This is a genomic window from Candidatus Accumulibacter necessarius, from assembly GCF_036625085.1.
This window is the reverse complement of the sequence record NZ_JAZKUM010000006.1, coordinates 114968-344390: the sequence shown is the minus strand read 5'-3', so window position 1 is coordinate 344390 and position 229423 is coordinate 114968. Positions and strand designations below refer to the sequence as shown.

Sequence of the window (229423 nt, the reverse complement as noted above, 5' to 3'; positions counted from 1 at the left end):
ACCAATGCATGCGCATGCGGCTACGAACGCTCCATCTCTGAAGTTTGCCTCATGTTCGACAACCACATGCGAGTTGATGATGTTGAAATCGCCCAGAGACACGCTGTGTTGCAGACAAGCGTGAGACAGCACGACATTGCCATGCCCCATTGATACGGTACGGGAAATATAGGCGGACGGATGGACAAAGTTGGCGAAGCGGGTGACAGGGATGCCGAGTTCGCGCAGCAGCGCTACGCGTTCAAACATCACGTCCGGCCGATAGAGCGCGAAGATGAAATCGGTCTCCGTGTCGCGGAACTTCGTCCAAGCCTCCCGAACGCCGCACACTACGCGGAATCCTCCGATCTCTTTGCCAAGTGACGGATCGTCTATGGCAAACCCAAGGACTGTCGTGGAATACCCGAATCGTAGGCGCGCATCCTCAATTTGCTCCGCAATATTGATCGCGGTTCCCTTGCCGCCGATGATCACGACCCGTCTCAGACTCATGAGCGTTCACCTGTCCACGTACGATGCCCAACCAGAAACAAAGGCTTCCTGGAAGACTTGAAGTTCATCCGTCCAAGATACTCACCAAAGACGCCGAGAATCAATAGCTGAATGCCGCCGAACAAGATGATAGCAGCCATGATGGAGGCGAAGCCGCTCACTGTGATCAAACCGAACACCCTCCCTACCACGATTACGCCCAGCCAGCCCATGCCAACCAAGAAGAACAGTAGGCCGATCCAGGAGGCAAGGCGCAACGGCAGGTCGGAGAAGGTGACGAAGATATTAACGGTGTGGGTTAGAAGTTTGCGGAAGGTGTAGTTGCTGGTGCCATGGGCGCGGGTCCCATGGGGAACTTCGACCGTGGCATAACTGTTGGTCAACCAGGACAGATAGCCGTCCACAAAAGGGAATGCAGAGTCGAACTGGACCAAGGCGCGGCCGATGTCACCTCGCATGAGCCGGTAACTGGTATAGGAGTAGTTCAAGGACGGGATGGCCTTGTTGAATAGCCAGCGCGCGGCACAGGAGGTGAGGTTGCGCCAGGACTTGTGAGTCCTTTCCGGATAGACGCCATATATTAAATCGTGGCCTTCCTGGGCTACTTTGTAAAGTGCAGGAAGATTTTCCGGGGTCTGTTCCAGATCATCGTCCAAGGTGGCGATCCAATCCCCGCGTGCGTGGGCGAATCCGCATATAGTGGCTGCGTGCTGCCCGAAATTTCTGCTGAGCCGGATGCCCCGCACGCGCGGATCCGTGCGAGCCAGTTCTTCTATAGCCTCCCAGGAACGATCCCCGCCGCAATCTTCCACCAAGATCAATTCGAATTCTGAGTCCAGAGGCTCGACTGCCTCGACGATACGGCGGTGCAACTCGCGCAGGGTATTCTGGGAGCGATAGACCGGAACGACGATGGAGAGGGTGGGTGCCGGCTTGTCGGAGTTATGCTGCATGGCTAGATCCATCTTGTGCGAGTTGCCCACATAAGGTTCGGAAACTGTTGCGCCAAGGGGATGGACAAACCCATCTTGCGCCGCCAGATGATGTCGTGGGCCTGATGAGACCCCGAGCCGCAGCTGCTGAGCTGCCCAGGGCTGCGGTGATGGACGGTGTGCGGCCTTGTTCCCGCTGGACGCGGGCGCTGCGGAAACTGTAGCCGGAGTGCAGCGGCAGGAAATGGTCCAGGACGTGGCGCATACGCAGGCTCATGTATTAGACAGGTCCGTTACATCGCCATGGACGGGGACAGCCGAAGGGCCACGTGTTTGTGTCCGGGAAAGAGAAGGGATGCGAGATCCAGGGGCACCACCAAAAGTATATGAGCTCCCGTGAAGCGCGTGAATATCGAGCCTTGTCCAACACCCCTGACACATGGCTTAGCCTGATCCACATCGTCTGCCGTTGGCACCCGCTCTTGCCGCTGGGGTGGTCAGGTCGCGGGTAGAGGGTGGACAGGAAGCGCTGGTGGCGGGGGTGGTGTGGAGTCAAATCAGGAGGCTGTCGAGAGGTCATTTGAGTGAGGCCTGGGTTGTCCAAGCGCCGCGGGGTTTCGTTCACGCAGGATCTCCAGTAGGTATTCTCCATAGCTGCTCTTGGCGATTTGAATGGCCAACGAGGCCAGTTTTTCTGCGTCAATATAACCGAGGCGGAAGGCAATCTCTTCCGGACAAGCGATGATGAGACCCTGTCGCTTCTCCAGGGTCTCGACGAAGTTAGAGGCTTCCAGCAACGCTTCGTGGGTGCCCGTATCCAGCCAGGCGACTCCACGACCCAGGACCTCGACCGAGAGCTTGCCCTGCTTCAGATAGGCGCGGTTCAGGTCCGTGATCTCGAGTTCGCCGCGGGCAGAGGGCTTCAGGGTGCGCGCAACATTGACCACCTTATTGTCGTAGAAGTACAAACCGGTCACCGCCAGGCGGGAGCGAGGTCTTGCCGGCTTCTCTTCGATACTGATTGCCCTGTTCCCGGTGTCAAGTTCGACGACGCCGAACCGCTCGGGATCTCTGACCGGATAGGCGAAAACCGTTGCGCCTTCCAGACGCGCACGCGCTCGGCGAAGCTTGGTCAGCAGGTCCGACCCATGGAAAACGTTGTCACCGAGGATAAGTGCGCAGGACTCACCGGCAATGAAGTCCTCGCCGATCAGGAAAGCTTGCGCCAGACCACCGGGCGACGGCTGAACAGCGTAGGAGATGCTGATGCCCCAGTCGGCGCCGCTGCCCAATAGTTGCTGAAAGCGAGGGGTATCCTGCGGCGTGGAGATGAGCAGGATGTCGCGAATACCCGCCAGCATCAGGGTGCTGAGCGGGTAGTAGATCATCGGCTTGTCGTAGATCGGCAGCATCTGCTTCGACATCGCTGATGTGACGGGGTAAAGGCGGGTGCCAGAACCACCGGCGAGGATGATGCCTTTGCGAACGATTTGCTCGTCCATTGTCACGACTCCTGGCGTGTTGCTACGAAAAACCGACTGGTGGCGCGTGTCGCTGCACGGGGCGACGAGCTGGGTTGGCGGCGTCCTGCCGGAGATCTGACGCCAGCGCTCACACCACCACCTCGACGCAAGCCGGATGTCCGAGAAAAGCCTGCGGGCTTGCCGTCATGCCATAAGCCCCCGATTGAAAGATCACTACCAGATCTCCTGGTTCGGCTGCGGCAAGTTCCATCCGATCAGCGAGCAGATCCAGCGGCGTGCACAGCGGTCCGACGACCGATACCGCTTCACGCCTGTCGACCGTCATCCGGTTGCCGATGGCGACCGGGTAGTTCTTGCGGATCACCTGGCCGAAATTGCCTGAGGCAGATAGATGGTGGTGCAGGCCCCCATCGGCGATCAGGAAGGTATGGCCACGAGAGATCTTACGGTCGATTATGCGTGAAACGTAGATGCCGGCTTCGCCGACCAGGTAACGTCCAAGCTCGATCACCAGCTCGGCCTCCGGTAACTCGCGCGCGGCGCGCTCGACGATGATCGCTAGGTTGGCACCGATCGGCGCGAGATCGAGCGGTTGTTCGCCGGGAAAATAGGGAATGCCGAAGCCGCCGCCGAGATTGAGGAAGCGCACCGGTGATGGCGCCGATCGCGCGAGGCGCAGGGCGAGTCCATAGCTCTTGCACTGAGCTTCGACGATGGCTTCCGGTTTCAGGTTCTGGGAGCCGGCGAAGAGATGGAAACCCTCAAAGGCGAGTCCAGCTCTCCCGATTTCGGCCAGCAGTTCGGGTACCTGCTCGGCGTCCACGCCAAACTGCTTGGGGCCGCCGCCCATTTTCATTCCTGAACTCTTCAGCTCGAAATCCGGGTTTACGCGCACGGCGACACGCGCCGGGCCACCTGTCTCGTGACTGATCTTCGCCAGTTCAGTGACTTCGCGAAAGGATTCGACGTTGATCAGGATGCCGGCAGCGACAGCCTGGCGTAACTCTACAGTCTGCTTTCCAGGGCCGGCAAAGCTGATCTCGTGGGGATCCGCGCCGGCGTCGAGGGCTACCTTCAGTTCACCGCCCGATGCCACGTCGATGCCATCGACCAGGCTGGCCATCTGGCCGACCAGCGCCGGCATTGGGTTGGCCTTCATCGCGTAGTGCAGCTTCACCGAAGCAGGTAGGGCGGCCCGCAGTTCGGCGACCCGCCGCTTGAGCAAGGAGCGGTCGTAGGCGTAAAAAGGGGTTTGCCCCACGCGCGCGGCCAGCCGGGAGATTGGCATCCCGCCGATGACAAGTTCGCCATTTTCAACAGGGAAATGCGTCATCGGTGCGTGGATCGGCGCAGCCCTCGTGATCGGGTTACTCATGGCTGGCACGCCGGCTTGACATCGACGCCGGCTTCCTGTGAACTCGCGAGGAATTCACCAGACAGCGCCTTGCGGTCTATCTTGCCATTGGGGTTGCGCGGCAGGGGGCCTTGCCGGACGACGATGCCGGCCGGCACCATGTAGGCGGGCATCCGGCTGCGGCATTCGGCAAGCAGTTGGGCGGCATCGAGGCTACCGCCCTGTGGGGGCGTGACGATCACCTGTATGGCTTGGCCGAGCGTCGGGTGATCCACACCGAAGGCGACGCACTCGCCGACGAGTTGGGTGGCGTAAAGCACTTCCTCGACCTCGGTCGGGCTCACCCGGTAGCCGGAGGTTTTCATCATTTCGTCACGGCGACCGATGAAGTAGAGGAAACCCTCTTCATCCCTGCGCACCGTGTCGCCGGAGAAGACGGCGATTTCGGGCAGCACCAGCCCGGCGTCGCGGCCCGGCGTGCTGGCGGGCAGCGGCTTGTAGCGCTCGGTGGTTTTCTCGTGGTCGTTCCAGTAGCCCATGCCGACCAGTGCGCCACGATGGACCAGTTCGCCGGGTTCGTTCGCCGCGCAGGGCGAACCGTCTTCGCGCAGGACCAGGATTTCAGCATTGGGGATCGCCTTGCCTATCGAGTCGGGTCGCCGGTCGACCTCGTCGGGCGGCAGGTAGGTCGATCGGAAAGCCTCGGTCAGGCCGTACATCAGGTAGGGCTTGCTCTTCGGCAGACGCTTGCGCAGGGCGGCCAGCGTATCGCGTGGCATGCGCCCGCCAGTATTGGCGAAATAGCGCAGATGTTCGCCGACGGCGGCGGGCCATTCGAGTTGGGAGAGCTGGATGTAGAGCGGAGGTACCGCCGTGAGACCCGTCACCTGCTCGCGCGCGAGAGCCTGGAGTACATCCTGCGGCAGCAGGTAGTTGAGCAGCACGACGCGAGCGCCGGCGTGGAAGGCTGTCGTGAGCTGGCTGAAGCCGGCATCGAAGGACAGCGGCAACGCGGCGAGCAGGGTGTCGTCAGCGTTGTTCTCGAGATAGCTGGCGACGCTCTTGGCGCCGGCAACCATGTTGCGGTGCGAGAGAACAACTCCCTTCGGCTTGCCCGTACTGCCCGACGTATAGAGGATCGCTGCCATGTCGGTGTCGATTACCCGGTGACCACTCTGCCCGCCAACTTGCAGGAGATCATCCCAGTGCAGCCAGGCCAGCGGTCCGCCGCTGGCGGGCAGCGGGTCGGGGTTGACCACGATCACGTGCCGCAGGTCGTGGCAGGTGGGCACAACCGAGGCCAGCAGCGACAGGCGCTCGGCGGAAGTGATCAGGGCTCGCACATTGCAGTCGCGCATGATGTAGGCGACCTGGTCGGCCTTGAGCAATGGGTTCAGCGGAACAAAGACGCAGCCGGCGGCGGTAGCGCCAAAACTGGCGATGACGGTCTCCAGGCGCTTCTCGAGGTAGATGGCGATCCGCTCGCCGCGTTGCAGGCCGAGGCCGACGACGCCGCTGACGAAACCGCTGATCGACTGCAGCAGCAGGTCGTAGCTTATTGACTGCTTGCCATAGGTGAGTGCGATGGCCTTAGGCTGGCGAGCTGCGGTGTGGCTAACTAAATCGGGGAGTAGGCAGGAATCGGTCATGTTGTTGGAAGGCCGGGGCGATGTGCTGGAAACGGATTTTAGCGAGAATGGGCTTGACGACCGTGAAATTAGTCCGGTTGGCGCAAAAAGCAAAGGTACAGACGTTTCGCTGGCCTTGGGCACTGCGAGTTGGCCTTCTTGGCAGCAGACTTGTGCGTCGAGCGTCCCCACGTTTGCTCGGCACGGTTCTATTGCAGGGCGTTCTTGCAGCTCGCAAAGCGCGTTCGGGTTTTTGGCGGTACTGTGGATGAAAGATCCAGTTCGCCGGCTGCACACTCATGGAAAAGGACACCATCAAAGTGTATGGTACACTTTGTTCGGGCGACTCGGCGCCGTTGGCTGATCAGTTGATTTGATCTCAGGAATGCTTCTCGCATTTTCCAGCCTGTTTGTGGACTGGTGATGGTGCAGGCAACGGTTGGGAGCGAACACTGGATCTTAGTCATCCATTCGGGGGAACGGCCAATCTGCGGATATGCAGTTAAGGCGTACAAGGTTCCATGCCGGTCTTGCTACCCCGGGTGAAAGTGATGCTCAACGGCATGACCCAACGTATCGACACAACGGACGCAAGGCAAGACGAGTCAGCTATGCAAAGGCCGATCTACACGGGGGGGGAAGGATCACCAACTGACCTTAGGTCGGGCCGTAGCTGTCCCGCACGGGCAGTCCCATGAAGTGTCAATGGGTCTCGGTTCCCTGCGACACCGGCCGATGCCGCGTGGCTGTGTTCTCCGTGGTTTCTGCGCGCTCGATGAATCCCCCTTTGCCGACTGTATTCGGCGGCACGCAAACTTGAGATGAATTTGCCTGACACGGTGGCTAAGCCGGGGCGTGAGCGGTCGCTCAGAAAGCACCGGTCGCAAGCGTCCGTTACAAGGGTCGCCGGGATGATGTACGGTGCGCTGTCGTTTATCTGCGCGACCCTGTGTATGGCGCTCGCTTGGCATCACCCGCTGTCAGCAGCGCTTGCCGTGCTCATCTGCACCGCACTGGCAATGCTCGCTGCCGGGCAACCGCTGGTCGGGCTGGCGCTGTTGCCGGCGGCGCTGCCAGTCATCGGACTGATGCCATGGACAGGCTGGCTGACTGTCGAGGAGCTTGACCTCGCTGTGCTCGCCGTAGCTGCCGGTGGCTATGCGCGACTTGCTCTTCGCCCACCGCCAGCAGCTACTGCCGCGGGCGCGACGGCGATGAAAGGCTTGCTGCTGTTCAGCTTCGCGGTCGCGTTGATCGTCAGTATGGCGCGTGGTTTTGCCGATGCCGGCGGCCTCAACTGGGGCTGGTGGCAAGGCTACCACGAGCCGATGAACAGCGTGCGGGTGGCGAAGAGCTTCTTTCTCGCAATACTATTGGTACCGCTGTGGCGTACTCAGTTGCGTGCGACCCCCGATCGTGCTGAGCGTTGGCTCGGAACCGGCCTAGCCGGCGGATTGCTGATGGTCGCGATACCGGCGCTCTGGGAGCGCTGGGCCCACACTGGTTTGGCGAACTTCTCTAGTGATTACCGGACGACGGCACTCTTCTGGGAAATGCACGTCGGCGGTGCAGCGTTCGATGGCTTCCTGGCGTTGACCATGCCGTTCGCGGTGCGCGAACTGCTTCGCCAGGTCGAGCCGTGGCGCTGGGCTCTGGCGGCAGCTGCCGTTGTGCTGGGCGCCTATGCGTGCTTGACCACGTTTTCGCGCGGGGTCTACCTGGCGGTGCCGGTCGGCTTGGTGGCCATGGCCGGCTTGCAGGCTTTGTCGTCTCGTCGGATAGGCACTCGCGCTGGTGCTCCGGTGACGGGCCAGGCGGGCGGGGTGGCCGCAGTCGTGATCTGCGCTGCGTTCATTGCGGGCGCCATCACTATCTTTCCGACCAGTGGCTACCGCGGAATGCTGGCGCTGTTCGGCGCGGTGGTGCTGCTGCTGCCAATGGCCGTCTGGCTGCAGCGAACACCGGCGCGTGGTTGGGCAGTGGGAGTGGCGGGGGGCCTGTCGCTATCGTTGTTGCTGGCTCTGGTGGCTTATGCGCTGCCGAAGGGGCCTTACCTGGTTTATGCGCTGGCCTGGGCGGCAACTGCGGCGGCGTTGCTCTCGCAGCGGTGGCCGTCGCCGGCATTGCTGGTGCCGTGGTGGGGGGCGCTGATTTTGACAGCCTGGCTAGCCTTGCTGGCATCGATGCTGCTCGTGGCTACCCATTGGGGCGGCGAGCCGGCACTTTCGCCGATGGCGGTGGTGGTCCTGCTCTTGCTGGCGTTTGCGGTGGTGAGTGGTCGTGGCACGAAGCCGCGCTGGCCCCAATCGCTGCGGTGGCAGGGGGGCGTGGCCGGCGCTATGGTCGTGCTGACGATCATGGTCGGAGTGATGCTCGGCGGTGCGTACATGGGCGATCGTTTCACTACTGGCGGCCGCGACCTTGACGACCGCTTGCAGCACTGGGCGCAAGGGCTGTCCTTGCTGAACGACCAGATGGCGTGGGCTTTCGGCAAGGGCACCGGCCGCTATCCGGCCAACCATTTCTTGTCCGGCAAGCCTGAGGATCAGGTCGGCGACTACCGCCTGCGCGAAGAAGGTGGGGCGCGGCATCTGGTGTTGACCGCGGGCAAGCACCTTATCGATTGGGCCCAGTTGTTGCGCGTTTCCCAGCGGGTGGGCCCGTTCACAGGCCCGGTGACCATGAAAGTGGACGCACGGTCAGATGTCGCGGTCACGCTGCACTTCGAGATCTGCCGCAAGCACCTTCTTTACGATGACGGCGACTGCGCGATCGCTTCAGTGCCGGTCAAGGCGCAGGCCGGGCTATGGCAGTCTCTAGTCGTTCAGCTGCCCGGCAAAGGTCTGTCCGGCGGCGACTTTTTCGCGCCGCACTTCTTGACCTTTTCGGTCGCCGTAAAGGAAAGCGGTCGCTCGGTCGAACTCGACAACTTGCGCGCCATCGACGCCAGCGGACGCGAACTGTTGGTTAACGGCGACTTTGAAGGCGGTATGGCGCGCTGGTTCTTTTCCAGCGATCGGCACCACATGCCTTGGCACATGAAAAACATGTTGCTGCATGTTCTGTTCGAGCAGGGCTGGGTCGGGCTAGTGCTGTTCTGCGGCCTTGTCTTGTCAGCACTCTGGCGGGTGTCATGGGGTAATGCGCGCGATCACACGCTGTCACCGGCGATCGGGGCCGCCGTGCTTGGATTCCTTGTTGTCGGCCTGTTTGACAGTTTGCTCGATGCGCCGCGCGTGGCCTTTCTGTTCTACCTGTTGCTCATGATAGCGCTCACGCTTCCAGCGCAAACTGCTCTGCCGCGCGGGAGGGCTTCCGCGCCACCCTGAAAAAGAGTCGATTCGCCCTGCAAGCCGAGCCAAGTGACAAGGACGCCAGCCGCGCTCCCATCCTCGCTTTGGCAAGGCTTTTGCACTCCATCATCGTGGGGGTCGAAAGTCGCTGCGTTTCCTGGCCGCGCAGCCATTGCTCGAACATAGTCAGGATCCAGACCATCTCGCCGTAATAGCCCGGGTGTTCCGGCAGAAGTTCGCCCATCAGTTTCTGGATGAAGTCTGGGCGAACGATTCCCCGTTTCGCGAGGGTGTTCAGTGAATCCTCGACAAGTTGTCTCAATCCTGGCGTGCGGGTCGTCCAGACGCCGAATGGCAGTCCGAAGCCCTTTTTCTTCTTCCTGATGATCTCATCTGGCAGGAAGCCGCGCAACGCTTCCTTGAAGAACCAGCGCAGCCTGAAGCGGCGAAGTTTCCAGTCGGGCTGGAGGGCCATCGAAAAATCGGTCAGGCGGTCGCTTAGCAAGGGATAGGCGACCGGGATGCCGGCCATCTGGGTGGCGCCGCGCACTTTCGGCAGATCACTGTCAGCCAGCGTGTAACGCCAGTCGTAAGCGAGCATGCGATTGATCAGGCTTGGTGCATTACATTCGTTCCAGGTGGCCTGCATGTGTCTTGACGGCTCGCCAATATCGATCTGAGCAAGAAAATCAGCGGTGAGCACGTTCGCCGGATCAAGTTGCGTGATCAGATTGAAACTCTCCAGGCGATCGGGCATCGGCACGCGTGAATGGCGGACATAACCAGTGGCCTGCTTCAGGCCCGGGATGCGTCGCAAGGGGCTGTTGTCGGCGCACATCGGCTCGATCAGTCGCCTTATTCCCTTTGGCGCTGCATGGTAAAACTCGAACAGACGCTGCATCGCGTAGCGCGAGTTGCCGCCGAACAGTTCGTCGCCGCCGTCGCCGGCCAGCATCTTGGTGCAGCCGTCGGCCTGCGCGTTCCTGGCGCAGTAATAGGCCGGCAGGGCGGAGGAGTTGCCGAAGGGTTGATCGTGGTGCTGTGCGACCGCCGGGATGCTGGTCACCAGGTCATCCGGTGTCACGTAGTACTCATAATGCTCGCAGCCAAAGTGCTTCGCCGCGAGGCGGGCATACACCATCTCGTCGTAGCCCTCGGCGTCGAAGCCTATAGAGTAGGCGGGTGCCGGCTTGCCCGTCACCTGGCAGAGCATGCCTGCCACCGTCGAGCTATCGGTGCCACCAGACAGGAAGGCGCCAACGCGTTGGTGGCCGACGACATCTTCGGCGATGCTGTCACGGATCAGGTTGCGGAAGGTGTCGCGCGCAGCAGCGAAGGGCTGGCGATGTTGCTCGTCAAAATGTAATGACCAGTGGCGCGTCTCGCGTGCGCCATTGCGGTCAACGAGCACGCCGTGTGCTGCCGGTAGCCGGCGTACCTGACGGAAAATGGTACGTGGTGCCGGGATCATGTGGAAATAGAGGTAATCGAAGATCGCCTGCGGATCAAGTTCATCGCCACGCCCGTGAACGCAGTCGGCACGATCGGAGAAAGCGAGTGTCTTGCCGTCGCTGCGATAACAGAGGGTCTCGATGGCGAAGCGGTCAACGGCCAGGAAGACGCATTCGCGCCGCGTATCGACGATGGCCAGGGCGTAGGCGCCTCGGATGCGCGAGGCGACGTCCGTCCCGTTGGTATGCCATGCCTTCAGGATTTCTGTCGCAAGTCCCGATGGTCGCGAAGCGCCAGCTGCGTTTTCGCTCTCGACCGAGGGCGAACCAATTACCGCGCAAATCGCATGGGTGTCGCGGGCAACCTCATCGCCCCGCAGCGCAAGCGACTTGATCAACATTGGCGCAGCGTCAGCGTCGAAGAGGCTGATTAGATCGATTTGGCCAGAGAGTCTGTCTTTCATGGAATCTGTGTGGGCTGCGGTTGATTGCATGGTCGGCTTCGTTGTCTATGAGGTCGCATCCCCATTGGTGCTGGTTGTTGTGTGCAGGTGTTGGCGGATGACCATTGCACTTGTAGGCAAGAACAAAGTCGTGTCCTCCGCGGATGTGCCAGACCAGATGCTACGTCAAAGTGATCAGTCGTGCCGTGTCAGATTTCACTGTGAGCGATCATCAACACCACCGCAGGTATTCGCGTGGACGTCGAGTTGGCTGGCCGGCACCGGCTGCCGAGCTGGTAACTTTCGGCATCGCCGCCGGGGTGGCGGCCTTCGTATACGAGGCGCCGTGCCCAGAACGCCACCGAAACGCCCTCCCGCTCGTGGCGATTTCGAGATCACGGCCGAGGCCGTTCCCAGGCTTCCTGACGAATGGCGAGCGGTGCCATGACGCTGTCGATGCCATAGAGCGTCACGCCGCGCAGGATGAAGGGCGCCACCGTCGCCGGGAAATCCATGCCGCCGGCGAGGCCGCAGGCGGCCACCGCGCCGCGGTATTTCGTCGTCGCACAGGCGTTGGCGAGGGTGTGGCTGCCGACGGTGTCGATCACCCCGGCCCAGCGTTCCTTGCCGATCGGCTTGCCCGGCGCCGACAGTTCGCTGCGGTCGATGATCGTGCTGGCGCCCAGGGACTTGAGGTGCTCGGCTTCGCCGGGGCGGCCGGTCGAGGCCACCACCGTGATAGCCAAGTTTGGCGAGCAGGGCGATGGCTACGCTGCCGACACCACCGTTGGCGCCGGTGACCAGAACCTCGCCGTCAGCAGGCTTGATGCCGTGCTTCTCGAGAGCCAGGACGCAGAGCATGGCCGTGTACCCGGCGGTGCCGATGGCCATCGCCTGCCGGGCGGAGAAACTCGCCGGCAGCGGCACCAGCCACTCTCCCTTGACACGCGCCAGTTCGGCCAGGCCGCCGCAATGCGTTTCGCCGACGCCCCAACCGTTGAGGACGACGCGGTCGCCGACCTTCCAGGCCGCATTCGCTGTTTCTGTCACCGTGCCGGCAAAGTCGATTCCCGGCACCATCGGAAAGCGGCGCACCACCGGCGACTTGCCGGTCAGTGCCAGACCGTCCTTGTAATTGAGCGTCGACCATTCGACGCTGGACCGTGGTGTCGGCTTCTGGCAGCACGGCATCGTCGATGTCCTGCAGTTGAGCTTGGTAAACGCCGTCGTCTTTGGTGATCAGGATTCCCTTGAACATGGTGATTCTCCTCGGGTAATCGATCTAACGCTTGAGCAGCTGCCAAACCGCTTCGACGCCGCCAAGCACCAGGTCCGAGAGGTCAGCTTCCAGGATGCCAGTGCGCTTTTGCCCGGCCAACTGCGGCTTCTTGGCGCGCTCGTTGGCAATCAGCGCGTCGGCGATGGCGTGCGGGTCGACGTGCGCCTGCCGGCTGGCCCTCTGGCCGAAGTCTGCGAGCGCGTTCTGCACCGCGTCGGGATCGAGAATCACGATCGGCGAACGACAGTGGGTACACACGTGATCGCGGCGGATGTCGACCGGTGCGCCACAGCCGGAGCAGCGAATGGTCTGCACCTTGCGCGCCAGATCCTCGACTTCGGCGCCGTTGAGCTGGCGAACGAAGCCTTTTTCGATCATGAACGCAGCGAAGGCGCTGAAACGACCGTGGCGTTGCGGGCAGCGGTTGTAGGCGAAGCGCCCCGCACGCGTGCTGTCGAGGCAGTTGAGCAGCGGCTCGCGGCAGCGCGGGCAGCGCAGTACGCCGGGCCAGGGTTGGCGAAGGTCGGCGTGGTGTTGGTGCAGGAGCCGGAAAAGCTCGAGTACGCCGGCCGGAGCCAGTTGGGCGCTCTCGTGCTCGTCAAACCAGAGACCCTGGCAGGCAAAGCAGATATCCAGGGTGACCTCGCCATTGAGCTGGCGCTTGAAATGATGAACCGCCATCGGCGCCTGACAACTCGGGCACGGACTAGCCGTTGTCGGACGGGTGGGCTGCTGGCTGCTGGTGTTGGTCATGGGATCAAGTGGGAGGCGGCAGGGATCACTGGGTTCGGCTCTGCTTCCAGCCCGGGGAAAGGAAGCTCGGAGGCACGCGCGGTAGTATAACGGCCTCGTCCTCGCCGGGCGAGTACTGCACGGCACGGTGACCCGGAATCGTAATCCCGTTCGCCTGGCGCGCCCGGCACTCGCCGCGCTCCGGGTATCCGATGGCGATTTCGCTCATCTGATCTCGCTTTTCCGGCAGCGCGCGCACCCGGGCGACGCCAGAATTGCGTCAAACGAGTCTTGAAGGTAGTATCCATGCCGCGCGTCGCGCGATGGTGCAGTTCCCGTCATCCAGCCGGTTCGATGGCCCTACGAACCGCGCTCCAGCCTTTCACCGCGGAAAAGAACCGGCCCCGCTTGCTGGCTCGGGTCCTCCCATTCAACTTCGCAACTTCCTCTACCGTTCCCAGAATGATTTCCGGCCTACTCAAGAAGATTTTCGGCAGCCGCAACGACCGGCTGATCAAGCAGTACATGCAGGTCGTGCGCAAGATCAACGCGCTGGAGGCGGGGATCAGCGCGCTGTCCGACGAGGCGCTGCGCGGCAAGACCGCCGAATTCAAGGCCCGGGTGGCCAACGGCGAAACGCTGGATGCCCTGCTGCCGGAGGCCTTCGCCGTCGTTCGCGAGGCCGGCAAGCGCGCGCTCGGCATGCGTCATTTCGATGTCCAGTTGATCGGCGGCATGGTCTGCACGATGGCAAGATCGCCGAGATGCGGACCGGCGAGGGCAAGACGCTGGTCGCGACGCTGGCCTCCTATCTCAATGCGCTTTCCGGCAACGGCGTGCACGTGGTCACGGTCAACGACTATCTGGCCAACCGCGACGCCGAGTGGATGGGGCGCCTGCATCGTTTTCTCGGCCTCACGGTCGGCGTCAACCTGTCGCAGATGGCGCACGAGGACAAGCAGGCGGCCTACGCCGCCGACATCACCTACGGTACCAACAACGAGTTCGGTTTCGATTATCTGCGCGACAACATGGTCTACGCGGGCAGCGAGCGGGTGCAGCGCAAGCTCAGCTTCGCCATCGTCGACGAGGTCGACTCGATCCTGATCGACGAGGCGCGCACGCCGCTGATCATCTCGGGTCAGGCCGAAGACCACACCGACCTCTACGTGCGCATGAACAAGGTCGCTCCCCTGCTGCAGCGCTGCCAGGAAGAAGAAGGTCCGGGAGATTACTGGGTGGACGAGAAAGGTCATCAGATCCTGATGACCGAAGCCGGTCACGAGCACGCGGAAGAACTGCTCGCGAGCGCCGGCCTGCTTCCCGACGGCGGCAGTCTGTACGACGCCTCCAACATCCTGATGATCCACCATCTGTACGCCGCCTTGCGCGCCCACAACCTGTTCCTCCGGGACCAGCAGTACGTGGTGCAGAAGGGTGAGGTGATCATCGTCGACGAGTTCACCGGTCGCCTGATGTCCGGTCGCCGCTGGTCCGATGGCCTGCACCAGGCGGTCGAGGCCAAGGAAGGGGTGAGAATCCAGAACGAGAACCAGACGCTGGCCTCGATCACCTTCCAGAACTACTTCCGCATGTACAGCAAGCTGTCCGGGATGACCGGCACGGCCGATACCGAGGCGTACGAATTCCAGCAGATCTATGGTCTTGAGACGGTGGTCATCCCGACCAACCAGCCGATGCGGCGGACCGACAACAACGACCAGGTCTTTCCGTACCGCCAAGGAAAAGCACGCGGCGATCGTCGCCGATATCCGCAGCTGTCGCGAGCGCGGCCAGCCCGTCCTGGTCGGCACGACGTCGATCGAGAACTCCGAGCTTCTCTCGGCGCTGCTCGACCACGAAAAGCTGCCGCATCAGGTACTCAACGCCAAGCAGCATGCGCGCGAAGCCGAGATCGTCCGTGAGGCCGGCCGTCCGGGAATGATCACCATCGCCACCAACATGGCCGGCCGCGGGACCGACATCGTGCTCGGCGGCAGCATCGAAAAGCAGATCCCACGCTCCGTGACGACGAAACGCTGGCCGCTGCCGACAGCGAGGCGCAGATCGCCGCGATCCGTGGCGAGTGGCAGAAGCTGCACGACCAGGTCGTGGCGGCCGGCGGCCTGCACATCATCGGCTCGGAACGACACGAGTCGCGGCGGATCGACAACCAGCTCCGCGGCCGTTCGGGCCGCCAGGGCGACCCCGGGTCGTCGCGTTTCTACCTCGCCCTCGATGATTCGCTGCTGCGCATTTTTGCCGGTGATCGCCTGAAGTCGATCATGGAAAGCCTGAAAATGCCCGAGGGCGAGCCGATCGAGCATCCGCTCGTCTCGCGTTCGCTGGAATCGGCGCAGCGCAAGGTCGAGGCCCGCAACTTCGACATCCGCAAGCAGCTGCTCGAATACGACGACGTCGCCAACGACCAGCGCAAGGTGATCTACGCGCAGCGCAACGAGCTGCTCGAGAGCGACGACATCTCCGAAACCGTCACCGCGATGCGCGAAGGCGTCTTGCACGACACCTTCCGGCTGCATGTGCCGGCCGACAGCGTCGAGGAACAGTGGGACCTGCCCGGACTGGAAAGAGCGCTGGCCGGGCGACCTCCAGATCACCTGCCGATTGTCGAGTGGTCGAAGAACGAACCGAATCTGAGCGATCAGGAGATGCTGCGGCGGATCGTCGACGCGGCTGCAGCCGCCTATGCCGAGAAGGTCGAGCTGGTCGGCGCCGAGATGTTCCACCAGTTCGAGCGCAACGTCATGCTGCAGAGCCTGGACACGCACTGGCGCGAGCATCTGGCGGCGCTTGATCACCTGCGGCAGGGGATACATCTGCGCGGCTACGCGCAGAAGAATCCGAAGCAGGAGTACAAGCGCGAAGCTTTCGAGCTGTTCGAACGTCTGCTTGACAGCGTCCGCATCGACGTGACGCGGACGCTGGTGACCGTGCAGGTGCGCGCTCAGGATGTCGAGGAAACGGCGCCGCATGCCGAGGTGCAGAATGTCCGCTACCACCATGCCGACTATGACGAGGCCTTGGGACTGGCTGATGCAGCCGCGGCCGCTGCCGCTGCGCCACGCAAAAGCCGATGCATGCGGGCCCCAAGGTCGGCCGCAATGACCCGTGCCCCTGCGGTTCGGGCAAGAAGTACAAGTACTGCCATGGCAAGCTGTCGTAGTCGTAGTGTCGGAGTCGCCGGGCGTGAGCCACGACGTCGGGGTGCGCGCTGCCGGCGCCAGCAGCCGGCCAGGTGACCCGGTCCGCCTGCGTCTCACCGCCAGCCTGTCTTCGCTCGCGAGGTTGCAATGCCCGTCAATTACCGTACCCCCTCCGCCCTCGATCTGTATCCGGTCGATGGCGTCCGTCTCGGTGTGGCCGAGGCGGAATCCGCAAGGCTGATCGGCGTGACCTGACCCTGCTGTCGCTGGCTGCGGGATCTCGCGTCGCTGGCGTGTTTACCGCCAACCGCTTTTGCGCCGCCCCCGTACAGGTCTGCCGCCGGCACCTGGCGCTCGGCAGCGACATCCGGGCATTGGTGATCAACACCGGCGTGGCCAATGCCGGCACCGGCGAGCACGGCTGGCAGGCCGCGGTAGAGACCTGTGCTGCGCTCAGCCAGCTGCTGGGCATCGACGACCGGCAGGTGCTGCCCTTTTCGACCGGCGTCATCCTCGAACCCTTGCCGGTCGACCGGCTGCTTGCCGGACTTCCCCGGTGCATCGCCGATCTGCGGAGCCGATAACTGGCACGCCGCGGCGCATGCGATCATGACCACCGATACGGTCGCCAAGGCCGCCTCGCGGCGCCTCGAGATCAATGGCCGATCGGTCACCATCACCGGCATCAGCAAGGGTGCCGGAATGATTCGGCCGAACATGGCAACCATGCTCGGTTTCGTCGCCACCGACGCCGGCATCGCCACGCCGCTGCTGCAGGAGCTTCTGGCGCAAGCAGCCGATGCGTCATTCAACTGCATCACCGTCGATGGGGATACCTCGACCAATGATTCCTTCATCCTGATCGCCACCGGTCAGGCCGGCGTCGAGTTTGCCGACTCGGCAGCGCCCGGCTACCAGGTGTTCAGCCAGGCAGTCGTCGCCGTGGCGATGGAACTGGCGCAGGCGATCATTCGTGACGGTGAAGGCGCCAGCAAGTTCATCACCATCGCCGTCGAGGGCGGTCGGGATCAGACGGAATGCAAGTGTGTCGGCTATGCCATTGCGCATTCGCCGCTGGTCAAGACCGCTTTCTTCGCTTCCGATCCCAATCTCGGGCGCATCCTGGCGGCGATTGGTTACGCCGATATCGACGCCCTCGATGTGGATCGTGTCAGCGTCTGGCTGAGCAGCGCCGGAAGCGAGATTCTGGTCGCCGAAGGTGGGGGCCGGGCGGCGTCCTACCGCGAGGAGGACGGCGCCGCGATCATGCAGCAGGCGGAGATCGGTGTCCGCGTCAGCCTGGGACGCGGCCAGGCCAGGGCGACCGTCTATACCTGCGATCTTTCCTACGACTACGTGAAGATCAACGCGGACTATCGCAGCTAGACGCGTTTCAGGCGAATCAACCTGAACCAGCCGGCCGCCAGCGCCGGCTGGTCGCTCTCCATGACCAATTGCGGCGTCTTGTCGAGCAACTCCTCGAAAACCACGTCGAGTCGTGTCGCCACGCGCCGGACCACAGGATTGACCAGTCGCCGCAGCGGTGCCCACTGCCCGGCCTGGAGGAACTTGTCGAAGATCAGCACGCTGCCGCCGGGGACGAGCACACGTGCGGTCTCTTTGAGGCAGGCGAAGGGATTCGGCAGCACGGCGAGGATCAGGTGCAGGATGACGTGGTCGAAACTCCGGTCAGCAAAGGGCAGGCACTGCGCATCACCCTGAACGCAGGAGAAATCGAGCCGCGCGGCGCGTGGCATGGCCCGACGCAGCATGGCATGGGTCAGGTCGATCCCGGTGTAGCTGTGCTGCCGTGGCAGGAGTGGCAGATCGAGGCCAGTGCCAACACCGCTAAGGAGGACGCGCGCCGGCGTCGACGGCAAGCCAGCCAGGCTTCTAGCGCGCTGTGCGCGGGTGGCGGCGGTCAGCGCCGCGTCGTAAAACGGCGAGATCAGGGTGTAACTGTGTTTGAGGCTCAATGCCGGGCCATCAATGCAGGACGTGTGGCACGGCCAGCGTGAAGGCGGGGATTTCCACCTCGAACTGCCGTCCATCCACGGCCGTCAGCTGGTAGCTGCCGCACATCGTGCCGACCGGTGTGTCGATCTGGCAGCCGCTGGTGTAGACAAACTTCTCTCCCGGCTGCAATAGCGGTTGCCGGCCGACGACGCCCAGGCCTCGCACCTCCTGCACCTCGCCGCTGGCATCGGTGATCACCCAGTGACGCGAGATCAACTGCGCAGGCACGGTGCCGATGTTCTCGATGGTGATCGTATAGGCGAAAACGTAGTTGTCTCGCACCGGATCCGACTGCTCGGCGATATATTGCGGAACCGCGCTGACCGCGATTTCATATTTCTTGCTTTCAGCCATCTTTGCTCAATGTCGGAACGATCGGAACCGGCATTGCACACCAAACGAGAGATCGTGACAAGCTTATTGTTGTGCTCTGCCGAATCCGGGCATCGTTCCCTCTCGCTCGTCGATCATTCGGATTTTGCATCGGCTGCGTCGTCGCCGTGCCATCGAAGCGTTGGCTCTCCCCCGAAGTTCCGGCAAACGCCGAGAGCAAGCGTTGTCAGAAAATGTCCATGTTGACGCACAGGCGGTTCTGGCCGGCTTCGCGAGCGGCGGTCAGCAGGGAGGCTGCGTGTTCGATCAGCACGGGCGTATCCTCGCCCGTGTATTCGGTGACCCCGCCGCTGATGGTCAGTAAAGGTTCGCTATCGCTCCAATGGCTTGCTTCGACCAGTTCGCGCAGGCGTTCAAGACCGAACATCGCTTCGCTGACGCGCACATTGGGCAGAATCAGCAGGAACTGGTCACTGCCGAAGCGGCCGACCATGTCGAATTCGCGCAGGTTCTTGCACATCAGCTGGCCGACCCTGGCCAGCACCCGTGGCTCCGCATGGATCGCGTTTGCCTGACCTAAATCGCCAAAGCGGTCGATGGCAATCAGGGCGAGGACGAAAGGCGTGCCATATCGCCGCGCCCGGCGAATCTCGTCGTCGAGCAGCAGCTGGATATAGCGCTGATTGAAGACCTCGGTCAATGGGTCATGCGTCGGCAGTTGCTGTCTATCGCCGGCCATCCGGCCGTGCTGTCTCAGATCGGCCAGGATCAGGAGAACACGCCGCAGCTTGCCATCGGCGGAAAACACCGGAAAGGCGCTACCCTTGCACCAGGTCTGCGTGCCCGAGGGAGGATTCCGGATCCCCATGGCTCGCTGGTGGACGGCTTGCCGGGTATGCAGGACCTGCATTTCGAGGCGCTGGTCATCGGTCAACGGCTGCCCGTTCTCGTCTTCCCAGATTGTCGGTGTGTCGCCGAGCAGATCGGTGGCGCGGCTATTGCGCAGATGCACTGACCCGTCAGCGGCGAAGGAGAGCAGCCCGATGCCCAGGCTGTCGAGCAATGCAGCGTAGTGTTCGATCTCGAGGTCATCGGCACGCAGATCGACGAGCGGCAGGCGGGTCTGGCTATCGGGCATCAGCTGACAGGCACCAAAATGTCCGCGTATCGTAGCCCAAAAGGGCGGCTGGTGCACGGCGAAAGGCACCCCCCCATGTGGTGCCCTTCGGACCGGGTGGAGCGGATCACGCGGCAGCCAGCGCCTGCTCCAGATCGGCAATCAGGTCGTCGATATGCTCGATTCCGATCGAGAGGCGAATCATTTCCTCCGAGACGCCGGCCTTTGCCAGCTCGGCAGGCGCCAGCTGGCGATGGGTGGTCGACGCCGGGTGGCAGGCGAGCGACTTGGCGTCGCCGATATTGACCAGCCGGGTGAACAACTGCAGCGCGTCCTGGAAGCGGGCGCCGGCCTCCGAACCACCGCAGTCGGTGCCCTTGACACCGAAGGTGAGAATGCCGGAAGCCTTGCCGTCCATGTACTTCTGTACCAGTGCGTGGTCTGGATGGTCGGGCAGGCCGGCGTAATTGACCCACGCCACCTTCGCATGAGCCCGCAGGTAGTCGGCGATCCTTTCGCTGTTGGCGCAGATGCGGTCCATGCGCAGCGGCAGCGTCTCCAGGCCTTGCAGAATCAGGAAGCTGTTGAACGGCGAGATGGCTGCGCCCATGTTGCGCAGCGGCACCACACGCGCGCGACCGATAAAGGCCGCCGGGCCGAGGGCTTCGGTATAGACGACGCCATGGTAGGACACGTCGGGCTCGTTGAGGCGCTTGAACTTCAGCTTGTGCTCGGCCCACGGAAAACGCCCGCTGTCGACAATCATGCCACCGATCGAGTTGCCATGACCCCCGATGTACTTGGTCAGCGAGTGCACGACGATGTCGGCGCCGTGCTCGAAGGGGCGGCACAGATAGGGTGAGGGAACCGTGTTGTCGACGATCAAAGGCACGCCGTGCCGGTGTGCTATCTCGGCCAGTTGCTCGAAGTCGGTGACGTTGCCAAGCGGGTTGCCGACCGATTCGCAATACAGCGCCTTGGTCTTGCCGTTGATCAGCCTTTCAAAGCTGGCCGGGTCGGCATGGTTGGCAAAGCGCACGTCGATCCCGTATTGGGGCAGAGTGTGGGCGAACAGGTTGTAGGTGCCGCCATAGAGTGTCGATGCCGAGACGATGTTGTCGCCGGCTTCGGCAATGGTCATGATCGCGTAGGTAATGGCAGCCTGGCCCGAGGCCAGGGCCAGGCCGCCGATCCCGCCTTCCATCGCAGCGACGCGCTTTTCAAGGACATCCTGGGTCGGATTCATGATGCGGGTGTAGATGTTGCCGGCGACCTTGAGGTCGAACAGGTCGGCTCCGTGCTGGGTGCTGTCGAAGGAATAGGAGGTCGTCTGGTAAATCGGTACGGCGACCGCCTTGGTCGTCGGTTCAGGGCTGTAGCCGGCGTGGACGGCGAGGGTTTCGAGTTTCATGCAGGTTCTCCTTGGTGATTGGCGCAGTGTCTTTGCACGGGCGAATCTTAGCACCTCGAATTGCCGGTGTCGGACCGGCGGTTCGAACCCTGCGATCAATGTCGTCGGCAAGCTGCCAGCGCTGGGCAAGTACGAACTCCTCTGCCTGTGCTCAACCGCTTTCCGGGCGCTGGGCGGCAACGGATCAGAGCCGGATCAGCTCTCCCGCTCGGTCGTCGATCGCCCCCGGAGCCAGTCCGGCAGTGGCCGGTCGCCAGCATTCTCGATGATGTATTGACGAATCAACTTGCGCACGACCTGGGACGGCGTCAGGTCGTGAGACGCGCAGATCTCTTCAAAGATCTGTTTCTTGCGTGGGTCGATGAGGATGGTCAGGCGTGAAGTGCGATTTTCCATATGGGCGCATTAGATGTGAATTAAATTATCATTGCAATATTATCAGGAACTAATACAATTACCTGTGAATTAAAACAGGAGCAAAACGCAGGTCGACACGCCTAGTCTCGCCCGGCTCCGGGCACTTTTCAAGTGCCTTGTTCATTGACTGCACACGGTTTTGCGGAGGTCTGAATCGTATGGTCCTCGCGTCTTGCGGCAAGGGGCTTTCTGCCCGCGGATCCGATCGCCCTGGCGGCGTGAACCGGCCTCGCGGGGGCTGCCGCTTGTGATCACCCGTTGGCTGCCCGCTGCGGCGCAGTGGGTACATATTGACTGGGTTCTGCTGGTGGTTGGCGCCTGGCTGCTGATTGGCGTGGCCGGCGTTCTTGCCTTGCGCCGGCTGACGCTGGTGGCGAGGGTGCTGTTTCCCCTCGGTGGCGCGTTCGGGCTGGCCCTGGCGGGGATTGCCCTGAGTGCGGCGTTGAGTTCGCCCGAGGTCGCGGTACTTCCGATCGGACTACCCGGCTTGCCCTTTCATTTTCGCCTCGACAGCCTGTCGGCTTTCTTTCTGATCGTCATCGGCAGTGTCTCGGCCGGTGTGTCCGCGTTCGCCGCCGGCTATTTTCGCAAGGGTGAAGGCACGCCGCCGGGTCTGCTCGCCTTCGAATACCACCTCTTTCTCGCCAGCATGGCGCTCGTGGTGGTGGCTGACGACGCCTACGCGTTCATGGTGATGTGGGAGACGATGGCGCTGTCCTCGTTCTTTCTCGTCACTGCCAACCATCGCATCGTCGAAATCCAGCGTGCCGGCTACCTTTACCTGCTGATCGCGCACATCGGCGCCATCGGCATCCTGCTCTGCTTCGGCGTACTGCAGGCCAATACCGGCGACTACACCTTCGCCAACATGCGCGCACAGCAGCTCTCACCGTTCTGGGCGTCGCTGGCCTTCCTGCTGGCGCTGTTCGGCTTTGGCGCCAAGGCCGGCATCCTGCCGCTGCATGTCTGGCTTCCCGAGGCGCATCCGGCCGCCCCCTCGCCGGTCTCGGCGCTGATGAGCGGGGTGATGCTGAAGACCGCCATCTACGGTGTGTTGCGGGTCTTCTTCGATCTGCTCGATACCCCGCTCTGGTGGTGGGGCCTGTTGCTGCTGGTGGTTGGCCTGGCCACCGCACTGTTCGGTGTCGTCTTTGCCGCGGTGCAGGTCGATATGAAGCGCTTGCTGGCCTATTCGTCGATCGAGAACATTGGTCTGCTGTTCGCCGCTATTGGTCTGGCGGTGTTGTTCTCCGCCTACGGCATGCAGCCGATGGCGGCACTGGCGCTGACCGCGGTGCTCTACCATGTGGCGGGTCATGCCTTCTTCAAGAGCCTGCTTTTCGTTGGCACGGGCGCGGTACTGCATGCCACCGGCGAGCGCAACCTTGGCAAGCTGGGCGGCCTGATCCGCACCATGCCCTGGGTGGCCTGGGCCATGCTGGTCGGCGTTCTGGCCAGCGCCGGCTTGCCCCCACTGGCGGGCTTCGTCTCGGAGTGGCTGTTGCTGCAGAGCTTTCTTTTCTCTCCAGCCTTGCCGAGCGCCTTCCTCAACATGTTGATCCCGGTGGTGGCGGCGCTGATTGCGCTGATCGCCGCGCTCGCCGGCTATACCATGGTCAAGTTCTTCGGGATCATCTTCCTCGGCCAGCCGCGCGAAGAGAAGCTTGCCCTGGCGCGTGACGCCAGCGGCTGGGAACGGATCGGCATGGCCTGGCTGGTCTGCGGTTGCGTGCTGCTCGGCCTGTTTCCGGTGCAGTTCATTGCGCTGATCGATCCGGTGACACGGTCACTGATCGGTGCCGGGATGGCCGATACGGTCGCTGCCGGTGGATGGCTGCTGGTGCCGGTCGCGATCGAGCGCGCGAGTTACGGGCCAGCGATCTTCCTGCTCGGCGTTGCGGCCAGTTTCGCGCTTGCCTTTGTCCTCGTGCGCACCCTCTACCACGGCCGGTTGCGACGCGCAGCGCCCTGGGACTGCGGCTACCCGTGGCAGAACGCCCGCATGCAGGATACTGCCGAGGGCTTCGGGCAGCCGATCCGGCAGATTTTCGAGCCCTTCTTTCGCATGGAACGTGAACTGCCGACGCCGTTCGACACCGAGCCCCGCTATCGCGTCAGTGTTGGGGATCACTTCTGGCACTGGCTCTATCTGCCGCTGGCTCGCGCCGTCGAGCGCCTGGCCAGCGTCATCGGCCTGTTGCAGCAGGGGCGGATCGCGGTCTACCTGCTCTACAGCTTCGCGACCTTGATTGCCGTGCTGGTGGTGGTGAAACAATGACCTGGCTGGGCGTCTTCTCGCAACTGCTGGAAATTGTCGCGGCGCTGCTGCTGGCGCCGCTGCTCAGCGGCTGGATCAATCAGTGGCGCGCCTGGCTGCAGAACAGGTCGGCGCCCGGACTCTTGCAGCCGTATCGGATGCTGCACAAGCTGTTCAACAAGGAATCCGTGATTGCCGAGCACGCGTCACCGCTGTTCCGCGGGGCGCCTTACATCGTTTTTGGCTGCATGGCGCTGGCGAGCGCGATCATTCCGACCCTATCGACCGACCTGCCGCTGTCGCCGGCTGCCGACGCGATTGCCCTGGTCGGCCTGTTTGCCCTGGCGCGGGTGTTCATTTCGCTGGCAGCGATGGATGTTGGTACCTCTTTCGGCACGCTTGGTGCCCGACGGGAGATGCTGATCGGCTTTCTCGCCGAACCGGCGCTGCTGATGGTGCTGTTCTCGGCGTCGCTGATCTCCAAGTCGACCTCGCTGACCACCATCGTCGAGACGCTGGCGCATCGCGACCTGGGAATCCATCCCAGCCTGGCACTGGCCGGTGTCGCCTTCACCATGGTCTCGCTGGCCGAAAACGCGCGTGTGCCGGTGGACAACCCTGCGACCCACCTTGAACTGACCATGATTCACGAAGCGCTGATCCTTGAGTATTCGGGTCGGCACCTGGCCTTGCTCGAGTGGGCCGCCAGCCTGAAGCTCTTCGCCTACTCGTGCATCGGCCTGGCCTTGTTTTTCCCCTGGGGGGTTGCCGAGGCCGAGGCGCCGCTGGCGCTACTGCTGGCGATGCCGGCACTGATCCTCAAGCTGGCAATCGGTGGCGCTCTGCTTGCACTGCTCGAGACACTGAGCGCCAAGATGCGCATCTTTCGCGTGCCGGAATACCTGGCCACCGCCTTTCTGCTGGCGGTCATCGGCATGCTTGTCCACATTCTCCTGGCCGCATGAGATGACCGAACTCGTCGGCCAGTTGATCAATCTCTTTGCGGCAATCCTGCTGATGCTATCGTTCGCGATGATTTCGCAGCGGCGGATTCTGTCCCTGATTCACCTGTTTACCGCCCAGGGAATAACCCTGGTCGCGGCGACGGTGCTGGTCGGCTACGCCACGCACCAGCCACACCTCTACGTTTCGGCGGGCATCACGCTGGCCTTGAAGGTGATCCTGATCCCGCTGCTGCTCTATCGGGTCATCAATCGTCTCGACGTACGCTGGGACGTCGAGACCCTGATCAACATCCCGATGACCATGGTCATTGGCATCGCCCTGGTCATCTTCGCCTTCAACCTGGCGCTGCCGATCTCCAAGCTCTCGGTCAGCGTTGCCCGAGGCACGCTGGGCATTGCGCTGGCCTGCGTTCTGCTCTCGTTCATGATGATGATTACGCGCTCGAAGGCGGTGCCGCAGGTGATCGGCTTCCTGTCGATGGAAAACGGCCTGTTCTTTGCCGCCACCTCGGCGACCTACGGCATGCCGATGGTCGTCGAACTGGGTATTGCCCTCGACGTGCTGGTCGGCATCCTGATTCTTGGCGTGTTCATGTTCCATATTCGGGAAGAGTTCGACAGCCTCGACATCAGCCACCTCGAAAAGCTCAAGGAAGACTGAACTGGAAACCCTGTTTTTCGTCCTCGGCATTCCCTTGCTCGGCAGCGTGGTTCTGGCCCTGACCGGGCACCGCGACAGCGCGCGCGAGGTCAACGTCGCCTTCAGCCTGGGGACCTTCGTCGCCACCTGCGTGCTGACCGTCGGGGTGATCTCCGACGGGCCACTGTTCGCTTGGTCGCGCGAGTTCTACATTGATCCCCTGAACGTGTTCCTGGTCACCCTGACCGCCTTCGTCGGTCTCACCACGGCGATCTTCTCGCGGCCCTACATGCGCGTTGAGCGTGACCACGGCAAGATGACGCCTAATCGCATGCGCCTCTACCACAGCATGTATCAGTTGTTCAGCTTCACCATGCTGATCGCGCTGACGACCAACAACCTGGGCATCCTGTGGGTCGCCATGGAAGCAGCGACGCTGACCACCGTCCTGCTGGTCAGCGTCTACCGGACCCCGGCGAGCCTCGAGGCCGCGTGGAAATACTTCATTCTCTGCGGCGTCGGCATCGCGCAGGCGCTGTTCGGTACCGTGCTGCTCTACATGGCAGCGGAAAAAGTGATCGGCCTCGAGGGCGGCGCCCTGCTCTGGACCAATCTCGACGCGGTCAAGGCTCGGCTTGATCCGACCATCATCACCCTGGCTTTTGCCTTCCTGTTCATCGGTTATGGCACCAAGGTCGGCCTAGTGCCGATGCACAACTGGTTGCCAGATGCCCATGCCGAAGGCCCGACGCCGGTTTCGGCAGTGCTTTCGGGCTTGTTGCTCAACGTCGCCGTCTATGCCCTGTTGCGTTGCAAGGTGCTGACCGATGGCGCGCTGCAGAGTCATCTCGCCGGACACTTGATGATGGCTTTCGGGCTGCTGTCGGTGGTCGTGGCAGCGTTCTTCCTGTCGCGGCAGAAGGACGTCAAGCGCATGTTCGCCTATTCGTCGATTGAACACATGGGGCTGATCACCTTCGCCTTCGGCATGGGCGGCCCGATTGCCAACTATGCCGGCCTCTTGCACATGACGGTCCATTCGCTGATCAAGTCGGGTATCTTCTTTGCCGTCGGCCATGCGACGCAGAAGGCCGGGACGCAGAACATGGCCGACATCCGCGGCCTGATCAAGGTCAGCCCGACGGTCGGCTGGGGTCTGATGCTCGGCTCACTGGCCATCCTTGGCATGCCACCTTTCGGGGTTTTCGCGAGTGAATTCCTGATTCTCACGACCGCCATGCGCGAGCAGCCATGGGCCACACCCTTCCTGCTGCTGGCGCTGGGCGTTGCTTTCGCCTCGGTCTTCAGCCGCGTGCAGCCGATGGTCTTCGGCGACACCTCGGTCAAGCCGTTGCGCCACCCTCCAGCGCTGGTCCCGGTCTTTGCCCACCTCGGTCTTGGCCTGATGCTGGGCCTGTACATTCCGCCTTACCTCGACGCCTGGTATCGCCAGGCGGCGCAGATGATTGGAGGTTGAGTCGATGCGGATTGCCGGCTTCAGCCTGGACTGTGAACGATTGCCGGCGCCGCTGCCGATCTGGCGCGCGACGGTCCGCGCTGAAACCTGGCGGGTGCTGGCACGCGGCGTGTCCGAGCAGGGCGGGCGCCTGCTGGCGCTGTGGGCGTCCGACTGCACGCGCGGCGCGGCCGGCAGTCTGGTCGTCTCATCAGCGTATGTCGTTCGCGAAGGTCTGCTCTGGCTCGACCTGCCGCTCGGCGAGAGGCGTTCAAGCTATCCGGATCTGGCGCCAATCTTTCCCTGCGCGGCGCGCATGCAGCGGGCCGCTGCCGATCTGCTGGGGGTGACGGCCGACGGCGCCGCTGACCAAAGGCCGTGGCTCAATCACGGAGCCTGGCCAGCGGGCTGCTTTCCCTTGTGCCACGGGGCGCTGGAAAAGAATTCCGAGGTGGCGAGAGAAGTCAGCGATTACGCCTTCGTTCGGGTCGAAGGTGACGGTGTCCACGAAATTCCGGTTGGACCAGTGCACGCGGGGATTATCGAGCCTGGGCATTTCCGCTTTTCGGTCGTCGGCGAGAAGGTGCTGCGTCTGGAGCAACGCCTGGGCTACAAGCACAAGGGGATCGAACAGCGCTTCACCGAACTGCCACCGCTCGAAGCGTATCGTCTGGCCGGGCGGGTCTCGGGGGACTCGACGGTGGCATACGCCTGGGCCTGGTGCATGGCGCTCGAGTCGCTGGCCGGCTGCCAGGTTTCCGAGCGCGCTGCTTCGCTGCGCGCCCTGCTGCTGGAGCGTGAGCGGGTGGCCAATCACCTTGGCGACCTCGGTGCGCTTGGCAACGACGCCGCTTTCGCCTTCGGCCTTGCCCAGTTCTCCCGCCTCAGGGAAGACTGGTTGCGCCTGGCCAGGGAAGCTTTTGGTCACCGCCTGATGATGGACTGCATCGTTCCCGGCGGCGTGGCCATGGACATCGACCAGGCGACCAGCGACCGGCTGGCGCGCCAGTGCGACCTGATCGAGCGCGAGGTGCAGGCGTTGCGCCAGGTCTATGACGAGCATGCCGGCCTGCAGGATCGCTTCATGACTACCGGTCGCGTGCCGCCGGAGCTGGCTGCTCGCCTCGGTCTGACCGGCCTCGCCGGTCGTGCCAGTGGCCGGGCCGCCGATCTGCGCTGCGATCAGCCCTGGCCACCCTATGACCGACTGGCGGTGAAGATGTCGACGCAAGGCAATGGCGACGTCGCTGCGCGGGTGGCAGTCCGTTTCGACGAAATCCAGGAGTCCCTGCGCCTGCTGCGCCTGCTGCTTTCGCAGCTCGGTGAGGGTGAGACGCGCAGCGCATTGCGGCTGCCGGCGAAGGCGGCGTGCGGCGCTGGCTGGGTCGAGGGCTGGCGCGGTGAAGTCTTCGTGGCGCTGCTTTGGGACGGCGAGGGCGGCGCCAACGCCATCCGCCGCTGCCACGTTCACGATCCCTCGTGGCAGAACTGGCCGGTACTCGAGCACGCGGTGATCGGCAACATCGTCCCGGACTTTCCGCTGATCAACAAGTCCTTCAACCTCAGCTATGCAGGACACGACCTCTGATGTGGCGCATTCTCCGACAGATTACACGCCAGGGCCTCTGCAGCGAACCGCCGCCCGAATGCAGCGATGCTCCGCGTGTTGAAGCCGGGCGCATCCATGACGAATTGCTCACCATTCTCGGCCAGGCGCTGGCCGTTCGCCAGGTCGACGCCGGCTCGTGCAATGGCTGCGAACTCGAGATCAACGCGCTCAACAATCCCTACTACAATATCGAGGGCCTCGGCATCCGGTTCGTTGCCAGCCCGCGCCACGCCGACCTGCTGCTGGTCACCGGGCCGGTCTCGCGCAACATGGCGCTGGCTCTGCGGCGGACCCATGACGCGACGCCCGAACCGAAGCTGGTGGTTGCGGTCGGCGACTGCGGCTGTAGCGGCGGCATCTTCGGCGAGGGCTACGCGAGCTGCGGTCGCGTAGCCAACGTCATTCCGGTCGATGTCACGGTCGCCGGTTGTCCGCCGGCGCCGATCGATATCCTGCGCGGGATTCTGACGGCAGTGAGACGGTGTCGGGCGGCCCCGGGGTGAACGGCGGCTGAGGACTCAATCCGGAGCCCTCTCGACGCCGGCTATCGCCAGGGGAGCTGACGGAAGGCCGCAGCTGAAGCTAAGGTGGACGTTTCTGGTCTGCCCGGGTTGTTAAGGAGAATCACCCATACCGTCCCCAAAAACCTCTGCCATGGCGGCGTCAGCGCGCGACAACCGTATGAGCAAGGTCGCCGCCCCACGCCTGGAACCGACGCCGGAAGCCCTGGCCAGCCCGTTGCGGCGCTATCTGCTGGCCACCCGGCCGGCTTTCCTGAGCATCGCCCTGGCGGGGTGCCTGCTGGGCTTTAGCAGCGCCCTGGATGCCGCCTTCTCCTGGGCTCTCGCCTTGTTGACCGGGTTCCTGGCCGTGGCCACCCAGGCCGGCGTCAATGTCCTCAACGACTACTGTGATCACCTCAACGGTAGCGATGCCGTCAATGTGGACCGCCTGTTCCCTTTCACCGGCGGCTCCCGCTTCATCCAGAACGGTGTGATGTCGCCGCGCCAGATGCTGGCCTATGCCCTGGTCCTGTTCAGCGGGGTGATCGCCGGTGGGCTGTGGCTGATTGCCACCCGGGGGGGCAGCCTGTTCGGGATCGGACTGGCCGGGTTGCTGATTGGCTGGGCCTATTCGGCGCCGCCGCTGAAGTTGAGCAGCCGAGGCCTGGGCGAACCATGCGTCGCAGCTGGCTTCCTGCTGATCGTTGCCGGTGCCGATTTCGTGCAGCGTGGCGCGATCTCTCCCCGGCCCTGGCTGCTCGGCCTGCCCTATGCTCTGCTGGTCACTAATATCCTTTATATCAATCAGTTTCCCGACCGGGCGGCCGATATTCTGGCCGGTAAGCGGCATTGGGTAGCTCGTCTCGAGCCGGCCGTGGCCGCACGAGGCTATTGGCTGCTGCTGCTCCTGTCAGCGCTGGCCATCGTCGGCCTGGTCGGCTCGCGTCAGTTGCCGCCTCTCGCCCTGGCTTCCCTGCTGGCCCTGCTGCCCGCCATCAAGGCTGGCCGGATTCTCTCCGCCCATGCCCACGAGCCGGCCCGGCTCCGGCCCGCGCTGCCGATGACGATCGCTGCAGCCCACCTCCAGCCCGCGATCCTGGCGACTGTCCTCGCCTGGATGAACTGGTCGTGATCGCTTGCCACACCGGGATTCGGCTGCAAGAGGGACAGGAAGGCCCGGCGCCACTGGAGCAGAGAGCGATGGGCTCCGGGTGACGCTGCCGGCGGATCAGGCAGCGCGTGTTTCATCTCCCGCGACCGCCTCCGCTGCCAGCCGATTGACGCCGTTCACCAGCGCCCGGATCGACGCAGTGACGATGTTCGCATCGATACCGACGCCGTAACATTCGCCAGAACCGGTGGCCGGCGTGACCTCCAGGAAGGCGCAGGCATGCGCGTCGCTGCCTTTGCCGCCGCTGGCCAGCGAGCGTTCTTCGTAGCTGCGCACCTGCACGACCCGGCCGACGGCGCGCAACGCATGCACTGCCGCGTCGATCGGACCATTGCCTTCGCCGGCCAGCAGGTGGACCCTGCCGTCGATCTCGACGCTCAGGCGGATTCCCTGGGCACTGCCATGCTCGAAGAGATGGTGTTCGAGGTAGCGCACGGGATGCTCGCTGCCGAGATAGGTCCGCGAGAACAGCTGCCAGATCTCGGCGGCTGTGATCTCGCCGCCATGGTGATCGGTGTGACCCTGGACGACGCGGGAGAATTCGACCTGCAATCGACGCGGCAGGACGATGCCGTATTCCGCCTCGAGCAGATAGGCAACGCCGCCCTTGCCGGACTGGCTGTTGACCCGGATCACCGAATCGTAGTTGCGGCCGACGTCGGCCGGGTCGATCGGCAGGTAGGGGACGTGCCAGAGCGCATCCGCCTGCTGCACGGCAAAGCCCTTCCGGATCGCATCCTGGTGCGATCCGGAAAAAGCCGTGAACACCAGGTCGCCGACATAGGGATGGCGCGGGTGGATCGGTAAGCGGCTGCAGTACTCGACAGTGCGTGCGACGGCGTTGATGTCCGAAAAGTCGAGGCCCGGGTGGACTCCCTGGGTGTAAAGATTGAGCGCCAGGGTGACGAGGTCGACGTTGCCGGTCCGTTCGCCGTTGCCGAACAGGCAGCCTTCGACGCGCTCGGCGCCGGCCATCATCGCCAACTCCGCGGCGGCCACTGCCGTGCCGCGGTCATTGTGCGGATGGACGCTGAGGATGACGCTGTCGCGGCGGGCGAGGTGGCGGTGCATCCACTCGATCTGGTCGGCATAGACGTTCGGCGTCGTCACTTCGACCGTCGTCGGCAGGTTGAGGATCACCTTGTCGTCGGGCGTCGCCCCCCAGGCGGCGGTCACTGCATCGCAGACCTCGAGAGCAAAGTCGAGTTCGGTCGCGGTGAAGGTCTCCGGACTGTATTCGAGCACCCATTCGGTTTCCGGCTGTTCGGCCGTCAACTGCCTGATCAGCCGAACGCCGGCAACCGCCATATCCACCACTTCCGCCTTGCTCATCCCGAACACGTTCTCGCGAAACGGCCTGGACGTGGCGTTATAGACATGAACGATCGCCCGCCGTGCCCCCTTGAGCGATTCGATGGTGCGCCGGATGAGCTGCTCGCGCGCTTGCGTCAGTACCTCGATCGTCACGTCGTCGGGGACATGACCCCCCTCGATCAGCTGGCGGACGAAATCGAAGTCGGTCTGCGACGCCGACGGAAAGGCGATCTCGATTTCCTTGAAGCCAATGTCGCAGAGCGTGTGGAACAGCCGCATCTTGCGCTCGGCGTTCATCGGCTCGAACAGCGCCTGGTTGCCGTCGCGCAGGTCGGTACTCATCCAGATCGGCGCGGCGCTGAGGGTACGATTCGGCCACTGGCGGTCAGCGAGCCTGATGGCCGGGAAGGGGGTGTATTTGATCGATGGATCGTTCAACATGGTTGGGCTCCTGGGGTTCGGTCTTGAATGTTCCTGATGAGCCACATGCTACGCCGGAGGGGCCGGCAGGTGCTTGCGTTGTTGTCTCGAATAGGCGATCAAAATTGGCAGAAAATTGCGTAAAATGCAAAGTATTCGATATAAAAATCACACATTGAAAAAAGTAAGGCAATCGCATGCAAATCGATCGCTTTGACCGGCAGATCCTGCAGGTACTGCAGCAGGAGGGCCGCATCAGCAACCAGGAACTGGCCGACCGTATCGGCCTGTCACCGTCGCCTTGCCTGCGCCGGGTGCGCGCGCTCGAAGAAGCGGGGTTGATTACCGGCTACCGGGCGCTGCTGGATCCGAAGGCGCTGGGATTGTCGCTGATGGCGCTGATCCACATTTCCATGGACCAGCACACCCCGGAGCGTTTCAGCCACCTCGAAGCGGCGATCAGCGAGATCCCGGAGGTGATGGAATGTCTGCTGATCACCGGCCAGTCAGCCGACTACCAGCTCAAGGTGGTGGTCAAGGACATGGACGCCTATCAGGATCTGCTGCTCAATCGGATCACCGGTATCAAGGGGGTGACCGGTGTCCATTCGAGCTTTGTTCTGCGCCGGGTGGTAACAAGACGGCGCTGCCGATCGGAGAGACCTAGTCGCGGTCACTGCGTGGCTGTCGGTTGCGCCCGCGCAGCAGGAAGCGGCCAGGATCGACGGCGCCGGCCAGATCTGCGGCGACGGGTAGCGGCGCGCCGGTGATCAGGCAGGCGAGCAGTTCGCCGGCCAGCGCCGACCAGACGATACCGCGGGCGCCAAAGCCGTTGATCAGGTAAAGCCCCGGCAGGCGGGGCATTTCGGCGAGCGGTCGCGAAGGGCGCGCCGGATCAATCGCGGCGGCATCGGCAACAGCACCGATCATTGGCAGGCGATCCGCATTCAGCGTCTCCCTCCGGCCGAATCATGCGACGACAGCGGGGTGAGGCCCCTGATCAGGAAGCGAAGTGCCGCAGTGCCGGCATCACCGGATCAATGGTGCTGGCGGCCAGTCGCGGCGACGGGGAAGCGAGCTCGGCATAAGCGGCGAGCGCTTCGGCGCTCGGCCGTCCGACCAAAGCCGCCAGGTCCGAGAAGCGTACTCCCTGTCGCACGAGCCAGGCGATGCAGGTGTGTCGAAGGTCCTCCGGTGTCAGGCTCGCAGCGTCCGCCAGACCCGCGTCGAAGGCGGCGCAGATCACTACGGACTGGAGGTGGGCCGCGGCGATTGGTGCGCCGGCTGCATCGGCCAGCATCGGCGCCGAGCGATCGCCAGGCAGTGCCGCCCGGCAGGCCATCAGCCATGGTGGAACGTGCAAGTGGCGCGGGGCATTACCGCGGACACGCAACGTTCCGGCGGCAGGATCGAAGTCTTCATGAGCGAGATGGATCGCTTCGTCGGCCGTCAAACCTAGCATCAGGAGGGCGATCAGGAAACGCTCCTCGCCGGCGGATGCCGCGAGGAGCGCCGCCACTTCCTCTTGGCTCAATTCGCGCGCCGACTGCGACTGGTCGGGAAGCAGGTCAATCGGCGGCCGAATGCCGGCCGACAGCGCGCCGGCCATGTTCCCCGCCAGCTGCCTGGCAGGATGGCCAGGCATCGGCCAGGTTTGTGGAATGACGACTGTCGTCGTCGCCGCGCCTTGGGCAGGAGGCGAACGCGTAAACAGCTCGACGAACCAGATGGCGAGCAGTCCGAGAGCGAAGGCAGCAGCCGTCACGAGCAGTGCGTCACGCAGATACTCTGGTCGAAATGGCGACTGCGGAACGCTCGCCGCCTCGACCACCTGGAGTGCCGGTAGCCGGCTGCTCTCGCTGGCGCCAAGTCTGGCAAGACGCTCGAGCGCCGCACGGTGTGCTTTTTCGATCTGTGCGAGATCGTCTTCGAGCGACTTCGCCTGTGCGAAGCGTTGTGAAAAGACCTGCACGTTCGCGCGCTGGTTCCTGATCTGCGTCTGCAGGCGCTCGACCGTTGCCCGGGCGCTGGCCAGATCTTCCTCGGCGGCGGCGAACCCTGCCTCACGACCCGTCGCACGCTGGACCTCGATCTGCCGTTCCAGTTCGCTCAGGCGAATGCGCAACGCCCGCGCTTGCGGATCGAGGCTCATGAAATGCGGGGTGTAAGTCCGCTCCAGCTCGCGTATCTCCTGGCGCACCTGCGACGCGCGCTGTTCCATTCCTGCCAACGTCGGATCATCCTTCGCTGCCATCGCCCGCGCGCCACCGCCCTCGCGCAAGGCGCGCAGTCGGGACTCGGCGATCGCGGCGCGCTCGGTTGCCGTATTCAGTGCGGTGCTCAGCCCTTTCAAATGAGCGACGGCATCGTTCTCCTCGCGCTCGCCGGAAACGACGCCGTTCGTGTTGCGAAAACCTTCCAGACGCTCGCGTCGCTCGCTTACTGCCTGGCCAAGCCGGGCGACTTCCTCGCCGGCCTGCGCCAGTCCCTCGTCCGAGACCACTTCATGCGACGCCTGCATCTGATCACGATACGCGTCGACCAGCGCGTTCAGTGCCGCGGCGAGCAGAGTCGGCTTTGCACCGGTTGCCTGCAGCTCGACGACAGCCGTGCCGGTCACCGGCACCGCGTGGATCATCCCCTTCAGCTGCTCGACGAGGTTACCGTCGATCGTCGACGCGTGACCGGCCGAGGCAAGCAACGCGGCCACCTTCTCCAGCAGCGGACGGCTGGTCAGCACCTCGACCTCGGTCAGCACTCCGGCCGTGGCACGCGGCGCAGACTGCTGGCCGGCCTCGCCGGTCGCTGCCGGCGTCAACGGACGCGGCTCGTGGCTTCCGGGAGTGATCTCCACCCTGGCAGTCGCCCGGTACTCGGCCGGCCGCAGGAAATCCCAGGCCAGGCCGGGCAGCATGACGAGGAAGAAGACCGCCGCAAAGACCCGTGCCCGCCGGCGATTGCTGATCCGCGTGGCCGCTGCCCCATCGGCGTCCGGGGTCACATCGAGTTCGAGGAAGGCGCGCAGCGAGGACATCACTTGCATCGTGGAATCCTCATAGTGAGGCGGCAGTTGGCAAGGCGAAATACCGGATGCGCCGCCAGCCGTCGGCAGACGCGGGAGTGCCGCAAGGATAGGAAATCCAACGGCATCAGCGAAAGTATATGGGCTCCCGTGAAGCGGCGTCAATCTCGGATTGGCTCGCAGGAACCCACGGAAGGTCATCCGAATCACGCTTCGCCGAGTGTCCGTGCCTATTCGCCCGGTCGCACGGATGACCACAGCACGAGTCCTCCCACGACAGGCAATGACAACTCGTCTTGGGTCACTGTGGATCCTTGCTGATCCGGCCGGTTGCGCGCGGCGCCAGCAGCTGCTCGTCTGGCTGGCCGCTCCACACGGGAAGCAACCTGGAAGCAAGCGGGCGCGGGCTGGTCCGCCCCGGCCAGTCGTATCACAGCACGCCCCGCCAGGTGTGGGTCCAACCGCTGACCTCGGATTGTCGCGACCGACTGTGCGCCGCGCCGGGGAGCCCGCGGTCATGAGCAAACCTGGCCGTCGCCCGACACGCGTTGCCATCAAGGTACTTCGCTCAACAAAGAAGCAGCAGGAAAAGGCGCTGAACTTGAAACTGAGCGCGACGGGGGAACTGCCCAGCACCCCCGTTCCCTTGCCCAACCGATGTTCGACTTTTACCACCGTCCCGAGGAACAAGCAGCTCGCGAGGAGGCCTTGAGCCAACAGATGCGTCTCCTGCGCAAAGAGCTGCCCGCCATGCTCGCGCAATTGACGACGATTCCAGACCCGAGAGACCGCAAGAAACGCTGGCACAAGCTCACTTCGCTCTTGCTCTACGGCTTGCTGATGTTCGTCTTTCAGTTCGCCTCCCGGCGCGAGACCGGCGCCTTGCCTGCGCCGGGTGGTAAACAAGACGGCGCTGCCGATCGGAGAGACCTAATCGCGGTCACTGCGTGGTCGTCGGTTGCGCCCGCGCAGCAGAAAGCGGCCAGGATCGACGGCGCCGGCCAGATCTTCGGCGACGGGTAGCGGCGCGCCGGTGATCAGGCAAGCGAGCAGTTCGCCGGCCAGCGCCGACCAGACGATGCCACGGGCGCCAAAGCCGTTGACCAGGTAAAGCCCCGGCAGGCGTGGCATTTCGGCGAGCGGTCGCGAAGGGCGCGCAGGATCAATCGCGGCGGCGTCGGCAACGGCCCCGATCATCGGCAGGCGATCCGGTGACAGCGGCCGAAAGCCGACCCGGCCACCGAGCGCTGCCCGGTCGATGGTCCTTGCTGTAGCCCGGCAGGATGAAATCGAGTTTGGCGAGGTTTTCGGCATGGTCGGCCTCGCGCAGTTCAGTTTGCTCGTCATCGACGGCAAAGGTGGCGCCGGCGCAGCGCAGGCCGTCGATTGCCGGCGTCACGTAACCGAGGCGGCAGACGACGATGCCAGGCGCTGAACCGGTGGCTGCCGGCAGATGCGAAACCTGACCACGCGCGGCGCGCAGCGGCAGGTGGGCAGCGGGGGCGAAGCGTCTGGCGTCGCTGGCGTTGGCCAGGATCAGGACCGGCGCAGCCGCGATGACTCTGCCGCCGGCGTCGTTGGCGTGCCAGAGTTCCGCGTGGCGCCCGATCTGCGCCACTTCGCAGCCGTAGTGCGGGGTGATCGCCGCGGCGTGGCGTGCCAGATTGGCCCGACACAGCGATGCCGGATCGACCCAGCCGCCGTCGGGAAACCACCAGCCCCCATTGGCGACCGGCCAGCCAGCGAGTTGGCTGGCGCGTTCGCGGTCGACGAAACAGAACTCGCCGGCAGCGGGCAGCTGGGTCGCCGCCACCTGCTGCTGCGTGGCGGCGTGCCGGTCGTCACGCGCCAGATGCAGCACGCCGGTCTGTCCCCAGCGCAGCGGCAGGCCGGCGGCGGTCAGGGCGGCGAAATGCTCGCGGGCATGGCGGAAACCGGTAGCGGTCAGTTGCGCCAGCCGATTGTTGTCGAGTGAGGGCAGGGGGCGCAGGACGCCGGCGAGATTGCCCGATGCGCCCTGGCCGGGCGCCGGCGCACGCTCGATCAGCGTGATCGTCCAGCCGCGTGCGGCCAGCCGTTCGGCGGCGCTGCTGCCGGCCAGGCCGGCGCCGATGACGATCGCCTGGCTCATGCGCCGGCGGCCACGCTGGCCAGGCTCGCCGCTGCTATCGCTGCGACTCTCGCCTACTCCGGCCGCATCTGCGGGAAGAGAATCACGTCGCGGATGTTCGCCGAGTCGGTCAGCAGCATCACCAGGCGGTCGATGCCGATGCCGCAGCCGGCGGTGGGCGGCAGGCCGTATTCGAGTGCCCGCACGTAATCGGCGTCGTAGTACATCGCTTCCTCGTCACCCGCTTCCTTGGCTTTCGCCTGTTCGAGGAAGCGCGCCGCCTGATCTTCGGGGTCGTTGAGCTCGGAGAAACCGTTGGCGATCTCGCGGCCGGCGATGAACAGCTCGAAGCGCTCGGCGATGTCGGGGTGGTGTCACTGCGGCGTGCCAGCGGGCTGACTTCGGCCGGGTAATCGATGATGAAGGTCGGATCCCAGAGCTCGGCTTCGGTCGTCTCTTCGAAGAGCATCAGTTGCAGCGCACCAAGACCGGCTTGCGAACTCACCTCGACCTTCATCGCCGTCAGCTTGGCGCGCAGCCAGGCGGCGTCGTCCAGTTGCGCGACGGTGAAGCCGGGATGAATTGGCGGATCGCTTCGATGATCGTCAGGCGGGCAAAGGGCTTGGCGAAATCCAGCGGGCGGCCCTGGTACTCGAATACTTCGCTCGGCCAGCGCCTCGCGTGCGCTCTGGCGCAGCAAGCCCTCGGTGAAGTCCATCATCTGGTGGTACTCCGAGTACGCCTCGTAGAACTCCATCATCGTGAATTCGGGGTTGTGACGAGGGCTGATGCCTTCATTGCGGAAGTTGCGGTTGATCTCGAAGACCTTTTCGAGCCCACCGACGACCAGCCGCTTGAGGTAAAGCTCGGGCGCGATGCGCAGGAACAGCTCCATGTCCAGTGCATTGTGGTGGGTGGCGAAGGGCCGGGCGGTGGCGCCGCCGGGGATCGGGTGCATCATCGGCGTTTCGACTTCGAGGAAGCCGTGTTTCACCATGTAGTTGCGGATCGACTGGACGATCCGGCTGCGCACGGCGAAGGTGAAGCGTGACTGTTCGTTAGTGATCAGGTCGACGTAGCGCATTCGGTACTTCTGTTCCTGGTCGGTCAGCCCGTGGAACTTCTCGGGCAGCGGTCGCAGCGACTTGGCGAGCAGGCGGATTTCCGAGCAGTCGACGGTCAGTTCGCCGGTGCGCGTGCGAAACAGCGTGCCGACGACGCCGACGATGTCGCCCATGTCCCAGCGCTTGAACGTCGCGTAGGTTTCCTCGCCGACGTGGTCGCGGCTGACGTAGGCCTGGAGGCGGCCGGAGAGGTCCTGAAGGGTGATGAACGAAGCCTTGCCCATGACCCGCTTGAGCATGATGCGGCCGGCGATCCGGACTTCGACCGCACCTCGGCGAGTTCCTCGAGGGTCTTGGTGTCGTAGAGATCGTTGATCTTGCCGGCGGTATTCTCGCGCGCGAAGTCATTCGGGTAGGCCTGGCCGGTCTGCCGCCATTCGGCGAGCTTGGCGCGGCGTTCGGCAATGATGTGGTTTTCGTCCTGCGGCGAGGAGTCGGCGGGGGTATCGGTCTGGGACATGATGGAGTGGGTTTCTCGTGATCGGTGCTTTGGCGGGTTGGGCAGGCGTTCCACTGATTACACGCCCTGCTTGAGGCTGGCTTCGATGAACTGGTCGAGGTCGCCGTCGAGCACGCCCTGGGTATTGCCGACTTCGACATTGGTTCGCAAATCCTTGATCCGCGACTGGTCGAGCACGTAGGAACGGATCTGGTGGCCCCAGCCGATGTCCGACTTGGCGTCTTCGAGCTTCTGCTGTTCGGCCTGGCGCTTGCGCATCTCGGCTTCGTAGATGCGCGACTTCAGCATCGCCATCGCTTCCGCCCGGTTGCGGTGCTGCGAGCGGTCATTCTGGCACTGGACGACGATATTGGTCGGCAGATGCGTGATGCGTACCGCCGAGTCGGTCTTGTTGATGTGCTGACCACCGGCGCCGGAAGCGCGATAGGTGTCGATGCGCAGATCGGCCGGGTTGATGTCGACCTCGAACGAATCGTCGATCTCGGGGTAGGCCGTCACTGAGCAGAAGCTGGTGTGGCGGCGGGCATTCGAGTCGAATGGCGACTTGCGTACCAGGCGGTGGATGCCGGTCTCCGAGCGCAACATGCCGTAGGCGTAGTCGCCGGAGAGCTTGATGCTTGCCGTCTTGATGCCGGCGACCTCGCCTTCGGATTCCTCGAGCACTTCGACTGCGTAGCCCTTGCGCTCGGCGTAGCGCAGATACATGCGCAGCAGCATCGCCGCCCAGTCCTGCGCTTCGGTGCCGCCGGCGCCGGCCTGGATGTCAACGAAGCAGTTCAGCGGGTCGGCCGGGTTGTTGAACATGCGCCGGAATTCAAGTCCGGAAACCTCTTTCTCGATACCGTCGACGTCGGCAATCACCGCCTGCAGCGTCTCGTCGTCGTCTTCCTCGCGCGCCATCTCGAACAGTTCGCCGGCATCGCGCAGGCCATCGCCAACCCGGTTCAGGGTCAGCACGACATTTTCCAGCGACCGCTTCTGGCGGCCAAGTTCCTGCGCGCGTTCGGCGTTGTCCCAGACCTTCGGGTCCTCGAGTTCGCGCTCGACGGCCTTTAACTGATCAGCTTTCTGATCGTAGTCAAAGATACCTCCGCAGCTCGGTGGCCCGCTGACCGAGGTCGGCGAGTCGGTTTGCAATGGTGTTGAGTTGTTCGGCTTCCATGATGAGGGCTGTGCTCGCGTAGTGAATGAACCACACATTATATACGGCCGGCGAGTCGGACCGGGCGGGCAACCTTGTCCAACGTGGTATGAGCCTGAAGTCTGGTGAGCCGCCGGCCTCGACCTGCGGCTGGGCCTGACCGACGGCGACTGATCGCGCGCGTCGCGAACTGTTCAAGCACGTCAGGCGGCGTCATTACGCCCGAGGCCCACGCGGCGAGGAATTGTGTCGTCCCCCAAGCCAGATTCGATCAACTGTGCCTTGAGCACCGCAGATGGTCCCGCACCGTGGTCCAGACCACTGAGGCATCGACGCGGCAATACTCGTGCGTCACGATGATCCGCATTTCTTAGGCATCCCTGAACTGTGTTGCCATAGCGCTGAGTTGGCTTCCAGGAACGATGAATCAAGCTGCACGATCGTATTGCCTGCCTCCCCGATGACGATCAGTCTGTTGATGACGGCTCGCTGCGTCTTGCTACCGGACAGAAACCCATCCTTGCTCATTGCGCCAATGTCGGATTCAATATTGCTGATAGCTTCCAGCATGTCCCGACTTCGCTCAGGCAGACTGCGGGGTTTGCGGGTCATACGGATACAGCTTCCCGAAGCACGTTCGGTGGAAAGCGCTCGTGCAGTGCCATTGGCGTAAGCACGTCGGTCCTGACACCAAGCAGCGCCTCAAGCTCTCGCTTGATTCTGAGCAAGCTGATAAGCGAAGTCTTGCCGTCAATGGGGTCCACCAGCAGATCCAGGTCGCTGTCCTCAGTGTCGTTTCCATGAACCACGGACCCAAAGACACGAGGATTTCTGGCGTCGTTGGCTTCCACGATCCGGCGAATCTCGCCTCGATGCCTTTGCAGTGCTTCAGAGGGTTTCATTTGCGATTCCTCTCTCCGATGAGAAGTGCGTTAATACTATTTAACCGTGTAGTGGCCGTGATCGACCCATTCCGGCCGTAGCGATTTCCTGAAAGCGGCCACTCTCACATCATCCGCCCTTCATGTTGCCTTGGGACAAGGAGCTATCCTGAAACGTCACCAAGCAAATACCCCACGTCAAAATCACCGTCGACGGCGCCGTAGCCCTCCACGACGACTGGCTTTACCGTTACAGGGAGAGTCGCGGTAGCGTCGTAAAAAGAAACGCCAGCCGCTTTCATCAGGCCAAATTGCTTATGGGCCGCGACGAAATCTTTCCCGCCCGTGTTGGGCAACCAGCCTTTCACATTGGCCTCGTAGGCGAGAAGCCATTGGCCCTCGATCAACTCCTTGTCGTGCATCAGTGCCTCAAGGCTCGACACATCCGGAATCCCGAGAACAAGCCCTTTTGCTCTCGCGTGCAAGACGCAGAGCGCCACACAAGGATCGGCAGCCAGCAACGCCTTCTCGACAATCTTTGCGTCGAGTTTGCAGTCAAGGCAAATCGCTGCCCAAAGCGCCCAGGCCACCTCGCTGCCGTGATGCAGTGGGGCGTGATCCTCGATCAACTGCTGCAAGGATTCGGCGATGCGGGACAGATCCAGAGGCATGCCAAGATGATATTTATACAGTTCGCCAGTTACCGCCGGTGCCGTTCCCGGCTCGACCGAGAGGCACTGAAGAAGCAGGCTCTCGTATAGCGCCCAATTCTTCTCAAGAATATTCACCGACCGCAGACGCTGGACCGAGTAACGGAGAATCGCGTCTTCCCGGTGCATCGCGGCAAGCTCGAACGCCCTGCCGAAATACCCACCAAATCGGTCCGCTGCGCGCTGGCCGACGATGCGCGAAAGGCGAACAAACGAAGGTGCGGAACCCAAGATGCCTCGATCTCTGAGGGAAGTTCGATAATGCGGGTTTTCTTCGGGTTCAATTGAAGCTGAAGGTCGCCAATCAGGTGCTGCAATTGCCCTAGTGTTTCTTCAGCTTCTGCAATCGTCCGAAAGCCGCAGCCGATGTCGTCGATGTAGCGAAAACCCCGTTTCGTGATCGCCCCGCCGAGCCTAGAATCAACCGACGAGAGAATGACTTCTGCGATCACGAGCGACGTGTCCGGCCCGATGGGAATGCCGATTGTCTGCTTGTCCTGGCCGTTTCGTATCGCCAAGTCCAACACATTCCCCAGCAGCGTGTAGTCGTTCTGCTTAGCTTTCGCCACGCTCTTGGTATGCAGCGCCCAGGGAATGGAGTGTGTGTAAATGCTCGGATAGAACTGGCTCAAATCAGTGGTCAGCAAGTAGCGAGACGCAGTGCGGGAACGGGCCCGCGCCACCGGAATTGCGTCGAATGCACTCACCGGGTTGATGGCACGTGCGCCATGTTTCAAGTAACGCGGTGTAGTCAGAGAAAACGGAGATAGCGCACAAGCGGTCTTTACCGTTTTCCATCCCTCGACAATGGCGCGCGCGACCTGATATTGATTGACCGGATTCGGTATGGACAATTTTCTCCGCAGGGTCCCAGACCGTGCCAGGTTATGAATCGCCGGTTGCGTTGTCAAATTGGACTTCATCCCCTTTTTGGTAGTATTCAGATGTATAGCTGCCGGCGCCGTATCTGCAAAGGCGCCAAATGATCGCGTATTGAAGGGCGGCGGCAATTCCTTTGGGAAGTAGCCGCGCGCGAGCAGATTGGAGAGGGGTGAGGTCATTCAATATTGGGCTTACAAGCATGCACGAAGGCGTCGAACAAATCTCTGATGACAAAAGACTTCTTCTTGGCGGCGACTACGTTGATGTCGAAACTCAGACAAGCCTCGATGCCTTCTTGGGATCTCCGGGACAGTACACGAAATTGCTCATTTCAACGTCGAAGTGCCGAAAAGGATAGAACCGGGTGGGGTATGAAGGCGGTGCGAATTAGGTATTCTGTCCCCAGAACTCAGAAATCGCGACATCACTTGTCGTGCTCTCCACATCACTGGCTGCTGATTGAACAGTTGAAACAGCTAGTGTCCTTTCTTCAATTCATCAACCTTTTTCTGTTCCTCAAGGGCTTTACGTTGCAGAAACAAAGATAGCCAATCTTGAGCTGTTCCGTGACGAATCACCCAGAGTGACGCTAGGGGCGCAAGGACCATCAGAGTGAAGATCCAAGCGTTGCCTGCGTGCGGTGGCCCAAATTTGACCATCAGGTAGGCGACCGTGATCAGGAGAGAGATATTCAGTAGAGTGGCAATATTACGCATTGGAACTCGGACTTGTGGAGTTGAGATAGTACTCTTTGGGGGAGACATTTCCGTAGGGTCAGATGCCTCGCCGTCCGTCTTATCCCTGAGCAGGATAAGAATGATGACTCCAACGATACTAAGGACGGCGGGCAATGCCGCGCCGACCCACCCACTGTAACCTTTTGCTTTTGCGGTCCCCCAGCAGGCATACCAGAATGAACAAGAAACCGACAGCCCAACAGGCAACCACAAAAGAGGATGGATGCTCCATACATCCGGAGCTATAGTTGCCAGAGATATCAAAAGCGCGACAGTTAGTGCGCTAGCGACACACACTCTACCAGCAATAGTGACTCGTTTTTCGTACTCGGTCAGCACGGCTAATGCTTCTTGCTGGGACTACCAGCGCGCAAGGCAGCCGGCTTCACCGGCTTCTTTGGCACGGATGAGCCGAGAAGCGCCACGACGAGCGAGTATCATGAGATGCTCAATGACGGCGAGTTTGACATTCCCATTCAGCCGCTTCTCCAGAGCGTTTCCTTGAGGGCATCGCATGGAGGCAAACCGAGATGTCGTCCTGGCAATGACAAAAGGATAGGAGACCCAGCAGCACCATCGTGAATATATCAGCCTTGATTAAGGGGCGTCAATCGCGAAATCCGCCCCGGTGGCGCTTGCAAAGTCATGCGAATCCCGCCCCGCTCCGCGCGGGGCCCGGGCCCGACCGAATGATCGAAAACCGCCCCCCACCTGGCCGAACACGTTTTGCCGCGACTGCTGATCCGTCAGTGGGTGCTATCGGTTCCCAAGCGGCTGCGTTATCACCTCGAACAGGATCAGGCGGTCGAGAGGCTGGCGCTGCGCATTTTCCTGAGCGTCGTGGAACAAAAAAAAGCCGCGCGATGCGCGGCTTTTTGGCGACTTACTGCTCGCTCAGTGGAACTGCTCTTCTTCGGTCGAACCGGTCAGCGCGGTGACCGACGAGGTGCCGCCCTGGATGACGGTGGTGACTTCGTCGAAGTAGCCGGTACCGACTTCCTGCTGGTGCGAGACGAAGGTGTAGCCGCGGTCGCGGGCCGCGAATTCCGGCTCCTGGACCTTCTCGACGTAGGCCGTCATGCCGCGTTTGACGTAGTCCTGCGCCAGGTCGAACATGTGGTACCACATGTTGTGGATGCCGGCGAGGGTGATGAACTGGTACTTGTAGCCCATCGCGCCGAGTTCCTTCTGGAACTTGGCGATCGTCGCGTCGTCGAGGTTCTTCTTCCAGTTGAACGACGGCGAGCAGTTGTAGGCGAGCATCTTGCCGGGGTGCTTGGCGCGCACGGCTTCGGCGAACTGGCGCGCGAATTCGAGATCCGGCGTGCCGGTTTCGCACCACACCAGGTCGGCGTATTCGGCGTAGGCGACGGCGCGCGAGATCGCCTGCTGGAGACCCTTGCGGGTCTTGTAGAAGCCTTCCGAGGTACGCTCGCCGGTGACGAAGGGCTTGTCGTTGTCGTCGCAGTCGGAGGTCAGCAGGTCGGCGGCTTCGGCGTCGGTACGCGCGATGACCAGCGTCGGCACGCCGCAGACGTCGGCAGCAAAGCGGGCGGCGATCAGCTTCTGTACGGCTTCCTGCGTCGGCACCAGGACCTTGCCACCCATGTGGCCGCATTTCTTGACCGAAGCCAGCTGGTCTTCCCAGTGCACGCCGGCTGCGCCGGCGCGGATCATCGCCTTCATCAGTTCGAAGGCGTTCAGCACGCCACCAAAACCGGCTTCGGCATCGGCGACGATCGGCGCGAAGTAGTCGATGTAGCCCTTGTCGCCGGGTTCACGTCCTTCGAGTACTGGATCTCGTCGGCGCGACGGAAAGAGTTGTTGATGCGCTCGACGACCTTCGGCACCGAATCCACCGGATACAGCGACTGGTCGGGGTACATCGCGGCGTAGGAGTTGTTGTCGGCGGCAACCTGCCAGCCCGACAGATAGATCGCCTTGACGCCGGCCTTGACCTGCTGCATCGCCTGACCGCCGGTCAGCGCGCCGAGGCAGTTGACGTAGGGCTCGTTATTGACCAGATTCCAGAGCTTCTCGGCGCCGCGACGGGCGACGGTGTATTCGATCGGGAAAGAACCGCGCAGGCGGACGACATCGGCCGCCGAATAGCCGCGCTTGATTCCCTTCCAGCGGGGGTTCTCGGCCCAGTCTTTTTCCAGTTCGGCGATCTGTTGCTCTTTAGTACTCATGATTTGGCCTCACGAAAATTAGGAAGTGCAGTTGCGACAATGGTGACGCCCGGGGGTCGAAGCAGGAACATTCCAGGCACCGACAGGGGCGACCAATGGTATCCAGTATAACGGCTTTTGCTAATGCAGGCAACAGTCTTATATAAGACATAAGATGTATTTTTTAGTCGAAGGCAAAACAGCTGCTTGCCGGCGCCTTTCCGCATTGCGAAACGAAATTCTCTTGCGTGAAATGCCCACTGCCTATGCCTGCCGTCTGCGCCGGCGCGAAGACCAGTTCCGGCAGGACGACTTCCCAGCGCTCGCAGCGAATCCGGTGCGAGGTATTCGGGCTCGCTGTCGCTCCGGTAGCGGACGAGGATCGCCGCCACGCGCGCCGCGACGCAGTCCATGCCGGCCGGTGGCGTGTAGCTGGCGGCGAGTTTCGGCCGACCAGATTGCCTTGCGCATCGCGCAGCAGCCAGCGCCGGTCTTCCTGCTGCAGATGCAGCGGGTCGGGGCTCAGCGCGGCGATTCGCCGATGGACCGGATGGCCGGCGCCTGAGCGACCGGCAAAGCCGAGGTCCACCTCGCCCGGGTTCAGTTGCTGGTAGCACCAGGACAGTTCGGCTGCCGGTGCCGGCAGTTCGCTGGCCGTACGGCGCAACAGCGAGGCGGCAGCCGGGCAGTTCGTCGAGGAGGCGGTGGCCGCGATCGAAGCGCGCCAGCAGCAGGGTCAGCCGGGCGCGAGTCATCGCCACGTAGTACAGGCGGCGCTCGGCGTCGGGTCTTCGCTGAGCGTCGTGGTGACGGTCTCGCTGCCTGTTCCCAGCCGCCGTCGAGCACCGCGACATGATCGAATTCGAGACCCTTGGCGCGGTGCGCGGTCAGCAGCAGCAAGCCGCTCTGCCGGCGCCGCGCTTCGCGGCCCCATTCGGCCAGCCATTCGATGAAGTGCTGGCGCGGCAGGTCGGCGCCGCCGGTCTCGCCGCTGTATTCGGCGACCGCTTCGTCGAGCATCGCGCCACCGGACTGGCCGGTCGCCCGGCCAGCCAGGCGGCGATCGCGGGGAGCGTCGATCAGGGCGCGTGCAAGTCGTCGTGCAGCCAGTCGAGCAGCCACTGCGTGTCGCGTTGGCGCCAGAACTGCGCAGGCCCTCTTCCCTCGCCATCTGCACCGGGATGCCGTGCAGTTCGCAGAAGCTGCGCAGCGGCTGCAGCCATTGCCACTCGCGCGCGATCACCGCGCAGCGCGCCCAGTCCCAGTCCGCCGTCAGGCTGGCCAGGCGCTGCAACTCGCCGAGCACGGCCACGCCTGCGTGCGGCGTCGCCGCCGACCGGCAGGATCTGCACGCGGCCCTTGCCAGCGGGTCGATCTTCGCCCACTCGCCGCCCGCCGGCTGCTGGCGGCGCGCGCGGTCGATGCGGATCGGCTGCGCCGCTTTCATGCGCTGCGCCGCCGGCGCGATCAGCCGGTTGGCGACGTCGATCAGGTGCGCCGTCGCGCGGTAGTTGTCGACCAGATGCACGGCGCGCGCGGCATAGTCGGTCTCGAAGCGGCGAATGAACTCGACCGAAGCGCCGCTGAAGGCGTAGATGTTCTGGTCATCGTCGCCGACGGCGAAGAGATTCAGGCGCGTGTCCTCGTCGCTGCGGCTGCGTCCGGCGAGGGCGCCGATCAGTTCGTACTGCTGCGGCCCGATGTCCTGGTACTCGTCGACGAGAATCCAGCGAAAGCCGCCGAGCAGCCGGTCGCGCTGTTCGTCGGCCTGCTCCGGCGGCAGTTCGATCGCCGCGCAGCAGGGCGATCGCCTGCTGGCGGATTTCGTCGAGCGCCGCCTCGAAACCCTCGTTGGCGAGCAGCCGGTCGCGGCCGACGAAGCTCGCGCCGACCAGCCGCATGGCCAGGGCATCGCAGGTCAGGACGCTGACCGCGCGCGCGTCGTCGCCGATCAGATCGCCGAGCCGCTGGCGGATCTGCGCCGCGGCGTGGCGGTTGTAGGCCAGCGCCAGAATGCCGCGCGGGTTCTCGCGGCGCACCCGCACCAGGTAGGCGATGCGATGCACGAGGACGCGCGTCTTGCCCGAGCCGGGACCGGCGAGGACCAGCACATTGGCGTGTCTCGCGATCGTCGGCGACGATCGCCTGCTGCACCGGGTTGGCCAGCGCCTCGACGATCTGGCGCCAGGACTGCGGCGTCGTCTGCCGCGCCAGTTCCTGCTCCGCGGTCGGGTAGCCAGCGCTGCATGAACTCGTCGCGCGGCAGGCGGAAGTAGTCGAGCGTCAGTCGCAGGGCATCGGCCATCGCCTGCAGGCCGCGCTGCACGTACTCGGCCATGACGTGAATCTGCAGCACCTGCTCGTCGTAATGCAGCTGCAGCGGCGCGAAGTCGGGCTGCCGGAACTGCCGCTTCCAGTCGGCGTCGAGGCGGATGGTCATCGCCGGGCGGAAAACCGCCAGCCCCTTGTTGAGGCGAATCACTTCCTGTTCGTGCAGCCAGAGCAGCGCGCGGTCGAGCAGGCGCGAGGTCTCCCGGACCTCCGACTTGAGCAGCAGGTCGGCTTCGATGGCCGCCAGCAGCCGGCCGAGCGTCGTTTCGGCGAGCAGGTCGGCGCCGCGCGCGCCGGCCGGCAGGCAGGCGAGCAGATGGTCGAGCAGGTGCGCGGCGGCGGTCCGCCGCAATTGCGCGGTTTTCGCCAGCGCCGACCAGTCGCGCTGCAGGCGGATCGAGACCGTTTCGGCGTCGATCCGCCGCAGCGCGATGCTGCCGAGTCCGCCTCGTCGTTGCGGCCGTCGCCGGCGAGGCTGGCGAGCAGTTGGCGCAGCCGTTTCCGGCAGGGCGCCGGGGTGGCCCTCGTCCTGCAGGCGCTGGCTGAGCAGCCGCAGGTGCAGCAGCGAGCTCTCGCCGCTGCGCCAGGTCGGGCGCCTGTTCGCGCAGCAGGTCGATCAGCGCGACTTCGAGCTGCGACGCGCTCTTTCAGACGCTGCGCGACGAATTCTCGACGCCGACCTGCAGGTAGGCGGTCAGCGCCGTGTCGTTGCTGGCGATCCCCAGGCGCTCGAGATCGTGCAGGGCGGCTGCGCAGCTTCTCCGATCCGAGCCCGGTGACGCCCATCAGCTCGTCGGTCGACAGCCCCTCGTCGGCCGGCGCGCCGATCAGCGCCTCGACCAGCGCCAGCAACTGCCGCTGGTATTCGCTCTGCAGCGACGCGCGCGCCAGCCGCTGGCGCGCCTGCTCGACCGAGGCGACGCGCAGCGACGAGGGGAAGACCTGCACCTGATTCTCTTCGCGGTCAGCAGGCGTGCTTCCTCGAGCCAGCAGACGGCGGTTCGCACGCGTGTGTCATCGGTCGCGCTGTCGCGTTCGAAGCCGCCCTCTTCATCTTCGGCGAGGATTTCGCCGGGCGTGGCGATCACTTCGCCGTCCTTGCGCTTCTTGCGGTCGAGCTGGCGCAGCGAGCGCAGGATCGCCTGGATTTCCTTGCGACTGAGCCGCGAGCGCGCCGACATGCCGAACTGGCGCTCGACATCCTCCGGCGTGTACAGCAGCACGCAGCGCGCCGCCTGCTGATCGCGGCCGGCGCGGCCGGCCTCCTGCAGATAGTTCTCGAGCGAGCCGGGAATGTCGGCGTGGATCACCAGGCGCACGTCGGGCTTGTCGATTCCCATGCCGAAGGCGTTGGTCGCGGCGATCACCCGCAGGTCGCCGCGAATGAACGCTTCCTGCACATTCTTCTTGCTTTCGGGCGGCAGCCGGGCATGGAAGTGCGCAGCGAGCAGCCCCTTCTGGGTCAGGAAAGCAGACACTTCCTCGCTGTTCCGCCGCGTCGCGCAGTAGACGATGGCGCCGCCCGGCCGTCATTCGGCAGTGTCGGCGGCCAGCAGCTCGTGGATGTGCGCCAGCTTCTCGGCCGGCGTCGTCGGCAGCACGGCGAAGTCGAGGTTGCTGCGGCTGGCGCCGCCGTCGAAGCAACGCAGCTCGACGCCGACCTTTTCGGCAAAGTGGGCGACGATGTCGGCGATCACGTCGGGTTTGGCGGTCGCGGTCAGGCACAGCACCGGCGGCACCGGACCGTCGCCGGCCTTTTCGCGGATGAAGCGCGCGACATAGCGGTAGTCGGGACGAAAATCGTGCCCCCACTTCGACAGGCAATGCGCCTCGTCGAGAACCCAGGCGCCGATTTCGCGTTGCGCCAGCACCTTGCGCAGCGTCGGGTTGCGCAGTTGTTCGGGCGAGATGATGACGATGCCGGCGTCGCCGAGGCGAACGCGGTCGAGCGCGTCGGCGCGCTCGGGCATCGACAGCAGGCCGTTGATCGCCACGCAGCTGTCGATGCCACGTGCCCGCAGCCCGGCCACCTGGTCGGCCATCAGCGCGACCAGCGGCGAGATGACGACGGTCAGCGCGCCGGTCTTTTCGAAGCGCGACAGCGCCGGAATCTGGTAGCACAGCGACTTGCCGGTGCCGGTCGGCAGGATGGCGAGCAGGTGTTCGCCGCGCAGCGCCGCTTCGACGATGCTCTGCTGCAGCGGGCGGCCGTCGGCGCCAGCCGGTTCCGGGCGGAAACCGGTAAAGCCGAACCAGCGAGTCAGTTCCCGGCCGGCGTCGTGGTGCTCGCTGCACCAGGGGCAGTCGGGCTTGCCGCAGGCCTGGTCGCGCAGGCGCCGGATCAGCACGCCGGCGCCGGGGAACTGATGCCGCACCCACGGCGGCAGCACCGAGTTGCCTCCGGCAACCGACAGCCAGGCGAGCGCGTAAGCCAGCGACCAGTTGCTCTGCGCCGCGTCGTCCACGACCTGCAGGGCCTGCGTCCGGCAGCCCTTGCCGTCGAGCAGGCGGGCGATCGCCTGGCGCGCCGCGGCGTCGCTCGGGCGAAGCTGGCGCCGCAGCGTCGCGAAGAAGCTGTTCACCGTCCGGCGAGCCGCTCGTCGAGCGTCGTCAGCCAGTGCCAGGCGAGCATCAGTTCGGGCGCTTCGCTGCTGCCGCTGCTGCAGCGCCTGGTACTGGTCGTGGAACAGTTCGAGCGTCAGCTGCGCGTCGAGCAGCGGGTCGTTGAGCTGCCCGCGCCTGAGCCCGCCGTCCTGGTAATGCTTGACCAGGTGGTGGTAAGGGTGGCGCGGGAAGGCCAGCGGATTGAGCCACAGCGTATCGACTACCGGCAGCGCCAGCAGGCGCAGGCGAGGCTGCGCCGCGGCGAGATGCGGCCGGTCGAAGTGGATGAAATTGTGCCCGAGAACGAAGCTGCAGCCCTCGGCCAGCGCATCGAGACGGCCGAGCGCGCTCGCCAGGTCGCCCCCGTCGAAGCGCAGGCTCTCGCCGCTGTCGCCGCGCAGCGCCGCCAGTTGCCGGATGCGCCCACTGCGCAGGCCGACCTCGAGGTCGATCGACAGGCAGCGCGGCTGGAAGGGTGGGGCGTCTGGCGTGATTTCGGGCGAATCGCTCATCGGCGTCATGATACCCGGCAGCCCGCTTTGCCGGCGCGCCGAGCGCTGACTGGCCCCGTCCAGGATCCAGGCCCCTGTTGCGGTTCCGGAAGCCGCTGTCAAGTGGGGCGGGTTAACCGTCGATTAGAGGCGTGGTGTCAGGCCGTCAGCCAGTGACAGCCGGTAGGCGCGGTAGCCGGGTGCCAGGCTGGCGATCAGGCCAACTGCGACGACCGCGCCGAGCAACCGCAGCTCATCGGCGGATACCCACCGCGCGCGAAACGCCAGCCCGAAATGTGCCTGCGCCAGCGGCGCCAGCAGCGCCGTCAGCAGTGCGAGCAGCGCCACGCCCAGCAGGGCGCCCAGCACGGTGATGAAGAGTCCCTCCGCACTCAGCAGCAGGAACACTTCGCCGGGTCGTGCGCCGACCGAGCGCAGGATCGCCAGTTCGCGACGTCGTTCGCCGAGGCTGGCGAGAACCACCGCCACCAGACCGGCGAGACCGACCGCCACGACCATCGCCGAAACCGCCAGCAGGGTCCGTTCGGCAAACCCGACGACTTGCCAGAGTTGGTCGAGAGCAACGCCCGGCAGCACCGCCAGCAGCGGCTCCGTGGTGTCGTTGTTGATCTGGCGCTGCACCTTGAAGACCGCGGCCCGGCTTTTCAGCCCGACCAGGACGGCGGTGATCTCTTTCGGTGTCAGGTCGAACTTGCGCACGTACTCGGCCGGGATCGACAGGCCGGGCAGCGGCGCCCCGCCCGCCCAGTCGAGGTGGATCGCTTCCATCGCTTCGAGGCTGACGTGCACAGTGCGGTCTACCGGCGTTCCGGTGCGGGCGAGGATGCCGACCACCTTGAAAGGCTTGTCGGCATGCTCGGCGAGGCTGACGTCGCCCATGCCGTGATTGAGGACGATCGAATCGCCGAGCCGGTAGCCGAGCCGCTGCGCGACTTCGGCGCCGAGCACGGCGTCGAACAGCTCGGCAAATGGCTTGCCCGCTGCCAGGGTCAGCGCCTGCGAATCGGCGTAGCGGAAGTGCTCGAAGTAGGCGGCGGTGGTGCCAAGGACGGGAAAGCCGTGATGGGAATCGCCCAGCGACAGCGGGATCGACCAGGCGACGGCGGGATTCCCGGCGATCGCGCGGTAGCTTTGCCAACCGATGTTGTTGGTCGCTTCGCCGATCCGGAAGACGGCATAGAGCATCAGTTGCACCGGGCTGCTGCGGGCGCCGACGACAAGGTCGGTCCCCGACACCGATTGTGCGAAACTGTTTCGGGCTTCCAGGCGAACACGTTCGACGGCGAGCAGCAGGGTGACGCTGAGGGCGACGGCGATCAGCGTCATGCCGAGAGTCAGTCGCCGGTTCCAGGCGCTGCGAGCCGCCAGCAGAAGCAGAAATCTCATGCCGCCTGCTGGCCGACGTCAGTCCGGCTGATCGACGCCAGCGAAAGTTCGCGGTCGAATCCTGCGGCCAGCCGCCGGTCATGGCTGACGAAGAGCAGCGTGCTGCCCGCTGCGGCGCACTCGCGCGCCAGCAGGTCAAGGAAAGCGCCCTGCCGTTCGGCGTCGAGCGCCGAGGTCGGTTCGTCAGCGATGACGATCTCGGGGCGCCCGATCAGTGCCCGTGCCGCTGCAACCCGCTGCTGCTGGCCGACGCTCAGGCGGGTGACTTCGCGTCGGTGCAGTGATTCCTCCAGATCAAGGTGCTTCAGCAAACGTCGGGCCTCGGCGTGCAGCGAGGCCCCTGCTGCCGTTGCCCGGGCACGCCGTCGGCCCGAGAAGCGGCAGGACAGGAGTACGTTGTCGATCACCGAGAGGTAGGGAATGAGGTTGAACTGCTGAAAGAGGAAACCGACGTGGTCGGCACGAAAGCGGTCGCGGACCGAGGGCTGCAATCGGGGCAACTCGGTCCCGAGCAGCCGGAGCCGGCCGCATTCGGGCACCAGCACACCGCCGAGCAGCCCGAGCAGGGTGCTCTTGCCGCTGCCACTCGGGCCGTACAGGAAAACCCGCTCGCCGGCGCGCGCCGCGAAGGAAGGAATGTCGAGACAGAAATCGTCGCCCGCCGACCAGCGGAAGCGCAGTTTCTCGATCTCGATGACCGCTTCTGTCATGGTTGTTACCAGGCAAGGCGCCTCTGCTGCGGCGACAGCCGGGCGGCCGATTGTCCGCGCGGACCGGCGACCTGGACGTCGACGCTGCGCAGCTTGGGAAAGTGCTGGAAAAGTCCGACGTCCAGGGTACGCAGGGCCTCGGGAGCTGCGCAGCGGAAGACAAATTCGCCGTCAAGGTCGGCATGGTCATCGCCGGCCGGCTGTCTCGCCGGTTTCAGCACCGGCGAGTCGAGCGCTACCGATACCGACGTGCACTGCGCCGCAGGCGAGGGCGAAAACAGCTCTCCCGGCTGGCTGAGACGCTCGCTCATCGCGCGCACTGCGGCCTTCTGCTTGTCGGTGCGCGGGGCATGTTCGAAGCCCAGCAGGTTTTCGAGCGGCGTCTCGAGATTCAGCGTCAGCGTCTGACCGTCGATCGCGACCTGGAGACTGGCTGTGCCATGCACATGGGCGCCAGCCTTGCCGGCAAGAGCTGGCAGCGGCAGCAGACAGGCGGCGGTGAGGCAGCAGCAGAGCAAGGGCGAGTGCTTCATCGTGTTGGGGGTGCTACGGCGGAGATTGCTTGGTCCGGTCATAGTAGGCGATCAATTCGCTCGCCGGCAGTGGCCGCGAGAAGTGAAAACCCTGCCCCATCTGCACCCCGGCCGCCTGCAAGGCTTTGAACTGGGCGTCGGTCTCGATCCCTTCGGCAACCACCGTCAGGTCCATCGACGACAACAGGCCGGCGAGGCCACGCAGCCAGTTGGGGTCGGGGCCGTTCGGGTCCATGCCGGCGATCAGCGAGCGGTCGATCTTGATTATGTCGAAGTCGCAGCGCGCAATGAAGGCCAGATTGGTCCCGTTCATCGTCACGTCGTCAAGGGCCACGCGGACGCCGCGCCGGCCCATCCCGTGCAATGCCATCATTCCCAGCGAGTCCGGGATGCCACGTTCGGTGACCTCGATGATGATCTGCGAACTCAGGCTGCGCAGCCCGGATTTGACGGCAGCGTATTCGAGGCCACCCCGGCCGAGGATTTCGGGTGGAACATTGAGGCTCAGATGCGCCTCGGGGTGGGCGCCCAGCCACTCACCGAGTTCACTGGCGACCGTGTCGATGACCCAGTAGGTGAGCAGACCGGAGAACGGCGTATTCTCGATCAGCGGGATGAACTCCCCGGGGAGAACGACTCCCGTCGGCCGCCGCCAGCGGATCAGCGCTTCCGCTCCGAGACAGCGTTGATCGCTGAGGGAGATCGTTGGCAGATACTCGAGGAAGAATTCTCCTCTGTGCAGACCATCATGGATTTCGTCAAGCTCAGTCAAGGCAGGGTCTTTCGCATTCGCGCACCGTCGCGCTGGCGTTGCAGGCAGCTCCGGGCAGTGCGGCGAGACCGGTGGTGCCGGTCAACGCCGCCGGCGGCCATAGAGTCTTGCCATTTCTGCGAGTTGCCTGGCGTGTCCTGCGTCGACCTGCTGCCAGCTGAACCGCCACTCCCAGGATCCCTCGCTGCGGCTGGGTTCGTTCATGCGGTGCGAGGCGTCGAGACCGAGCACGTCCTGCATCGGGATGACGCAGAGCGAGGCGACGGAGGCACAGGCCAGGCGGATCAGATGCCAGGGCAGGTCTTCGTCCATCGCCTCGTCGACGCCGAGGTAGGCGCGCACATAATCCTTTTCCGGATTGGCGAGCGACTCCCACCAGCCACGCGTCGTGTCGTTGTCGTGGGTACCCGTATAGACGACGGTGTTGGCGTCGTAGTTGTGGGGCAGGTAAGGGTTCTTGGGGTCGCCATCGAAAGCAAACTGCAGGATGCGCATCCCGGGCAGGCCGATCGCCTGGCGCAGGGCATTGACCTCCGGGGTGATGATGCCGAGATCCTCGGCGATGATCCTCAGTCGGCCTTGCGCGTCGCCCAACTCGCGGCGCATGGCGTCGAAGACGGCTTCCCCCGGCCCCGGCCGCCATTGTCCGTCGATGGCCGTTTCCGCCTCGGCGGGAATTTCCCAGAATGACTCGAAGCCACGAAAATGATCGATTCGCACGACATCGCAGAGCTTCATCGTTTGTCGCATCCGCTCGACCCACCAGCGATAGCCCTCGGTGGCGTGTGCCGACCAGCGGTAGAGCGGATTGCCCCAGCGCTGTCCGGTGGCACTGAAGTAGTCCGGCGGTACGCCGGCCACGACGCGGGGACGACCGTGGGGATCGAGATCGAACAGCGAGGGATTCGACCACACGTCGGCGCTGTGCGCGGCGACGAAGATCGGCAGGTCGCCGACGATGTCGATGCGGCGGGCGTTGGCGTAGTGCTTCAGCGCCGCCCATTGCTCGTGAAAGCGCCACTGGCAGAACTTCCAGAAACGGATTTCCTCGCCCTGCCGGTCGCGTGCTTCGCGTAGCGCGTCCGGCTGGCGGTGCGCCAACGCTGCCGGCCAATCCTGCCACATCCGGCCGTCGCCGCCGTGCGCCATGTCCAGTGCCATGAACAGCGCGTAGTCGTCAAGCCAGGCGTGGGCATCGGCGCAGAAGCCTTCAAAGGCGGATCGCTGAGGAACTTTCTTGCCGCCAAAGAAGCGCTTGGCAGCACGTCGCAGGTGAGCCATCCTGAAGCGCCGGACCGCGTCGTAATCGACCCGGTCTGCCGGAAAAGCGGGGACCGACTTGAGATCGGCGTCGCTCAACCAGCCGGCGTCACGGAGTTGGCCGAGGTCGATCAGCAGTTCGCTGCCGGCGAAGGCCGAGGGGCTGATGTACGGCGAGTTGCCGGGTCCGACGCTGCCGAGTGGCAGCACCTGCCAGAGCGACTGGCCGGCGCCAACCAGCCAGTCGACGAAGTGGTAGGCGGCCGGGCCCAGATCGCCGGAACCGTGCGGACCGGGCAGCGAGGTCGGGTGAAGGAGAATGCCGTTGTGGCGCGGAAGGGAAGTCATGCCGGTCCTCTTGCTTCATGCGGATGTTTGCGCGCGGTCTGGCCGCCGCGAAGGCGTCATCCTAACCTGCTTTGGCCGGATCCGTCACTTTCGGGGGTAGCCCTTGACCACCGCCGGCGACCTCCACGGCACGAAGGACTAGGTCATCCCGCTCAGCCGGGCCTTTCGCTCACGCTCGACGCGGGTGATGTAGCGCTGCAGCATGGTCATCCGTGCCCCCGGCAGGGCAACGAACTGGCAGCCGACGCGAACGTAACGGGCACCTCCCCTGGTTGCGACGTCAAGCTTGTTGCGGACGCACAGGCTGGCGACCAGCAGGCCCTCGTCAGGCAGGGTCATCTTGCAGTCGCTCAGCAGGTCGCTGCGCTGCAGGAGGGCGGCGAGATTGGGTGTTGCCATCAGGCCGATGCCGCCACCGCTGATATCCAGCAAGGATGCCTCGGCGAGCAGGGCGCTGCCATCCGTTCGCCTGATGGTGGCAACGAACTTGACTGGTTTGGTGAGCGGCGTCGACAGGCGATAATACTCGCGCCGCTGCAGTCTCAGGATCTGGCCGGGCAGCGCAGCGCTGAAGGCCGGCAAACCGCCGCTCTGGGTCTCCGAGAGCTTGCCCAGGGTGAACTGGACCTTCACCTTGTCGACCGTGGTGGTCAGCAGCACTTGCTCGGCGAGCAAGGCCAGGCGGTTGACCTTTTCCTCGCGACCCCAGTCGAGGACCAGTTCACCGGCTTCCAGGTCGAGCCCCAGCAGCGAGGTCAGCAGAAAGGATCGGCCCTGGTCGAAGTAGGCGCTGATCAGGGATCGCCGCTGGATCAGCGAGCGAAGCACCGCCGCAATCTCGGCTTTGGAATGCAGGAGGTACTGACCGTAATCCTCGGGTCGCTCGATTTCGAATCGGACCGCTGCCTTTTCTGCTTGTGCCTGAACGTCCGTTTCTTCCACTGGCTTTCCTGGAATCGGCTGGAGCAGCCAGTTTAAAGCAAAACTGGGACCGCGGTAAGCTGCGGCGCCGCCGTCATCAGGGTGGCGGCTGTTCAGCGCTGGCCGGGAAGAGGGGGGCCGTCGACGCCTCCAGGCCATTCTCGAGCCGATAGAGCCAGGCCAGCAGTTCAGCCACGGCGAGATAGAGCTGCGGCGGGATATGCTGATCCAGATCGACCTGCATCAGCAGCGACACCAGTTCCGCCGATTCATGGACATAGACGCCGTGCTCATGCGCCCGGGCGATGATCTGCTCGGCCAGCAGGCCGCGCCCTTTGGCGACGACACGCGGCGCCCCGTCGGCCTGGCTGTAGGCCAGGGCGACGGCGTTCTTCAGCGGGTTATCGGGGGCTTTGGCCATGCGCCTGTTGCTCGTGCAAGCAGACTGCAAGAACTCTGCGGAGGCTCATCTCGAGCCGTCACGAAGGCTGCCGGCGGCGCGGCGATGCCCAGGGAAGCAAGGTCCAGCCCTGCCTGTTCGAGTTGGCCGCGCAGGCTGGCTACGTCGCTGCGCAGCAGCGCGCGCGTCTCGACGTCGCTGGCGACAACCGATAGCGAGATCTGCCGGCCGTGGATGTGCAGCCGCGCATCGACCTCGCCGAGATGGGGGAGTGTCAGCCGCAGCCGCGTCTGCCATTTTTCGCCATCGCTGCCGACATTGCTGTCCTCGCGATCGCCGCGCGCTCGCTCGTGCTCGATCTCCCAGTCCATTTGTTGACCTGGCCAGACCTGGCCTTGCCAGGCAAAATTCTGGGTGGCGAAGGCTTCGAGCTGCTGCTGGACCAGCGCCAGGGCCTGTGGGGCGACCGTGGGCGCCGCCGGCGCCGGCTGTCCAGTTGCAGCCTGCGTCGTCTGGAGTGTGCCGATGAGCAAGTCGGTTGATCGCGTCGGCAGTGGTCCGGCGACGTCGGCGGCTACGCGTCCGCTGCTGGCGGATTCGCTGGCGTGCAGTGATTCCGGGCGGGCTGCCGTCAGCGGTGCCAGTTTCCCCTGCGGTTCCTGCAGCAGCTGCGCCTTGCTGTAACGCCCTTCGACCCATTCCGCCTGATGCGCTTCGTAGAACATGCCACTCTGCACGATCGCCTGTTTGAGCAGCGGCAGGAGATCGGTGCCGCTATTCGGTTGGGCTGGCAGCAATCGCCTGTTTGCCGTTCAGCGGCAGTGCTACGGCGGCGCCGCCCTTGCCGTCACGCGCACCGGCCAGCAGCGTGCCGATCAGTTGCCCGGTGCGGCTCAACTGCGTGGCGGTCGATTCGTTCCCCGCCCTGCCTCCCTCCGCCGCGCCGCGGGCAACGACGGCCAGGGTCAGCTTGCCATTGCTCTCGGAGACTTCCAGCTCGATGGCGTCGCCGCTCTTGGCGGCAAAGGGCAGCGCCAGGGTGACGCTGCGCTGGTTGATCAGCGCGCGGTAGGTGCCGTTCGGCAGCAGGGCCTGCACTTCGGCCAGCAGGCGTTGGCCAGCGGCCAGCCCGGGTAACTTGTCGGTGATTTCCTGCGCCGGCGGCGTCGGCCGCAGGGCGAGGTCGGCGCTCGGCTGAACGCGGGTGCTGATTTCGGGGACGATCATTCGGCGGCGGGTGCTGCGCTGCGCGCAGTAGTACGCGCAGTTCATCCATGCGCCTCGCCAGGCGCGGTTGAATCAAGGTGTCACAGCGCAGGCTGCTTTCGATCAGCGCGCGGGCGCGCTGCTGCACTTCTGCCGGCAGTTCGGCGCTCAGACTGTCGGGCAGGCTGTCGGCGAGCGCGCGCCGATCGGCCTCGTGCCGGCCAGGGTCTTGCCAGTCGCCGCTTTCTGCAGCGCCAAGCATCGCCTCGGAGTAGTGCCAGCAGCTGCTCCAGCGCAGCTCAGCGAGGCACTCATGCCACGGCTTGTTGCAGTCGCGCTCGGCGAAATCTCCGCCAGGCGCCATGAATTTCTTCGAGCAGGGCGGCAACTTCCTCGAGCGCCGGCAGGTCGTTGTCGAGGTTGGCGTGCAGCAGCCGCAGGACCAGGTAATCGTACAGCGCGTCAAGCCGCTCGGCGATCTCACCGCCCTGTTTCGAGGTCGAGGCTCACCTTGAGACCGTTGCTGATGATGTCGACCGCTTTGGAAATCGCTTCGCCCTTGGCCGCGATGCTGCTTGTCCTGCATCGCGGCGCGCGCGTTGCCGATCGCCGCCTGCGCCCCAGCGAAGAGCAGCAGGATCAGCCGGTGCGGGTCGGCGACTTCGATCGCGGCGTCGACGCCGACCTTCTGGTAGGCTGAAATCGCGTGTCGTGCATTGCCGAACATTCAGGGCTCCTCAGAGTTGTTGTAGGTGGGCAGGATGGCGAGCTGCTGCTCGAGGAAGTTGCTGGTGCTTGGTCATCCCGGAGATCAAGCCGTATCGAGCGCCGTGAACTGTTTGCGATAGCGCGCTTCGATCTGCGCCAGCCGGCTCCACAATCACTTCCGACTGTTTGCCGAGGCTGGCTTGATCGAGGCGTTGATTCCGGTACGGGCAGCGAGGCTCAGCCGTTCGTGCCGACCAGCGCATCCGTGGCGTCCTTGAAGATGCTGCCGATAGGCGGCTACGAGATTGGCGACGCCGGCCAGATCCTCGCTGATCGCTTTTGCTCAGCTTGGTGGAATCGACCGCTCAGGGAGCCGTCCTTCTGCAGGCTGACACCAACGTCCGAGAGGCGCTGCAAGCTGCTGCCGGCAACCTGCCGCGGGGATGTTGACCAAGGAGCTGCGACGGCTGTTCTGCGCCGAACGCAAGGTGCTGTCGCCATTGAGTGCGCCGGCTGTCTTGGTCGTGCCGCATTGTAGGTACCGAGGTGCTGGCGGTGGTCTTGCTGAGGTCGTTGATAGGCTTTGACCAGCGCATTGACGCCGGCCGTCAGGCTCGAGTGGTCACGCTGCCATGGTCAGCGTGGTGCTCAGCGCCGTCGCAGCACTTCCGGGCCCTTGAGCAGCGTTCAGCGTGATGCCGTCGATGGCGGTGCTGACGGTGTTGCTGCTTGCGGCGACGGCAATGCCGTTGAGCTTGAACGTCGAGCCCTGCGCCGCCTGCAACTGCACGAACTCGCTCGGCATCCGGTGCCGACGCCGGGATCGTACGACAAGCCAGCGACGCCGGAGAGCTTGATGAACTGATCACTGCCGGCGTCGTCGCTGGTCAGCACCAGTTGCTTGCCGGCGACGCCGTTGATCACCAGTCGCGGAAACGCCGGCACTGGCGGTGTTGATGGCATCGCGGATGGCTTCGGGCGTCGCGCCGTCGGCGATGCTGATGTCGGTTGCTCTTGTGCGGACTCACTGCCGCCGTCGGTGTCGAGCGACAGGGTCAGCGTGCCGCCGCCACCGGTAGCTGGTATTGCCGTGCCGGAAACGGACGTGGCGATACCGGTTGCCACTGGCGACGCTGTGCTGCCTGGCGAGCTGGGTGACTTCCAGGCTGTAGGTGCCGGCGACCGCGCTCGAAGTGGTCGTCGCCGAGGCAATGGCGGTATCGGCAACCGTAGCGTCCTGAAAACACTGAACTTCTCCAATGCGCTGCTGCCGGTGGCCGGGACAAGCGCAGAGGCCCGCGCGGTCTGCAGCGCCGAAAGGGCGCCCTGCAATGAACCGAGCGCCGAGATCTTGCCTGGAAAACTTGCTTCCTTTCTGGACAAAGCGGTCAGCGGCCGTTGTTCCAGCGACATCAACTGGCTGATGATGCTGTTTACATCAAGATTCGAGCCCAGGCCCGGTGAGGAAAGCGCCATGATCTTCTCCTGCCGCCGCTACCGGCATGCTTGCTTGCATGGGGCACGAGCGCGCGTTGTTCAGGCCGTCTGCGTGACGAACAGCCCTTTGATGCTGTCCAGCGTCTTGGCGATGGCCATCATTTCTTCCGACGGCATCTGGCGGATCACTTCCTTGGTCGAGCGGTCGATGATCTTGACCACCAGTTGCCCGCTGTCGTCGTCCACGCTGAACTCGATATTGCTGTTGGTCGGTTTGACGAACTCGCGAACGCTCTGGATGGCGGTCTCGAGCTTCTCGCTGTCGGGTGGCGCCTGCACCGGGCTGCCTGCGCCTGCAGTGCGCTTGACCTGAAGTGCGTGCGCCTGATCCGGCGCTGGCTTTTTGCCGTTACTGGCCGTGTTCTGAGCTTCTCGCGGCGTATTGCTGATCGCCAGGTGGCCCTGTGGCGCTGCGAAGAAGCTGAAACGACCGTGGGTTGGATGTTCATCTCACGCTCCTTGCTGAAGAGACGCCGGGGCGCGACCACGTTGCCGCGATCGCGCCCCGATGTTACCGCTATTTAAAACCTTCCGCTTAGCCGCGCAACAGCGAGAGCACGTTCTGCGGCAGCGAGTTGGCCTGCGCGAGCATCGCCGTACCGGCCTGCTGCAGGATCTGCGTTGCGCGTCAGGTTGGCGGTTTCCGCCGCGAAGTCGGCATCGACGATGCGGCTACGTGAGGCCGAGAGGTTTTCCGATGTCGTTTGCAGGCTGGAAACCACCGAACGAAACGGTTCTGATAGGAACCGAGCGAGGAGCGCGCGCTGCTGATTGTTGCCAATGCGCCGTCGATGGCCGACAGGGCGTTGGTGGCACTGCCTGCCGTGAGCACGTTAATGGAAGAAATGCTCTGCACCGTCAAGGTGGTGGTGGCCGCTGGTCGTGCCTGCAACAAAACCCGCAATGGCAGGCGTACCACCGGCAATAACGATACCTGCAGCATTGTTGGTATCCAGTTTGATCGTCCCTCTGGTTGACACCGCGGCTACGGGGCCAGCGACGTCACCGGTGACCAAGCCAAAGTCTGACAAGGCCACCGCAGCCGTGGTGGTGCCCTGTGCCAGAAGCGTGATGTCACGTCCATCGGCAGCGGTTAGAGTCACTTTGCCGTCATTGGCTGCCGTCGCAGTTACCCCCGTTTGAGCGGACACGGAGTTGATCGCCGCGGCCACGTTGGCACCTTGGCCGGGAGCTGTTCCACCAGCCGCAATTGCGCCGACATTGATCCGTTGACGCTAAAGGAATTGGCTGCCGTGTAACCATTAAAGCCAGTTTGAACGGCGCCGGTGACAGAGGTGGCCATGGCGGTAGCAGTGACACCCGACTGCGATGAAACCAGATTGATTGCCGCAGCCTTTGAGAAGGCGCTAGCTGCAGTTTGACCAGCCGACGCGCCGATGCTGGAAGCCCCCACCTGGAAGCCATTAAGTGTCAAAGCGCCTGCGGTCAGGGCTGCAGCAGTCGTCGCACCACCCGTCAACGTTGTTTGTGTTGAGGTCCCGCTGCCACCGAGTGCTGACGTGCGCGCGCTGGCAATCGAGGCGATCGAGACCCTGTCGTTCGCCGTTCCGTTGGCACCGATCTGAAAGGACTGTGCGACGAAGGAGCCATCGAGCAGCTTGGTACCATTAAACGAGGAATTCTGTGCTACCCGGTCGATTTCCGCGGACAGTGCCTGGACTTCGGAATCTAGAGCTGCGCGGTCAGATGCGGAGTTGGACGCATTGCCCGCCTGAACAGCCAGTTCGCGCATCCGCTGCAGGTTGCTGCCGATCTGTTCGAGATCGCCTTCAGCCGTCTGCGCCAGAGATATCCCGTCGTTGGCATTGCGCGCGGCCTGATTGAGACCACGAATCTGGGTGCTCATCCGGTCGGAGATGGCCAAGCCAGCGGCGTCATCCTTGGCACTGTTGATACGCAGGCCCGAAGACAGGCGCTGCAGCGAGGTCGCGAGCGAGGTCTGCGACATGTTGAGACTGCGTTGCGAATTCAGCGACGCGACGTTGGTGTTGATGACTTGGGGCATTTTCCTTCTCCTATCACTATCAAGTTGACCTCTGGTTTCCGGTGACCTGCCTGGAGGGGCATTGGCCGGTCCATCCTTTGTGGCAATTGCTTTGCTGACGTTTTTTCTAACGACCTGCTGGCGAGGAACTTTAGTGATTTTCTTCCGGCCGGCCGTGTAAGTTCTCTATCGGCAGTCGGGTAGCGAAGTTGAGGGTTCCGATACCAGGGGGAAACCCGTATGCGCAGAGATAACAGGGGTGAGGTGCGGCGATGCTCGTCGATACCGATGGGTTGATCCGGTGCCTGCGCGGCGATCACCATGTGGCGCGGTTTCTGAGACGCTGTCTCGCTACGAGGCCGATCCGGTCACCGTGCGGGCACTGCGGCAGCTGAGGGGAGGCCGGGTATTGACTTCGTTCTGATTCGGCGGCGGAGGCGGTTATAATCGAGCACCCTGCCTGGCAGGATCATGGCGGCTGAGTTGGGTGGCAGCTGGGTGTGTGACGAGGTACTTCGGCATTGGTGGATGGACTATGCGGATCCTGCTCTGTAACGATGACGGCTACTTCGCTCCGGGGATCGAGCTGCTGGCGCGTGCGCTGTCGGAGATCGCGGAGATTACCGTGGTGGCGCCCGAGCGCGACCGCAGCGGGGCCAGCAATTCCCTGACGCTCGATCGTCCGCTGTCGCTCAAACGGGCGGCGAATGGTTTCTACCACGTCAACGGCACGCCGACCGACTGTGTTCACCTCGCCGTCACCGGCATGCTCGAAGGGCTGCCGGACATGGTGGTGTCGGGGATCAACATCGGCGCCAACATGGGCGACGACACCATTTATTCGGGGACCGTCGCGGCCGCCACCGAGGGCTTCCTGCTCGGCGTTCCGTCGCTGGCGATTTCGTTGTGCAGCAAGGAGGGGGCGCACTTCGCAACCGCCGCGCGGGTCGCCCGCGAACTGGTCGAGCTGTTGCAGAAACAGGCGCTCAGCGAGCCGGTGCTGCTCAACGTCAATGTGCCCGACGTCCCCTGGGAGCAACTTCGCGGCACCGTCGTCACCCGTCTTGGCAAGCGCCACAAGGCCGAGCCGGTGGTGCGCACGCTGTCGCCGCGCAACGAGACCGTGTTCTGGATCGGCGCTGCCGGCGAGGCTCAGGACGCCGGCGAGGGCACCGATTTCCACGCGGTGCAGAACCATCAGGTCTCGGTGACACCGCTGCAGATCGACCTCACGCATAATGCGCAACTGCCCCTGATGCGCGAGTGGCTGGCGCGATGAGCGGCGCCGTTTCCGGGTTTGGCATGACCTCGCAGCGGACGCGGACGCGGATGATCGAGCGCCTGCGTGAGCAGGGCATTGTTGACGAAGAGGTGCTGGCGGCGATCGCCGCCGTGCCGCGCCACGTCTTTGTCGAAGAGGCGCTGGCCTCGAGGGCTTACGAGGACACGGCGTTGCCGCTGGGTTTCTCGCAGACGATCTCGCAACCCTATGTCGTGGCACGGATGATCGAGGCGCTGCTGGCTGGCCGCGACGACCTTGGCAAGACGCTGGAGATCGGCGCCGGCTGTGGCTACCAGGCGGCCGTACTGGCGCAGTTGACCGACGAGGTCTACGCGGTCGAGCGAATCGCGCCGTTGCTCGCCAAGGCCAAGGCCAACCTGCGCGCCATCCGGCAACTCAAGGTGCGCCTGAAGCATGCCGACGGCCAGCTCGGCCTGCCGGAGGCGGCGCCGTTTGATACGATCATCGTCGCGGCGGCAGCGGCGCGTGTGCCGCGCGCCCTGTTGCAACAACTGGCACCCAACGGCAGGTTGATCCTGCCGCTGGGCGCGGCAAGCCAGCAGCTCGTGCTGATCGAACGACGGGCCGAGGGTTTTGTCGAAACCCGCCTGGAAGCCGTGCGTTTTGTTCCGTTACTGTCGGGAGTCGAATGAAGGACCAAGGGTTTTTTTCTCGCCACCCGGGCGCTCTGATCTTGTCGGCATTGCTCGTTCTGGCGGGCTGCGCCAGCAAGTCGCCGGCGCCGGCCGGCGACCGTGGGGGTCAGGCGGCGACTGCCGGTGCGTCGGTTGCCAGCAAGGATCTGTACACCGTCAAACGGGGCGACACGCTGTATTCCATCGCTCTCGATCATGGGCTCGACTACCGGGAGCTGGTGGCCTGGAACAACATCGACAATCCGAATCGCATCCTGGTCGGACAGTCGCTGCGGGTCAGGGCTCCCGGTGCCGCAGCGGCGACCGAGGCGGTCGTGGTGCGGCCGATCAACACCGGCACGGTGGTCGAACAGCGTTCCCTTGGCAGCAGTAGTCCGGCTGATCTCCTGAAGCGTGAGCCGAGGGCGGGCAAGGAACCCTACTCCGAGCAGGCGCTGGCGCGTGCGCAGGCGCAGGCGGTTGATCCGGTGACGGTGACGCCTGTCGTGGCAAGGCCTGAAGGAAAGCCGGAGGTCAGCCCGGCAGCGCGGGTCGAAGCAAAGTCCGAAGCCAGGCCGGAAAGCCGGCCGGATGCGTCGGCGGGCGATGCGGCGTCGGGGAGCGAGGAGGTCGCCTGGATCTGGCCGGCCAATGGCAAGCTGATTGGCACGTTCAGCGAGGGCGGCAACAAGGGCATCGACATCAGCGGCAAGGCCGGCGATAGCGTGCTGGCCGCCGGCGGCGGCAAGGTCGTCTATAGCGGTACCGGCCTGCGCGGCTATGGCAAGCTGGTGATCGTCAAGCACAACAATACCTATCTCACGGCCTACGCGCACAACCAGAATGTGCTGGTCAAGGAAGGTCAGAGCGTCGGCAAGGGGCAGAAGATAGCCGAAATGGGCAATACCGACGCCGACCAGGTCAAGCTGCACTTCGAGATTCGCCGTCAGGGCAAGCCGGTCGACCCGCTCAAGCATCTGCCGCAGCGCTGACCATGTCGGGTGCTTTCGATCCGGATGCCGATTCCTGCGAAGACGATCTTGAGCAGCCGGAACTGTCATTTTTCGATGCGCTCCCGAGGCTGGAGCCGGCGGACCTGGTGCCGTCGCCCGAGGCGGAACTGCTCAATGACGTCACGCAGCATTACCTGAACGAAATCGGCGCCAAGCCGCTGTTTTCGCCGACCGAGGAGGCTGCCTGGGCACGGCGCGCGCGCGCAGGAGAGTTCCTGGCCCGGCAGAAGATGATCGAGCACAACCTGCGGCTGGTGGTGAATATCGCCAAGCACTACCTCAACCGCGGACTGCCCTTGCTCGACATGATCGAGGAGGGAAATCTCGGTCTCATCCACGCGATCGAAAAGTTCGATCCCGAGCGCGGATTCCGTTTCTCGACCTATGCCACCTGGTGGATCCGGCAAAGCATCGAGCGGGCAATCATGAATCAGTCGCGGACGATCCGCCTGCCGGTGCATGTGGTCAAGGAAATCAACCTCGTCCTGCGCGCCATCCGCCATCTGGAGTCGGCCAACGGGCGGGAGATCTGTGTCGACCAGATTGCCCATCTGATCGATCGGCCAAGTGCCGATGTCCGGCGGGTGATGAACCTTAACGAGCGCATTGCGTCACTTGATGCGCCTCTGCAGGTAGACCCCAGCCGCTCGATTGGCGATGTCATCCCCGACGATAGCCTGATCGATCCGGATGAGCTGCTGCAGTCAAGCGAGATCGGGGTCTTGTTGAACCGGTGGGTGGGGCAGCTCGGCGACAAGCAGCAGGAGGTCCTGCAACGTCGTTACGGTCTTGGCGGCACAGAGTCGTGCACCCTCGAGGAAATCGCCCTCGACCTGAATCTGACCCGTGAGCGGGTTCGCCAGATTCAGATCGAAGCGCTCGATCACCTTCGCCGCATCATCCGGCGCGGTGGCGGGACCGCCGACAACCTGCTCTAGGATTGGCTCTACAATTGGCTGCGCCCGGCGCGCAGGGCTTCTGCCAACTGGAAGACCGCCATCGCGTAAAAGCTTGAGCGGTTGTAGCGGGTGATGACGTAGAAGTTGTCGAAGCCAAGCCAGTACTCGGTTGCTGCCCCCGGCGTGACCAGGTCGATCAGGGCCGCCGCCTGCTCGCTGGCTGCGGGCGCCACGACACCCAGACCGGCCATCTCTCCGACAGTCAGCGAGGGCTTGATGCCGGCGGCGATCAATGCGGCCGGATCGCCATTGACGTTTGCCGGCACGGCGACCGGCGCGCCTTTCTGCCAGCCATGCTGCTGCAGGAAGCGGGCGACGCTGCCGATGGCGTCGGTGTTGCTGTGGCGCAGGTCGATGCGGTCGTCGCCGTCGAAGTCAACGGCAAAGCGGCGCTGGCTGCTGGGCATGAACTGCGGGATGCCCATCGCGCCGGCGTAAGAACCCTTGATTTCGAGTGGGCTGACGCCGTTTTCGCGCGCCAGGAGCAGAAACTGCTCGAGTTCGCCGCGGAAGAACTCGGCCCGTGGCGGGTAATTGAAGGCCAGTGAGGCGAGCGCCTCGAGGACGCCAAAACTGCCCATGTTCTGACCGTAGATGGTCTCGACGCCGATGATGGCGACGATGATCTCGGGCGGGACGCCGTAGATCGCCTCGGCGCGCAGCAGCGTGGCCGCATGCTGCTGCCAGAAGGACAGGCCGCCAGCGATGCGTTGACCGTTTACAAAGCGCTCGCGGTAGCGTTCCCATGAGCGCTGCTTTTCGGGGACGGAAGGCGGACGGATGGCGCGCAGCACGGTGGAGTTGGGCCGGATGGCGGCGAACTGCCGCGTCAGGTGGGCAACGTCAAAGCCGTGCTGTTCGTGCATGCTGAGGATGAAGGCCCTGACTTCCGGGTCCTGGCTGAAGCCGGCGCCCTGCTGGCTGTGGGCGGGCAGCGCCAGGACGCTGCCGAGCAGGCCGAAGAGGAGGGTGACGCATTGTTTTTTCAAGTTTTTCTTCTCCTTTGCGGGGGTAGTCGCTGCACGCATTGTTGCAGCCGACGCAGTGGTTCGCCGTCGCTATCGCCGTCACCTTCGCCGTAGCGCAGTTCGGCATAGTGCCGGGCGGCTTCGCTGGTGAGCGTGGCCAGCTCGGGCTTTTCGCGCGCCACACGTTGCGCGAAATCGAGCGGGCCTTCCCAGTCGGCGCGAATAATGCCGCGGCGCCCGAGTTGCGCGCAGTATGCCTGCCAGGCACGCTGGACCGGATCGTCGCGGCGGCGTCCTGGCAGCGTCCACAGCGCGACGACCAGCAGCGCCAGCCCGCAGAGCACGGCCAGCGAGGCGGTCATGCTCCGCCAGTCGGGGTCGGGCCAACCGAGCCGCGACAGGACTTCGCGCTGGCGCTGCGGATTGTAACCGAGCACCCACTGATTCCAGGTATTGTTTGCCGCCTCCCAGCGGTTGCGCAGGTCGCGCATCCAGTCGGCGTCGAGGCGGATGATGCCGGGCAGGGGCTCACCGGCCGGCAGCGCGGCGACGATGCCTTGCTCGATGCGTGACGGGGCGACTGCGGCTGTCGGGTCAATGCGCAGCCAACCTTCGTCGGCGAGCCAGATCTCGGCCCAGGCGTGGGCATCGGACTGGCGCACGGTGAGATAGCCATCAACCGGATTCAGCTCGCCGCCCTGGTAGCCGGCAACCACGCGCGCGGGCACGCCGGCCGCACGCATCAGGAAGACGAAGGCCGAGGCGTAGTGCTCGCAGAAGCCACGCCGACTGTCGAACAGGAATTCGTCGATGGCGTCCGCACCGAGCAGCGGTGGGCGCAGGGTGTAGTGGAAGTCTTCCTGGCGAAACATCGCCAGAGCCGCCTCGGCGATCCTCGCTGGTGGTCGCGACTGCCACTCGCTGGCGAGGGCACGCGTGCGCGGATTACCTTGCGGCGGCAGGGTCAGCGCCTGTTGCAGGCTGGCCGGCGCTTCCATGCGGTTGGCGCGATAGTCGAGCACCGAGCTGAAGGAAAAACGGGAGCGGATGCGCAGCGGTTCGCGAGACTGTGCTTCGAGCGTTGCTGCCAGCGAACTGTCGGGGGGTAGGCGGGTCGGGACGTCGAGTGCCAGCAGCCAGCGCTGGTTGTGGGCTTCGAGGATGCTGCTGTAGTCATGCGCGGGGCCACGCGCCTCGATCACCGGCGCCGGCGCCGGTGATCTGCCGTGCTGCCGGCTGGCACGCCAGGTTACGCCGTCGTACTCGTCGAACACCGGGCCACGCCAGTAGAGGTCGGCCTGCTCCGGAATCTCGCCGGCGAAGCGGCTGCGAAAGGCGATCGCGCCGGACAGCGTGAGGTTGCTGATCGACCCCGGCGACATCTGGCTGGGCAAGCCGCTGAGCCCGGCATGGGCATCCTGTGGCAACCCCCAGAGCGGACCCGTGACGCGCGGGAACAGGAGATAGAGCAGCAGCATGAAAGGCAGCGCCTGCAGGAGCAGGAGGCCGGCCTGCCGGGCAATGGCGATGACCGGCTGGGCGCCGCCATGGAGCCTGAGCAGGGCACCGGTCAGCAGCGTGCAGGCGGCCAGCAGCCAGAGGCCGGTGGGGATGCTCTGCGAGTAGAAATAGTGGGTCAGCAGGAGAAAGTAGCCGAGCATGATGACCACCAGCGCGTCGCGCCGGCTGTGCATTTCGAGTGGCTTGAGGGCCATGAACAGGACCAGCATGGCGACGCCCGCGTCTTTCCCGAACAGGCTGCCGAACTGCCAGCCGATCGCCGCGACGGCGGCGATCACCAGCAGGGCGAGCGACCAGCGCGGCGGCATTCGCCGCTGTTGATGCCATAGCCAGGTGCGCCAGAGCAGGGCGGCGGCAACCAGCAGCGTCAGCCAGGCTGGCAGGTGCTCGGCGTGCGGGCCGGTGGTCGCCAGGGCAACCACCAGCAGCCATGGCACGGCGTCGTGTTCGAGCGCCGCCGGCGGTCTAGCGCGCATCCCGCGCTTCGACTTCACCGTACAACGCCAAGGCCTGCAGGCAGCTGGCACGATGCGCATCGCCCTGGGCCGGGGCGATCTGCTGGCCCGGCAGCCGCAGCCCGTAGCACGCCTGTTGTTCGTCAGCCGCCATGATCCAGCCCGCGAGTATAGACAGGCGATCCTCGTCGCCACGCTCGCCCGGGGTCAGCCACCAGTCGAGCCAGAGTTCATCCATGGCTCCGCCGGCGAACTGCTTGACCAGCAGCGCCTGCTCGTCGGAGCGGCGGGCCACCGCTTTCCACGCGATGTGCCGGGTCGGATCGCTGATCTGGCGCGGTCGGAGACCGGCGAAGTCTTCCTGGCCGCTGTCACCCTGGCGGTGATCGGCATGCGCTCCCGGCGAGGCTCCCGGCAGCGGTGTGCGCAGCGGCTTTGGATAGACGACGCAGGAAAAGGGTGGATAGGGGTAGCTCCAGGCGCGGAAGAGGCCCAGCGGATAGCGTGTGGTGAGCGTGACGCGACCCGGGTCAAGGCGTCCTCGCTGGTGTGTGACGAAGGGAACGGCAATCGTCGCGCGGCCCTGCGGTGAAAGGTCAGCCGTGACCACCGGCTGGTCCTTGAAGGAAAACTCGAGGGCGCGGCGCGGCTGCCGGCGGGGGTTTTCCAGAGCCAGCGGGAAGCGTGCCAGGTCGCCGGCGAAGGCGGGTTCTGCGCGCCCCGGCGTCAGGCGCATGCCGAACAGATTGTGGAAGGTATGCACCATGGCGACCAGCCCGAGTCCGGCGAGCAGAAAGGTCAGGGCATGGCCGAGGCTGAGGTTGTAATTGATGGCGCCGATCAGCATCACGGCCAGAACAACGGCGAACAGAAGCCCACCGGACGTCGGCACGATGAAGATGCGGCGTTGCGTGAGGACGATCGGCACCCGCTCGTCACGGGCAAGGTGGAACAACCAGCGCTGGAATCTCTCGCGTCGGCGCATCAGGCCAGCGGCACGGAGCGAATCAGGAGGGCGATATCCTCGGCGTCGGCATGGCTGCCGCTGACCAGCCGTAGCCGGTGGCGGGCAACAGCCGGCAGCACCGCCTGCACGTCTTCCGGCAGGACCATGGCGCGGCCGCCGGTGAATGCCCAGGCGCGGGCAGCGGCAAGCAACGACAAGGCGGCCCGTGGACTCAGACCGTGTACGAAACGCTGCTCCTTGCGCGTTGCTTCGACCAGCAGTTGCAGGTAGTCGAGCAGGGCTGGCGAGACGTGCACCGCCGCCGCCTGCCGTTGCAGCAGGGCGAACTCGCCGGCGCCGAGGCGGGCGGCGAGTGTCGGCAACTGCTCCCGCCGGCCACCGCTTTCGAGCAGTGAGCGCTCGGCGTCGTGGTCGGGGTAACCCAGGTCGATGCGCAGCAGAAAGCGATCCAGTTGTGACTCCGGCAAGGGGAAGGTTCCGATCTGGCTGGAGGGGTTCTGGGTGGCAATGACGAAAAACGGCTCCGGCAGCGGTCGGGTTTCGCCTTCGGTGGTCACCTGGCCTTCTTCCATGGCTTCGAGCAGGGCGCTTTGCGTCTTTGGGGTGGCCCGGTTGATTTCGTCGGCCAGCAGCACCTGCGCGAATACCGGTCCGGGCAGGAACCTGAAACTGCTCTGGTCGCGGTCAAAGACCGAGACGCCGAGGATGTCCGCCGGCAGCATGTCGCTGGTGAACTGGACGCGCGAGAACTGGAATCCGAGCAGGCGGGCCAGGGTGTGCGCCAGAGTCGTCTTGCCGACGCCGGGCAGATCTTCAATCAGCAAATGGCCTCTTGCCAGCAGACAGCACAGTGCGAGTCGGGTTTGCGTGCTCTTGCCGAGGATCACCGCATTGGCGGCGGCGAGGATTTCGCGGACTGGGGAGGGTCTGGTCGTGGGCGGCATGGCTTGTCGTGGTGGCGCAATTGGGATGATAATAAACCATCAGCCAATAACTCGATTTATCGGAGATCGCCGCGTTCATTGCGGCGCCCATCTGCGGCAGAAAGGCCATAGTGACGAGCACTGCATTCATCACCCATCGCGATTGCCAACTGCACGACATGGGTTCCTACCACCCCGAGACCCCTGAGCGCCTGAATGCCATCAGCGATCACCTGATCGCTCAAGGACTGGATTCGTACTTTTCCTATCACGACGCGCCGCAGGCGAGCTTCCAGCAACTCAAGCGCGTGCATGCTGCGGCGCATCTCGAGCGCCTGAAGCGCGCCTCGCCGGAGTTGGGCATCGTTCATCTCGATCCGGACACGGCCATGAACCGGCACACCTGGCAGGCTGCGCTGCGGGCTGCCGGGGCGGGCGTACTGGCGGTTGATCTGGTGATGGCGGGTGAGGTCGAGAACGCTTTCTGCGCCGTCCGCCCGCCGGGTCATCATGCCGAGCGCTCGTCGGCGATGGGTTTCTGTTTCTTCAACAACATCGCGGTGGCTGCGGCGCATGCGCTGGCGGCACACCGGTTGTCGCGAGTGGCGGTGGTCGATTTTGACGTACACCACGGGAACGGTACCGAGGACTGCTTCAAGGGCGACTCGCGGGTGTTGATGGTCAGCATCTTCCAGCATCCGTTCTACCCTTACAGCGGTACCGAGCGCCCGGCGGCCAACATGCTCAATGTGCCCCTTGGCAGGGGCGCCGACGGTGAGGAATTCCGTCGCGTGGTGAGCGATCTCTGGCTGCCTCGTCTGCGCGAGTTCAAGCCGGAGATGCTGTTCATCTCGGCGGGTTTCGACGCCCACTACGAGGACGAGATGGGCGGTCTGAGGCTGCTCGAGAAGGACTACGCCTGGGTGACCGAGCAGATGAAGCAGATCGCCGACGAGTTCGCGCAGGGGCGCATCGTGTCGATGCTCGAAGGGGGTTATTCGCTGTCGGCGCTGGCGCGCAGCGTGGCCGCCCATCTGCGGGTGCTGGCCGAGCTCTGATCCTTGCCTGGCGGCGACGTTTTTCATCGCAGCCCGCCTGCTTTCGGTTAGAATTCAGTGTTCTGATTTCCTAGGCGAAACCCTCCCGGCGAAGCTGCCGGGCGCCCACCCAAGACCATGATTACTGGATCGATCGTAGCGATTGTCACTCCCATGCACGAGGATGGCAGCCTTGACTTGCCCGGCCTGCGCCGGCTGGTCGATTTCCACGTGCAGGAAGGTACCGACGCGATCGTCATCGTCGGCACCACCGGCGAGTCGCCGACCGTCAATCTGGAAGAACACTGCGAGCTGATCCGCCTCGCCGTTGATCAGGCAGCCGGCCGGATCCCGGTGATTGCCGGCACAGGCGCCAATTCGACCGCGGAAGCGATCGCCCTGGCTCGCTTTGCCAGGCAGGCGGGCGCCGACGCGGCGCTGTCGGTCGTGCCGTATTACAACAAGCCGGCACAGGAGGGTCTCTACCGCCATTTCCGGGCAATCGCCGAAGCCGTCGATATCCCGCTGATCCTGTACAACGTGCCGGGTCGCACGGTGGCCGACCTGAGCAACGAGACAGCGCTGCGTCTGGCCGAAATACCCAACATTGTCGGCATCAAGGATGCCACTGGCGGTATGGATCGCGGGATTGAGCTGATCGCCCGTGCGCCCGCGGGTTTCGCCGTCTATAGCGGTGATGATGCCAGCGCATGTGCCCTGATTCTGATGGGTGCCAGCGGCGATATTTCGGTGGTCGCCAACGTCGCACCGCGTCTGATGCACGACATGTGTGCCGCAGCGCTGGCTGGCGACGTGGCCAGGGCGCGTCAGTTGAATGCTCGTTTGCTTGGCTTGCATCGTCAGTTGTTCTGTGAGGCCAACCCGATCCCGGTCAAGTGGGCATGCAGGGAACTCGGCCTCATCGATGGTGGGCTGCGGCTACCGCTGACACCCCTGTCGCCCGACTATCACGAGCGGGTTCGTGCGGCCATGCGTCAGGCCGGCGTGCTCGTCTAGAACCAGGGTTTTCCAATGAGTTTTGTCGTTTCGCGCTTCCGGTTTGCCTTCCTGCTCCTGCTCCTGCTGCTTGCCGGTTGCACGGGTTCGCTGCTTGAACCCAAGAGAATTGAATACAAGTCGGCATCCGGCAGCAGTGTGCCACCGCTCGAAGTGCCCCCCGACCTGACCTCGCCCACCCGTGATGACCGTTATGCTGTTCCGGACACCGCCGGCAAGGGAACGGCCACTTTCTCGGCGTACGCGGCCGAGCGTTCGCCGCAGGCACGGGCTCAGCAGAAGAGTGAAGTCCTGCCGGAGGTGGATCAGGCCCGCATCGAGCGTTCGGGAACCCAACGCTGGCTGGTCGCCACTGGCTCGCCTGACAAGCTTTGGGGAACGGTCAAGGAGTTCTGGCAGGAGACCGGCTTTCTGATCAAGCTGGAGTTGCCAGATGCCGGGGTAATGGAAACCGACTGGGCGGAGAACCGCGCCAAGATCCCGCAGGATTTCATCCGGAACGTTCTTGGCAAGGTCATCGATTCCGTCTATTCGACCGCCGAACGGGACAAGTTCCGCACCCGTCTGGAACCCGGGACCACTCCGGGGACCACCGACATCTTCATCAGCCATCGCGGTATGTACGAGATTTTCGTTTCCGAGGGCAAGGATCAGACCAAGTGGCAACCACGCCCGGCCGACCCGGAACTGGAGGCGGAGATGCTGCGCCGTCTGATGATTCGCCTGGGCAGCGAGGAAAAGCGCGCCACGGCGGCCATCCAGGCAGCACAGGAGAAGCCCCTGGAGCGCGCCAGACTGTCGCGAGGCGCTGACGGTGCCGGGACGCTGGAGGTCGAGGAAACCTTCGATCGCGCCTGGCGTCGAGTGGGCCTGGCGCTGGACCGCGTCGGCTTCACCGTCGAAGACCGGGATCGATCGCGGGGCCTGTACTTCGTTCGCTATGTCGATCCGGAAACCGACAACGAGAAGAAGGAGGACAGCTTTCTGTCGAAGCTCAACCCCTTCAAGGGGAGCTCTGCCGGCAAGACACAGATCCAGTACCGTATATTCGTCCGCGAGGCGGGGGGCAAGTCGACGGTCCAGGTGCTGTCGCTTGAGGGGGGTGTTGACCAATCGGAGACGTCGAAGAGGATTCTCAACCTGCTTTACGATCAGTTGAAGTGATCCGCTTCGCCTCGTTGGGCAGCGGCAGTCAGGGAAACGCGCTGATTGTCGATGCCGGCGAGACCAGGGTGCTGCTGGATTGTGGTTTCTCGAGCCGTGAGGCAGCAGCGAGGCTGGCCAGACTCGGTATGGCGCCCGATGAGTTGACCGCGATCGTGGTGACGCACGAGCACGGTGATCACGTCGGCGGTGTTTTCGCCTTTGCCCGTCGTCATCGGCTGACGGTCTATCTCACGCACGGCACGCATGCCGCCGCTCCGCGCGGAAGTGCTCCCTTGCCCGAGTGCCGTCTGATCGAAGGACACACGCCTTTTGCGATTGGCAGCCTTCAGGTGCAGCCGTTTCCAGTGCCCCACGACGCCCGCGAACCGGTACAGTTTGCGTTCAGCGACGGCGTGCGCCGGCTTGGCGTGCTCACCGATACCGGCACAATCACGCCGCACATTGTCGATACTCTGCGCGTCTGCGATGGCCTGGTCCTGGAGTGCAACCACGATCACGCGCTGCTCGCGGCGTCGCGCTATCCGGCATCACTCAGACGACGGATCGGTGGGCGCTTTGGCCATCTGGAGAACGAGCAGGCGGCGGCATTGTTGCGACAGATCGACACCGGGCGGCTACAGCATGTCCTTGCCGCACATCTGAGCCAGGAGAACAACCGGCCGGAGCTGGCGGCAAGGGCTCTCGCATCGGCATTGGGCTGCAGCGAGGACTGGATCGGGGTTGCCGACCAGGACGGCGGGTTCGACTGGCGGCAGTTGCGTTGATCCTTCGCCCACAAAAAAAAGCCGGCGCGAGCCGGCTTTTTTTTGTGATTCCTGGAAAAAGATTACTTCTTCATTGCGTCCTTGGCGGCGTCAGCAGCCGTACTGGCAGCCTTCGCGGCATCGGTAGCGGCGCCAGCAGCTTCCTTGGCCTTGTCAGCTGCAGTGGCGGCGGCTTCTGCCGGCTTGGCGGCATCCTTGGCGGCATCGGCAGCCGTGCCAGCGGCCTTCTCGGACGCCTTGGCGGCATCGGTGGCAGCAGCAGCAGCGGCCGGAGCGGCAGCAGGAGCAGCAGCAGGAGCAGCAGCGGCCGGCGCAGCGGCTGGCTTGGCTTCTTCCTTCTTGCCACAGGCGGTAACAGCAAGGGCGATCAGCGCAGCAACGAGGAGGGAGTTCTTCATGATGGGGTTCCTTATCGACAATAAAAATGAGTACAACGAGCCAATAGCTAAATGGTTGACCGGCTGGTACGTCGATCAACTATAAATTTTACCATCAATCCGCCCGAAATTGCCCGATGATCTGGAGAACTCCCCGATCACGTGGACTGATCGCTGCTGGCTCGGCATGCCGCAGGCGTGCAGGATGCGGCGTGCCAGTCGCCGGGGCGGTGATCACTTCCCGGCAAGCGCGCGCTCGGCAGGTGCTACACTGAACTACCGTGCGCGCCTACTTCCTTCTTGCTGCTGCCTACGCCTGCATCGCCCTTGAGGCCACTGCAGCGAGCTATGTTGTCGGTGGCGAGGTGGTCGTCGGCCCCTGGTTCGCTCCTTACGGTACGGTGGTGCCGCCTTGGACCATCTACGAGTCGTTCGGTCCTTGCCTTTCCCCCCGCAATTGCTCGGACTACGAACAGATGCGACGTTTTCTCGATCGCTACGAGCGCAACTACGGCGCGCGCTTTGCCCCGGACAAGCCGGCGTTCGCCGCGCCGGTCCAGCCGCGCGACGTTCCGCCCACGCCTGAAGCAGACATCCAGCCGGGCTATCAGGGCGCCAGTCAAATCCGGCCAGAGTTCGAGCGGGTGGGGAAGCCGGTCGACCGGCGCTCCCGGATGGGCAAGTAGACTCTGGCAGAGACCCATCAACGGTTGCCGTGCGGCTGACTGATGAACGGACCGCAAGAATGAGTGAAGCCCCCGGCGAGGCTGGTGCCATGGCCGTTGTATTCGCTGGGTTTGTGGAGACTGGACAGTGAATCCGCTTCTGCAGGCTGTCGTCGGCTACCTCTTGCTTCTTGGCCTGGCGTGGACGCTCTCGTCCAGACGCCGCGCCATCCCCTGGCGTACGGTCCTTGGCGGGATCGGTCTGCAGTTGGCGCTGGCGCTGCTGATCTTCCGCTTGCCCGGCGCACGCGAGCTCTTTGCCGCAGGTAACGACGCACTGCTGGCGATTGCCGCGGCGACCCGCGAAGGCACCACACTGGTGTTCGGCTTCCTCGGCGGGGCGTCGCTGCCCTACGCAGAAACCGTTCCTGGAAGCAGTTTTGTCCTCGCCTTTCAGGCCCTGCCGGTGGTGCTGGTGATGAGTGCGCTGTCGGCGGTGCTTTATCACTGGCGTGTCTTGCCCTGGCTGGTCAGGGGCTTCTCGGTGTTGCTCGAGAGAACGCTTGGCGTCGGTGGCGCGGTTGGCATGTCAACCGCGGCCAATGTGTTCGTCGGCATGGTGGAAGCGCCCTTGCTGATCCGTCCCTACCTGGCGAGCGTCAGTCGTGGCGAGATGTTCATCATCCTCAGCGGTGGCATGGCTGGCGTCGCAGGCACGGTGATGGCTTTGTACGCCAGCATTCTCGGCCCGGTGGTGCCCGATGCGCTGGGTCACATCCTCGCAGCCTCGTTCATCAGCGCGCCCGCGGCGATCGTATTTGCCGTCATTCTGGTCCCCCCCGAAGGTCAGGCGACCGGGCAGCACCTGCAGCTGCCACCGACCGATCACAGCACCATGGAGGCCATTACCCGTGGAACCGGCGAAGGCGCCACCCTGTTGATCAACATCGCCGCCATGCTGATTGTCCTGGTGGCGATGGTCAGCCTGACGAATCAGGTGCTTGGCCTGTTGCCGACGGTAGACGCTGTCCCCTTGTCCCTGCAGCGCCTGCTGGGCTGGCTGATGGCGCCCTTTGCCTGGATGGCCGGCATTCCCTGGGCCGAATCCGCTGTTGCTGGCTCGCTGCTGGGGACCAAAACAGTCCTCAACGAGTTGATCGCTTACCTCGACATGGCGCGGCTTTCCGAGGCCGTGCTGACGCCGCGCAGCAAGGTCATCATGACCTATGCCCTGTGCGGTTTCGCGAATCTCGGAAGTCTCGGCATTCTTCTCGGCGGCATGTGCGCCATCGCGCCGGAACGTCGGCGCGAAATCGTCCAGCTCGGCCCTTGGACGCTGGTTTCAGGCACCCTGGCGACGCTCTCCTGCGGCAGTGTCGTGGCCATGCTACTGTGACGCAAACGTCCGGTATGAACGCTGCCCACAGGTTTTCCTGACTATCCGCCGATAGCGCAAGCCCAGGTCAGCGCCGCTTTTTCCGCCGGGCGAGCAGGGTCGGCTTGATGCCCGCAGGAAGCAAGCAACTGTCAATAAATCTTACGGATGTAGGGCGCCTGGCATTGGCGAGGTGCGCGGGTGACTCCCGGTAAATTCTCTAACAATCTGTAAGATTGAGACTTTTTTCCTGTTCTCCAGGGATTGGCATCAATTATGCTTATTCCGGTCAGGGTAGCCTAATCGTCGTGTGACCCGCCGGGCGCTTGCCTCGTGGTTGTGTCAAGCGCCGTTTCGGTCCCTGCCTCTTTGTCCAATTCCTCAGGAGAACATGAAATGAACTACCAGAAACAATCCCGTCGTGGGACAAGCCTGCTGCCGGTCCTGGCGCTCTTGGGCCTTGGTTGCAGCGCTTCGGCCATGGCCGCCGACGTGACGCTGACCGGGACGATTCGCGATTTCTGTGCGCCGGGCATCGCCAACAGTTGTACGCAATTGTCGGACTTCGAAGGAGCCATCCCTGGCGTGGTCACTGGCATGGTGGCGTCAACCCTCAGCGGAGGCTTGCCGACCGCTGGTGCGAACATCGTCGCCGGTGCCTCTACGGCAGCGAACTTTGCCAAGTGGTACGTCGACACCCCGGGGTTCAATCTCTCGAAGCCGACCTCGCTTCTCCTGACCGAGGGGCCGGCGGGAACCTATACCTACAGCAACAACGCTTTCTTCCCGATCGACGGCCAGCTATACGGCGATCAGGGCCGCTCGCATAACTACCACTTCACCATGCAGCTCGAAGGACAGCTGGCGTTCAGCGATCCTGCCTTGGGACCGAACAAGAGCTTTACCTTTACCGGTGACGATGACCTCTGGGTGTTTGTCGACGGCAAGCTGGTCCTGGACCTTGGCGGCGTTCACGGTGCCGCAACCAAGAGCTTCACTGCGCAAGACTTGAAGAACCTGGGCCTGGTGGCCGGCACCCCTTACGACCTCGACATCTTCTTCGCCGAGCGGCACACCTCGCAGTCGAACTTCGCCATCACGACCACCCTGGATATCACGCCGCCGCCTGAGTTGCCCGAGCCGGGAACCTTGCTGCTTGCATTACCCGCCCTGGCCGCTCTCGTTGCCCGTCGTCGGCGCGTCGCGTAATCTGGCTGCGCGGTCGTCGCGATGTGCTCGCGGGGAGCGGGGAATGCTGTCCTCTTCCGTCAGTTGTGCCGCCGGATCCTGGGTCACGCCGCGCGGGGTGACCCAGGGTCTGTCTACTCCACGACGACAGCCGTGCCGCTCGCCGAAACCATGAGCATGCCGTTCTTCTCGCCGAGAACCTCGTAGTCGAGGTCCACGCCAACCACTGCGTTCGCTCCGAGTTCCTGCGCCCGTTCCTCGAGTTCCTTGAGCGCGATGTCGCGCGCGCGCTGCAGTTCCTTTTCGTAGGTGCCTGACCTGCCACCGACGAGATCGCGAATGCCGGCGAACATGTCCTTGAAGACATTGGCGCCGAGAATCGCCTCGCCGGCGACGAGGCCGTAATAGCGCGTGATGCGCTTGCCTTCGATGTTGGCAGTGGTGGTGATCAGCATGTCTGCTCCTTTGGGGTGGTGATGGGAAGAGTCGCGAAGGCTGCCTGAAAAACGATCCGGGCACGCGATCCGGGCAAGGGTCCGCGTTCGCTGTTCAGGACTGGCTGCTGACGCCGGCTGACTCGAAGCTGGCCATCTCGTTTAGGAAAGCGGCAGCGGCGCGCACCAGCGGCCAGGCGAGAGCGGCGCCGGTTCCCTCGCCGAGGCGCAAGCCGAGATCGAGCAGGGGTTCGGCATTCAGTGCGCGCAGTTGGGCCAGATGGCCGGGTTCGGCAGAGCGATGGCAGAAGACGCAGTAGTCGCAAATCGCAGGTGCGAGACGGGCGGCGACGAGCAGCGCCGAGGTGACGATGAAGCCATCGATCAGCAGCAGCAGGCCCCGCTCGGCAGCGGCGAGCATGGCGCCGCTCATCATCGCGATTTCGAAGCCGCCGAATTCGGCGAGTACGCTCAAGGCATCGGCATCGGGCGCAAGCGCCGCTCGCCGCGCAGCTTGCGCCAGCAGTGCCTGCTTGCGCGCCAGTCCGGCATCGTCGAGGCCGGTCCCTCGTCCGACGCAGTCCACCAATGGCGTGCCGGTCAGGCAATGGGTCAGCAGCGCGGCGGCGGCGGTATTGCCGATCCCCATCTCGCCGAAGCCGATCACCCGGCAGCCCTGTTCGGCCAGGGCGTGAACGATGGCCGCGCCACGGACCAGGGCGGCGTCGCGCTCGGCGCTGCTCATCGCGGCCTGTTCGAGGTAGCTGCGCGTCCCGAAAGCGATCTTGGCGTCGACGAGACCCTGGCGGGCGCCGAAGTCGTGCGCCACGCCGGCGTCGATCACCTGCAGTTCGAGGCCGTTCAGGCGGGCGAAGACGTTGATTGCCGCGCCACCGGAGAGGAAGTTCTCGACCATCTGCCAGGTCACCTCCTGTGGATAGGCCGAAACGCCGGCGCGGGCGGCACCGTGGTCGCCGGCGAAGACCAGCAGCCGAGGATGGTCGAGGCTTGGCGTCAGCGACTGCTGCACCTGGCCGATCTGCAGTGCCAGGCGTTCAAGCTGGCCGAGCGAACCGGGCGGCTTGGTCTTGCTGTCGATCCGGGCCTGCAGGCCTGGGACGGCAGCAGTTGGCTCGATGGAAAAGTGCATGCGGTGACCTGTCGGGGACAAAGGCGCCGATTATACCCATCACCGGCCATGCTAAGCTTCGCGGCATGCGAGAACTGATCATTGGCGGCGCGCGTTCGGGCAAGAGCCTGCTGGCCGAGCGCCGGGCGAGCGAGAGCGGACTGCACGTCGTTTATGTGGCGACCGCACAGGCGCTCGACGCCGAGATGTCAAGACGCATCGAACACCATCAGGCGCGGCGTTGTCGGGAGTGGGGACTGGTCGTCGAGCCGCTCGATCTGGCCGCTGCCTTGCGTCGACATGCGGCGCCCGAGGTCTGTCTGCTGGTTGACTGCCTGACGCTGTGGTTGTCGAATCTTCTGTTTGCCGGCGAAGCGGTCAGCCAGGCCGAAGCCGGGGAGCCGTTGCGCTGCCCGCGGCTGGCCGGTGCGACGCAGGCATTGATCGACCTTCTGCCGCAACTGCCGGGGCGGGTCATCCTGGTCTCGAACGAGGTCGGTTGGGGTATCGTGCCAATGGCGGCGGTCGCGCGGCTGTTTGCCGATGAGCAGGGGCGGCTGAACCAACGCGTGGCGGCGGTGTGCGAACGGGTGACGCTGGTGGCGGCGGGTCTGCCGCTCACGCTGAAGTAGTGTCGAGGTGCTCGGGCGGGGGCGATGAGTGCTATTCTTGCGGTTGTCTGACAACTTTGCCGAACGAGGATCCGAGAACTATGTACAAGCGAATCATGGTTGCCGTTGATGAGAGCTTCATGACCAGCCAGGTGATGAAGGCGGCGGTCGAACTCGCCAGGAGTACCGGTGCGCAAATGGCGATCTGCCATGCGGTCGACGAGACGATTCTGGCGCAGCGCGAAGTGGCGATGATGCTGCCGAACAGCGTCGGCAAGACCGAGGCCCGCATGCGCCTGGGTGCGCAGGGCCTTCTCGGCCGCCTGGCGGAAACGGCGCGCGCGGCCGGGATCGAGGTCGAAATCAGGCTCGTTGAATCGGAGCAGAAGCATGTATCGGACATGCTGATCGATGCGGCGACGGAATGGCAGGCCGATCTGCTGATTGTCGGCACGCATGGGCGACGTGGCATCGAGCGTTTCTTTGTCGGTAGCGTCGCCGAGCGCCTGGTCCGCAAGAGCCAGGTTTCGCTGCTGCTGGTGCGCGGCGAAGAGCCAGACGAATGAGCGATCGGCGGTTCCCCGGGTCAGCGCGGTCGCTGGCTGGGCCAGGAGCGCCGGCATTGCTGAACAAGTGCTGAATCGATCATCAGGCGATCGCTTGCGCCGGCAGCCACGCTGCCAGTGGGCGCAGATCGAGGTTCGCCTCGACGGCGTCGGCGAGTCGCTCGATATCCTGTTCGCGGCGCAGGCGCGCGTCGAAGTGCTGCGTCGGTCGGTGTCCGGCCCAGGCCAGCAAGGCCGACAGCGCTGACGGTGAATCGAACAGGCCATGGCAGTAGGTGGCGAGAATCTGGCCATCGTCGGACAGCGCGCCGTCCGCCTCGCCGGCGAGGATGGCCGCCGGCTTCAGCAGGGCCGCGCCGCGGGTGACGCCCATGTGGATGCGGTAACCGGCGACCGCCGGCGCTTCCGGCAGCAGCAGTTCACCGCTGACATTCTCCAGTCTTTTTTCGGTCGCCAGCTGCGTTTCATAATCCAGCCAGCCCAATCCCGGTGTGCTGCCTGCAGGCCCTTCCAGCCCCAGCGGATCGTGCAGCTGGCGGCCGAGCATCTGCAGGCCGCCGCAGATGCCGATCAGCTTGCCGCCGTAGCGCAGGTGGCGGCGGATGGCTTCCTCCCAGCCCTGAGCGCGTAGCCAGGCGAGATCGGCCTGCACCGCCTTTGATCCGGGCAGCACGATCAGATCACAGGGCGGTGGCCGGTCGGCTGGGCCGATGAAGCGAAAGTCGACTTCCGGGTGGAAACGCAGCGGGTCGAGATCGTTGTGATTCGAGATTCGCGGGTAGGCCGGCGCGATGACCCGCAGGCTGGTCGCCGCCTTTTCCTCCGCCTTGCGCGGCAGGGCGTCCTCGGCATCGAGATAGAGACCGTGCAGATAGGGCAGCACGCCCAGCACCGGCTTGCCGGTGCGCTCTTCCAGCCAGCGCAGGCCACTCTCGAGGAGAGCGATGTCGCCGCGAAAGCGGTTGATCACGAAGCCCTTGACGCGCGCCTGTTCGGAAGGCGAGAGGAGGTCGAGCGTGCCGCAAAAATGCGCGAAGACGCCGCCACGATCAATGTCGGCGATCAGGATGACCGGGCAATCAACCGCCTCGGCAAAACCCATGTTGGCGATGTCGCGGTCGCGCAGATTGATTTCGGCGGGGCTGCCGGCGCCTTCGACGAGCAGGCATTCGTACTGCGCACAGAGGCGCTGCCACGATTCGAGCACGGCCTTCATCGCGCGCGGCTTGTAGGCGTGGTAGTCGCAGGCATCGAAGTCGCGCAGCGCCTGGCCGTGAATGATCACCTGCGCCCGTCGGTCGGTTGCCGGTTTCAGCAGTACCGGATTGAAATCGGAGTGTGCCGGCAGCCCGGCGGCGAGCGCCTGCAGTGCCTGCGCGCGGCCGATCTCGCCACCATCGACGGTGACCGCCGAATTGAGCGCCATGTTCTGCGGCTTGAAGGGCGCAACGCGCACGCCGCGGCGGCGCAGGATGCGGCATAGTGCGGTCACCAGGATGCTCTTGCCAGCATCGGAAGTGCAGCCCTGGACCATCAGGCTGGGGGTGGGGGGCTCGTTCATCGTAGAATCCGGATTCGTTCAACCCGATTGTCGCATGCCCACTGTGCTTTCTTCACTCCCACTCGCTGCCGAAACGTCGACTGCGCTGATTCTGTCGCTGGCGGCGGTGACCGGTGCCGGCCTTGACCGGCTGCTCGGCGAGCCGCGGTGCTGGCATCCTCTGGTCGGTCTCGGTTTCCTTGCCGAGGCCTGCGAGCGGATCCTCAACACCGGTCAGCAGCGTCGCCTGCGCGGTTTGCTGGCTTGGTCGCTGCTCATCCTGCCCTGGCTGGCGCTGGCTCTCTGGGCGATCCCACCGGGTCTGCCTGGCGGGATCATCGACGCCATCCTGCTCTATCTGGCGCTGGGTGGTCGCAGCCTGGGCGAGCACGCCCGGCGCGTCGCCGACGATCTGGCACGCGGTGATCTGGTTGTGGCGCGCCAGCACGTCGGCTGGATGGTCTCGCGCCAGACCGAAGAACTCGATGCCGCCGGTGTCGCTGGCGCCTGCATCGAATCGACGCTGGAGAACGGCAACGATGCCATCTTCGGTGCGCTCTTCTGGTTCGCGCTGCTTGGCGGACCGGGCGCGGTTCTTTTCCGCCTGGCCAACACGCTCGACGCGATGTGGGGTTACCGCGACCAGCGCTTTGCCGACTTTGGCTGGGCTGCCGCGCGCCTCGACGACTTGCTGAATCTTGTCCCGGCGCGTCTCACCGCGCTGTCCTACGCCCTGTGCGGCAGCACGCGCACGGCGCTGCGCTGTTGGCGGCAGCAGGCGCCGCGCTGGAAGAGCCCGAACGCCGGTCCGGTGATGTCGGCCGGGGCCGGCAGCCTCGGCCTTGCCCTGGGTGGTCCAGCGGTCTACCACGGTCGCGTCGAGTCCCGACCGCCGCTCGGCGAAGGGCGATCGGCGTCTGCCGAGGACATAGGGCGGGCGCTGACGCTCGTTCGCCGCAGCCTGTGGCTGTGGCTGTCGGCACTGCTCTGCTGGGGACTGCTCCGTGCCTGACGAACATCTCACCGGCCGCGCGCTGCCGAACCGGCAGTTTCCGACGCACGGTCTGCCCGGCAGGCCGGCTGCGGGGCGGTGCCGCAACGCACTGGCGAACCGGATTCCCTGACATGCATTGCTCGCTCTTCAGGCAACTCCTCGTCGTCTGGTTGCTGGCTGCCGGCCAGCCGGTTCACGCCGAGGTCAGCGTCACCGACGATTCCGGTGCGATGATCCGCCTCGCGCAACCGGCGAAACGCATCGTCAGCCTGGCGCCGCATCTGACCGAGACGCTGTTCGCTGCCGGTGCCGGCGAGCGCATCGTCGGCACCGTCGAGTACAGCGAGTACCCCCCGGCGGCGAGCCGGATCACGCGTGTCGGGGGCTACTCCCGGATCGACCTCGAGCGAATCACGGCGCTGCGGCCAGACCTGATCGTTGCCTGGCAGAGCGGCAACGCCGCGGCGCACCTCGACCGCTTGCGCGGCCTGGGGATTCCGATCTACCTCTCGCAGCCCAATCAGATCGCCGACGTGGCCGGCGAGATCGAGCGCCTCGGGGCGCTGGCCGGCAGCGCAGCAGTCGCCAGGAGCGCCGCCGAAAGTTTTCGTCAGCGCCTGGCAGGCCTGCACAAGCGCTACGGCAGCCGGCCATCGGTCCGCACTTTCTACCAGATCTGGAAGCAGCCACTGATGACCGTTGGCGGCAGGCAGATCATCTCCGACGTCATCCACCTGTGCGGCGGCAACAACGTTTTCGGCCAGTTATCGACGATGGCGCCGACGGTGACGGTCGAAGCGGTCATTGCTGCCAACCCCGAGGCCATCGTCGCCAGCGGCATGGACGAGGCGCGCCCCGAGTGGCTCGATGACTGGCGGCGCTGGACCTCGATCACTGCCGTCGCCCGCGGCAACCTCTTTTTTGTGCCGCCCGACCTGATCCAGCGCCACACGCCGCGGTTGCTCGAGGGCGCCGAGCGCCTCTGCCAGCACCTCGAAACGGCGCGCAGCCGCCGGCCCGCTGAATGACCCCGGGTTGACCACGCTCTGATATGTACTACGGGGAGAAATTCAACGCGTGGACGCATCTGGTCGGCGCCGTTCTCGCCATCGCCGGCTCGATCGTCCTGGTGGTGCTCGCGGCGCTGGCTGGCGACCCGTGGAAGATCATCAGCGTCTCGATCTACAGTGCCACGCTGGTGCTGCTTTACAGCTTTTCCGCCCTGTACCACAGCTTTCGCGGGCGGGCCAAGGACATCCTGCGCAAGCTGGATCACCAGAGCATCTATCTGCTGATTGCCGGCAGCTACACGCCGTTCTGCCTGGTCACCTTGCGCGGTCCCTGGGGCTGGTCCCTGCTGGCGGTGGTGTGGGGGCTGGCCCTGGTCGGTGGTCTGCAGGAGCTGTGGCTGAAGAGCGAGGCGCGAGTCCTGTCGGTGGTCATTTACGTCGTGATGGGCTGGGTGGTGGTGGTGGCCATGGTGCCGCTGCTGCAGGCGCTCGGCACGGCGGGTTTCGCCTGGCTGGCCGTGGGCGGTGTGTTCTACACGACCGGGATCATCTTCTTTGCGCTTGACACCCGGCTCAGGCACGCGCATGGTATCTGGCACCTGTTCGTGCTGGCCGGCAGTGCGGCCCATTACTTCGCGATCCTGTTCTACGTCCTTTGACGCGCTGCCCTTCGGGCCGCGGCCGTCTCGGCCGGTTGCGGGAGACATCGCGCTGATCTGCGCCAGGGCTGCTACTATCGGCGGACAGGGCGAAATGCCGGATCCGATGCGAGCGGCGCAATACTTGACAGTGGAGATTGAGTTGGACGGTCAGTGGTTCGTCGAGTCCAAGATCCAGTTGGACAGTCAGTGGTTCCTTGAGTCCATTACCGCGGATGGGTCTCACGTCACCTACAACATCACCCACCTGCCGTTCCGCGTCGGGCGCGACAAAAGCAACGATCTGACGGTGGCCTCGTCCGACCTCAGCCGGCACCACGCCGTGCTCACGGCCGACATCAGCGGCCGTATCCGTCTGACCGACCTGAACAGCACCAATGGCAGCTCGGTAAACCGCGAGCGCGTCGAAGGCTCGTGCCTGCTCAAGGAGAACGACGTCGTGCATTTTGGCCCCGCCGAGTTTCGCGTGGGTATCCGCCGAGTGGAGCTTGCCCGCGTCGACGAGGCGCGCACCATGCTGGCGCCCCAGGATCTGGCTCTCTCGGAGCTTTTCGTGCCGAACGAGTCCCAGTTCTACGAACTGCTTGCCGGCCAGGGCATGTCCGGCGCAGCCCAGCCCATCGTCGAGGCAGCCAGCGGCCGGATCGTCGCCTACGAATTGCTCGGCCGGGCCAATCACCCCGGGCTGCCCGGTTCCCCGGCTCGCCTTTTTCAAATGGCCAGAGCCCTGGGGCGCGAGGAGGAGCTCAGCGAGGCTTTCCGCAACTTCAGCATCGACGCGCTGGCGCCCCGCCTGGAAGGTTTCACGCTGTTCGCCAACACGCACCCGAACGAAACGTTCAGCAAGGCGTTCCTTGCCTCGCTCGCCGATCTGCGGCGACGGATGCCGGGACTGGATCTGGTGATCGAGATCCACGAAACCGCGGTGACCGAGAGCAGACGTCTCGTCGAGTTTGCTGCGCGTTTGCGCGACATCGGCGTGCGCTTCGCCTACGACGATTTCGGTGCCGGCCAGGCCCGCTTGAGCGAACTCGGCGAGGCGCCGGCCCATTTCGTCAAGTTCGACATGGGCCTGGTGCACGACCTTCACCTGGCCAGCGAACGCAAGCGCCACGTCGTCCGCGACCTGGTCAAGCTGGTCCTGGAGCTTGGCTCGGTGCCGCTGGCCGAAGGGATCGAAAAGGAAGCCGAAGCGCAGATTTGCCGCGAGATGGGCTTCCAGCTCATCCAGGGCTTCCTGACCGGCAAGCCACTGCCACTAGATCAGCTCCCGGCCTAGCCTAGCCGGGACCTGGGCCGATTCACCTGGCCCGCTCCGGCCGCAGAGAAGTCCCTGCCGCCGGGAGGCGTCTGGAATTGGCCGCAAAAACCTGCCAGCAATCAATCGGCCAGCCGGGTGATCTTGTTGCCCTGCAGGCCAATGCCGGCCATCAGGCCCTTCTGGCTGAAGATGAAGGCGTAGATGTCGTCCTTGGCGGTCGTCGTGGTCAGCGACTTGCCCATGCCCTGGTCCACCACCACCACGCTGGGACCAACACCGACTTCGAAGCCATCATTCTGATTCAGAGCATTCAATGACTTCTCATTCATGAAGAACATGGCATAGCCAAATTGCTGGGCGCCGGCCTGCAGTCCGTACGAAGCGCCGGCGGTGTTGTAGTATCCGGCTGCCTGACCGCCCCTGAAGAGCACGCCGTCTCCGTACTGGCCGCCGACGACGAGACCGGCCTTGGTGATCTTTGGAAACACGAGGACGGCGACCGCATCCCTGGACAAGGCTTTTGCCCCAGTGACCCGGGTGATCAGCTTCTGATAGGCACTGTGCGCATCCCGTTCGAGCGCTGCACGGTCCGCCGCGATGGCGTTTGCCGAGCCCACCAGGGCTGCGATGACAGCAAGCAGGAACAGCCGGGATGCTTGAGCAACTTGCGAAAAGACGGTCTTGTGCATGTGGTTACCTGCGAATGGTTGTTATGAGGGGGAAGGGTTGGCCGGATTCGGTCGCCAAGCCATGGTAAGCGAAAACCTGCCGGGTCGGGAGAAACCGCGCTTGGTCACCGGTCTCCTGATTTGCGGGATGGCCGTCTGCCAGTACTCGCCAGACAGGCGACGCTATAATGATGTGAGGCACGCGCGAGGCGCGGTCCATTGCCAAGAACGCCATCACCATCATCCCAGTGAGCAGATCATGAGTTCGGAAATCCTCCAGAATCATTGCTTCGACGAAATCAACATCGGCGACACCGCGACCATCACGCATACCCTGACCTTGCGCGACGTGCAGCTTTTCGCGGCTGTTTCCGGCGACATCAGCCCGACCCAGCTCGACAGCGAACTCGACCGACAGCTTGGTCCGTCCGACCTTGGCGCACAAAGCATGTGGCTGGGCGCCCAGGTTTCGGGACTGCTCGGCAACCAGCTTCCCGGTCCGGGAACGGTACACTCGGGGCAGGATCTGGAGTTCCTGGCACCGGTGCCGATTGGCGAGAAGGTGACGATCTCGATCACCGCCACCGCCAGGGATGCGGCAAGCCGGCGGGTCACTTTCGACTGCCGCGGCCTTAACGCCCGCGGCGAGACGATCATGACCGGCACGGCGCGGGTCATCGCGCCACAGGTCAAGATTCGCATGGAACGTCCGGACGCGGCACAGGTGTCGATTCAGAGCCACGACAACTTCGAGCGTTTCGTCGAACGCTGTCAGCAACTGCCACCGGTGCCGGTCGCGGTGGCGCATCCCTGTGACGAGTCGTCGCTCGCTGCTGCCCTGGCGGCGAAACGCGAGGGGTTGATCGAGCCGATCCTGGTTGGACCGCTGGCCAGGCTGCGAGCGGTCGCCGAGCAGGCCGGCCTCGACCTCGCCGGCGTGCAGATCGAGGACGTGCCGCACAGTCATGCCGCCGCATTCCGGGCGGTCGAACTGGTTCGCCGCGGCAAGGCGACGGCGTTGATGAAGGGCAGCCTGCACACCGACGAACTGATGGCCGAAGTCGTCAGCCGTGAAACCGGGCTGCGCACCGAGCGGCGGATCACGCACGCCTTCCTGATGGACGTGCCGACTTATCACAAGCCGCTGATCGTCACCGACGCGGCGATCAACATCGCCCCCGACCTCGACACCAAGCGCGACATCTGTCAGAACGCGATCGATCTGGCACACGTGCTGGGCATCGAACGGCCGAAGGTGGCGATCATCTGCGCCGTCGAGTCGATCAATTCGCGCATGGTCTGCACCACCGACGCCGCCTCGCTGTGCAAGATGGCAGACCGTGGCCAGATCAGCGGCGCGATTCTCGATGGCCCGCTGGCGCTCGACAACGCGATCAGCAAGGAAGCGGCACGCATCAAGAAGATCGACTCGGCGGTCGCCGGTGATCCGGATATCGTCGTCGTTCCCGATCTCGCCGCCGGCAACATCCTTGCCAAGCAACTGACTTTCATGAGCAATGCCGATGGCGCCGGCGTCGTCCTCGGCGCGCGGGTGCCGATCATCCTCACCAGCCGCGCCGACAACCGGCGCACCAAGCTCGCCTCGTGCGCGGTCGCCGTCCTGATGGCCACCGCCGCGGCGGCTCAGTCCCCGATCAAGGCAGGAGCGTGAGATGGAAAAGCTGATTCTGGTCCTCAATGCCGGCTCGTCGAGCCTCAAGTTCTCGCTGTTTGCAGTGCCTGCGGCGGGGGAGATGCGCGCCGTCGCGGTCGGCCAGATCGAGGGGCTCGGCACCGCGCCGCGTCTCAAGGTCAAGGATGGCGCCGGCGAGCGGATTGCCGACGAGCAGTGGGACAAGAGCGAGGTCAGCGGCCATGCGCAGGCGCTGCAGCGGATCGCCGGACTGTTGCGCTCGCGTTTCCAGGGCAGCGTGCTGGCTGGTGTCGGTCACCGCGTCGTGCATGGCGGCCCGGACTATGCGGCCCCCCTGCTGGTGACGCCGGAGGCGATGCGCCGCCTCGAGGACTTCATACCGCTGGCGCCGCTGCATCAGCCGCACAACCTGGCGGCAATCCGTGCCGTGCAGGAGGTGCAACCGGAGCTGCCGCAGGTCGCCTGTTTCGACACCGCCTTCCACCAGACGCAGGAGCGGGTCGCGCAGTTCTACGGTCTGCCTTACGAATATTTCGAGCGGGGCGTGCGCCGCTACGGCTTCCACGGACTCTCGTACGAGTACATCGCCGCCGCCCTGCCAGGTGTCGCGCCAGCCGTGGCGGGCGGGCGGGTGGTCGTCGCCCACCTCGGTAGCGGCGCCAGCATGTGCGCGATGCACGCGGGCCGCAGCGTCGGCAGCTCGATGGGCTTTACCGCGCTCGACGGCCTGCTGATGGGGACCCGCCCGGGCAACATGGATCCTGGCATCGTCCTCTACCTGCTGCAGCAGGAGGGAATGAGCGCCAAGCAGATCGAGGATCTGCTCTACAAGCGCTCCGGCCTGCTCGGCCTGTCCGGCATCGGCAACGACATGCGGGTGCTGCTGGCCAGCGAGGAACCGCGCGCCCGGCTGGCGATCGACCACTTCGTGTACCGCATCAGCCGTGAACTCGGCGCGCTCGCCGCCGTGCTCGGCGGCCTTGATGCGCTGGTATTCACCGCCGGGATTGGCGAAAACAGCGCGCGTATCCGGCAACTCGTTTGCGAGAAGGCGCGCTGGCTCGGCATCGAGATCGACGAGGTGGCCAACGAACTGGCCGGCCCGCGCATCAGCAGCGCCGGCAGCCGGACCTCGGCGTGGGTGGTGCCGACCAACGAAGAGCTGATGATCGCCCGCCATACGCGCCAGCTGCTGGCCCTGTAAGTTCCGCGCCTGGCGGGAAGTCGCTTCAGCCGACGACGTGGTAGCCGCCGTCGATGTGCATCGTCTGGCCGGTGATGAGCTTCGCGTAGTCGGAAGCGAGGAAGGCGGTCGCCATGCCGACATCCTCGATGGTGGCCAGCATGTGGCTCGGGGCGCGCTTCGCGGCGATGTCCATCAACTCGTCGAAGCGATCGATGCCGCTGGCGGCGCGGGTCCTGATCGGGCCAGGCGAGATCGGGTGCACCCGAATCCCTTTCGCTCCCAGTTCGGCGGCGAGGTAACGTGCCGACGCCTCGAGTGCGGCCTTGACCGGGCCCATGAGGTTGTAGCGATCGACCACCTTCTCGGCGCCGTAGTAGCTCATGGTGAACAACGAGCCGCCATCCTTCATCAGTGGCTCGGCAAGTTTGGCCATGCGGATGAACGAGTGGCAAGAGACGTCCATGGCCATCAGGAAGCCGTCGCGCGAACAGTCGGTGACGCGGCCGTGCAGATCGTCGCGTGGCGCGAAGGCGATCGAGTGCAGGGCGATGTCGAGGTGGCCCCAGGTTTTCTCGATCGCTGCGAAAACCGCTTCGAGCTGTCCGGGGATGCGTACGTCGCAGGGGAGATACAGCGCCGGGTCGACGCCCAGGTGGTCGGCGAGTGCCTGGGTGTACGGCTTGCTCTTTTCGTTGAGGTAGGTCATCGCGACGCTCGCGCCGAGCGCGCGGAACGCGAGCGCGCAGCCGTAGGCGATGGACTGGCTGTTGGCGATTCCAATCACCAGCGCCTTCTTGCCGTCGAGCGCGCCGGCCGGACCTTTCACCTTCTCCGCGAGGTCGCGAAAGAAGGCCTCGGTTGGGCTGAGTTGTCTTGTGTCGAGTGCGGTCATGTGTTGCTTCCCTCATCAGGTGGTCGGATTCAGTTGATCGGATCGGGCGGTGGCTGCCGGACGATGCGTCACGGCCGATCGTTGCGTTTGCGCATCGCAACCCTGCCTGAAGGCTGTCCTGGCGTGCCACCCGTTTGCTCTTCCTCGGCCAGGAAACGCTCGTTCGCCGTCCAAGCATTGTACAGCAGGCGCCCAGAGCCCAGCTTGTCGGCCAGCCGCGAGCGTCGCACCCCTTCGAGCACGCCCGGGTTGAGCCCGACCAGCCACAGCGCCGGCGTCGGTTCGCTGGCGCGGTTCTCCCACTCCAAGAGCAGTTGCCGTGCCGACAACCCGATATCGGTATCCTCACCTTGCAGGCGCCTGGACTCGCGGGTAGAGTGAGAACTACGTTGCGAGGGCGGCCCGTGTCCATTTCGCCAGGATCAATTCGTATCGAGTTTGCGGAGATCTCCAGGATGAAGATTGCCATTGTTGGCGGGGCTCGAGGCTAGATCCACGATTCGCAGAAGCCGAAGGAACAGCCTACGAGAAAGGCGTTCAGGCAGGTCAGTCGCAGCGGAAGAAGCAGTCGCGCCGGTGCGGTGGCGATTGATCTGCTGAACGATAAGGTGCTCGGCAAGCGACATGATCGGCTGCGCGTCGTTCTCCCACAGGACTGGCCGCCGGCGGTGAGTGGCTTTACCATGAGGTGGCCAGTACCTTCCATTGGAGGAAGAGGAAATGGGTATTCTCGACTGGTTCAAGAACCGCGCTGGTCAATTCGACCCTGATCGCGCCTCTGACGAATTGGTTCGCTGGGCGGTCGAAAAGGCGATCACGCTGACCAATCCAAGGCTCAAGCTGCTTTCAAACTGCCACAAACGCCTGACACCTGCGGTCGAGACCACGATCGCCTTCCTGCGCGCGCAGGTCCAGGCACTGCCGCCCGTGCGACCGGTCTCGTCGACAGTCTGGTCTTCCGACCCGGCCTTGCGGGCATTTTTCGTCGCACCGTCGGATATCCCCACGGTCCTTGGCCGCTCGGACAATCTGCGCACGCTGTTCGACAGGTTCCCGGAAATTGACGAGGCTTACCTGGTCCTGGGCATGGCGTTCAACGAGCAGCGTGTTTTCGGCATGGCGCTGCACGGGAACATGGTACAGCGCGATGTGGCCCAGACGAGTGTCAGTTTCTCGGACCACAAAGCGCGCATTTGCGACCGCGATCAGGTGCTGTTGCGCCGTGTCATTGGTGTCGAGGTTTTCGAATATCTGGTCGCCCACGCCTTGGCCGAGATGGGCGCCGAGCGTGTGGAACGGCAGGAACTGGAGGGGAATCGTTCGCTGATTCGGGCGCGTCTGCGCTTGCTGCAACAACACGGACCAGGCCTTGGGTCAATGTTCGGCGAGGCCCCGGCGGCGCCAAGCGAACAGGCCAGACTGGAGGCTGCGCTGCTGGAAAACGAGCGACAGCTGGAAGCGATCGGGGGTGGTGAGTCGGTGCTGGAGGCGGAACTCGAATGTCTGCAGGAGATCCTCGCGAACCCGCACCGTTATCTGCGCATCGAGCCGAGGCAATTGCGGCTCAGCCCGATGAACCTTGTGCTTGACGAAAGCAGCACCGATCCGGCTGCCAGCGTCGATTTTGCCCTTGCGCACCTCAGTGGTTCGCCGCCGATGCGCAGGGCGTTCGTGCTGGCGCGGGTCGCGCGCACGGAACTGCCGTCGGTGCAAAAAATCAATTTTGATGACGCGACGCGTTACCTCTGAGCCGTTGACCGCAGGTCGCTGGCGAGCATTCTTGTCGCGGCGAACGAACGCGATTCATTAGGCGGAAGAGGAGCGGAACGGGAGGAAGCTTCGATGCCATGGTTCAACGAATTGGCCGAGACAGTCGGCTTGACGTTCGACGGAATCGGGGTGCTGGTGATTGTCCTCGGCACCCTGGTCGCCACGGCTCGCCTGGCTGTCCATCGTCGCCAGGGGGCTGACCCCTACCGCCAGTTCCGGCAGGACATCGGGCGAGGAATCCTGCTTGGGCTGGAGTTTCTGGTCGCTGCCGACATCATCCGCACCGTGGCGGTGACGCCGACACTCGAAGGTGTCCTCGTCCTGGGCCTGATCGTCCTGATCCGGACCTTCCTGAGCACCGCCTTGCAGGTCGAACTGGAAGGCCGCTGGCCCTGGCAGCGGGCGGCCGAGACCACTTCGCCGAGCAGCGAAAGCCAGGCACGGTGTTCATGAGCATCGCCGCATACCCGGTCCGCAGCAACGTCCGGGCCGGTCACCAACCGATCCTTCCAGGAGACAAGTCATGCCTCATTCCAGTCATCCCATCGCCTCCTCGCTGCGCGCCTCTGACACCGGGAAGGTCGTCTCCGCGCGCGACGCGGTGCGTTTGATTCAGGACGGCGACACCGTGGCCACCAGTGGTTTCGTCGGCATCGGTTTCGCCGAGAACATCGCCATCGCCCTTGAAGATCTGTTCCTTGAAAGAGAGAGCGAAGACCCGCATGGGCTTGGTCACCCGCGTGACCTGACGCTGGTGTACGCGGCCGGGCAGGGCGACGGCAAGGAACGCGGGCTCAACCACCTGGGTCACGATGGGCTGGTCGGTCGTGTCATCGGCGGGCACTGGGGGCTGGTACCGAAACTGCAGCAGCTGGCCGTGGCCAATCGCGTCAAGGCCTACAACCTGCCGCAAGGGGTGATCGCCCACCTCTTTCGTGACATTGCCGCCGGCAAGCCCGGGACGATTACCCGCGTCGGTCTCGGCACCTTTGTCGATCCACGCTTTGGCGGCGGCAAGCTGAACCCGATGACGACGGACGATATCGTTCGCCTGATGGAGATCGACGGCGAGGAGTATCTTTTCTACAAGGCTTTCCCGATCAATGTCGGCATCATCCGCGGCACGACCGCCGATCCGGATGGCAACGTGACCATGGAGAGGGAGGCGCTGACGCTGGAAGCGCAGGCGATCGCGATGGCGGCCAGGAACTCGGGCGGTATCGTCATCGTCCAGGTCGAGCGGATCGCTGAACGCGGCACGCTCAACCCGCGACAGGTCAAGGTGCCGGGCATTCTGGTCGATTGCGTGGTGGTGGCCGAAAAACCCGAGTATCACATGCAGACCTTCGGCGAGCAGTACAGCCCCGCTTTCGCCGGCGAGATCCGGGTGCCGATGTCGGCGATTCCGGCGATGCCGATGAGCGAGCGCAAGATCATCGTGCGGCGGGCGGCGCTGGAGCTGCGGTCGAATGCGGTGGTCAATCTCGGCATCGGCATGCCGGAAGGGGTGGCCAGCATCGCCGCCGAGGAGCAGATCGCCGACCTCATGACGATGACCGCCGAACCCGGCGTGATCGGCGGCATTCCAGCCGGTGGGCTCAACTTCGGTGCTGCGACCAATGCTCAGGCGATCATTGATCAGCCGAACCAGTTCGATTTCTACGACGGTGGCGGTCTCGATCTCGCCTTTCTTGGCCTGGCCCAGGCCGACAAGCAGGGTAACCTGAATGTCTCGAAGTTCGGCCCACGCCTGGCCGGCGCCGGTGGCTTCATCAACATTTCGCAGAATGCCAAGAAGGTGGTCTTTGTCGGTACGTTCACCGCCGGTAACCTGGAAATAGCGCTCGAGGATGGGAAGCTGCGCATTGTTCAGGACGGCAAGGCCAGAAAATTCGTACAGGAGGTCGAACACCGCACTTTCAGCGGTCCCGAAGCGCACCGGCGGGGGATGCCGGTGCTATACATCACCGAACGCTGTGTATTTCGGTTGTGCGCCGAGGGACTCGAACTGATTGAAATCGCGCCCGGCATCGACCTGCAGACAGACATCCTCGACCGGATGGATTTCGTGCCGGTGATGCGCACGCCGCCGATGCTGATGGACAGCCGGATTTTCCGGGAAGAGCCGATGAAACTACGGCCGCAGATGCTCGAGATGCCGCTGGCCGAACGCCTTTCCTACGACGCCGGGAAGAACGTTCTCTTCCTCAACTTCGAGGGCCTGAGCATCCGCAGCCAGGATGAGATCGCACGCGTGCGGCAGGCGGTCGTCGAGAGGCTCGCACCGCTCGGGCACAAGGTGTACGCGATCGTCAATTACGATCGCTTTTCGATCCTGCCCGAACTGGTCGACGACTACATCGACATGGTCAAGGGACTGATGGAAACCTGCTACCACGATGTGACGCGGTTTACCTCGAATACCTTTCTTCGCGCCCGACTCGGCGAGGCGCTGGAAAAGCGGAGAATCTCCGCGCACAGCTACGCAACTGCGGCCGAGGCCGAAGCGAACCTCGGTCGACAGTGATCCGTTGTGCATCCGTACGGGGAAATGCCGGTCGAGCGATCAGCTGGCCGGCTTTCCTTCACCCAGGCCGTGAAGGTGGCTGAGGCCACTGGCGCGGCGACTCTTTCCGGCACCCTGCCATGCAACGACTCCTCGCCCTCATCGGTCCCTTGCCGTTCATCGCCCTGGCAATTGCCGCGGCCGGCCTTTCCCTGGGCACGGCCGTGTGGCTGTTTGACGAAATCCTGGCGCCGATGCTGGCGACGCTTTCGTCGGCCTGGCGCTATCCGCTGACCGGCCTCGCCCTGGCCAGCAGTTACTTCGCCTATGGCCTGACCCTGCTGCTGGTGGCGCCGCTGCTGAACCTGCTTCTCGGCGGCCGGCTGCAGCCCTATCGGGGTTCGGCGGTATCGCTGATGGCCCTTCGCTGGTATGTCCATTGCACGCTGACGCTGGTGGTTCGTTACTCTTTCCTTGAGTTCGTGACGCCTTCGCCTTTTGCGCAACTCTATTACCGCCTGATGGGTATGAAGATCGGGCGCAACGTGACCATCAATTCGACCGCCATTGCCGATCCATCGCTGATTGAAATGGCCGACGGGGTAACCATTGGCGGCTCGGCCAGCGTCATGGCGCATTACGCGCAGGGTGGCTATCTGGTGATTGCGCCGGTCAGGCTCGGGAGCGGCGCCACCATCGGCCTGCGCGCGATTGTCATGGGTGGCGTCGAAGTCGGTGAAAAGGCCAGGGTGCTGGCGGGTTCCTTCGTCCTGCCCAATACCCGTATTCCTGCCGGTGAAACCTGGGCCGGGATTCCCGCACGGCGGGTGGATCTGGAGCGGGGCGAGGCGTCACCCGGCAACCGTGTCGGCGCCAGCTGAGTGATGGCCGACCTGCCGTCCTGGGAAGCCATCGCCTGGCGACTGGCGGTAATTGCCGGTGGTCTGGTGGCCTGGTTCTGCACTCAACGTCTGATCGGCGAGCGCCATCTCAATGGCGATGGCATCTACGACCACCTGCACCGGCTCACCGCGGGGAGCAACGCCTGGCTGCACGAGCATCCGGGCGCTGCCCGAACGGCTTTGATCGTCAGTTCGCTGGGGGTCGATGCGGTGACCCTGTTCGTTCTCGTTTATGCGGTGTTCGGGCCGAGCTTCAGTCCGTTCTGGGGCCTGCTCTGCCTTTTTGCCTTGCGCCAGTTGAGCCAGGCGCTCGTCGCCCTGCCACCGCCGTCGGGGATCATCTGGCGTCATCCGGGTTTTCCCTCTCTCTTCGTCACCTATGCCGTCGGCAACGATTTCTTCTTCTCCGGGCATACCGCGCTGGCCGTCTATGGCGCCATCCAGATCGCCGTCCTCGGCATCGACGCGTTGACCGTGGTCGGGGCGCTGCTGGCCGTTTTGCAGATGGTTCTGGTGATCGTGCTGCGGGCGCACTGGACGCTGGACGTACTGGCGGGGCTGTTCGCCGCACTGTTGGTCGGTGCGGTCTTCTGGCCGGGGTAAATCCGATACTCGTCCGGGTAGCTTGCAAGACGCTGCCATTTCTGATATTTAGTCGTCTTTTTTTCAAACAGGAAACAGGATCTCCGAATATGGCTGAAGAGTCGCTTTACAAGCATTTCACTCCCTACGTACCGCGAGTGGGCGAGGAGTACATGAACAGCGATCAGCTGGATCATTTTCGCGGCATCCTGGAAGCTCTGAAACTCCAGTTGATGGAAGACATTGAGCGCACAGTGCATACCATGAAGGATGAAGCGACGGTCTTCGCTGATCCCAACGATCGGGCGAGTCAGGAAACCGATATCGCGATCGAGCTGCGCAACCGCGACCGAGAGCGCAAGCTGATCAAGAAGATCGAGGAAACCATCGCGCGCATCGACAGTGGCGACTACGGCTACTGTGCCGCCTGTGGTGTCGAGATCGGCATCAAGCGTCTGGAAGCGCGGCCAACGGCGATGCTCTGCATCGACTGCAAGACGCTTGAGGAGGTGCGCGAAAAGCAGATCGCCAAGTAGTCCGGTTGCGGCCGAGCAGGCCTCGTTTCCAGGCTGCGGAACAAAAAAAGGACGCCACGGCGTCCTTTTTTGGCTGTTGTCGAGCCTCTCTGACGGGGAACTAAGCCGGGGTGGCAACAGCACCGCCCTCTTCAGCCGTCAGCGCTTTCATCGACAGGCGCACGCGACCCTTTTCGTCGGCTTCGAGGACCTTGACGCGTACTTTCTGGCCTTCCTTGAGGTAATCGGCAACGGCGTTGACGCGTTCGTTGGCAATCTGCGAAATGTGCAACAGACCATCGCGGCCGGGCAGGATGCTGACGATGGCGCCGAAGTCAAGCAACTTGAGAACCGTTCCATCATAGACCTTGCCAACCTCGACATCAGCGGTAATCGATTCGATCCGGGCTCGGGCCGCATCGGCGGCGTCACCGCTGACGGAAGCAATGGTAATCGTGCCATCGTCCTTGATGTCGATCGTCGTGCCGGTTTCCTCCGTGATGGCGCGAATCACAGCCCCGCCCTTGCCGATCACGTCGCGAATCTTCTCGGGGTTGATCTTCATCGTGTAGAGGCGGGGGGCGTAGCTCGATACCTCTTCCCGGTGTCCGGACATCGAATTCTGCATCTGGTGCAGGATGTGCAGGCGGGCTTCGCCGGCCTGGGCCAGCGCGACCTGCATGATCTCACGGGTGATCCCCTGGATCTTGATGTCCATCTGCAGCGCGGTAACGCCTGACTCGGTCCCGGCAACCTTGAAGTCCATGTCGCCGAGGTGATCCTCGTCGCCGAGGATGTCGGTCAGCACGGCAACGCGATTGCCTTCCTTGATCAAACCCATGGCGATGCCAGCCACGTGCGCCTTGAGCGGCACACCGGCATCCATCAGTGCCAGCGAGGCGCCGCAGACGCTGGCCATCGAGCTGGAGCCGTTCGATTCGGTGATCTCGGAGACGACGCGGATGGTGTAGGAGAAGTCCTCGGCCGACGGCAGGACGCCAAGCAAGGCTCGCTTGGCCAGCCGGCCATGTCCGATCTCACGCCGCTTCGGCGTGCCGACGCGGCCGCATTCACCGGTTGCGTAGGGTGGAAAGTTATAGTGCAGCATGAAGCGTTCGCGGTACTCGCCGGACAGCGCGTCGATGATCTGCTCGTCACGCCCGGTACCAAGTGTGGCGACGACAATGGCCTGCGTCTCGCCCCGGGTGAACAGGGCCGAACCATGCGCCCGTGGCAGCACGCCCGAGCGGATGGCGATCGGCCTGACGGTGCGCGTGTCGCGACCGTCGATGCGTGGCTCGCCGGCGAGGATGCGGCCGCGGACGATGCGCGCTTCGACGTCGTCGACCATCTTGCGTACCGCGCTGGCGTCGGGAGCGTCATCGTCGGCGGTCATGGCTTCGACCGCGTAGGCGGTAATCTCCTTGATTCGCTGGCTGCGCAATTGCTTGCTGGTGATCCGGTAAGCCTCCTGCAGTTCAGCTTCAACCAGTTGATTGACCTTGCCGTGCACGGCTTCGTTTCTGGCGGCCGGGGCCCAGTCCCATTCCGGCTTGCCGGCCTCGTCGGCAAGTTCGTTGATCGCGTCGATCGCCGTCTGCATCTGCTGGTGCCCGAAAACAACGGCGCCGAGCATGACTTCCTCGGACAGTTCCATGGCTTCCGATTCAACCATCAGCACGGCTGCCTGGGTACCCGCGACCACCAGGTTGAGCTGACTCGATACCAGCTGGGTGGCGCTTGGATTGAGGACGTACTGGCCGTCGATGTAGCCGACGCGCGCGGCGCCGATCGGCCCGTCAAAGGGGATACCGGAGATTGCCAGCGCTGCCGAGGCACCGATCAAGGCCGGGATGTCGGGATCAATTTCCGGGTTGAGCGACATCACCATTGCGACGATCTGGACTTCGTGGTGGAAGCCTTCCGGGAATAGCGGGCGCAGAGGGCGGTCGATCAGGCGCGAGGTCAGCGTTTCCTTCTCCGAGGGACGGCCCTCGCGCTTGAAGAAGCCGCCGGGAATCCGCCCGGCAGCGTAGGTTTTCTCTATGTAATCAACGGTCAGGGGAAAGAAGTCCTGCCCGGGCTTTGCTGTCTTGTTGCCAACCACACTGACCAGTACGACCGTGTCGTTCATCGAGACGATGACAGCCCCGCCAGCCTGGCGCGCGATTTCGCCGGTTTCGAGTGCCACCTGATGGGCGCCGTAGGCGAAGCTTTTCTTGACGATATTAAACATTGTTCCCTTTCTCAATAGTCTGGCGCGTGCCTGCCCACGACTCCGGCAGACAATTCAACCGACGCGCCCATTTGCTAACCAAGCCGCAGCAGCAGAAACAGCGGCGCAGCCCGCGAGGGGCTGGCCGCTGACGGCTTTTCCAGTGGCCTGCATTTGCCGACCGCAGCGCGGTTCGGTCAGCAGGCTTATTTGCGCAGGCCGAGACGCTGAATCAGGGTGCGGTACGAGTCAACGTTGGTGCGCTTCAGGTAGTCCAGCAACTTGCGGCGACGGCTGACCATGCGCAACAGGCCGCGACGCGAGTGGTTGTCCTTTTTGTGTTCCTTGAAATGGCCGGTCAGTTCATTAATGCGTGCGGTCAGCAGGGCCACCTGGACCTCGGAAGACCCGGTATCACCCGCCGCACGCTGGTAATCGGTCATGATCTGCGCTTTTTTCGCAACATCTATCGCCATGTCAAACTCTCTTTCCTTGGGAGCGGCGCCGCCCCGGTTTGATAGAGCCAGCGCCCGGTTGATCAATGTGTTTATTCGCTCGGCGAAGCGAGCCGGCGATTGTAACTGCTGCCCGAGCGGTCAGCAAGCAGCAACGGGATCTGGTTATGGCGCCGGGGCTTGCGAGCGGCTCCGTGGCGACACTGGAGGGTCTGCAAGTTCCCTGCTTTTCAGGCGAAGCCGGGCAGCCAGCCGCTCTCGGGGCGTGTCGTGACGGCTTCAAGCTTGCCTTGAAAAAGGGCTTCGATAACCGGTGGTTCCCGCCAGCGTTCATTGAGGAAGGTCAGCCCGACGTCTTCGACCAGGGCGCCCTTCCAGTAGTGGTTGGCGATTTCATCAAGCGTCGACAGGCTGAGGCTATGCGGCAATCGCAGGTAGTCGAGCCAGCTCGAATCGTGAAATGAACACACGTAAGCGCCCTGGCTGCGCGCACGGGCTAGCGCCTTGCCAAACACACGCGCCGGATGCTTTATGCGGAAGGTTTCGGCGTCAACGCGTGTCGCGAAGAGCAGCAGGGCGTGCAGTCGGCTCGGGAATTGCTGGTAGAGGCGTTGGCGGAAGTACTCCAGGTGATACTCGGCAAAGTAGTTCTGAACGGTCGTGAACTGGTCCTCAGGCAGCGATTGACCAAAGGGGTTGCCGATCAGGATGTCCCAGCCCGGTAACTCGGCATCCTCGTCCAGCCAGGCGTACAACTCAAGTGTGGCACTGTCCTTGAGCAGGTGGTCCATGCGTTCTTGCCGGGCAGAGTGGCGTTCTGTGACCGGCTGGCCGCTCAGCGGCTACGGCCAAACTTTTCGACCAGCTGGTCGAGCTTCTCGGCGCGTTGGCGGGCCAGCACCTCGGCTTCGCGCTGTGCCTTGCGTTGTTCCGCCTGCTTCCGGATCCGTTCCTGGATCAGTTCTGACGCATGTTTGCGGTGCTCTGCCGGGATTTCGTCGGTCTCCTGGCCATCGAGATCGAGGCGTACAGTTGCGCAGGTCATCGCTTTCAGGTACCGCAGCGAGTGCGTATGCATCCCCAGTGCGATACGCAGAGCCTTGCGATCGACGCCGGGCAGCCGGCCCAGGAGTTGCTTGTCAATGCCGATGGCCAGTGGCAGGCAGTCACGGAAGACCGGAAAGGCCTCCTGCAACTCCTTCAGGAGTTGGCGGGCGTTGTGGGCCGGCACGGGGCTGGCGGTGGCTGTGGTCATGAGTAGTGGCGCGGAAAAGGGTAAAGCGGCGTTATCATCCGGACCGGCGGAGCGGCCCGATCTGCAATGTGCTGGTGTGCCTGCTATCCGGTCGCTGCCAGGGGTCCCACCGGGAGGTCAGAAATGAATCCCGCGCATCATCTGCGAGAAGGCAACCTGGTCAGCCGTTTGCTGGGCTGGCTCCTGCTGCTTGTGCGCCGCGGCACTGGAGTCGGGGAACATCCGGAAAGACGTATTCATCGTTATCTGCGCAACCTTTGGCGTCACCGAGTGCAGCAGGGCGCCGAAAATGCCCAGTCGCGTGGCGATCCGTACCGGCTTGTGGATGATCGCCTCGACCACCAGATCGGCCGCATCTTCCGGGGACAGCGTCGGCACCTGATCGTAAAGCTTGGTCGGCGCGATCATCGGGGTCTTCACCAGCGGCATGTTGATGGTCGTGAATTCGATGCCGCGGTCGGCAAACTCCGACGCGGCGCAGCGTGCCCAGGCGTCCATCGCCGCCTTTGAGGCGACGTAGGCCGAGAAGCGCGGCGCATTGGTCAGGACGCCGATTGACGAGATATTGATCACGTGCCCCTTGCGCTTGGCAATCATGGCCGGCAGGAAGCCCATCGTCAACCGCAGCGCACCGAAATAGTTGACTTCCATCGTCCGCTCGAAGTCGTGGAAGCGATCGAAGGAGTTTTCGATGCCGCGGCGAATCGAGCGACCGGCGTTGTTGACCAGGATGTCCACACCGCCATGCTCTTCGTTCATGAACTTGACGAAGGCTTCGCACTGCTGTGTGTCGGCCACGTCGACGGCGTGCGTGATCAGGCGCAGGCCGGCTGACTCGAATTCCTTGCGGACTGCTTCCAGCGCCTGCGCATCGCGAGCGATGGTGACGGCAATTGCTCCGGCCTCGGCCAGCTTGCGAATGGTGGCCTTGCCGATACCGGAGGAGCCGCCGGTGACCAGTACGACCTTGCCTTCGACCTGGCCGCGCAGGGTGCGATCGATGAACAGATCGGGGTCGAGGTGACGTTCCCAGTAATCCCACAAGCGCCAGGCGTAGCTGTCGAGCGGGGGCACCGCGATGCCGCTGCCTTTGAGGGCGCGCTGCGTCTCCCGGCAGTCGAAGCGGGTCGGGTAGTTGACGAAGTCGAGGATGTCGTCGGGCAGGCCAAGATCCTTCATCACGGCGCTGCGGATGCGGCGAACCGGCGTCAGGGCGAACATCGCCTTGCGCATCGAGCGCGGAATGAAACCGAGCAGGGCGGCGTTGATGCGCAACGCCATTTCGGGCGCGTGCGCCGCACGCGCGAAGGTGTTGAGCAGATCGCCGACGCGCATCGGTGTCGGATCGGTCAGGTGGAAGCAGTTGCCGTCCTCATTCTCGAGGTGCGCAATATGGTCCATGGCGGCGACGACGAAGTCGACCGGGACAACGTTGATTCGCCCGCCTTCAATGCCGATCGTCGGCATCCAGGAGGGGAACATCCGGCGCATTTTCTGGATCAGCTTGAAGAAGTAGTAGGGGCCGTCGATCTTGTCCATTTCGCCGGTGCGCGAGTCGCCGACAACGATCGCCGGGCGGAAGATGCGCCAGGGAATCCTGCACTCCTTGCGGACGATGCCCTCGGAATCATGCTTGGTGCGGAAGTAGGGGTTGTCGAGGTTTTCCGCTTCGTCGAACATGTCTTCACGAAACAGTCCTTCGAAGAGGCCGGCAGAAGCAATTGAACTGACCAGGTGGAAATGTCCGGCACCGATTTCCTCGGCCAGCCTCACGGTATTGCGCGTGCCGTCGACGTTGGCACGCTGCTGGTCTTCGGCGCTCGCCTTGAGGTCATAGATTGCGGCGAGGTGAAAGAAGTGCTCGATCTTGCCCTTCAGCTTGCGGATGTCTGCTTTTGAAACGCCCAGTTCAGCCTGCGTGAGGTCGCCGACGATCGGGATGGCGCGGCTGGCTTCACAACCCCAGTACTCGTACAGATCCTGCAGGTGTGACTGCTCAACTGCGCGTGTCAAGAAATAGACGGTCGCTTCGGGCCTTGCCAACAGTTTGGCGACAAGCCGCTTGCCGATGAAACCCGTAGCGCCGGTAACGAAGTAATTCATTGTTCTCTCCCATGGTCCTTGTTTGCAGGACTGCCGTCGTCTAGAGACCGTTGCCAGGGTCTTTAGTGTGCGTCCTCTAGATATTGTCACTAGACTGGCTTCTTAGGGCAAGCAAAAAACTTGTTGACCTTTTTTGTGACTACGTTGAAGGAGATGGAAATGGGCAAGAAACTCAGAGAATTGGCTGGTGGCGTGAGCGAGAACCAGTTGGCGTCGACAGTCAAGGAATCTGCCCAGCAGATCTGGCTTGCCGGGCTCGGCGCTTTTGCAAAGGCCCAGGAGGAAGGCGGCAAGGTGTTCGATGCCTTGGTCAAGGAAGGCGAGAGCATCCAGTCGAAAACCCGCAAGATGACCGACGAGCGGATTGCTCAGGTGGCAGGTAAAGCCGCGGGGACCTGGGATCGCCTGGAGCAGGTATTCGAGGACCGTGTTGCGCGCGCCCTTGGAAGTCTGGGTGTACCGAGCAAGCAGGATATTGATCGCCTGTCCAAGCGTGTCATCGAGTTGAGTGCCGCGGTGCAGGCCCTGACCGAGGGGAAAGTTGCTCCCAAGGTCGTCGCCAAGCCGGCCGTGAAAGAGGCGGCCACCACGGCTGAGCCGGCGGCCGCGAAGCCGGCTGCCGCTGCCGCCAAGCCGGCGGCTCGCCGGCCGGCGGTCAAAGCCGCTGCCGCCAAGCCGGTTCCTCCGGTGACCCCGGCTGATGTGCTGAATACCATTCCACAGCCAAGCGAGTAGGTTCCTGAGCGGTCTGGGCCAGCTCGCCATCGCTGTCTGGACCAGGCTCTCAACCACGGTTGCAGAGTGTGCGAAGCCCTCCCCCAGGGGAGGGCTTCAGCTGGCTGAGGCATGCGATCCAGGCTGACCGGCGGCGCTTTTCCGCTGTCGGTATAAGCACGATCTGCTGACGCCGACGACGCAGCGCAGGAAAGCGGCGTCGAATTTTGCCGCAGGCGGTGCATCCCACGGGAGAAAGGACGGCGGTCCATGGTTGCTGCAAGGAAGCGTGCGAGGATCGGGCTGGCGCTCGCCGGGGGTGGTCCGGTGGGTGGCATCTACGAGGTCGGTGCGATGGCCGCATTGGCCGAGGCTCTCGACGGGTTGGACTTTACCGGCCTTGACATCTATGTCGGGGTCAGTTCAGGGGCCTTCATATCGGCTGCCGTCGCCAATGGCCTGGGGCCTGCCAAGTTGGCGCGCATGCTGGTGGAAAACGATACCGACGAGGTATTCGACCCCGAGATGCTTCTGCGTCCGGCTTTCGGCGAATACCTGCGACGTGCGCTTGCCGTGCCGGTGTTGTTCTGGTCGTCCTTGCGCCAGTACCTTTCGGATCCCTGGCACCTTCGTCTGATCGAGACGTTCCAGGGTCTCAGTCATGCGATTCCCGCCGGCGTTTTCAACAGTTCAGGCATTGATCAGCTGCTGCGAAGACTCTTTTCGACTGGCGGGCGGAGCAACGATTTTCGCCAGCTCAAGCATCGCCTATTCATCGTGGCGACGGATCTCGACACCGGAGAGTCGGTCGCCTTCGGTTCCGAGGGGCATGAGGATGTGCCCATTTCGGTCGCCGTGCAGGCCAGTGCTGCCTTGCCAGGTCTGTTTCCACCGGTGAGGATTGGCGAGCGGTATTTCGTCGATGGCGCTCTGATCAAGACGCTGCATGCTTCCGTTGCGCTGCAGCAGGGCGCCGAGCTGCTGATCTGCATCAATCCGCTGGTGCCATTTGACTCACGCCTGGCGGCCAAACGCCCGCTGCACGAGAACCGGACATGGGCCCCCGAGCATCTGGTTGACGGAGGTCTGCCGGTCGTCCTGGCGCAGACTTTTCGCGCCATCATTCACTCGCGGATGCGCACCGGTATGGATCGCTATCGGCACGAGTTCCAGGGCAGGGACGTGGTCCTGTTCGAGCCCACGCGTGATGATGCGGACATGTTCTTTACCAATGTGTTCAGCTATCGGGGCCGCAGTCGTTTGTGCGAGCACGCCTATCAACGGACGCGCAGCGATCTCTACCGGCGGCGCCATGAGCTGCGGCCGATCTTCGCTCGTCACGGTATCGAACTGAACCTCGGTGTGCTCAAGGATCACAGTCGTTCGCTGCTGTCACACAAGCGCCGTCCGGATCTGGCGTCCAGCGCCAGCGCGCTGGACGCTTCGTTGCGCGATCTCGAAGTCTGGCTGGAAGCACAGAAAGCCTGATCCTGCCGTGCTCACCGGGCTTGGGCTTTGCAGATCACGGCTGCGAGGATTCCCTGAGCTGGCACGGAGTGCTATGCTGGCCGTTGCTGACAGATCAGGACGGGCAGTGGATGGACAAGAAGCCGAAGCGGCGTACGCGCGAACGCATTCTCGAAACGAGCCTGCGCCTGTTCAATGACTTCGGTGAGCCGAACGTGACGACCACGGTCATTGCGGACGAGATGAACATCAGTCCCGGTAACCTTTATTATCATTTCCATAACAAGGACGAAATCCTCGAATCGATCTTTGCCGTCTTCGAACGGGAGATCGAGGAAACCCTTGCTGCGCCGACCAGACGGCCAGCCAACGTCGAGGATATCTGGCTGTTCCTGCATCTCCTGTTCGAACAGATCTGGAAGTATCGTTTCTTTTATCGCGACCTGAATGATCTGTTGACCCGCAATCGTGTTCTGGAGATTCATTTCAGGCAGATACTGGCGCACAAGGTGCGGACGGCGACCACCTTGTGCGACGGGCTGGTCCTGGCAGGTGCGATGCGCGCCAGTACTCAGGAGCTGCGTGCCTTGGCGACGAACATGACCGTGCTCGCAAGCTACTGGCTGTCCTTCGAGTATGCGTGCGACCCACGCGGCAAGGTCGAGAGTGGTCGCATTGGCCGCGGCGTGTATCAGGTGATGGCGATGGTTTCGCCGTTTCTGTTGGGCGAATCGAGAGGCCTGCTCGAACGGCTGTCGCAGGAGTACCTCCCGGCGTAGCCTGGTGGGCAAGGCCATACTTCACGAACTTGGAGCGAGGACAAGCAATGATCTGGAAAAAGTTTCCCTATCCTGACAAGGCATACAACTATGCCGGCGGGGCGTTGCAAGAGAACTGGGCACGCCTGCATCGCGGTGACTGCGAGCCCTTCCCCGACGATCCAAAAGTGCAGGACGCCTGGCGAAGCTATCACGCTGGTGACTTTGGCCAGGCGGTCGCGGCTGGTCTGGCTTGCGGCTTGGCTGGTTACAACGTGGCCAACAAGGCGGCAACGATCTACGCCGGTTATCTCGAGACTGACGACGAGCGCAAGCGCAGCCTGCTCACGCAGGTCGCGCAGCGCTGCGAGGAGCAGCAGGAAAAGACGCCCGCCGATGTGAATGCCTGGTATCTCCACGCCTTTGCGCTTGGTCGCTACAGCCAGAGCATTTCGGTGGTCAAGGCGCTCGCCGAGGGCATGGGCGGCAAGATCAAACACAGCCTGACGCAGGCTCTGGCGCTTGAGCCTCGCCACGCTGACGCGCGCATCGCGCTTGGCGCCTATCACGCAGAGGTGATCGACAAGGTCGGCTCGCTGGTTGGCGGAATTACCTACGGGGCAAAGAAGGACACCGGGAAGGAACTGCTTGAAGCCGCGCTCGAACTGATCCCCGACTCTGCGATCGCCCGCATCGAGTATGCCAACGCCTTGGTCCTGATGTTCGGCAAGGCGAAGCTGAAGGACGCCGAACGGCTGTATCAGGAAGCTGCAGGCTGCCAGCCGATGGATGCGATGGAACGTCTGGACGTCGAAGCGGCGAAGGCCGAACTCGCCGACTGACGCCTCGTTTTCCGTCCGTGGCGGAGATCGGGTCGGCCATCGAGGTGCGCGCGCCGCGGCCCGGCTGAGGCTTTCACGGGCATTGCGGCCACCTGCGGCGAGCGCTCGGGGTTCGCCAGTCATGCGCCGCTTCGGGCAGTGGGGAGTCGGCGGGCCAGCCCGGCCAGGTCTGCGGCGACAGCGTCCGGATCGCTTAGCCGGTCCCAGGGCTCGAGCAGTAGCAGCCAGAGTAGTTTGTCGAACTCAACTGCGAAGCGGCTGACGATCTGCTCGGGATCGTCGACCATGGTCCGGTCGGTAATCAGTCCGAACTGCACTCTGCCGTTATAGGACAGGATGCTGACGCCCATGCCGATCTCGCCGGCTTGCGGGACCCAGACCATCTGCTGGTCGATTTCGCTGCCGGCGAAGTAACGAGGCTGCTGAGAACCCGGGACGTTGGTCATGACCGCCGTGGTCTTGCTGGTCAGCAGGTTGAGAATCTGGTCCTCGACGAATTTTGGCGCCATGCCGGCCGCGCCCAGGAGGCTGAAGGTCAGCATCGCCTGATAAGAGCCCTTCAACGCCGCCATCCGGGCCCGCGTCGCGTACAGCCTGGCCAGCGGGTTCTCGATGCCGATTGGCAGTTCGAGCGCGACCAGGCCAAAGCGGTTCCCTAGATCCTCGATGTCATCCGGTGCCCGCAGATTGACCGGGACCATGGCGCGAATTTCGCTGGTCCCCGGGTTGTCGCCTTTGGCCACCAGATAGCTGCGTAGGGCACCGGCGACCGAAGCGAGCAGGGTGTCGTTGACCGAGCAGCCGAGAATCTTGCCGACCGCCTTGATCTCGCTCAGCGGGAGCGGTTCGGACCAGGCCACGCGCTTGACCGTGCCTGGCTTGCCCTTGTAGCGCGTCGGACTGTCGTTGGGCATCAGGGCAAGCTTGCTGACTTCCTGAGTGATGGCTGCCGCTACCCGGGCGTAGTCGCGGAGGCGAGCCGGGTCATCGCGCAGGCCAAGGTATTGACCCCAGAGGTGGCCACCGACGCGTATCGAGGCGATCGCGACGTCGGTCAGTGGCTCCAGGATCAAGCGCCAGAAGGCGTCGTTGTCATCGCTTTCGCCTGCAAGATCGCCCTGCTTGCCGGTACTGGCCCTGGCTGCCACCGCCAGACCACCGTCCTCCGGCGCCTCGGCCCGGTCATCGGTCAGCGAGTGGATGACGCCAAGCAGGGCGATGCCATCGCCAATCGCATGGTGGATGCGCACGACCAGTGCGGAATTGTCGTCGGCCATGTCGACGAGGTTGAATTCCCAGCGCGCCCGTGCCGGATTGAGTGGAGTGCTCGCCATCTCGGCGACAAACTTCTGCAGTTCGTGCGTGCCGCAGGGCGCCGGGAGAAACGAGTGGCGAACGTGCGCGTCGATGTCGAAGTCTGGGTCGTCGACCCACCACCAGGCATCGGCGTCCTCGGTCGCAATCTGCCGAAAGCGTCGGTAGCGCAGCATACGCCGGGCGACTGTACGCTTGAACCGCTCGGCGTCGACACGGCCCTTGAAAACCATCACACCCAGGATCTGCATCAGGTTCTCGGGCCGGTCCATGCGAAGCCAGGCGGTGTCGACATGAGAAATTCTCTGGCGCGAAGTCATCGCGTGCGCTCCCTGAACAAATGGCAAGCCCATATAATAGCAAGCCATTTCAGCCGATCATCAACTAGGGGAACCACCGTGAGTGACCTGCAAGCCCAGTTCGAGGCCGCCGTTGCCAGTTCCAAGAGCCTCCCCGAGCGTCCGGACAACACCACTTTGCTGACGCTCTACGCGCTTTACAAGCAGGCTAGCGACGGCGACGTCGAAGGCCGGCGCCCTGGTTTTACCGATATGGTTGGTCGCGCCAAATACGATGCCTGGGCAGCGATCAAGGGGACGCCCGCTGCCGGGGCGATGCAGCAGTACATTGCCCTGATCGAAAAGTTGAAAGCGATCTGACTCCGGTCCTGCCGACTTTCCGGGCAGCTTTCTTCAGCTCGGGAAGTTTTCGTCGAAAAACCTGTGGATCTCGCGTTCTATGGTGGGCTTGAGCGCGAACAGCAGGAAGCCAAGACGAATATTGAGAGCAACCTGCTGATCGTCCACCGACAGATCGCCGGCCACACCGGGTCGCTTGAAGCGCATGACATCACCGTCCCAATGGTAGCTCAGGTCGAACTCTTCGTTCAATTCCGACGCCATGTGTTCAGCCGACGCGCGCGCCTCGGCGAGACTCTTGCCGTGCTGGCGGCAAATGATGATGTCGCTCATGCGAAACTCCTGTGGTGTTAGCCGATTTCGGCGCAGAGTGAGCGGAACGCCGCGTAGCGGCGCGGGTCGATGTCACCATGACAGACTGCCGCAAGTACGCCGCAGTCCGGTTCATGGTCGTGTCGACAGTTGCGGAAGCGACAATGGCCGAGCAGCGGCCGAAGTTCGATAAACGCGTGCGCAATTTCCTCTGATGACAGGTGGTGTAGACCGAATTCGGTCAGGCCGGGCGAGTCAATCAGCGCCGAGTCGGCGCTTGGGCGGTAGAGGCTGGCATGCGTGGTGGTGTGTTTGCCGGTGTGCAGGGCTTGCGAGATCTCGCGGGTTGGTGCGGCGGCGCCAGGGACCAGGGCATTGATCAAGGTCGATTTGCCCATCCCTGATTGGCCGATCAGCAGGCTGGTGTGGCCGGCCAGACACGGTAACAGCAGCGTACCATTCTGGCGTGCCGAAAGCCTGACGATCCGGTAACCCAGCTTCTCGTAAGGCGCCAGCGCCGCCGTGGCGGCTGCCAGCCGCTCGCTGAGGTCGCATTTGTTGAGCACGATGAGAACCTGGATGTCCTGACTTTCAGCGGCGACGATGCAGCGCGTGATAAGTTCGTCCGAAAACGAGGGTTCGGTGGCGACAACGATGATCACCTGAGTGACGTTGGCGGCGATCAGCTTCTGTTTGAAATTGTCCGAGCGATAAAGCAGGGTCCGCCTCGTGTCAAGCGCGCCGATCACGCCCTGGTCTGGGCTCGTGCGCTGGACCGTCACCCGGTCGCCGCAGACCAGCTCGCTCTTCTTGCCGCGAGGAACGCAGAGCAGCGTCGTTCCATCTGCCAATTCGATGCGGTACTGCCGCCCATAGGCGGCGACGACGGTACCTGCGAGTCTCAAATCCTGGCCAATGCTTCGATCTTGGCGGCGCAGATGAAATCGTTGCGTGACAGGCCGCCGACGTCGTGCGTACTGTAATTGACCTTGACACGGCCGTAGCCGACTTCAAGATCGGGGTGGTGGTTTTCACGTTCAGCCATTCCCGCCACGGTGTTTACGAACAACAGGGTGGCCGTGTAACTGGCAAAGGTGAATTCTTTTTGCAGCAGCTGGCCCGGGTCGACAATCTGCCAGCCCGGCAGGCTGGCGAGCAGGGCCGACGCCTGCGTTTGATCCAGTGAGTGTTCGCCGCCACGAAGCGGGCGACAATGTTCGCGGGCAAGTTCCGGTTCGGTTATCATCGCCTGGACTCCTTCTGGTTCTGTTCAAGCGCTTTGCAGGTGGGCAATGCGCAGGGCAGCCGGTGGATGTGAATCATAGAACAGTGAGTGTAGCGGGTCGGGAGTCAGCGTCGCAGCATTATCTTCATAGAGTTTCACCAGCGCGCTGACAAGATCACCTGCCGAGGCGTGGGCTGCCGCGTAGCGGTCGGCTTGAAACTCGTCGCGACGGGACAGCAGACTCAGGAGTGGCGTCAGCAGGAAGGTGAAGACGGGGCCGACGAGGAAGAAGAGAAGCAGTCCCAGGACGGTGTTTCCGGCAGCAACGCCAAGTCCGTTGAAGAACCACTCGGCATCGATCAGTTGGCCGAGCAGAGCGAGAAAGCCGAGCGACATGGCGAAAAGCATTCCTATCCGCTTGAGGACGTGTCGGTGTTTGAAGTGGCCCAGTTCGTGCGCCAGGACGGCTTCGACCTCGACCGGGCGCAGGCGGCTGAGCAGCGTATCAAAGAAAACGATGCGCTTGGTCTTGCCGAAACCCGTGAAGTAGGCGTTGCCGTGGCGCGAGCGTCTTGAACCATCCATCACGAAGAGGCCTGAACTGGTGAAGCCGCAGCGCACCAGCAGCGCCTCGACGCGCATCTTCAGCTGGGCATCGTCAAGCGGGACGAACTTGTTGAAAAGTGGTGCGATCCAGGTTGGATAGATGAACAGGAGCAGCAGATTGAAGGCGCACCAGAAGAGCCAGACGTGGAGCCACCACAGATCACCCATTCTGTCCATCAGCCAGAGTACGGCCAGCAGCACGGGTGTGCCAATAACGATGCCCAGTGCCGCCTGTTTCAGCAGGTCGCTGATAAAGATCTTCAAGGTCATGCGGTTGAAGTCGAAGTTGGCCTCAATGACAAACTGCCGGTAGAGCGCCAAGGGCAGATCAACGACGGCGGATACCAGTGCGACGCTGAAGATCAGTGCAACGCCGTAGGTCAGGCCGTCGAGTCGCCCCGACCAGAACTCGTGCAATGTCTGCAGGCCACCGCCGAACGTGAAGGCGAGCAGAACGGCCACTTCAACCGCCAGCCCGACTGTGTCGAAGCGGGTGCGAGCGACGGTATAGTCGGCGGCCTTCTGATGGGCGTCGAGCTCGATGCGATCAGCGAAACCAGCGGGTACCCGCCCGCGATGAGCAATGACATGCGAAATCTGACGTTGCGCCAGCCAGAGGCGGAGGGCGCACATCAACAACAGGGCGGCAAGGAAGGCGAAGGAGAAGGTATTGAGCATGCGTCTGTGACACAATCACGGTTTTGGAGTTCAGGCGGATTATATGGCACAGGATGCCAATCACCTCGTGTGGCTGGATATGGAAATGACCGGTCTGGAACCTGATCGGGATCGCATCATTGAATTGGCGATGGTCGTGACCGACAGCCAATTGACGACCGTCGCCGAATCACCGGTGTGGGCCGTGCGCCAGGAGGATGCCTGTCTTGCGGCGATGGATGAGTGGAATCGGAGAACGCATGCGCGCTCCGGTCTGATCGAGCGGGTCCGGGCATCAGTGCTCGACGAGGCGGCTGTTGAAGCGGCGGCGTTGGCTTTCGTGCAGTCCTACGTGCCGCAAGCTGCCAGCCCGATGTGCGGCAACTCGATCGGGCAGGACCGGCGCTTCATGGTCAGGTACATGCCGCAGCTCGAAGCCTGGTTTCACTATCGAAACCTCGATGTCAGCACGCTGAAGGAACTTTGCCGCCGCTGGAAACCCGAGATCGCCAAGGGCTTTGTCAAGCGTGCCGAGCACACCGCGCTTGCCGATATCCGCGAGTCGATTGCTGAGTTGCAGTACTACCGCGAGCATTTCATCAGGCTCTGACGGCGCAGCTTGTTCGGTGCTGCTGCCTGCCTCACTTGCCTGACAAGGTCGCTGCTTGGCGCTGGTAAAGGTATAGTTTCTCGCTGGCACGGCGGTCGACCGGGCGACCGCCCTCCCAGATCTTCTCCCAGCCGGCAGCCATCGAGACGCCGCCATCCCTGGCTGAGCCCTGCATGAGGAGCAGGTCACAGTTCTTCGCGCCAGGGGATCTTGCGCCAACCGTGCGTATATCCTCGAAATAATCCAGGGCGGCGAGAATCGAGTTGGCGGCGTTGACGTTGACGATGCAATGTCGCTCGCCGGGCAGTGCCTTTGCCAGGGACGCGGCCACCTGACGATAGCTTTTTCCGTAGTCGATCCATGGCATCCAGAGCGTCGCGATCAACAGCCAGAACAGGGTCAGACCGGCCATCCAGTGCATGATCCCGCGCATTGGCGAGCGCGGGCTGGTGACAATCAACCAGCACCAGATCAACGTCCCGAGCAGCGCCAGGCCGGCGGCCAGGATGCTGAAGTGAGCGACGAATCCTGGCGCCAACCGAACCGCCTGTCGCGCAAGCTTCTCGGGCCAGCCGAATACCATGGCCGACCAGCCGATCCAGGCGAGCAGGGCAAAGACGCTGAAGGTAATCATGCCGAACCAGTCGAAAGCGTTCGCCGCGCCGCGTCGCAGGGAAGCAACCCCGGGAACGGCCAGCAGGACCAGTGGTGAGAGCAGCAACAAGGCGGGTGCGCTGCCTGCGCCTAACCACAGGCTGACCAGCAGCAGCGCTGTCAGCAAAGCGAAAACGGGCAAGGCCAGCGGGGTGGTTGCCAGCTGCCGGCGCTTCGCCCAGAGTGCCCAGCCGGCGAGAGGGAAGGCTGGCCAGGCGTACCAGGGCAGCATGAGGAGCAGGCGCTGCAGGTTGAGCAAGGGCTGAGCGCTGCCGCCGAGCTGGGCCAACTCACCATGCCAGAACCCTGCGAAGTACGGGGGATCTGTGACGAACAGGGCGACCAGCCAGCCGCCGGCCAGCGCGCAGGCCAGGAGCAGCGAGCCAAGCAGCAACAGCGCCGAGCGTTGACGGTTATCGGATCGCCAGACGACAAAGGTTGCCACCGGCAGCAGCGGCAGCATGGCTGCCAGGCCGTTGGCAAGAAAACCGAGCCCCAGTGCCGCGCCGAAGCAGGTGGCGCCGTGCCGCGGCCGCTTGCCGAGCAACTGGGTCAGTCCCCAGTAGGCGGCGGTATGTGCAGTCAGCGTGGCCAGCATGGGCTGCGCTTCGTGGGCGTGGAAAAGGAAGCCGATGCTACCGGCCAGTAGCAGGGGCGCCGCCGGCGCTTGCTCGCGGCCGTGCAGTTCGCGCGCGGCGAGCAGGATGAAACCCAGGGCGAGCAGGGTGAACAAGCCGCTGGCCAGTCTCGCACCCTCGTGCAACGGCAACAGCCAGGACCACAGATAACCGGCTGCTGCGGCTACCCAGTAGTAGAGAGGCGGTTCAGGGTAGGGGCGGCCAGCGAGGCCGGGCGTTAGCCACTGGCCGTTTGAGAGGATGTCATGGACCACGCCGATGGTGATTGCGTCATCATGTTTCCAGGGGTCGTGGCCAATCAGCCCGGTGAACACATAGAGGGCGAGCAGGACTGCCAGAGTCCAGCCGCTGGGTGGCATTGGAATCCCCTTGAAGCGGGCGTGCGCCGGTTGCACTGGCATCTGGAGAGTATTCGCTTGAACGTCCCGTTGACGGAAACGAAAAAGGCAGCCAAGGGGCTGCCTTTTCTGTCGACCCTGCCGGCCGACCTAAGCCGGCTTCCGCATGGCGCCGTATTTCTGGTTGAATTTCTCGACGCGGCCGGCCGTGTCGATGATCTTCTGTTTTCCGGTATAGAACGGATGGCAGGCCGCGCACACCTCGACGTGCAGCGGCTTCTTCATGGTCGATCGGGTGGTGAAGGTGTTGCCGCAGGAGCAGGTCACCGCGATTTCATTGTATGCAGGGTGGATGTTGTCTTTCATCTGGTGCTTTTCCTGTGCGTTAGATCTGTCGGATCGCCGCGCCAAGGCGACGCCCGAAACATGAGGAGTCTGGATAAACCGCGATTATCGGTGATTTTTGCATCATCTGCAATCCGGGTTCCGATGGCGCCGACACCGAGTGATCGATTCCGGTGCCGTGGCTTGCCTTCCCCGCGACACCCGCTGGCGTGATCAGCGGCGCATCGAATCGAAGAATTCCGCGTTGTTCTTGGTTGCCTTGATCTTGTCGAGCAGAAATTCCATTGCTTCGAGATCGTCCATGTTGTAGAGCAGCTTGCGAAGAACCCACATCTTTTGCAGCACATCCGGCTTCAGCAGGAGTTCTTCGCGGCGTGTCCCGGAGCGATTGACGTTGATCGCAGGGTAAACGCGCTTCTCGGCCATGCGGCGGTCGAGGTGAATTTCCATGTTCCCCGTGCCTTTGAACTCTTCGTAGATGACATCGTCCATTCGACTCCCAGTATCGATCAGCGCCGTGGCGATGATGGTCAGCGAACCGCCTTCCTCGATGTTGCGGGCAGCTCCGAAGAAGCGCTTTGGCTTCTGCAGCGCATTGGCGTCGACACCACCGGTCAGCACCTTGCCGGACGCCGGCTGGACGGTATTGTAAGCGCGCGCCAGACGGGTGATCGAGTCGAGCAGAATGACGACGTCCCGCTTGTGCTCGATCAGCCGCTTGGCTTTCTCGATGACCATCTCGGCTACCTGGACGTGGCGCGTCGCCGGCTCATCGAAAGTCGAGGCGACGACTTCACCACGCACCGAGCGCGTCATCTCCGTGACCTCCTCCGGGCGCTCATCGATCAGCAGGACAATGACCGTGACGTCCGGGTGGTTGGTGGTGATGGCGTGCGCGATGTGCTGCATCATCACTGTCTTGCCGCTTTTTGGGCTGGCCACCAGCAGGCCGCGCTGGCCCTTGCCGATCGGTGCGATGATGTCGATGATGCGGCTGGTAATGTTCTCTTCGCCGCGGATGTCACGCTCGAGTTGCAGATGTTCGGCAGGGTGTAAGGGCGTCAGGTTCTCGAAGAGAATCTTGTTCTTCGATGCCTCGGGTGCTTCGCCATTGATCCGGTCGACCTTGACCAGGGCGAAATAACGTTCGCCATCCTTCGGCGTTCGGATTTCTCCTTCAATGGTGTCGCCGGTATGCAGGTTGAAGCGCCTGATCTGGCTCGGGCTGACGTAGATGTCGTCAGTGCTCGCAAGATACGAGGTGTCCGGCGAACGGAGGAAACCGAAGCCGTCAGACAGTGTTTCCAGCGTTCCGTCGCCGAAGATGCTCTCACCTTTCCTGGCCTGATTCTTGAGCAGCGCGAAGATCAATTCGTGCTTGCGCAGTCGGTTGGCGCCTTCGACGTTGTTGTTAATGGCCATGTCCAGAAGCTGGCTTACATGGAGTGCTTTGAGTTCGGATAGGTGCATGTGCTGGAGACGAGAAAGGGAAGAACCCAACGCGCTGTGTTGCGCGCTGCCGCGAATCAAACGCGTGCCAGAGGGGGGGCCGTGAAGCCGGCAGGGGTGCTGCTAAAGGGAGAGGACGCCTGAAGGGATTGTACGGGCTGGCAAGTGGCCATGGGCAGGCCGTGTACCCACGAAATCTTCAGGCTGGGAGCGTAGCGAGTTTAGAGATTATTGTCAATGAAGCTGATCAGCTGCGATCTCGAGAGGGCGCCGACCTTGGTGGCTTCGATGTTGCCGTTCTTGAACAGCATCAGGGTCGGGATGCCACGGATGCCATAACTTGCTGGCGTTCTCTGATTGTCGTCGATATTCAACTTGACGACCTTCAGGCGGCCCGCATAGTCAAGTGCGATGTCGTCCAGCAGGGGTGCAATCATTTTGCATGGACCGCACCATTCGGCCCAGTAATCAACGAGAACAGGCTCAACCGATTGCAGCACTTCGCTGCCGAAACTGTCGTCCGTAACGTGATGGATGTGTTCGCTCATCAAAATGCCTCTTGCGGGGTCTGGGAAGGAGTGCCTGGCGGCGGTGGGTAGCATGGCGTCTGGCCCACGCTCTGGCCGGCCAGCTTTGCAATGCTAGCGAAAAAATCCCGTTAATGGAAGCCGTGGGTCTGTCTCGGAGGCGCCAAATACGCTATAGTCCTGAGCGTCTAAATCTGCAGAAGCGCGACAATGACGTACGTAGTGACTGAGAACTGTATCAAGTGCAAGTTTACGGATTGTGTCGACGTCTGTCCCGTGGACTGTTTCCACGAGGGTCCGAACTTCCTGGTAATCGACCCTGAGGAGTGCATCGATTGCACGCTTTGTGTTCCGGAGTGTCCGGCGGAAGCGATATTTGCCGAGGACGATGTACCGGAAGCCCAGCGCGCGTTCATCGCGCTCAACGCCGAACTGGCGCGGACGTGGCCGGTCATCGTTGAGCGGACCGACGCGCTGCCCGAGGCCGACGAGTGGAACAACAAGCCGGACAAGCTCAAGTATCTGCTGCGCTGAGTCTGGCTGTCCCCCCTTCTTTTTCCGCTAGTCGCGCGACGCCAGGCGGCGATGATGTGGCTAGGAGTCGCCTGGCCAGATGAAGCCTGCGGGAAGCCATGACGACAGCCTGTGCCTGCGCTTTCCCGGCGAGCACCGGTTTCGGTTGCACATCGCGAAAATGCTCTTCTGCCCGCCGGCAGGAGCAACAAATCCTTTAGAATAAAGCCCGTAGCGTCAACCATTCGGTCAATGGTTGGGAGGCGAACGGCAGTCCGCCGACGGCAAGTGCCGGCGACGCCGATTCTTATACAGAGAAGGTCACTCAGGAGGAGAGCAGGTGGAGAAGATCTGGCTGAAGAGCTATCAACAGGGCGTACCCGCCGAGGTTGATTTGAGCGAGTTCCAGTCGCTTGGCGAGCTGTTCGAGAAAAGCGTCGCAAAGTATCGCGACCGCGTGGCCTATATCAACATGGGGGTCGAGATCACCTACGCGGAGCTCGACAGGTTGTCGCGGGATTTTGCCGCTTACCTGCAGTCGGTTCTCAAGTTGCCGCTGGGGGCCCGCGTGGCGCTGATGATGCCGAATGTGCTGCAGTATCCGATCTGTATTTTCGGTGCCTTGCGTGCGGGCTATGTGGTGGTGAATGTCAACCCGCTGTACACGCCTCGCGAACTGGAGCATCAGCTCAAGGATTCAGGCGCCGACGTCATCGTGATTCTCGAGAATTTCGCTGTCACCCTGGAGCAGGTCGTGGCGATAACGCCGGTGAAACACATCGTGGTGGCTCGTCTTGGCGACATGCTCGGCTTTCCGAAGGGTGCAGTCGTCAATTTCGTCGTCAAGTATGTCAAGAAGATGGTGCCGGCATGGAATCTGCCGCGCGCCGTCAATTTCCGGAGCGCGCTTGCCAAGGGCGCTTCGGCCGAGCTGAAGGCGGTCGCCGTCAAGCAGGAAGATCTGGCCTTTCTGCAGTACACGGGTGGAACGACAGGCCTCTCGAAAGGGGCCATGCTGATTCATCGCAACATCCTGGCCAATCTCGCCCAAGCGCACGCCTGGATCAAGCCGGCGCTGGGGGATGAGCAGCACATGGTCGTTACGGCGCTGCCCCTCTACCACATTTTCGCCCTGACGGCGAACTGCTTCACCTTTTTCAAGATCGGTGCCAGCAACCTGCTGATTACCAACCCGCGCGACATTCCTGGTTTTGTCGCGGAACTGGGCAAGTATCCCTTCACGGTCATCACCGGCGTCAATACCCTGTTCAATGCCATGCTGAACAATGATGCCTTTTGTGCGCTCGACTTCGCCAAGCTCAAGGTCACGCTCGGCGGTGGGATGGCCGTCCAGAGGGCGGTTGCAGAAAGGTGGAAGCAGGTGACCGGCAAGCCCCTCATCGAGGCCTATGGTCTGACCGAAACCTCGCCGGCGGCAACCATCAATCCACTAGACATCCCCGCCTACACCGGCGCGATTGGTGTGCCGATCTCGTCTACCGAGGTCGCCATTCGCAACGACGCGGGCGTCGATGTACCGCTGGGCGAGCGCGGCGAACTCTGCATCCGGGGTCCGCAGGTCATGAAGGGCTATTACAACCGTCCTGAAGAGACCGCCAAGGTCATCATGCCTGACGGTTTCCTGCTGACCGGCGATATCGCGGTGATGGATGAAACCGGTTTCGTCCGTATTGTCGACCGGAAGAAAGACATGATTCTGGTCTCGGGCTTCAACGTGTACCCGAACGAAGTCGAGGATGTCGTGGCCCAGCATCCCGGCGTTCTTGAGGTTGCTGCGGTCGGTGTTCCGCACGACAAGTCGGGTGAGGCGGTGAAGATCTTCGTCGTCAAGAAGGACCCGGCGCTTACTGCAGAGGCGTTGATCGCCCATTGCCGGGAGCACCTGACCGGCTACAAGGTGCCTGGCCAGGTCGAATTCCGTACCGAGTTGCCGAAGACCAACGTCGGCAAGATCCTGCGCCGCGAACTGCGCGACGAGGCAATCAAGAAGGCCTGATCCGCCAGACCTCCCTGGCGGTGCTTCTGGTCAGACGTACCGCCAGCCGATCCGCGGGCAGGTGCCAGCCGTTGTGACGAGGCGCAGTCAGTCGTCCTTCGCGGCATAGGGCTGCAGTGCTTCGGTCGTGATCGGATGCTTGTTGCGCGAGGCGTAGAAGATCGGGGTCTTGCCGTGCTTGTCCTTGCTCTTCGGGTCGGCACCCCGTTCGATGAGGAGCCGTGCGACCCTTGGCTGGCCGGTCGCGGCGGCAAGGTGCAGCGGTGTTTGCCCGGTGTCGGTCCGCGCATTCGGATCCGCCTTTCGGTCAAGCAGCAGTTCCACTACGTGCCTGCCACCTGCAAGGACCGCCGCATGCAGGGGCGTCATGCCGATGCGGTCCCTGACTTCGATGGTCGCACCGCTGGCGAGAAGAAGTTCCGTTGCCCTGGTGCGTCCGTAGAACGCTGCCATGTGGAGGGGCGTTCTGCCGAGTGCGTCGGTGGCCTCGATTTCCGCTCCCGCTTCCAGCAGCGACCTGATCTTTGCCAGATCGCCGCTAATGGCGGCGATGGCCAGCGGCGACGCCGCGGTCGGGATGTCGTCAACGGTCGCCGCCGGGGGCTTTGCTGCTGCCGCGTTGTCAGGTTCCTTGCTGCAGGCGCTGAGGGCCAGGAAAAGCACGGAAATGGTCACCGTGACGCTGCGAGATAGGGCGGTTTTCATCTGAGAGATCCTCCTGCCAGGAGGAAGCATATTATCATCGCGCCCGCCGGTGACGTTCAACAGGCATCGGATCATCGTTCCGGGTCGCCCAGGGTGCCTGGCGCTGATCGGGCCAACCAGGCTCGTGTCGAGAGTCGATCCAGGTACAGGTAAACCACCGGTGTCAGGTAGAGGGTCAGGAACTGGGAGACCAGCAGCCCTCCCACCACCGCCAGGCCGAGCGGCTGTCTGACTTCGGCGCCGGCACCGAGTCCCAGGGCGACTGGCAGGGTACCCATCAGCGCCGCCATGGTGGTCATCATGATCGGTCGAAAGCGGATCAGGCAGGCTGCAAAAATCGCTTCGCCGGCCGGCATTCCCGCCTGTCTCTGCTGTGCCAGGGCAAAGTCGATCATCATGATGGCGTTCTTCTTCACAATACCGATCAGCATGATGACGCCCACAAAGGCGTAGAGGCTGAGGTCAACACCGAAGATCAACAGCGTCAACAGTGCGCCGAGACCGGCCGAGGGGAGTCCCGAGAGGATGGTCAGCGGGTGAATGAAACTCTCGTAGAGAATGCCGAGTACCAGGTACACCACAAGAACCGCGACCAGGAGCAGGACGCCCAGACCCTGCTGCGAAGACTGGAAGGCCTGGGCGGTCCCCTGCAGGCTGGTGTTGAGGGAAGCGGGAACCAGCATTTCCTGTTCCATGACCTTGATTCGGTTCACCGCTTCACCGAGGGAGACGCCGGGCAACAGGTTGAAGGAAATGGTCACCGACGGCATCTGGCCCTGGTGATTAACCGTCAGCGCCTGCGTCTTGCGACTGAATCGCGCCACCGTGTCGAGCGGGATGAGCTTGCCGCTGCTGCTGCGGACGTGCAGGCGGGCCAGCGATTCCGGCGCAGCCTGGTACTCCGGGGCAACTTCCAGAATCACTTGATACTGATTGCTCGAGCCGTAGATTGTTGACACCTGTCGGGCGCTGAAAGCGCTTTGCAGCGCATCTTCGATCTGCCCGTAGCTGAGGCCAAGGGCTGCCAGCCGGTCTCGATCAATGTCGAGCGAAACCACGGGGCTGAGCTGGTTGAGGTTGTTGGTCACGTCGACCAAGCCAGGCAACCGGCGGATGCCATCAGTCAAGGTACTTGTCCATTGATAGAGCTGCTCGAGGTCGGTGTCCTGCAGGGTGTACTGGTACTGCGCCGCCGTCAGCTGGCCGCCGATGCGAATCACCGGCGGATTCTGCAGGTAGGCCTTGATGCCCGGAACTTCGGCCAGCTTGGGGCGCAGGCGTTGAATGATCTCATCCGGCGACGACCGGCGCTCCGCACGCGGCTTCAAGATCATGAAGAGGGTGCCGGTATTGGCCGTCGGGCGGACGCCGCCGGCCCCGACCGCCGACATGAAGGACTGGATATCGGGTTCCTGGGCGACGATTTCGGCCAGCGCGCGTTGATGTTGTGCCATCGCGGCGAAGGACACGTCCTGGGCGCCTTCGGTGAAGGCAATGATCCGCCCCGAGTCACCGCTAGGCAGGAACTCCCTTGGCACCGAAGCGAAAAGCAACCCGGTCAGCGCCAGCGTCGCCAGGAAACTCGCCAGGACCATCCGCGGGTGAGCCATGGCCAGCCTGAGCGTACGCTCGTAGGCGGCGAGCAGGGCGGCGAAAAAGCGCTCGAAGGCCTGGAAGAGGCGGCCATGCGACCCGGGCTCGACGCGTTTGATGTAACGGCTGCAAAGCATCGGGGTCAGGGTCAGCGAGACCAGACCGGAGACCAGGATGGCGACGCAGATGGTGACCGCGAATTCGTGCAGCAGGCGCCCGACGATCCCGCGCATGAAGAGGACAGGAATGAAAACGGCCACCAGCGAGATGGTCATCGAGAGGATCGTGAACCCTATCTCGCGGGCACCCTTGATCGCTGCCTCGAAAGGCGTTTCGCCCTGTTCAACGTGCCGGACGATGTTCTCCAGCATCACGATCGCATCATCGACAACGAAGCCGACCGACAGGGTCAGGGCCAGCAGGGAAAGATTGTCGAGGCTGTAGCCAAGGATCGACATCACGCCGAAGGTGCCGACGATCGAGATCGGCAGCGCCAGGCTGGGGATCAGTGTGGCCGACAGATTTCGCAGGAACAGCAGGATCACCAGCAGGACCAGGAAACCGGCCAGAATCAGCGTGAACTGGACGTCTTCGATCGCTTCCCGAATCGACACACTGCGGTCGAAGAGCACCTTCATGTCGATCGCTGCCGGCAGTCCGGACTGGAATGACGGCAGCACCCGCTGGATGGCCTCGACGGTATCGATGGTGTTGGCGCCGGGCTGGCGTTGCACCGCCAGGACGATGGCCCGCTGGTCCACGTTCCAGCTGGCGATTCGCTGGTTTTCGACGCTGTCGATCGCGCTGGCCACCTCCTCGAGGCGCACCGGCGCGCCATTTCGCCAGGCGACGATCAGCGGCCGATAGGCGGCGGCAGTGCCCAGTTGCCCGCCATCCCGAATGGCAAAACTCTGACGCTGGCCATCGAGCTGACCCACCGGCTGATTGACGTTGTTCTGCGCCAGCGCCTGTTGCAGTTCGTCGATGCCGATTCCCCGGCTGGCGAGCTGGTCGGGGTTGGCCTGGATGCGCACGGCAAACTTCTGCGAGCCGTAGACCTGCACCTGGGCAACGCCGGCGATGGTCGACAGGCGTTGCGCGAGCTGGGTTTCCGCGTATTCGTTCACCAGCGACAGCGGTAGCGTGACTGACGACATGGCGATGTAGAAGATAGGCGAGTCGGCCGGGTTGACCTTGCGGAACGAGGGCGGGGCCGGCATGTTCGGTGGCAGCCTGCGCAAGGCGGCAGAGATCGCCGACTGAACGTCCTGAGCGGCGGCATCGATATTGCGCTCGAGCGAGAACTGCAGGGTGATCGCCGTCGAACCCTGGGCGCTGGTCGAGGTCATCGAATCGAGACCGGCGATGGTCGAGAACTGTCCTTCGAGGGGCGTCGCGACCGCCGCTGCCATGGTCTCCGGGGAAGCCCCCGGCAGACTGGCCGTGACCGAGATGGTCGGGAAATCGACGTTCGGCAATTCGGAGACCGGCAGGGCGCGATAGCCGATGACGCCGAAGATCAGCAGGGCCGCCATCAGCAGCGTGGTCATCACCGGGCGCCGAATGCAGAGTTCAGACAGATTCATTGCTGCTTCAGCGGCCTGGTCCGGACGCAGGCGCTGGCGGCGCCATAGCGGCAGCTGGCGCCGCCTCGAGTCGGGCGGGCTTGACGTGCACCAGCGTGTCGGCGGTGAGCCTCAGCTGGCCATCCGTGACGACCGTTTCGTCCACTGCAATTCCCTTGCTGATCGCTGTCAGGCCGCGGTCACTGGCCCCGACCTCGATCTTCCTGGGCTCAACCGTGCTGTCCGGCCGGACGACAAACAGGAAGGCACCATCCGGTCCCTGCTGGACGGCCTCGGCAGGCACGACGACCGCATTGACCAGGGTGTCAAGCGCGAGGCTGACATTGACAAACTGTCCAGGGGTCAGGTGTTCGTCGCGATTTTCCAGCAAGGCCTTCATCTGGATCGTTCCGGTGCTGGCATCCACACTGTTGTCGAGGAAGCTGACCGTTGCTTGCAGGGGCTGCTCCTGATCGCCGGGAATCCTGACCGTCGCCTGCAGCTCGCCCTTTCGCATGGCGCTGCGCAGCCGCGGCAGATGCTTTTCGGGAACCGAGAAAGTCACGTACAGCGGCCGTACCCGATTGACCACCGCCAGGGCCGTTTCATTGACCTTGATCGCCGAGCCGGGAAAAACCAGGCGAGCGCCAACGACACCGGCAAAGGGCGCGCGGATGGTGGCGTACGCCAGCTGGCGCCTGGCCAGTTCGACCGCTGCCCTGTCGGCCTTGACCGTTGCCGCGGCTGCCGCCTCGGCGGTCCGCAGCTCGTTCACCTTTTCCTCGGACACGAAGCCGCGTCGCTGCAGGGCGAGATAACGCTCAACGTCGGCCCTGGCCTTGGCCAGTTGTGCCCCGTTCCTGGCCAGATTGGCCTCGGCCTGCAGCAGGCGGGCGTCGAAATCGCCGGGATCGAGCCTGACCAGGACTGCACCGTGGCTGACGCGTTGCCCTTCGCTGTAGAGCACCGCAGTGACCTGGCCATCGAGTCGCGACTTCAGGGTCACGCTGGCGTAGGCCTCGGCCCGTCCCGGTACCTCGAGCAAAATCGGCATGTCGCGCACAGTGGCCTTTGCTGCCGTTACCGGCACCGCTGGCACAGCCTTGGCATGTTTGCTGACTGCCGCTAGCTGGCGAGCAGTCTGGTACCAGTACCCGGCAGCAACGAGGGCGACCGCGACCGCGGCCAGCAACAGCCTCCTGGATCGGGTCATCTGGCGTCGGCGCAACCGTCGGTGGCCGGGAGCTGGCGGGGGAACATCAAGCCGCCTGACGGGTAAGGCAGGCCGGCGAACAGGAAACTCATTTTCGGGCTGATGGCGATCGGGCTGCCACGATCAGCTTCATTTGATCGCGCAGCAGCAGCTGGCCATCGCCGGCCAGGAAACCGAGCTCGGCGTCATACTCTCCGGGGCTCAGGTCGAGCACGGTTTCGGTCTGCCCGTCGTGCAAGCGCACGCTCCTCACCAGAGACTGATTCTTTCTCAGCTGCAACGAGAAATACCCGGTTTCCCGGATCGAGGTCCCCTCCGGCGCGACGCCCAGACCGAGCACGCCAAGCTTGATCAGGAACGGGCTGTTGACTGTTTCGCCATCGCGAATATTTTTGATATAGACCCGTCTGGCGTCGGTCGGTGGCGTCGAGACTTCATCCTCATACCACGCCTGGCACGTCTCGTTGAAGCGATCGGGGTCAATCCTGGGCTTCGCCGAGCCCTGGCGGTTGGCGAGTACCTTGACATTGATCTTGCGGCTGAAGACGAAATACGGTCGGTGATCGTAATCGGCAAACAGCAGGCGCAGGCTATGCTCTCCCGGCGGAAGATCAATCGTGGCCGCTGTCTGCCCCTTGCCGAAATGTCGGTACTTGTCCGAGAAGGGGATCGGCTCGGAAACGGTCGCAGGCAGGGGCGTGTCAATCAACAAATGGTGATGGCCGCTTCCCTCCCGCTTGTTACCGGCGGGGATCACGCCCATGCCGCGGATGCCGAACTCCACCCAGAACGGCGTGCGAACGCGGAACTCGTCCCGCAGGTTCGAGAAGGTGACCGGCGTGGGTTCGGCGAACAGCCTGACTGACGTTCTGTCAGCCGTGAACTGCAGCCAGCAACGGCGCTCCAGAGGATCATCGGGCAACGGTCTGGCGACGCCGATGTCTGGTAGCAGCAGTAGCGCCAGGGCTTGGGCAATCTTCCGTATATTCATCAGCGGCCTCCAGGATTCCACACATCAATCAGCCGGCGGGGCCATCGCGTGGCAGCATAGCATGGTCAGCGCCGCAGGAGGATTTGTCACTCGCCCTGTCGCGGCAAGTGCCGCACGCCGCGCCTGCTGTGGCGCAGTCCGGCGGCGCGTTCAGCCAGCTGAGGTTTGATGTCGGTACGAACGTGTTCCGCCCTGAGTCAGACTGCCCGCCCTTGTTGGGACTGCTCAGACCGTGAAAGACTGAAGCCGTGCCAGGAAACCGTCATTGCCGCACAAGCGGGAATCTGGTCGGGCTTCAGCCGGATCTCGAGAATCGCCCCCGGGAGCAACGACCGGGCAGTCAACGGCAACGCTCATGTTCTGCCGCTCAGGCTTGGCCGGGGTGCCGTCTCGACGATGGCGATCGGTGAAGTGAATTGGCCGGAGGCGCCGTTCTCAGGGGGCAAGCCACAGTTCGGTGACCGTCGCCCCCCCGCCGTACGGACCCTTGTTGACCGTCAGGCTGACCTTGCTTCCCACCTTGACATCGGACAGTTTTCCCGGAACGCGCTGATCATCCTGTCGGTAAACCGCGACTGCCTCTGGGCGCAGGGTGAACCGGCGGTCGTTGGCGAGGACAATGTATCCCCCCCTGAGATCGATTTTCGTCACCGTTCCCGACTCCGAAGCCATGGTGGCGGAGGCGGTCCCGGCAGTGCCCGCGCCGCTTGCTCCCCTTGCTTCAATGGCAAAGGAATTCGGCACACAGAGCGAGGCGGCCAGGATCAACCAGGCGGGGTGGAGAGGAAATGTTTTCATCGCGCTCTTTCTATTGCTGTTGATCGGGAAGCTCGCGCCACGATATGCGACGGATCGCGGGCGCACCTGCCGGTGTTGGGACGGCCTGGGTGATGGTGGTGCCATCGGACTTGCGGATCAGCGCACGGACCTCTCCGGACGGCAGCCGGATCAACACCGGCCGGCTCGCGAGCGCGTTGCCCAGCGACACCGAAGACCAGCCCAGATTACCGTAGGCGAGGGCGCCGCCCGTACGGTAGTCGAGCAGGTTGAAGAACGATGAACCGCCGGGGACGCACACCTGACCGCTGGGAATGTTCGACGTGAAGACCAGGGTACCGAGCGCGAGTTGGGGATCGGTATTGACTCGTTCGCCACGCGCCGGCAGGTCAACATACCACCCGCGCTTGAGATTCGGGCCGGTGAGGTCAAACGTGTTTGCCGTTGCGGTACGTATGTTGCCCTGCAGCACCAATGTCTGCTGTTGCAGATTCGCACGTAGCGGGTTGATCGTTGGCGCCGCCGTGCGATCGTCAATCAGGCCGTACATCGTCTGCGTGGCAACCGAGACGACATCGCTGTCGCCCAGGTAGCGGCCGGTTCCAACATAGACAAAACGGAAGACCTGATTGTTTTCGATAATGCTGGTGAGTTCAGGCGCGGTGGTCACCGGCTGGGCGTTGCCGGCGCCGTCTACCAGCGTCGCCAGCCGCCTGACATGCCAGGCGTTCGGCGCACCGGTGAGGTCGAAGCGCCAGACATTGCCATTCATGTCGCCGCCGTACACCTGGGTGACCGTGTTGTCGACATCGGCGCTTTCGACGTAGCCGGAGATCGCGGCCAGGCCGCTGGGCGAAGCATTGTTGCCGACGCCGGTTGGGATGTCTTTGATCAGCGCGCCCGTCTGGGCGTTGAGAACAAACAGGTGGCCGACACCGTCACCGGTGAAGTTGACTGCCGCCGACATTGACCGTACGGCTGTTGTTGTAACCCGAGGTCACCAGGACGACCCAGCCCTGGTCTGCCGTCTTGGCGATGATCGGCTTGCCGAAGGTGAATCCGAGGTCGGCAACCACCTGGCCAGCCGTCGCACTGTTCGGGAATTCCCACAGGACATTGGCGGCGGCAGCGGCTTCGGTGGCCGGCGGGCCAGCCGAAACATCGAGTGCGTAATAACCGTAGCCGCCCTTGTTGAGCCCGCCGACCAGCAGCGTGCGCCAGTCACTGGCGGGGTTGTTGAGGTTGCCGCCGGTGCGATTGAAGTCGACGTCGGCAACGCTCGGCGTGCCATCAACGTAGAACTTGTGGCTGAAACCGGGCCGCAGCGAGAGGTTGGCGAGATTGGGGATGAGCAGGTTGGGGACATAAGCCCACTCCTCCGCACCCGTGGTGGCGTTGAAGGCATGCAACATGCCGTCGTTCGCCCCCTGGAAAACCACTTCCTGGCGTGCGGCGTGGGCGGTCTTGAAAGCGCTGTACCCACGATCGGTCGCGTCGTTGTAGTTGTTCGACGGGACGCCGACAATCACGGGTTCGGAGTTGACGATATCGCCGAGGACATGCGTTCGCGGGCGATAGATGACGGGTGCCGGCGCCGGCCCTTCCCCCGTGCGATCACCGCGAATGTAATTGACGATTCCGGGGCCGTCCACCGCGCTGATTGAATTCTGCTGTGACAGGCTGAGGGTGGTGAGCGCAGCCGGCGCTGCGGCGGGTGGCAGCGGGTAGGGCCGGAACGGAATGCCCTGGCCTGCCCCGGCGGTGCCGCTGTAGCTGACGATCCTTCGGAGGTTGTTGGCCAGGAGGTCGAGTTGTCCCTGTGCCGACGGAACCCAGAGTGGCTGCGCGATGAGCGGGGTGCCGGTGGCCAGGTCCAGTCGGTAGCTCTGTAGATCCCCGGTCCAGCTTCCGGAGTTGTACCCTGCCTGAAAGGCACTCGTCAGGGCCGTGACGTTGGCGTTGGCCACGGCCACCGCGGCGGCGGCGCCGTCGCGGGAGATCGCATCGTTGACCACCGTCGAGATGGCGTTCTGCAGCGAGGCGGGATCGTTGGCGAAGAATGCATTCGATGTTCCCCCTTGCGATGCCATTTCATCCATCACAGCAACGGCGCGCGCATTGGCGACCGTATCACCCATGGCGATCACGTAAGTCTGGACGTCGAAGTCATTCACGCAGTTGTTGCAACCGCGGTAAGGTACGGTACGCAGATTGGTCACGGCAGTGAAAGAATCGTTGGCGGCGGTACCGAAATTCCATACACCGTTCGCGTTGGTGTCGGTGCGGTCGGCCGCGCTATAGAGTGATCCGTCGGCTTTGCCGGTGGGCAGGCCGTCGGTCAGCAGCATGACGAAGTTCTTTTGGCAGAAGGCGCTGATCGGGCTGGTATTGACAGCGTTTGATTTCCAGTCCCTCTGGCCCAGGAAATAGTCTTTGGCTGATCGCAGCGTTCCCGCAAGGGGGGTGAACACGGCGGCATTCTTGATTTCAGGTGTCGCCTGGTTGGTTTCGCTTCCCAGCTTGGTCAGCAGGTCGTTGTAATGCACGACTGAGTCCGTCTCGACGGGTTCGTCGAGGCGTCCGCCACCGGTGATGCTTGAGTTGTATCCCCAGCCGCGGCGGAGAAAGAGTTGTCGGGTCACTCCCGGGAAGGAGGGCAGGTAGCCGGCATCCGTTGCGGTGAATTGGATGCGATTTCCCCAAAGATTCTGAAAGGCACCCATTACCCAGCCCGTGTTGTTGAGTCTGCGGTTATAGTACACAGTATAAGTTGTGGAGTTTTGCAGCACGAGGGTCGCTGTAGGCCCAGAGTTGCTGCGTTTGATTTGCAAAAGTATTGTAGAGAACGTCGAGAATCCACGGGTCGTCGGAACTGACATCGTAGGTGACGAACCTGCCGCCGGCAAACGGCTCTGGATTCGCGACGCAACGCCGATTGCCATTGCTGGCGGAGATGCCGGCGACGCAGTCGTCGGTCAGCACCATGCCGTTATCGTCTCCCATCAGGTAGACATAGGTATCCCGCAGCGAGGGGGCGGCGGTGGCAAAGCTCATCAGGCCCCAGTTGAACGACGTGCGGTAGTTGCCGAGCATGCCGCGCAGGATGTCGCGGCCGATATTGCCGCGGGTATTCGGGTTGTTGCCCGACTGGAGCGCCCCCCCCATGAAGGCGTCCATCGATTGCGAGTTGTCGAGCACCACCAGGAAATTCCCCTTGACCTGATTGCTGACCGCCATCGGGATGTCGTTGAGGTCGGTCGCGGCGCCATGCGCTGGGGCAGTTGCGAGCCCGAGGCCCAGGAGCAGCAGCGAATGCCGGAGAGTGCTCTGGAAGCCGGTTTGGGGTGTTTTCATTGCGGTGTTCTCCGATCAGTAGCTCAGAAATACCTGGACGTGGCTCTGTGTGTTCCTGGGGCCGGTGACTTGAACGGTCACCCGGTAGAAGATGATTCCGTCAGGCCGGGGAGGCCACCCCCACCGGGGCTCTTCTTGCTGACGGGCGTCAGGGGCGTGTCATTGCTGCAGTCATCGTTTGGCGGATTGGCGACGCCTGCGAAGGCGGTTGCACTGCCGGTCAATGACATAACGAATGGCGTAACCGCGGTTGGCCGCGGGCGCGAGGGGGACGTCATTGCCGTCCCAATTTGTCGTGTCGCGGCGGGTCCATGTGGATGGCCTTGTGTTGCTCCACCGGCATTTGCCGTCAGTCCACATCCCTGGGGCAAACGGAGCGTTGCCGCATCCAGGTTGGGCAGGTTGATCGACCTCTGACGGGAAAGTAGCGGCAGTCGGTCGTGCAGCCGACTGGCCACGCGCACCTCTGTGGCGGCGGCGGGAATGGCGACCAGGTCCGCCGCGGCGGCCTCGACCCCCAGATCGGCGATGTTCAACGTCGATTGCCGGAAGGCGAAATTGCCCGAGATGACGTTGGCCGAGTCAACGACGCGCACCAGCGCGACGCCGGCAATGGCCATCGCCGTCAGCATGATCAGCACCATGATCAATGCCACGCCCGACTGCGCTCGTCGTGCCGGCAGGCGCCGGGAGATCAGTTGTTCCATATCATGTTCTTCAAGGGCACGACGGTTTGAAAGACGCGATAACGGTAGTGCCGGTCGTCGGGACCGATCGCGACGGCAGGTCCATTGAGCCAATAGGCAATCGCCGCCGGGCTGACTTCGGTTTCTCTCCCAGTTGCCGCTGCGAACGATCAGGCTGATCTGCACCGCGACCAGGGTGTTGTTGCCGCCCACTCCCTTCGCGATCAGATCCGGCGTGTCATTGTCAAAGGTATCGAGCACTCCGTCGGCATTGGTGTCGCGGCCGTAACGCGCCCGCATTCCGATCACGCCGGGGATGAGATCAAAGGTTGTCAGGGTGCCATCGACCAGGTTTCTCTCGTCCATGCGCAGCATGTTGTTCTGCACATAATAGCTGCGGTCGACCAACTGGCCGAGATTGAGAACCTGGGCGCCGCCGGCGCCGCCTTTGTAGCCGGGTGCAGGGAAACAGGAATGTTCGCCGGGTTGTGGCGTATTCCATGGATAGGCATCGGGTCATGCGGCAAATCCCATGAGGTGCCCCGGTGACGCGGCACGCGGTTGCTTGCGCATCCTGGGAAAGCTGAAGAATGGAACAGTCTTTCGGCGGCTCGGAGATCAGGATCATGTCGCCCTGATTGAAGCCGACGCCGTTGTTGACCCGACGAGGCGCACGGTCCGAATCAGGCATGTCCGCCTGCAGCCTTGCCGTGAATATTGCCGAAAGGCGATGAACTGTAGAGGATATTGATCCTGTCAGTGCCAGCTGCCGGCGAGTCCGGCGTGATGGTGACCGGAAGTCCGGTTGCGCTGATGGTGATGGGGCAACAAGGCCGGCGTTATAGGCATTGATCGTCGAGCAGCCGAGCCCGACCATGCCGAAGCCGGCACTGCGCAGGTCCCTTTCGATCGAGAACGCGGCCAGCAGGCCGTTCTCCTGGCTCTGCGCGGTGCCGGTCGTCGTGCGCTTCCAGCCGTCGTAGACCGAAAAGACCTGCACAATGATCAACAGGCTGATCAGGGTGATGGCGGTCGCGACCAGCAGTTCAACCAGCGAGAAGCCGAGATCACTTTTCCGCAGGGAGATGCGCTTGTCCATGGCCTAGCCTCGGATCTGTGCTGCGGTGGTGTAGGAGTGGTAGACGGCTTCTTCCGGGTTTTTCCAGCACATGGTCACGGTGACGATATTGGTTGCCGGATCGACCGTGACTTGCTGCAGGCTGCTGGCGATGGCGGCCGAGGTCAGGCCGTTGAGTTCTGTCCGGAGCGCGTCAAGCCAGTTGGTGACGTTCACATTGGCCGATGCCGCGCCGGCAAAGGGGTCGGCGGAAAGGGGGTCGCACATCGTCCCGTTGGGCTGGTGCGCATAGCTCGGCCAGATTGGCACGATCGTCGGCCCACATCCGGCTGATCAGCTGATTGCCATAAAAGGCGGCGACCGCACGCTGTCGGGCATCGTCGGCATTCTTGATCGCTGCCGCCTGCAGCCCGATCAGGCCAAGAACGCCGATCGAGAAGATGGCGATGCTGATCAGCGCTTCGAGCAGCATGATCCCTCGCTGAGACTTTGCCGGGCCGGGTTGCCTGCCGGGTCGCCTGGGGGTGATTACGGTAGTTCGCATCTGCGCGTGTCGCCAAGGGTTGCAATGCTCGGATCACACATCCGGATCAGGCCGCCGTCGGTCAGTTCGATGCGCAGTTCCCGCGTTTGCGCGGCGGCGACGGCGGACGAATCGATGGCGATCTGCGCTATCGCGGTGTTGCGGCTTGCCACCCGGCCGAGGCCGTTGAAGACGATCGTGTCGGCTGGAGCCCAGAGCTGTGTTCAGGGCCGTGATGGTGACCTGCGAGGCCTGTTCGGCGGCCGATTTCTTGGCGACGATGAAGGGCGCCGTGGTGTCGGAAATGGGGATGTCGCACTGTTCTCCGGCCGTCACCGTCGGATCATTCAGGCTGACGACCCAACTGGTCCCTGACGGAGACAGGGCACACCCGGCACCCAGATCGCTCACCAGATGGAAGCGGACCAGCCGGTTCCGCTTGATTGCTTCATTGCGCGCGGTGCTCAGACCACTGGCAAGGGTTTCGGCGGCCGTGCGGATGCGGGAATTGGCAATCCAGGCGCTGTAATTGCTTGCGCCGAGGCCGACCAGAATGCCAACAATGGCCACCACGACGACCATTTCAATCAGGGTGAAGCCCCTGGCGGGGCCGGCCGGATTCAGCACGTCTGCCCCTTCGCGGTCAGCCAGCAGTTCGCCGGCGTGACGCCTCTGCCTGCCGGCAGGTTGGTCGTCCGGCGGTTGTTGGCTTCGTCAATGGTAAAGGTGAAGGCTGCCGTGCTGGTTCCCGCGACGCCGGTGGCGGTGATCAGATAAGCCTGGCCAAGAGGCACTGCCGGAACACGGGCCACGTTGGTGGTGCAGGCGAAGGTGAAGTAATTGCTGTCGCGTGCCGCAACCACCACGCCACAATTGCCGGCGGGGGCGGCTGGGGCCAGGTCGTAAGTCCGGTTGTCCTGGAAATACTGTTCCTTCACTACCCGCAATTGCGACAGCGAGCTGAGGGCGTCGGTCAGCTTGCTGCGCAGTACGTACTCCTGGTAGTTCGGCACGCCGATGGCCAGCAGGATACCGATCACCGCGACGACGATCATCAGTTCGATGAGAGTGAAGCCGTGGCTTCCGGGCAGGGGGCTGAGTGTTCTCATGGCATTCCTTGATGGCGCTTTCCTGCCGCCGGGCGGGGAAAGGGGAGGCGAAGGCGGGGAGGACGGCGCAGACGGCATTTCATTTCACAGGATCCGCCTTGCCCCGAGGGGCAAGGGCAATCATCGTTCGGAGCGTGACGGCGACTGATGGAATGATAGACGAGGGGGGCGCCGGGGCAAGTGGCGGACGATGTACGGCGCTTGTGGCGGATGAGTGGCGGGGCGGCTGCCGTGGTGGGCGGTAGAATCCTCCTTCCGCCGGGTTCGGCATCGTCCTTGCACACAGTGACTCTCTCGACAGCAGTCCTCTCTGGCACTTCAGCGGCGCAGCGACGGCGGGAAAGGCTGCTCTGGGCGCTGCTGGTGTCGCTGTGGCTGCATCTGCTGGTGTCGGCGGTGCCATTGCGAATCCCCGACACGGTCGGCGAAGCGGCGTCTGGGCGGGCGGCATCGGCCTTGGCGGCGACTCTGCGGGCGCGTTTGGTCAGGGGGAGTCGCTGGCCAGCAGGCCGACGCCACCGGCCGCGAAGCATGTGGCGAGGGCGGAAGGTCGCCCGGCCGCGGCGCGCGCCGCGGACTCGCCGGAGCCTGCGGCGCTGGTCGCGGCGCGGGGCCAGCGTCGGCTGGCAGCCGATATCCCGCCCTACCTGCTGGAGCCGTGGGTGGTGAACGCGCCGCTGGCTGGCTGGTATTTCTCGCGTGCCGAGCTGACGGTGCCGCCGGTCCTGCAGGACGCGCCACGATTGCAGTTCCCGGATGGAGAGCGGTGCGCGGCTGGCCGTGGCAGGGTGCTGCTGCGGGTGTTCCTGGGCGTCGGCGGTGCGGTCGAGGGAATCGAAGTGCTCAGCAGCGATCCGCCGTCGGTTTTCGACGAAGCGGCGGTCGCTGCCTTTGCCAACCTGCGCTTTCGCCCGGGCGAGATCGAGGGCGTGGCAGTGACCAGTCAGACGGCTTCGAGGTCCATTTCGATGACAGTGAAAGCGGCAGCAGTGCCGACAGTGAAACCGGCAACAGCGCCTCGACCGAGCGGCCGGAGGATCGCCAGAGGCGCGGCGCGGGCAGCGGCGCATCGTTTCGTTAGTGCGCGCTTGCCTGGCCATGAACGTGGCACTGGCGCTTACTGACGGCCCGGATGAGGACGAAAAGGACGGGTGCCAGCTGCGCAACCCCGTGCCGCGACGGCTGCGCGGCGATTCGGGAACGCGCCTAGATGATTTCCATGTGACCCAGGCCGGCCGTCAGATCCCGGTCCTTGGATTCCTTGCCATGCAGCTTGATCTGCAGTCGCAGGTCGTTGAGCGAGTCGGCGTTGCGCAGGGCATCGGCGTAGGTGATCTGGCCGTCCTCGTAGAGATCGAACAGCGCCTGATCGAAGGTCTGCATGCCCAGTTCGCGCGAGCGCCTCATCACGTCCTTGATTTCAGTGACCTGGCCCTTGAAGATCAGGTCGGATATCAGGGGTGAGTTGAGCAGGATCTCGATCGCCGGCACCCGTCCCTTGCCGTCCTTCTTCGCCAGCAGGCGCTGTGAGACCAGCGCCCGCAGGTTGAGCGAGAGATCCATCAGCAACTGGTGGCGGCGTTCCTCGGGGAAGAAGTTGATGATCCGGTCGATCGCCTGGTTGCTGCTGTTGGCATGCAGCGTGGCGAGGCAAAGGTGTCCGGTTTCGGCAAAGGCGATGGCGTAGTCCATGGTCTTGCGATCCCGGATTTCTCCCATCATGATCACGTTCGGTGCCTGGCGCAGGGTGTTCTTCAGCGCGATCTCCCAATTGTCGGTATCGACGCCGATCTCGCGCTGGGTGACGATGGATTTCTTGTGCTCATGGACGAATTCGATCGGGTCCTCGATGGTGATGATGTGACCCTGGCTGTTGCGGTTGCGGTGGTCGACCAGCGCTGCCAGCGAGGTGGTCTTGCCGGTGCCGGTGCCGCCGACAAAAATGACCAGGCCGCGCAAGGTCATCGCGATGTCCTTCAGCACCGGTGGCAAGCTGAGTTCGTCGAGCGTCGGTACCACCAGGTTGATCGTGCGGCAGACCACGGCGACCCGTCCCTGCTGGACCAGCGCATTGACGCGAAAGCGGCCGATGCCCGGGGGCGAGATGGCGAAGTTGCATTCCTTGGTGGCCTCGAACTCGGAGGCCTGACGGTCGTTCATGATCGAGCGCGCGAGTTCGGCGGAGTGCTGCGGCAGCAGTGTCTGGTTGGAAACCGGCATCACCTTGCCGTCGATCTTGATTGCCGGCGGGAAATTGGCGGTGATGAAGAGGTCGGAGCCGTTCTTCTGCATCATCAGACGCAGCAGTTCGTGCATGAACTTCAGTGCCTGATCGTTTTCCATCCGGGGTCTCCTCCTCGCAAGCCTGGCTCAAACGCCGGCAAAGGCATCTTTGTTGGCGGCCTTGGCGCGCGCTTCGGGCGCCGAGACGATATTGCGCTTGACCAGTTCGAGCAGGCACTGATCGAGCGTTTGCATGCCGAACTGCTGCCCGGTCTGGAGCGAGGAATACATCTGTGCGACCTTGTTTTCACGGATCAGGTTGCGAATCGCCGGTGTCCCGATCAGGATCTCGTAGGCAGCGACTCGTCCCTGGCCGTCCTTGGTCTTGAGCAGGGTTTGCGAGATCACCGCGCGCAGCGATTCGGAAAGCATCGAGCGAACCATTTCCTTTTCGGCCGCCGGGAAGACGTCGACGATGCGGTCGATCGTCTTGGCGGCGCTCGAGGTGTGCAGGGTGGCGAATACCAGGTGGCCGGTTTCGGCGCCGGTCAGGGCCAGGCGGATGGTTTCCAGGTCGCGCATCTCGCCGACCAGGATCACGTCCGGGTCCTCACGCAGCGCCGAGCGCAGGGCATTCTGGAATGACAGCGTATGCGGACCGATTTCGCGCTGGTTGATCAGGCATTTCTTCGGCTGGTGAACAAATTCGATCGGATCCTCGACGGTGAGAATGTGGCTGTAGGCATTCTCGTTCACGTGATTGATCATTGCCGCCAGGGTGGTCGACTTGCCCGAGCCGGTGGGCCCGGTGACCAGAACGATGCCGCGTGGATAGTCGGAGATGTCCTTGAAGATCCTGGGGCAGTTGAGGTCTTCAAGCGTCAGGACCTTCGATGGAATGGTCCGGAAGACGGCCCCCGCGCCGCGATTCTGGACAAAGGCGTTGACGCGAAAACGCGCCAGATTGGGAATCTCGAACGAGAAATCGCATTCACGCGTATCTTCGTACTGCTTGCGCTGGCTGTCGCTCATGATGTCGTACACCATGGCGTGCACGTCCTTGTGCTCCATGGCCGGCAGGTTGATTCGCCGCACATCGCCGTTCACCCGGATGATCGGTGGCAGGCCGGCCGACAGGTGGAGGTCGGAGGCCTTGTTCTTGACACTGAAAGCCAGCAGTTCGGTGATGTCCATCCGGTTCGGTCCTCGGGCGACAGGGCAGGGCGCGGTGCTATACTCTTGAAATCTGCGCAACGCCCGATTATGACCACACTTACTGCCAAGCTGCAAGCCGTTCTCGCGCGAATCGCCGGCGCCGCGCGGCAGTACGGCCGTGACCCCGCCGATGTTGGCCTGCTCGCCGTGAGCAAAAACTGGCCGGCCGCTACCGTACGTGAGCTGGCAGCCGCCGGCCAGCGCGCTTTTGGCGAAAGCTATGTTCAGGAGGGCCTTGCCAAGATCGACGAGCTGCGGGCGCTGGGGCTTGACTGGCATTTCATCGGTTCGCTGCAGGCCAACAAGACGCGCCTGGTTGCCGAGGCTTTCGACTGGGTACATTCCATCGATCAACTGCGAATTGCGCAACGCCTTTCCGAACAACGACCGGCGACGCTGTCACCGCTGTCGGTCTGTCTGCAGGTGAATGTCAGCGGCGAGGCCAGCAAGGGGGGCGTTTCGCCTGCGGCTGCGCCCGGCACTGGCGCATGCGGTGGCGGGACTGCCGAGGCTGCGGCTGCGTGGGCTGATGGCCCTATCCCGGCGCCGAGCGATGACTTCATGGAGCAGCGCGGCCCTTTTCGCTGCTTGCGGGAACTTTCCGAACAATTGCAGGCCGATGGCTTGTTGCTGGATACTCTTTCGATGGGCATGTCGCATGATCTTGAAGCAGCCATTGCCGAAGGGCGACGCTGGTGCGTGTGGGCACCGCAATTTTTGGTGAGAGAAGATGAAGATCACTTTCCTTGGCGGGGGCAACATGGCCAACGCACTGATCGGCGGGCTGATGAAGACCGGTTTCGCGGCCAGCGACATCGCGGTCATCGAGCTGGGTGCGCAGGGGCGCGCCAAGCTGCGGCTGGCCTACGGCGTCCGTTGTTATGAAGCGCCAAGTGCGCCGGCGCTTGACTGTGATGCGCTGTTGCTGTCGGTCAAGCCGCAGCAGATGCGCGATGCCTGCTCGCCGCTACTGCCATACCTCAAGCAGCAACTGATCATCAGCATCGCGGCCGGCCTGCGGCTGGCCGATGTTTCTCGCTGGCTGGGCGGTTACGGCAAGATCGTGCGCGCGATGCCCAATACGCCGGCGCTGATTGGTTGTGGCGTCACCGGGCTGTGTGCGATGGCCGCGGTGTCGATGGCCGAGCGCCTGGGGGCCGAGCGGATCCTGCAGGCGGTCGGCAGTACCTTGTGGATTGCCGACGAAGAGAAGATGGACGCGGTCACCGCGATCTCCGGCAGCGGCCCGGCCTATGTCTTCCTGTTCATCGAAGCCCTGCAGCAAGCGGCGAGCGAATTGGGTATCACGCCGGGCAGGCGCGCCAGTTGTCGATCGATACCGTGCTCGGTGCCGCCAAGCTGGCGGCACAGTCAGGTGAAGCCGCCAGCGTGCTGCGCGAGCGCGTGACTTCGAAAGGGGGGACCACCGAGGCAGCACTGCGCACGATGGAGGAACGCTGCGTCAAGGAAGGTTTCATCGCCGGGGTTCTCGCTGCCAACACCCGCGGCCGTGAGTTGGGTGAATTGCTCGGCCAGGACAGCTGATGATCGCGCAGGCCAGCTTGTTCCTGCTCGATGTGCTGACCGCTTTTCTGACCGTGGCGCTGCTGCTGCGCTTTTATATGCAGGCCTGCCGCGTTTCCTTCAACAATCAGATCGGCACTTTCGTCGTCGAGTTGACCAACTGGCTGGTCAGGCCCCTGCGCAAGGTCTTGCCCGGCTGGTACGGCTCGATCTGGCGAGTCTCCTGCCGGCCTACCTGCTGCAGGTCAGTTTCGTTCTGGCGGTGTTCCTGTTGCGCGGCGGTGCCGAAGGCTGGGCGGTCGAGACCTGGCTGCCGCTGCTGCTCTGGCGCGGCCTGCTGGCCACCCTGCGCCTCAGCATCTACCTCCTGATCGGCGCGCTGATGGTGCAGGCCGTCCTGTCTTGGGTCAGTCCCTACTCGCCCCTGAGTCAGCCGTTGTCACAGCTGACCGGGCCTGTCCTGCGCCCGATCCAGCGGGTCGTGCCGCTGGTCGGGTACCATCGACCTGTCGCCGTTGATCGCCATCGTCCTCGCGCAACTGGTGCTGATGTTTATCTGAGCGGTGTGGTCGATTGGCTGCGCGAAGCGGATGGCGCAATCACGCTGACCGTCCATGTTCAGCCCGCAGCAAAGCGCAGCGAAGTGCTTGGCCTGCACGGCGACGCGCTGAAGATTCGTCTCGCGGCGCCAGCGATCGAAGGCCGGGCGAACGCTGCCCTGCTTGAGTTTGTTGCCCAGCGACTGGGCGTGCCAAGGGCTGCGGTGACCTTGAAAAGTGGCCAGACGTCGCGGCGCAAGGTCCTGCTGGTGCTCGCTGCGCCGGTGGACGCGGTGCGCCGCCTGCTCGGCCCGTGAGCCGACGCCGCGGTCGTCAGGCGGCCCGTCCCGCGCCTGCTCGGGCCTCGAAGACGACGCGTCCGCCGACCAGCGTCATGCGCACCCGGCCCCTGACTTCGCAACCCACGAACGGTGTGTTCTTGCCCTGGCTGCGCAGCGCGTCTGGCGTGGCGCGCCAGACTCGTCGGGGTCGAACAGGCAGATATCGGCGGCACTGCCAACGCTCAGCGAACCCGCCTCTATGCCAAGAATGGCTGCCGGATCACAGGTGACGCGAGCGAGCGCCATGGCCAGCGGCAGCCGCCCCTCATGCCAGGCATTGGGGCCGCCCCCGACCAGGTCGCAATCCGGATCAAGGCCGGCAGTCCCCGGGGCGTTCGCTTGCAGTTCCCACCGCAAATCATTTCGTGCGGCGCGTGTGTTTTCTTCTGCAGCCCACTGCAGCGTCAGTGGCAGCAGGAGCTCGAGGGCGGTGGCGCCGGGCAGGGCTTCGGCGAACGGCAGTTGCTTGCCATCCGCATCGACCGGGGTGTGGTCGGAACAGATCGCTGCCAGCCCTTCGGTGATGGCGGCGCGCAGCGCGTCACGGTCGCTCGCCGAGCGCAGCGGCGGGTCGAAGCGCGAATTGCTGTCGAAGTAGCCGATGTCCATGTTCCGAAAGATGCAGGTGATGGATCGCAACGTCACAACTGACCGGTATGCCAGACCGTCTGGCTGCCCGGATCAGGTCGACGCCGGCGGCCGAGGACAGGCGCGAAAGATGCAGGCGGACGCCGGTTTCAGCGGCCAGTTGCAGGGCGGTGGCGATGGCCACGGTTTCGGCAGACACGGGGATGCCGGTCAGCCCAAGCCGTGCGGCGACTTCGCCGTCGTGCGCGACACCCTCGCGGGCGAGAGAATCATCCTGCGGTCGCAGGTGGACCGCGTAGCCGAAGGTCGCTGCGTACTGCATGGCACGCAGCAGCGACTGGGTGTCGACGATCGGCCTGTTTGGCCTGCGAGAAGGCGATGCAGCCGGCGCGCGCCAGGCCGTTCATTTCGGCGAGCCGCAGACCGGCCAGATCTTGGTCAGCGCGCCGATCGGATAGACCCGCGCCAGCCCCGTTGCCTCGCTGCGCCGACGAGGCGCTCGACGAGCCCCGGTTCGTCGAGCGGGGGCTTGGTGTCGGGCGGGCAGGCCAGCGAGGTCACGCCGCCGGCCACCGCCGCTCCGAGCTCGGGCTCGATGCCGCCCAGGCGAGCGGAAAGATCGACCAGCCCGGGGCAGGCGATCAGGCCCAGCGCGTCGATGCTTCGTTCGGCGAGAACCCGGCCGGCGGCTCGCCGATTGCGGCAATCCGGCCTCGGCGATGAACAGGTCGAGCAGGTCATCGACGCCGTTGTGCGGGTCGATCAGGCGGGCGTTCCGGATGTGGAGGTGTTGCTTGCTCATCGCTCAGTTCCCCGCCAGGATGCCCATGACTGCCATGCGGACGGCAATGCCGAAGGTGACCTGCGGCAGGATCACCGCCTGTGGTCCGTCGGCGACGTCGGAGTCGATTTCGACGCCGCGATTCATCGGCCCCGGGTGCATCACGATGGCGTCCGGCCTGGCCAGCGCCAGCATCGCCGGCGTCAGGCCGTAACAGCGGAAGTACTCGCGCGCCGAAGGCAGCAGCGCGCCATTCATGCGCTCGTTCTGCAGCCGGAGCATGATCACCACATCGCAATCGCGAAGTCCCTCACTCAGGTCGTGGCAGACGCGCACCCCCATTTCTCGATGGCCGTCGGCAGCAGCGTTTGCGGGCCAACGGCGCGGACCTCGGCGGCGCCGAGTGTGGTCAGCGCGTGGATGTCCGAGCGGGCGACGCGCGAGTGCAGGATGTCGCCGACAATCGCCACCACCAGATTGGCGAAATCCTTCTTGTAGTGACGGATGGTGTACATGTCGAGCAGGCCCTGCGTCGGATGGGCGTGGCGTCCGTCGCCGGCATTGACCACGTGCACGTCGTTCCGCCCGAGGCGTCGCAGGTGGTCGGCGATCAGGTGCGGCGCGCCGCTTGCGGCGTGCCGGACGACGAACATGTCGGCGTGCATGGCGACCAGGTTGTCCACCGTGTCGAGCAGGGTCTCGCCCTTGGCAGTCGAGGAACGGGTGACGTCGAGGTTGATGACGTCGGCGGACAGGCGCTTGGCGGCGATTTCGAAGGTGGTGCGCGTGCGCGTCGAATTCTCGAAAAAGACGTTGAAGACGCTCTTGCCGCGCAGCAGGGGCACCTTCTTGACGTCGCGGTGGGACACCTTGAGAAAGCTCGATGCGGTGTCGAGAATGTGGTTGATCACTTCGCGGGGCAAGCCCTCGATCGACAGCAGGTGGGTCAGCTCGCCATTGGCGTTGAGTTGTGGATTATGCACTCGCGGCCACGCTCCAATGCAGGCGACCGTTGGCCTCCGCCGAGAGGATCAGTTCCTGAGACGGGTCGAGCTCGACCTGCCAGGGGCAGAAGTCAGCGGAGATCGGTAGCTGGCGCCGGCCTCGATCGGCCAGAACGGCCAGCTGGATGCTGGCCGGACGTCCGTAGTCGAACAATTCGTTGATTGCCGCACGCGTCGTCCGGCCGGTGAAGAGCACGTCATCGACCAGGATCAGTGGCCGGCCCTCGACGTCGAAGGGAATCGAGCTCGGCTTGACCCGGGCATGAAGACCCCTCTCGCCGTAGTCGTCTCGGTAGAAAGAAACGTCGATCAGGCCGATTTCGTTGCCGAGTCCCAGCAGCTCGCGCAGGCGCCTGGCCACCCAGACGCCGCCGCTATGAATGCCGACCAGGACCGTGTCCGCTTGCAGTCGGGGTCGGATCAGCTCGGCCAGTTCGGCACATTGTGCCTCGGCGTCAGGGAGGTCAATGGCGGGTATCGTCTTCTCGGTCATCAGGGTGTTCGGGTCGGGGGGAAAGGTGGTCAATGCCTTGCTCGGCAAAACCGTCAAAATGACCTTGCAGGATCAGCTGGGCCGCGATGGCGTCGAGGTGCTGGCGCGCGTTGCGCCGGGCGGTTCCCGCGGCCCGCAGGCGCTCCGCCGCTTCGACCGACGAGAGCCGCTCCTCGGCATACTCCACGTCGAGTCCGAAGCGGCCGCGCAACTGATTGGCGAAGCGCGTGCAGCGCGCGGTCATGGCGTGCGCTGTGCCGTCGAGCGAGAGCGGACGCCCGACGACCAGGCTGGCGGGTTGCCATTCCTCGATCAGCGCAGCGATGGCCGTGAAACGCTCGGCGTTCGCCTCGCCGTGGAGGGTGGTCAGCGGATGTGCCTGCAACAGTTGCCACTCGCCAACGGCGACGCCGATGCGCTTTTCGCCAAAATCGAAGGCCAGCACCGTGCCTGAGGGTTTGCTGCCGGACTCAGGCATGCCCGGCTTCATCGACAAGATTGGCGAGATTGACGCCGAGCAGTTCCAGTGCCGATGCCAGCCTCTCCTCGTAAGGTGAGTCGAAGAGGATGTGCAGTTGAGCCGGCACGGTTAACCAGGCATTCTGCACCAGTTCGTGTTCGAGCTGGCCGGCAGCCCAGCCGGCGTAGCCGAGTGTCACCATCACGTCGCGTGGCTGGCCGTCGCGCGCGACTGCCTGCAGGATGTCGCGCGAGCTGGTGAGGCCGACGTGCTGGTTGATGACCAGCGTCGACTGCCACTGGCCGACCGGTCGATGGAGGACGAAGCCGCGGTCGGTCTGGACCGGTCCGCCGAAGAGAACGGGCAGATTGGCGAAGCCTTCGGCCTGCAGGGGAACATCGATTTTCTCCAGCAGCGTCCCCAGGCTCATGTCGATCGGCCGATTGACGATCACGCCCAGCGCGCCACGCGGGTTGTGTTCGGCGATATAGACCAGGCTCTTGGAAAAATAGGAGTCGACCATCGCCGGCATGGCGATGAGAAAATGATCAGTCAGGTTGATGCTTTGCATGGTCTCATTTTAATGGGCGGTGGCGGCTGACACAAAGGTAATCCACGATGAATTCGATTCTGGTCTGGTTTCGGCGCGACCTGCGTGATCGCGATCACACGGCCCTCTGCGAGGCGCTGCGGCGTGGGCGGCGCGTGTATTGTGCTTTTGTCTTCGATCGCGAGATCCTTGACCGGCTTGGGCGGTCCGATGATCGACGCGTCGAATTCATCCGGGAGTCGCTGGTTGAGCTTGATCTGGCGCTGCGCGTGCGCGGCGGGGCAATGATCGTGCGCCATGGCTGGGCAAGCAGCGAGATCCCGACACTGGCAAGGGAGCTGGGTGTATCGGCGGTGTTTGCCAATCGCGACTACGAACCGCAGGCCAAGAAGCGCGATGCCGCCGTCAGGGCGGCGTTGAGTGCCGACGGAATTGCCTTCGAGTCCTTCAAGGATCAGGCGGTGCTTGACGGGGAGGAAGTGCTGACGCAGGCCGGACGGCCTTACACGGTGTTTACGCCGTACCGGAACGCCTGGCTGAAGCGGCTGACGGAGGACGACTGGCAGCCCTGCCAGACCGGCGGCGGCTGTCTGGTGGCGGCGCCCGGCGCTGGCGGCGTGCCGCGCTGGCGGCGCTCGGCTTTGCCGCCAGTGATCTGCGGTCGCTCGGGTTCGTGCCGGGGATGTCCGGCGGCCAACAGCTGCTGGCCGAATTCCAGGGGCGCATGGCGCGCTACAGGCAGCAGCGTGATTTCCCGGCGGTGAAGGGGGTTTCGTATCTCTCGCTTCATCTGCGTTTCGGCACGGTGTCGATTCGTGAGCTGGTGGCGCGAGCGATTGCCGCCGGGGCCTTGAAACAGGGCGCCGAGGGTGCCGAGGGGGCGACCTGGCTTGCCGAGTTGATCTGGCGCGACTTCTACTTCATGATTCTCGACCGTTTTCCGCACGTGACCGGGGGCGCGTTCAAGCCCGCGTACGATGCCATTGCCTGGGAACACGGGCCGCAGGCGGAGGCGGCCTTTGCCGCCTGGAGCAACGGGTGCACCGGCTATCCGCTGGTCGACGCCGCGATGCGGCAGATCAACCGGACTGGCTACATGCATAACCGCCTGCGCATGCTGGTCGCTTCGTTTCTGACCAAGGATCTGGGCATCGACTGGCGGCAGGGTGAGGCCTACTTTGCCTGCCAGCTCAACGATTTCGACCTGTCGGCCAATAACGGCGGTTGGCAATGGGCAGCGTCAAGCGGCTGCGACGCGCAGCCGTATTTCCGCATCTTCAATCCGGTGACGCAATCGGAACGCTTCGACCCGGCCGGGCGGTTCATTCGCCGCTACCTGCCGGAACTGGCCGCTGTGCCGGACAAGTTCATTCATGCGCCGTGGCGAATGAGCCTGTCCGAGCAGCTTGCCTGCGGCGTGCGCATCGGTCGCGAGACGCCGCCGCCACTGGTCGAGCATGATCAGGCCCGGCTCAGGACACTGCAGCGCTACGCGGTCGTCAAGCGTGGCGAAGTTCCCTGACGTGCCCGCTCACCAGGCGCAGCAGTTCGTCTTCCTGATAGGGCTTGCCGAGGTAGTGATTGACGCCCAGCTCGAGGGCGTATTGGCGGTGCTTGTCAGCCGTTCGCGAGGTGATCATGATGATCGGAACCGTCCCCAGGCGCTTGTCGGCCCGGATGTTCCTGGTCAGCTCGAAGCCGTCCATGCGCGGCATCTCGATGTCCACCAGCATGACGTCCGGGACCACGGCGACGAGTTGCTCGAGGGCATCGACGCCGTCCTTGGCGGTCATCACCTGGTAGCCTTCGCGTGCCAGCAGGCGAGTGGTGATCTTGCGCACGGTCAGCGAATCGTCGACGATCATGACCGTTGGTACAGTGCCGGTGACGCTGTCGGTTGCCAGCGGTTGCCGGACCGTCGGTACCGGCGAGACGGCAGGCGCCAGGCGATCGCGACTGGCCAGTGCAATCGGGTTCAGGATCAGGAGAACCTGACCATTGCCGAGCACCGTCGCGCCGTCGATGCCGATCACACGGGCAAGCTGAGGGCCAATGTTCTTGACCACGATTTCCTGATTGCCGAGCAATTCGTCGACTTGCAGCGCAATCTTGCGGGTTCCGCTGCGCAGCAGCAGAGCCCAGTATTGGGTATGCTTCTCCGGCAGCGCCTGGGTTTCGCCGAGGAGGTGCGGCAGGTAATGGAACGGATAGTGATTCCCGGTCCACACCGCCTCACGGGCCTCGCGAATGCGGCTCAGCCCTTTCTCCTTGAGGTCGAGTACCTGCTCGATCATCGCCGAAGGAATCGCGTATTCCCGGTTGCCCGAGCGTACCAGCAAGGCTTTCGTCACCGCCAGCGTGAGCGGCAGATAAAGCCGGAAAGTCGTTCCCTGGCCTCGGCTGGAGACGACTTCAATGCGGCCGCCAAGGCTGGTCACTTCGCTCTTCAGAACATCCATTCCGATGCCACGACCAGACAGGCGCGAGACTTCGCTGGCGGTCGAGATTCCGGGGGCAAAAATCAGCTCCACCACGCGCTCCGGGTCGGCGGCTTCGTCCTCGCTGAGCAGGCCGGCGAGCAGGCCGCGTTCGCGCAGCCGGTCGAGGTCGAGGCCGGCGCCGTCATCCGCGAACGACAGGATGATCTCGTTGCCTTCCTGCGTCAGCTTGAGCGAGATCTCGCCAATCTCCGGCTTGCCCTTGCCAGGCGAACCGGTGCGTCCTCAAGGCCATGGGCGACCGCGTTGCGCAGCATGTGTTCCAGCGGTGCCAGCATCTTGTCGAGAACCGTTCTGTCGAGTTCCAGTTGCGCACCACTGATTTCAAGGTTTGCCCGCTTGCCGATCTCCTTGCTCGCCTGGCGGACGATGCGATAGAGACGATCGGAGATGCTGCCGAACGGCACCATGCGCACTGACATCAACTCCTGCTGCACTTCGCGGTTCAGACGCGCCTGCGCGATGATGGCGGCGTTGGCGTCGTCAAGGTTCTTCAGCAGGTTCTGCTGGACGGTGGCGACGTCATTGACTGATTCGGCCATCATCCGCGTCAGTTCCTGGAAGCGGGTGAAGCGGTCGAACTCGAGCGGATCGAAATCGGCGTGTTGCTCTCCGGTCTGCGCCGTGCGCGACTGCATCTGCAGTTCGGCCTGGATCTCGATGTCGCGCAACTGCCGACGCAGACGGATCACGTTCTCGGTCAGGTCGAGCAGCGAGCCCTTGATGCCGCGCATCTCGCCTTCAATCCGCGAGCGGGCAATCGACAATTCACCGGCTTCGTTGACCAGCCGGTCGATCAGGTCGGCGCGCACGCGCAGGGTCGCCCGCTGTGCCGCCGCGTCCGTCTCGCCTTCATGCTCGGGTTGGCTGCGGCGCCCTGATCGACGGGCGTGACCGGCGCCGGCGCTTCGGCGGCCAGTTCCAGGGCCGCTTGATCGGATATCTCGACCGGCGCGTCGGAGGTCTCGCCACGCTGCAGCCGCTCGACAATCTGGACAATCACGTCGAAGGCATTGTCGATGTCGTCGATCAGTTCGAGCGGCGCGCGACCGGCTTCCTGCGCTTCCTGCATGCGCGTCTCAATGGCGTGTGTCAGCTCACCGAGATTCATCGCGCCGGCCATGCGTGCGCTACCCTTGAGGGTATGGAACAGGCGCGCGAGTCGGCGGACCGGTTCGGTATCGGCGGGATTGCTGCGCCAGGCGTGCAACTGCGCAGCGATGTTCTGGTTGAGATCGAGCGCCTCTTCAAGGAACAGGGGCAGCAGCTGCTCGTCAAGTTCGTCCTGAAGTTGCGGGACGTCGCTCGGCAGCGGCCTCGCTGGCCGCCGCTGGCTCTGTGCCACCGATCGCAGCCGCCTGTTCGGCCGGCGCTGTTTCCTCTCTGTCGTCGGCCTGGACCGGCACTGCCTGCTGGTCGACGAGCGGCTCCGGGTACAGGGTGCCGAGCTCATCGAGCAGGGCGGGAATTCCTCGGGCTCATGTTCGCGTGCGACGTCCGCCAGCATCAAGGCGAGGGCGGCAATCGCCTGGCGGACCGTCTCAAACGCTTCAAGGCTGTCGCGCTGTGCGCCCTGGTTGCGGCGCACTAGTGCACGTTCGAGCGCGTGGCTCAGGCAGTTGACCGCCGGAATGCCGACGGTGCCGGCGATGCCCGCCAGGGTGTGGGCAGCGCGATACATTTCATGCGTTGTCGGGGCGGCAGGGTCTGTTTGAAGTCGCGTGAACTCGCGCTCCAGGGTGGCCAGGTGAGCCGCAGCCTCTTCCCTGAAAATCTCGGCCAGATCGGGAGCGATAGAAAGACCCGCGCGCGGCAGCTGTATCTGTTCAGTCGGCAGGGCGGCAATCGGCGCCGCGGCGACAACGCCGGCGTCGATAGCCAGCTCGGCCGCTGTCGTCTCACGCTCGCGCCGTTGCTGGCCTGGCGGCAACGTCGTCAGCGGGTGACAGCAAGAGCGTCTCACTGCCGCCTCTCAAGGCGTCGGCCAGATCGACCATGCCGCCCGCATCGGGTATCTGGCCTTGCCCGGTCTTCAGATGCTCGATCCAGGCGGAAAAAACGGTGTGAGCCTGTCCGATCAGGTCGAGGAGATCTGGCGTGACTTCCTGTTCCTGTTGCAGCCAGAAGTTGAGAACCTGTTCTATCGACCACGCCGTATCGCCGAGATCCTTGAGCCCGACCATCCGGCCGCTGCCCTTGAGGGTGTGGGCCGAACGACGGATCACGGTCAGCAGGTCCACGTCGTGTGGCTGTTCCCTTAACCGCTGCAGGTTTGCGTCAATGCTGGCAAGGACCTCGTCGGCTTCTTCGAGGAAGATTCCCAGCAACTCGGCGTCGACTTCCTCGGCAGTGGCCTGCGCGAGCTGAATGGTTTCTGCCGAGGGCGGGGGAGCTTCCGGCATCTGCGGTTTGAGCGTTGCCATCGCCGCATCAATCTGCTGGGCGGCATCGCCACCGGCCGCCAGCGCCGAGAGGACGTGCTTGGTTTGCTGCCCAAGTTGCTTGTCGGCGACCAGGTCGGCGTCCTTCTGCAGCGCCGCCAGATTCTGCCGCACTTCCTGACGCAGCCCGGCATCGCCGGGCTGCTCCTTGAGTGCGACCAGCAGGGCGTGCGCTTCACGCTTTTGCTGCTCCAGCTCCTGTTCGACCGTTGCCGCCTCTTCCTCGGCGGCAGCCGCGGCCGTACCGGCTTTCATCTGGCTGACGAAGCGGTCGAAATCACCCGCACCGGTCTGCATCGCATCGACGAAGAAGCCGACCAGCGACAGTTGCTCGGCAACGCCTTCGAAGTCAGGCTCCTGGGGGACATATTCCGACCCGGAGAACCGTTCGATGTCTTTCGCACACTGGCGCAGCACGGTTACGGCGCCGTCATGCCGCATCATGCTGAGGGCGCCGATAACCTGTCGCAGTGGGGTATCCAGACCATTCAGTTCGGCACGCTTGTCGGCATCGCGGAAGAATGCATCGAGAACCTGTTCGATTTGTGCAAGGTTACTCTTGATCTCCCTGGCAACCTGGCCAACGAGCATTTTCTCCTGTGCCTGGCGGGATATTTCGTCGAGCGACGGCAGCTCTGACCCGGGTTGGGGTGGGCTTCCGCGAAGGCAGCCCTGAATTCGGGCGACCATGACGTCGACCTGGTGCGAAAAACTGCCGCCCAGGTACTGGATGTTTTCCTGCGCGTTCTGGGCGAGCAGGATGGCCGTTGCGGTTTCCATGGCCAGTGCTTCGCTGTGGCGAGAAGGCGTTTCGGCGAGAAAGCTGGCCACCTCGGCAATGGCCTGCACCAGGCGGCAGTAGTCGGCGTGCGCCAGCTCGTCGACCAGCGTTGACAGTGCAGCGGTATTTGTCCGGAATGCCGGCAGGACCTGCGTGCTGCCGGCGCAGAACCTGTTCCAGCTCTCTTCGGTGGCAGCGATTGCTTCACGCAGCCGGCGGCGGAGCGACTCCTGCGCGACCGGGGCAGGGCTGACCTCTCTCGGCATCAAGGCGGCCAGCTGGTAGGCGTCCTTGACCCGGCGCACCGCACGATGGTTGCTGCTGGCACTGCCGACGAGATACAGCGCATCGCGCATCAGGCGCTCGGCCACGTTGGTCGAACCCTCCAGCAGGCGGCGAGTCTGCAGATCGATGCGGCTGCATAGCTGCCTGGCATCGGCATCTGCCGGCAGCGCGCGTTCCCCGAGTGCGGTCAGAAAAGCCGTGGCGACCCACCAGAAGGCACGGGCCGACGGTGTTTCCTGGATCGCCTCGATCCGTCTGACGGCGTCGAGCATCTCCGGTACGCCAGCGCCTTCCTTCGGGGCACGCAACCACGACAGCAGGCCACGCTGGAAGTGTGCTCTATGCTGCCGGAGGCGGTGGTCAAACTCGCTGCGTACGAGTCTGACCGGTGGGCCGGAACGACGTGGTGGCCGCACACGGAGGTCGGGAAAGAAGAGATCGCTCGGGAATACGCGCCCCTGGCCGCGTGCCGCTTGCACCTCACGGTAGAGTGGCAAGAGTTTCAGGGGCTGGTTGGGCTGGCCGCTGATGAGATCGTCCAGATAATGGCGCAGCGCGGCCAGCGCTCTTAGCGAAAGGTTGATCGAAGCCGGGTCGGCGGGCCGTTCCTGTTTCTCGATTGCCTCAAGCAGGGACTCCAGAGCTTCGGCACATTGGGTAACTCCGTCCAGACCGACGATCGTCAAGGCACCTTCGACCTGGTGCAGATGGGTGCGACAGAACCTGATCTGGGTGAGATCGCCATCGCCATCGGCAGCACTGGCAGAAAACGCTTGCAGCGCCTGGTCGGCACGCTCGAGTGCGAGGTCGATCTCGCTCTTGACCCAGGTCAGCGGGCCGATGTCGAAGTCCGTCGGGGCATTCATCAGGGACAATCTCTCCAATCCAGCGCTCAGATTACCTTGAAGCCGGCTACGGAACCCTTCAGCTCGGTCGCCAGACCGGCCAGTTCACCAATTGCCGTCGCTGTTTTCTGCGTGCCGGCGGTCGTTTGCCCGGTAACCAGCAATATTTCCTGCATCTTGCGTGCCACTTTGGTCGCCGAGTCGGCTGCCTCCCGCGTGGCACCCGAGATGTTTTCAATCAGCGTCGTCAGCGCTCGGGAAACCTCACCGATCTCTGCCAGCGCCTGGCCGGCCGCATCGGACAGCCTGGCTCCTTCGACCACGCCACGGGTGGACTCCTCCATCGCCGAGACCGTGTCCTGGGTGTCGGTCTGGATGGTCCTGACGATCGCTCCGATCTGTTTCGTTGCTTCGCCGGAACGTTCCGCCAGGCGCTGCACTTCCTCGGCAACGACGGTGAAGCCGCGCCCGGCTTCACCGGCAGAAGCCGCCTGAATGGCGGCATTGAGCGCCAGCACGTTGGTCTGCTCGGTGATGTCGGAAATCAGTTCGACTATCTCACCAATCTCCTGTGATGACTCACCGAGACGCTTGATCCGCTTCGAGGTCTCCTGGATTTGCTCACGGATCTTGTTCATGCCCTTGATCGAGTCTTCGACTGCCCGCGCACCCTTGCCGGCCGCAGCCAGTGACTGGCGTGCCACGGTTGCCGACTGGTTGGCGTCACCGGAAACGGCGGTCATCGAAGAGGCCATGCTCAGGACCGACTGGCCAGCGGACTTGATTTCAGCGGACTGACGTTCTGCCGCAGCGAGCAACTCGTTGGAGGTCTGCTGAGCGATTTCGGTCGCCAGCGTCACTCGTCCCGCCGCATCGTTGATGCGGCCGACGAGCACGCGCAGCTCTTCAATCGTGTAGTTGATCGAGTCCGCGATGGCACCGGTGATGTCCTCGGAGACGGTCGCCGTGACCGTCAGATCGCCGTCGGCAAGGTCGCCGAGTTCGTTCATCAGGCGCAGGATCGCGTCCTGATTCTGGCGGTTGACCGCCTCGGTTTCACGCCGGCCCTGCTCGGCCTGTTCGGCCTGACGCTGACTCTCCGTCAGGTAGGTTCTGGCGAGCAGAACGACCAGTGCAATCGCCAGAGCGATCAGCACCAGCAGCACGATGCCATAGGCGGTCCGGTTCATGCCACTGCTCTGGTACGCTTGCGCGAGGGCATTGGTGACTTCAAGCAACTCTTCGCTGTCACGGAAGATCTGCGAACCCGCCTGTTTGGCGATGACGAGTTTCTGCATGTTGCCGAGGATGCCGCCAACGGCAGCCCGGTACTCGCCAAAACTGGCGTCGAGTTCGCCCAGCTTCCGTTTCGTATCGGGGTCTGTCGTCGCGCCGATGCGCATCGCTTCACTGCCCTTGCTCAGTGCCTGTATCGTGTCGCGAAAGGTGTTCGTGTCCTTGCCGAGGAGGAAGGCAATTTCCGGGTCGATCGCATCGCCAAGCAGGAGCGCACTGGCGTTTTTCGCAATCCGCTGGGTCAGCATCACCAGCTGGTTGGCGGCAGCAATCTCACGGACACCGGCGCTGCTCTGCAGCTTGAGCGCTGCCACGTGTTCCGACAGGTCGAGCAACTGCGGATTCTTGTCGTTGATCAAGGCGACGTCCTTGCCGAGCGAAATCAGATTCTTCTCGATTTCGAGCAATCGAGACGCGTTCTTGTCGGTCTTTTCCCAAATCTGGGTGAGTGCCTGCAACTGTGGCTGCACACGCTCGGGCGAGGGTGGCACCCAGCTGGCGGCGAGGTCGCCGCCGCTCGTCAGTCGCTCAAGATTGCTGGCGAAGCTGTCACGCGATTCCCGCAATTGCTTGAACGCGACCGGGTCACCCAGCAGGGCCAGGCTGGAGGATTTTGCCAGGCGCTGAGAAAGCATTCGCATATCGCCGGCAGTCGCAATATAGGCGGTGTTGAAAGTCGCCTGGCGGTTGTCACGGTAGACCACGATCGCAATCAGCAGCATCACCAGCACCAGACAGCCACCAAGTACCTGGAGTTGTTTGGCAACCGGGAACTGGCGCAGCAGATCGGCCGAAAACGGGATTTTCTGCTGGCTTGCCGGCCGGTCCGAATCCAGCACCGTGCGCGCCGTAACGGTCTCGCCTGCCGGGTCTGGGGTCCGGGACAAGAAAGCCGGTAGCTTGAGTTTGAGCGTCATCTTTCTTCTCCGGTTACACGTCCTCGACCAGGCAAACCGCTCTTGTCGAGGATTCCTTGATGCGACAGCGTCTCAAACGCCAATGTCCATGAACGCCTCGTCAGCCAGCAGTTCTCGCACCTTGAGTTTGCTCCAGCGGCGTCCTTCGTTATCCGTATAGGCTTCGGGTGCCCAGGCATGTGCGTCTGGCGCAGCCGCTTCGGGGTTCAAGGCCTCGACATTGCGCAGGCCGATCATCCGGTTCACCAGCAAGGCGGCGTTGCTGCCATGGCGGGTACCAATCAGGAGTAGCCGCGAGCTGGTGTTTCTCGGCGTTGCTTCCTTGCCGATAAAGGCTGACAGGTCAACCACCGAGTGCAGGTTCCCGCGAATGTTGGCGATACCCGCGAACCAGGGTTTGGTCAACGGCACCTCGGTCAGCGGGGTCAGCGGAACGATTTCGCCCGAGTCTGCCAGGTCGAGCAGCCAGTAGTCTGGTCCCGCCTGAACGCCAAGCAGACCGGCCGAACTCTGGTTGCTGGTGCCGGCAAGTCGCGCCGCCAGGTAGGACTGAAATTCATGCAGGCTGATCTTCTTGCTCATGCCCTGGCGACCGTCTAGAGCGCTGCGATCTTGGCCAGCAACTCCTGGCCGTTGACGGGCTTGACCAGGTAGTCCTGGGCGCCTTGACGCAAGCCCCAGATCTTGTCCGTCTCCTGGCTCTTGGTTGTGCAGACGATCACCGGAATGTTCCTCGTCGCGGGATCACGGGTCAAGGTTCGCGTTGCCTGATAACCATTGAGGCCGGGCATGACAACGTCCATCAAGACAAGGTCCGGCAACTCGCTTTTCGCTTTCGCAATCCCCTCTTCGCCGCTCTGTGCGGTAATCACCTCATATCCCTTGCTGGTCAGCAATGCCGTCAGTACATGACGTTCGGTCGGTGAATCGTCAACGACCAGGATTTTCCTGATGCTCATGTCCTCTTGGCCTCCCCAGCAGCCTTGCAGCACGTTCCGGTTTCTTCAGGCTGATGCCGGTGCAAAAGTTGCGACCGTTTGCAGCAGACTGTCTTTGGTGAATGGCTTCGTCAGATAGCGGTCGGAGCCGACCATACGGCCACGTGCGCGGTCAAAAAGGCCGTCCTTGGATGACAGCATGATCACTGGCGTCGAGCGGAAGCGCTGGCTCTTCTTGATCAAGGCACAGGTCTGATAGCCGTCCAGCCGCGGCATTACGATGTCGCAGAAAATCACGTCAGGCTGGTGATCGGCAACTTTTGCCAGCGCATCAAAGCCGTCCTCGGCGAGCAACACCTGACAGCCGGCCTGGACAAGGAAGATTTCCGCACTTCGCCGGATGGTATTGCTGTCGTCGATGACCATGACTTTGACGCCGCGCAGATTTGCAGCTTCAGCCAATTCTCTCCTCCAGAGTGTTCCGGGGCGTTGCTTTATGGAAGTCTATGGAAGTCCCGGATGTAACATGATTTCCTTCTGCCGGTACTATACCGCATTGTCTTCAGATTTCGACCATTTCAAAGTCCTCCTTGCGCGCTCCACATTCCGGACAAGTCCAGTTGATCGGTATATCCAGCCAGCGGGTACCTGGCGCGATGCGCTCTTCCGGCAGGCCGGCAGCCTCGTCATAAACAAAACCACAGGTAAGGCACATCCAGGTCTGATAGGGTTGGTCGCTTGCAGTGTGCGCGGTCGTCATCGGTTTTCGGTTAGAATCGGCGAGGAAATGTTTGGATTCTAGCCAAACCCTCGCGCCGCTGCCAAGAGTTTGTCGGGCAAGTGTTTTCCCGATGCCAGTTTGCCCCCATGAACCGACGCTCCGCCCCGCCCATCGTTCTTACCTTCGCCGCCAGCGATCCCTCCGGGGGGGCCGGGCTGCAGGCCGATTTGATGACCATTTCGTCGATCGGCTGCCATCCCCTGTCGGTGGTGACGGCGCTGACCGTGCAGGATACGGTCGGCGTGGGCAGCGTTTTGGCAGTCGCTGCGAACTGTGTCGAGGATCAGGCGCGGCGTGTTCTGGAGGACATGCAGGTTGCGGCTTTCAAGATCGGCCTCCTCGGCAGCGGCGAGAATATCGCGGTGATCGCCGGGATCGTCGCCGACTACCCGGATATCCCATTGGTTGTCGACCCTGTGCTCGCTTCCGGGCGTGGCGACGAGCTGGCCGACGAGGATATGATCGCTGGCCTGCGCCAACGATTGATGCCACTGACGACCATCCTGACGCCAAATTCTCTCGAAGCCCGCCGCTTGGCGCAGGGCGACGATGGCGACGATCGTCAGCGAACGCTGGCCGACTGCGCGCAGCGCCTGCTCGACCTTGGCTGCGGCCATGTCCTGTTGACCGGCACCCATGACGATACGGAGCGGGTGGTGAATAGCCTTTATTGCCGGCGCATCGGATGGCTGCGCAGCGATCCCTGGGACCGCCTGCCCGGAAGCTACCACGGTTCGGGCTGTACGCTCGCCTCGGCCATCGCCGCCTATCTGGCCCTGGGTCTCGCGGTGGAACAGGCCGTCCGGGTTGCACAGGAATACACCTGGCAGTCGCTGGCTGCCGGTTTCCGACCCGGGAAGGGTCAGTTCATCCCGGACCGCTTTTTCCGGACCCGCGCTGGCGATGGTGTGGCTGATGGTTGAACCCGTTCGCCACACGCTGCGCGGCCTTTACGCGATCACGCCGGAGGGTCTGTCGGTGGCGACGCTGCTCGCTCGGGTCGGGGCGGCCTTGAGTGGGGGTGCGGCAATCATCCAGTACCGGGACAAGCGTCCCGACGAGGCGGGGCGCGCGGAAGCCGCGCGTGCCCTGCTCAGCCTCTGCAAGCCGTTTGGCGCGCGCCTGCTGATCAATGACGATCTTGCCCTGGCGTTGGCGGTTGATGCCGACGGCGTGCATCTCGGAGCCGCCGATGGTGATCTGCGGGCAGCGCGGCAAGCGCTGGCTCCTGGCCGCCTTTTGGGCGCCTCTTGTTATGCCGACTTTGAACGCGCTCGCGCCGCGGTATCGGCGGGGGCCGATTATGTTGCTTTCGGGGCGGTGCATGCCTCGTCGACCAAACCCTTGGCGCAGCGCGCGCCGCTGTCGCTTTTCGCGCGCTGCCGTGCCGAGTTGCGGCTGCCGGCCTGCGCCATCGGCGGCATTACCGTAGACAATGCTGCGCCCCTGCTGGCTGCCGGCGCCGATATGCTGGCGGTGATCAGTGACCTTTTCGAGGCTCCTGACGTGGCCGCTCGCGCGGCGGCCTATCACCAACTTTTCAAGGAAGAGAAGCGTGAATTCCCGCAATCAACAACTCTTTGAGCGCGCCCAGCAGCACATACCGGGTGGCGTCAACTCGCCCGTCAGGGCATTTCGTTCGGTCGGCGGTACGCCGCGCTTCTTCGCCGCCGGTTCCGGCGCCCGCGTCACCGATGCCGATGGCAAAAGCTACATCGACTATGTCGGATCCTGGGGGCCACTGATCCTCGGCCACGCCCATCCGGTGGTGGTCGCCGCGGTGCAGGAGGCGGCCGCCAGGGGGCTGTCCTTCGGCGCGCCGACGGAAAGCGAGGTCGAGATGGCCGAACTGCTGTGCGAACTGCTGCCGTCGCTCGAAATGGTTCGTCTGGTGAGTTCGGGGACCGAGGCGACGATGAGTGCCATCCGGTTGGCGCGCGGCTTCACCGGGCGTGATCTGCTGATCAAGTTTGAGGGCTGCTATCACGGTCACTCCGACAGCCTGCTGGTGAAGGCCGGCTCGGGAATGCTCACTTTCGGCAATCCGAGTTCCGGTGGTGTGCCGGCGGATGTGGCCAGGCACACCCTGGTCCTCGACTATAACGACAGCGCCGGGCTCGAAGCAGCCTTTGCCAAGCATGGTCCGCAAATCGCTGCCGTCATTGTCGAAGCGGTCGCCGGCAACATGAACCTGATAGCCCCGCGGCCGGCTTTCCTGCAGACCATGCGCAAGCTGTGCAGCGGCAACGGCTCGGTCCTGATCTTCGACGAGGTGATGACCGGCTTTCGCGTCGGCCCGCAGGGTGCGCAAGGTCTCTATGGCGTTACTCCGGATCTGACGACGCTCGGCAAGGTGATCGGCGGGGGCATGCCGGTCGGCGCTTTCGGTGGCCGGCGCGATATCATGACCAGAATCGCACCGCTGGGTCCGGTGTACCAGGCGGGGACCTGTCCGGCAATCCGGTAGCGGTTGCTGCCGGTCTGGCGACGCTGAGACTGTTGCAGGCGGGTGGCATCCACGAGTTACTGGCAAGCACACCAGACAACTCACCGATGGGCTCGTTGCCGCGGCGGGAAAGCACGGGGTGGTGTTCTCTGCGCAGTCGATCGGCGGCATGTTCGGGCTCTATTTCCGTGCTGCCTGCCCGCAGAGCTATGCCGAGGTAATGGAATGCGACAAGGACGCCTTCAACCGCTTTTTCCATGCCATGCTCGATGCTGGCCACTATTTTGCACCATCGGCTTTTGAGGCCGGCTTTGTTTCAGCAGCGCACAGCGAGGCCGATATCGCTGCTACCATTGCCGCCGCCGAAGCGGTTTTCAAGGCCTGGTAACCAGCGCCACGGTTTGCCCAGGCAGGGCTCAGTCAGTCCGGCGATTTGCCAGGTGGCTGCTATGGGCCCGGCGCCGCTCGAAAAACCTCAGCCCGAAGTAGGTCAGCGTACCGATGCCAACCATCGCAACGACCATGGCCGAATAGGCGATCGGCCAGGGAATGCCCTCGGTCATCATCGAGAACTCGGACATGCCGCCCATGCCAGCCAGTACATTGATCGGCATGAAAATGACGCTGAGTACCGTCAGCCGCTTGATGTCCTTGTTCTGGTTGATGTTGATCGCACTGTCGGTGGCATCCATCAGGAAGTTGATCTTGTTGAACAGGAAGGCGGTGTGGCCGTCGAGGGATTCGATGTCGCGCAGGATCTCGCGCACATCGTTGGTTTGTGTCTTGGAGAGGAACTTGCCGTGCAGCAGGAAGGAGAGCGCCCGCCGGGTGTCGAGGACGCTGCGGCGAGTCCGTCCGTTAAGGTCTTCCGCCTCGGAAATCGCGGTCAGGATCTTTGACGCTTCCTGGTCAGTTATGTGCGAGCGCAGCACCTGTCTGCCGACTCGGTCGAGTTCGCCATAGACATCTTCCAGCGCATTGGCCGAGTATTCGACGTCGGCCGCGTAGAGGTCCAGCAACACGTCCGTGCCGTTGCTGACGTAGCCGGGGCGGGTCCGCGCGCGTGCCCTTTGCAGACGAAACACCGGCAGTTCCTCGCTGCGGACCGTGAACAGGACGTCATTCTGGAGGATCAGCGCTACCGGTACGTTGCGCGAGTCCTCACGGGTGTCGAGCAGGAAGTCCGAGTGTAGGTGGGTATGCCCCTCCTCATCCACATAGAAGCGAGCGCTGGCCTCGATGTCGGTCAGGTTGCCGGGGTCGGGGAGATCGACGTCGAACAGCTTGCTCATCCAGGCGCGAATCTTCTTCGTCGGGGCGATCAGGTCTACCCAGATCGGCTTGATGTTGTTCAGATCCTCCGGGCAGGTGACCGAGATCTGGCGCAGCCGTCCATCCTGCAGCTCGAACGCAGTGACCGCCGTCTTCTCGTTGCGGTAGTGGCTGTCGTCGATCAACTCCTCGAGCACGTCGTCGGAAAGCAGCGCCAGGATCGGGTCAGCGCCTTCCTTGACTTCATCCCAGACCACCAGCCGTTCGTTGGGTTCGAGCGATTCGAGGATGTAGGCGACTTCCTGTGCCGGCATCCGCTTGAGCTTTTGCCGCAGCTCCACGCGATACTGCTGCTGAAGTTCCCCGTCTTCATCCTGGTTTGGCATATCCTGCTCACGGACCAGATCTTCCACCAGTTTCTGCAGCGAGAGCAGGGAACGCACTTCAGTGAGGTGCACTTCGGCAAGGCGCTTGTGCAGCATTTCAGGGACCTGCAGCCTGTTTTCTTCGCTCACGGCATAGACTCCCTGACGACCAGATGCACACGGGATAGGGATTGTAGCACTGCCGAAGCTTATGGGCTGTCGGACGAGGCTTCTAAGCCACTGCAACACCTTGATACCCCTTTCGGACAAGGCAATGGCGGCGAATTCCTGCTGTCTGTCCATTAGACGCCTGCGTTCAGGCCTTGCCTAGCCTCCGTTTCGGCGGACAATGGCGTTCGGGTTACTGCACTCGCCAGTCGCGAGGAGCGCTCCTTGATGGCCCATCTGTGCGAAGATGACCGCTTGCGTCAGCGCCTGTCGGACCGGGACACGAAGGAACGCCAGGTGCATTACCGGAGGGGCAATGACAGCAGAGAAGCCGTCGCAAGACGGGAAGGCAGGTCTGGCAGGCACCGCACTGGCGGCAATGGGCGTCGTTTTTGGCGACATCGGCACCAGTCCGCTGTATACGGTCAAGGAAGTGTTTGGCGGTCATCATCCGTTGCCGATAAACGCCGCTAACGTGCTCGGTATCCTCTCCCTGGTCTTCTGGGCGTTGACGATCACGGTGTCCCTCAAGTACGTCCTGTTCATCATGCGCGCCGACAACAAGGGCGAGGGCGGCATCATGGCCCTGACCGCGCTGGCGCTGCGCACGGCGAATGCCTCGCCGCGAGTCCTCTGGCTGATGTCGGCCCTGGGGATTTTCGGCGCCGCACTCTTCTACGGCGATGCCGTGATCACGCCGGCGATGTCGGTCCTCGCCGCGGTCGAGGGACTCGAAGTCGCGACGCCGCTGCTCAAGCCCTACGTTTTGCCGATCACCGTCTGCATCCTGGTTGCACTTTTCGTCTTTCAGCGCCACGGCACGGCGGCCGTCGGGGCGCTGTTCGGCCCGGTGATGATGTTCTGGTTCATGACCCTCGGCATGCTCGGCTTGTGGAACGTGATCCAGTATCCGTCGGTGCTGGCCGCCATCAATCCCTGGTATGCCGGGGCGTTTGTCATCGAACATCAGGGCATGGCTTTCCTGGCGCTGGGTTCGGTGGTGCTGGCGATTACCGGTGGCGAAGCGCTCTACGCCGACATGGGCCATTTCGGTCGCCGCGCGATCAAGTGGGCCTGGTTTGCTTTCGTCTTTCCGCTGCTCTATCTCAATTATCTTGGCCAGGGGGCGCTGATCCTCAAGGATCCGAAGGCAGTCGAGAATCCCTTCTTCCTGATGGCGCCGAGCGAGGTCCTGCTGATCCCGCTGGTTGTCCTCGCCACGGTCGCCACGGTGATCGCCTCGCAGGCGGTGATTTCCGGCGCCTTCTCGCTCACCAGCCAGGCGATGCAACTGGGCTACTGCCCGCGCATCCAGGTCAATTTCACCTCGGAGCGGGAAAAAGGCCAGATTTACGTTCCGAACATCAACTGGCTGCTCCTGCTGACGGTGATCATTGTTGTCCTCGGGTTCCGCTCGTCGTCGAACCTGGCGTCGGCCTATGGCATTGCCGTCACGCTGACCATGATGATCGACACCATTCTCGCCTTTGTTGTCGTCCGTGCTCTCTGGAAGTGGAGCTGGCCGCTGGCTGCGCTGTTCCTGGGGTTCTTCGTCATTGTCGATTTTGCTTTCTTCTCCGCCAACGTGACCAAGATCTTTGACGGCGGCTGGTTTCCGCTCGCCGTGGGTTGCTCGGTGTTCGTGCTGCTGTCCACCTGGCGGCGCGGTCGCAGATTGCTGTCCGAAAGACAGAAGGAGCAGTCTGTCCCGCTCGACGCCTTCATCGGGGGAATCGCTGCGGGCGGACCGCAGCGGGTCGGGGGCACCGGTGTGTTCCTGACCGCTCACCCGGAAGGCGTGCCGCGTGCCATGCTCCACAACCTGAATCACAACAAGGTCTTGCACGACCGTGTCGTGGTGCTCAACGTGGTGACGGAAGACGTGCCACACATCCCCGACGGCGAGCGCGTGCGCGTCGAAGCGCTCTCCGAAGGGTTTTATCGGGTGTTCGTCCGTTACGGTTTCAAGGACGACCCCGATCTGCCGCAGGCCATGGCGTTGTGCGCCGACCAGGGGCTGTCCTTTGACATGATGGAAACGTCCTTCTTCCTCGGTCGCGAGACGGTTGTCCGCTTGCCGCTTTCCCCGGGGCGGCACATGGCGCGCTGGCGGCAGATCCTGTTCAACTGGATGTTCCGCAACGCCGATAGCGCAACCGCTTTCTTCAAGATACCGCCTAACCGGGTCGTCGAACTGGGGTCGCAGGTCGAGTTGTAGTCGTTCCGCATGTGCTCGCGTGCGGCGTACGCATCTCATATGTGAGAGAATGCCGGATGGTGCAAGCTGGGCTTGGACCGAGACAGAAATGGCTCGGGACATCGATCGAGTGAAATTCCGGGAGGGGGAATGACGGCAGAGAATGCGCCACACGGCGAGAAGTCGGGGCTCGCGGCGACCGCACTGGCGGCAATGGGCGTGGTCTTTGGCGACATTGGCACCAGTCCACTCTACACCGTCAAGGAAGTCTTCGGCGGTCACCATCCCCTGGCAGTCACGCCGGAGAACGTTTTGGGGATCCTCTCGCTGGTGTTCTGGGCCTTGACGATCACGGTGTCGCTGAAGTATGTCGTGTTCATCACCCGCGCCGACAACAAGGGCGAGGGAGGCATCATGGCCCTGACCGCGTTGGCGCTGCGTACAGCGAATGCCTCGCCGAGAGTCCTCTGGATGATGTCGGCCCTCGGCATTTTCGGCGCTGCCCTGTTTTACGGCGACGCTGTGATCACGCCGGCGATGTCGGTCCTGTCAGCGATCGAGGGGCTCGAAGTGGCGACGCCGCTGCTCAAGCCCTACGTTCTGCCGATCACCGTCGCCATTCTGGTTGCGCTTTTTGCTTTTCAGCGGCACGGCACGGCAACCGTGGGGGCGCTGTTCGGGCCGCTGATGATGTTCTGGTTTGCCACCCTGGGCGCGCTCGGCCTGTGGAACGTGATCCAGTATCCGTCGGTGCTGGCCGCCATCAATCCCTGGTACGCGCTGTCGTTCGGGATTGAACATCAGGGCATGGCCTTTCTCGCGCTGGGTTCGGTGGTGCTGGCGATCACCGGCGGCGAAGCGCTCTACGCCGACATGGGACACTTCGGCCGGCGGGCGATCAAGTGGGCCTGGTTTTCTTATGTATTCCCACTGCTTTATCTCAACTACCTTGGCCAGGGAGCGCTGATCCTCAACGACCCGAAGGCGATCGAGAGCCCGTTCTTCCTGCTCGTGCCGAGCGAGATCCTGCTGATCCCGCTGGTCATCCTGGCCACCGTCGCCACCGTGATCGCCTCGCAGGCGGTGATTTCCGGCGCCTTTTCGCTCACCAGCCAGGCCATGCAGCTGGGCTACTGCCCGCGCATCCGGGTCAACTTCACCTCGGAGCGGGAAAAGGGACAGATTTACGTGCCGAACATCAACTGGCTGCTGCTGCTGACGGTGATCATCGTCGTCCTGGGTTTCCGCTCGTCGTCGAACCTGGCTTCGGCCTACGGCATCGCCGTCACGCTGACGATGATGATCGATACCATCCTCGCCTTCGTCGTCGTGCGTGCGTTGTGGAAGTGGAGTTGGACGCACGCGGCTCTCTTTCTGGTATTTTTCGTCGTCGTCGACTTCGCCTTTTTCTCGGCCAATGTGATCAAGATCCTCGATGGCGGCTGGTTCCCGCTGGCGCTCGGCTTCGCGGTCTTTGCGCTGCTCTCCACCTGGCGGCTCGGCCGCAAGCTGCTCTACGAAAGGCTGCAGAAGGATTCGGTGCCGCTCGACGCCTTCATTGCCGGTCTCGAGGCAGGTGGGCCGCACCGCGTCGATGGCACCGGGATTTTCATGACCGCCGAGCCGCTGGGTGTGCCGCGTGCGCTGCTCCACAACCTTTACCACAATAAGGTTTTGCACGAGCGGGTCGTCTTGCTCAATGTGGTTGCCGAGGACGTGCCGCATGTCCCGGCTGACGAGCGCTTGCGCGTCGAGACGCTGCCGGCGGGATTTCATCGGGTGTTTGTTCGCTACGGCTTCAAGGACGACCCCAATGTGCCGCAGGTGATGGATCAATGTGCCGATCTCGGACTGCCCTTCGACATGATGGAGACCTCGTTCTTCCTCGGCCGTGAAACCGTCGTCACGATGCCGATATCCGGGCGGGCGCGCATGGCGTACTGGCGGCAGATCCTGTTCAGCTGGATGTTCCGCAACGCCGATACCGCCACCGCTTTCTTCAAGATACCGCCAAACCGGGTCGTCGAACTCGGCGCGCAGGTCGAACTGTCGTAGTTGTCGCTTCGCTAGACATTGCGCGCCATGCGGCAGACGAGGGAATATCAGGCAGCCAGGGTAAAGGCCCGGAAACCGCATCCGGGGGTCAAATGAGCCACGCAAGACGGTGCGCTGCGGTGCTGATACTGACCCTCTTCACCTTCGCCGTGCTGGCCCAGGCGCTGCCGCCGGTACCCGCTGAATTGGGCACCATTCGCCGCAACGAGCAGGGACAACTGGAAGTGATCAGGAGGCCTGCAGCCAGCCAGGCAGCTGCGGACGGCCTTGTCGCCGACAAGGCTGCCGGCCCCGGCCAGGCGCGGGAGAAGAAATGGCCGAATGCGGCGGCCGGCGGCAGGACCCTCGTCGTCGGTCCGCAGGAACAGATTCGAAGCATCACGGAAGCCGCTCGCCTGGCACGTGACGGCGACACCATCGAGATCCTGCCTGGCGAGTATCGGCAACAGGCGGTCGTCTGGCTGCAGGGCAGACTGACGGTCAGGGGCCGCGGCAAGCGCCCGGTTTTCATTGCCGACGGTGACCATGCGGAAGGCAAGGGGCTGTGGGTGGTGCGCAACGCGGAGATGCTGATCGAGAACATCGAATTCCGCGGAGCGCGCGTTGCGGACGGTAACGGCGCCGGGATTCGCTTTGAACGCGGCCATCTGAGGATCGTTCGCTGCGCTTTCTTCGACAACGAAATGGGTATCCTGACCGGCAATGTCGCCGACTCGGTGCTCGAGGTGGAAGACAGCGAGTTTGGCCAGGCGCCCAGGCACGCCGGCGGCCTGCATCACCTCCTCTACGCCGGCACCATCGCCCGCCTCAGTGTCCGTGGAAGCCGCCTGCAGCAGGGCTTTCGTGGGCACCTGATCAAGTCCCGCGCGCGCGAAAGTTCGATCCTCTACAACCTGCTCGTCGATGGGGTCGGCGGCAGGGCCTCGTACGAACTCGAGTTCCCCAACGGTGGCCTGGCCTGGGTGATCGGCAACGTCATCGGGCAGAGTGCGACGACCGACAATCGGGAGCTCGTCTCCTATGGCGCCGAGGGACGGCACTGGCCGGACAACGCGCTCTATCTGGCGCACAACACCTTGATCGACGATACCGTCGACGGCCGCTTCCTGCGCGTCTGGTCCGACCGGCTGCCAGCGGGGAGCGAGGTCTGGGCCATCAACAACCTGCTCGTCGGGCGTGGCGCCTTCATGCCGCAGGCGCCTGGTCGCCATGATGGCAACCAGAGCATCGACCGGGCCATGCTGCTCGATGCCGATGGGCTGGTCTTCGCCTTGCCGCAGAACTCGCCGCTACGGGGCAAAGCCAAACCCCCGGGGTCGGTTCGTGAGCAGAATCTGGCGCCAGCGGCGGAATTCCACTTGCCGGTGGGAACCCGTCCGCTGGCGGCCGGAACGCCGCTGTCGGTCGGAGCTCTGCAGTAGGAGTGCCTAGATCAGCCGCGACAGCAGACCGAGAAACGCTTCGGCGTCCTGAAAGCCGACCACGCGGACGCCTTCGATCTCCCTGCCGGTGCGGTCGAAAAAGATGATTCCCGGTGGGCCGTAGAGCTTGAAACGCTGCAGCAGCGCTTTGTCGGCCTCCGAGTTGGCAGTCACGTCGGCCTGCAGCAATGTCCAGCCGGCGAGTTTCGCCTGCACCCGTGGATCGGCAAAAGTGAAGCGCTCCATCTCCTTGCACGAGACGCACCAGTCGGCATAAAAGTCGAGCAGTATTGGCTGCCCCGCCGCGGCGATCCGGCTTTCGAGCTCGGCCAGCGAGCGCACACGGGTGAACGGCGGTGACCTGGCTTCACTGCCTGCAGCGCTGCTGCGCAGCACCGACAGCGGCTGCAGCGGGTCGCGCGAGCCGGCCAGCGTGCCGAGCAAGATCGCCGCACCGAGCAGCAGCATGACGATGCCGATTCCCTTCCAGAAACGCTGCCAGCCTTTGGCGTGTGGTGGCAGCGGATCGAGCGCGTGCAGATAGATCGCTGGCACGATCAGCAGCAGCGCCCAGGACAGCATCTGCACAACCGCCGGAATCACCGGCGAGACGAGCCAGACGGCGGTTGCCAGCAGGATGACGCCAAAGGCTTTCTTGACCGCCTCCATCCACGCGCCAGACTTCGGCAGCAGCGTGCCGGCGGAGACGCCGACCGCCAGCAGGGGCGCGCCCATGCCCAGCCCCATCGAGAACAGCGCCGCGCCCCCGAGTGCGGCATCGCCGGTCTGACCGATGTAGAGCAGGGCGCCGGCCAGCGGCGCGGCAACACAGGGGCCGACGATGATCGCCGACAGCGCGCCCATCGCCGCCACCCCGGGCAACGAACCACCGCGGAGGTGACTGGCCTCTTCCGAGACCTTGCTTTGCAGGAAGACGGGCAGCTGGATCTCGTAGAAACCGAACATCGACAGCGATAGCAGTACGAAAACGGCGGCAAAGCTGCCCAGCACCCAGGGGTTCTGCAGCGCTACCGCCAGCAGCGTGCCGGTCAGCCCGGCAGCAATGCCGGCGGCGGCGTAGGTGATCGCCATGCCAAGCACGTAGGCCAGCGAGAGCGAGAAGCCGCGGGCGTGTGATACGCCGTGACCGTCTCGCCCGGAGCCGACGATGATGCTCGACAGAATCGGAATCATCGGGAAGACACAGGGCGTCAGCGAGAGCAGCAGCCCGAAGCCGAAAAAGCTGCCGACCAGCAGCCAGAAGCTGGCGTGCCTGAACAGCTGCGCAATCCTTCCCGATTCATCGGCTACCGGGACATTGCCCGCTGGTGTGGCGACCGGCGCCGTCGCCGGATCCGGCAGCTCCAGGCTGAGCTTTTGCTGTTGCGGTGGATAGCAGATGCCAGCGTCGGCGCAGCCCTGCGAAGTCACCTTGAGGGTCAGCGGCAGCGGCCCCGAACTGTTACGCTCGACCGGCAGGCGGATGACCGCCTCCTGGTAATAAACCTCGACCTTGCCAAAGGTTTCGTCGTGTTTCTCCTTGCCCGGCGGCAGAATCGCGGTACCGAGCTGGACCGTCGCCGGCTCGGCGGCGAAACGGAACTTGTCGCGGTAGAGATAGTAGTCGGGGGCGATCGCGAAGCGTACTTCGATCGTTTGCCCGTCGATGGCGCGGGCGCTTGGCTTGAAGGCGACGGCAGGGTCGAGGAACTCGTCGGCGTGCAGCAGGGCGCTAAACAGTAAAAGAAGCGGGAACAGCCAGCGGGTCATGGCAGGAGTCTTGCAGAGGTCAGTCGGAGGGGCGCGTTTCGGCGGCCACCCAGTCGAGATACGCCGGCAGTCCGTGCACGATCGGCAGCGCGATGATTTCCGGCAGCTCGTAAGGGTGGTGCTGGCGGATCGCCGCTTCAAGTGCCGCGTATCGCTCGTGGCTCGTCTTGATCAGCAACGGCACCTCGTCGGCCATCTCGGTCACCCCTTGCCAGCGATAGACCGACCGGCACGGCGCCAGGATATTGACGCAGGCCGCCAGCCGTGTCTCGACGAGTTCTCCCGCCAGCGCTTCGGCAGCCGCTTGATCGGGCAGATTGGTCAGGACGAGCAGGGTGGTCACGAGCCGGATTCTACTCCTTCTCGAGGTGGCGGCGCTGTGCCCTGCCGTTGCGGCCGTCGGCCAGCCCTTCCTTGCCCGGGCGAGGCGGCTTCCCTGATCCCGATTAACCCGACTACCGGCAAGCGCTATCGCGGCATCAACGCCATCCAGTTGCTGAGCCAGGGCCGTATCGATCAACGCTGGCTGACCTACAAGCAGGCCGCTGCCGCCGGCGCGCACGGCACGGCCATCCAGTACTGGAAGTTCAGCGAGGAGCAGACCCGCACCGACGAGAGCGGCAAGCCCCTCGATGCCCAGGGCCAGCCGGTCAAAGCGGAAGTACGGCTGGAGCGGCCGCGGGTGTTCTTCGCCACCGTCTTCAACGCCGAGCAGATCGACGGCCTGCCGCCGATGCAACGCAGGGAACAGACCTGGGACGCCGTCGAGCGCGCCGAAGCCATCTTGCTGGCGTCCGGCGCCGTGATCCAGTAACGAGGGCAACACAGAGAATCAGGAGGCGGCCATGCAGAGCTTCACGCAGACCCCCGCGCTCGCGAGCGCGGCGCTCAACTCAATCGATGGCGAAGCGGCAGTTGCCGATCCTCGCCTCGATCCGATCAACCCTCACGAGCAAGCGGCCCGGCTGGCGCGAATCGAGGAAGAACGGGTGCGCCGCGACCCCAACAGCACCGACGAGGACATTGCCACCGCCCGAGAAGCGCGCAAGTCGGCCGACGTCGCCGCGCTCCTCAATGACAAGGACCTGCAACGGCAGATCGCTGAACACGAACGCGAGCGGCAGACTACCCAGGCCGGTCAGGTCGACCAGATCGACCCGCCCAGCCAGTCCAGCAAGACCTGGATCGACGTTCCCTACCCGCATAAGGACGAGGCGAAAGCGCTGGGTGCGCGCTGGGATCGTCAGGAACAGTCCTGGTATGTCCCGGCTAGTGTGGATCCAGCCCCCTTTGCCCAATGGACACCGGCTGCTCCCCCCCGGGTCCGGCCCAAGCAGTCGCCCGCCACCCCGCCGCGCCAGTATCTCGCCGTTCCCTACGGCGAACGCGTCGCCGCCAAGGCTGCCGGCGCCGTGTGGGACAAGGCCGTGAAGTCCTGGTACGCCGGGCCGAAAGCCGACATGACGAAGCGCAAGCGCTGGAAGCCCGAGAACGTGCCCACTCCGCAAGGCCCGGCGATGACGCCGAAGGATGAGTTCGCCGAGGCGTTGCGCTCGATCGGCTGCGTCGTGAGCGGTGAACACCCGATCATGGACGGCCAGAAGCACCGCATCAGCGTCGAAGGCGAGAAGCACAGCGAGAAATCCGGGTCGGGATTTTATGTCGGCCACCTGGACGGCCACCCGGCTGGCTACATGAAGAACAACAAGACTGGCATCGACCTGAAGTGGAAATCGAAGGGCTACGCCTTCGACCCCGAGCAGAAAGCCAGGATGCTCGCCGAGGCGGCCGAAAAGCTGCAGGCCCGCAGTGCCGAGCAAGAGCGGCTGAACGAGCAGACCGCGGAGCGTGTCGCCCGGCAGATGACGAAGCTGCTGCCGGTCACCGAGCCGACCGCGTACATGAAAGCCAAGGGCATCGAGCCCAGCCCGGAGTCTTCACTGACCGCGAAGGCCAGAAAACCTACATCCCGGCGACCGACGTCGACGGCAAGCAATGGACGATGCAGTACATCCGGGAGGACGGCAGCAAGCGCTTCGCCAAGGAGAGCCGCAAGGAAGTCTGCTTCCATGTCATCGGCGGCCTGGACGCGCTGGCCAAGGCACCCGTCCTGGTCATCGGCGAAGGCTACGCCACCGCCGGCAGCCTGTCACAGACGCTCGGCTTCGCGACCGTCGCGGCCTTCGACTCGGGGAACCTGGTGCCTGTCGCCAAGGCCCTGCACGAGAAGTACCCGGACAAACCGATGGTGATCGCCGGCGACGACGACAAGCACCTGGAGGCTACGCAGGGCGTCAACCCAGGCCGCAGCAAGGCTGAAGAAGCCGCCAGGGCGGTCGGCGGCAAGCTGCTGCTACCGATCTTCGCGCCCGGCGAGCAGGCCGCGAACCCGAAGGGCTTCACCGACTTCAATGACTTGGCTACCCGAAGTGTGCTCGGGCAGGAAGGAGTTGCGCGGCAGGTTCGGTCGGTGGTTGATGACGTGATTGAGTGGCAGCAGGGGCGGAGTGTTGAGGGGCTGGCGCGCGGGGAAAGGCAGGAGCAGGCGGTGCGTCGGGTAGCGAAGGTCGGATGATCGTCGCGGCTGTTGTCCTTGAATGAATCGAGCCGGGCCCATTTCCTTGTTTCTGGCTCGTGCAGCAGCCAGAAACAATCAGGCTTCAACTGGGCCCAGCGCCTCCACCGCAGCCTGAAGTTCCTTGGCAACTGCAATCAGTTCCCGGATCAACGGCTCGTCTTCCTCATAGTCGCCATCGTAGAGGGCACGGTTACGCTTCTGGTGGCAGTTGTCCAGGAAACGCCACTTGGCTGCAGGCAAGGACACAGTGCTGCCCAGAATCTGGAAGACGATATAGCGGTACTCCGATCGATACCCATGCCAGCGCAGGGCCGCCAAAGCGAGGCTGTGTGCTGCGTCGTAGGCCAGGCTGAAGCGGCTTTCGGCGTTCAGTCCAGGGTTCTGTGCGTCCGGCAGTCTATTTCTGGCGGATCGGAGCAGTCCGTCGAACTCGGCCTGGTCAGGGGGTTCAGCCTTGAGCTTGCCGATCCTCGCCAGATTCTGCAGAGTTTCCCGTGGGGAGGTCATTGTCGTCGCCGATGAGCATGATCTTTGGTTGCTGGACGATGCGGGTCAGGAAGTGGTTGTCGCTACGTAGCTTCTTCGAGAAATCTTCCGCTGCGTAGAGGGTGGGGTTCACCTTGCGACCCAGTACTTCCTCTGCCTTGGCCAGCACCTCGAAGAGATGACTGTAGCTCAAGCCCTCGGCGATGACCATGACGTCGATGTCGCTGGCCGCCGTATCCGTGCCCTTGGCCACGGAACCATAGATGAAGGCGCAACGAACGAGATCGGCACACTCGGACAAGGCGGCACGCAGGACATCGGCCAGCCCGAAGGTCTTGAGGACGATCCCCCGGAGTTCCGTGAAGATCGGCGATTTCCGGTTGGCCTGGTAGTGTTTCTGTCGGCCGATGGGAGTCATGGTGATCAGACCGGAGGAGGTCATTCGTTCCAGTTCACGCTGCAGCGCGCCACGCCCGGTCAAGGCAAGCTTTGCAATTTCGTTGGCGTAGAAAGATCGGTCCGGTTGACCAAACAACAGCCCAAGCACCCGCTGCTGGCCTCCAGAGAAGAGCGCATCTGAAATCGACACAGAGTCTTTATTCCCCATAATGGGTACTATGGTACCTGATCTGGGGATCAGCGCGCTAAACTGAGGGCAACGCCAGCAGTTCTCATTTCAAACCCAAGCAATGCGGCTGTTGGCGTAGGTTGGCGCACGCGGATTGGCAGACTTGGGCGATGAAGATTGAGGGAAACTCCGGGTGTTTTTTAAAATAATGCTGGTAAACAGTGTGTTATAGTGTTAACCTCGAACTTGATCGAAGTATTGATGATTTTCAGGTGCCCAGCCCATTTCGACCGTTGCCCCCATCCCCCTGCCGAGCCCCGCCATCGCCTTGATCGAGAAGGTTCGGGATGCATTCCGGGCTTTGCCGGACGGGCGTAAGCAGAGCAACGCCCGGCTCTATGAGATGGAGGATGCGGCCCTGTCGGCCTTCGCCGTGTTTTTCTCGCAAAGTCCGTCCTTCCTCGATAGCCAAGTCAGGATGCAGAAGCAGTTGGGGCGGAACAATGCCTCTTCGCTGTTCGGGGTGCATGAGATTCCCTGCGATAACCAGATTCGCAATCTGCTGGACCCGGTGCCGCCGGAAACGGTGTACCCGGTCATGGCCGAGATTGGCGATGCCCTGTACCAGCAAGGCTATCTGGCGGGATTTCGCTCGCTCAACGACACCTTGCTGATTGCCCTGGACGGCACTGATTTCTTCTCGTCGGAAAAGATTTCCTGTGCCGGTTGCAGCGAGACGCGCCTGAAGAACGACAGGGTTCTCTATCGCCACCTTGCCGTGACGCCGGTGCTGGTGGCGCCGGGCTAGGCGAACGCCATCCCGTTGCCGCCGGAATTCGTGCAACCCCAGGACGGCCAGGACAAGCAGGACTGCGAATTGGCCGCCGCGGCCCGCTGGCTGGCGCGCTGGGGCGAGCACTACCGCCCGTGGCGCATCACCTACCTGGGCGACGACCTGTACTGCCATCAGTCGCATTGCCTGCGGGTGCGGGCGCAACAGGCCGACTTCCTGTTCACCTGCAAGCCCGAATCCCATGCCACGCTCTACGAGTGGGTCGGCGATTTCGAGCGCAACGAGCAACTCGGCCGCGTCGTACAGGCGCGACGCGTCGGCAAGAAGCACTTTACCGACACCTATCGCTATGCCCATCAAGTGCCATTGCGCAACACGGACGATGCCGTGATGGCCAACTGGCTGGAACTGGTCACCACCGATGCCCGCGGTGCCATCGTCTTCAAGAACGCCTGGGCCACCTCGCATGCCATCACCGACCATAACGTCGCCGCTCTGGCTTCCGCCGGGCGGGCGCGTTGGAAAATCGAGAGTGTGCCGCAGGCACACAGAAAGGAAGTTCGTAATGGACTGACGAACTGTGTAGAAGCTACACGGAAGATGAGGGTAGGTCCCTCGGGGTCGGCTTTCAGGAGCGGGCCTCAAACCACCCCAAGCTGCTGCGGTCAAGAGCCGTGGTGGTGAGCGTTGGGGTCAAAGCGTCGAGGACGTACCTCGAGCAGGTAAGGATCAGAGAGACGAACGAAAGTGAACCTTCGCTGACGCGTCGTAATCCAGAGACTTGTCGTCAAAACCAGGGGCGTTTCTATCTTCTGGGACAAGCTTGCCGGGCACCTGACTACTGGGCAAGCGGCGGCCGGCGTATAGGAGGCGTGAAGCTGATCCAGGCTTTTGTGTGGAACTGCGGGAACCAGTCGTTCCGATGTCAAGGGAGAAGCACAAGTGGCAGAAACCACGAGGCGAGAGTACCGATGCGGAGCACTGGGACGGACCGACCCGTACGAGCGATGAAGGCTGGTAATGCGGCTGGAGCAAAGGGGTCGGATCAAGCGGTTGCACTTGGCGTTCAACTGGCAACAGGAGGAAACGGATGAGTGCAACAAAACCATTTGCCATTGACAAATGGCTGGTGTACGAAGCGTATCAAGCGGTCAAAGCCAATGCGGGATCGGCAGGGGTGGATAAGGAATCGATCGGCGACTTCGAGAAGGATCTGAAGGGTAACCTGTACAAGATCTGGAACCGGATGTCGTCGGGAAGCTACTTTCCGCCGCCGGTCAAAGCGGTTGCCATTCCCAAGAAGAATGGCGGGGAGCGCATATTGGGTGTTCCAACGGTGGCAGATCGTGTGGCGCAGACGGTTGTCAAGCGGGTGATAGAGCCCGGGATTGAAGCCAAGTTTCTACCGGATTCCTACGGTTATCGGCCCGGAAGGTCGGCGCTGGATGCCGTGGGGGTAACGCGGGAACGATGCTGGAAGTATTCTTGGGTTCTAGAGTTTGATATCAAAGGCCTGTTTGACAACATCGACCATGCATTGCTGGAGAAGGCGCTCGAGAAGCACGTGGAGTGTGAATGGGCCATGCTGTATATCAGGCGCTGGCTAACTGCGCCGCTGCAACAGGCGGACGGAACCCGGGTAGAACGTACCCGGGGGACACCGCAAGGCGGCGTCGTCAGTCCGGTGTTGGCCAACCTGTTCCTTCACTACACGTTTGACGTCTGGATGACGAAACACTATCCGGACAACCCCTGGTGCCGGTATGCGGATGATGGGTTGGTCCATTGTCGGACCGAGCAGGAGGCGCAGGCCCTGATGGCGGCGCTCGATGCAAGGTTTGCGCAATGCGCCCTGCAGATGCATCCGGACAAGACCAAGATCGTGTACTGCAAAGACGGTAGTCGCAAGGGGAGGTATCCGGTCACGCAGTTTGATTTCCTCGGATATACCTTCCGGCCAAGGGTGGTGAAGAACAGCAAGCGCAACAGCCTGTTTGTGAGCTTCACCCCGGCGGTCAGCAACAAAGCGATTACGGCGATGCGGGCAACGACACGCAAACTGAGCTACCGAAATCGGACGGAGCTGAGCCTAGCCGACATTTCCCGACTGCACAATCCAGTCCTGAGGGGCTGGCTCGCGTATTACGGAAGATTCTATCGGTCGGCAATGTACCCCGTCTTCAGGCACTTCAACAAGACGTTGGTGGCTTGGGCGATGAGGAAGTACAGACGGCTGAAGGGCCACAAGATACGGGCGAGCAGGTTTCTCGAACAGCTTTCCGAGACGCAGCCGTATCTCTTCGTGCATTGGCAGAAAGGAATGGTCGGTGCGTTTGCTTGATGGGAGCGGTGTGAATCGAGAGGTTCACGCACCGTTCTGTGAGAGGCCGGGGGTGCAACTCCTCCGGCCGACTTGCCACGAGAACAACAACACCCTCAAGACCAAGGGCTACCATTTCGACCACAACTTCGGACACGGCAAGCAGTTTTTGGCCAACCTGTTCGCTACACTGATCTTGTTGGCCTTCTTGGTCCATACCGCCCTGGACTGGATGGACACCCGTTACGCCAAGGTGCGCGGCCTGCTGCCCTCCCGACGCACCTTCTTCGAACACCTGCGCGCCTTGCTACAGTACCTGCCGTTCGATGACTGGGATCACCTCATGCGCTTCATGCAGCAGCGCCTCGCTCCCAACGCCCCAGACACCGGCTGACTTACCCCATCCAACAGTCCTTACCCTCAACACCCACTACCATGGAATTTGAAATGAGAACTGCTGGGGCAACCCGGGGTCACAACCCGGGGTCAAGTCTAACATTCGAACACCCGACGAAGCATGCTACACTATAACCAATCACCCCCCTACCGAGACGGCGGGCAAAGGCGGCATCGGTAGTCCTTGGCGGCCAGCCTGAAGGGCGGCGGTGAGGTAATCCCAAGCGGACGCCTTCCTTGCGCGACAAGTGTCGATGATGCTGGCGAGCAGCGCAAACGCTCGAGTTCCTTGCTCGCTGCGGGTGCCGAAGCTCAGGCGACGAGCGATGACCCAGTGGCGCAACAGACGTTCGGCCGCATTGTTGGTGAGCGGCAGGCTGGGGTCGAGTAGGGGCCGGATGATCGCTTCCCAATCGTTGAGCATCTCGCGGCAGAATTCGCCGAGTTTGACGAAGGGACTGTGTTGGTGGCGTTCGCACAAGGCCTTGAGTTGGGCCAAGGCTGGCGCCTGTCGCTCGGCCAAGTCGTCGGAAGGGCCATCGCGGGCGGCCTGGATCGCCTGTATCAGACCACTCATCAGGTCGAGGAGTTGCTGCCCGACCTGACTCGTGTGCCGGCAAGTGGCCTCGGCCAGTCCGCGGGCCTTGCGCAGGAGATGTGCCAGGCAGCGAATGCGATTGAGGTACGAACGGTAGACCGCGTAACCATCGCTCATCAGGCAGCCACCAAAACCACCCTGCAGGGCATTGACGAAGATCTCGGCGCTGCGTGCGCCGATGAAGTACACCACCGTCGTCACGGCGTTGAACACCCACAACCACAGCAACTGGCCACTTTCTCGCCACGGCGTCTCGTCCAGGTGCAGCAGGCCGGCGCGCTCGATCTCCTCCAGCAGCAGGTCTTCGACCGGCGCGACCTGGCCGGCGCTTTGCCGTATGGTCTGGTCGATGAGTCCGGCGGACAGTTGCAGTCCGAGCAACTCCCAGAGGAGTTCCCGGACCTTGGCGCGCGAGAGCCGATAGCGCAGGCAGAGCATGACGATCAGCCCGGCCAGGCGCGGCCCGAGCATCTGCTGGGCATCCACCCGTGCGCCTTGCCATTCGGGCAGGACCAACGCACGCGGCGGCTGATGGAGGCTGCAGTGGCCGCACCCGCACGGGGCTTCCCAGAACCGGTGCTGAGTCACCCACAGCCGCAGGCCTGGGGCGTTCGGATCGGCCGGCCGCACTTCGATTTCGTCGTAGCCCCCATAGGCTTGGCCCACCGGTTCGGCTGCGAAGGGCTCGTCACAGGCCGCGCATCGCTCCGGCCAATGATCGAGCACGGCGTTGACAGTCAGCTTCTGGGTTCGGCCAAACCCGGGCGCGCCCGGCTGCCGCCCCGGGCGACGCGCCGCAGGGGCCGCCGTGCCGGAAGGCGCCTTTGCCACCTGAGCGCCGTCGTCGCTCGCCTCAACCGCCTCTCCGTGTTCGTCGGCCATGGTCGTCGGCGGATCCCCATACGCACTGTCCGTCGGCGGATCACGCTCCGCGGCCCCACGCGGTTGGCGATAGACCGAATCGCTTCCGGGCGGACGCGAACTGTTACGGGAGTCCTGGTTCAATCGGTCCCGCGCCTCCTTGAGGTCAGCCAGCAGGCGCTCCGCCAACCGCCGCAACGCCTCGTCCTCAAGCCGCGACAGAGCATCGCGGTCGAGTTGGCGAAGATCGTGGTCGGTCAGATGCATGGCACGACGGGCTTGGCTGTGGGCAACGGCGCTCAGTCTAATGCAACTCACGCTCAGTTCCCACAAAAGCGTATGTGGTTTCTCAGCTTACATCGGTAAGCTGTTGAGAAAAAACGATCGGGCGGATTGTCTGATCGCCCACGACGGCATGCGCACCGGCGCACAGCGGTCACGAACCCCGTCGTTCGTCCGCAGGCACGGCCGCGGGGGCTGGTGGCCAATCGGCGGGGAGGGGGAGTGAACGGTTACTGCTACACTTGCCAGATGGCTAGACCGCTAAGGCTGGAATTCTCTGGGGCCGTTTATCATGTCACCTCGCGCGGGGATCGAAGAGAGGCGATCTTCCTCGACGATGCTGACCGCATCGACTGGCTGGAGGTGCTGGGCATTGTTTGCGCTCGCTTCAACTGGGTCGTGCACGCCTTCTGTCAGATGACCAATCACTATCACCTGTTGCTGGAGACGCCGGATGGCAATTTGTCGCTCGGGATGCGGCATTTGAACGGTCTCTACACGCAGCGCTTCAACCGCCGCCACGGCTTGGTTGGGCACCTCTTTCAGGGGCGCTACAAGGCGATCCTGGTGCAGAAGGAAGTCTACCTGCTGGATCTGACTCGTTATGTAGTCCTGAATCCGCTGCGCGCCGGGATGATCGTTTCGCTTGATGATTGGCCCTGGAGCAGCTTTCCGTTCGTTGTCGGACGGGAAGCTCCGCCACCGTGGCTGGATGTGGACTGGCTACTGCGGCAGTTTGGTCCGGAGCGCGGCGAGGCTCGCCGCGCTTATGTGGAGTTTCTGCTGGCTGGCAGGGGTTTGCCGAGTCCCGTTCTCGAAGCTCGCCAGCAGTTGGTGCTGGGCGATCGCGCTTTCGTGGAACGGCACTGCCAGAAAGGCATTCCGGAGCAATTGCGCGAGGTCTCGAAGGCTCATAGGCGCGCAGTGGCTTTGTCGCTCGATGAGTACGCGATGCGCTACCCCGAGCGAGATCTCGCCATGGCCCTGGCCTACCAGTCCGGTGCCTATACGATGGCGGAAATCGGCCGACATTTCGCGGTGCACTACATGACCGTCAGCCGCGCCGTCCGCAATTACGAACTGCAACAAAGGACGACAAGGTAGGGCTCGACAGGGCTTCTCCGTCGGTGTTCGCACGGACAGCGTCAAACCGGCGAACCGCCCACAGGCGATCTCCAACCGACGCCGGCTTCAGATCAGATGTATGCCAAGGCGCAGCGCGAGGTCGACGAATTGCTCCCGTTGCGGCGGACTTGCCAGTGGCGTCTCGTGCAGCACCTCTTGGATCGGTGATCCGCGGAAGCGCTGCTGGAAGAGCATCAGGCAGCGTGCCGAGTCGTCCCTCTTGGATCCCCAGACGATGCCTTGGGCGCTTGGCCGCTGATCGAACGCGGCCTGCGCCCAGGCACGGGTTTCCGGGTAGCAGGCTGCCTCGCTGTCGATCAATTGACCACGGGTGAGATGCAGCTTCGGCAGGAAGGGGGTGTGAAACGATACGCACTGGATCGCATCGTCCAGTTGCAGCGCGGCGATGCGGTAGTGCGCCAGGTCAGCAAGGCTGAAGACGCCGGGTGGATCGAGCGGTACGTCGTGCAGCACGGATTCGAGGCAGGCAGCGCGTTCGCTGGTGGCTGCGTACCACGTGCCGACCGCGCCGCCGTCGGGTAGCTTGAGCGGCGCGAATCGGGTATCGCCCCAGCCGAGTGAGAAACTCTCCGGGGTATTGGGGTGGTCGCGGGTGCAGAAGACGTGGTACCACACCGGCGCTTGCCGGCGGGTGAGGGTCTCCAGGGTGAAGTGCTCGGATGGTCCCGGGGCCGGCAGGCCGCAGCTCATGCCTGGTAGCTACCCAGGCGATGGCAGACGGCCTGGAGCAGCGCTTCCCGTTCGTCGAGGCAATCGCGAGGGGCGCGAGCACGCTGGGCTTCACCGGGACCGGCGGCGGCGAGCCAACCGTTGGGGAAATGAAACCAGGCCGCGATCTGCCAGGTGTCGGCGACCTCGCCGAACTGGGCGAGAACCTCGGCAATCACCGGCAGCGGTTGAAGCGCTTCGCTGAACTGATAGGCGGGAAAGTACTCTTTCCCGTCCCAGCTTACGGCATAGATTTTGCCGCGTCTTTTCCAGTCACTCGCGGGAGCTGAAGGATTCTTCGGCGGCCTGGGTTGCAGATCGTGGATCTGCTGGGCGGTGAACCACTGGGTCTCGGCGAAAAGGCAGGCAATCGTCTTGAGGCGGGCGGCGCGCTCCCGGACCAGTGCATCCGACGGCGGCGTGACCTCGATCACCAGCCGCGCGATCTGGTCTGCCTTGTCGAGAAGTTGGGTGCGCCCCTCGCGCTCCAGCAGTAAAACCACGCGCGCCAGACCCTCCTGGAATTCCAGAGGAACCACTGGCTCTGCCACTGGGAGAGCGTTCGAGTTGGTTCGCACCGTCTGTCGCCTCAATCGGTGTGGCGGCGCAGTTGGCGCTTCATCACGAGCTTTTGCAGCGTGGGTCATGGCGATCTCTTTTTGCCTATTGTGCCCTTAAACTACATCATAACGGCAAAATAGGCAATGACGACAACCCGCATTCATTACCGTGAAAGTCGCGCCAGAGATTTGCGAATTTCCCCGATTGCTGGAGAGGTCGGGGAGCGAGAGGGGAACCGCTGTCAGCGGAGCATGCTTTGTGCGCATCGATCGATTCTGTCGTGAAAGCCGGAATGAGCCGTGCAAGGGAAGAAACCGGTCATGGCTTTCATCATCGGGGGGGTCCGCCATGACTTCTTGGCAAGACAATGACCGAGTGTCGGTCATTGTCTTGCCAAGAACGGGTCATCATCCACACATGGCTTTCCGCATTCGAGAAGGTAGAATCCTCGCCATGACACGCTCTGACATCATCACCGTTCTCGCTTCTCGCTTCCATAGTCTTGTGGCGAAGGATGCCGAAATCGCGGTTAAAGAGATCCTCGACGCCATCGGGATTGCTCTGGCACAAGGTGATCGCGTCGAAATCCGTGGTTTCGGAAGCTTCCGTTTGAACTACCGCCCGGCACGAACAGGGCGCAACCCGAAAAGCGGAGAGCCCGTGGCGGTCGCCGCGAAATATGTCCCGCACTTCCAGGCCGGCAAGGAAATGCGCGAACGCGTTGAGCAGTCGGTCAAGCCCGCGCCACTCCAGCGGGCTGCCTGATGTGCGTCTAGCGGTTGTCTGCGCCGATCGTGTTGAGCGGAGGCCTGGTTTTCCAGAGACGGCCAAGCGCCGATCGCCATGGCGCCGGCACGGCCTTTTTTCGCAAGACGTGGCCATCGTTTTCGCCGCTGACTTTGAGCGCGTTGCTCATGGCTGTCCGCCGATGATGACTTTTCGCGGGACATACCCGGAGGTATTCCACGCAACCGTTGCCGCCGGCGTTTGTGCCGGCGTCGCGGTGACCTTCTTTGCCGCCTTCGCCGTCTGCGCCGAGCCTGGCTGCACCGTTGCCAGAGCCCCAGGTATCGACGAGGGCAGGGCGCCCACTTTCGTCACGTCCACCGTGACAAAGCGGGCCTCCAGCCAATCCGCCCACCTTCCGGCCTTGACGAGCAGATCGGCCCGGTATACCGCGTTGTAGTGTGGCGTCCGGGAGTGATAATTTGCGGCCCGCGTCCAGAGGTCGCCCCTGTCCTTCTTGATGTGCTGCCGCAGCCGCCAGGCGGCGAGATCGAAGGCATAGCAACCGGCTGCCGCTACGTCGCCGGGCGTGATGCCGTAGCGAGCTAGGTCGCGCAGGTACGCCGTGTTGAACTGCATCGGCCCCACGTCATGCGTGCTGTTGGTGTTGCGCACCCACTGGCCCGGCTTGCCGGCTTCCTTTTCCGCCACTGCAAGCACGATGTTCGCGGGAACTTGGTACCGCACGGCAGCCGCGATCGAGCAGACGACGCGTTCCTGAAGCTGGGGCGGAAGATCGGTAACAGGCATGAGCTTTCTGCTTTCGTCCTACCAATACCACTCGTCATTCCTGCGCCGGCTATCTTCGGCAGCAATCCGATCGTTGTACCGAGCGCTGGCAGCGATATAGTCGCGCGCATCGACCCAATAGCCGCCTCTTTCCGGCGTCCCGACATAGCGGGGAGCGAGATCCCCGAGGTCCGCGTACTGGTGCCCGGTGTAGGCTGCGCAATAGCCCGGCATCTGGTTGTTGATCAACACCCTGCCACCGTCAGCGTCCCAGGTGTTCCACACGAGAAGCGTCACATTCAGTGAAGCCGCGTCGCAGCGGCCTGCACCGTTCGCCATGGCGTTCACGAGCGAGCGCATTTCCGGAGTCTGATCCGACACCGGGCACAGGCTGAGGAAGTTGGCGCGCGCTCGCACGGTGTCCGACCACTTCCGTTTATGGATACTGAAATAGCGCGAGAGCGACGGCGAGCACTCGCTCGGGCGGGTGCCCGTCGCCAGGCACAGGGTGGCCTCACACGCCAGGCGGGTATCGCCGGTCAGCATCTCCTGGGCACCGGCGGAGGCCGCGGTTGCGGCGGCGATCGCCAGGGCGAACGGAGCGAGAACGCAGTGGCTTTTCATCGGGGAGGCTCCTTTCAAGAAGATCGGGCGGCGCGGTCACGGAATGCGGCGATTTCCGATTCGGCGTCCACCGATTGGTCGTCTGCCTTTGCCAGGCTGTCGCTGCCGAATACGGGCCTCTGATCGCTCCTGGCCTTGATGGCCGCAGCGATCCTGCCGCCCGTCGTCTCGCCGATGCGATCCATCGCGGCATCCTTCACTTCGCCGGCCCTGGCTTTTGCCACGTCCCAGGTGCCTTGCGCCAGATTCGCCGCAGTGCCTGCCGCGACCTTCCCGACCTTGGCCACTGCCGACGCCATGCCGCCCGACTGCACTGCCCCCGGCGTTGCGCCACGCTTTGTGGTTGCCTGCCCGGTGTCGGATCGGCCGGAATGTGAACTGCCTCCACCAGACGATCCGCCACCGGCTGAACCGCTGTCCATCGCCGCTGCCAGCGGGCTCGCGCTGCCACCGCCCGACGACCGGCCCCACCCGACGAACTGCCGTCGGCCAGGCTCGCAAGCATGTCGCTACCACCGGCCACGTCCTGCGACGCCTTGGAGAACGCCGCCATCAGAGCCTGCGCGCCACCAGCCATGCCTGTTGCTCCGGCGGCAATGGCTGCGCCAGCGACACCGACGGCCGCACTGGCCATGCCGACCGCCGCCATCGCCGCGCCCGTACCAAGGCCGCTGCCCATGGTATGCACGCTGCCGCCCATCGCCAGGCCGCCGATCAACGAAGGCAGCTTGGTGACGAGCGCAAACAGCACCACGGCGACGATCATCATGACGCCCAACTCCTTCAGGCTGATGCCCGCGCTCATTCCGGCGTAGTACTGGTCGACGAAGGATTTGCCGATGCCGACCAGCAGGACCATGGTAAAGAGCTGCGCGGCAATGTTCAGAACGGTCTTGTAGTAGCCGATGGCCATGTCGGACGTCCAGCGCGATCCACCGAAGCCAAGGAAGAAGACGCCGGCGTAAGACAGGATCCAGCCACTCACCAGGAGCACCAGCATGTTCACGCCGATCAACGCCAGGATGATGAGGATAGCGGCGCTGATGAGGATGCCGGCCGCGCTGTCGACGGGCGACCACAGCGACGACTGGTCGAGCACCTTGAAGAAGATGTCGAAGCCAATATCGACGATGCCCGACGGGGTCAACGTGGCGCCTGTCCCGGTGGCCATGCCGCCAAGTGTGCGCAGGGAATCCATGATGTCGGTGGCGAAGCGCGGACCGTTGGTGAGCAGCCACCAAAAGAAACCCGCAAATACCGTGAACCGGAAGAACTCGGCGTAGAAGTCGCCGAGGTCGGCCTTGCGCAAGGCCAGCATGCCGAAGGTCCAGACCATCGAGATCACGGCAAGCGTCCAGAACAGAAAGCTGGCTCGCGCCGTGATGACGCCCGCCCAGGCGCTGGCCGCGGCCGCATAACGCGCCAGGACGTTATCGAGGACGCCCGCGTTGTCGATCGCTGCCTGGGCGTCGATGGAGAAGAGCACCAGCCACAACAGCGTCGGAACGATGGCAACCTTACCGACGGCGGCCATGCTCATCGGCGAGCTCACCATTCTTTCTTTGGACTCGGTTGGAATCCGGGGCCGCGACGCAGACACGCCGAGGCGAATTGCTCGCGCGTCCCTTTGTCTTCGACCTGGGCGATCTTTTCCGGCTTGCAGTTCTCGTCATTCACGGCCGGCATCTCCTGCTTGGGAGGCTCCGGCGAGCAGGCGGTGATCAAGGCGGCGACGGGGGCGGCCAGGGTCAGAAGGGCAGGGCGATTGGTGGTCATGTCTGTTCCTTTCGTTTACCGGTTGCGGACCGGGCTGGCGACGTAGCGTCCCTGACGCAGTTGCTCGCCGGCAGCGGCTTGTTGTGCTTCCCGATCGGCAAGCACCTCATTGCGGGTGGCCATGGCGTTCTGCTCGGCTACCAGCAGGGCGCGAATCTGCAGCAGTTGGTTGGCCTGCTGGCTGGCAAGCTGGTTCGCGTAGCTGATCGCCTGCATCTGGCCGGTCGCGCTCTGCGCACTCGCCTGGAGGCGCTGCAATGTCCTGGCGTCCGCTTCCAGAGCAGCCTGTTGCTTGTCCAGACCCCTGAACAGCGCATCGGTGGCTCTCTTCTGTGCTTCTGAACCGAGGCGCTGGTTGTCCTTGATCGCCGCCCACTCCGCGTCGGTGCAACCGCCTTGCCTGAAGCAGGGCGAACCGCGGTAATAGGACGCGTCCTGGAACTTGCCGAGGTACGCGTCGATCGCCTTGCCGTCCGGAAAGACGATGCGCTGCCAGGCGACGAGCACACGGGCCTGGCCGTAGGCAATATCGGTTGAGTATCGGCCGACCAGGCGCGAGCCTTACGGGGTCAACAGATGCTTGCCGGTTGGCGTGTCGTACACGTCTTGCGCAACCTGGGCCATGATCTGGCCTGGCAGCAAGGAGTTAATCCCGGAAATCAGCGTCCCCGGACGGCAGCATGGAGGTTCTGAAAGGCGTCTGGTGGCAGCATCGCAGCAAGTCGAGCGTATACTCATTTGCCAAGGTGCATCGGTCAATCACGGTTGATCGACACGGCGAGTTGAGCGTCGTCGCCATCGACGATTGGCCGAGGAGATAATTCCGGGATTTTGACAAGGAGCCAATTCATGGACTGGCAGGAGCGAATTGTTGCCAACCCCGAAACCTTGTTCGGCAGACCCCACATCAAGGGGACACGCACCGGGGTGGAGTGCATTCTGGACCTGATGGCATCTGGCTGGCGCGAGGCGCAGATACTGGAAAGCTATCCGCACTTGCAACGGGAGGACCTGCTGGCGGTGTTTGCGTTCGTGCGCGACTGCCTGAAGGACGAAGCCTGGATCATGCGCGCGACGATCCGGCGGCCCGGGATTGAGGCATGACCGAGGACCCTGCCGGCCGACGAGAAAGTCCCGTTGCCGTCTCTCTACGCGGAAGCCGATAAACGACTGCGGCGAAAACCGCTGGACTTGATCCTCGACATCAGGACCAACCCTCCCACTTCGATTTGGCCATGCTCCCATGCGTTTCGTGCGGATGAGCTTGATCGCTAACCGGAGCGAGCCTCTTGAGCCGGTGAGGGCGGGTGCTCTCTGTCGCTACGGCCCCGGCCCAATTGATCTCCTACCGCTGATTGGCGCCGAGGTTCCACAAAGCTGGCACCGTGGGTATGATCAGGCACCACTAGATCAGGATGCTTGCGCGTAATGAACAAGATCAACGCCCGACTCGCCCGATTCACCAGACTCGCCTCGTTGTGCCGGCATTTTTTCGTGAGCAGCTCGCCGGAGCCCACTGGCGATCACCTGTCAGGCAGCGCGGTGGTATGCCGATGAAGACCTTGCGTGGGTGGGTCGCAGCGGCTGCAAGGCGGTTCTGGCGACTCGGGCTTCGCCTGACATTGCTCCTGGGTCTCATCTGCCTGGCAATCGCCTTCGGGTTCACGCTCTACGCGGTTGGTGCGCTGCCCTCGCTGCAACCCTGGCACACCGAGCGTCTCCGCGAAGAGTTCAGCGCGAGTCGACACGGCGAGATCGACTTCGCAGGCTACCTGCTGCGCGAAGCGAAATTGTTCGATGAACTGCGGGAGAAGGTCGCGACCTGGGATGCCAGCGACGAGGCACTGGTATATAGCCGGTTCAACGCCACTGGCCGGCTGAGCCTTCTGGTCGAGGGGGCGCCATACAACCGCTCGTTCCGCCTGAAGCCGGCGCAGCCAGTCGGCAGTGCGTTGTTGATTCATGGCCTGAGCGATTCGCCCTATTCGATGAAGGCGCTGGCCGAATCCTTGCACGCACGGGGTTTCGAGGTGACGGTATTGCGCGTGCCAGGGCACGGCACCCTGCCATCGATGATGACTGAAATGACGGCTGCTGACTGGACGGCAGCGGTGCGCATTGCTGCCCGGGACGTGGCAGCGCGCGCCTCGGCTGGGCAGTTGTTCTATGTCGGCGGCTATTCGACAGGTGGCACGCTGGCCCTGCAATACACGCTTGATTCTCTGGAAGACGGCGCTCTGAGAAAGCCGGACCGGGTTCTGCTTGTCTCGCCGGCGATCGAGCTGACCAAGGTCGCGACCCTGGCAAACGTGATCGACCTGTTCAGCATCGTTCCCATTCCGCTGCTGGAAAAGGTCCGCTGGCAGGAGGTTGCTGTTGAGTACGATCCGTACAAGTTCAACTCGTTTCCGGTGAACGCGACACGCCAGGTCAATCGGGCAACGCGCGAATTGCAGCAGGCCTTGGTGCGGGCGACCGAATCGGGGCGCATTGCGCAGATGCCGCCGGTGGTCACCTGGCAGTCGGTGGTCGATTCGACGGTTGGCGCAAGAGGCGTCGTCGATACGCTGTATGCTCGATTGAAGGGAGCCGGGCACCGACTCGTCCTGTTCGATGTCAACCGGCAGCAGGCACTGAACAGCGTGCAACGGCCAGGTGCCAGGAAGTTGATTGAACGCCTGGAGCAAGGTGTCCGGGGGTATGCGCTGGATGTGGTCACCAATACCCATGCGCAAACCAGCCAGGTCAGTGTCCATCATTTCCTGCCGGATGGTACGCAGACCGTTCGCGAGACGACCCTGGTCTGGCCGCAGAACCTGGTTTCGCTCGGACACGTGGCCTTGCCCTTTCCGCCGGATGATGCGGCCTACGGACTGATGCCGGGCAGCGGTCGCGACGGGATCCCGAGCATCGGTTCGTGGCTGCTGCGTGGCGAGAACGGCGCCGTCACCATCTCCCTCGGTTCGCTCACCCGCCCGCGCAGCAATCCGTTCTGGCCATTGATCGACGAGGACATCGATACGCTTGTGGCTGCCGACCGGACCCGCGTTCAACGATAAGCAGCGTTCGGACCGTGGCAGCGCTGGTTACCCGGGCATCGGCTGGTCATGGATCTGGGACGCCGGGTGCGCGCGAATGGCGCCGATTGCGGCCAGCCAGAGGATCGTCCGGGATGTGGATTTCCTGCTGGAGGCATGGCACTATCGGCCTCCCGGAGCAGGAAGAGCATTGACCCATTGGCAAATTATCCGCAGCATCTCGTCCGTGTCCGCGAGTTGTCCGATGGAAAGACGGTTACCATACGCCCCATTCGCCCGGACGATATCGAGAGGGAGCAGGCGTTTGTTCGCCACCTCTCCGAGGAATCCCGTTATTCCCGCTTCATGGCCCAGTTGCACGAGCTATCGGCGAGCAGGCTCAGGTACTTTACCGAGATCGACTACGATCGTCATCTGGCACTGGTGGCCATTGCCACGCAGGACGCCTTGGAGGTCGAAATCGGCGTCGCGCGGTATGTTGCGCTGCCCGGCGCTGGTAGTTGCGAATTCGCGATCGTTGTCGATGATGCCTGGCATGGCTCGGGAGTGGCGAGCATCCTGATGGCGGCGCTGATCGACGCAGCCAGGGAGCGCGGCTTCAGGACCATGGAGGGCACGGTACTGACCACCAACCAGAGGATGCTGAAGTTCGTGCGGCGTCTCGGTTTCGTGGTACTCGTCGATCCGGAAGATCCGGGCACGCTACGCGTCGTGCGGCCGCTTGGTCCGTAAGTATTGACAGGCCTTGCTAGCCTGCGCATAATCCGTGCCGCTGCTGCCTGCGGGTCGTTTCGGATGGATCGATCGGGACGGTGCAGGCCGGCAGATTTTCATGCGGGAATAGCTCAGTTGGTAGAGCGATACCTTGCCAAGGTATAGGTCGAGAGTTCGAGACTCTTTTCCCGCTCCAGATTCCGAAAGGGAAAGTGCGCAAGCACTTTCCCTTTCTTTCATTTCCGGGCAGGTATAATGGGGCGCCCTGCCCGGATGGTGGAATAGGTAGACACAAGGGACTTAAAATCCCTCGGCCTCGCGGCTGTGCCGGTTCGACCCCGGCTCCGGGTACCACCATGCCACTGTGAGTTTCCTGCCCGGGTTTCCGATGATCATTTTCGACCTTGCCTGCCAACACGACCATCGCTTCGAGGGCTGGTTCCAGTCGCGGGAGGATTTCGACAGCCAGCTCGCCAGCGGCCTGATCGCCTGTCCGCATTGCGGGTCGCTGGCGATTCGGCGGATACCGTCCGCGGTGCACCTTGCCAGTTCAGCGCCGGTACCGGCGGCTGTCGCAGCCAAACCCGCAGCGGCAACACCGGTCATCGACATGCGCGCCGGCGCGCTTGCGGCTTTCCGGCAATTGACGGAAGTGCTGCTGGCGAATTGCGAGGATGTGGGCGCGGACTTTGCCGAAGAGGCGCGAAGAATTCACTACGTCGAAGCGCCAGAGCGCTCGATCCGTGGCGAGGCCAGCGCCGAGGAGTATGAGGCGCTGCTGGAAGAGGGCATCGAAGTGTTCCGGCTGGCACGTCTGAAGCCCGGAGACATGCACTGAGGCCGGACCCCGCTTCGGCCTCGGCACGGTCTGCTGCAGGCGCTGGCTGGGCGCGCCATTTGCCGAAAACTTGAGGAGGATCGCTGATGATCAAAGCGCGTGCTGCCATTGCCTGGGCTGCCAGGCAGCCTCTGGAAATCACGGAAGTCGATGTCGAGCCGCCACGGCAGGGTGAGGTTCTGGTTCGCATCGTCGCCACGGGCGTTTGCCATACCGATGCGTTCACGCTGTCGGGGGCCGATCCGGAGGGCATTTTCCCGAGCATTCTCGGCCATGAGGGTGGCGGCATCGTCGAAGCCGTCGGTCCCGGAGTGACGTCGGTGGCGGTCGGCGATCATGTGATTCCTTTGTACACACCCGAGTGCGGCCAGTGCAAGTTCTGCAAGTCGGGCAAGACCAATCTCTGTCAGGCGATTCGCGCGACTCAGGGCAAGGGCTTGATGCCTGACGGCAGCAGTCGCTTCTCGTTGAATGGCCGGCCCATCTTCCATTACATGGGAACCTCGACCTTCTCCGAGTACACGGTGTTGCCGGAAATTTCTCTCGCCAGGATCGCCCGGGACGCGCCGCTGGAGAAGGTCTGTCTGCTGGGCTGCGGGGTGACCACCGGGATCGGCGCCGTGATCAACACCGCCAGGGTTGAACCGGGAGCGACGGTGGCCATCTTCGGCCTCGGCGGCATCGGTCTTTCGGCGGTGATCGGAGCGGTGATGGCGAAGGCGGCACGTATCATCGCGATCGATGTCAATCCGGCCAAGTTTGCCATTGCCCGGCAGCTCGGCGCCACCGACTGCATCAACCCGGTAGATTTCGACCGGCCAATCCAGGAAGTGATCGTCGACCTGACCGACGGCGGAGTCGATTACTCGTTCGAATGCATCGGCAACGTCAAGGTGATGCGTTCGGCGCTCGAGTGCTGCCACAAGGGCTGGGGTGAGTCGGTGATCATTGGCGTTGCCGGTGCCGGCGAAGAGATCTCGACGCGCCCGTTCCAGTTGGTGACCGGCCGTGTCTGGCGTGGTTCAGCCTTCGGCGGCGTGCGCGGTCGTACGGAACTGCCGGGCTATGTCGAACGGGCGCAGCGCGGCGAGATTCCGCTCGACACCTTCATTACGCACACCATGGGGCTGGAAGACATCAACCATGCTTTCGAGCTGATGCACGAAGGGAAAAGCATCCGTTCGGTGATCCTGTTCTGAATGTCTTTTGCCGGAGGTTCGCAAGTGCTGGAAGAGATTGCCGTCAATCGCTGCTTTGGCGGCTGGCACCGGCGCTATCGCCATTACTCGTCAACTCTGCGCTGCACGATGGTGTTTGCCGTGTATCTGCCGCCGCAGGTGGAAGGCGGTACCGTGCCCGCGCTGTACTGGCTTTCGGGATTGACCTGCAGCGACGAGAACTTCATGCAGAAGGCCGGTGCGATGCGCGTCGCCGCCGAACTCGGGATTGCCCTCGTCGCGCCGGATACCAGTCCGCGCGGCGCCGGCGTACCGGGTGACCCGGCAGGCGCCTGGGATTTCGGTCATGGTGCCGGTTTTTACGTGAACGCGACGCAGCCACCCTGGGTTGAGCATTACCGGATGCACGACTACGTGGTCCACGAGCTGCCGGAACTGCTCGAGGCGGGTCTGCCGGTAGACACACGCCGCGGTATCTGTGGCCACTCGATGGGCGGCCACGGCGCTTTGGTCTGTGCGCTGCGCAATCCTGGTCGTTATCGTTCGCTGTCGGCTCTGGCACCGATCAGCCACCCGCTCGGCAGCCCCTGGGGGCAGAAAGCCTTCTCGCACTATCTGGGGGAAGACCGTGCGGCATGGCAAGCATGGGACGCTTGCGAATTGATTGCCGGGGCGGAAGAACGCCTGCCCTTGCTGGTTGACCAGGGTGAAGCCGATGGCTTTCTTGCCGAGCAGTTGCAGCCCGAACTGCTGCGACAGGCCTGCGCCGCGGTTGGCCATCCTCTGCGACTACGCCTGCATCCGGGTTACGATCACAGCTACTACTTCATTGCCAGTTTCATCGACGATCACCTGCGCCATCACGCGGCCGCGCTGTTTCGCTGACGGAGTGCGCTTTGGCGTGGCCGCGGGCGGGTGGCAGCGGCCGCTTGCAGCGGGGTGGCAAGCCAGCTGTTCGTGTCAGGCGGCGACCACGACGCGGTTGCGACCACTTCTCTTTGCCTGATAGAGCGCCGCATCCGCCGCTTCGATTAGCGCCTGGCTGTCCTTCTCAGCGCTGCTCAGGTTGGCCACGCCGATGCTGAGGGTGACCGGGATCGACTGCCGGTCCCAGAGGAAGGCGTAGCGTTCGACCAACGTGCGGATGCGGTCGGCGATCTGGACGGCGGCGCGAGCGCTGGCATTGGGCAGAACGGCGGCAAATTCTTCGCCGCCATAGCGAAAGACCAGGTCCTCGACGCGTGACGCACGCTTGAGGAGGTCGGCGAGCTGGCGCAGTACGGCATCGCCGGCTGCATGGCCGTAGCTGTCGTTGATCCGCTTGAAGTGGTCGATATCCATCAGCAGGCAGGCCATCGGTAAGCCGTTGGACTGGGCAAAGGTCCATTCCGAGGCCAGGAAATCGAGCCCGTGGCGGCGATTGGGGAGTTGTGTCAGTGGGTCGGTCAGGGCTTCCCGGAGCAGACGCTTGTGGGCGACGGCAAACTCGTCCGTCGAACGCATGATGCCGCGGCGTTCGCGCTGGATTTCTTCCCGCAGGAGCAGCATGCGGGTCGCGGTATTGAGGCGGACGCGCAGGGTCTGGATGTCCAGCGGCTTGACCAGGACGTCGTCGGCGCCGGCATCGATGGCTTCGAGAATGTGGGCTTCGCCGCCGGGAGAAGCCAGCAGAAGCGCGTAGCTCTCCTTGCCCGCGGGTGTCTGGCGAAGAGCACGGCAGAAAACTGCCGGCGTGAGCCCTGGCATGGCCATGTCGGCAATCACGATCTGGGCCGGCTGGCGCATCGCCTGCCTGAGGCCGTCAGCGCTGCTGTCCACCAGGACCGGCAGATGACCGAGACTTTCGATCTGCTGCACCAGCGTCGACAATTCCGGCGCCGGGATGCCGACCAGTTGGACATGCAGGCGCGGCGACGTGGCCTGGCCGTGCTGTTCGGGGCCGGTGCTGCTGACGCGCCGGGTGGGCGGACTGGCGGCCAGAATCTCGGCAAAAGGGGGCATCTCCTGCGTGCGAACCTGCAGCATGGCGCCCCATTCTCGCCAGCGCCGGACCATTCGATCGACCATGTCGTTGAGTGCATCACCGCTGATGCCGAGCCGGGCTGCTCGTGTCAGGAGACCGGGAAGGAGGCTCCAGCGTGCTTCTTCATCGGCCATGCAGACCTCGGCCAGCGAGCGGGCGAAATTCAGCGAGTGGGTCAGGGTCTGTACTCGCGAGCCGTCCCGAAAGCCGGCGACATCCGGCTGTTCATGATGGTACGCTGCCTGAATCAGCATGTCTGGCAAGCCCCACTCGGCGAGCATCGTGGCGCCAAGCTGATGGTGATCCATGTTGAAGCATTCGCGCTCGAGTGCCGCCAGGTCGTGCGGCTTTTCCTTCGCCCTTAGCAGCACGTCAGCGTATTCGTCCGGGTAGAGCGAGGCCATGGCCAGTTCACCAACCCGCGCCAGCAGACCCACGGTGAACAGTTCCTCGCTCGAAATCTGTGCGAAGTGGGCGAGTTCCTGGCAGGCAATGCCGGTGGCCAGCGAGTGTCCCCAGAACGCACCGTAATCAAACGTTGCGCATTGACCGCCGGTGTGGCTGTGCATCACCGAGAGGCCAATCACCAGATCACGCACCCGGAAGGCGCCAAGGGCAACGATGGCGCGCTGCAGTGAGACGATCGGCCGCGTGCGGCCAAAGGCAGCGGCATTGGCGAACTTGAGCAGGCGCCCGGCGATGGCCGGGTCGGACTGAACCAGTTGCACCAGATCAGAGACCCGGAAATCATCCCGTTGCAAGAGCTTGATGATCGAAAAGGCAACGCCTTTCGGCGACGGCAGCTTGCCGGTTGCCTTCATCGAGTGGTAGCGGTCGGGGTCGACAAAGTTGATCAAGAATGCCTCGATTCCAGAATCTGCGGACGATTATGCTACAAAAAGGACAGGCACTGGCGGACGCAGCTACTGCGCTGCGCTCGTCGTCTGCGTCGACCGGGCGGTGGGGACAGCCAGTGGGGGCGCTTCGCCAGGTAGCGCCACGATCAGATCGGGGCCGTCCTCGGTTGCCTTGCCGACGCGCTGGCTGACGGTCCAGGCCTGCAGCTCGTCACCTGGGCTGGGCCGGACCAAACCGGCAACCTGATCGGCGGGAGCGGCAAGCCAGTCCTGCCAGTCCCTGGCTGCGATGATCAGGGGCATGCGCTCATGGATGGGACGCAACAGTTCGTTGGCAGCGGTGGTGATGAGGCAGCAACTGCGAATGAGCTTGCCGGCCGGTGAGGTCCACGATTCCCAGAGCCCGCCGATGGCCATCGCTTCCCCGGACTTCAGCGAGATGTAGCAAGCCTGTTTGAGCCGTGCCTGCGGCGCTGTCCTGGCGCTTTTCCATTCATAGAAGCCGCTGGCCGGAATCAGGCAGCGGCGCTGCCGGAAGGCGTCGCGGAAGGATGGCTTTTCCGCCACCGACTCGCCGCGGGCGTTGATCAGCCGGGCTGCAATGGCCGGGTCCTTCGCCCAGTGCGGCAGAAGGCCCCAATGCAGGAGGTGAAGAACGCGTTGGCCGTTTGGCGACTGGCGAACAACCGGAATGTCGGTGCCGGGTGCGATGTTGTAACGAACGGCGAAGTCGACGCACTCATCGAGGCCAAAACGCTGGGACAGCTGCGAGCAAGGGGCTTCAAGGGCATAACGTCCACACATCGGCGCAGTGTAACCCATGCTCGATAGGTTGCGGACGGCTGGGCTCTCCTCGCGCGAAGACGCAGGCATCATGCCGGAGGTCCGGGACGTCTCCCTGACGTCGTGCTGGTGGCGCAGTCCGGGAAGGTCTCAAGAGCAAAAAAAACCTGCCGCCCTTTGAGGCGGCAGGCGAATGCTGGCGACTGGCCGACGAGTCGACCAGTCGCTATCCAGCGTTGATCAGGTCTTGGTACCCAGTGCGCGTTGCAGCTGTTCGAGAGCTGTCGGGTCTTCGATCGTCGTCAGATCGCCCGGGTCGCGGCCTTCGGCGAGCGCCTGGATGGAGCGCCGCAGCAGCTTGCCGGAACGGGTCTTCGGCAGCACGGTCAGGAAGTGCACCCGGCTTGGCCGAGCGATCGCGCCAAGGCTGTCGTCCACCTGCTTCATGACGGCCTTCTCCAGCGCTGCCGCCAGCTCGGGTGTCGCGATGCTGTCAGCACTCTTGACCACGGCAAAAGCCATTGGCATCTGCCCCTTGAGCTGATCGGCGACACCTACGACGGCCACTTCGGCAATCGCCGGATGGCCCTGGATGGCCTCCTCGATTTCGCGCGTCCCCAGGCGGTGGCCGGCAACGTTGATCACGTCGTCGGTGCGACCAAGGATGTAGTGATAGCCGTCCTTGTCCTTGATACCCCAGTCGAAAGACGAGTAAACCTGGGGTTCGCGGAACAGCGAGAAGTAGGTCGACACAAAACGTGCGTCGTCACCCCAGACCGTGCTCAGGCAGCCGGGTGGTAGTGGCGGCACGATGGCGACAATGCCCTTCTCATCCGGATCGCAGATCGTGCCGTCCTCGCGGAAGATCTTGAGGTTGTAACCGTAGACCGGGAAGCTCGGCGTGCCGAAGCGGATCTCGGTTTTTTCGACGCCCGGCATCGCCGACAGGATTGGCCAGCCGGTTTCGGTCTGCCAGTAGTTGTCGATCACCGGTAAGCCAAGTTCGCCCATGATCCACTTGTGCGTTGGTTCATCGAGCGGTTCGCCGGCCAGGAACAGATGCTTTAGGCTCGACAGATCGTACTTGTGCATGTACGCGGTGTCGTGCTTCTTGAGCACACGCGCGGCGGTGGGTGCCGAGAACATCACGTTGACCTTGTATTTCTCGACGATCTGCCACCAGATGCCGGGGTCCGGGCGTAGCGGTGTTCCCTCGTACATGATGGTGCACATGCCGGCGATCAACGGACCGTAGACAATGTACGAGTGGCCAACGACCCAGCCGATGTCGGAAGTCGCGAAATAGGTCTCGCCTTCCTTGCCGCAGTAGATGTGTTTGATCGATGAAGCCAGTGCGACGGCATAGCCGCCGGTATCGCGCTGCACACCCTTGGGTTTGCCGGTGGTGCCTGAGGTGTACAGGATGTAGGACGGCTCGGAGGACTCCAGCCAGGTGACCGGCACGTCGGCGTCCATGAACTGCGTGCGCAGCGTCGCGTAGTCGACGTCACGACCCGCGACCTTGTTGAAACCCTTGTCGAGACCACGGTCGATCATCAGCACTTTGCCCGGCTTGTGTGCGGCCAGGGAAATGGCTTCGTCGAGCAGACCCTTGTAGGGCACCGCCTTGCCGGCGCGCATGCCCGCATCCGACGAGACGACGAGTTTCGGTGTCGCGTCGTCGATGCGCGTGGCGAGCGAACCGGAAGCAAAGCCACCGAAGACGACCGAGTGAATGGCGCCGATTCGGGTGCAGGCGAGCATGGCGAACATCGCCTCGGCGACCATCGGCATGTAGATCAGGACGCGGTCACCCTTGCCGACGCCAAGGCTCTGCATGATCGCCGCCATGCGCATGACTTCCTGCTTGAGTTCGGCGAACGAATAAACCACTTCCTGGTCGGTCTCCGTCGAGATGAACACCAGCGCACGGTCATTCGGGCGTTTGGCGGCGTGACGGTCGACCGCGTTGTAGCAGATGTTGGTTTCGCCGCCGACGAACCATTTGGCAAATGGCGGGTGAGAGAAATCGAGTACCTGGGTGAACGGCTTGTGCCAGTCGATCAGTTTGGCTTCTTCACCCCAGAAGGCGTCCGGATTTTCGATTGATTTCTTGTGAAACTCTTGAACTGTCGTCATAAGACTCCCTCTCCAAAAATTGAATCACCTGCACTAGTGAAAACTAGGCGTGCCGAGTGTCTTGGACTTCCTGCTCCCGGTCAAGCACCCGTTTTCGAATATCTGCCAAGGGCAGACCCAACTTGAACTCCCTTTCCAGCAGTTCGAGAAAGGGTAACATCTCTTTGCAAAGACTGACGAGATGCGGGATTACCGCATGGGCATGACCGGTTCTGATCAGGTCGATCGCATGCCCCAATCTGGGCACGGGGGGCTCGGTCGACGTCTTGTCCACGCAAGCCAGGACGCGGTTGCCGCCGGCTTTCTGGGCGGTCTTCAGACGTGCACCAGCCAGACTGAGCAGTGACGTGGCCGAACTGACCTGATCCACAGGCGTATTCGCAACGCCGATACTCACCGAGAGGGCAAGTCGTTGCCCGTGTATCGCGATATTGGCGACGGCAAACGCTTCCCGCAGGCGCCCTGCAAAGGCCTCGCAGGCAGGGTAGGGGGTACCTGGGGAAACCACCACCAGTTCGCTGTCGGAATAGTGGCCGAGGCTGTCTTCCTTGCGCACCTTCTGCGCCAGAATGCTGGCGAACTTCTTCTGCAACTGCCCGGCAACCACATCGCCGTGCTCCTTGCGGAGGGCGTCAAACCTGTCGAAGCCCATGACCAGGATGCTTGCCGGAGCGTCGAGCCGAAGCGCTTGCGCCAGCGCCTGTGCTGCCTGCACTTCGATGTACTGGCGTGTTGGTAGCCCGGTTGCCGGATGCTGAGCATCGCCTCCGGTCGCATCCTTGACCTCGTTCTGCCCACTACTGGCCGGCTGAAGGAGTGAGGCGATTCGTGCCAGCAGTTGGCTGCTGTCGATTTCCCTGCCGATGACGTCGGAAGCGCCCAGGGCTTTGGCCTGCTCACCGGTCTGCTCGTTGTCGCCGGCAATCATCAGCACGGGTATCTGCCGCAGGCGGGTCAGCTTCGACGCGCGCACCCTGGCCAGCAGACCGTTGCCATCAAGCATCGGCAGCGACAGCGCGCAGATGACCAGGCGGATCGAGTGGTCGAGAACCAGTGCCTGCCAACCCGCTTCGCCGTCAGCCTCCTCGCGGAAGCTGTATTGATCACGAATGCTCTTGATGAGGGTCGCGCGCGCCATTCGCGACACATCGACAATCAGGATACGGGGCCGTTGATTGGGGTCGTCCATCGAGTCTCGCGATCATCAACCCCGGCGCAGTTCAGGCGCCAGCAATATCGACGACGACGCGGCCGCGGATACGGCCTTTGATGAAGTCGTCGAAAACCCCGGGCAAATCATCAATACCGATCGTCCGCGTCAACGCGGACAGATGGCGTGGTCGCAAATCGTCCGCCAGACGCTGCCAGACGCCGCTGCGATAGGGCTCGCCGATGTAACCTGAATCAATGCCGAGAAGACAGGCGCCGCGCAGGATGAAAGGCATGACGGTGGTGTTGAGTGAGGGGCTGGCGGCCAGCCCGATGCTGGCGATCGTTCCGCCCTGTTTCATGGTGCTGACGATCCAGGACAGGACGTCGCCGCCAAGGTTATCGACCGCCCCCGCCCAGAGCGCCTTGTCGAGCGGCCTGATGCGCGTCAGATCGAGCGCCGACCGGAACATGACGTCCGCCGCGCCAAGCCCCTTCAGATAGTCGACTTCGGCTTCCTTGCCGGTCAGTGCGGTGACCTGATAGCCCCGCGCAGCCAGCATGTCCACCGCCAGACTACCGACACCGCCGGTCGCGCCGGTGACGATGAGTGGCCCCTTGCTCGGCTTGAGACCGTTTTCTTCCATCCGTACGATACCCAGCGCTGCCGTAAACCCGGCCGTACCGAGGGCCATGGCCGCATGCAGTGACAGTCCCTTCGGCAAGGGAACCACCCATTGGGCGGGCACCCTGGCGTACTTGGCGTAGCCGCCATGGTGGGCGACACCGATATCGAAGCTTGTCGCAATGACTCCCTCGCCCGCCTGAAAGCGCGGGTCGCTGCTGCTGACCACTGTTCCCGAGAGGTCGATGCCACCGATACAGGGGTACCGGCGGATGATTCGGCCGGCACCGGTGGCAGCCAGTGCATCCTTGAAATTCACGCTGGAGTAGGCGACCTCGATGGTCACCTCGCCCGGGTCCAGTTGAGACTCCTCCATGGTAACGAAGCCGGCGCGCGTCAGACCTTCCTTTTCCTCGATCAGATAAGCCTTGAAGGGACTCATTTACACTCCATGCAGTGGATCGGATTGGCACAACGACTGCGGTTGTCAGTGTCCGCGTCATCAACGAGCGCCGATTATAAACACAAAGCCCGGCACGTTTGAGCGTCAGCAAAGACCGTCCATGGTCTGTCGAAGCGGGGTCGTGAACGGAAAGAAGCCAGGGCGGCAGACTATACCGCTTTCCAATGGGCAATCCCATGTGCAGTGCACCATCAGGCCGGGTCGGGATCGCAGCCATGTTTTGTTGTTAAGTGAGTGGCTTGCGATGGTTCATTGAACTGCTTTCTTGAGCAAACGTTGTTGGAGAGGGTTTACACTGTGACATTTTTCACATAAATTCCGGCCCTATGCTTAGAAAACACATCCTCTGTCCCCTCTTTAGCGCCGCCCTGATTGCCATGTCATGGTTCGGTTCAGCCCATGCCAGCGAGCAGCCGCAGACGGTTGAAGAGCCTTCGCTCCTGGAGCGCTACAGCAGCAGCGCGCAGGATCTGATCCTCAAGGGCTTTGAACTCATCGGTATCAACTACCGTTTCGGCGGTACCAACCCGGATACCGGCCTCGACTGTAGCGGTTTTGTCCAGATTGTTTTCAAGGAAGCGATCGGCGTGCTGCTGCCGCGTAGCGCCAGAGAACAGAGCGAGGTCGGTGCCGTGATCGACCGCCACGAACTCAAGGCCGGCGACCTCGTGTTCTTCAATACCATGCGCCGCGCTTTTTCTCATGTCGGCATTTATCTGGGGGATAACCGCTTCCTGCATGCGCCGCGCACGGGCGCCGAAATCCGGGTTGAAGACATGCGCCAGAGCTACTGGATGCAGCGCTACAACGGTGCGCGTCGATTGCTGGCGCGCTGAAGAAGAACACCCCTCAACGGAAAACAGAAGCGGCGCCCAGCGCCGCTTCTTTTTCGTATCAATCAGGAACGATTCGCATTTACAAAGGTGGCGCTGCTTGTTATCATACTCCGCGATGACACTGAATCTCACCTATGAGCGGAGGCTTGGCCATGGACTTTAGACTGTCCCGTTTGCTGTGTACCCTTGCTATGGCCGGTGTGTCGCTGGCCGGCGCGCAGGCCGAGGAGAAGGTGCTGAATCTCTATTCGGCTCGCCACTATCAGACGGATGAAGCCCTGTACAGTGGCTTCACCCGGCAGACCGGAATCACGATCAAGCGCATCGAAGGCAAGGAAGACGAGTTGCTCGAGCGGATCAGGAACGAGGGTGCCAACAGCCCGGCCGATGTCCTGCTGACGGTGGATGCCGCCCGTCTGGCGGCCGCGCACGAGATGGGTCTCCTGGCGCCGGTCAGGTCGGCAGTTCTCGAGGGGCGTATCCCGGCACATCTGCGGACCAGTGACTGGTTTTCCTTTTCGGTCCGCGCACGCGTCATCATCTATGCCAAGGGTGCGGCCAATCCCGACGAGCTCAGGAACTACAGCGATCTCGCCAATCCTCGGCTGAAAGGCAAGATCTGCTCGCGCTCGGGTTCGCACCCCTACAACCTGTCGCTGATGGCTTCGATCATTGCCCATCAGGGCGAGGCAAAAGCCGAGGAGTGGGCAAAGGGCGTAGTGGCCAACTTTGCCCGCCCACCAAAGGGGGGCGATACCGACCAGATCCGGGCCGTAGCTGCTGGCGAGTGTGCGGTGGCAGTCTCCAATACCTATTACCTGGCGCGCCTGATGCGTTCGGACAAGGCCGACGACCGCAAGACAATGGACAAGATCGGCGTGATCTGGCCTGACCAGAAAGGCAGCGGAACGCATATCAACGTCTCCGGAGGGGGCGTCCTGAAGAACGCGCCGCACAAGGAGGCGGCTATCAAGTTCCTCGAGTACCTGGCCAGCGACGAGGCGCAACGATATTTTGCCGACGGAAACAACGAATGGCCAGTGGTGCCCGGCATCAAGGTTGACAACCCAGCGTTGCAGGCCCTGGGCAAGTTCAAGGCGGACACCCTGCCAGTGGGATCACTGGCCATGTATCGCGCCAAGGCACAGGTCATTTTCGATCGCGCGGCGTACCGCTGATCGCCGGCGGGCCGGGCAACCGGCGCGTTTTCCCGCAGTCCGGCGGGTTTAGCGGCGACGGCGCGAGATCCCGCGCGAGAGGACGATCAGCGGCAGCAGGCCGACCGCCACAATGGCCAGGGAGACGCTTGCCGCTTCAGTGAGTCGCTCGTCGGACGCCAGCGTGTAGGCCTGCGTCGCCAGCGTATCGAAATCGAAAGGACGCATCACCAGCGTTGCCGGCAACTCCTTCATCACGTCGACGAACACCAGCAGGCAGGCCGTGAACAGGCTGCCGCGCAGGATCGGCAGATGCACCCGGCGCAAGGTTGCGCCCTGGCCGAGACCCAGACTGCGCGCCGCGTCGTCCATGCTGGGCGTGATCTTGGCCAGGCTGGTGCCGACCGACTGCAAGGCAACCGCCAGGAAACGGACGAGATAGGCATAGACCAGGGCGGCGATGCCGCCGGTGATCAGCAGTCCGGGGTTATCGCCGAACCACTGCTGCCACTGCTGGGCCAGCCAGTGATCAAGACGCGTAACCGGAATCAGCACGCCGACAGCGATCACCGACCCGGGCACAGCGTAGCCCAGGCCGACCAGGCGATTGAGGGCCGGCGCCAGCAGTCCTTTGGACAGGCGCGCTCCGTAGGCCAGCAGCACGGCCAGGCTCACCGCGATGACCGCTGTCAGAGCGGCGAGCAGCAGGCTGTTGCGCGCCAGGGTGGCAAGCTGTGGGCCGAATGGCGTATCGCTGTCGGTCAGCGCCAGCCGCAACAGAAGGTACGCCGGCAGCAGAAAGCCAATGCTCAGCGGCAGGGCGCAGGCCGCTGTGGCCAGCCAGCCGCGCCAGCCCGGCAATCGACGGCCGCCAGGCTGGCGGTGGCGTCCGGTGGTATTGTGAAAGCGAGCACGACCACGCGAGCGCCATTCGATCAGCAGCACGAGGATGACAAAGGCGAGCAGCGCCGCCGCCAGTTGTGCCGCCGCGATGCGATCGCCGAGCGAAAACCAGGCGCGATAGATGCCGGTGGTGAAGGTCTGGACGCCAAAATAGGACACCGTTCCATAGTCAGCAAGGGTCTCCATCAGGGCCAGGGTCGCGCCGGCCGTCACGGCCGGCCTGGCCAGCGGCAGCGAGACGCGGAAAAAGCTCTGCCAGGGTCCCAGACCAAGCGTGCGCGAGGCCTCAAGCATGCCGCCGGCGCGTTCGATGAAGGCCGTACGGGTCAACAGATAGACATAAGGGTAGAGCACGAAGACAAACATGGTCACCGCGCCGCCGAGGCTGCGAACCTCGGGGAACCAGTAGTCCGCCTTGCTCCAGCCGAAAGACTCGCGCAGGAAGCTCTGCAGGGGGCCGACAAACTGCAGGAAATCGGTGTACACATACGCCAGAACATAGGCCGGCATGGCCATCGGCAACACCAGTGCCCACTCGAAGAGAGCCCGTCCCGGGAAATCATGCATGGCTGTCAGCCACGCCGTGGCCACCCCGATGACGATCACGCCGAGGCCGACCGCGACGCACAATACCAGCGTATTTGCGACGTAGTCCGGCAACACCGTCGACGCCAGATGTGACCAGGTTGTCCCGGTGCCGCCGCTGAAGATGTGGGTGAGCACGCTCGCCACCGGCAGGCCGACCATGGCAGCGACGGCGGCGGAAACAACGAGCAGGGGATTGACGCGCGAGCTGATCATGTTCTGACGGGTAAATGAGAATTATAATTGACAACTGTCGTATTCCTGTACTGCTGCTTTGTCGTCGCTGCCCGGGGCTGCAGGCAGATGCCTTTGACCGCTACCAGTTGATGAACAGACATTGATGGCCCACCTTGAACTCGCAGGAATCGTCCAGCGCTACGGATCGCACACCGTCGTCGATGGGGTCAGTTTTAGCGTCGAGGCCGGTAGCATAGCCTGTCTGCTCGGACCCTCCGCTTGCGGCAAGACGACGCTGTTGCGCTGCATTGCCGGTTTTGAGGAGATTGCTGCCGGCGAGATTCGCGTGCAGGGACGCACCGTCAGCACTGCTGGCCGCCGTCTGCCACCGGAACAGCGGCAAATCGGTATGGTGTTTCAGGACTACGCCCTTTTCCCGCACCTGACCGTAGCCGCAAACGTCGGTTTTGGCCTGGCGGGTCTTGCTGCCAGCGAACGTCGGAGCCGCGTGGGTGAATTGCTGGCCACGGTCGGCCTCGGTGGTCAGGGCGACCGGTATCCGCATGAACTCTCGGGCGGTCAGCAGCAGCGGGTCGCGCTGGCACGAGCGTTGGCGCCACGCCCGCAACTGATCCTGCTCGACGAACCCTTCTCCAATCTGGATGTTGATCTGCGCGAGCGCCTTTCGCTGGAAGTGCGCGATATTCTCAAGAGCCAGGGCATCACTGCCGTGCTCGTCACCCACGATCAGCACGAAGCCTTTGCCATGGCCGACGAGGTCGGCGTCATGGCCGCGGGGACCATCCAGCAGTGGGACAGCCCATACCGGGTCTACCACCAGCCCGCAAACCGATTTGTCGCCGACTTCGTTGGCCAGGGCGTTTTCCTGCCTGGCCTGGTGATCGACGACAGAAGTGTCGAGGTCGAGCTGGGTGTCCTTGCCTCGCGCCTGCCGCTCGAATGCAGCCAGGGCTGCGAGGGTTGCGGCAAGGACTGCGGCGTCGAAGTGCTGTTGCGACCGGACGACATCATCCACGACGATCGCAGCGACCTGCTCGCCGAGGTCCGGCACAAAGCGTTTCGTGGCGCCGAGATTCTGTATACCTTGCGCCTGGGGAGTGGCGTCGAAGTGCTCTCGCTGGTGCCGTCCCATCACAATCACGCGATTGGCGAAAGAATCGGCATCCGGCTTGACGTCGACCACGTCGTTGCTTTCAAGACGCCGACCCGAGCCTTCCCGGCGAATGGACAAGCGATCCAGTTCCATCGATGATTCCATGGCTCGACAGCGGGGCGCCCTTCCCACCGCTTGAGTTGGCGCTGCGGGAGCCGAACGGTTTGCTCTGTGCCGGCGGTGATCTCTCGGCGCAGCGCCTGATCGACGCCTACCAGCGTGGCATTTTCCCCTGGTACGCCAGCGGCGAGCCGATTCTCTGGTGGAGTCCGGATCCACGCATGGTCCTCTTTCCGTGCGAGTTCCGAATCTCCCGCTCCCTGCGTCGCAGCCTGCGCTCGGGCCGCTTCGAGGTGAGGCTGGACAGCGACTTCCCGGCCGTCATGCGGGCCTGCGCGGAGGTGCCGCGTGCCGGTCAGGATGGCACCTGGATCACGCGGGAAATGCAACGAGCCTACTGGAAACTTTTCCAGCTCGGGATTGCGCATTCGGTGGAGAGCTGGACGGAAGGACGGCTCGTCGGTGGCCTCTACGGCCTGGCCATTGGCCGCATGTTCTACGGTGAGTCGATGTTCTCGAAGGCGTCCGATGCGTCAAAGGTCGCCGCCGCTCATCTTGCCCGTTTCCTTGAAGAAGAGGGATTCGGCATGATAGATTGTCAGATGAATACCCCGCATCTGGCTTCGCTCGGCGCGCGCGAGATCCCGCGCGCCGTATTCATGGCCCGCTTGCGCGCTTTGGTGACCGAGGCCTGGCAGCCAGGCAGATGGCCGACCGACGGCGCCAGTCAACCCTGGACCTGGGGCAATGTCGCGACTGAACGACTCTGACCTGCCATTCTCGCTGCTGCAGTTCTATGCCACGGCGCCCTACGCCTGCAGCTACCTGCCGGGGGAGCGCGCTCGCTCGCAGGTCGCCACGCCCAGCCATCTGATCACGACCGAGGTCTACGGCGAACTCGTACGCAGCGGTTTTCGACGCAGCGGCGTGTTCACCTACCGGCCAAAGTGCGACGAGTGCCACGCCTGCATCCCGGTACGCGTCCCGGTCGACCGCTTCGAGCCGACGCGCAGCCAGCGCCGCAGCATCAGGATGCACTCCGGTTTGCAGGCGCAGGAACTGCCACTCTGCTTTCGTGACGAACACTACCAGCTCTACCTGCGCTACCAGTCAGCCAGGCACTCGGGCGGTGGCATGGACCAGGATAGCCACGAGCAGTACACCCACTTCCTGCTGCAAAGCCGCGTGGACACCCGTCTGGTCGAATTCACCGACAACGGCGTTCTGCGCATGGTCAGCATCGTCGATGTCCTCAATGACGGCCTGTCTTCGGTGTACACGTTCTACGATCCGGATCTGGCGGCAGCGAGTTTCGGTACCTACAACATCGTCTGGCAGATTGCCCAGTGCGTTGCCAATCGACTGCCGTACCTGTATCTGGGTTACTGGATTCGGGACAGCCGGAAGATGGCTTACAAGGCTAACTTCCAGCCTATCGAAGGTCGGTTTGGGGGGCAGTGGAGCGATCTGCACGCGCGCCTTGCCGGTTGATCCGGACTGAATTGGCTGGCGCGGTGTCGTACGAAAGCCTTCTCTGCAAATGGTGCGGGTTCGCCCATCCGCCAGGGAAGCGCTACTCAGGCCGTTCCTGGCGCCGGGGAGTTTCCGGGTTCCCTCAAGTGCCTGCCCGCACGTTGGCAGTGGTACTGGCCTGCGCTTGCTCCGGCTGCTGTGCGCCCTCAGCGGCGAGGACTTCAAGCAGCGTTTCCATGCCCTGAGCAGCGTGTTCAAGGGCTTTTGCGTCTTCTGCCGGGATGCCACCGGCAGAGCCAATGCGCTGCGAGACGTCGACCATGCGTCTGGCGTGCAGCATCAGACGGCCGCGAATGGCGTTGAGTTGCTGCACCTTGGCGATGCTGGCCGCACGCAGCTCGGTGATGGCTTCGTCGCGTGCCGCTTCGCTCGTGGCGCCGTCAAGGTCGCGTCTGGCGCTCAGTTCAGCCATCGATGCCTTCCACCAGCCGAGGAAGGTCGCCCGGTGATCGAGCAACGTATTAAGTGATTCTCCCATGGCGTTGATTTCGTTGCGTCCACCAGGAACCGTCGCCACTCGCGCCGTCGGTGTGCCGTAGGCCAGATCGTCGAGCAGCCCGGCCATCTGCCGTACCGGGCGAACGATGCGCGCGGTGATGAATACTGCCAGGAGGATGCCGAGAGCAATGGCACAGGCGGTGACGATCAGGCCCAGCCGGACGCTTGCCTGTGAGGTCTCGGCGATTTCGCCGACACGGGTGGCCATCATCTGATTCGCCTGATCGACGTTGGCCGTGATCAGCGGCGCGACCTGGTCGGCGGCAGCGTCCATCTCACGGGTCAGCGTCACGATGCTCGCGCGTTGTGAGACCAGAACCAGGAAACTTCTCTGGTAATCGCGCAGCAGGCTGATGAGCAGTGCCTTGTCGGCAACCGGTAGCGGAGATTCGGCGATCTGGGCGCGCATCGTCCTGGCGGTTTCCACCAGCATCGACGGATAGTTCTCCCCGCCACGGAGGAGGAAGTCCTTCTCCCAGCGGCGCAGCTTGAGGACGCTGGTCTCCAGATTGGGGACGCGGTGGGCATCGAGAATTGCCTCCATGCGGTGCGCCGCATCCCGGAACGGTCCCGTGCCGCCGCCGCTGCTCGCCTTGAGTGCGCTTTCGGCATAGGGTTCGAAGGTTTTTGCATAGATGGTCAACTCGGCCAGCAGCTTCTGCTTGGCCGTGTCCGGCAGTTCGGATCTCTCGATCAGTTGACGAAACTCGGGGATCATGGTCCGAACACGCTCGCGGTAGGCCGGATCCTGTCGCAGGGCCAGGTCCTTCTCGCTACGGCGAATCTGCAGCAGAACGGTGTACAGGCGGTCTACGTTGTACTGGGCGGAGAGTTCGTGCAGACGATGAATCTTCTCGCGGAAGGCGCCCTGGATCCCTGAGTTCTCGTCGAGACCCATGCTCCGCCAGGCGTCGGCCACGGCATGGAAGCTCTCCTCATAGATCGTCAGCAGTCTCTGGATCTCGTCGGCCGTCTGTCGGGACTGCTGATCAACCGCCGCCAGCGCGGTCACCTTTCTGTTGCAGGTTCTGCAGCCGCTGATCGACTTCGCTGGCGAAACGTTCCTGGCGGTGGATGAGGAAGCTCTTTTCCGCGTCGCGTGCGGCGGCCATCTCGATTTCGATCTCAAGCGCCAGCGACTTGCGGACTTCGAAAACGGCCTGGAGTTGATGGTAATCGTCCAACACCGACCGTAGGGTCCGGTGATCGTGCCAGATGACGCCGACGAACAGCAGGCCGACGAGCGCAAAACCGATGCCAATCTTTTCGCCGATCCGCAGTTTGCTGGAAAACTTGTCCACCTGTCGCTCCTGGCTGGTGAAACGGACTCTTGCTGTGGTCAGGTGGTGGTCTGAACCTGCTCACAACTGGGCTGTGGGCCTGCCGCCCGCGTCAACGGCACCGGTCAGGCGGCCTTGTTGGCAGTATATCCGGAGTAGCGAATGGCTGTCGAACCGCATCAACCGGCAGCGCCCGGTTTTCGGTCGGCAGCAGGTCGGTCGTCGGCGGACGGCCTGGCCATTTTTGCAAACTGACCGCAGGCCCGCTGACCAAGGTTGGACACGAGCTGCTTTTCGGTCACCACAACCGTTTTCTGCGCATGAAAAAATCCTCTTGCGGCGGGGGCAGAGGCCTTGCGTTGAAACGTCTTGGTTCACCCACTGCGGCAGACGACCCTGATCGGTCAGGCGATCTGGCAGGCCTCCTCGAAACTCAACCGTTGTCCCCGTGGATGGAGACTGGCGGGATCACCGATGCCGAGGTTGCAGAGGAAATTGGCCTGGCAGCGCCCGTCCGGGAAGAAGGCGGCATTGAGTTTGCCCGCGTCAAAGCCGGACATCGGGCCGCAGTCGAGGCCGAGCGCGCGGGCGGCGACGATCAGGTAAGCACCCTGCAGCGTCCCGTTGCGGAAGGCGGTGCTGGCAGCGAGTTCAGCGTTGGCTTCGAACATTGGCCTGGCGTCATAAGCTGGGAACATTGTTGGCAGGTGCTCGTAGAAACGGCTGTCGGTGGCGATGATCACGGTCGCCGGGGCGGCCAGCGTCTTGTCGAGGTTGCCGGGGGAAAGCGCCGGCGCGAGCTTGGCCTTGCCTTCCGGCGTGGTGACAAAAACCAGCCTGGCCGGCTGACAGTTCATCGAGGTCGGCCCCCACTTCATCAGGTCGTAAAGGCGGCGCAGGGTGGCCTCCGGGACTGGCTCGGACGTGAAACCGTTGTGCGTCCGCGCGTGGACGAAAAGTTGGTCGAGGGCGTCGGTACTCAGGGCAGACATGCGCTTTCCTTTCTCAATGGGGTGGTGATCGCTGGCTTGAGTGGCCAGGATACCTTGTTCCTGCCGTGACTGATCTCGCGCCAGGGGGCGGCCTGCAGGCGCCGCCTTGCCGTCGCTGATCGCTGGCAGGGTCGCCTCCGTCGCTGCCTCAGTGCTTCGAAGGCGGTGGCGCGATTGTAGCGGGTCCATCCCGCGCGATGTCCGTGGTTTTCACCTGCTGTCACGGAGTGTCCGAGCGACAACCGCGATCGGACGCCCCTGCTGCGGTTTTCAGGCTAAATCCCGTATAGTGACTGAACTCGGTATGTCGGGCACAGGCGCGCGCAGCTGCCAGGCGGGCGATTTCGGGACAAGGGCAAAGAGCTTGTCCTGGGACCGGTTTTCGGTCCGGCGGTTGCTGGCTCGCAGGTAGGCGCGAGGGTGCTCTCGCCTTGCCTGCGGCGCGACGAAGGAGGGCGGAGCGACAGCCGCGTGCGTCGCAAACTCGAGCGGCGTCTGGGAAAGGAGCAGGAAGATGAGCCGATCGTTGTTCGGGGCCTGGGGTGCAAGGCTACCGCATGAGAGCTTTGCCAGGGCCATCGCAGCCGTCGCCGCGCTCGGTCTGCGCAAGGATGCGCTGGCTGAACAGGCGGTCATCGACGCCGCGCAAACGATGCACAGCGCGGGGCAGGATACTGTGGTGCTGCGCCTGCAGTACCTGGCGCAACTGGTTGACGCGATTGCCCGGAGGAGCGCCGGTGTTCGGGCAGCCGAGGAGTTCCTGGCCGCCTGGGAGCGCCTGGCGCACTGGTGGGACGACCGCGGCGCCGAGCGGAAGGTTTGTCTCGCAGCCTTGCCCGCTACGCGCCTGTTGCACTTCGAGCTTGATCCCGCTGTCGCCAGGGAATTGCGCCAGTCGGTGCCGGACGTCCTGTGGCTGATCCATCTCCTGCTCGGCAGCGACGATGGCTTCGCGAGTGCCGCGTACGTGCGGGTGGACCAACCCGATCGACTGGTTGTCCGGCAGTGGCCGCTACGCGTCGGCATGTTCGGCGACGCGCGCTCCGCGGATCTCGCCGAGCAAATGAGCGCGGTGCAGCGGGCCGGTCTGGTTCGGCTGGTTGATCTCGATCTCTCGGGTGAGGAGTGCGATCTGCTGCTGCTGCCGGATGATCTGCGCCGCGGTCTTGCGCGCGTGCTTCTGCAGCCCCGGCGCCTGCGCGCCGCCTGCGTGCTGCTGCTTGGCGGTGCCGGCGTTGCCGCCGAGCGCATCATGCCGCTGGTTGGCTCGATGCGCAGCGAAGTACTCACGGGTGGTGTCGGCATTGTGCGCATCGATTTCGACCACCAGGGCGAGTGGTTGGCTGAGCTGATCGAGCAGCTCGCGCAAGGCCTGCCGCTCGACGTCGCGCTGCTGCGCGCGGGTCAGGCAGTGCAGCAGGCAGAAGCGGTCGGGCCACCGCTGCTGATCGCGTCGCGACGGCTGGCGAACAGCGCCCGCGTGGCCGCGTCTGCCGGATGCGAAGGGGAACGGCTGCGCGGCCTGGCAACGACGCCAACATTGCAGCCGAGGGGCGCACAGGAGTCGTCTGCCATTGAACAGCGCCGCGTCAATTTCAGCCTTGCCGACGTGAGCGGAGCCGCGGCGCCGACCCGGGTCGAGGATAGACTTGTCGCTGACCGCGCCTACCAGATCGCGCTCAACATCGGACTGCCGCGAGCGGAAACGGAGGCCGCGTCCGACGTCTTCCCGAGCGAACGCCTGCCGCAGGCCAGCGACGGACACTGGCTCGACGTGTTCTTTGTGCCCCTGGTGCGGACGGCCAGCGGTCGCTTGCATACGCCGCAGCAGGGTAGCCTCTTTCTGCCGCCGCACGGCGACAGCCTCCCCTGCAGCTTCAGTTTTCGTACCCATGGCGTGCGGGACGAGTATCGGGCGCGCATCCTGATCACGCACGACAACCGGGTGATCCAGACGCTGGTCTTCTCCTCACCGCTTGGCCCGGCCGATCGCCGTTTCGCACTCGAGGTCGAGAACGTCGTTTCGCCAGGTTTTGATCCCGCCTGGCATGGCCAGCCCTTTGACGCCGCTATCGTCATCAACCATGACCGCACGGGCCAGGCGGGGTTCACGACCGTCGTCGGCACGGAGGTCAGCTTCCGAGAGCCACTGGGCATTGACCGGCTGGTCAGTGAGGTCAAGGCACTGCTCTCGGCGGAGGCGACGTTCCCCGCCCCGCGCGGTACGCTTGACGACCCGGCGCTGTTGAAACTGTTCGACGATCTGGCGCGTTACGGGCGCGCCATCCTCAAGCCGATGCCGGCCGAACTGCAGGGCAGGGTGCCGGAGGGCGCACGCATCCAGATCGTCGAGGCACGCTCTGGCGCCTGGCTGCCGGTTGAAATCCTCTACAGCGCGCCGTTGCCGAAAGCGGCCGCACAGCTGTGCCCGAACGCTCGTGCTGCCCTGCTGGGAGAGGCCAGTCACGCCAGCTGTGCGCATCGTGACGACCGCCAGTATCTCTGTCCGCTGCGTTTCTGGGGCTTCAGCTGCGTCATCGAAAGATAACCGAGCCTGACCCCGCCCGCCGGCGCCGACTATACGATCAGCATGCCGCAGCCCGGCGCAAACCACCTCGATGTCTTCAGGTCGGTGCTGGTCGGTGCCAGCAGCAAGGTGCGGGCGCAGGATCTCACCGATCCCGGCGGCATTGTTGACGCCGTTCGCCGCGTCGCGACCAGCGCACGGACGGTCAAGGACTGGGACGAATGGGAAAGCGCGGTCGCCGCCGACTCACCGTCGCTCCTGCTGCTCCTGCCGCATTCGCAGGAAGACCCGGCACATCCCGGCATCAGCGGTCTGGAGATCGGCGGTGTTCTGCTGACTTATCCTGAGCTCGAAAGCACCTACGTGACGGGCTCGGCGCCGTCGACGCCGGTCGTGTTGCTGCTGGGCTGCAGCACCCAGCTGACCGATGTGCCCTTCCTGAACTTCGTCGAGGCTTTCAAGCGGGAGCAGGCCGCGCTGGTAATCGGCACACTGGCGACCATCCGCGGTCGGCGTGCGGCGGCCTTCGTTGGTGAGCTGCTGGATGGACTGAAATCGGCTGCCGGTAGCCAACGCACCTTCGGCGAAGTATTCCTGCAGACCAAGCGCCGACTACTCGCGAGTGGTGACGGCTTTGTACTCAGCCTGACCGCCTACGGTGACGTCGGCTGGCGTCTCTGAACGACCCTGGAGGACCCTTGGAATGTTCCGAATTGACCTGTTGCCGGCTGAGTACGGCGATGCGATCTGGATCGAATACGGCCGCCTGCGGCGTCGCCATCGCCTCCTGATCGACTGTGGTACCGGTGCGGTATACCCACGCCTCCGCGAACGCATCCTCGCCCTTCGGGAAAGCGATCGACATTTCGAATTGCTGGTCATCACGCACGTCGACGTGGACCACATCGGTGGTGCGCTCGACCTGTTGCGCCAGCAACAGGAACTCGGGGTCACTTTCGGCGAGATCTGGTTCAACGGCTACGTGCACCTGACGCCTGGCGGTGTCGTACCGCGGCCCGAGGCCGAGGACATCCTCGGGCCATTGCAGGGTGAGGCGCTGACGGAGCTGATCGTCGCCAACGGGGCGGCCAAGTGGAATGCCGCTGTTCAGGGTGGCGCCCTGGTGGTGCCAGAATCCGGTCCGCTGCAAGTCCTGCGGCAATTGCCGGGCGGCATGAAGCTGACGCTGCTCTCTCCCTTTCAGGGCCAGCTCGATCGGCTACGGCCGGCGTGGGACGCCGCCTGCCGCAAGGCGGGAATCGTCGCCGGCGCAGCCACCCTCGCCGACCGCACCCGGCTCGACGAGGTCGAGGAGCCGACGGAAGAGGACGATCTGCTAGGCGACCCGGATGTTGGCCAGCTTGCCGCCAGGCCCTTCAAGCCCGATCGCGCCGCACCCAACGGGACAAGCATTGCCCTCCTGGCGGAGTACGCCGGCCGGCGCGCCCTGCTGTCCGCCGACGCCTTCGCGCCGGTCATGCTCGACGCGCTCGCCCGCGTGCCGGGCAATTCGGCCGGACGGCTGCGGCTCGACGCTGTCAAGATGTCGCATCACGGCAGCCGCGGCAACACCAGCGTCGACCTGGTCCGGGCCGTGCAATGCGAAAACTGGCTGGTGTCGACCAACGGCAAGCAGTTCAGGCATCCCGACGGCGAAGCCATTGCGCGCGTCATCCGCGACGGTGGCGCGGGTGTCAGGCTGCACTTCAATTACCGCAGCGAGTTCAACGAAACCTGGGCGGCACTCGGCTTGCAGCGCAAGCACGGGTATTCGACGCACTATCCGGCCGACGATGGTGCCGGCATTCAGCTTGATCTGTCGACCGGCGCCGCCCGTTGAGTAACCGAGAGGCAGCAGGCGGCCGCGCATGAACGCTTCCCTTCGCCACAGCCTGTTCGAAGACGCCCAGGCGCTGGTCGCGGCGGCGCTGGTCGGTTCGCTCGGTCTCGGCCTGCTCAAGCAGGCCGGGCTGATTACCGGTGGCACGGTCGGCCTCGCTTTTCTCGCGCACTATGCCAGCGGCGTCAGTCTCGGCAAGCTGTTTTTTGCCATCAACGTTCCCTTCATGGCGCTCGCCTGGTTCAAGGTCGGTCGCGCCTTCGCGCTCAAGACGCTGTGCGCCATCGCGCTGCTGTCGATCGTCACCGACCTGCTGCCTCGTTTCGTCGGCTTCGGTCAGCTCGATCCGCTCTACGCGGCGATCATGGGCGGGCTGCTCGCCGGTCTCGCGATGATCATCCTGTTCCGCCACCAGGCCAGTCTTGGCGGACTGAACATCCTCGTGCACTGGCTGCAGGAACGTTTCGGCTGGCGTGCCGGTTACGTCCAGCTCGCCATCGACGTCCTCATCATCGGCGCGTCGCTGACCGTCTTGCCGCCCGACCGCATCCTGGTCTCGCTGGTCGGTGCCGCCGCCTTGAACCTGACGCTGGCGATCAACCACCGGCCCGGCCGCTACATGGCGGCGTGATCGGGGGGACGGTTCGAAGTCGCTGGCGCGTCCGCTCAGGGAAGGAAATCACCCTGACGCTGTGCCTGCGTCATCGGGCCAGGGGCTTCCCGTCGCACGATTCCACTTTCACCGCCGCGCTCCCGGCTGCACCTTGCCGCCTGGACCGAGCAGAGCCATTGCTTCGTTGGCCACCAGTGCGCCAAGGACAAGGACGCCACCGATCAGCGTGCTGGCTCCTGGCTGTTCGCCGGCGCCAAGCCACGCCCAGGTAACGCCGAATACCACTTCGAGCAGACCGAGCAGGGCAATTTCGGGTGCCGGCAGCTCGCGTGACAGGCGTACGACCAGCAGACAGGGAATCGCCAGTTGAACGACGCCGAGCAGGGCCAGCAGACCGAGGTCGTGGCTAGAGGCCTGCAGGGGATAGGCCATCGGCAAGGTAAAGGCGGCTGACAGCACGGCACCGATCAGCACCGCCGGCAACATGTCGTAGCGAAGCGTCTTTTCCTGATCGATCTGACGACGACCGACATGCTGCAGGGTTGTGAAGTTGAGCGCCGCGGCCAGCGGCACCGCCAGAGCGACCAGGGTTCCGGTCAGCGAAAGGCCGGTCCGCGCCTCCTGCCAGAACATCCAGGCGATGCCGACGCCGGCCACCGCGATTGCCAGCCAGGTCCTGGCCGGCAGCCGGTGATGCAGGAAAACCCGGGTGAACAAGGCCGTCATCAAGGGGCCGACGGCCATCGTCACCAGGACGTTGGCAACCGTAGTCAGTGTGATCGCCAGCATGAAGGCGGTGAACATCACCGACCAGCACACACCCGAGAACCACACCGGCCACGGTGCCCGCAGCAGGCTACGCCAAAGCCCGGAGCCACGCATAAGGGTCAGGGCGATACTCAGGGCCAGCGCATTGAACAGGCTGCGCCAGAAAGTGACCTCGAAGCTTGCGGCGGCATCTAGGTGGCGCGAAACCACCCCGGCGATGCTCCAGAGCAAAGTGACCAGTACCATCAGGGCAACCGCACGGCGGTGCGACATGTCAGAGCTTTCCGCCGCAAAACCGCTGCGGCCGGGGAGAAAGGCCGCCATTGTGCAGGATTTCACGGCCTTTGAAAGCATTGGCGGACGGGTTTACCGCATGGCGTAGTCAGCGCGGGCTGGCGACCTGGCCCGGGCCCGCTTGCTGTCCACCCAGATGCCGCCGACAGCGTCTCCGGCCAGGGCGCGAATGGTCGGCATCACGAGGCCGCTGTCCTGACGCTCGTCATTGCAGGCGGTCACGCTTTTTGCTTGCCAGGTCATAGACCGCCAGCCCGTCGGATTCGGTTCCGATCCACAGCCGGCCATCGCAACCGGCGAGCAAGGCGCGGATCCAGCCCAGGTTGCGCGCAGCCCGGTCGACGGTGTCGCGTTCCTGCGGGCGGAAGTGGTAGCCGTCGAAGTGCACCAGGCCGTCGCCGGGAACTGGTATCTCTGCATAAGCTAATAAGCAAAGATTCGTTGGTCGTCGAGCGCCTCCTTTCTAGACTTCGCTTCACACCTACATTGAACGGAGTCATCATGAAACTGAAACGTCTTGTTGCCGGCTTGCTGGCAAGCGCGCTGGTTGCGGGCAGTGCCGCCGCCGCCAGCGTATCGATCCTGAACGTCTCCTACGATCCGACGCGCGAACTGTATCAGGAGTACAACAGCGCGTTTGCCAGGTACTGGAAGGGGAAGACCGGCGACGACGTGAGCATCAAGCAGTCGCATGGCGGTTCCGGCAAGCAGGCGCGGGCCGTCATCGACGGTCTCGAAGCCGACGTGGTGACGCTGGCGCTGGCCTACGACATCGACGCCATCGCCCAGGAAAGCAAGAACAAGCTGCTCGCTTCGGACTGGCAAAAGCGTCTGCCGCACAACAGCTCGCCGTATACCTCGACCATCGTCTTCCTGGTCAGGAGGGGGAACCCGAAGGGCATCAAGGACTGGGATGACCTGGTCAAGCCCGGCGTCGAAGTCATCACGCCGAACCCGAAGACCTCCGGCGGTGCCCGCTGGAACTACCTGGCCGCCTGGGGCTATGCGCTGAAGAAATACGGCAGCGAAGCCAAGGCACTCGAGTACGTGAAGACCTTGCTGCAGCACGTGCCGGTACTCGACCCGGCTGCCCGTGGCGCGACCAACACCTTCGTTCAGCGCGGTATCGGCGACGTCCTGCTGGCCTGGGAAAACGAAGCCTTCCTGTCGATCAACGAACTCGGTCCGGACAAGTTTGAAATCGTCGTTCCGTCGGTTTCCATCCTGGCCGAACCGCCGGTGACCGTGGTCAACGGGGTTGCCGACAAGCGTGGCACCACCAAGGTCGCGACGGCTTACCTGGAATACCTGTATTCAGCTGAAGGTCAGAAGATTGCCGCGAAGAACTATTACCGTCCGATCAAGCCGGAACTGGCCGATGCCAAGGATGTGGCCCGTTTCCCGAAGGTCAATTTGATCAGGATCGACGAACTCGGTGGCTGGCAGGCTGCCCAGAAGAAGCATTTCTCTGACGGCGGTACCTTTGATCAGGTCTACGGCAAGAAGTAATCTGGCGGGACCGGTTTGAATCCCCGAAGCCGGTTGCGAGTGGTTTTCACAACCGGCTTTATATTTTATTCGTATATGAAAATCCGGTTTTATTCTTTCGGGTGTTGGCCGATGAGTCGTAAACTCGAGCCCACTAACTTAAACATCCGGAGTCACTGATGACCCCCAGCCTGAAAGAATTCCTGTGTCGTTCGGTCGCCGCTCTCGCTTTCCTGACGGGCGGAGCCGCCTTTGCCCAAACGACCCTCCTCAACGTCTCCTACGATGTCTCCCGGGAGTTGTACAAGGAGATCAACCCGGCTTTCAGTGCAGCCTGGAAGAAGCAGAGCGGCGCCGATGTCACGGTCAACCAGTCGCACGGGGGTTCTTCCAAGCAGGCTGGGGCGGTGATCGGCGGCCTGGAAGCCGACGTGATCACGATGAACCAGTCGCCGGACATCGACATCCTGGTCGAGCGCGGTGGCCTGGTGGCCGCCGACTGGCGCAAGCAGTTTCCGCACGACGCAACGCCCTACACGACGACGACCGTTTTCCTGGTGCGCAAGGGCAACCCGAAAAACATCAAGGACTGGAACGACCTGATCAAGCCGGGTTACCAGGTAATCGTGCCGAACCCGAAGACCTCAGGTAACGGTCGCTATACCTACCTGGCCGCCTGGGGCTACGCCCTGGACAAGACCGGCAGCGAAGCCGGTGCCAAGGATTTTGTGAGCAAGCTGTTCGCCAACGTGCCGGTGCTCGACGGCGGCGGTCGTGGCGCAACGACGACCTTCACCCAGCGCGATGTCGGTGATGTCCTGGTCACCTTCGAGAACGAAGCCATCCTGATCGCCCAGGAATTGGGTAGCAGCAAGTTCGACATCGTCTATCCCTCGCTCTCAATCGAAGCCGCCGCGCCGGTGGCTGTGGTCCAGAAGGTTGCTGCCAAGCGCGGCACCCAGAAGGTGGCCAAGGCTTACCTCGACTTCCTGTATACCCCGGCCGGCCAGGAAATCATCGCCAAGCATGATTTCCGTCCGCGTGACCCGGCGGTGTTGAAGAAGCATGCGGCCAAGTACCCCAACATTCGTACCTTCACCGTCGAACAGAAGCTCGGTGGCTGGGCCGCGGTGCAGAAGGCGCATTTCGCCGACGGCGCCTTGTATGACCAGATCGTCGCGAGAAAGTAATGGCTGCGGCAAGAACCTTCCGCGTACTTCCGGGCTTCAATCTGACGCTCGGTTATACCCTGGGCTACATGTCGCTGCTGATCCTGATTCCGCTTGCTGCGGTCTTCCTGAAGACGACAGAGCTGACCTGGGGTGAGTTCATCGATGTGGTCACCGCCCCGCAGGTGGTCGCCACCTACAAGCTGTCGTTTGGCGCCTCGCTGCTGGCGGCGGCGATCAACGCGGTGTTCGGCCTGATGCTGGCCTGGGCCTTGGTGCGCTACAGCTTTCCGGGCAAGAAAATCGTCGACGCGCTGGTCGATCTGCCGTTCGCCCTGCCGACAGCGGTGGCCGGGATTGCGCTGACCGCGCTGTACGCCAAGAACGGCTGGCTCGGGCAGTACCTGGAGCCGCTCGGCATCAAGGTCGCGTTCACGCCGCTCGGCGTGCTGGTGGCGCTGGTCTTCATCGGCCTGCCGTTTGTCGTACGCACCGTGCAGCCGATTCTCGAGGATCTAGATACCGAACTGGAAGAAGCCGCGACCTGCCTGGGTGCGCAACGCTGGCAGACCTTGCGTCACGTCATCCTGCCGATCCTGCTGCCGGCCCTGATGACCGGCTTCGCGCTGGCCTTCGCCCGGGCGGTCGGCGAGTACGGATCGGTCATCTTCATCGCCGGCAACCTGCCATATGTTTCGGAAATCACGCCGCTGATGATCATCACCAAACTCGAGCAGTACGACTATCGCGGGGCGACGGCGATCGCCTCGGTGATGCTGCTGTTCTCGTTCACGCTGCTGCTGATCATCAACGGCCTGCAGGCGTGGACCGCCAAACGCACCGGGAGGGATCGGTAATGGCCGGCGCAGCGACACTTCACCTCGGCAGCGATCACGCCGCCCGCTTCGAATCGAAGCAGGCGACACGGGAAACACTGCTGGTCAAATGGACCATCCTGGCCATCGCCCTGGGTTTCTTCACCCTCTTTCTGCTGATGCCGCTGCTTGCGGTATTCGTGGAAGCCTTCCGCAAGGGCTGGGAAACCTACGTGACGGCACTGGTCGATCCGGACGCCTTGTCGGCGATCAGGCTGACGCTGCTGGCAGCGGCGATCTCGGTACCGCTCAACCTCGTCTTTGGGGTGGCGGCGGCCTGGGCCATCGCCAAGTTCGAGTTCCCCGGCAAGCAGATACTGATCACGCTGATTGACCTGCCGTTCTCGGTCTCGCCAGTCGTCGCCGGTCTGGTCTTCGTGCTGGTCTTCGGGGCGCAGGGCTGGTTTGGCTCGTGGCTGTCCGATAACGACATCCGGATCATCTTCGCCGTGCCGGGGATCGTGCTGGCCACCGTTTTCGTCACCTTTCCCTTTGTCGCCCGCGAACTGATTCCGTTGATGCTCGCGCAGGGCAAGGAGGAGGAAGAGGCGGCCGTGGTCCTTGGCGCCCACGGCTGGCAGGTCTTCTGGCATGTCACCTTGCCGAACATCAAGTGGGGCCTGATGTACGGCGTGATCCTGACCAACGCCCGGGCGATGGGCGAGTTCGGTGCGGTCAGCGTCGTTTCCGGCCATATCCGAGGCCAGACCAACACACTGCCGCTGCACGTCGAGATTCTCTACAACGAATACCAGTTCTCTGCCGCCTTCGCCGTGGCCTCGCTGCTGGCGCTGCTGGCGCTAGTCACGCTGGTCATCAAGAGCTGGGTTGAACATCGCGCTTCGTTGGCGTATCGGGATTCACAGGACACCGCATCATGAGCATTCATGTCAGAAACATCCGCAAGCAGTTCGGCAGCTTCACGGCGCTGGACAACGTTTCCCTCGACTTTCCGACTGGCGAACTGGTCGCACTGCTCGGCCCGTCCGGCTGCGGCAAGACCACCTTGCTGCGCATCATCGCCGGGCTGGAACAGGCCGATTCCGGCCAGGTCCTGCTCGACGACGAGGATGCCTCCGGCACGCATGTCCGAGAGCGCCAGGTCGGCTTCGTCTTCCAGCATTACGCACTGTTCCGTCACATGACCGTGTTCGACAATGTCGCCTTCGGCATGCGCATGAAACCGCGCCGGCAACGCCCTCCGGAAGCCAGGATCCGGGAGAAGGTGCATGCACTGCTCAACCTCGTGCAGCTTGACTGGCTGGCCGACCGCTTCCCCTCGCAACTGTCCGGTGGCCAGCGCCAGCGCATCGCTCTGGCCCGGGCGCTGGCGGTCGAGCCACGCGTGCTGCTGCTCGACGAGCCCTTCGGCGCGCTCGATGCCAAGGTGCGCAAGGAACTGCGCCGCTGGCTACGCAATCTGCACGATGAACTGCACATCACCTCGATCTTCGTGACGCACGACCAGGAAGAGGCGCTGGAAGTGGCCGACCGCGTGGTGCTGATGGATCGTGGCAAGGTCGAGCAGATCGGCACGCCCGAGGCGGTGTATGACCATCCGGCGACCCCTTTCGTCGCCACCTTCCTGGGCTCGGTGAATCTGTTTCATGGCCGGGTCGAGGACGGCCAGCTTCATCTTGGCGAACACGCGCTTGCGCTGGGCAGCGCGAGTGGCGACGTCAGTGGCGATGGCAAGGCAGTGGCCTTCGTGCGGCCGCACGAGTTCGACCTCGTACCGGGCTGGCGGACCGGCGACGGTCTGCCGGCGACAATCGTCCGCGTCGTCTCGGTCGGGCCCAGCGCGCAGATCGAATTGAGCCGCCTGGACGGTGAGCGGATCGAGGTCACCATCGCCCGTGACACCTTCTACCCGCTGGGTCTTGGCGAGGGCGACCAGGTCTCGTTACGGCCTCGCCGTATCCGCGTTTTCCAGGATGACACCCGGGCAGCCTGAGGAACCACCATGAACTTCCAACAACTGCGCATCATCCGCGAGACGCTGCGCCAGGACTTCAACCTGACCGAAGTGGCGACCGCCCTGTACACCTCGCAACCCGGCGTCAGCAAGCACATCAAGGATCTCGAGGACGAGCTCGGCATCGAGATCTTCGTGCGCCGTGGCAAGCGTCTGCTCGGGCTCACCGAGCCAGGCAAGGAACTGGCCGAGGTGGTCGACCGCATTCTGCTCGATACCCAGAACCTGCGCCGCATCGCCGACCAGTTTGCCAGCCGGGAGACCGGCCACTTCGTCGTTGCCACCACCCATACCCAGGCTCGCTACGCGCTGCCGCAGATCATCAAGTGGTTCAAGACCGACTACCCGCGCGTGCACCTCGCGCTGCACCAGGGCAGCCCGGTCGAGATAGCCGAGAAGCTGGTTTCGGGTGAGGCGGATGTCGGTATCGCCACCGAGCGGCTGGACAAGGTCCCGGAGCTGGCGACCTTCCCCTTCTATCGCTGGCATCATGCTTTGATCGTTCCACACGGCCACCCCTTGCTGCAGGTCGAAAGGATGACCCTCGAGGTGATCGGCGAGTATCCGATCATTACCTACCACGAGGGGTTCACCGGCCGCACACATATCGACAAGGCCTTCGCCGACGCCAACGTCGTGCCGGACATCGTGCTCTCGGCGATTGATGCTGATGTGATCAAGACCTACGTCGAACTCGACCTCGGTGTCGGAATTGTCGCGTCGATGGCCTACGATGGTTTCAAGGACCGCAACCTGGCGCTGATTCCGGTGCCACACCTCTTCCCGGAAAGCACCACCCGCCTGGCGGTGCGCCGGGGCACCTATCTGCGGAGCTACGCGCTGGCGTTCATCGAAAAGGTCTGCCCGGAAGTCGGCGAGGAGAACCTCAAGGCGGCAATCCAGAAGCAGAACGGGGGCGAGTGACTCACTACGCGCCGGGTGCTGGCTTGTCGGGTCGGCAGCTGCCGGCGCGAACTTGATGACGCAAGGCCTGATCGAGCAGCGAGCGGCGGACGCGCCACGCCGGAATCAAAGGTCGCCTTTGCCACTGCCTGGCGTCACCGGCGCGTGGCGAGGCGGCCGCGCCAGGCACTCCCATTTGAGTCAACCCCTGCGCAAGATAGTCTGGAAATCCTGCGCCTCCGTTAGAATAGGCTGAGCCGCGATGCCGGATTAGTGTCACCACCCAGGTGTCAGCTTGCACGGCAGCCTCCTCGCGTCCTGAGTCCCGGAACGTGCCAGGGGCCTGCAAGCCTCGCGGACCGCCTTTTTCGTCATCACTTTCAGAGGACCACCCATGCCGCAGGGCAAGCACGCCGCCGGCGCCCGGCCGATCAAAACAGGTTACAGCCATGTGGCCAGGACCGCGGTGCAGGAAACCACGCAGCGCGTCAGGGAAATGCATGGCGCGATTGCCGGCAAGTCTTTTTCCGTCCTGCGGCGAATTCCGCTGGTTTCCGGGCCGGCGCGGCTGGTGCAAAGTGCTCATGATGCGATTGTCGCCGGCGTCTACGCAGCGATTCACCACGGCAGTGGGGGCCTCCTCGCCGCCGCGGCGCTGGTCGAGAAGCAGCACACCGGCTTTGCCACGAGCAAGCCACCCGGACGCCTCGCCAGTGGTCTTCGCAGCGCATTGAACGGGGCTTTTGGCGATCATCTTGCGGCCAGCAACAACGTGCTGGCGATCGACATGGCGATCCACGTGCATGGCGCCGCAGTGCCGCTGACCGCCGATTCCCTGCGCAGCGCCTTTCCCGGGGCCGGCCAACGCCTCTGCCTCTTCGTGCATGGGCTGGGCTGCGACGAGCATAGCTGGGAAGCCGGCGATGAGGCCAGCGGGTCAGAAACTCATTTCGGCCGCCAGTTGCAGGCCGAGTTCGCCCTCACGCCGATCTACCTGCGCTACAACACGGGCCTGCCGATTGCCGAGAACTGCGCGCAACTGGCGGTTCTGCTTGAGGCGCTGCTGACCGCCTGGCCGCAAGCGGACAGCGAACTGGTCATCGTCGGCCACAGCATGGGTGGCCTGATCGCCCTGGGTGCCTGCGATCAGGCGATCGCCGCCGGGATGCGCTGGCCGGCGTCAACCCGGCTGTTGATCTGTCTCGGCTCCCCCTCTCTCGGCTCCCCCCTGGAACGACTGGGACACCTCGCGAACACGGCGCTGAACCTCTCGCCAGTCACTCGCCCGCTCGGCCGCATAGCCGCAACGCGCAGCCAGGGGATCAAGGACCTGCGCCGCGGCCCAGGGGCACTGCGGGCTTCAGCTCGGCGGCATGCGATCGCTTTCCGCTTTCTCGGCGCCAGCCTGGCCGAAGACGTCGACCATCCGATCAGTGAATTCGTTGGCGATGGTCTGGTCCCGCTCGGCAGTGCGATCGCGCACGAGATCGAAGGCGACGTGCAGAGCGCCACGCTGGGCAAGCTCGGCCACCTGCGGCTGCTGAACGACCGACGGGTGTATCGCCAGATCAGGGAGTGGGTCGCGGGCGCCTGCGCCTACTGAGACAGCAGGTCGTCAAACGCCGAAAACTCGTTGCTCAGCTTGTGCCACGAGGTGCCCGCGCCCCTGGCAAGGCTTACACTGATTCGACGAACGCTTCGATCCGTTCTTCCCTGACCGCCTTGACGAAGGCCCGGTAGTCACGCTGATTCTGATCGCTGTACTCGACGGCGAACTCGCAGATGGCGTCGTCGAAAGTGGTATTCGAGCCCATGTAGCCAGCGATCAGCGCCGCGTCACCCGAACGCGCATGCGCCCGCGCCAGCGCCCAGGCACACAGTCGGCCGTAGGTCAGCAGCAGGTCGACGTCCCATCCCTCGATGATTGCGCTGATCTTGACGTCGCGCAGCTGCCGGATATAGTAATCGCGGCCATCCGCTCCTGCTGTCCAGCCGAGAAAGATGTCGGTCGCTGCCTGCATCAGGCGCTGCCCGGCAATCACGCGCTGGCCACGGTTCGGATACAGGCTCGGCCCCGCGTACGGTTCGAGCACGGACGCCCTCGCTTCCTTGACTTGCAGGAAGAGCGGGTCATTGTCGGCGGCCATGAACAGCCCGACGGCGCACCGGGTGCCGACGCTGCCGACGCCGACGACCTTGATCGCCAGGTCACAAAAACGAAAGCGGTCGAACAGCACGCGCACGTGCTCGGCCAGCGACTCGCGGTAGCTGGCCAGGGATTCCCCGTACTGCGTCTTCAACCCCGGCGCCTGTTCCTCGGTGCGGTGAAAGATCAGCGGAGGATCGTCCTTGATTCGGGGCAACGCCCCGTGGTGTTCGGCGAGCTTCGGGAAGATGTATTCGGCAGTGCTTTGCTGGCGGGCCTTCTGAAGCCGCCTGGCGATGCGCTTCCTGACCTCCTCGCTGCCGACTTCCGCCAGCACGCGCTCGACGGTGATCGTGTCGTACCAGACGTCGAGCGACCGCATCGACGAATAGTCAGCCATCCGCTCGCGGTAGGCGCGCACGGTCGCTGTCGCCGCCTGCGCCGCCTCGCTTTCCTTGAGTTGCAGATGATGCGCGGCGATGACCACGCTTGCGCTCAGACGCTTGAGGTCCCACTCCCACGGCGCGGGCAGCGTCTCGTCGAGGTCATTGATGTCGAAGATCACTTGTCGCTCGGGCGTGGCAAAGCCGCCGAAGTTCAGCAGATGCGCGTCGCCGCAGGCCTGGACCCGCAGCCCGGAGTTCGGGGTGGACGCCAGGTCGGCCGCCATGATAGCCGCCGAACCTCGATAAAAGGCGAACGGCGACTGCAGCATGCGTCCAAAGCGGATCGGTACGAGTTCGGGCAGCCGTCCGTCGTTCGATGCGATGAGCACTTCGACCGGATCATGCCGCCCCTTGGGTGGCTTCCATCCGCCCTGAGACTCGCGCGATACCGCATCGCGCAGTGCCTTTCCCTGCGCGCGGCGCTCGTCTGGCGAAAGGACTGCCACCTTGCTGCTCGTCACCGCGGCCGGCTGTTTGTCATCAAGCTTGCTCTTTTTCATCGCTGCGTTCCTCCACCGGCATCAGGGCTGGTCATCCGCTCAGATTATAGTCTTTGCATAGCGTGACTGCCAGTGCCCGCAGGCATCCGCGCCTGATGCCCGTGAGGATGCGCGCCCTGACTTCGTCGGCCGGGGTGACACGGAACGACTCAACAATGTGCGCGCCATTCTTGCGAAGGCACATTTGATGAGCTTGAGCCAGGAACGATGCCTGGGCGTATGAACATGCTCGAATCGCCCGGGGCAATCCCGGTTTTCTCCAGGGACGGTGTTGTAAAGTAGCGGGCGTCTACCGTTTGGCGTCACAACACCAAGAAGCCCGCTCATGGCCATCAAGAAGTCCGATCTCTATTCCTCCCTCTGGGCCTCCTGCGATGAACTGCGCGGTGGCATGGATGCCAGCCAGTACAAGGACTACGTCCTGTTCATGCTGTTCATCAAGTACATCACCGACAAGTACGGCGACAGCGACCACTTCGCGCCGCCGGTCAGCATCCCCAAAGGGGCCAGCTTCAGGGACATGATCGCGCTCAAGGGCAAGAGCGACATCGGCGACAGGATCAACACCCAGATCATCCAGCCGCTGATAGACGCCAACAGCCGGCTGGCGCGCACCGACTTTCCCGACTTCAACGACCCGAACAAGCTGGGCGAGGGTCAGGCCATGGTCGATCGCCTCAGCAACCTGATCGGCATCTTCCAGAAACCCGAACTCGACTTCTCGCAGAATCGTGCCGAGCACGACGACATTCTCGGCGACGCCTACGAGTACCTGATGCGGCACTTCGCCACCGAGAGCGGCAAGAGCAAGGGGCAGTTCTACACCCCCTCCGAAGTCAGCCGCGTCATCGCCAGGGTGATCGGCATTTCGCCCGCGAACACACGCGCCGCCACCACCGCCTACGACCCGACCTGCGGCTCGGGTTCGCTGCTGCTGAAGGTGGCGGCGCAGGCAGGCAAGCACATCACGCTCGAAGGGCAGGAGAAGGACGTGACCACCGCCGGCCTGGCGCGCATGAACATGATCCTGCACGACTTTCCGACCGCCAGCATCCTTTCGGGAAACACGCTGGCCGCGCCCAAGTTCAAGGACGGCGAGAGTCTGCGCACCTACGACTACGTCGTCGCCAATCCGCCGTTTTCCGACAAGACCTGGAGCACCGGCCTGACGCCATCTGCTGACCCGTACCAGCGCTTCGCCTGGGGCGAGCCGCCGACCCGGCAGGGCGACTACGCCTACCTGCTGCACATCATCCGCTCGATGAAAGGCGCCGGCAAGGGCGCCTGCATCCTGCCGCACGGCGTGCTCTTTCGCGGCAATGCCGAGGCCGTCATCCGCCGGCAGCTCGTCCGCTCCGGCATCCTCAAGGGCATCATCGGCCTGCCGGCCAACCTCTTCTTCGGTACCGGCATCCCCGCCTGCATCCTGGTGCTCGACAAGGAAAATGCCACGGCGCGCAAGGGCGTGTTCATGATCGACGCCAGCAAGGGCTTCATCAAGGACGGCAACAAGAACCGGCTGCGCGAGCAGGACATCCACCGCATCGTCGATACCTTCAGCCGGCAGATCGACACCCCGCGCTACGCGCGCATGGTGCCGTTCGACGAGATCGCCGACGCGAAGAACGACTTCAACCTCAACCTGCCGCGCTACATCGACAGCAGCGAGCCGGAGGACCTGCAGGACATCGATGGCCACCTGCGCGGCGGTATCCCCGAGCGCGACCTCGATGCGCTGGGCGACTACTGGCAGGTGCTGCCCGGCTTGCGTGCCGCCCTGTTTGAATCGCTGCGCCCCGGCTACGCCGGCCTCAAGCTGCCGCTGCCCGAGGTCAAGCCCGCCATCTTCGCTCATGCCGAATTCACCGCCTTCAACCGGGCGGCGACCCGGCGCTTCGCCAACTGGCGAGCCGCTGTCACGCCGCAGCTCACCGCCTTCGCCCAGGACGGCCACCCCAAGGCGCTTATCGAGACCATCGCCGAGGCACTGCTCGCCAGCTTCAAGGAGGTCCCGCTACTCGACGCCTACGACATTTACCAGCACCTGATGGATTACTGGGCCGAGACGATGCAGGACGACGCCTACCTGATCGCCGCCGACGGCTGGGTCGCCAGGACCAGCCGCATCGCGGAGAGCGACAGGAAGGGCAAGACCAGGGACAAGGGCTGGACCTGCGACCTGATCCCCAAGCCCTACCTCGTCGCCCGTTACTTCGCCCGCGAGCAGGCCGCCATCGAGGCGAAAGAGGCCGAACTGGAAGCCGCCATCGCCAGCCTTGCCGAGCTGGAAGAGGAGCACGGTGCCGAAGACGCCGCGTTTTCCGGCTTCGACAGCATCACCGTGGCAGCGGTGAAGGAGCGCATCCGTGAAGTCGCCAGGGACCCGGACGCTGCCGAAGAACTGCGGGTGCTCAGGCAGTGGCTGGCCATCAACGAGTCGATCGCCGCCCTGAAAAAGAAGCTCAGGGAATCCGAAGCCGCCCTCGACCGGCGCGCCTGCGAGAAATACCCCACGCTCAGCGAGACCGAGATCAAGGCGCTGGTGGTGGACGACAAGTGGATGGCACGGCTACAAGACGCCGTGCAGGGCGAGCTGGATCGCGTCTCGCAGACCCTCACCGGCCGCATCCGCGAACTGGCCGAACGCTACGCGACGCCGCTGCCTGAGCTTGCCGACGAGGTGGCGAGGCTGGCCGCACGGGTGGAAGAACACCTCAGGCGGATGGGGGCTTCATGGAAGTGAGGCCTGGGTACAAGAAGACGGCGGTCGGCGTTGTTCCGGTTGATTGGGGAGTGAAGTGCCTTAGCGATGTTGCGGACTTCTTAGACGGGCGGCGACGCCCAGTGAAAGACAGTGAGCGCGCTAAGGTACAGGGCGACATTCCGTATTACGGTGCCTCAGGAATCGTCGATTACGTGAATAGCTTCCTGTTCGACGAGGATTTGATCCTCCTCGGCGAAGACGGCGAAAACATTCTCAGTCGAAACTGCCGACTCGTATTCAAGATTTCCGGAAAGACTTGGGTAAACAACCATGCGCATGTCCTGCGGCCAAAGCTGGGAATGGCACTCGACTACTTGGTCGAATTCTTGGAAAGCCGCGACTACGCGCAATACAACACAGGAACAGCACAGCCAAAGCTGAACAAGCAGGTGTGCTCGGGAATTCCTGTCTTATGTCCGCCGCTCTCCGAACAACGCGCCATCGCGACGGCGTTGAGTGATGTGGATGCGCTGCTGGGCGGGCTGGAGCGGCTCATCGCCAAGAAGCGCGACCTCAAACAGGCCGCTATGCAGCAACTCCTCACCGGCCAAACCCGCCTCCCCGGCTTCAGCGGGGAGTGGGAGGTGAAGCGGCTGGGGGATTTGGGCGCGACTTACGGCGGATTGACGGGCAAGACAAAGGCCGACTTTGGCGAGGGTGCAGCGCGATACATCACTTTCATGAACGTCATGACGAACGTGCTGATTGACTGCGGAATATTTGATCGCGTGAATGTTTCTCCTGTCGAGTCGCAGAACCGCGCAAAGAAGGGCGACCTGTTCTTCAATGGCTCATCCGAGACGCCTGAAGAAGTGGCCATGTGCGCTGTGCTGCTCGAAGACGTACAGGACGTTTACTTGAACAGCTTCTGCTTTGGCTTTCGGTTTGGAGAAGGGGCGGAGGCGGACGGCGTTTTCTTTGCCTACTACTTTAGAAGCACAGAAGGCCGTGAGTTGATGAAATCGCTCGCGCAGGGTTCAACGCGCTACAACCTGTCCAAGGTCGCGTTGCTAAATTCTCCGCTTCGCTTGCCCACTCGGCCCGAGCAAACCGCCATCGCCGCCGTCCTCTCCGACATGGACGCCGAACTTTCCGCTCTCGAAGCCCGCCGCGACAAGACCCGCGCCCTCAAGCAGGGCATGATGCAGGAGTTATTAACCGGACGTGTCCGGTTAATTAGTGGACAGTTGAAAGTGGAGAGTGGAGAGTGATCAAGACCAACTCTCAACTTTCAACTGTCCACTCTCAACTGAACAAAGGTCCCCTGTGGACAAAATCGTTCGCCTTCGCATTGCGGGTGGTGAAGTTGGCGAAGTATCTCCAGGAGGAAAAACGGGAGTTTGTTCTGTCCAAGCAGGTTCTGCGCAGCGGAACAGCCATCGGGGCCTTGGTACGCGAGGCCGAACATGCCCAAAGCAAGGCCGATTTCATCAGCAAAATGAACATTGCCCTCAAAGAGGCGAATGAGACCGACTACTGGCCGGAGCTACTCCATCAATCCGGCTATTTGACACAGGGAAGTTACCACTCAATTCACCCCGACATGCAAGAACTGCTGAAACTCCTGGTCGCGATCGTCAAAACGTCAAGAGAATCACTAAATGCCAAATAACTCTCCACTGTCCACTCTCAACTCTCCACTAAAAAGAGAGCAGCAGAACCTGGAGTGGAAGGAGTCCTGGCGCGACGACTACCTGCGCTGGATTTGCGGTTTCGCCAACGCCGACGGGGGCGTGCTGGTCATCGGGCGCAATGACCGGGGCCAGCCGGTGGGCGTTGCCAATGCCGCCCGCCTGCTGGAAGAAATCCCCAACAAGGTGCGCGATGTGCTGGGCATCATGGTGGCGGTGAATCTGGTGTCCGAAGACGGCAAGGAACTGGTCGAGATTCGCGTCGATCCCTACCCCAGCCCGGTGAGCTACAAGGGCGAGTACCACTACCGCAGCGGCAGCACCAAACAGGAACTGAAAGGTGCGGCGCTGTCGCACTTTTTGCTCAAGAAACAAGGGCTGCATTGGGATGCCATGGCGCTGCCCGGGCTGAAGGCGGACGCGCTGGATGCAGGCGCACTGCACCTGTTTCGCCAGCAGGCCTTGCGCAGCCAGCGTTTGCCAGAGGCCGCATTGCACGAGTCGGACGCGCTGCTGCTGGAGCGGCTGCACTTGCTGGCCGACGGTGTATGCAAACGCGCGACGGCGCTGCTGTTTCATTCCCAGCCCAGCCGCTGGTTTACCGGTGCCTATGTGAAGATCGGTTTTTTCGAGAGCGATGCCGATCTGCGCTATCAGGATGAGGTGGATGGACCCTTGCTGCTTCAGGTGAACAAGACCATCGAGGTGCTGCAAGCCAAATACCTGAAAGCCTTGATCAGCTACGAGGGTTTGCAGCGCGTAGAGACCTGGCCCATGCCGATGGCCGCGCTACGCGAGGCGGTGCTCAACGCGGTGGTGCACAAGGATTACACCAGCGGCGCGCCGATCCAGATCAGCGTGTATTCCGACAAGGTGATGATCTGGAATTCGGGCCGTCTGCCGCCGGAATGGACGGTGGAGCGATTGCTGTCCAAGCACCCGTCCGCCCCGTTCAATCCGGACATCGCCAACACCTTTTTCCGCAGCGGCCAGATCGAGGCTTGGGGCCGCGGCATTGAGCGCATGGTGCAAACCTGCCTGGAGGCGGGCCGGCCTTCGCCAGTGTTGCAAGTGGAGTCGATCGGAGTGTGGGTGACGTTCCCGTTTGCACCCGCGCAGGTCACGACGCTACGGAAGCCGGTAGAAACGCTGGTAGAAACGCCGGTAGAAACGCCGGTAGAAACGCTGGCAAAAACGCCGGAGAAGATTCTTGCAGCGCTGAAAGCAAGGCCGGATCTGACCCTGGCAGAGCTGGCGTCATCCATCGGCAAGTCATTGAGCGCCGTTGAGCGGGCCACGGCAAAACTGGTCAAAGAAGAGAGGCTGCGTTTTGTCGGCCCTAAAAAGGGCGGGCACTGGGAGGTGCTTGAATGAAAGCTCGTGGAGTCGTCCATGCCTGAACAAGCCCGTTCCGAACGGAAAACGCAGAACCGCGTCGTCGCCCTGTTCACCGACCCGGCGCGGCCCGATGGCCTCGGTTACCGCCACCTCGGCGAGTGGCACCCGCGTGAGAACAACCGCCCCATCGAAACGGCGCTGCTGCGCGACAACCTCGCGGCCCGGGGCTATTCCGCGGCGCACATTGCCGCCGCCTTGCACAGGCTGGAAAACGCCGCGGATTCGACCGGCATCACCCTCTACCAGGCCAACCTGCGCACCTACCAGCTGCTGCGCTACGGCGTGCCGGTGCAGATCGCGGCGGGGCAGGCGCACGAGACGGTGCACCTGATCGACTGGGCCAACCCCGAGAAAAACGACTTTGCTCTCGCCGAGGAGGTGACGCTCAAGGGGGGCGAGTTTGTGTCACATCAGCGACGGCCGGACATCGTGCTCTACCTCAACGGCATCGCCATCGCGGTGATCGAACTCAAGCGCAGCTCGGTGGAGCTGGCCGACGGCGTACGCCAGTTGATCACCAATCAGGAAGAACTCTTCAACAAGAGCTTCTTCAGTACCGTGCAGCTCGTGCTGGCGGGCAGCGATTCGCAGGGCCTGCGCTACGGCACCACCGGCACGCCGGAGCAGTTTTTCGTCGAGTGGAAGGACGAGGCGCCGGCCGCAGTGGGTGCGGGTGCCGCCGCCGGGGCGCTGCTCGACCGGCCGCTGGCGCAGCTTTGCCACAAGGCGCGGCTGCTTGACCTGATGCGCAACTTCATCATCTTCGACGCCGGCCAGAAGAAGGTGCCGCGCCCGCATCAGTTCTTCGGCGTCAAGGCGGCGCAGGCGCGCATTGCCCGGCGCGAGGGTGGCGTCATCTGGCACACCCAGGGCAGTGGCAAGAGCATCCTGATGGTGCTGATCGCCAAGTGGCTGCTCGAGCACGACCCGCATGCCCGCATCCTGGTCATCACCGACCGCGACGAGCTGGACAAGCAGATCGTCGAGGTGATGAAGAACGCCGGGGTGATCGGCGCCGACGCACCCTCGCCGCGCATCAGCTCGCGGGCGGAGTTTGTCCACAAGCTCGCTGCGCCTGCACCCCGCCTGCTCTGCGCGCTGATCCACAAGTTCGACGTGGCCGACCTGCAAGGCCCGCCGCCGCCGGTGCATGGGCGCTTCTACGTCTTCGTGGACGAGTGCCACCGCAGCCAGGGCGGCGACATGAACAGGCAGATGAAGCGCTGGCTGGCGGGCGCCATCTTCATCGGCTTCACCGGTACGCCGCTCCTGCGCAAGGACAGGCAGATGACGCGCGACGTCTTCGGCAGCTATATCGATACCTACAAGTTCCACCAGGCGGTCGCCGACAAGGTGGTGCTGGACCTGAAATACGAGGCTCGCGACGTACCCGAGCGGCTTAGCTCGCAGGCCGCCATCGACCGGTGGTTCGAGCAGAAGACGAAGCACCTCAACAGCTTCCAGAAGGCGATCCTGCGCCGCCGCTGGGCGACGATGGAGGAACTGATGAGCGCCAGCGAGCGCAAGCAGCGCATCATCGCGAACATCATCGAGGACTTCAGCCTGAAGCCGCGCCTCAACAACGACCGGGGCACGGCGCTGCTGGTGGTGGCCTCGATCTACGACGCCTGCCATTACTTCCGGCTGTTCCAGAACACGAGCTTCGGCCCCTGCTGCGGGATCATCACCTCCTTTGAGCCAAACGCCAACACGATTTCGCGCGAGCCGGCCCACAGCGACGAGCGCTACAAGTTCGACACCTACACCCGGCATGTCCTGAAGAACGGGCAGACCACCCGGCAGTACGAGGACGAGGCCAGGCGCCGGTTTATCAGGGAACCGGCGAACCTGAAGCTGCTGATCGTGGTGAGCAAGCTGCTCACCGGCTTCGACGCGCCGAGCTGCACCTATATTTACCTCGACAATGAGCTGCACGACCACAACCTGTTCCAGGCCATCTGCCGCACCAACCGGCTGGATGGCGACGACAAGGACTACGGGCATATCGTGGACTTCAAGGAGCTGTTCAGGGACGTGCAGCAGGCCATCGCCGTGTACAGCTCCGACGAACTGGACATCGACGAGGGCAAGGGCGGCGACAACAATGTGCACCTGAAGCACTGGCTGCAGGAAGGCAGGAAGCAGCTCGACGAGGCCCGCGAGGCGCTGCGCTACCTTTGCGAGCCGGTGGCGCAGCCGCGCGAGGTGGAACAGTACCTGCATCATTTCTGCGGCGCTGCCGCCGACGCCAATGCGTTGAACAAAACCGAGGCGTTGCGCGTGTCGTTCTACAAGGCGGTGGCCCTCTTCGTCCGTGCCTTCGCCGCCATCGCCCAGGAGCTGAGCGACGCGGGGTACTCCGATACCGACGCGGCCGCCTTGCGGCAGGAAGTGGCGTTGAGCGTCGAGATTCGCGCCGCCATCAAGCGGCACTCGGGTGAGGAGCTGGACATCAAGCCCTACGAGGCGGACATGCGCCACCTCATCAACACCTACATCCAGGCCGAGCCGGCGAAGGAGCTGGGGCAACTGGGCGAGTTGTCGCTGACCGAGCTGATCATCCAGACCGGCATCCACGACGCCATCGCCCGCAAGCTCAACGAGAAGGGCAAGCTTTCGAAGAACGCCATCGCCGAAGGGATCATCAACAACGTCCGCAAGACGATCATCCGCGACCAGCTGACCGACCCGAGGTTTTACGAGCAGATGTCCAAGCTGCTGGACGACCTGATCAAGCAGAGCCGGGCGGACACGGCGGCCTATGAGGAATTCCTGCGCCAGGCCGAGACCCTGGTGAAGCGGCTGGCCGCCCGGCAGCCGGAAGAGGGCGTACCGGCCGTGCTGCATGGCAAGCCCGAGGCGGTCGTCCTGTTCAACAATCTGGCTTCGCTGCCGGCGACGAGTTTTCGCTACCCGAGCGCCGCCGAGGACCAGGCCGCTCTGGCGCTGAAGATCGACCGGGCCATGCGTGAGCGCGCACCTGCCGGCTGGTACGGGGACCAGGCGCGCGAGGCGCAGGTCCTGAATGCGCTGTTCCCGCTCCTGGACCGCGACCGCGCGGCAACGCAGGCGATTTTCGAGATCATCAAGCACCAGCCGGGGTACCAGTGAGCGAGACGATCCAGCTCGGCGATGTCGTCATCGCCGTGACGCGCAAGGCGGTCAAGCACGTCTACCTGTCGGTGCATCCGCCAGCCGGGCACGTCACGCTGGTCGCGCCGACCGACACCCGGCTGGAGGTGGCACGCGCCTACGCGGTGACCCGGTTGGGCTGGATTCGCCGCCAGCAGGCGAAACTGCAGGCGCAGCCGCGCGAGACCCCGCGCCAGTACATCGAACGGGAGAGCCATTACCTATGGGGGCGGCGCTATCTGCTGTCCGTCGTCGAGAAGGACGCGAAGCCCGCGGTGAAGCTGGATCATCGCCGGATCACGCTGAGCGTCCGTCCTGGCAGCACGTTGATGAAGCGGGAAGAAGTCCTCGCCGAATGGCATCGCGCCCTGCTGCATGTGGCCGTACCCGCACTCATCAGGCGGTGGGAGGGAAAGCTGGGCGTCACGGTCACCGGCTACTTCCTCCAGCGCATGAAGACTAAGTGGGGCGGCTGCAGCCACCGGACCGGGAACATTCGCCTGAATACCGAGTTGGTCAAGAAGCCCAGAGACTTGCTTGAGTACGTCGTCGTACACGAAATGCTTCATCTCCTTGAGCCGACGCATGGCGAGCGCTTCGTGGCGCTTCTGGATCGGCACTACCCGAGTTGGCGGGAAGCGCGTGCGGAACTGAATGAGTTGCCGCTGGCGGCGGAAAGATGGAATCAGGGATAGCTGGCAGCGGGGCTTGGGCGGGAAAGTAGGCGTCGGCGGGCTGGCCGCTCGAGAGCAGAAGCGGCCGCTGAGTTTTCGTGGTTCGGTGAAGGCAACCGACCCCTATGCGCATTGAACTTCACCAACTTTGGACGGCCGGTGCCGGTTCTACTGTGGACATTCGTTTTGCATGAAGGCGACCCTTGCTCCTCTGGGTGAGCCGACATCGCTGCGACGACTGATGAGAGCCCGAGCGCTTCCGCTCTGGGAGATGCGGGACGCCACTCTGGGCGAGGACGGACCGCAGCCCCAACCGGTGCCGGAGTACGAATTCGACGTGCGACAGGAAGTCGCTTGTAAAAGTTGTTGCTACTATTAACCAATACGGGAAATCCCCCGGCGCGGCCGGTGGATGGTTACAACAAGCTGAGCCGCCATCGCCCGTCGTGGGACGACTCGTGCCTGCGGCCATCCGCCGGGCCGGACGGGCCGGGCGGATGACCACAGGCACTGAGCGGGGCGGGATTCTGATGACTTTTCAGGGGCTTTCAGGGGCCACCGGGTCTAAATTCGAGTTTGACGCCCCTTGATGGAGGCCCATATACTCTGGAGGGTGCCGTTGGATTTCCTGTCCTTCGCGCGCTTCGTAATGATCGGCGATCGCCGTGCGGCGTTCGCGGATTGCTCGGATCGCATCCTTAATTCCCGGGTTGGCGTCAAACGTCTGAAGGATGTTTTTGATCGCTATCCATCCAGGCGTGGGTGATTTCGGGGGGTCATCGAATGTCAGCGAGACGCAGAAACGAACGCCGCATGGGCACTCCCCGCGCATGGGTGGCTCGCTACATGCGGTTGCCGCTGATCGTCGCGGCGATTTCCTGCTCATTTGTCCATGCCGACGAGGCGGGAACACTGGCGGCGAGGCCGGGTTTCAAGAGCAAGGAAATGGGACTCCGGATTGATGTGCGGGGTGACGGCTGGGGCAATGCCAACAGGGAATCGATCGAGACGCTTCTCTATTCGGTCGCCGACGAGCTTCTGGCAAGACTGCCGGCGAATCTTTCCGCTCCCATCGCCGTCTCGCATACGGACCGCAGCCCCGTCGTCCTCTATGAGCGCGGT

Annotated in this window: 201 protein-coding genes, 2 tRNA genes and 22 pseudogenes (2 of these 225 cut by a window edge); 96 read left to right on the top strand and 129 right to left on the bottom strand. The window is 63.5% G+C overall.

The genetic code is table 11. The features are described from left to right. The 5 genes from V5B44_RS18025 to V5B44_RS18005 all read right to left on the bottom strand — a co-directional run. Window positions 1–474: the 5' portion of a sialic acid O-acetyltransferase gene (locus V5B44_RS18025; RefSeq protein ID WP_332360366.1), read on the bottom strand. It extends 165 nt beyond the left edge of the window; the window shows 474 of its 639 coding nt (coding positions 1–474); it begins with the start codon at window positions 472–474; its stop codon lies off the left edge, out of view. Between the two features lie 14 nt (window positions 475–488). After that, entirely contained in the window at window positions 489–1445 is a 957-nt protein-coding gene (locus V5B44_RS18020) for a glycosyltransferase family 2 protein (protein WP_332360365.1), read from the bottom strand. Window positions 1446–1981: 536 nt separating this feature from the next. Beyond that, a complete protein-coding gene (gene rfbA, locus V5B44_RS18015) occupies window positions 1982–2926 on the bottom strand; it encodes a glucose-1-phosphate thymidylyltransferase RfbA (protein WP_332360364.1) in 945 nt (314 codons plus the stop codon). Between the two features lie 109 nt (window positions 2927–3035). Continuing rightward, window positions 3036–4283 (bottom strand): pyridoxal-dependent decarboxylase, exosortase A system-associated, encoded by a 1248-nt coding sequence (locus V5B44_RS18010; protein WP_332360363.1) that lies wholly within the window; start codon window positions 4281–4283, stop codon window positions 3036–3038. Then, window positions 4280–5911 (bottom strand): acyl-CoA ligase (AMP-forming), exosortase A system-associated, encoded by a 1632-nt coding sequence (locus V5B44_RS18005; RefSeq protein WP_332360362.1) that lies wholly within the window; start codon window positions 5909–5911, stop codon window positions 4280–4282. Before V5B44_RS18005 ends, V5B44_RS18010 begins: the two co-directional genes overlap by 4 nt. 974 nt (window positions 5912–6885) lie before the next feature. Here V5B44_RS18005 and V5B44_RS18000 point away from each other — a divergent pair. Beyond that, the gene (locus tag V5B44_RS18000) at window positions 6886–9219 is read left to right on the top strand and encodes an O-antigen ligase family protein (RefSeq protein WP_332360361.1); all 2334 of its coding nucleotides are present in this window, start codon (window positions 6886–6888) and stop codon (window positions 9217–9219) included. Here V5B44_RS18000 and V5B44_RS17995 read toward each other — a convergent pair. From V5B44_RS17995 to V5B44_RS17985, 3 genes and pseudogenes are all read right to left on the bottom strand, one after another. Continuing rightward, window positions 9164–11098: an asparagine synthetase B family protein gene (locus V5B44_RS17995; RefSeq protein WP_332360360.1), complete on the bottom strand. Its 1935-nt coding sequence runs from the start codon at window positions 11096–11098 to the stop codon at window positions 9164–9166. The two genes, V5B44_RS18000 and V5B44_RS17995, sit on opposite strands and share 56 nt — an antisense overlap. A 386-nt stretch (window positions 11099–11484) precedes the next feature. Then, window positions 11485–12335 (bottom strand): annotated as a pseudogene (acuI, locus tag V5B44_RS17990) (acrylyl-CoA reductase (NADPH)); the annotation flags it as partial. Window positions 12336–12359: 24 nt separating this feature from the next. Continuing rightward, window positions 12360–13109 (bottom strand): zf-TFIIB domain-containing protein, encoded by a 750-nt coding sequence (locus V5B44_RS17985; protein WP_332360359.1) that lies wholly within the window; start codon window positions 13107–13109, stop codon window positions 12360–12362. Between the two features lie 441 nt (window positions 13110–13550). On the opposite strand from V5B44_RS17985, the pseudogene secA reads away from it, so the two are divergent. Both secA and argJ read left to right on the top strand, forming a co-directional pair. Beyond that, window positions 13551–16272 (top strand): annotated as a pseudogene (gene secA / locus V5B44_RS17980) (preprotein translocase subunit SecA). A 127-nt stretch (window positions 16273–16399) separates the two neighbouring features. After that, a pseudogene (gene argJ / locus V5B44_RS17975) lies at window positions 16400–17638 on the top strand (bifunctional glutamate N-acetyltransferase/amino-acid acetyltransferase ArgJ). On the opposite strand, the gene V5B44_RS17970 reads toward argJ, so the two are convergent. The 5 genes from V5B44_RS17970 to V5B44_RS17950 all read right to left on the bottom strand — a co-directional run bounded on the left by V5B44_RS17970 (window position 17635) and on the right by V5B44_RS17950 (window position 21525). Continuing rightward, on the bottom strand, window positions 17635–18228 hold the full coding sequence (locus V5B44_RS17970) for a class I SAM-dependent methyltransferase (protein WP_332360358.1): 594 nt from the start codon (window positions 18226–18228) through the stop codon (window positions 17635–17637). The pseudogene argJ and the gene V5B44_RS17970 sit on opposite strands and share 4 nt — an antisense overlap. Window positions 18229–18238: 10 nt before the next feature. Beyond that, complete coding sequence (gene apaG / locus V5B44_RS17965; protein ID WP_332360357.1) at window positions 18239–18622, bottom strand: Co2+/Mg2+ efflux protein ApaG; 384 nt, start codon at window positions 18620–18622, stop codon at window positions 18239–18241. A 205-nt stretch (window positions 18623–18827) separates the two neighbouring features. Next, window positions 18828–19739, bottom strand: coding sequence for a sensor domain-containing diguanylate cyclase (locus V5B44_RS17960; protein ID WP_332360356.1), 912 nt, complete (start codon window positions 19737–19739; stop codon window positions 18828–18830). A gap of 106 nt (window positions 19740–19845) precedes the next feature. Beyond that, window positions 19846–21129 carry an O-acetylhomoserine aminocarboxypropyltransferase/cysteine synthase family protein gene (locus V5B44_RS17955; RefSeq protein WP_332360355.1) on the bottom strand — a complete coding sequence of 428 codons (1284 nt, stop codon included), beginning with the start codon at window positions 21127–21129 and terminating at the stop codon, window positions 19846–19848. Between the two features lie 195 nt (window positions 21130–21324). Next, on the bottom strand, window positions 21325–21525 hold the full coding sequence (locus tag V5B44_RS17950) for a CopG family transcriptional regulator (protein WP_332360354.1): 201 nt from the start codon (window positions 21523–21525) through the stop codon (window positions 21325–21327). Between the two features lie 268 nt (window positions 21526–21793). Between V5B44_RS17950 and hyfB the strand changes: the two genes are divergently transcribed. From hyfB to V5B44_RS17915, 7 genes are all read left to right on the top strand, one after another. Continuing rightward, window positions 21794–23824 (top strand): hydrogenase 4 subunit B, encoded by a 2031-nt coding sequence (gene hyfB / locus V5B44_RS17945; RefSeq protein WP_332360353.1) that lies wholly within the window; start codon window positions 21794–21796, stop codon window positions 23822–23824. Beyond that, complete coding sequence (locus V5B44_RS17940; protein ID WP_287632453.1) at window positions 23821–24768, top strand: respiratory chain complex I subunit 1 family protein; 948 nt, start codon at window positions 23821–23823, stop codon at window positions 24766–24768. Before hyfB ends, V5B44_RS17940 begins: the two co-directional genes overlap by 4 nt. Before the next feature lies 1 nt (window position 24769). Continuing rightward, complete coding sequence (locus V5B44_RS17935) at window positions 24770–25429, top strand: formate hydrogenlyase (RefSeq protein ID WP_332360352.1); 660 nt, start codon at window positions 24770–24772, stop codon at window positions 25427–25429. Between the two features lies 1 nt (window position 25430). Beyond that, window positions 25431–26885 carry a hydrogenase 4 subunit F gene (locus tag V5B44_RS17930; protein ID WP_332360439.1) on the top strand — a complete coding sequence of 485 codons (1455 nt, stop codon included), beginning with the start codon at window positions 25431–25433 and terminating at the stop codon, window positions 26883–26885. 4 nt (window positions 26886–26889) lie between these two features. Continuing rightward, window positions 26890–28452, top strand: a complete 1563-nt coding sequence (locus V5B44_RS17925) for an NADH-quinone oxidoreductase subunit C (protein ID WP_332360351.1) — start codon at window positions 26890–26892, stop codon at window positions 28450–28452. Next, on the top strand, window positions 28452–28976 hold the full coding sequence (locus V5B44_RS17920; RefSeq protein WP_332360350.1) for an NADH-quinone oxidoreductase subunit B family protein: 525 nt from the start codon (window positions 28452–28454) through the stop codon (window positions 28974–28976). Before V5B44_RS17925 ends, V5B44_RS17920 begins: the two co-directional genes overlap by 1 nt. Before the next feature lie 178 nt (window positions 28977–29154). Continuing rightward, window positions 29155–30108 (top strand): prenyltransferase, encoded by a 954-nt coding sequence (locus V5B44_RS17915; protein WP_332360349.1) that lies wholly within the window; start codon window positions 29155–29157, stop codon window positions 30106–30108. 96 nt (window positions 30109–30204) lie between these two features. On the opposite strand, the gene leuA is transcribed toward V5B44_RS17915, so the two are convergent. Further along, the gene (gene leuA, locus V5B44_RS17910) at window positions 30205–31902 is read right to left on the bottom strand and encodes a 2-isopropylmalate synthase (protein WP_332360348.1); all 1698 of its coding nucleotides are present in this window, start codon (window positions 31900–31902) and stop codon (window positions 30205–30207) included. Between the two features lie 176 nt (window positions 31903–32078). Between leuA and V5B44_RS17905 the strand changes: the two are divergent. Further along, window positions 32079–32548, top strand: a pseudogene (locus tag V5B44_RS17905) (Lrp/AsnC family transcriptional regulator). On the opposite strand, the gene V5B44_RS17900 reads toward V5B44_RS17905, so the two are convergent. The 11 genes and pseudogenes from V5B44_RS17900 to V5B44_RS17850 form a co-directional block, all read right to left on the bottom strand. Further along, entirely contained in the window at window positions 32545–32811 is a 267-nt protein-coding gene (locus tag V5B44_RS17900) for a hypothetical protein (protein WP_332360347.1), read from the bottom strand. The pseudogene V5B44_RS17905 and the gene V5B44_RS17900 overlap by 4 nt on opposite strands. Window positions 32812–32881: 70 nt before the next feature. Next, the gene (locus V5B44_RS17895; protein WP_332360346.1) at window positions 32882–34924 is read right to left on the bottom strand and encodes a hypothetical protein; all 2043 of its coding nucleotides are present in this window, start codon (window positions 34922–34924) and stop codon (window positions 32882–32884) included. A 909-nt stretch (window positions 34925–35833) separates the two neighbouring features. Beyond that, window positions 35834–36100: a hypothetical protein gene (locus tag V5B44_RS17890; protein WP_332360345.1), complete on the bottom strand. Its 267-nt coding sequence runs from the start codon at window positions 36098–36100 to the stop codon at window positions 35834–35836. Continuing rightward, entirely contained in the window at window positions 36066–37034 is a 969-nt protein-coding gene (mnmC, locus tag V5B44_RS17885; protein WP_332360344.1) for an FAD-dependent 5-carboxymethylaminomethyl-2-thiouridine(34) oxidoreductase MnmC, read from the bottom strand. Before mnmC ends, V5B44_RS17890 begins: the two co-directional genes overlap by 35 nt. A gap of 53 nt (window positions 37035–37087) precedes the next feature. After that, a pseudogene (gene lysS / locus V5B44_RS17880) lies at window positions 37088–38376 on the bottom strand (lysine--tRNA ligase). Between the two features lie 278 nt (window positions 38377–38654). Continuing rightward, window positions 38655–39759 (bottom strand): peptide chain release factor 2 gene (gene prfB, locus V5B44_RS17875; protein WP_332360343.1). Its coding sequence is split into 2 segments (ribosomal slippage): window positions 38655–39677 and window positions 39679–39759, totalling 1104 coding nucleotides; the frame shifts between segments, so codons are not numbered across the junction. A 330-nt stretch (window positions 39760–40089) separates the two neighbouring features. Further along, window positions 40090–40308, bottom strand: coding sequence for a HepT-like ribonuclease domain-containing protein (locus tag V5B44_RS17870; RefSeq protein WP_332360342.1), 219 nt, complete (start codon window positions 40306–40308; stop codon window positions 40090–40092). Window positions 40309–40346: 38 nt separating this feature from the next. Beyond that, complete coding sequence (locus V5B44_RS17865; RefSeq protein ID WP_332360341.1) at window positions 40347–40640, bottom strand: nucleotidyltransferase family protein; 294 nt, start codon at window positions 40638–40640, stop codon at window positions 40347–40349. Between the two features lie 143 nt (window positions 40641–40783). Further along, a complete protein-coding gene (locus tag V5B44_RS17860) occupies window positions 40784–41407 on the bottom strand; it encodes a hypothetical protein (RefSeq protein WP_332360339.1) in 624 nt (207 codons plus the stop codon). Continuing rightward, on the bottom strand, window positions 41404–42390 hold the full coding sequence (locus V5B44_RS17855) for an RNA-directed DNA polymerase (RefSeq protein WP_332360338.1): 987 nt from the start codon (window positions 42388–42390) through the stop codon (window positions 41404–41406). The genes V5B44_RS17860 and V5B44_RS17855 overlap by 4 nt, the downstream gene beginning before the upstream one ends. Window positions 42391–42687: 297 nt before the next feature. Then, window positions 42688–43287, bottom strand: coding sequence for a hypothetical protein (locus V5B44_RS17850; protein WP_332360337.1), 600 nt, complete (start codon window positions 43285–43287; stop codon window positions 42688–42690). 357 nt (window positions 43288–43644) lie between these two features. On the opposite strand from V5B44_RS17850, the pseudogene V5B44_RS17845 reads away from it, so the two are divergent. Further along, a pseudogene (locus V5B44_RS17845) lies at window positions 43645–43797 on the top strand (IS91 family transposase); the annotation flags it as partial. A gap of 45 nt (window positions 43798–43842) precedes the next feature. Here V5B44_RS17845 and aceA read toward each other — a convergent pair. The 23 genes and pseudogenes from aceA to V5B44_RS17750 all read right to left on the bottom strand — a co-directional run bounded on the left by aceA (window position 43843) and on the right by V5B44_RS17750 (window position 62333). Next, window positions 43843–45140: pseudogene (gene aceA, locus V5B44_RS17840) on the bottom strand (isocitrate lyase). Between the two features lie 163 nt (window positions 45141–45303). Next, window positions 45304–45786, bottom strand: a complete 483-nt coding sequence (locus tag V5B44_RS17835; RefSeq protein WP_332360336.1) for a hypothetical protein — start codon at window positions 45784–45786, stop codon at window positions 45304–45306. Window positions 45787–45870: 84 nt separating this feature from the next. Continuing rightward, window positions 45871–47031 carry a UvrD-helicase domain-containing protein gene (locus V5B44_RS17830; RefSeq protein WP_332360335.1) on the bottom strand — a complete coding sequence of 387 codons (1161 nt, stop codon included), beginning with the start codon at window positions 47029–47031 and terminating at the stop codon, window positions 45871–45873. Window positions 47032–47053: 22 nt separating this feature from the next. Continuing rightward, window positions 47054–47230, bottom strand: a pseudogene (locus tag V5B44_RS17825) (UvrD-helicase domain-containing protein); the annotation flags it as partial. Window positions 47231–48277: 1047 nt separating this feature from the next. After that, window positions 48278–48928, bottom strand: a complete 651-nt coding sequence (locus V5B44_RS17820; protein WP_332360334.1) for a helicase-related protein — start codon at window positions 48926–48928, stop codon at window positions 48278–48280. Between the two features lie 51 nt (window positions 48929–48979). After that, window positions 48980–50566, bottom strand: coding sequence for a DEAD/DEAH box helicase (locus V5B44_RS17815; RefSeq protein WP_332360332.1), 1587 nt, complete (start codon window positions 50564–50566; stop codon window positions 48980–48982). A gap of 123 nt (window positions 50567–50689) precedes the next feature. Next, window positions 50690–51952, bottom strand: a complete 1263-nt coding sequence (locus V5B44_RS17810) for an ABC transporter permease (protein ID WP_332360331.1) — start codon at window positions 51950–51952, stop codon at window positions 50690–50692. After that, a complete protein-coding gene (locus V5B44_RS17805; protein ID WP_332360330.1) occupies window positions 51949–52662 on the bottom strand; it encodes an ATP-binding cassette domain-containing protein in 714 nt (237 codons plus the stop codon). The genes V5B44_RS17810 and V5B44_RS17805 overlap by 4 nt, the downstream gene beginning before the upstream one ends. A 5-nt stretch (window positions 52663–52667) precedes the next feature. Beyond that, window positions 52668–53195, bottom strand: a complete 528-nt coding sequence (locus V5B44_RS17800; RefSeq protein ID WP_332360329.1) for a DUF2796 domain-containing protein — start codon at window positions 53193–53195, stop codon at window positions 52668–52670. Between the two features lie 13 nt (window positions 53196–53208). Continuing rightward, window positions 53209–53967 (bottom strand): EAL domain-containing protein, encoded by a 759-nt coding sequence (locus V5B44_RS17795; RefSeq protein WP_332360328.1) that lies wholly within the window; start codon window positions 53965–53967, stop codon window positions 53209–53211. An 81-nt stretch (window positions 53968–54048) separates the two neighbouring features. Further along, window positions 54049–55575 carry a 4-alpha-glucanotransferase gene (gene malQ / locus V5B44_RS17790; RefSeq protein ID WP_332360327.1) on the bottom strand — a complete coding sequence of 509 codons (1527 nt, stop codon included), beginning with the start codon at window positions 55573–55575 and terminating at the stop codon, window positions 54049–54051. 138 nt (window positions 55576–55713) lie between these two features. After that, window positions 55714–56517, bottom strand: a complete 804-nt coding sequence (locus V5B44_RS17785) for a flagellar brake protein (protein WP_332360326.1) — start codon at window positions 56515–56517, stop codon at window positions 55714–55716. Window positions 56518–56593: 76 nt separating this feature from the next. Beyond that, window positions 56594–56917, bottom strand: coding sequence for an EscU/YscU/HrcU family type III secretion system export apparatus switch protein (locus tag V5B44_RS17780; protein ID WP_332360325.1), 324 nt, complete (start codon window positions 56915–56917; stop codon window positions 56594–56596). Beyond that, window positions 56890–57693 (bottom strand): flagellar hook-length control protein FliK, encoded by an 804-nt coding sequence (locus V5B44_RS17775; protein WP_332360324.1) that lies wholly within the window; start codon window positions 57691–57693, stop codon window positions 56890–56892. Before V5B44_RS17775 ends, V5B44_RS17780 begins: the two co-directional genes overlap by 28 nt. Then, entirely contained in the window at window positions 57671–58168 is a 498-nt protein-coding gene (locus tag V5B44_RS17770; protein WP_332360323.1) for a hypothetical protein, read from the bottom strand. Before V5B44_RS17770 ends, V5B44_RS17775 begins: the two co-directional genes overlap by 23 nt. A gap of 25 nt (window positions 58169–58193) precedes the next feature. Then, window positions 58194–58364: pseudogene (locus V5B44_RS26780) on the bottom strand (hypothetical protein); the annotation flags it as partial. Between the two features lie 49 nt (window positions 58365–58413). Beyond that, window positions 58414–58829, bottom strand: a pseudogene (gene fliS, locus V5B44_RS17765) (flagellar export chaperone FliS). A gap of 603 nt (window positions 58830–59432) precedes the next feature. Beyond that, window positions 59433–59615 (bottom strand): hypothetical protein, encoded by a 183-nt coding sequence (locus V5B44_RS17760; protein WP_332360322.1) that lies wholly within the window; start codon window positions 59613–59615, stop codon window positions 59433–59435. A gap of 60 nt (window positions 59616–59675) precedes the next feature. Then, window positions 59676–59807, bottom strand: coding sequence for a flagellin hook IN motif-containing protein (locus V5B44_RS26775; protein ID WP_434735481.1), 132 nt, complete (start codon window positions 59805–59807; stop codon window positions 59676–59678). Between the two features lie 27 nt (window positions 59808–59834). Further along, window positions 59835–60071, bottom strand: a complete 237-nt coding sequence (locus tag V5B44_RS26770) for a flagellar cap protein FliD N-terminal domain-containing protein (protein ID WP_434735480.1) — start codon at window positions 60069–60071, stop codon at window positions 59835–59837. A 26-nt stretch (window positions 60072–60097) separates the two neighbouring features. Further along, a pseudogene (locus V5B44_RS26765) lies at window positions 60098–60286 on the bottom strand (flagellar cap protein FliD N-terminal domain-containing protein); the annotation flags it as partial. Between the two features lie 60 nt (window positions 60287–60346). Then, window positions 60347–60697, bottom strand: coding sequence for a flagellar protein FlaG (locus V5B44_RS17755; RefSeq protein ID WP_332360438.1), 351 nt, complete (start codon window positions 60695–60697; stop codon window positions 60347–60349). A gap of 145 nt (window positions 60698–60842) precedes the next feature. Then, window positions 60843–62333, bottom strand: a pseudogene (locus V5B44_RS17750) (flagellin). 514 nt (window positions 62334–62847) lie between these two features. On the opposite strand from V5B44_RS17750, the gene surE reads away from it, so the two are divergent. From surE to rpoS, 4 genes are read left to right on the top strand one after another with little or no spacing between them, the layout of a single operon-like run. Beyond that, a complete protein-coding gene (surE, locus tag V5B44_RS17745; protein ID WP_332360321.1) occupies window positions 62848–63591 on the top strand; it encodes a 5'/3'-nucleotidase SurE in 744 nt (247 codons plus the stop codon). Beyond that, window positions 63588–64247, top strand: a complete 660-nt coding sequence (locus V5B44_RS17740) for a protein-L-isoaspartate(D-aspartate) O-methyltransferase (protein WP_332360320.1) — start codon at window positions 63588–63590, stop codon at window positions 64245–64247. The genes surE and V5B44_RS17740 overlap by 4 nt, the downstream gene beginning before the upstream one ends. Next, window positions 64244–65221: a peptidoglycan DD-metalloendopeptidase family protein gene (locus tag V5B44_RS17735; RefSeq protein WP_332360319.1), complete on the top strand. Its 978-nt coding sequence runs from the start codon at window positions 64244–64246 to the stop codon at window positions 65219–65221. The genes V5B44_RS17740 and V5B44_RS17735 overlap by 4 nt, the downstream gene beginning before the upstream one ends. A 2-nt stretch (window positions 65222–65223) precedes the next feature. After that, the gene (gene rpoS / locus V5B44_RS17730; protein WP_332360318.1) at window positions 65224–66180 is read left to right on the top strand and encodes an RNA polymerase sigma factor RpoS; all 957 of its coding nucleotides are present in this window, start codon (window positions 65224–65226) and stop codon (window positions 66178–66180) included. A gap of 8 nt (window positions 66181–66188) precedes the next feature. On the opposite strand, the gene mltB is transcribed toward rpoS, so the two are convergent. Genes mltB through V5B44_RS17710 form a run of 4 tightly spaced genes read right to left on the bottom strand, consistent with a single transcriptional unit; the run spans window position 66189 to window position 71056 of the window. After that, window positions 66189–67190, bottom strand: a complete 1002-nt coding sequence (gene mltB, locus V5B44_RS17725) for a lytic murein transglycosylase B (RefSeq protein ID WP_332360317.1) — start codon at window positions 67188–67190, stop codon at window positions 66189–66191. After that, window positions 67187–69166, bottom strand: a complete 1980-nt coding sequence (locus tag V5B44_RS17720; protein ID WP_332360316.1) for a transglutaminase TgpA family protein — start codon at window positions 69164–69166, stop codon at window positions 67187–67189. The genes mltB and V5B44_RS17720 overlap by 4 nt, the downstream gene beginning before the upstream one ends. Beyond that, window positions 69156–70130 (bottom strand): DUF58 domain-containing protein, encoded by a 975-nt coding sequence (locus tag V5B44_RS17715; RefSeq protein ID WP_332360315.1) that lies wholly within the window; start codon window positions 70128–70130, stop codon window positions 69156–69158. The genes V5B44_RS17720 and V5B44_RS17715 overlap by 11 nt, the downstream gene beginning before the upstream one ends. Beyond that, entirely contained in the window at window positions 70130–71056 is a 927-nt protein-coding gene (locus tag V5B44_RS17710; protein WP_332360314.1) for an AAA family ATPase, read from the bottom strand. Before V5B44_RS17710 ends, V5B44_RS17715 begins: the two co-directional genes overlap by 1 nt. 110 nt (window positions 71057–71166) lie before the next feature. On the opposite strand from V5B44_RS17710, the gene V5B44_RS17705 reads away from it, so the two are divergent. From V5B44_RS17705 to V5B44_RS17690, 4 genes are all read left to right on the top strand, one after another. Continuing rightward, the gene (locus tag V5B44_RS17705) at window positions 71167–72093 is read left to right on the top strand and encodes a histone deacetylase family protein (protein WP_332360313.1); all 927 of its coding nucleotides are present in this window, start codon (window positions 71167–71169) and stop codon (window positions 72091–72093) included. 117 nt (window positions 72094–72210) lie between these two features. Further along, window positions 72211–73089: a 4-hydroxy-tetrahydrodipicolinate synthase gene (gene dapA, locus V5B44_RS17700; RefSeq protein ID WP_332360312.1), complete on the top strand. Its 879-nt coding sequence runs from the start codon at window positions 72211–72213 to the stop codon at window positions 73087–73089. A 15-nt stretch (window positions 73090–73104) separates the two neighbouring features. Beyond that, entirely contained in the window at window positions 73105–74253 is a 1149-nt protein-coding gene (gene bamC, locus V5B44_RS17695) for an outer membrane protein assembly factor BamC (protein WP_332360311.1), read from the top strand. Further along, a complete protein-coding gene (locus V5B44_RS17690; RefSeq protein WP_332360436.1) occupies window positions 74253–75020 on the top strand; it encodes an MBL fold metallo-hydrolase in 768 nt (255 codons plus the stop codon). Before bamC ends, V5B44_RS17690 begins: the two co-directional genes overlap by 1 nt. Window positions 75021–75082: 62 nt before the next feature. Here the strand turns inward: V5B44_RS17690 and V5B44_RS17685 are convergent, their stop codons facing one another. After that, a complete protein-coding gene (locus V5B44_RS17685) occupies window positions 75083–75418 on the bottom strand; it encodes a hypothetical protein (protein ID WP_434735478.1) in 336 nt (111 codons plus the stop codon). Between the two features lie 260 nt (window positions 75419–75678). On the opposite strand from V5B44_RS17685, the gene V5B44_RS17680 reads away from it, so the two are divergent. From V5B44_RS17680 to V5B44_RS17670, 3 genes are all read left to right on the top strand, one after another. Then, window positions 75679–76083 carry a hypothetical protein gene (locus tag V5B44_RS17680; protein ID WP_332360310.1) on the top strand — a complete coding sequence of 135 codons (405 nt, stop codon included), beginning with the start codon at window positions 75679–75681 and terminating at the stop codon, window positions 76081–76083. 127 nt (window positions 76084–76210) lie between these two features. Next, entirely contained in the window at window positions 76211–77458 is a 1248-nt protein-coding gene (locus V5B44_RS17675; protein ID WP_332360309.1) for a NupC/NupG family nucleoside CNT transporter, read from the top strand. Between the two features lie 375 nt (window positions 77459–77833). Next, a complete protein-coding gene (locus tag V5B44_RS17670; protein ID WP_332360308.1) occupies window positions 77834–78646 on the top strand; it encodes a fibro-slime domain-containing protein in 813 nt (270 codons plus the stop codon). A gap of 113 nt (window positions 78647–78759) precedes the next feature. On the opposite strand, the gene V5B44_RS17665 is transcribed toward V5B44_RS17670, so the two are convergent. Together V5B44_RS17665 and cobT are read right to left on the bottom strand one after the other, a co-directional pair. Continuing rightward, on the bottom strand, window positions 78760–79080 hold the full coding sequence (locus V5B44_RS17665; RefSeq protein ID WP_332360307.1) for a heavy metal-binding domain-containing protein: 321 nt from the start codon (window positions 79078–79080) through the stop codon (window positions 78760–78762). Between the two features lie 94 nt (window positions 79081–79174). Then, window positions 79175–80209, bottom strand: a complete 1035-nt coding sequence (gene cobT / locus V5B44_RS17660; RefSeq protein WP_332360306.1) for a nicotinate-nucleotide--dimethylbenzimidazole phosphoribosyltransferase — start codon at window positions 80207–80209, stop codon at window positions 79175–79177. Window positions 80210–80274: 65 nt separating this feature from the next. Between cobT and cobU the strand changes: the two genes are divergently transcribed. Next, window positions 80275–80820 (top strand): bifunctional adenosylcobinamide kinase/adenosylcobinamide-phosphate guanylyltransferase, encoded by a 546-nt coding sequence (gene cobU, locus V5B44_RS17655; protein ID WP_332360305.1) that lies wholly within the window; start codon window positions 80275–80277, stop codon window positions 80818–80820. 80 nt (window positions 80821–80900) lie between these two features. Further along, window positions 80901–81365, top strand: coding sequence for a universal stress protein (locus V5B44_RS17650; protein ID WP_332360304.1), 465 nt, complete (start codon window positions 80901–80903; stop codon window positions 81363–81365). 82 nt (window positions 81366–81447) lie between these two features. Here V5B44_RS17650 and V5B44_RS17645 read toward each other — a convergent pair whose 3' ends face one another. Continuing rightward, a complete protein-coding gene (locus V5B44_RS17645) occupies window positions 81448–82926 on the bottom strand; it encodes a cobyric acid synthase (RefSeq protein ID WP_332360303.1) in 1479 nt (492 codons plus the stop codon). Window positions 82927–82960: 34 nt separating this feature from the next. On the opposite strand from V5B44_RS17645, the gene cbiB reads away from it, so the two are divergent. From cbiB to V5B44_RS17625, 4 genes are all read left to right on the top strand, one after another. Continuing rightward, window positions 82961–83917: an adenosylcobinamide-phosphate synthase CbiB gene (gene cbiB, locus V5B44_RS17640; RefSeq protein ID WP_332360302.1), complete on the top strand. Its 957-nt coding sequence runs from the start codon at window positions 82961–82963 to the stop codon at window positions 83915–83917. Between the two features lie 113 nt (window positions 83918–84030). After that, a complete protein-coding gene (locus tag V5B44_RS17635) occupies window positions 84031–84927 on the top strand; it encodes a cobalamin-binding protein (protein ID WP_332360301.1) in 897 nt (298 codons plus the stop codon). A gap of 23 nt (window positions 84928–84950) precedes the next feature. Beyond that, the gene (trhA, locus tag V5B44_RS17630) at window positions 84951–85568 is read left to right on the top strand and encodes a PAQR family membrane homeostasis protein TrhA (protein WP_332360300.1); all 618 of its coding nucleotides are present in this window, start codon (window positions 84951–84953) and stop codon (window positions 85566–85568) included. Between the two features lie 142 nt (window positions 85569–85710). Then, entirely contained in the window at window positions 85711–86847 is a 1137-nt protein-coding gene (locus V5B44_RS17625) for an EAL domain-containing protein (protein WP_332360299.1), read from the top strand. A 101-nt stretch (window positions 86848–86948) separates the two neighbouring features. On the opposite strand, the gene V5B44_RS17620 is transcribed toward V5B44_RS17625, so the two are convergent. Continuing rightward, complete coding sequence (locus V5B44_RS17620) at window positions 86949–87518, bottom strand: lipid-binding SYLF domain-containing protein (RefSeq protein ID WP_332360298.1); 570 nt, start codon at window positions 87516–87518, stop codon at window positions 86949–86951. 238 nt (window positions 87519–87756) lie between these two features. On the opposite strand from V5B44_RS17620, the gene V5B44_RS17615 reads away from it, so the two are divergent. Beyond that, entirely contained in the window at window positions 87757–89169 is a 1413-nt protein-coding gene (locus tag V5B44_RS17615) for a bifunctional enoyl-CoA hydratase/phosphate acetyltransferase (RefSeq protein ID WP_332360297.1), read from the top strand. A 1-nt stretch (window position 89170) separates the two neighbouring features. Next, window positions 89171–90355: an acetate/propionate family kinase gene (locus V5B44_RS17610; RefSeq protein ID WP_332360296.1), complete on the top strand. Its 1185-nt coding sequence runs from the start codon at window positions 89171–89173 to the stop codon at window positions 90353–90355. A gap of 25 nt (window positions 90356–90380) precedes the next feature. Here V5B44_RS17610 and fabI read toward each other — a convergent pair whose 3' ends face one another. Both fabI and V5B44_RS17600 read right to left on the bottom strand, forming a co-directional pair. Then, window positions 90381–91229 carry an enoyl-ACP reductase FabI gene (fabI, locus tag V5B44_RS17605; RefSeq protein WP_332360295.1) on the bottom strand — a complete coding sequence of 283 codons (849 nt, stop codon included), beginning with the start codon at window positions 91227–91229 and terminating at the stop codon, window positions 90381–90383. A 68-nt stretch (window positions 91230–91297) separates the two neighbouring features. Beyond that, on the bottom strand, window positions 91298–91558 hold the full coding sequence (locus V5B44_RS17600; RefSeq protein WP_332360294.1) for a hypothetical protein: 261 nt from the start codon (window positions 91556–91558) through the stop codon (window positions 91298–91300). 391 nt (window positions 91559–91949) lie between these two features. On the opposite strand from V5B44_RS17600, the gene V5B44_RS17595 reads away from it, so the two are divergent. The 6 genes from V5B44_RS17595 (at window position 91950) to dksA (ending at window position 97525) form a co-directional block, all read left to right on the top strand. Next, complete coding sequence (locus V5B44_RS17595) at window positions 91950–92978, top strand: hypothetical protein (RefSeq protein WP_332360293.1); 1029 nt, start codon at window positions 91950–91952, stop codon at window positions 92976–92978. Between the two features lie 93 nt (window positions 92979–93071). Beyond that, the gene (locus V5B44_RS17590; RefSeq protein WP_332360292.1) at window positions 93072–93452 is read left to right on the top strand and encodes a DUF1622 domain-containing protein; all 381 of its coding nucleotides are present in this window, start codon (window positions 93072–93074) and stop codon (window positions 93450–93452) included. Between the two features lie 70 nt (window positions 93453–93522). After that, the gene (locus tag V5B44_RS17585; protein ID WP_332360291.1) at window positions 93523–95526 is read left to right on the top strand and encodes an acyl CoA:acetate/3-ketoacid CoA transferase; all 2004 of its coding nucleotides are present in this window, start codon (window positions 93523–93525) and stop codon (window positions 95524–95526) included. Between the two features lie 119 nt (window positions 95527–95645). Next, window positions 95646–96386: a hypothetical protein gene (locus V5B44_RS17580; RefSeq protein WP_332360290.1), complete on the top strand. Its 741-nt coding sequence runs from the start codon at window positions 95646–95648 to the stop codon at window positions 96384–96386. A gap of 3 nt (window positions 96387–96389) precedes the next feature. After that, window positions 96390–97010: a phosphatase PAP2-related protein gene (locus V5B44_RS17575; RefSeq protein ID WP_332360289.1), complete on the top strand. Its 621-nt coding sequence runs from the start codon at window positions 96390–96392 to the stop codon at window positions 97008–97010. Window positions 97011–97099: 89 nt separating this feature from the next. Beyond that, the gene (dksA, locus tag V5B44_RS17570) at window positions 97100–97525 is read left to right on the top strand and encodes an RNA polymerase-binding protein DksA (RefSeq protein ID WP_332360288.1); all 426 of its coding nucleotides are present in this window, start codon (window positions 97100–97102) and stop codon (window positions 97523–97525) included. 100 nt (window positions 97526–97625) lie between these two features. Here dksA and pnp read toward each other — a convergent pair whose 3' ends face one another. The 5 genes from pnp to V5B44_RS17545 all read right to left on the bottom strand — a co-directional run bounded on the left by pnp (window position 97626) and on the right by V5B44_RS17545 (window position 103532). Then, the gene (pnp, locus tag V5B44_RS17565) at window positions 97626–99740 is read right to left on the bottom strand and encodes a polyribonucleotide nucleotidyltransferase (RefSeq protein ID WP_332360287.1); all 2115 of its coding nucleotides are present in this window, start codon (window positions 99738–99740) and stop codon (window positions 97626–97628) included. A gap of 185 nt (window positions 99741–99925) precedes the next feature. After that, window positions 99926–100195 carry a 30S ribosomal protein S15 gene (gene rpsO, locus V5B44_RS17560; RefSeq protein WP_287631874.1) on the bottom strand — a complete coding sequence of 90 codons (270 nt, stop codon included), beginning with the start codon at window positions 100193–100195 and terminating at the stop codon, window positions 99926–99928. A gap of 209 nt (window positions 100196–100404) precedes the next feature. Continuing rightward, window positions 100405–100965 (bottom strand): hypothetical protein, encoded by a 561-nt coding sequence (locus tag V5B44_RS17555; protein WP_332360286.1) that lies wholly within the window; start codon window positions 100963–100965, stop codon window positions 100405–100407. 44 nt (window positions 100966–101009) lie between these two features. Beyond that, a complete protein-coding gene (locus tag V5B44_RS17550) occupies window positions 101010–101429 on the bottom strand; it encodes a ProQ/FinO family protein (RefSeq protein ID WP_332360285.1) in 420 nt (139 codons plus the stop codon). Window positions 101430–101546: 117 nt separating this feature from the next. Further along, on the bottom strand, window positions 101547–103532 hold the full coding sequence (locus V5B44_RS17545; protein ID WP_332360284.1) for an SDR family oxidoreductase: 1986 nt from the start codon (window positions 103530–103532) through the stop codon (window positions 101547–101549). 159 nt (window positions 103533–103691) lie between these two features. On the opposite strand from V5B44_RS17545, the gene V5B44_RS17540 reads away from it, so the two are divergent. The 4 genes from V5B44_RS17540 to V5B44_RS17525 all read left to right on the top strand — a co-directional run bounded on the left by V5B44_RS17540 (window position 103692) and on the right by V5B44_RS17525 (window position 107313). Continuing rightward, a complete protein-coding gene (locus V5B44_RS17540) occupies window positions 103692–104267 on the top strand; it encodes a phasin family protein (RefSeq protein ID WP_332360283.1) in 576 nt (191 codons plus the stop codon). Between the two features lie 249 nt (window positions 104268–104516). After that, entirely contained in the window at window positions 104517–105734 is a 1218-nt protein-coding gene (locus tag V5B44_RS17535) for a patatin-like phospholipase family protein (RefSeq protein ID WP_332360282.1), read from the top strand. A gap of 110 nt (window positions 105735–105844) precedes the next feature. Continuing rightward, the gene (locus tag V5B44_RS17530; protein ID WP_332360281.1) at window positions 105845–106492 is read left to right on the top strand and encodes a TetR/AcrR family transcriptional regulator; all 648 of its coding nucleotides are present in this window, start codon (window positions 105845–105847) and stop codon (window positions 106490–106492) included. Between the two features lie 47 nt (window positions 106493–106539). Continuing rightward, a complete protein-coding gene (locus V5B44_RS17525; protein ID WP_332360280.1) occupies window positions 106540–107313 on the top strand; it encodes a hypothetical protein in 774 nt (257 codons plus the stop codon). A 119-nt stretch (window positions 107314–107432) separates the two neighbouring features. Here the strand turns inward: V5B44_RS17525 and V5B44_RS17520 are convergent, their stop codons facing one another. Further along, the gene (locus V5B44_RS17520) at window positions 107433–108947 is read right to left on the bottom strand and encodes a wax ester/triacylglycerol synthase family O-acyltransferase (RefSeq protein WP_332360279.1); all 1515 of its coding nucleotides are present in this window, start codon (window positions 108945–108947) and stop codon (window positions 107433–107435) included. Window positions 108948–109025: 78 nt separating this feature from the next. Between V5B44_RS17520 and V5B44_RS17515 the strand changes: the two genes are divergently transcribed. Further along, on the top strand, window positions 109026–109286 hold the full coding sequence (locus V5B44_RS17515) for an acyl-CoA-binding protein (protein ID WP_332360278.1): 261 nt from the start codon (window positions 109026–109028) through the stop codon (window positions 109284–109286). 33 nt (window positions 109287–109319) lie between these two features. On the opposite strand, the gene V5B44_RS17510 is transcribed toward V5B44_RS17515, so the two are convergent. The 4 genes from V5B44_RS17510 to V5B44_RS17495 are packed head-to-tail and all read right to left on the bottom strand — an operon-like array spanning window position 109320 to window position 112086. Next, a complete protein-coding gene (locus tag V5B44_RS17510) occupies window positions 109320–109598 on the bottom strand; it encodes a polyhydroxyalkanoic acid system family protein (protein WP_332360277.1) in 279 nt (92 codons plus the stop codon). Window positions 109599–109615: 17 nt separating this feature from the next. Beyond that, the gene (gene rsgA / locus V5B44_RS17505; protein ID WP_332360276.1) at window positions 109616–110482 is read right to left on the bottom strand and encodes a ribosome small subunit-dependent GTPase A; all 867 of its coding nucleotides are present in this window, start codon (window positions 110480–110482) and stop codon (window positions 109616–109618) included. Then, the gene (locus tag V5B44_RS17500) at window positions 110479–110823 is read right to left on the bottom strand and encodes a 4a-hydroxytetrahydrobiopterin dehydratase (RefSeq protein WP_332360275.1); all 345 of its coding nucleotides are present in this window, start codon (window positions 110821–110823) and stop codon (window positions 110479–110481) included. Before V5B44_RS17500 ends, rsgA begins: the two co-directional genes overlap by 4 nt. A gap of 24 nt (window positions 110824–110847) precedes the next feature. Then, a complete protein-coding gene (locus V5B44_RS17495; RefSeq protein WP_332360274.1) occupies window positions 110848–112086 on the bottom strand; it encodes a M48 family metallopeptidase in 1239 nt (412 codons plus the stop codon). A 43-nt stretch (window positions 112087–112129) separates the two neighbouring features. Between V5B44_RS17495 and orn the strand changes: the two genes are divergently transcribed. After that, entirely contained in the window at window positions 112130–112675 is a 546-nt protein-coding gene (gene orn / locus V5B44_RS17490; RefSeq protein ID WP_332360273.1) for an oligoribonuclease, read from the top strand. 31 nt (window positions 112676–112706) lie between these two features. On the opposite strand, the gene V5B44_RS17485 is transcribed toward orn, so the two are convergent. The 4 genes from V5B44_RS17485 to trxA all read right to left on the bottom strand — a co-directional run bounded on the left by V5B44_RS17485 (window position 112707) and on the right by trxA (window position 116647). Next, a complete protein-coding gene (locus V5B44_RS17485) occupies window positions 112707–114368 on the bottom strand; it encodes an ArnT family glycosyltransferase (RefSeq protein WP_332360272.1) in 1662 nt (553 codons plus the stop codon). Between the two features lie 87 nt (window positions 114369–114455). Continuing rightward, on the bottom strand, window positions 114456–114671 hold the full coding sequence (rpmE, locus tag V5B44_RS17480) for a 50S ribosomal protein L31 (RefSeq protein ID WP_332360271.1): 216 nt from the start codon (window positions 114669–114671) through the stop codon (window positions 114456–114458). A gap of 192 nt (window positions 114672–114863) precedes the next feature. Next, complete coding sequence (gene rho / locus V5B44_RS17475) at window positions 114864–116120, bottom strand: transcription termination factor Rho (RefSeq protein ID WP_287631862.1); 1257 nt, start codon at window positions 116118–116120, stop codon at window positions 114864–114866. 200 nt (window positions 116121–116320) lie between these two features. Continuing rightward, window positions 116321–116647, bottom strand: a complete 327-nt coding sequence (gene trxA / locus V5B44_RS17470) for a thioredoxin TrxA (protein ID WP_332360270.1) — start codon at window positions 116645–116647, stop codon at window positions 116321–116323. Between the two features lie 189 nt (window positions 116648–116836). Between trxA and fdxA the strand changes: the two genes are divergently transcribed. Then, window positions 116837–117160 carry a ferredoxin FdxA gene (gene fdxA / locus V5B44_RS17465; RefSeq protein ID WP_332360269.1) on the top strand — a complete coding sequence of 108 codons (324 nt, stop codon included), beginning with the start codon at window positions 116837–116839 and terminating at the stop codon, window positions 117158–117160. Between the two features lie 319 nt (window positions 117161–117479). Then, a complete protein-coding gene (gene fadD, locus V5B44_RS17460) occupies window positions 117480–119156 on the top strand; it encodes a long-chain-fatty-acid--CoA ligase FadD (protein ID WP_332360267.1) in 1677 nt (558 codons plus the stop codon). Between the two features lie 87 nt (window positions 119157–119243). Here the strand turns inward: fadD and V5B44_RS17455 are convergent, their stop codons facing one another. From V5B44_RS17455 to V5B44_RS17390, 14 genes are all read right to left on the bottom strand, one after another. Beyond that, window positions 119244–119861, bottom strand: coding sequence for an ankyrin repeat domain-containing protein (locus V5B44_RS17455; RefSeq protein ID WP_332360266.1), 618 nt, complete (start codon window positions 119859–119861; stop codon window positions 119244–119246). 71 nt (window positions 119862–119932) lie between these two features. Next, window positions 119933–123040: an efflux RND transporter permease subunit gene (locus V5B44_RS17450; RefSeq protein ID WP_332360265.1), complete on the bottom strand. Its 3108-nt coding sequence runs from the start codon at window positions 123038–123040 to the stop codon at window positions 119933–119935. A 7-nt stretch (window positions 123041–123047) separates the two neighbouring features. Continuing rightward, window positions 123048–124232 carry an efflux RND transporter periplasmic adaptor subunit gene (locus V5B44_RS17445; protein WP_332360264.1) on the bottom strand — a complete coding sequence of 395 codons (1185 nt, stop codon included), beginning with the start codon at window positions 124230–124232 and terminating at the stop codon, window positions 123048–123050. Between the two features lie 88 nt (window positions 124233–124320). After that, entirely contained in the window at window positions 124321–125223 is a 903-nt protein-coding gene (locus V5B44_RS17440) for a DUF4399 domain-containing protein (protein WP_332360263.1), read from the bottom strand. A gap of 435 nt (window positions 125224–125658) precedes the next feature. Continuing rightward, window positions 125659–126021 carry a hypothetical protein gene (locus tag V5B44_RS17435; RefSeq protein ID WP_332360262.1) on the bottom strand — a complete coding sequence of 121 codons (363 nt, stop codon included), beginning with the start codon at window positions 126019–126021 and terminating at the stop codon, window positions 125659–125661. Between the two features lie 10 nt (window positions 126022–126031). Continuing rightward, window positions 126032–126967 (bottom strand): pilus assembly protein, encoded by a 936-nt coding sequence (locus V5B44_RS17430; RefSeq protein ID WP_332360261.1) that lies wholly within the window; start codon window positions 126965–126967, stop codon window positions 126032–126034. Beyond that, window positions 126939–128723 carry a pilus assembly protein gene (locus V5B44_RS17425; protein ID WP_332360260.1) on the bottom strand — a complete coding sequence of 595 codons (1785 nt, stop codon included), beginning with the start codon at window positions 128721–128723 and terminating at the stop codon, window positions 126939–126941. Before V5B44_RS17425 ends, V5B44_RS17430 begins: the two co-directional genes overlap by 29 nt. A 28-nt stretch (window positions 128724–128751) precedes the next feature. Then, window positions 128752–129354, bottom strand: a complete 603-nt coding sequence (locus V5B44_RS17420) for a hypothetical protein (RefSeq protein WP_332360259.1) — start codon at window positions 129352–129354, stop codon at window positions 128752–128754. Between the two features lie 77 nt (window positions 129355–129431). Next, the gene (locus tag V5B44_RS17415) at window positions 129432–130415 is read right to left on the bottom strand and encodes a PilW family protein (protein WP_332360258.1); all 984 of its coding nucleotides are present in this window, start codon (window positions 130413–130415) and stop codon (window positions 129432–129434) included. After that, window positions 130363–131139, bottom strand: coding sequence for a PilW family protein (locus V5B44_RS17410; protein ID WP_332360257.1), 777 nt, complete (start codon window positions 131137–131139; stop codon window positions 130363–130365). Before V5B44_RS17410 ends, V5B44_RS17415 begins: the two co-directional genes overlap by 53 nt. A gap of 3 nt (window positions 131140–131142) precedes the next feature. Beyond that, window positions 131143–131334, bottom strand: coding sequence for a hypothetical protein (locus V5B44_RS17405; RefSeq protein WP_332360256.1), 192 nt, complete (start codon window positions 131332–131334; stop codon window positions 131143–131145). Next, window positions 131312–131662, bottom strand: a complete 351-nt coding sequence (locus V5B44_RS17400; protein WP_332360255.1) for a type IV pilus modification PilV family protein — start codon at window positions 131660–131662, stop codon at window positions 131312–131314. The genes V5B44_RS17405 and V5B44_RS17400 overlap by 23 nt, the downstream gene beginning before the upstream one ends. A gap of 33 nt (window positions 131663–131695) precedes the next feature. Then, complete coding sequence (locus V5B44_RS17395) at window positions 131696–132268, bottom strand: GspH/FimT family pseudopilin (RefSeq protein ID WP_332360254.1); 573 nt, start codon at window positions 132266–132268, stop codon at window positions 131696–131698. Beyond that, entirely contained in the window at window positions 132262–132750 is a 489-nt protein-coding gene (locus V5B44_RS17390) for a type IV pilin protein (RefSeq protein ID WP_332360252.1), read from the bottom strand. Before V5B44_RS17390 ends, V5B44_RS17395 begins: the two co-directional genes overlap by 7 nt. 371 nt (window positions 132751–133121) lie before the next feature. Between V5B44_RS17390 and V5B44_RS17385 the strand changes: the two genes are divergently transcribed. Beyond that, window positions 133122–133874, top strand: a complete 753-nt coding sequence (locus tag V5B44_RS17385; protein WP_332360251.1) for a TonB family protein — start codon at window positions 133122–133124, stop codon at window positions 133872–133874. An 82-nt stretch (window positions 133875–133956) separates the two neighbouring features. On the opposite strand, the gene V5B44_RS17380 is transcribed toward V5B44_RS17385, so the two are convergent. Both V5B44_RS17380 and V5B44_RS17375 read right to left on the bottom strand, forming a co-directional pair. Continuing rightward, complete coding sequence (locus V5B44_RS17380) at window positions 133957–135093, bottom strand: PilT/PilU family type 4a pilus ATPase (protein WP_332360249.1); 1137 nt, start codon at window positions 135091–135093, stop codon at window positions 133957–133959. A 27-nt stretch (window positions 135094–135120) separates the two neighbouring features. Next, the gene (locus V5B44_RS17375) at window positions 135121–136167 is read right to left on the bottom strand and encodes a type IV pilus twitching motility protein PilT (protein WP_332360248.1); all 1047 of its coding nucleotides are present in this window, start codon (window positions 136165–136167) and stop codon (window positions 135121–135123) included. A gap of 69 nt (window positions 136168–136236) precedes the next feature. On the opposite strand from V5B44_RS17375, the gene V5B44_RS17370 reads away from it, so the two are divergent. The 5 genes and pseudogenes from V5B44_RS17370 to V5B44_RS17345 all read left to right on the top strand — a co-directional run bounded on the left by V5B44_RS17370 (window position 136237) and on the right by V5B44_RS17345 (window position 138568). After that, the gene (locus V5B44_RS17370) at window positions 136237–137073 is read left to right on the top strand and encodes a YggS family pyridoxal phosphate-dependent enzyme (RefSeq protein ID WP_434735477.1); all 837 of its coding nucleotides are present in this window, start codon (window positions 136237–136239) and stop codon (window positions 137071–137073) included. Beyond that, window positions 136976–137733, top strand: a pseudogene (proC, locus tag V5B44_RS17365) (pyrroline-5-carboxylate reductase). Before V5B44_RS17370 ends, proC begins: the two are co-directional and overlap by 98 nt. Then, entirely contained in the window at window positions 137733–138083 is a 351-nt protein-coding gene (locus V5B44_RS17355; protein ID WP_332360245.1) for a YggT family protein, read from the top strand. The pseudogene proC and the gene V5B44_RS17355 overlap by 1 nt, the downstream one beginning before the upstream one ends. An 11-nt stretch (window positions 138084–138094) precedes the next feature. Then, window positions 138095–138148, top strand: a pseudogene (locus tag V5B44_RS17350) (YggT family protein); the annotation flags it as partial. Between the two features lie 129 nt (window positions 138149–138277). Next, complete coding sequence (locus V5B44_RS17345; RefSeq protein WP_332360434.1) at window positions 138278–138568, top strand: DUF167 domain-containing protein; 291 nt, start codon at window positions 138278–138280, stop codon at window positions 138566–138568. A 75-nt stretch (window positions 138569–138643) separates the two neighbouring features. Here the strand turns inward: V5B44_RS17345 and V5B44_RS17340 are convergent. From V5B44_RS17340 to V5B44_RS17320, 5 genes and pseudogenes are all read right to left on the bottom strand, one after another. Next, a pseudogene (locus tag V5B44_RS17340) lies at window positions 138644–139982 on the bottom strand (dihydroorotase). 3 nt (window positions 139983–139985) lie between these two features. Then, window positions 139986–140944: pseudogene (locus tag V5B44_RS17335) on the bottom strand (aspartate carbamoyltransferase catalytic subunit). Continuing rightward, window positions 140937–141434 carry a bifunctional pyr operon transcriptional regulator/uracil phosphoribosyltransferase PyrR gene (gene pyrR / locus V5B44_RS17330; protein WP_332360433.1) on the bottom strand — a complete coding sequence of 166 codons (498 nt, stop codon included), beginning with the start codon at window positions 141432–141434 and terminating at the stop codon, window positions 140937–140939. The pseudogene V5B44_RS17335 and the gene pyrR overlap by 8 nt, the downstream one beginning before the upstream one ends. Next, window positions 141430–141936 carry a Holliday junction resolvase RuvX gene (gene ruvX, locus V5B44_RS17325; RefSeq protein WP_332360244.1) on the bottom strand — a complete coding sequence of 169 codons (507 nt, stop codon included), beginning with the start codon at window positions 141934–141936 and terminating at the stop codon, window positions 141430–141432. Before ruvX ends, pyrR begins: the two co-directional genes overlap by 5 nt. After that, the gene (locus tag V5B44_RS17320) at window positions 141929–142489 is read right to left on the bottom strand and encodes a YqgE/AlgH family protein (RefSeq protein WP_332360243.1); all 561 of its coding nucleotides are present in this window, start codon (window positions 142487–142489) and stop codon (window positions 141929–141931) included. Before V5B44_RS17320 ends, ruvX begins: the two co-directional genes overlap by 8 nt. A 47-nt stretch (window positions 142490–142536) precedes the next feature. On the opposite strand from V5B44_RS17320, the pseudogene V5B44_RS17315 reads away from it, so the two are divergent. After that, window positions 142537–143990 (top strand): annotated as a pseudogene (locus tag V5B44_RS17315) (cryptochrome/photolyase family protein). Here V5B44_RS17315 and V5B44_RS17310 read toward each other — a convergent pair. The 9 genes from V5B44_RS17310 to V5B44_RS17270 form a co-directional block, all read right to left on the bottom strand. Further along, a complete protein-coding gene (locus V5B44_RS17310) occupies window positions 143968–145107 on the bottom strand; it encodes a hybrid sensor histidine kinase/response regulator (protein ID WP_332360432.1) in 1140 nt (379 codons plus the stop codon). The pseudogene V5B44_RS17315 and the gene V5B44_RS17310 overlap by 23 nt on opposite strands. A gap of 23 nt (window positions 145108–145130) precedes the next feature. After that, complete coding sequence (locus V5B44_RS17305; protein WP_332360242.1) at window positions 145131–145778, bottom strand: hypothetical protein; 648 nt, start codon at window positions 145776–145778, stop codon at window positions 145131–145133. Then, window positions 145763–146929 (bottom strand): Hpt domain-containing protein, encoded by a 1167-nt coding sequence (locus V5B44_RS17300; RefSeq protein WP_332360241.1) that lies wholly within the window; start codon window positions 146927–146929, stop codon window positions 145763–145765. The genes V5B44_RS17305 and V5B44_RS17300 overlap by 16 nt, the downstream gene beginning before the upstream one ends. Next, window positions 146865–149339 (bottom strand): Hpt domain-containing protein, encoded by a 2475-nt coding sequence (locus V5B44_RS17295; RefSeq protein ID WP_332360239.1) that lies wholly within the window; start codon window positions 149337–149339, stop codon window positions 146865–146867. Before V5B44_RS17295 ends, V5B44_RS17300 begins: the two co-directional genes overlap by 65 nt. Window positions 149340–149365: 26 nt before the next feature. Continuing rightward, window positions 149366–151531, bottom strand: a complete 2166-nt coding sequence (locus V5B44_RS17290) for a methyl-accepting chemotaxis protein (protein WP_332360238.1) — start codon at window positions 151529–151531, stop codon at window positions 149366–149368. A 72-nt stretch (window positions 151532–151603) separates the two neighbouring features. After that, the gene (locus tag V5B44_RS17285) at window positions 151604–152113 is read right to left on the bottom strand and encodes a chemotaxis protein CheW (protein WP_332360237.1); all 510 of its coding nucleotides are present in this window, start codon (window positions 152111–152113) and stop codon (window positions 151604–151606) included. 14 nt (window positions 152114–152127) lie between these two features. After that, complete coding sequence (locus V5B44_RS17280) at window positions 152128–152490, bottom strand: response regulator (protein WP_332360236.1); 363 nt, start codon at window positions 152488–152490, stop codon at window positions 152128–152130. A gap of 45 nt (window positions 152491–152535) precedes the next feature. Beyond that, complete coding sequence (locus tag V5B44_RS17275) at window positions 152536–152895, bottom strand: response regulator (RefSeq protein ID WP_332360235.1); 360 nt, start codon at window positions 152893–152895, stop codon at window positions 152536–152538. Window positions 152896–153031: 136 nt separating this feature from the next. Further along, on the bottom strand, window positions 153032–153229 hold the full coding sequence (locus tag V5B44_RS17270; RefSeq protein ID WP_332360234.1) for a rubredoxin: 198 nt from the start codon (window positions 153227–153229) through the stop codon (window positions 153032–153034). A gap of 107 nt (window positions 153230–153336) precedes the next feature. On the opposite strand from V5B44_RS17270, the gene thiD reads away from it, so the two are divergent. The 3 genes and pseudogenes from thiD to hemL all read left to right on the top strand — a co-directional run bounded on the left by thiD (window position 153337) and on the right by hemL (window position 156084). Then, a complete protein-coding gene (gene thiD / locus V5B44_RS17265) occupies window positions 153337–154173 on the top strand; it encodes a bifunctional hydroxymethylpyrimidine kinase/phosphomethylpyrimidine kinase (RefSeq protein WP_332360233.1) in 837 nt (278 codons plus the stop codon). Beyond that, the gene (gene thiE, locus V5B44_RS17260; protein ID WP_332360232.1) at window positions 154166–154834 is read left to right on the top strand and encodes a thiamine phosphate synthase; all 669 of its coding nucleotides are present in this window, start codon (window positions 154166–154168) and stop codon (window positions 154832–154834) included. Before thiD ends, thiE begins: the two co-directional genes overlap by 8 nt. Continuing rightward, window positions 154806–156084 (top strand): annotated as a pseudogene (hemL, locus tag V5B44_RS17255) (glutamate-1-semialdehyde 2,1-aminomutase). The gene thiE and the pseudogene hemL overlap by 29 nt, the downstream one beginning before the upstream one ends. Window positions 156085–156112: 28 nt before the next feature. Here the strand turns inward: hemL and V5B44_RS17250 are convergent. Then, the gene (locus V5B44_RS17250; RefSeq protein WP_332360231.1) at window positions 156113–157483 is read right to left on the bottom strand and encodes a CorA family divalent cation transporter; all 1371 of its coding nucleotides are present in this window, start codon (window positions 157481–157483) and stop codon (window positions 156113–156115) included. Window positions 157484–157817: 334 nt separating this feature from the next. On the opposite strand from V5B44_RS17250, the gene V5B44_RS17245 reads away from it, so the two are divergent. The 3 genes from V5B44_RS17245 to V5B44_RS17235 all read left to right on the top strand — a co-directional run bounded on the left by V5B44_RS17245 (window position 157818) and on the right by V5B44_RS17235 (window position 163174). After that, entirely contained in the window at window positions 157818–159719 is a 1902-nt protein-coding gene (locus tag V5B44_RS17245) for a potassium transporter Kup (RefSeq protein WP_332360229.1), read from the top strand. A 129-nt stretch (window positions 159720–159848) separates the two neighbouring features. Continuing rightward, on the top strand, window positions 159849–161753 hold the full coding sequence (locus V5B44_RS17240; protein WP_332360227.1) for a potassium transporter Kup: 1905 nt from the start codon (window positions 159849–159851) through the stop codon (window positions 161751–161753). 119 nt (window positions 161754–161872) lie between these two features. Continuing rightward, window positions 161873–163174 carry a hypothetical protein gene (locus V5B44_RS17235; protein WP_332360226.1) on the top strand — a complete coding sequence of 434 codons (1302 nt, stop codon included), beginning with the start codon at window positions 161873–161875 and terminating at the stop codon, window positions 163172–163174. Window positions 163175–163180: 6 nt separating this feature from the next. On the opposite strand, the gene dsbD is transcribed toward V5B44_RS17235, so the two are convergent. Both dsbD and cutA read right to left on the bottom strand, forming a co-directional pair. Beyond that, the gene (gene dsbD, locus V5B44_RS17230; RefSeq protein WP_332360225.1) at window positions 163181–164944 is read right to left on the bottom strand and encodes a protein-disulfide reductase DsbD; all 1764 of its coding nucleotides are present in this window, start codon (window positions 164942–164944) and stop codon (window positions 163181–163183) included. A gap of 19 nt (window positions 164945–164963) precedes the next feature. Then, a complete protein-coding gene (gene cutA / locus V5B44_RS17225) occupies window positions 164964–165296 on the bottom strand; it encodes a divalent-cation tolerance protein CutA (RefSeq protein ID WP_332360431.1) in 333 nt (110 codons plus the stop codon). Window positions 165297–165362: 66 nt separating this feature from the next. Here cutA and V5B44_RS17220 point away from each other — a divergent pair. Next, a pseudogene (locus tag V5B44_RS17220) lies at window positions 165363–167519 on the top strand (DUF5710 domain-containing protein); the annotation flags it as partial. Window positions 167520–167597: 78 nt separating this feature from the next. Here the strand turns inward: V5B44_RS17220 and V5B44_RS17215 are convergent. After that, complete coding sequence (locus V5B44_RS17215; RefSeq protein WP_332360224.1) at window positions 167598–168029, bottom strand: hypothetical protein; 432 nt, start codon at window positions 168027–168029, stop codon at window positions 167598–167600. Continuing rightward, window positions 167971–168597, bottom strand: a complete 627-nt coding sequence (locus V5B44_RS17210) for a nucleotidyltransferase domain-containing protein (RefSeq protein WP_332360223.1) — start codon at window positions 168595–168597, stop codon at window positions 167971–167973. Before V5B44_RS17210 ends, V5B44_RS17215 begins: the two co-directional genes overlap by 59 nt. Before the next feature lie 307 nt (window positions 168598–168904). Between V5B44_RS17210 and V5B44_RS17205 the strand changes: the two genes are divergently transcribed. The 4 genes and pseudogenes from V5B44_RS17205 to V5B44_RS17190 form a co-directional block, all read left to right on the top strand. Continuing rightward, a complete protein-coding gene (locus V5B44_RS17205; RefSeq protein WP_332360222.1) occupies window positions 168905–169384 on the top strand; it encodes a hypothetical protein in 480 nt (159 codons plus the stop codon). Window positions 169385–169414: 30 nt separating this feature from the next. Continuing rightward, a complete protein-coding gene (locus V5B44_RS17200; RefSeq protein WP_332360221.1) occupies window positions 169415–170053 on the top strand; it encodes a hypothetical protein in 639 nt (212 codons plus the stop codon). A 406-nt stretch (window positions 170054–170459) separates the two neighbouring features. Next, entirely contained in the window at window positions 170460–171710 is a 1251-nt protein-coding gene (ltrA, locus tag V5B44_RS17195) for a group II intron reverse transcriptase/maturase (RefSeq protein ID WP_332358461.1), read from the top strand. 76 nt (window positions 171711–171786) lie between these two features. After that, window positions 171787–172083 (top strand): annotated as a pseudogene (locus V5B44_RS17190) (ISNCY family transposase); the annotation flags it as partial. 141 nt (window positions 172084–172224) lie between these two features. Here the strand turns inward: V5B44_RS17190 and tnpC are convergent. Then, a complete protein-coding gene (tnpC, locus tag V5B44_RS17185; protein WP_332360220.1) occupies window positions 172225–173862 on the bottom strand; it encodes an IS66 family transposase in 1638 nt (545 codons plus the stop codon). A 213-nt stretch (window positions 173863–174075) separates the two neighbouring features. Between tnpC and V5B44_RS17180 the strand changes: the two genes are divergently transcribed. Further along, the gene (locus V5B44_RS17180; RefSeq protein ID WP_332360219.1) at window positions 174076–174930 is read left to right on the top strand and encodes a transposase; all 855 of its coding nucleotides are present in this window, start codon (window positions 174076–174078) and stop codon (window positions 174928–174930) included. Between the two features lie 87 nt (window positions 174931–175017). Here V5B44_RS17180 and V5B44_RS17175 read toward each other — a convergent pair whose 3' ends face one another. After that, window positions 175018–175662 (bottom strand): RES family NAD+ phosphorylase, encoded by a 645-nt coding sequence (locus V5B44_RS17175; RefSeq protein WP_332360218.1) that lies wholly within the window; start codon window positions 175660–175662, stop codon window positions 175018–175020. Further along, window positions 175659–176183 carry a hypothetical protein gene (locus tag V5B44_RS17170; protein ID WP_332360217.1) on the bottom strand — a complete coding sequence of 175 codons (525 nt, stop codon included), beginning with the start codon at window positions 176181–176183 and terminating at the stop codon, window positions 175659–175661. The genes V5B44_RS17175 and V5B44_RS17170 overlap by 4 nt, the downstream gene beginning before the upstream one ends. A gap of 511 nt (window positions 176184–176694) precedes the next feature. Here V5B44_RS17170 and V5B44_RS17165 point away from each other — a divergent pair. After that, a complete protein-coding gene (locus V5B44_RS17165; protein WP_332360430.1) occupies window positions 176695–177006 on the top strand; it encodes an integration host factor subunit beta in 312 nt (103 codons plus the stop codon). 147 nt (window positions 177007–177153) lie between these two features. On the opposite strand, the gene V5B44_RS17160 is transcribed toward V5B44_RS17165, so the two are convergent. From V5B44_RS17160 to trbJ, 5 genes and pseudogenes are all read right to left on the bottom strand, one after another. Beyond that, a complete protein-coding gene (locus V5B44_RS17160; RefSeq protein ID WP_332360216.1) occupies window positions 177154–177777 on the bottom strand; it encodes a transglycosylase SLT domain-containing protein in 624 nt (207 codons plus the stop codon). Window positions 177778–177795: 18 nt separating this feature from the next. Next, entirely contained in the window at window positions 177796–178380 is a 585-nt protein-coding gene (locus V5B44_RS17155; protein ID WP_332360215.1) for a TrbM/KikA/MpfK family conjugal transfer protein, read from the bottom strand. Window positions 178381–178394: 14 nt separating this feature from the next. Next, window positions 178395–179914 (bottom strand): annotated as a pseudogene (trbL, locus tag V5B44_RS17150) (P-type conjugative transfer protein TrbL). Window positions 179915–179928: 14 nt separating this feature from the next. Then, window positions 179929–180156 (bottom strand): entry exclusion lipoprotein TrbK, encoded by a 228-nt coding sequence (trbK, locus tag V5B44_RS17145; RefSeq protein ID WP_332360214.1) that lies wholly within the window; start codon window positions 180154–180156, stop codon window positions 179929–179931. 15 nt (window positions 180157–180171) lie between these two features. Continuing rightward, window positions 180172–180828, bottom strand: a pseudogene (gene trbJ / locus V5B44_RS17140) (P-type conjugative transfer protein TrbJ); the annotation flags it as partial. Window positions 180829–181005: 177 nt separating this feature from the next. On the opposite strand from trbJ, the gene V5B44_RS17130 reads away from it, so the two are divergent. From V5B44_RS17130 to fghA, 8 genes are all read left to right on the top strand, one after another. Continuing rightward, a complete protein-coding gene (locus V5B44_RS17130; protein ID WP_332360213.1) occupies window positions 181006–181260 on the top strand; it encodes a DUF433 domain-containing protein in 255 nt (84 codons plus the stop codon). Between the two features lie 449 nt (window positions 181261–181709). Next, on the top strand, window positions 181710–183215 hold the full coding sequence (locus V5B44_RS17125; protein ID WP_332360212.1) for an alpha/beta hydrolase: 1506 nt from the start codon (window positions 181710–181712) through the stop codon (window positions 183213–183215). Window positions 183216–183392: 177 nt separating this feature from the next. Further along, complete coding sequence (locus V5B44_RS17120) at window positions 183393–183926, top strand: GNAT family N-acetyltransferase (RefSeq protein ID WP_332360211.1); 534 nt, start codon at window positions 183393–183395, stop codon at window positions 183924–183926. Between the two features lie 102 nt (window positions 183927–184028). Continuing rightward, a tRNA-Gly gene (locus tag V5B44_RS17115) sits at window positions 184029–184104 on the top strand. 71 nt (window positions 184105–184175) lie between these two features. Continuing rightward, a tRNA-Leu gene (locus V5B44_RS17110) sits at window positions 184176–184262 on the top strand. Window positions 184263–184296: 34 nt separating this feature from the next. Next, window positions 184297–184746, top strand: coding sequence for a DUF1178 family protein (locus tag V5B44_RS17105; protein WP_332360210.1), 450 nt, complete (start codon window positions 184297–184299; stop codon window positions 184744–184746). A gap of 86 nt (window positions 184747–184832) precedes the next feature. Then, entirely contained in the window at window positions 184833–185945 is a 1113-nt protein-coding gene (locus tag V5B44_RS17100; RefSeq protein WP_332360209.1) for an S-(hydroxymethyl)glutathione dehydrogenase/class III alcohol dehydrogenase, read from the top strand. Beyond that, window positions 185946–186809 (top strand): S-formylglutathione hydrolase, encoded by an 864-nt coding sequence (fghA, locus tag V5B44_RS17095; RefSeq protein ID WP_434735476.1) that lies wholly within the window; start codon window positions 185946–185948, stop codon window positions 186807–186809. It abuts the gene before it with no gap. A 75-nt stretch (window positions 186810–186884) separates the two neighbouring features. On the opposite strand, the gene V5B44_RS17090 is transcribed toward fghA, so the two are convergent. The 5 genes from V5B44_RS17090 to V5B44_RS17070 form a co-directional block, all read right to left on the bottom strand. Continuing rightward, the gene (locus V5B44_RS17090; protein WP_332360207.1) at window positions 186885–188804 is read right to left on the bottom strand and encodes a GGDEF domain-containing response regulator; all 1920 of its coding nucleotides are present in this window, start codon (window positions 188802–188804) and stop codon (window positions 186885–186887) included. 66 nt (window positions 188805–188870) lie between these two features. Further along, entirely contained in the window at window positions 188871–189680 is an 810-nt protein-coding gene (locus V5B44_RS17085; RefSeq protein ID WP_332360206.1) for an SOS response-associated peptidase, read from the bottom strand. Window positions 189681–189827: 147 nt separating this feature from the next. Further along, complete coding sequence (locus V5B44_RS17080; RefSeq protein ID WP_332360205.1) at window positions 189828–191726, bottom strand: propionate--CoA ligase; 1899 nt, start codon at window positions 191724–191726, stop codon at window positions 189828–189830. A 43-nt stretch (window positions 191727–191769) separates the two neighbouring features. Next, window positions 191770–192915, bottom strand: a complete 1146-nt coding sequence (locus V5B44_RS17075; RefSeq protein ID WP_332360204.1) for a GGDEF domain-containing response regulator — start codon at window positions 192913–192915, stop codon at window positions 191770–191772. Between the two features lie 31 nt (window positions 192916–192946). Next, window positions 192947–193942, bottom strand: a complete 996-nt coding sequence (locus V5B44_RS17070; protein ID WP_332360203.1) for an oxidoreductase — start codon at window positions 193940–193942, stop codon at window positions 192947–192949. Between the two features lie 398 nt (window positions 193943–194340). On the opposite strand from V5B44_RS17070, the gene V5B44_RS17065 reads away from it, so the two are divergent. Then, window positions 194341–194799, top strand: coding sequence for a C40 family peptidase (locus V5B44_RS17065; protein WP_332360202.1), 459 nt, complete (start codon window positions 194341–194343; stop codon window positions 194797–194799). A 152-nt stretch (window positions 194800–194951) separates the two neighbouring features. Further along, complete coding sequence (locus tag V5B44_RS17060) at window positions 194952–195977, top strand: Fe(3+) ABC transporter substrate-binding protein (RefSeq protein ID WP_434735475.1); 1026 nt, start codon at window positions 194952–194954, stop codon at window positions 195975–195977. Window positions 195978–196025: 48 nt separating this feature from the next. Here the strand turns inward: V5B44_RS17060 and V5B44_RS17055 are convergent, their stop codons facing one another. Continuing rightward, window positions 196026–197660, bottom strand: coding sequence for an ABC transporter permease (locus tag V5B44_RS17055; RefSeq protein WP_332360201.1), 1635 nt, complete (start codon window positions 197658–197660; stop codon window positions 196026–196028). A gap of 124 nt (window positions 197661–197784) precedes the next feature. Between V5B44_RS17055 and V5B44_RS17050 the strand changes: the two genes are divergently transcribed. The 3 genes from V5B44_RS17050 to V5B44_RS17040 are packed head-to-tail and all read left to right on the top strand — an operon-like array spanning window position 197785 to window position 200346. Continuing rightward, window positions 197785–198894 (top strand): ABC transporter ATP-binding protein, encoded by a 1110-nt coding sequence (locus V5B44_RS17050; protein WP_332360200.1) that lies wholly within the window; start codon window positions 197785–197787, stop codon window positions 198892–198894. Continuing rightward, complete coding sequence (gene aat / locus V5B44_RS17045) at window positions 198891–199625, top strand: leucyl/phenylalanyl-tRNA--protein transferase (RefSeq protein WP_332360199.1); 735 nt, start codon at window positions 198891–198893, stop codon at window positions 199623–199625. Before V5B44_RS17050 ends, aat begins: the two co-directional genes overlap by 4 nt. After that, complete coding sequence (locus tag V5B44_RS17040; RefSeq protein ID WP_332360197.1) at window positions 199603–200346, top strand: arginyltransferase; 744 nt, start codon at window positions 199603–199605, stop codon at window positions 200344–200346. Before aat ends, V5B44_RS17040 begins: the two co-directional genes overlap by 23 nt. Window positions 200347–200470: 124 nt before the next feature. Here the strand turns inward: V5B44_RS17040 and V5B44_RS17035 are convergent, their stop codons facing one another. The 3 genes from V5B44_RS17035 to V5B44_RS17025 all read right to left on the bottom strand — a co-directional run bounded on the left by V5B44_RS17035 (window position 200471) and on the right by V5B44_RS17025 (window position 203158). Beyond that, on the bottom strand, window positions 200471–201898 hold the full coding sequence (locus V5B44_RS17035) for a methyl-accepting chemotaxis protein (protein WP_332360196.1): 1428 nt from the start codon (window positions 201896–201898) through the stop codon (window positions 200471–200473). Then, window positions 201876–202187: a hypothetical protein gene (locus V5B44_RS17030; protein WP_332360195.1), complete on the bottom strand. Its 312-nt coding sequence runs from the start codon at window positions 202185–202187 to the stop codon at window positions 201876–201878. Before V5B44_RS17030 ends, V5B44_RS17035 begins: the two co-directional genes overlap by 23 nt. A 383-nt stretch (window positions 202188–202570) precedes the next feature. Then, entirely contained in the window at window positions 202571–203158 is a 588-nt protein-coding gene (locus tag V5B44_RS17025) for a malonic semialdehyde reductase (protein ID WP_332360194.1), read from the bottom strand. A 514-nt stretch (window positions 203159–203672) separates the two neighbouring features. Between V5B44_RS17025 and V5B44_RS17020 the strand changes: the two genes are divergently transcribed. Genes V5B44_RS17020 through V5B44_RS17005 form a run of 4 tightly spaced genes read left to right on the top strand, consistent with a single transcriptional unit; the run spans window position 203673 to window position 208156 of the window. Continuing rightward, entirely contained in the window at window positions 203673–205706 is a 2034-nt protein-coding gene (locus V5B44_RS17020; RefSeq protein WP_332360193.1) for a hypothetical protein, read from the top strand. 42 nt (window positions 205707–205748) lie between these two features. Further along, complete coding sequence (locus tag V5B44_RS17015) at window positions 205749–206366, top strand: hypothetical protein (RefSeq protein WP_332360192.1); 618 nt, start codon at window positions 205749–205751, stop codon at window positions 206364–206366. A gap of 22 nt (window positions 206367–206388) precedes the next feature. Then, window positions 206389–207525: an MBL fold metallo-hydrolase gene (locus tag V5B44_RS17010; RefSeq protein ID WP_332360191.1), complete on the top strand. Its 1137-nt coding sequence runs from the start codon at window positions 206389–206391 to the stop codon at window positions 207523–207525. Window positions 207526–207553: 28 nt separating this feature from the next. Beyond that, window positions 207554–208156 (top strand): YitT family protein, encoded by a 603-nt coding sequence (locus V5B44_RS17005; RefSeq protein WP_332360190.1) that lies wholly within the window; start codon window positions 207554–207556, stop codon window positions 208154–208156. 108 nt (window positions 208157–208264) lie between these two features. Here the strand turns inward: V5B44_RS17005 and V5B44_RS17000 are convergent, their stop codons facing one another. From V5B44_RS17000 to V5B44_RS16990, 3 genes are all read right to left on the bottom strand, one after another. Next, on the bottom strand, window positions 208265–209179 hold the full coding sequence (locus V5B44_RS17000; protein WP_332360189.1) for a DMT family transporter: 915 nt from the start codon (window positions 209177–209179) through the stop codon (window positions 208265–208267). Window positions 209180–209272: 93 nt separating this feature from the next. Beyond that, window positions 209273–209422: a hypothetical protein gene (locus V5B44_RS16995; protein WP_332360188.1), complete on the bottom strand. Its 150-nt coding sequence runs from the start codon at window positions 209420–209422 to the stop codon at window positions 209273–209275. Then, complete coding sequence (locus tag V5B44_RS16990; protein ID WP_332360187.1) at window positions 209406–209588, bottom strand: hypothetical protein; 183 nt, start codon at window positions 209586–209588, stop codon at window positions 209406–209408. Before V5B44_RS16990 ends, V5B44_RS16995 begins: the two co-directional genes overlap by 17 nt. A 113-nt stretch (window positions 209589–209701) precedes the next feature. On the opposite strand from V5B44_RS16990, the gene V5B44_RS16985 reads away from it, so the two are divergent. The 7 genes from V5B44_RS16985 to V5B44_RS16955 all read left to right on the top strand — a co-directional run bounded on the left by V5B44_RS16985 (window position 209702) and on the right by V5B44_RS16955 (window position 217213). After that, window positions 209702–210709 (top strand): sulfate ABC transporter substrate-binding protein, encoded by a 1008-nt coding sequence (locus V5B44_RS16985; RefSeq protein ID WP_332360186.1) that lies wholly within the window; start codon window positions 209702–209704, stop codon window positions 210707–210709. A 158-nt stretch (window positions 210710–210867) separates the two neighbouring features. Further along, entirely contained in the window at window positions 210868–211878 is a 1011-nt protein-coding gene (locus tag V5B44_RS16980; protein ID WP_332360185.1) for a sulfate ABC transporter substrate-binding protein, read from the top strand. Beyond that, window positions 211878–212714, top strand: coding sequence for a sulfate ABC transporter permease subunit CysT (gene cysT / locus V5B44_RS16975; RefSeq protein ID WP_332360184.1), 837 nt, complete (start codon window positions 211878–211880; stop codon window positions 212712–212714). Before V5B44_RS16980 ends, cysT begins: the two co-directional genes overlap by 1 nt. Continuing rightward, complete coding sequence (gene cysW, locus V5B44_RS16970) at window positions 212714–213613, top strand: sulfate ABC transporter permease subunit CysW (RefSeq protein WP_332360183.1); 900 nt, start codon at window positions 212714–212716, stop codon at window positions 213611–213613. The genes cysT and cysW overlap by 1 nt, the downstream gene beginning before the upstream one ends. After that, the gene (locus tag V5B44_RS16965; RefSeq protein WP_332360182.1) at window positions 213610–214686 is read left to right on the top strand and encodes a sulfate/molybdate ABC transporter ATP-binding protein; all 1077 of its coding nucleotides are present in this window, start codon (window positions 213610–213612) and stop codon (window positions 214684–214686) included. The genes cysW and V5B44_RS16965 overlap by 4 nt, the downstream gene beginning before the upstream one ends. Window positions 214687–214695: 9 nt before the next feature. Next, complete coding sequence (locus tag V5B44_RS16960; protein ID WP_332360181.1) at window positions 214696–215631, top strand: CysB family HTH-type transcriptional regulator; 936 nt, start codon at window positions 214696–214698, stop codon at window positions 215629–215631. Window positions 215632–216004: 373 nt separating this feature from the next. Beyond that, on the top strand, window positions 216005–217213 hold the full coding sequence (locus V5B44_RS16955; protein WP_332360180.1) for an alpha/beta hydrolase: 1209 nt from the start codon (window positions 216005–216007) through the stop codon (window positions 217211–217213). A gap of 73 nt (window positions 217214–217286) precedes the next feature. On the opposite strand, the gene V5B44_RS16950 is transcribed toward V5B44_RS16955, so the two are convergent. Next, window positions 217287–218702, bottom strand: a complete 1416-nt coding sequence (locus V5B44_RS16950; protein ID WP_332360179.1) for a DUF2252 domain-containing protein — start codon at window positions 218700–218702, stop codon at window positions 217287–217289. Between the two features lie 325 nt (window positions 218703–219027). On the opposite strand from V5B44_RS16950, the gene V5B44_RS16945 reads away from it, so the two are divergent. The 7 genes from V5B44_RS16945 to V5B44_RS16915 all read left to right on the top strand — a co-directional run. Further along, window positions 219028–221445 carry a class I SAM-dependent DNA methyltransferase gene (locus V5B44_RS16945; RefSeq protein ID WP_332360178.1) on the top strand — a complete coding sequence of 806 codons (2418 nt, stop codon included), beginning with the start codon at window positions 219028–219030 and terminating at the stop codon, window positions 221443–221445. Beyond that, on the top strand, window positions 221436–222677 hold the full coding sequence (locus tag V5B44_RS16940) for a restriction endonuclease subunit S (RefSeq protein WP_332360177.1): 1242 nt from the start codon (window positions 221436–221438) through the stop codon (window positions 222675–222677). Before V5B44_RS16945 ends, V5B44_RS16940 begins: the two co-directional genes overlap by 10 nt. Before the next feature lie 38 nt (window positions 222678–222715). Next, window positions 222716–223078, top strand: a complete 363-nt coding sequence (locus tag V5B44_RS16935; protein WP_332360428.1) for a four helix bundle protein — start codon at window positions 222716–222718, stop codon at window positions 223076–223078. After that, entirely contained in the window at window positions 223068–224471 is a 1404-nt protein-coding gene (locus tag V5B44_RS16930) for an ATP-binding protein (RefSeq protein ID WP_332360176.1), read from the top strand. Before V5B44_RS16935 ends, V5B44_RS16930 begins: the two co-directional genes overlap by 11 nt. Window positions 224472–224489: 18 nt before the next feature. Beyond that, window positions 224490–227606 carry a type I restriction endonuclease subunit R gene (locus V5B44_RS16925; protein ID WP_332360175.1) on the top strand — a complete coding sequence of 1039 codons (3117 nt, stop codon included), beginning with the start codon at window positions 224490–224492 and terminating at the stop codon, window positions 227604–227606. Continuing rightward, the gene (locus tag V5B44_RS16920) at window positions 227603–228322 is read left to right on the top strand and encodes a M48 family metallopeptidase (protein ID WP_332360174.1); all 720 of its coding nucleotides are present in this window, start codon (window positions 227603–227605) and stop codon (window positions 228320–228322) included. The genes V5B44_RS16925 and V5B44_RS16920 overlap by 4 nt, the downstream gene beginning before the upstream one ends. A 792-nt stretch (window positions 228323–229114) precedes the next feature. Further along, on the top strand, window positions 229115–229423 hold the start of the coding sequence (locus V5B44_RS16915; RefSeq protein WP_332360173.1) for a hypothetical protein. Its footprint extends 648 nt past the window's final position; the window shows 309 of its 957 coding nt (coding positions 1–309); the start codon lies at window positions 229115–229117; its stop codon lies beyond the right edge, outside the window.

Bases quoted from the DNA above. Each gene is read 5' to 3' on its own strand.
- V5B44_RS18020 (WP_332360365.1), bottom strand. From the start codon at position 1,445: ATGCAGCATAACTCCGACAAGCCGGCACCCACCCTCTCCATCGTCGTT.
- rfbA (WP_332360364.1), bottom strand. From the start codon at position 2,926: ATGGACGAGCAAATCGTTCGCAAAGGCATCATCCTCGCCGGTGGTTCT.
- V5B44_RS18010 (WP_332360363.1), bottom strand. From the start codon at position 4,283: ATGAGTAACCCGATCACGAGGGCTGCGCCGATCCACGCACCGATGACG.
- V5B44_RS18005 (WP_332360362.1), bottom strand. From the start codon at position 5,911: ATGACCGATTCCTGCCTACTCCCCGATTTAGTTAGCCACACCGCAGCT.
- V5B44_RS17995 (WP_332360360.1), bottom strand. From the start codon at position 11,098: ATGAAAGACAGACTCTCTGGCCAAATCGATCTAATCAGCCTCTTCGAC.
- V5B44_RS17985 (WP_332360359.1), bottom strand. From the start codon at position 13,109: ATGACCAACACCAGCAGCCAGCAGCCCACCCGTCCGACAACGGCTAGT.
- apaG (WP_332360357.1), bottom strand. From the start codon at position 18,622: ATGGCTGAAAGCAAGAAATATGAAATCGCGGTCAGCGCGGTTCCGCAA.
- V5B44_RS17960 (WP_332360356.1), bottom strand. From the start codon at position 19,739: ATGCCCGATAGCCAGACCCGCCTGCCGCTCGTCGATCTGCGTGCCGAT.
- V5B44_RS17955 (WP_332360355.1), bottom strand. From the start codon at position 21,129: ATGAAACTCGAAACCCTCGCCGTCCACGCCGGCTACAGCCCTGAACCG.
- V5B44_RS17950 (WP_332360354.1), bottom strand. From the start codon at position 21,525: ATGGAAAATCGCACTTCACGCCTGACCATCCTCATCGACCCACGCAAG.
- V5B44_RS17940 (WP_287632453.1), top strand. From the start codon at position 23,821: ATGACCTGGCTGGGCGTCTTCTCGCAACTGCTGGAAATTGTCGCGGCG.
- V5B44_RS17935 (WP_332360352.1), top strand. From the start codon at position 24,770: ATGACCGAACTCGTCGGCCAGTTGATCAATCTCTTTGCGGCAATCCTG.
- V5B44_RS17925 (WP_332360351.1), top strand. From the start codon at position 26,890: ATGCGGATTGCCGGCTTCAGCCTGGACTGTGAACGATTGCCGGCGCCG.
- V5B44_RS17920 (WP_332360350.1), top strand. From the start codon at position 28,452: ATGTGGCGCATTCTCCGACAGATTACACGCCAGGGCCTCTGCAGCGAA.
- V5B44_RS17915 (WP_332360349.1), top strand. From the start codon at position 29,155: ATGAGCAAGGTCGCCGCCCCACGCCTGGAACCGACGCCGGAAGCCCTG.
- leuA (WP_332360348.1), bottom strand. From the start codon at position 31,902: ATGTTGAACGATCCATCGATCAAATACACCCCCTTCCCGGCCATCAGG.
- V5B44_RS17900 (WP_332360347.1), bottom strand. From the start codon at position 32,811: ATGATCGGTGCTGTTGCCGATGCCGCCGCGATTGATCCGGCGCGCCCT.
- V5B44_RS17895 (WP_332360346.1), bottom strand. From the start codon at position 34,924: ATGCAAGTGATGTCCTCGCTGCGCGCCTTCCTCGAACTCGATGTGACC.
- V5B44_RS17890 (WP_332360345.1), bottom strand. From the start codon at position 36,100: ATGATCGGGGCCGTTGCCGACGCCGCCGCGATTGATCCTGCGCGCCCT.
- mnmC (WP_332360344.1), bottom strand. From the start codon at position 37,034: ATGAGCCAGGCGATCGTCATCGGCGCCGGCCTGGCCGGCAGCAGCGCC.
- V5B44_RS17870 (WP_332360342.1), bottom strand. From the start codon at position 40,308: ATGCTGGAAGCTATCAGCAATATTGAATCCGACATTGGCGCAATGAGC.
- V5B44_RS17865 (WP_332360341.1), bottom strand. From the start codon at position 40,640: ATGAAACCCTCTGAAGCACTGCAAAGGCATCGAGGCGAGATTCGCCGG.
- V5B44_RS17855 (WP_332360338.1), bottom strand. From the start codon at position 42,390: ATGACCTCACCCCTCTCCAATCTGCTCGCGCGCGGCTACTTCCCAAAG.
- V5B44_RS17830 (WP_332360335.1), bottom strand. From the start codon at position 47,031: ATGCCCTGGCCATGCGGCTGGTCGGCGCGAGCTTCGTCGGCCGCGACC.
- V5B44_RS17815 (WP_332360332.1), bottom strand. From the start codon at position 50,566: ATGAGCGATTCGCCCGAAATCACGCCAGACGCCCCACCCTTCCAGCCG.
- V5B44_RS17810 (WP_332360331.1), bottom strand. From the start codon at position 51,952: ATGAGATTTCTGCTTCTGCTGGCGGCTCGCAGCGCCTGGAACCGGCGA.
- V5B44_RS17805 (WP_332360330.1), bottom strand. From the start codon at position 52,662: ATGACAGAAGCGGTCATCGAGATCGAGAAACTGCGCTTCCGCTGGTCG.
- V5B44_RS17800 (WP_332360329.1), bottom strand. From the start codon at position 53,195: ATGAAGCACTCGCCCTTGCTCTGCTGCTGCCTCACCGCCGCCTGTCTG.
- malQ (WP_332360327.1), bottom strand. From the start codon at position 55,575: ATGACTTCCCTTCCGCGCCACAACGGCATTCTCCTTCACCCGACCTCG.
- V5B44_RS17780 (WP_332360325.1), bottom strand. From the start codon at position 56,917: ATGGCCAAAGCCCCCGATAACCCGCTGAAGAACGCCGTCGCCCTGGCC.
- V5B44_RS17770 (WP_332360323.1), bottom strand. From the start codon at position 58,168: ATGAACTGCGCGTACTACTGCGCGCAGCGCAGCACCCGCCGCCGAATG.
- V5B44_RS17760 (WP_332360322.1), bottom strand. From the start codon at position 59,615: ATGCCGAGCGAGTTCGTGCAGTTGCAGGCGGCGCAGGGCTCGACGTTC.
- surE (WP_332360321.1), top strand. From the start codon at position 62,848: ATGCGGATCCTGCTCTGTAACGATGACGGCTACTTCGCTCCGGGGATC.
- V5B44_RS17740 (WP_332360320.1), top strand. From the start codon at position 63,588: ATGAGCGGCGCCGTTTCCGGGTTTGGCATGACCTCGCAGCGGACGCGG.
- V5B44_RS17735 (WP_332360319.1), top strand. From the start codon at position 64,244: ATGAAGGACCAAGGGTTTTTTTCTCGCCACCCGGGCGCTCTGATCTTG.
- rpoS (WP_332360318.1), top strand. From the start codon at position 65,224: ATGTCGGGTGCTTTCGATCCGGATGCCGATTCCTGCGAAGACGATCTT.
- V5B44_RS17720 (WP_332360316.1), bottom strand. From the start codon at position 69,166: ATGCGCGCTAGACCGCCGGCGGCGCTCGAACACGACGCCGTGCCATGG.
- V5B44_RS17715 (WP_332360315.1), bottom strand. From the start codon at position 70,130: ATGCGCCGACGCGAGAGATTCCAGCGCTGGTTGTTCCACCTTGCCCGT.
- V5B44_RS17710 (WP_332360314.1), bottom strand. From the start codon at position 71,056: ATGCCGCCCACGACCAGACCCTCCCCAGTCCGCGAAATCCTCGCCGCC.
- dapA (WP_332360312.1), top strand. From the start codon at position 72,211: ATGATTACTGGATCGATCGTAGCGATTGTCACTCCCATGCACGAGGAT.
- bamC (WP_332360311.1), top strand. From the start codon at position 73,105: ATGAGTTTTGTCGTTTCGCGCTTCCGGTTTGCCTTCCTGCTCCTGCTC.
- V5B44_RS17685 (WP_434735478.1), bottom strand. From the start codon at position 75,418: ATGAAGAACTCCCTCCTCGTTGCTGCGCTGATCGCCCTTGCTGTTACC.
- V5B44_RS17670 (WP_332360308.1), top strand. From the start codon at position 77,834: ATGAACTACCAGAAACAATCCCGTCGTGGGACAAGCCTGCTGCCGGTC.
- V5B44_RS17665 (WP_332360307.1), bottom strand. From the start codon at position 79,080: ATGCTGATCACCACCACTGCCAACATCGAAGGCAAGCGCATCACGCGC.
- cobT (WP_332360306.1), bottom strand. From the start codon at position 80,209: ATGCACTTTTCCATCGAGCCAACTGCTGCCGTCCCAGGCCTGCAGGCC.
- cobU (WP_332360305.1), top strand. From the start codon at position 80,275: ATGCGAGAACTGATCATTGGCGGCGCGCGTTCGGGCAAGAGCCTGCTG.
- V5B44_RS17650 (WP_332360304.1), top strand. From the start codon at position 80,901: ATGTACAAGCGAATCATGGTTGCCGTTGATGAGAGCTTCATGACCAGC.
- V5B44_RS17645 (WP_332360303.1), bottom strand. From the start codon at position 82,926: ATGAACGAGCCCCCCACCCCCAGCCTGATGGTCCAGGGCTGCACTTCC.
- cbiB (WP_332360302.1), top strand. From the start codon at position 82,961: ATGCCCACTGTGCTTTCTTCACTCCCACTCGCTGCCGAAACGTCGACT.
- V5B44_RS17635 (WP_332360301.1), top strand. From the start codon at position 84,031: ATGCATTGCTCGCTCTTCAGGCAACTCCTCGTCGTCTGGTTGCTGGCT.
- trhA (WP_332360300.1), top strand. From the start codon at position 84,951: ATGTACTACGGGGAGAAATTCAACGCGTGGACGCATCTGGTCGGCGCC.
- V5B44_RS17620 (WP_332360298.1), bottom strand. From the start codon at position 87,518: ATGCACAAGACCGTCTTTTCGCAAGTTGCTCAAGCATCCCGGCTGTTC.
- V5B44_RS17615 (WP_332360297.1), top strand. From the start codon at position 87,757: ATGAGTTCGGAAATCCTCCAGAATCATTGCTTCGACGAAATCAACATC.
- V5B44_RS17610 (WP_332360296.1), top strand. From the start codon at position 89,171: ATGGAAAAGCTGATTCTGGTCCTCAATGCCGGCTCGTCGAGCCTCAAG.
- fabI (WP_332360295.1), bottom strand. From the start codon at position 91,229: ATGACCGCACTCGACACAAGACAACTCAGCCCAACCGAGGCCTTCTTT.
- V5B44_RS17595 (WP_332360293.1), top strand. From the start codon at position 91,950: ATGGGTATTCTCGACTGGTTCAAGAACCGCGCTGGTCAATTCGACCCT.
- V5B44_RS17590 (WP_332360292.1), top strand. From the start codon at position 93,072: ATGCCATGGTTCAACGAATTGGCCGAGACAGTCGGCTTGACGTTCGAC.
- V5B44_RS17585 (WP_332360291.1), top strand. From the start codon at position 93,523: ATGCCTCATTCCAGTCATCCCATCGCCTCCTCGCTGCGCGCCTCTGAC.
- V5B44_RS17580 (WP_332360290.1), top strand. From the start codon at position 95,646: ATGCAACGACTCCTCGCCCTCATCGGTCCCTTGCCGTTCATCGCCCTG.
- V5B44_RS17575 (WP_332360289.1), top strand. From the start codon at position 96,390: ATGGCCGACCTGCCGTCCTGGGAAGCCATCGCCTGGCGACTGGCGGTA.
- dksA (WP_332360288.1), top strand. From the start codon at position 97,100: ATGGCTGAAGAGTCGCTTTACAAGCATTTCACTCCCTACGTACCGCGA.
- pnp (WP_332360287.1), bottom strand. From the start codon at position 99,740: ATGTTTAATATCGTCAAGAAAAGCTTCGCCTACGGCGCCCATCAGGTG.
- rpsO (WP_287631874.1), bottom strand. From the start codon at position 100,195: ATGGCGATAGATGTTGCGAAAAAAGCGCAGATCATGACCGATTACCAG.
- V5B44_RS17555 (WP_332360286.1), bottom strand. From the start codon at position 100,965: ATGGACCACCTGCTCAAGGACAGTGCCACACTTGAGTTGTACGCCTGG.
- V5B44_RS17550 (WP_332360285.1), bottom strand. From the start codon at position 101,429: ATGACCACAGCCACCGCCAGCCCCGTGCCGGCCCACAACGCCCGCCAA.
- V5B44_RS17545 (WP_332360284.1), bottom strand. From the start codon at position 103,532: ATGAATTACTTCGTTACCGGCGCTACGGGTTTCATCGGCAAGCGGCTT.
- V5B44_RS17540 (WP_332360283.1), top strand. From the start codon at position 103,692: ATGGGCAAGAAACTCAGAGAATTGGCTGGTGGCGTGAGCGAGAACCAG.
- V5B44_RS17535 (WP_332360282.1), top strand. From the start codon at position 104,517: ATGGTTGCTGCAAGGAAGCGTGCGAGGATCGGGCTGGCGCTCGCCGGG.
- V5B44_RS17530 (WP_332360281.1), top strand. From the start codon at position 105,845: ATGGACAAGAAGCCGAAGCGGCGTACGCGCGAACGCATTCTCGAAACG.
- V5B44_RS17525 (WP_332360280.1), top strand. From the start codon at position 106,540: ATGATCTGGAAAAAGTTTCCCTATCCTGACAAGGCATACAACTATGCC.
- V5B44_RS17520 (WP_332360279.1), bottom strand. From the start codon at position 108,947: ATGACTTCGCGCCAGAGAATTTCTCATGTCGACACCGCCTGGCTTCGC.
- V5B44_RS17510 (WP_332360277.1), bottom strand. From the start codon at position 109,598: ATGAGCGACATCATCATTTGCCGCCAGCACGGCAAGAGTCTCGCCGAG.
- V5B44_RS17500 (WP_332360275.1), bottom strand. From the start codon at position 110,823: ATGATAACCGAACCGGAACTTGCCCGCGAACATTGTCGCCCGCTTCGT.
- V5B44_RS17495 (WP_332360274.1), bottom strand. From the start codon at position 112,086: ATGCTCAATACCTTCTCCTTCGCCTTCCTTGCCGCCCTGTTGTTGATG.
- orn (WP_332360273.1), top strand. From the start codon at position 112,130: ATGGCACAGGATGCCAATCACCTCGTGTGGCTGGATATGGAAATGACC.
- V5B44_RS17485 (WP_332360272.1), bottom strand. From the start codon at position 114,368: ATGCCAGTGCAACCGGCGCACGCCCGCTTCAAGGGGATTCCAATGCCA.
- rpmE (WP_332360271.1), bottom strand. From the start codon at position 114,671: ATGAAAGACAACATCCACCCTGCATACAATGAAATCGCGGTGACCTGC.
- rho (WP_287631862.1), bottom strand. From the start codon at position 116,120: ATGCACCTATCCGAACTCAAAGCACTCCATGTAAGCCAGCTTCTGGAC.
- trxA (WP_332360270.1), bottom strand. From the start codon at position 116,647: ATGAGCGAACACATCCATCACGTTACGGACGACAGTTTCGGCAGCGAA.
- fdxA (WP_332360269.1), top strand. From the start codon at position 116,837: ATGACGTACGTAGTGACTGAGAACTGTATCAAGTGCAAGTTTACGGAT.
- V5B44_RS17455 (WP_332360266.1), bottom strand. From the start codon at position 119,861: ATGAAAACCGCCCTATCTCGCAGCGTCACGGTGACCATTTCCGTGCTT.
- V5B44_RS17450 (WP_332360265.1), bottom strand. From the start codon at position 123,040: ATGAATCTGTCTGAACTCTGCATTCGGCGCCCGGTGATGACCACGCTG.
- V5B44_RS17445 (WP_332360264.1), bottom strand. From the start codon at position 124,232: ATGACCCGATCCAGGAGGCTGTTGCTGGCCGCGGTCGCGGTCGCCCTC.
- V5B44_RS17440 (WP_332360263.1), bottom strand. From the start codon at position 125,223: ATGAATATACGGAAGATTGCCCAAGCCCTGGCGCTACTGCTGCTACCA.
- V5B44_RS17435 (WP_332360262.1), bottom strand. From the start codon at position 126,021: ATGAAAACATTTCCTCTCCACCCCGCCTGGTTGATCCTGGCCGCCTCG.
- V5B44_RS17430 (WP_332360261.1), bottom strand. From the start codon at position 126,967: ATGTCGGCGGCAGTCAACTTCACCGGTGACGGTGTCGGCCACCTGTTT.
- V5B44_RS17425 (WP_332360260.1), bottom strand. From the start codon at position 128,723: ATGGGTGCCTTTCAGAATCTTTGGGGAAATCGCATCCAATTCACCGCA.
- V5B44_RS17420 (WP_332360259.1), bottom strand. From the start codon at position 129,354: ATGAAAACACCCCAAACCGGCTTCCAGAGCACTCTCCGGCATTCGCTG.
- V5B44_RS17415 (WP_332360258.1), bottom strand. From the start codon at position 130,415: ATGCTGCGCATGGACGAGAGAAACCTGGTCGATGGCACCCTGACAACC.
- V5B44_RS17410 (WP_332360257.1), bottom strand. From the start codon at position 131,139: ATGGACAAGCGCATCTCCCTGCGGAAAAGTGATCTCGGCTTCTCGCTG.
- V5B44_RS17400 (WP_332360255.1), bottom strand. From the start codon at position 131,662: ATGCGAACTACCGTAATCACCCCCAGGCGACCCGGCAGGCAACCCGGC.
- V5B44_RS17390 (WP_332360252.1), bottom strand. From the start codon at position 132,750: ATGAGAACACTCAGCCCCCTGCCCGGAAGCCACGGCTTCACTCTCATC.
- V5B44_RS17380 (WP_332360249.1), bottom strand. From the start codon at position 135,093: ATGGAAAACGATCAGGCACTGAAGTTCATGCACGAACTGCTGCGTCTG.
- V5B44_RS17375 (WP_332360248.1), bottom strand. From the start codon at position 136,167: ATGGACATCACCGAACTGCTGGCTTTCAGTGTCAAGAACAAGGCCTCC.
- V5B44_RS17370 (WP_434735477.1), top strand. From the start codon at position 136,237: ATGACCACACTTACTGCCAAGCTGCAAGCCGTTCTCGCGCGAATCGCC.
- V5B44_RS17355 (WP_332360245.1), top strand. From the start codon at position 137,733: ATGATCGCGCAGGCCAGCTTGTTCCTGCTCGATGTGCTGACCGCTTTT.
- ruvX (WP_332360244.1), bottom strand. From the start codon at position 141,936: ATGCCTGAGTCCGGCAGCAAACCCTCAGGCACGGTGCTGGCCTTCGAT.
- V5B44_RS17320 (WP_332360243.1), bottom strand. From the start codon at position 142,489: ATGCAAAGCATCAACCTGACTGATCATTTTCTCATCGCCATGCCGGCG.
- V5B44_RS17295 (WP_332360239.1), bottom strand. From the start codon at position 149,339: ATGAATGCCCCGACGGACTTCGACATCGGCCCGCTGACCTGGGTCAAG.
- V5B44_RS17290 (WP_332360238.1), bottom strand. From the start codon at position 151,531: ATGACGCTCAAACTCAAGCTACCGGCTTTCTTGTCCCGGACCCCAGAC.
- V5B44_RS17285 (WP_332360237.1), bottom strand. From the start codon at position 152,113: ATGAGCAAGAAGATCAGCCTGCATGAATTTCAGTCCTACCTGGCGGCG.
- V5B44_RS17280 (WP_332360236.1), bottom strand. From the start codon at position 152,490: ATGAGCATCAGGAAAATCCTGGTCGTTGACGATTCACCGACCGAACGT.
- V5B44_RS17275 (WP_332360235.1), bottom strand. From the start codon at position 152,895: ATGGTCATCGACGACAGCAATACCATCCGGCGAAGTGCGGAAATCTTC.
- V5B44_RS17270 (WP_332360234.1), bottom strand. From the start codon at position 153,229: ATGACGACCGCGCACACTGCAAGCGACCAACCCTATCAGACCTGGATG.
- thiD (WP_332360233.1), top strand. From the start codon at position 153,337: ATGAACCGACGCTCCGCCCCGCCCATCGTTCTTACCTTCGCCGCCAGC.
- thiE (WP_332360232.1), top strand. From the start codon at position 154,166: ATGGTTGAACCCGTTCGCCACACGCTGCGCGGCCTTTACGCGATCACG.
- V5B44_RS17245 (WP_332360229.1), top strand. From the start codon at position 157,818: ATGACAGCAGAGAAGCCGTCGCAAGACGGGAAGGCAGGTCTGGCAGGC.
- V5B44_RS17240 (WP_332360227.1), top strand. From the start codon at position 159,849: ATGACGGCAGAGAATGCGCCACACGGCGAGAAGTCGGGGCTCGCGGCG.
- dsbD (WP_332360225.1), bottom strand. From the start codon at position 164,944: ATGACCCGCTGGCTGTTCCCGCTTCTTTTACTGTTTAGCGCCCTGCTG.
- V5B44_RS17215 (WP_332360224.1), bottom strand. From the start codon at position 168,029: ATGACCTCCCCACGGGAAACTCTGCAGAATCTGGCGAGGATCGGCAAG.
- ltrA (WP_332358461.1), top strand. From the start codon at position 170,460: ATGAGTGCAACAAAACCATTTGCCATTGACAAATGGCTGGTGTACGAA.
- V5B44_RS17180 (WP_332360219.1), top strand. From the start codon at position 174,076: ATGGCTAGACCGCTAAGGCTGGAATTCTCTGGGGCCGTTTATCATGTC.
- V5B44_RS17175 (WP_332360218.1), bottom strand. From the start codon at position 175,662: ATGAGCTGCGGCCTGCCGGCCCCGGGACCATCCGAGCACTTCACCCTG.
- V5B44_RS17165 (WP_332360430.1), top strand. From the start codon at position 176,695: ATGACACGCTCTGACATCATCACCGTTCTCGCTTCTCGCTTCCATAGT.
- V5B44_RS17160 (WP_332360216.1), bottom strand. From the start codon at position 177,777: ATGCCTGTTACCGATCTTCCGCCCCAGCTTCAGGAACGCGTCGTCTGC.
- V5B44_RS17155 (WP_332360215.1), bottom strand. From the start codon at position 178,380: ATGAAAAGCCACTGCGTTCTCGCTCCGTTCGCCCTGGCGATCGCCGCC.
- trbK (WP_332360214.1), bottom strand. From the start codon at position 180,156: ATGACCACCAATCGCCCTGCCCTTCTGACCCTGGCCGCCCCCGTCGCC.
- V5B44_RS17130 (WP_332360213.1), top strand. From the start codon at position 181,006: ATGGACTGGCAGGAGCGAATTGTTGCCAACCCCGAAACCTTGTTCGGC.
- V5B44_RS17125 (WP_332360212.1), top strand. From the start codon at position 181,710: ATGAAGACCTTGCGTGGGTGGGTCGCAGCGGCTGCAAGGCGGTTCTGG.
- V5B44_RS17105 (WP_332360210.1), top strand. From the start codon at position 184,297: ATGATCATTTTCGACCTTGCCTGCCAACACGACCATCGCTTCGAGGGC.
- V5B44_RS17100 (WP_332360209.1), top strand. From the start codon at position 184,833: ATGATCAAAGCGCGTGCTGCCATTGCCTGGGCTGCCAGGCAGCCTCTG.
- fghA (WP_434735476.1), top strand. From the start codon at position 185,946: ATGTCTTTTGCCGGAGGTTCGCAAGTGCTGGAAGAGATTGCCGTCAAT.
- V5B44_RS17085 (WP_332360206.1), bottom strand. From the start codon at position 189,680: ATGATGCCTGCGTCTTCGCGCGAGGAGAGCCCAGCCGTCCGCAACCTA.
- V5B44_RS17080 (WP_332360205.1), bottom strand. From the start codon at position 191,726: ATGACGACAGTTCAAGAGTTTCACAAGAAATCAATCGAAAATCCGGAC.
- V5B44_RS17075 (WP_332360204.1), bottom strand. From the start codon at position 192,915: ATGGACGACCCCAATCAACGGCCCCGTATCCTGATTGTCGATGTGTCG.
- V5B44_RS17070 (WP_332360203.1), bottom strand. From the start codon at position 193,942: ATGAGTCCCTTCAAGGCTTATCTGATCGAGGAAAAGGAAGGTCTGACG.
- V5B44_RS17065 (WP_332360202.1), top strand. From the start codon at position 194,341: ATGTCATGGTTCGGTTCAGCCCATGCCAGCGAGCAGCCGCAGACGGTT.
- V5B44_RS17060 (WP_434735475.1), top strand. From the start codon at position 194,952: ATGGACTTTAGACTGTCCCGTTTGCTGTGTACCCTTGCTATGGCCGGT.
- V5B44_RS17055 (WP_332360201.1), bottom strand. From the start codon at position 197,660: ATGATCAGCTCGCGCGTCAATCCCCTGCTCGTTGTTTCCGCCGCCGTC.
- V5B44_RS17050 (WP_332360200.1), top strand. From the start codon at position 197,785: ATGGCCCACCTTGAACTCGCAGGAATCGTCCAGCGCTACGGATCGCAC.
- aat (WP_332360199.1), top strand. From the start codon at position 198,891: ATGATTCCATGGCTCGACAGCGGGGCGCCCTTCCCACCGCTTGAGTTG.
- V5B44_RS17040 (WP_332360197.1), top strand. From the start codon at position 199,603: ATGTCGCGACTGAACGACTCTGACCTGCCATTCTCGCTGCTGCAGTTC.
- V5B44_RS17025 (WP_332360194.1), bottom strand. From the start codon at position 203,158: ATGTCTGCCCTGAGTACCGACGCCCTCGACCAACTTTTCGTCCACGCG.
- V5B44_RS17020 (WP_332360193.1), top strand. From the start codon at position 203,673: ATGAGCCGATCGTTGTTCGGGGCCTGGGGTGCAAGGCTACCGCATGAG.
- V5B44_RS17015 (WP_332360192.1), top strand. From the start codon at position 205,749: ATGCCGCAGCCCGGCGCAAACCACCTCGATGTCTTCAGGTCGGTGCTG.
- V5B44_RS17010 (WP_332360191.1), top strand. From the start codon at position 206,389: ATGTTCCGAATTGACCTGTTGCCGGCTGAGTACGGCGATGCGATCTGG.
- V5B44_RS17005 (WP_332360190.1), top strand. From the start codon at position 207,554: ATGAACGCTTCCCTTCGCCACAGCCTGTTCGAAGACGCCCAGGCGCTG.
- V5B44_RS17000 (WP_332360189.1), bottom strand. From the start codon at position 209,179: ATGTCGCACCGCCGTGCGGTTGCCCTGATGGTACTGGTCACTTTGCTC.
- V5B44_RS16985 (WP_332360186.1), top strand. From the start codon at position 209,702: ATGAAACTGAAACGTCTTGTTGCCGGCTTGCTGGCAAGCGCGCTGGTT.
- V5B44_RS16980 (WP_332360185.1), top strand. From the start codon at position 210,868: ATGACCCCCAGCCTGAAAGAATTCCTGTGTCGTTCGGTCGCCGCTCTC.
- cysT (WP_332360184.1), top strand. From the start codon at position 211,878: ATGGCTGCGGCAAGAACCTTCCGCGTACTTCCGGGCTTCAATCTGACG.
- cysW (WP_332360183.1), top strand. From the start codon at position 212,714: ATGGCCGGCGCAGCGACACTTCACCTCGGCAGCGATCACGCCGCCCGC.
- V5B44_RS16965 (WP_332360182.1), top strand. From the start codon at position 213,610: ATGAGCATTCATGTCAGAAACATCCGCAAGCAGTTCGGCAGCTTCACG.
- V5B44_RS16960 (WP_332360181.1), top strand. From the start codon at position 214,696: ATGAACTTCCAACAACTGCGCATCATCCGCGAGACGCTGCGCCAGGAC.
- V5B44_RS16955 (WP_332360180.1), top strand. From the start codon at position 216,005: ATGCCGCAGGGCAAGCACGCCGCCGGCGCCCGGCCGATCAAAACAGGT.
- V5B44_RS16950 (WP_332360179.1), bottom strand. From the start codon at position 218,702: ATGAAAAAGAGCAAGCTTGATGACAAACAGCCGGCCGCGGTGACGAGC.
- V5B44_RS16945 (WP_332360178.1), top strand. From the start codon at position 219,028: ATGGCCATCAAGAAGTCCGATCTCTATTCCTCCCTCTGGGCCTCCTGC.
- V5B44_RS16940 (WP_332360177.1), top strand. From the start codon at position 221,436: ATGGAAGTGAGGCCTGGGTACAAGAAGACGGCGGTCGGCGTTGTTCCG.
- V5B44_RS16930 (WP_332360176.1), top strand. From the start codon at position 223,068: ATGCCAAATAACTCTCCACTGTCCACTCTCAACTCTCCACTAAAAAGA.
- V5B44_RS16925 (WP_332360175.1), top strand. From the start codon at position 224,490: ATGCCTGAACAAGCCCGTTCCGAACGGAAAACGCAGAACCGCGTCGTC.